General features: G+C 43.1%; 197 protein-coding genes and 1 tRNA gene (2 of these 198 running past the window's edge). 53 read left to right on the top strand and 145 right to left on the bottom strand.

The features are described 5' to 3' along the window. Window positions 1–1,091 carry the 3' portion of an MFS transporter gene (locus tag NSS87_RS11790; RefSeq protein WP_042193708.1) on the top strand. 124 nt of this gene lie to the left of the window's left edge, so 1,091 of the gene's 1,215 nt are visible here — the last part of the coding sequence; its start codon lies beyond the left edge, outside the window; the stop codon is at window positions 1,089–1,091. A 104-nt stretch (window positions 1,092–1,195) separates the two neighbouring features. Here NSS87_RS11790 and NSS87_RS11785 read toward each other — a convergent pair whose 3' ends face one another. Together NSS87_RS11785 and NSS87_RS11780 are read right to left on the bottom strand one after the other, a co-directional pair. Then, entirely contained in the window at window positions 1,196–1,900 is a 705-nt protein-coding gene (locus tag NSS87_RS11785) for an SAM-dependent methyltransferase (protein WP_339247268.1), read from the bottom strand. 391 nt (window positions 1,901–2,291) lie between these two features. Then, window positions 2,292–3,185 carry a LysR family transcriptional regulator gene (locus NSS87_RS11780; RefSeq protein WP_339247265.1) on the bottom strand — a complete coding sequence of 298 codons (894 nt, stop codon included), beginning with the start codon at window positions 3,183–3,185 and terminating at the stop codon, window positions 2,292–2,294. A gap of 131 nt (window positions 3,186–3,316) precedes the next feature. Between NSS87_RS11780 and NSS87_RS11775 the strand changes: the two genes are divergently transcribed. Continuing rightward, window positions 3,317–4,057 (top strand): SDR family NAD(P)-dependent oxidoreductase, encoded by a 741-nt coding sequence (locus NSS87_RS11775; protein WP_339247263.1) that lies wholly within the window; start codon window positions 3,317–3,319, stop codon window positions 4,055–4,057. A 343-nt stretch (window positions 4,058–4,400) separates the two neighbouring features. On the opposite strand, the gene NSS87_RS11770 is transcribed toward NSS87_RS11775, so the two are convergent. Next, on the bottom strand, window positions 4,401–8,021 hold the full coding sequence (locus NSS87_RS11770; protein ID WP_339248531.1) for a X2-like carbohydrate binding domain-containing protein: 3,621 nt from the start codon (window positions 8,019–8,021) through the stop codon (window positions 4,401–4,403). A gap of 367 nt (window positions 8,022–8,388) precedes the next feature. After that, entirely contained in the window at window positions 8,389–9,630 is a 1,242-nt protein-coding gene (locus NSS87_RS11765; RefSeq protein WP_339247260.1) for a metallophosphoesterase family protein, read from the bottom strand. A 219-nt stretch (window positions 9,631–9,849) separates the two neighbouring features. On the opposite strand from NSS87_RS11765, the gene NSS87_RS11760 reads away from it, so the two are divergent. From NSS87_RS11760 to NSS87_RS11750, 3 genes are read left to right on the top strand one after another with little or no spacing between them, the layout of a single operon-like run. Continuing rightward, the gene (locus NSS87_RS11760) at window positions 9,850–10,563 is read left to right on the top strand and encodes a polyphosphate polymerase domain-containing protein (RefSeq protein ID WP_076298420.1); all 714 of its coding nucleotides are present in this window, start codon (window positions 9,850–9,852) and stop codon (window positions 10,561–10,563) included. A gap of 23 nt (window positions 10,564–10,586) precedes the next feature. Beyond that, entirely contained in the window at window positions 10,587–11,294 is a 708-nt protein-coding gene (locus NSS87_RS11755) for a DUF4956 domain-containing protein (protein WP_339248529.1), read from the top strand. A gap of 29 nt (window positions 11,295–11,323) precedes the next feature. Then, window positions 11,324–13,231, top strand: coding sequence for a CotH kinase family protein (locus tag NSS87_RS11750; protein ID WP_339247256.1), 1,908 nt, complete (start codon window positions 11,324–11,326; stop codon window positions 13,229–13,231). Between the two features lie 215 nt (window positions 13,232–13,446). Here NSS87_RS11750 and NSS87_RS11745 read toward each other — a convergent pair whose 3' ends face one another. The 10 genes from NSS87_RS11745 to NSS87_RS11700 all read right to left on the bottom strand — a co-directional run bounded on the left by NSS87_RS11745 (window position 13,447) and on the right by NSS87_RS11700 (window position 26,988). Then, window positions 13,447–14,094: a DUF1775 domain-containing protein gene (locus NSS87_RS11745; protein WP_052404250.1), complete on the bottom strand. Its 648-nt coding sequence runs from the start codon at window positions 14,092–14,094 to the stop codon at window positions 13,447–13,449. Between the two features lie 50 nt (window positions 14,095–14,144). Then, window positions 14,145–14,810 carry a response regulator transcription factor gene (locus NSS87_RS11740; RefSeq protein WP_042187189.1) on the bottom strand — a complete coding sequence of 222 codons (666 nt, stop codon included), beginning with the start codon at window positions 14,808–14,810 and terminating at the stop codon, window positions 14,145–14,147. After that, window positions 14,807–15,613 (bottom strand): histidine kinase, encoded by an 807-nt coding sequence (locus tag NSS87_RS11735; protein ID WP_339247253.1) that lies wholly within the window; start codon window positions 15,611–15,613, stop codon window positions 14,807–14,809. Before NSS87_RS11735 ends, NSS87_RS11740 begins: the two co-directional genes overlap by 4 nt. 257 nt (window positions 15,614–15,870) lie before the next feature. Beyond that, on the bottom strand, window positions 15,871–16,830 hold the full coding sequence (locus tag NSS87_RS11730) for a hypothetical protein (protein WP_339247251.1): 960 nt from the start codon (window positions 16,828–16,830) through the stop codon (window positions 15,871–15,873). A 20-nt stretch (window positions 16,831–16,850) separates the two neighbouring features. After that, complete coding sequence (gene cysK / locus NSS87_RS11725; protein WP_339247249.1) at window positions 16,851–17,771, bottom strand: cysteine synthase A; 921 nt, start codon at window positions 17,769–17,771, stop codon at window positions 16,851–16,853. Between the two features lie 154 nt (window positions 17,772–17,925). Continuing rightward, a complete protein-coding gene (locus tag NSS87_RS11720) occupies window positions 17,926–21,822 on the bottom strand; it encodes a discoidin domain-containing protein (protein ID WP_339247246.1) in 3,897 nt (1,298 codons plus the stop codon). Window positions 21,823–22,183: 361 nt separating this feature from the next. Further along, entirely contained in the window at window positions 22,184–23,878 is a 1,695-nt protein-coding gene (locus tag NSS87_RS11715; RefSeq protein ID WP_339247245.1) for a methyl-accepting chemotaxis protein, read from the bottom strand. Window positions 23,879–24,042: 164 nt separating this feature from the next. Then, complete coding sequence (locus NSS87_RS11710) at window positions 24,043–24,741, bottom strand: cyclic nucleotide-binding domain-containing protein (RefSeq protein WP_076283011.1); 699 nt, start codon at window positions 24,739–24,741, stop codon at window positions 24,043–24,045. Between the two features lie 198 nt (window positions 24,742–24,939). Continuing rightward, complete coding sequence (locus tag NSS87_RS11705) at window positions 24,940–25,464, bottom strand: hypothetical protein (RefSeq protein WP_339247242.1); 525 nt, start codon at window positions 25,462–25,464, stop codon at window positions 24,940–24,942. A 24-nt stretch (window positions 25,465–25,488) separates the two neighbouring features. After that, window positions 25,489–26,988, bottom strand: a complete 1,500-nt coding sequence (locus NSS87_RS11700) for a DUF4173 domain-containing protein (RefSeq protein ID WP_339247239.1) — start codon at window positions 26,986–26,988, stop codon at window positions 25,489–25,491. Between the two features lie 112 nt (window positions 26,989–27,100). Between NSS87_RS11700 and NSS87_RS11695 the strand changes: the two genes are divergently transcribed. Next, window positions 27,101–28,795 carry an ABC transporter substrate-binding protein gene (locus NSS87_RS11695; RefSeq protein ID WP_339247238.1) on the top strand — a complete coding sequence of 565 codons (1,695 nt, stop codon included), beginning with the start codon at window positions 27,101–27,103 and terminating at the stop codon, window positions 28,793–28,795. Window positions 28,796–28,823: 28 nt separating this feature from the next. Here NSS87_RS11695 and NSS87_RS11690 read toward each other — a convergent pair whose 3' ends face one another. From NSS87_RS11690 to NSS87_RS11665, 6 genes are all read right to left on the bottom strand, one after another. Next, window positions 28,824–29,294 carry a DinB family protein gene (locus NSS87_RS11690; RefSeq protein WP_339248527.1) on the bottom strand — a complete coding sequence of 157 codons (471 nt, stop codon included), beginning with the start codon at window positions 29,292–29,294 and terminating at the stop codon, window positions 28,824–28,826. A gap of 14 nt (window positions 29,295–29,308) precedes the next feature. After that, a complete protein-coding gene (locus NSS87_RS11685) occupies window positions 29,309–29,752 on the bottom strand; it encodes a GNAT family N-acetyltransferase (protein ID WP_339247235.1) in 444 nt (147 codons plus the stop codon). A gap of 51 nt (window positions 29,753–29,803) precedes the next feature. Then, window positions 29,804–30,250: a hypothetical protein gene (locus NSS87_RS11680; protein WP_339247233.1), complete on the bottom strand. Its 447-nt coding sequence runs from the start codon at window positions 30,248–30,250 to the stop codon at window positions 29,804–29,806. Further along, a complete protein-coding gene (locus tag NSS87_RS11675) occupies window positions 30,243–31,106 on the bottom strand; it encodes a HAMP domain-containing sensor histidine kinase (protein WP_339247230.1) in 864 nt (287 codons plus the stop codon). The genes NSS87_RS11680 and NSS87_RS11675 overlap by 8 nt, the downstream gene beginning before the upstream one ends. Window positions 31,107–31,721: 615 nt before the next feature. Then, window positions 31,722–33,140: an NAD-dependent malic enzyme gene (locus NSS87_RS11670; protein ID WP_042187166.1), complete on the bottom strand. Its 1,419-nt coding sequence runs from the start codon at window positions 33,138–33,140 to the stop codon at window positions 31,722–31,724. An 84-nt stretch (window positions 33,141–33,224) separates the two neighbouring features. Further along, on the bottom strand, window positions 33,225–33,725 hold the full coding sequence (locus tag NSS87_RS11665) for a GNAT family N-acetyltransferase (protein ID WP_339247227.1): 501 nt from the start codon (window positions 33,723–33,725) through the stop codon (window positions 33,225–33,227). 225 nt (window positions 33,726–33,950) lie between these two features. Here NSS87_RS11665 and NSS87_RS11660 point away from each other — a divergent pair, with 225 nt between their 5' ends. After that, window positions 33,951–34,946 carry an acryloyl-CoA reductase gene (locus tag NSS87_RS11660; RefSeq protein WP_042187162.1) on the top strand — a complete coding sequence of 332 codons (996 nt, stop codon included), beginning with the start codon at window positions 33,951–33,953 and terminating at the stop codon, window positions 34,944–34,946. 52 nt (window positions 34,947–34,998) lie between these two features. On the opposite strand, the gene NSS87_RS11655 is transcribed toward NSS87_RS11660, so the two are convergent. Continuing rightward, complete coding sequence (locus NSS87_RS11655) at window positions 34,999–35,817, bottom strand: cupin domain-containing protein (protein WP_076298434.1); 819 nt, start codon at window positions 35,815–35,817, stop codon at window positions 34,999–35,001. 184 nt (window positions 35,818–36,001) lie between these two features. Here NSS87_RS11655 and NSS87_RS11650 point away from each other — a divergent pair, with 184 nt between their 5' ends. Next, window positions 36,002–36,859: an alpha/beta hydrolase gene (locus tag NSS87_RS11650; RefSeq protein WP_052404246.1), complete on the top strand. Its 858-nt coding sequence runs from the start codon at window positions 36,002–36,004 to the stop codon at window positions 36,857–36,859. Between the two features lie 101 nt (window positions 36,860–36,960). Here NSS87_RS11650 and NSS87_RS11645 read toward each other — a convergent pair whose 3' ends face one another. The 6 genes from NSS87_RS11645 to NSS87_RS11620 all read right to left on the bottom strand — a co-directional run bounded on the left by NSS87_RS11645 (window position 36,961) and on the right by NSS87_RS11620 (window position 42,552). After that, window positions 36,961–37,455, bottom strand: a complete 495-nt coding sequence (locus NSS87_RS11645) for a hypothetical protein (protein ID WP_339247221.1) — start codon at window positions 37,453–37,455, stop codon at window positions 36,961–36,963. Window positions 37,456–37,592: 137 nt separating this feature from the next. Continuing rightward, entirely contained in the window at window positions 37,593–38,351 is a 759-nt protein-coding gene (gene fetB / locus NSS87_RS11640) for an iron export ABC transporter permease subunit FetB (RefSeq protein ID WP_042187159.1), read from the bottom strand. Continuing rightward, window positions 38,348–39,097 (bottom strand): ATP-binding cassette domain-containing protein, encoded by a 750-nt coding sequence (locus NSS87_RS11635; protein ID WP_339247218.1) that lies wholly within the window; start codon window positions 39,095–39,097, stop codon window positions 38,348–38,350. The genes fetB and NSS87_RS11635 overlap by 4 nt, the downstream gene beginning before the upstream one ends. 124 nt (window positions 39,098–39,221) lie before the next feature. Further along, a complete protein-coding gene (locus NSS87_RS11630; RefSeq protein WP_339247215.1) occupies window positions 39,222–40,847 on the bottom strand; it encodes a glycoside hydrolase family 9 protein in 1,626 nt (541 codons plus the stop codon). A gap of 155 nt (window positions 40,848–41,002) precedes the next feature. Further along, window positions 41,003–41,752 carry a GTP pyrophosphokinase family protein gene (locus NSS87_RS11625; RefSeq protein ID WP_042187155.1) on the bottom strand — a complete coding sequence of 250 codons (750 nt, stop codon included), beginning with the start codon at window positions 41,750–41,752 and terminating at the stop codon, window positions 41,003–41,005. 221 nt (window positions 41,753–41,973) lie between these two features. Continuing rightward, a complete protein-coding gene (locus NSS87_RS11620; protein WP_339247212.1) occupies window positions 41,974–42,552 on the bottom strand; it encodes a TIGR00730 family Rossman fold protein in 579 nt (192 codons plus the stop codon). A gap of 97 nt (window positions 42,553–42,649) precedes the next feature. Between NSS87_RS11620 and NSS87_RS11615 the strand changes: the two genes are divergently transcribed. Then, window positions 42,650–42,967 carry a MazG-like family protein gene (locus NSS87_RS11615; RefSeq protein ID WP_094870124.1) on the top strand — a complete coding sequence of 106 codons (318 nt, stop codon included), beginning with the start codon at window positions 42,650–42,652 and terminating at the stop codon, window positions 42,965–42,967. Window positions 42,968–43,040: 73 nt separating this feature from the next. Here the strand turns inward: NSS87_RS11615 and NSS87_RS11610 are convergent, their stop codons facing one another. The 3 genes from NSS87_RS11610 to lepB all read right to left on the bottom strand — a co-directional run bounded on the left by NSS87_RS11610 (window position 43,041) and on the right by lepB (window position 45,827). Then, window positions 43,041–43,901: an alpha/beta hydrolase gene (locus NSS87_RS11610; RefSeq protein ID WP_339247210.1), complete on the bottom strand. Its 861-nt coding sequence runs from the start codon at window positions 43,899–43,901 to the stop codon at window positions 43,041–43,043. Window positions 43,902–44,165: 264 nt separating this feature from the next. After that, entirely contained in the window at window positions 44,166–45,203 is a 1,038-nt protein-coding gene (locus tag NSS87_RS11605; RefSeq protein ID WP_042187147.1) for an HD domain-containing phosphohydrolase, read from the bottom strand. A 126-nt stretch (window positions 45,204–45,329) separates the two neighbouring features. After that, window positions 45,330–45,827: a signal peptidase I gene (gene lepB, locus NSS87_RS11600; RefSeq protein WP_339247208.1), complete on the bottom strand. Its 498-nt coding sequence runs from the start codon at window positions 45,825–45,827 to the stop codon at window positions 45,330–45,332. A 207-nt stretch (window positions 45,828–46,034) separates the two neighbouring features. On the opposite strand from lepB, the gene NSS87_RS11595 reads away from it, so the two are divergent. After that, entirely contained in the window at window positions 46,035–46,973 is a 939-nt protein-coding gene (locus tag NSS87_RS11595; protein ID WP_042193683.1) for an alpha/beta hydrolase, read from the top strand. 140 nt (window positions 46,974–47,113) lie between these two features. Here NSS87_RS11595 and NSS87_RS11590 read toward each other — a convergent pair whose 3' ends face one another. Continuing rightward, window positions 47,114–47,509, bottom strand: coding sequence for a DUF4265 domain-containing protein (locus tag NSS87_RS11590; protein WP_042187136.1), 396 nt, complete (start codon window positions 47,507–47,509; stop codon window positions 47,114–47,116). Window positions 47,510–47,877: 368 nt separating this feature from the next. After that, a complete protein-coding gene (locus tag NSS87_RS11585; RefSeq protein ID WP_042187132.1) occupies window positions 47,878–48,735 on the bottom strand; it encodes an SDR family oxidoreductase in 858 nt (285 codons plus the stop codon). A 196-nt stretch (window positions 48,736–48,931) separates the two neighbouring features. Here NSS87_RS11585 and NSS87_RS11580 point away from each other — a divergent pair, with 196 nt between their 5' ends. Further along, complete coding sequence (locus NSS87_RS11580) at window positions 48,932–49,708, top strand: hypothetical protein (RefSeq protein ID WP_339247204.1); 777 nt, start codon at window positions 48,932–48,934, stop codon at window positions 49,706–49,708. 18 nt (window positions 49,709–49,726) lie between these two features. Here the strand turns inward: NSS87_RS11580 and NSS87_RS11575 are convergent, their stop codons facing one another. The 13 genes from NSS87_RS11575 to NSS87_RS11515 form a co-directional block, all read right to left on the bottom strand. Further along, a complete protein-coding gene (locus NSS87_RS11575) occupies window positions 49,727–50,518 on the bottom strand; it encodes a lipid II flippase Amj family protein (protein ID WP_042187128.1) in 792 nt (263 codons plus the stop codon). A gap of 24 nt (window positions 50,519–50,542) precedes the next feature. Continuing rightward, window positions 50,543–50,953, bottom strand: coding sequence for a DUF2809 domain-containing protein (locus NSS87_RS11570; RefSeq protein WP_081382731.1), 411 nt, complete (start codon window positions 50,951–50,953; stop codon window positions 50,543–50,545). A gap of 9 nt (window positions 50,954–50,962) precedes the next feature. After that, the gene (locus NSS87_RS11565; RefSeq protein ID WP_339247199.1) at window positions 50,963–51,199 is read right to left on the bottom strand and encodes a hypothetical protein; all 237 of its coding nucleotides are present in this window, start codon (window positions 51,197–51,199) and stop codon (window positions 50,963–50,965) included. Between the two features lie 184 nt (window positions 51,200–51,383). Then, window positions 51,384–51,971 (bottom strand): histidine phosphatase family protein, encoded by a 588-nt coding sequence (locus NSS87_RS11560; RefSeq protein ID WP_339247196.1) that lies wholly within the window; start codon window positions 51,969–51,971, stop codon window positions 51,384–51,386. Between the two features lie 18 nt (window positions 51,972–51,989). Beyond that, entirely contained in the window at window positions 51,990–52,463 is a 474-nt protein-coding gene (locus tag NSS87_RS11555; protein WP_042193681.1) for an NUDIX domain-containing protein, read from the bottom strand. 210 nt (window positions 52,464–52,673) lie between these two features. After that, complete coding sequence (locus tag NSS87_RS11550) at window positions 52,674–52,820, bottom strand: hypothetical protein (protein WP_156113097.1); 147 nt, start codon at window positions 52,818–52,820, stop codon at window positions 52,674–52,676. Between the two features lie 61 nt (window positions 52,821–52,881). Then, window positions 52,882–53,346 carry a DUF523 domain-containing protein gene (locus NSS87_RS11545; protein ID WP_339247195.1) on the bottom strand — a complete coding sequence of 155 codons (465 nt, stop codon included), beginning with the start codon at window positions 53,344–53,346 and terminating at the stop codon, window positions 52,882–52,884. A 145-nt stretch (window positions 53,347–53,491) separates the two neighbouring features. Beyond that, window positions 53,492–54,058, bottom strand: a complete 567-nt coding sequence (locus NSS87_RS11540; RefSeq protein WP_339247193.1) for a putative ABC transporter permease — start codon at window positions 54,056–54,058, stop codon at window positions 53,492–53,494. Window positions 54,059–54,222: 164 nt separating this feature from the next. After that, a complete protein-coding gene (locus NSS87_RS11535; protein WP_042187116.1) occupies window positions 54,223–54,411 on the bottom strand; it encodes a hypothetical protein in 189 nt (62 codons plus the stop codon). 176 nt (window positions 54,412–54,587) lie between these two features. Next, window positions 54,588–54,767 carry a hypothetical protein gene (locus NSS87_RS11530; RefSeq protein WP_042126589.1) on the bottom strand — a complete coding sequence of 60 codons (180 nt, stop codon included), beginning with the start codon at window positions 54,765–54,767 and terminating at the stop codon, window positions 54,588–54,590. A gap of 91 nt (window positions 54,768–54,858) precedes the next feature. Continuing rightward, complete coding sequence (locus tag NSS87_RS11525) at window positions 54,859–55,545, bottom strand: LrgB family protein (RefSeq protein WP_042187114.1); 687 nt, start codon at window positions 55,543–55,545, stop codon at window positions 54,859–54,861. Further along, complete coding sequence (locus NSS87_RS11520) at window positions 55,545–55,955, bottom strand: CidA/LrgA family holin-like protein (protein WP_042187112.1); 411 nt, start codon at window positions 55,953–55,955, stop codon at window positions 55,545–55,547. The genes NSS87_RS11525 and NSS87_RS11520 overlap by 1 nt, the downstream gene beginning before the upstream one ends. A gap of 210 nt (window positions 55,956–56,165) precedes the next feature. After that, window positions 56,166–56,840, bottom strand: coding sequence for an NAD(P)H-dependent oxidoreductase (locus NSS87_RS11515; protein WP_042187111.1), 675 nt, complete (start codon window positions 56,838–56,840; stop codon window positions 56,166–56,168). 151 nt (window positions 56,841–56,991) lie between these two features. Between NSS87_RS11515 and NSS87_RS11510 the strand changes: the two genes are divergently transcribed. Beyond that, on the top strand, window positions 56,992–57,384 hold the full coding sequence (locus NSS87_RS11510; RefSeq protein WP_042187109.1) for a helix-turn-helix domain-containing protein: 393 nt from the start codon (window positions 56,992–56,994) through the stop codon (window positions 57,382–57,384). A 16-nt stretch (window positions 57,385–57,400) separates the two neighbouring features. On the opposite strand, the gene NSS87_RS11505 is transcribed toward NSS87_RS11510, so the two are convergent. The 11 genes from NSS87_RS11505 to NSS87_RS11455 form a co-directional block, all read right to left on the bottom strand. After that, the gene (locus NSS87_RS11505) at window positions 57,401–57,772 is read right to left on the bottom strand and encodes a YkvA family protein (RefSeq protein WP_042187107.1); all 372 of its coding nucleotides are present in this window, start codon (window positions 57,770–57,772) and stop codon (window positions 57,401–57,403) included. 111 nt (window positions 57,773–57,883) lie between these two features. Continuing rightward, window positions 57,884–58,522 carry a Vat family streptogramin A O-acetyltransferase gene (locus NSS87_RS11500; RefSeq protein WP_042187105.1) on the bottom strand — a complete coding sequence of 213 codons (639 nt, stop codon included), beginning with the start codon at window positions 58,520–58,522 and terminating at the stop codon, window positions 57,884–57,886. Window positions 58,523–58,638: 116 nt separating this feature from the next. Further along, entirely contained in the window at window positions 58,639–59,913 is a 1,275-nt protein-coding gene (gene rhaA, locus NSS87_RS11495) for an L-rhamnose isomerase (RefSeq protein ID WP_339247187.1), read from the bottom strand. Between the two features lie 35 nt (window positions 59,914–59,948). After that, on the bottom strand, window positions 59,949–60,203 hold the full coding sequence (locus NSS87_RS11490) for a hypothetical protein (RefSeq protein WP_339247185.1): 255 nt from the start codon (window positions 60,201–60,203) through the stop codon (window positions 59,949–59,951). An 85-nt stretch (window positions 60,204–60,288) separates the two neighbouring features. Further along, a complete protein-coding gene (gene rhaB / locus NSS87_RS11485; protein ID WP_339247183.1) occupies window positions 60,289–61,776 on the bottom strand; it encodes a rhamnulokinase in 1,488 nt (495 codons plus the stop codon). Window positions 61,777–61,803: 27 nt separating this feature from the next. After that, a complete protein-coding gene (locus NSS87_RS11480; protein ID WP_339247180.1) occupies window positions 61,804–62,532 on the bottom strand; it encodes an LUD domain-containing protein in 729 nt (242 codons plus the stop codon). After that, window positions 62,525–64,078, bottom strand: a complete 1,554-nt coding sequence (locus NSS87_RS11475; protein WP_339247178.1) for a LutB/LldF family L-lactate oxidation iron-sulfur protein — start codon at window positions 64,076–64,078, stop codon at window positions 62,525–62,527. The genes NSS87_RS11480 and NSS87_RS11475 overlap by 8 nt, the downstream gene beginning before the upstream one ends. After that, window positions 64,075–64,803, bottom strand: coding sequence for a (Fe-S)-binding protein (locus NSS87_RS11470; protein ID WP_042187093.1), 729 nt, complete (start codon window positions 64,801–64,803; stop codon window positions 64,075–64,077). Before NSS87_RS11470 ends, NSS87_RS11475 begins: the two co-directional genes overlap by 4 nt. 26 nt (window positions 64,804–64,829) lie before the next feature. Beyond that, window positions 64,830–65,588 (bottom strand): DeoR/GlpR family DNA-binding transcription regulator, encoded by a 759-nt coding sequence (locus NSS87_RS11465; RefSeq protein WP_042187090.1) that lies wholly within the window; start codon window positions 65,586–65,588, stop codon window positions 64,830–64,832. Window positions 65,589–65,628: 40 nt separating this feature from the next. Continuing rightward, entirely contained in the window at window positions 65,629–67,698 is a 2,070-nt protein-coding gene (locus tag NSS87_RS11460) for a bifunctional aldolase/short-chain dehydrogenase (protein WP_339247174.1), read from the bottom strand. Window positions 67,699–67,925: 227 nt separating this feature from the next. Further along, entirely contained in the window at window positions 67,926–68,429 is a 504-nt protein-coding gene (locus NSS87_RS11455; protein WP_339247171.1) for a GNAT family N-acetyltransferase, read from the bottom strand. A gap of 376 nt (window positions 68,430–68,805) precedes the next feature. On the opposite strand from NSS87_RS11455, the gene NSS87_RS11450 reads away from it, so the two are divergent. From NSS87_RS11450 to NSS87_RS11440, 3 genes are all read left to right on the top strand, one after another. Continuing rightward, window positions 68,806–69,714, top strand: a complete 909-nt coding sequence (locus NSS87_RS11450) for an alpha/beta hydrolase (RefSeq protein ID WP_339247169.1) — start codon at window positions 68,806–68,808, stop codon at window positions 69,712–69,714. A 50-nt stretch (window positions 69,715–69,764) separates the two neighbouring features. Then, window positions 69,765–70,610 (top strand): sugar phosphate isomerase/epimerase, encoded by an 846-nt coding sequence (locus NSS87_RS11445; RefSeq protein ID WP_339247166.1) that lies wholly within the window; start codon window positions 69,765–69,767, stop codon window positions 70,608–70,610. 119 nt (window positions 70,611–70,729) lie between these two features. Continuing rightward, on the top strand, window positions 70,730–71,776 hold the full coding sequence (locus NSS87_RS11440) for a glycosyltransferase family 4 protein (protein WP_042187080.1): 1,047 nt from the start codon (window positions 70,730–70,732) through the stop codon (window positions 71,774–71,776). Between the two features lie 12 nt (window positions 71,777–71,788). Here NSS87_RS11440 and NSS87_RS11435 read toward each other — a convergent pair whose 3' ends face one another. Continuing rightward, window positions 71,789–72,583, bottom strand: a complete 795-nt coding sequence (locus NSS87_RS11435; protein ID WP_339247163.1) for a helix-turn-helix domain-containing protein — start codon at window positions 72,581–72,583, stop codon at window positions 71,789–71,791. Between the two features lie 135 nt (window positions 72,584–72,718). Between NSS87_RS11435 and NSS87_RS11430 the strand changes: the two genes are divergently transcribed. Next, entirely contained in the window at window positions 72,719–74,062 is a 1,344-nt protein-coding gene (locus NSS87_RS11430; protein ID WP_042187078.1) for a glycoside hydrolase family 30 protein, read from the top strand. Window positions 74,063–74,170: 108 nt separating this feature from the next. Here NSS87_RS11430 and NSS87_RS11425 read toward each other — a convergent pair whose 3' ends face one another. The 4 genes from NSS87_RS11425 to NSS87_RS11410 form a co-directional block, all read right to left on the bottom strand. Continuing rightward, a complete protein-coding gene (locus NSS87_RS11425; protein WP_339247159.1) occupies window positions 74,171–75,775 on the bottom strand; it encodes an extracellular solute-binding protein in 1,605 nt (534 codons plus the stop codon). Window positions 75,776–75,820: 45 nt separating this feature from the next. Then, entirely contained in the window at window positions 75,821–76,744 is a 924-nt protein-coding gene (locus NSS87_RS11420) for a carbohydrate ABC transporter permease (RefSeq protein ID WP_076283054.1), read from the bottom strand. A 17-nt stretch (window positions 76,745–76,761) separates the two neighbouring features. Continuing rightward, window positions 76,762–77,685, bottom strand: a complete 924-nt coding sequence (locus NSS87_RS11415; RefSeq protein WP_042187071.1) for an ABC transporter permease subunit — start codon at window positions 77,683–77,685, stop codon at window positions 76,762–76,764. 81 nt (window positions 77,686–77,766) lie between these two features. After that, on the bottom strand, window positions 77,767–79,371 hold the full coding sequence (locus NSS87_RS11410; RefSeq protein WP_076283055.1) for an extracellular solute-binding protein: 1,605 nt from the start codon (window positions 79,369–79,371) through the stop codon (window positions 77,767–77,769). Window positions 79,372–79,628: 257 nt separating this feature from the next. Here NSS87_RS11410 and NSS87_RS11405 point away from each other — a divergent pair, with 257 nt between their 5' ends. Beyond that, entirely contained in the window at window positions 79,629–81,341 is a 1,713-nt protein-coding gene (locus NSS87_RS11405) for a histidine kinase (RefSeq protein ID WP_339247154.1), read from the top strand. A gap of 24 nt (window positions 81,342–81,365) precedes the next feature. Continuing rightward, window positions 81,366–82,976 (top strand): helix-turn-helix domain-containing protein, encoded by a 1,611-nt coding sequence (locus NSS87_RS11400; protein WP_339247152.1) that lies wholly within the window; start codon window positions 81,366–81,368, stop codon window positions 82,974–82,976. A gap of 64 nt (window positions 82,977–83,040) precedes the next feature. Here the strand turns inward: NSS87_RS11400 and NSS87_RS11395 are convergent, their stop codons facing one another. Further along, the gene (locus NSS87_RS11395; protein WP_042187063.1) at window positions 83,041–84,135 is read right to left on the bottom strand and encodes a glycosyltransferase family 2 protein; all 1,095 of its coding nucleotides are present in this window, start codon (window positions 84,133–84,135) and stop codon (window positions 83,041–83,043) included. Window positions 84,136–84,303: 168 nt separating this feature from the next. Here NSS87_RS11395 and thiD point away from each other — a divergent pair, with 168 nt between their 5' ends. Beyond that, the gene (thiD, locus tag NSS87_RS11390; RefSeq protein ID WP_042187061.1) at window positions 84,304–85,116 is read left to right on the top strand and encodes a bifunctional hydroxymethylpyrimidine kinase/phosphomethylpyrimidine kinase; all 813 of its coding nucleotides are present in this window, start codon (window positions 84,304–84,306) and stop codon (window positions 85,114–85,116) included. Between the two features lie 90 nt (window positions 85,117–85,206). On the opposite strand, the gene NSS87_RS11385 is transcribed toward thiD, so the two are convergent. The 12 genes from NSS87_RS11385 to NSS87_RS11330 form a co-directional block, all read right to left on the bottom strand. Continuing rightward, window positions 85,207–85,581, bottom strand: a complete 375-nt coding sequence (locus tag NSS87_RS11385; RefSeq protein WP_042187059.1) for a DoxX family protein — start codon at window positions 85,579–85,581, stop codon at window positions 85,207–85,209. 241 nt (window positions 85,582–85,822) lie between these two features. Then, the gene (locus NSS87_RS11380) at window positions 85,823–86,254 is read right to left on the bottom strand and encodes an Rrf2 family transcriptional regulator (RefSeq protein WP_339247148.1); all 432 of its coding nucleotides are present in this window, start codon (window positions 86,252–86,254) and stop codon (window positions 85,823–85,825) included. 127 nt (window positions 86,255–86,381) lie between these two features. Continuing rightward, complete coding sequence (locus NSS87_RS11375; protein WP_076283059.1) at window positions 86,382–86,810, bottom strand: hypothetical protein; 429 nt, start codon at window positions 86,808–86,810, stop codon at window positions 86,382–86,384. A 113-nt stretch (window positions 86,811–86,923) separates the two neighbouring features. Further along, window positions 86,924–88,267, bottom strand: coding sequence for a glycoside hydrolase family 30 beta sandwich domain-containing protein (locus NSS87_RS11370; RefSeq protein WP_339247144.1), 1,344 nt, complete (start codon window positions 88,265–88,267; stop codon window positions 86,924–86,926). An 84-nt stretch (window positions 88,268–88,351) separates the two neighbouring features. Further along, window positions 88,352–89,989 carry a sugar ABC transporter substrate-binding protein gene (locus NSS87_RS11365; RefSeq protein ID WP_339247141.1) on the bottom strand — a complete coding sequence of 546 codons (1,638 nt, stop codon included), beginning with the start codon at window positions 89,987–89,989 and terminating at the stop codon, window positions 88,352–88,354. 120 nt (window positions 89,990–90,109) lie between these two features. After that, window positions 90,110–90,997: a carbohydrate ABC transporter permease gene (locus NSS87_RS11360; RefSeq protein WP_042187049.1), complete on the bottom strand. Its 888-nt coding sequence runs from the start codon at window positions 90,995–90,997 to the stop codon at window positions 90,110–90,112. Window positions 90,998–91,011: 14 nt separating this feature from the next. Next, a complete protein-coding gene (locus NSS87_RS11355; RefSeq protein ID WP_042193674.1) occupies window positions 91,012–91,953 on the bottom strand; it encodes an ABC transporter permease subunit in 942 nt (313 codons plus the stop codon). A 230-nt stretch (window positions 91,954–92,183) separates the two neighbouring features. After that, complete coding sequence (locus NSS87_RS11350) at window positions 92,184–93,194, bottom strand: LacI family DNA-binding transcriptional regulator (RefSeq protein ID WP_042187045.1); 1,011 nt, start codon at window positions 93,192–93,194, stop codon at window positions 92,184–92,186. Between the two features lie 127 nt (window positions 93,195–93,321). Beyond that, the gene (locus NSS87_RS11345; RefSeq protein ID WP_081382732.1) at window positions 93,322–93,609 is read right to left on the bottom strand and encodes an ArsR family transcriptional regulator; all 288 of its coding nucleotides are present in this window, start codon (window positions 93,607–93,609) and stop codon (window positions 93,322–93,324) included. A gap of 411 nt (window positions 93,610–94,020) precedes the next feature. After that, on the bottom strand, window positions 94,021–96,402 hold the full coding sequence (locus NSS87_RS11340; protein WP_339247137.1) for an alpha-L-arabinofuranosidase C-terminal domain-containing protein: 2,382 nt from the start codon (window positions 96,400–96,402) through the stop codon (window positions 94,021–94,023). A gap of 197 nt (window positions 96,403–96,599) precedes the next feature. Beyond that, window positions 96,600–97,505, bottom strand: coding sequence for a hypothetical protein (locus tag NSS87_RS11335; protein ID WP_042187039.1), 906 nt, complete (start codon window positions 97,503–97,505; stop codon window positions 96,600–96,602). A 205-nt stretch (window positions 97,506–97,710) separates the two neighbouring features. After that, window positions 97,711–98,532, bottom strand: a complete 822-nt coding sequence (locus tag NSS87_RS11330) for an AraC family transcriptional regulator (RefSeq protein ID WP_042193672.1) — start codon at window positions 98,530–98,532, stop codon at window positions 97,711–97,713. A 116-nt stretch (window positions 98,533–98,648) separates the two neighbouring features. On the opposite strand from NSS87_RS11330, the gene NSS87_RS11325 reads away from it, so the two are divergent. The 3 genes from NSS87_RS11325 to NSS87_RS11315 all read left to right on the top strand — a co-directional run bounded on the left by NSS87_RS11325 (window position 98,649) and on the right by NSS87_RS11315 (window position 104,875). Beyond that, on the top strand, window positions 98,649–101,762 hold the full coding sequence (locus tag NSS87_RS11325; RefSeq protein WP_339247133.1) for a glycoside hydrolase family 2 TIM barrel-domain containing protein: 3,114 nt from the start codon (window positions 98,649–98,651) through the stop codon (window positions 101,760–101,762). A 291-nt stretch (window positions 101,763–102,053) separates the two neighbouring features. Further along, window positions 102,054–103,079 (top strand): ABC transporter substrate-binding protein, encoded by a 1,026-nt coding sequence (locus tag NSS87_RS11320; RefSeq protein ID WP_339247132.1) that lies wholly within the window; start codon window positions 102,054–102,056, stop codon window positions 103,077–103,079. A gap of 140 nt (window positions 103,080–103,219) precedes the next feature. Next, complete coding sequence (locus tag NSS87_RS11315; RefSeq protein WP_339247130.1) at window positions 103,220–104,875, top strand: AraC family transcriptional regulator; 1,656 nt, start codon at window positions 103,220–103,222, stop codon at window positions 104,873–104,875. On the opposite strand, the gene NSS87_RS11310 is transcribed toward NSS87_RS11315, so the two are convergent. The 4 genes from NSS87_RS11310 to NSS87_RS11295 are packed head-to-tail and all read right to left on the bottom strand — an operon-like array spanning window position 104,876 to window position 107,790. Then, window positions 104,876–105,601 carry a hypothetical protein gene (locus tag NSS87_RS11310; protein WP_339247127.1) on the bottom strand — a complete coding sequence of 242 codons (726 nt, stop codon included), beginning with the start codon at window positions 105,599–105,601 and terminating at the stop codon, window positions 104,876–104,878. Continuing rightward, the gene (locus tag NSS87_RS11305) at window positions 105,598–106,311 is read right to left on the bottom strand and encodes a hypothetical protein (RefSeq protein ID WP_042187031.1); all 714 of its coding nucleotides are present in this window, start codon (window positions 106,309–106,311) and stop codon (window positions 105,598–105,600) included. The genes NSS87_RS11310 and NSS87_RS11305 overlap by 4 nt, the downstream gene beginning before the upstream one ends. Further along, the gene (locus NSS87_RS11300; RefSeq protein WP_339247123.1) at window positions 106,308–107,162 is read right to left on the bottom strand and encodes an ABC transporter ATP-binding protein; all 855 of its coding nucleotides are present in this window, start codon (window positions 107,160–107,162) and stop codon (window positions 106,308–106,310) included. The genes NSS87_RS11305 and NSS87_RS11300 overlap by 4 nt, the downstream gene beginning before the upstream one ends. A 1-nt stretch (window position 107,163) precedes the next feature. Next, entirely contained in the window at window positions 107,164–107,790 is a 627-nt protein-coding gene (locus tag NSS87_RS11295) for a TetR/AcrR family transcriptional regulator (protein ID WP_042187027.1), read from the bottom strand. A 171-nt stretch (window positions 107,791–107,961) separates the two neighbouring features. On the opposite strand from NSS87_RS11295, the gene NSS87_RS11290 reads away from it, so the two are divergent. The 3 genes from NSS87_RS11290 to NSS87_RS11280 all read left to right on the top strand — a co-directional run bounded on the left by NSS87_RS11290 (window position 107,962) and on the right by NSS87_RS11280 (window position 110,041). Then, window positions 107,962–108,873, top strand: a complete 912-nt coding sequence (locus NSS87_RS11290) for a YafY family protein (RefSeq protein ID WP_339247120.1) — start codon at window positions 107,962–107,964, stop codon at window positions 108,871–108,873. A gap of 79 nt (window positions 108,874–108,952) precedes the next feature. Further along, window positions 108,953–109,468 (top strand): DinB family protein, encoded by a 516-nt coding sequence (locus NSS87_RS11285; protein WP_339247117.1) that lies wholly within the window; start codon window positions 108,953–108,955, stop codon window positions 109,466–109,468. A gap of 3 nt (window positions 109,469–109,471) precedes the next feature. Then, window positions 109,472–110,041 carry a YdeI/OmpD-associated family protein gene (locus NSS87_RS11280; RefSeq protein WP_042187021.1) on the top strand — a complete coding sequence of 190 codons (570 nt, stop codon included), beginning with the start codon at window positions 109,472–109,474 and terminating at the stop codon, window positions 110,039–110,041. 136 nt (window positions 110,042–110,177) lie between these two features. Here the strand turns inward: NSS87_RS11280 and NSS87_RS11275 are convergent, their stop codons facing one another. The 3 genes from NSS87_RS11275 to uvrA all read right to left on the bottom strand — a co-directional run bounded on the left by NSS87_RS11275 (window position 110,178) and on the right by uvrA (window position 114,511). Then, the gene (locus NSS87_RS11275; protein WP_339247115.1) at window positions 110,178–110,708 is read right to left on the bottom strand and encodes an HAD family hydrolase; all 531 of its coding nucleotides are present in this window, start codon (window positions 110,706–110,708) and stop codon (window positions 110,178–110,180) included. Window positions 110,709–110,728: 20 nt separating this feature from the next. After that, entirely contained in the window at window positions 110,729–111,742 is a 1,014-nt protein-coding gene (locus tag NSS87_RS11270; protein WP_339247112.1) for a LacI family DNA-binding transcriptional regulator, read from the bottom strand. Window positions 111,743–112,006: 264 nt separating this feature from the next. Then, entirely contained in the window at window positions 112,007–114,511 is a 2,505-nt protein-coding gene (uvrA, locus tag NSS87_RS11265; RefSeq protein WP_339248524.1) for an excinuclease ABC subunit UvrA, read from the bottom strand. Between the two features lie 259 nt (window positions 114,512–114,770). Here uvrA and NSS87_RS11260 point away from each other — a divergent pair, with 259 nt between their 5' ends. Beyond that, complete coding sequence (locus NSS87_RS11260; protein WP_231573481.1) at window positions 114,771–115,208, top strand: MarR family transcriptional regulator; 438 nt, start codon at window positions 114,771–114,773, stop codon at window positions 115,206–115,208. 98 nt (window positions 115,209–115,306) lie between these two features. On the opposite strand, the gene NSS87_RS11255 is transcribed toward NSS87_RS11260, so the two are convergent. From NSS87_RS11255 to NSS87_RS11220, 8 genes are all read right to left on the bottom strand, one after another. Further along, window positions 115,307–118,060: an alpha-mannosidase gene (locus tag NSS87_RS11255; RefSeq protein WP_339247109.1), complete on the bottom strand. Its 2,754-nt coding sequence runs from the start codon at window positions 118,058–118,060 to the stop codon at window positions 115,307–115,309. A gap of 45 nt (window positions 118,061–118,105) precedes the next feature. After that, window positions 118,106–121,255, bottom strand: coding sequence for a beta-galactosidase (locus NSS87_RS11250; RefSeq protein WP_339247107.1), 3,150 nt, complete (start codon window positions 121,253–121,255; stop codon window positions 118,106–118,108). Next, window positions 121,252–122,571, bottom strand: a complete 1,320-nt coding sequence (locus NSS87_RS11245; protein ID WP_339247104.1) for a glycoside hydrolase family 125 protein — start codon at window positions 122,569–122,571, stop codon at window positions 121,252–121,254. The genes NSS87_RS11250 and NSS87_RS11245 overlap by 4 nt, the downstream gene beginning before the upstream one ends. Before the next feature lie 120 nt (window positions 122,572–122,691). Then, a complete protein-coding gene (locus NSS87_RS11240; protein WP_339247101.1) occupies window positions 122,692–124,209 on the bottom strand; it encodes an ABC transporter substrate-binding protein in 1,518 nt (505 codons plus the stop codon). 85 nt (window positions 124,210–124,294) lie between these two features. Beyond that, entirely contained in the window at window positions 124,295–125,218 is a 924-nt protein-coding gene (locus NSS87_RS11235; RefSeq protein WP_042187007.1) for a carbohydrate ABC transporter permease, read from the bottom strand. A gap of 19 nt (window positions 125,219–125,237) precedes the next feature. Next, window positions 125,238–126,167 (bottom strand): ABC transporter permease subunit, encoded by a 930-nt coding sequence (locus tag NSS87_RS11230; protein ID WP_231573424.1) that lies wholly within the window; start codon window positions 126,165–126,167, stop codon window positions 125,238–125,240. Between the two features lie 280 nt (window positions 126,168–126,447). Next, the gene (locus NSS87_RS11225; RefSeq protein WP_339247097.1) at window positions 126,448–128,016 is read right to left on the bottom strand and encodes a response regulator transcription factor; all 1,569 of its coding nucleotides are present in this window, start codon (window positions 128,014–128,016) and stop codon (window positions 126,448–126,450) included. After that, window positions 128,016–129,830 (bottom strand): sensor histidine kinase, encoded by a 1,815-nt coding sequence (locus NSS87_RS11220; RefSeq protein ID WP_052404244.1) that lies wholly within the window; start codon window positions 129,828–129,830, stop codon window positions 128,016–128,018. The genes NSS87_RS11225 and NSS87_RS11220 overlap by 1 nt, the downstream gene beginning before the upstream one ends. Before the next feature lie 247 nt (window positions 129,831–130,077). Between NSS87_RS11220 and NSS87_RS11215 the strand changes: the two genes are divergently transcribed. The 4 genes from NSS87_RS11215 to NSS87_RS11200 all read left to right on the top strand — a co-directional run bounded on the left by NSS87_RS11215 (window position 130,078) and on the right by NSS87_RS11200 (window position 136,108). Beyond that, a complete protein-coding gene (locus NSS87_RS11215) occupies window positions 130,078–133,209 on the top strand; it encodes an alpha-mannosidase (protein ID WP_339247095.1) in 3,132 nt (1,043 codons plus the stop codon). Window positions 133,210–133,378: 169 nt separating this feature from the next. Continuing rightward, window positions 133,379–134,569, top strand: coding sequence for a pectin acetylesterase-family hydrolase (locus tag NSS87_RS11210; RefSeq protein WP_339247092.1), 1,191 nt, complete (start codon window positions 133,379–133,381; stop codon window positions 134,567–134,569). A 44-nt stretch (window positions 134,570–134,613) separates the two neighbouring features. Further along, complete coding sequence (locus NSS87_RS11205; protein WP_339247090.1) at window positions 134,614–135,234, top strand: helix-turn-helix domain-containing protein; 621 nt, start codon at window positions 134,614–134,616, stop codon at window positions 135,232–135,234. A 94-nt stretch (window positions 135,235–135,328) separates the two neighbouring features. Continuing rightward, a complete protein-coding gene (locus NSS87_RS11200; protein WP_339247087.1) occupies window positions 135,329–136,108 on the top strand; it encodes a helix-turn-helix domain-containing protein in 780 nt (259 codons plus the stop codon). Between the two features lie 55 nt (window positions 136,109–136,163). On the opposite strand, the gene NSS87_RS11195 is transcribed toward NSS87_RS11200, so the two are convergent. Next, window positions 136,164–139,019, bottom strand: a complete 2,856-nt coding sequence (locus NSS87_RS11195) for a glycosyl hydrolase 115 family protein (protein WP_339247085.1) — start codon at window positions 139,017–139,019, stop codon at window positions 136,164–136,166. Window positions 139,020–139,256: 237 nt separating this feature from the next. Between NSS87_RS11195 and NSS87_RS11190 the strand changes: the two genes are divergently transcribed. After that, window positions 139,257–140,999 carry an SGNH/GDSL hydrolase family protein gene (locus NSS87_RS11190; protein ID WP_339247083.1) on the top strand — a complete coding sequence of 581 codons (1,743 nt, stop codon included), beginning with the start codon at window positions 139,257–139,259 and terminating at the stop codon, window positions 140,997–140,999. Between the two features lie 53 nt (window positions 141,000–141,052). On the opposite strand, the gene NSS87_RS11185 is transcribed toward NSS87_RS11190, so the two are convergent. Beyond that, complete coding sequence (locus NSS87_RS11185) at window positions 141,053–142,417, bottom strand: MATE family efflux transporter (protein ID WP_339247080.1); 1,365 nt, start codon at window positions 142,415–142,417, stop codon at window positions 141,053–141,055. A 183-nt stretch (window positions 142,418–142,600) separates the two neighbouring features. Between NSS87_RS11185 and NSS87_RS11180 the strand changes: the two genes are divergently transcribed. After that, a complete protein-coding gene (locus NSS87_RS11180; RefSeq protein WP_339247077.1) occupies window positions 142,601–143,482 on the top strand; it encodes a LysR family transcriptional regulator in 882 nt (293 codons plus the stop codon). A gap of 73 nt (window positions 143,483–143,555) precedes the next feature. Here the strand turns inward: NSS87_RS11180 and NSS87_RS11175 are convergent, their stop codons facing one another. Next, entirely contained in the window at window positions 143,556–144,521 is a 966-nt protein-coding gene (locus NSS87_RS11175; protein ID WP_339247076.1) for a 2,3-diaminopropionate biosynthesis protein SbnB, read from the bottom strand. 31 nt (window positions 144,522–144,552) lie between these two features. Continuing rightward, window positions 144,553–146,766: a 2,3-diaminopropionate biosynthesis protein SbnA gene (gene sbnA / locus NSS87_RS11170; RefSeq protein WP_339247075.1), complete on the bottom strand. Its 2,214-nt coding sequence runs from the start codon at window positions 146,764–146,766 to the stop codon at window positions 144,553–144,555. A 164-nt stretch (window positions 146,767–146,930) separates the two neighbouring features. Between sbnA and NSS87_RS11165 the strand changes: the two genes are divergently transcribed. Then, window positions 146,931–147,719: a YheC/YheD family protein gene (locus NSS87_RS11165; protein WP_339247073.1), complete on the top strand. Its 789-nt coding sequence runs from the start codon at window positions 146,931–146,933 to the stop codon at window positions 147,717–147,719. Window positions 147,720–147,805: 86 nt separating this feature from the next. Here the strand turns inward: NSS87_RS11165 and cls are convergent, their stop codons facing one another. The 5 genes from cls to NSS87_RS11140 form a co-directional block, all read right to left on the bottom strand. Then, window positions 147,806–149,260, bottom strand: a complete 1,455-nt coding sequence (gene cls, locus NSS87_RS11160) for a cardiolipin synthase (protein WP_339247071.1) — start codon at window positions 149,258–149,260, stop codon at window positions 147,806–147,808. Window positions 149,261–149,540: 280 nt separating this feature from the next. After that, window positions 149,541–151,421, bottom strand: a complete 1,881-nt coding sequence (locus tag NSS87_RS11155; protein ID WP_339247068.1) for a DUF2264 domain-containing protein — start codon at window positions 151,419–151,421, stop codon at window positions 149,541–149,543. 8 nt (window positions 151,422–151,429) lie between these two features. Beyond that, a complete protein-coding gene (locus NSS87_RS11150; protein ID WP_339247066.1) occupies window positions 151,430–152,566 on the bottom strand; it encodes a glycoside hydrolase family 88 protein in 1,137 nt (378 codons plus the stop codon). Between the two features lie 45 nt (window positions 152,567–152,611). After that, window positions 152,612–154,429: a heparinase II/III family protein gene (locus NSS87_RS11145; protein ID WP_339247064.1), complete on the bottom strand. Its 1,818-nt coding sequence runs from the start codon at window positions 154,427–154,429 to the stop codon at window positions 152,612–152,614. A gap of 38 nt (window positions 154,430–154,467) precedes the next feature. Beyond that, the gene (locus NSS87_RS11140; protein ID WP_339247062.1) at window positions 154,468–155,613 is read right to left on the bottom strand and encodes a DUF2264 domain-containing protein; all 1,146 of its coding nucleotides are present in this window, start codon (window positions 155,611–155,613) and stop codon (window positions 154,468–154,470) included. 189 nt (window positions 155,614–155,802) lie between these two features. On the opposite strand from NSS87_RS11140, the gene NSS87_RS11135 reads away from it, so the two are divergent. Beyond that, window positions 155,803–156,639, top strand: a complete 837-nt coding sequence (locus NSS87_RS11135; RefSeq protein WP_052404241.1) for an AraC family transcriptional regulator — start codon at window positions 155,803–155,805, stop codon at window positions 156,637–156,639. Window positions 156,640–156,743: 104 nt separating this feature from the next. Here the strand turns inward: NSS87_RS11135 and NSS87_RS11130 are convergent, their stop codons facing one another. The 4 genes from NSS87_RS11130 to NSS87_RS11115 form a co-directional block, all read right to left on the bottom strand. Further along, window positions 156,744–163,406 (bottom strand): S-layer homology domain-containing protein, encoded by a 6,663-nt coding sequence (locus tag NSS87_RS11130; protein ID WP_339247061.1) that lies wholly within the window; start codon window positions 163,404–163,406, stop codon window positions 156,744–156,746. 155 nt (window positions 163,407–163,561) lie between these two features. After that, window positions 163,562–164,401: a carbohydrate ABC transporter permease gene (locus NSS87_RS11125; RefSeq protein ID WP_081392974.1), complete on the bottom strand. Its 840-nt coding sequence runs from the start codon at window positions 164,399–164,401 to the stop codon at window positions 163,562–163,564. Window positions 164,402–164,416: 15 nt separating this feature from the next. Further along, a complete protein-coding gene (locus NSS87_RS11120) occupies window positions 164,417–165,355 on the bottom strand; it encodes a sugar ABC transporter permease (RefSeq protein WP_042186976.1) in 939 nt (312 codons plus the stop codon). Window positions 165,356–165,427: 72 nt separating this feature from the next. After that, the gene (locus tag NSS87_RS11115) at window positions 165,428–166,771 is read right to left on the bottom strand and encodes a sugar ABC transporter substrate-binding protein (protein WP_339247057.1); all 1,344 of its coding nucleotides are present in this window, start codon (window positions 166,769–166,771) and stop codon (window positions 165,428–165,430) included. Between the two features lie 351 nt (window positions 166,772–167,122). Between NSS87_RS11115 and NSS87_RS11110 the strand changes: the two genes are divergently transcribed. After that, window positions 167,123–168,901: a sensor histidine kinase gene (locus tag NSS87_RS11110; RefSeq protein WP_231573423.1), complete on the top strand. Its 1,779-nt coding sequence runs from the start codon at window positions 167,123–167,125 to the stop codon at window positions 168,899–168,901. Between the two features lie 30 nt (window positions 168,902–168,931). Continuing rightward, window positions 168,932–170,542 (top strand): response regulator, encoded by a 1,611-nt coding sequence (locus NSS87_RS11105; protein ID WP_339247054.1) that lies wholly within the window; start codon window positions 168,932–168,934, stop codon window positions 170,540–170,542. A gap of 164 nt (window positions 170,543–170,706) precedes the next feature. On the opposite strand, the gene NSS87_RS11100 is transcribed toward NSS87_RS11105, so the two are convergent. The 5 genes from NSS87_RS11100 to NSS87_RS11080 form a co-directional block, all read right to left on the bottom strand. After that, window positions 170,707–171,189 (bottom strand): DinB family protein, encoded by a 483-nt coding sequence (locus NSS87_RS11100; RefSeq protein ID WP_339247052.1) that lies wholly within the window; start codon window positions 171,187–171,189, stop codon window positions 170,707–170,709. Window positions 171,190–171,384: 195 nt separating this feature from the next. Next, window positions 171,385–172,032 (bottom strand): sugar O-acetyltransferase, encoded by a 648-nt coding sequence (locus NSS87_RS11095; RefSeq protein ID WP_339247049.1) that lies wholly within the window; start codon window positions 172,030–172,032, stop codon window positions 171,385–171,387. Between the two features lie 12 nt (window positions 172,033–172,044). After that, window positions 172,045–172,428 (bottom strand): VOC family protein, encoded by a 384-nt coding sequence (locus tag NSS87_RS11090; RefSeq protein WP_042186963.1) that lies wholly within the window; start codon window positions 172,426–172,428, stop codon window positions 172,045–172,047. Window positions 172,429–172,456: 28 nt separating this feature from the next. Next, window positions 172,457–173,809, bottom strand: a complete 1,353-nt coding sequence (locus NSS87_RS11085) for an MATE family efflux transporter (protein WP_339247045.1) — start codon at window positions 173,807–173,809, stop codon at window positions 172,457–172,459. Then, window positions 173,806–174,426 carry a DapH/DapD/GlmU-related protein gene (locus NSS87_RS11080; protein WP_339247042.1) on the bottom strand — a complete coding sequence of 207 codons (621 nt, stop codon included), beginning with the start codon at window positions 174,424–174,426 and terminating at the stop codon, window positions 173,806–173,808. The genes NSS87_RS11085 and NSS87_RS11080 overlap by 4 nt, the downstream gene beginning before the upstream one ends. Window positions 174,427–174,567: 141 nt before the next feature. Here NSS87_RS11080 and NSS87_RS11075 point away from each other — a divergent pair, with 141 nt between their 5' ends. Next, on the top strand, window positions 174,568–175,464 hold the full coding sequence (locus tag NSS87_RS11075; protein ID WP_339247039.1) for an AraC family transcriptional regulator: 897 nt from the start codon (window positions 174,568–174,570) through the stop codon (window positions 175,462–175,464). 132 nt (window positions 175,465–175,596) lie between these two features. Here the strand turns inward: NSS87_RS11075 and NSS87_RS11070 are convergent, their stop codons facing one another. Next, window positions 175,597–176,508 carry a DsbA family protein gene (locus tag NSS87_RS11070; RefSeq protein ID WP_339247036.1) on the bottom strand — a complete coding sequence of 304 codons (912 nt, stop codon included), beginning with the start codon at window positions 176,506–176,508 and terminating at the stop codon, window positions 175,597–175,599. Window positions 176,509–176,660: 152 nt separating this feature from the next. Here NSS87_RS11070 and NSS87_RS11065 point away from each other — a divergent pair, with 152 nt between their 5' ends. Next, a complete protein-coding gene (locus tag NSS87_RS11065) occupies window positions 176,661–176,999 on the top strand; it encodes a helix-turn-helix domain-containing protein (protein ID WP_042126439.1) in 339 nt (112 codons plus the stop codon). Window positions 177,000–177,014: 15 nt separating this feature from the next. Here NSS87_RS11065 and NSS87_RS11060 read toward each other — a convergent pair whose 3' ends face one another. Then, window positions 177,015–179,003, bottom strand: a complete 1,989-nt coding sequence (locus NSS87_RS11060; RefSeq protein ID WP_339247034.1) for a translation factor GTPase family protein — start codon at window positions 179,001–179,003, stop codon at window positions 177,015–177,017. A gap of 360 nt (window positions 179,004–179,363) precedes the next feature. Beyond that, complete coding sequence (locus NSS87_RS11055) at window positions 179,364–180,323, bottom strand: methylenetetrahydrofolate reductase (RefSeq protein ID WP_339247031.1); 960 nt, start codon at window positions 180,321–180,323, stop codon at window positions 179,364–179,366. A gap of 267 nt (window positions 180,324–180,590) precedes the next feature. On the opposite strand from NSS87_RS11055, the gene NSS87_RS11050 reads away from it, so the two are divergent. Then, window positions 180,591–180,989 (top strand): cytidine deaminase, encoded by a 399-nt coding sequence (locus NSS87_RS11050; protein WP_339247028.1) that lies wholly within the window; start codon window positions 180,591–180,593, stop codon window positions 180,987–180,989. A 134-nt stretch (window positions 180,990–181,123) separates the two neighbouring features. Here NSS87_RS11050 and NSS87_RS11045 read toward each other — a convergent pair whose 3' ends face one another. Together NSS87_RS11045 and NSS87_RS11040 are read right to left on the bottom strand one after the other, a co-directional pair. Continuing rightward, window positions 181,124–181,498, bottom strand: coding sequence for a hypothetical protein (locus tag NSS87_RS11045; protein WP_076283110.1), 375 nt, complete (start codon window positions 181,496–181,498; stop codon window positions 181,124–181,126). 199 nt (window positions 181,499–181,697) lie between these two features. Then, window positions 181,698–184,331 (bottom strand): adenosylcobalamin-dependent ribonucleoside-diphosphate reductase, encoded by a 2,634-nt coding sequence (locus NSS87_RS11040; protein ID WP_339247026.1) that lies wholly within the window; start codon window positions 184,329–184,331, stop codon window positions 181,698–181,700. Window positions 184,332–184,745: 414 nt separating this feature from the next. Here NSS87_RS11040 and NSS87_RS11035 point away from each other — a divergent pair, with 414 nt between their 5' ends. From NSS87_RS11035 to NSS87_RS11025, 3 genes are all read left to right on the top strand, one after another. Further along, window positions 184,746–186,491: an SNF2-related protein gene (locus NSS87_RS11035; RefSeq protein WP_076298508.1), complete on the top strand. Its 1,746-nt coding sequence runs from the start codon at window positions 184,746–184,748 to the stop codon at window positions 186,489–186,491. Beyond that, window positions 186,488–187,552 carry a YqhG family protein gene (locus NSS87_RS11030; RefSeq protein WP_042186945.1) on the top strand — a complete coding sequence of 355 codons (1,065 nt, stop codon included), beginning with the start codon at window positions 186,488–186,490 and terminating at the stop codon, window positions 187,550–187,552. The genes NSS87_RS11035 and NSS87_RS11030 overlap by 4 nt, the downstream gene beginning before the upstream one ends. A 155-nt stretch (window positions 187,553–187,707) precedes the next feature. After that, window positions 187,708–188,739 (top strand): hypothetical protein, encoded by a 1,032-nt coding sequence (locus NSS87_RS11025; RefSeq protein ID WP_339247022.1) that lies wholly within the window; start codon window positions 187,708–187,710, stop codon window positions 188,737–188,739. 170 nt (window positions 188,740–188,909) lie between these two features. Here the strand turns inward: NSS87_RS11025 and NSS87_RS11020 are convergent, their stop codons facing one another. Next, entirely contained in the window at window positions 188,910–189,098 is a 189-nt protein-coding gene (locus tag NSS87_RS11020; protein WP_042186941.1) for a YqzE family protein, read from the bottom strand. 182 nt (window positions 189,099–189,280) lie between these two features. Here NSS87_RS11020 and NSS87_RS11015 point away from each other — a divergent pair, with 182 nt between their 5' ends. Next, window positions 189,281–190,033 (top strand): N-acetylmuramoyl-L-alanine amidase, encoded by a 753-nt coding sequence (locus NSS87_RS11015; RefSeq protein WP_231573420.1) that lies wholly within the window; start codon window positions 189,281–189,283, stop codon window positions 190,031–190,033. Here the strand turns inward: NSS87_RS11015 and NSS87_RS11010 are convergent. From NSS87_RS11010 to NSS87_RS10960, 11 genes are all read right to left on the bottom strand, one after another. After that, on the bottom strand, window positions 190,020–190,880 hold the full coding sequence (locus NSS87_RS11010) for a divergent polysaccharide deacetylase family protein (RefSeq protein ID WP_042186939.1): 861 nt from the start codon (window positions 190,878–190,880) through the stop codon (window positions 190,020–190,022). The genes NSS87_RS11015 and NSS87_RS11010 overlap by 14 nt on opposite strands. Window positions 190,881–190,985: 105 nt before the next feature. Further along, a complete protein-coding gene (locus NSS87_RS11005; RefSeq protein WP_339247020.1) occupies window positions 190,986–192,071 on the bottom strand; it encodes a glycerol dehydrogenase in 1,086 nt (361 codons plus the stop codon). 130 nt (window positions 192,072–192,201) lie between these two features. Then, on the bottom strand, window positions 192,202–193,440 hold the full coding sequence (locus NSS87_RS11000; protein ID WP_339247017.1) for an ABC transporter permease subunit: 1,239 nt from the start codon (window positions 193,438–193,440) through the stop codon (window positions 192,202–192,204). Between the two features lie 12 nt (window positions 193,441–193,452). Then, window positions 193,453–194,691 (bottom strand): ABC transporter permease subunit, encoded by a 1,239-nt coding sequence (locus tag NSS87_RS10995; RefSeq protein WP_339247014.1) that lies wholly within the window; start codon window positions 194,689–194,691, stop codon window positions 193,453–193,455. Window positions 194,692–194,703: 12 nt separating this feature from the next. Then, the gene (locus NSS87_RS10990) at window positions 194,704–195,594 is read right to left on the bottom strand and encodes an ABC transporter ATP-binding protein (RefSeq protein WP_339247011.1); all 891 of its coding nucleotides are present in this window, start codon (window positions 195,592–195,594) and stop codon (window positions 194,704–194,706) included. 51 nt (window positions 195,595–195,645) lie between these two features. Further along, complete coding sequence (locus NSS87_RS10985; RefSeq protein ID WP_339247009.1) at window positions 195,646–196,431, bottom strand: hypothetical protein; 786 nt, start codon at window positions 196,429–196,431, stop codon at window positions 195,646–195,648. Next, window positions 196,367–196,963, bottom strand: a complete 597-nt coding sequence (locus tag NSS87_RS10980) for a sigma-70 family RNA polymerase sigma factor (RefSeq protein ID WP_283911284.1) — start codon at window positions 196,961–196,963, stop codon at window positions 196,367–196,369. Before NSS87_RS10980 ends, NSS87_RS10985 begins: the two co-directional genes overlap by 65 nt. Before the next feature lie 53 nt (window positions 196,964–197,016). Further along, the gene (locus NSS87_RS10975; RefSeq protein ID WP_339247006.1) at window positions 197,017–198,852 is read right to left on the bottom strand and encodes an ABC transporter ATP-binding protein; all 1,836 of its coding nucleotides are present in this window, start codon (window positions 198,850–198,852) and stop codon (window positions 197,017–197,019) included. A gap of 14 nt (window positions 198,853–198,866) precedes the next feature. Next, the gene (locus NSS87_RS10970; RefSeq protein WP_339247003.1) at window positions 198,867–200,120 is read right to left on the bottom strand and encodes an insulinase family protein; all 1,254 of its coding nucleotides are present in this window, start codon (window positions 200,118–200,120) and stop codon (window positions 198,867–198,869) included. Window positions 200,121–200,216: 96 nt separating this feature from the next. Beyond that, window positions 200,217–200,432 carry a hypothetical protein gene (locus tag NSS87_RS10965; RefSeq protein ID WP_283911281.1) on the bottom strand — a complete coding sequence of 72 codons (216 nt, stop codon included), beginning with the start codon at window positions 200,430–200,432 and terminating at the stop codon, window positions 200,217–200,219. Window positions 200,433–200,498: 66 nt separating this feature from the next. Then, complete coding sequence (locus NSS87_RS10960) at window positions 200,499–202,049, bottom strand: radical SAM protein (RefSeq protein WP_339247000.1); 1,551 nt, start codon at window positions 202,047–202,049, stop codon at window positions 200,499–200,501. A gap of 470 nt (window positions 202,050–202,519) precedes the next feature. Between NSS87_RS10960 and NSS87_RS10955 the strand changes: the two genes are divergently transcribed. Beyond that, complete coding sequence (locus NSS87_RS10955) at window positions 202,520–203,257, top strand: LytTR family DNA-binding domain-containing protein (RefSeq protein WP_283911279.1); 738 nt, start codon at window positions 202,520–202,522, stop codon at window positions 203,255–203,257. An 881-nt stretch (window positions 203,258–204,138) separates the two neighbouring features. On the opposite strand, the gene NSS87_RS10950 is transcribed toward NSS87_RS10955, so the two are convergent. The 12 genes from NSS87_RS10950 to NSS87_RS10895 all read right to left on the bottom strand — a co-directional run bounded on the left by NSS87_RS10950 (window position 204,139) and on the right by NSS87_RS10895 (window position 214,901). Further along, window positions 204,139–204,882, bottom strand: a complete 744-nt coding sequence (locus NSS87_RS10950; RefSeq protein WP_042186935.1) for an SDR family oxidoreductase — start codon at window positions 204,880–204,882, stop codon at window positions 204,139–204,141. 188 nt (window positions 204,883–205,070) lie between these two features. Then, on the bottom strand, window positions 205,071–205,661 hold the full coding sequence (locus NSS87_RS10945; protein ID WP_339246997.1) for a TetR family transcriptional regulator: 591 nt from the start codon (window positions 205,659–205,661) through the stop codon (window positions 205,071–205,073). 244 nt (window positions 205,662–205,905) lie between these two features. Continuing rightward, window positions 205,906–206,817, bottom strand: a complete 912-nt coding sequence (locus tag NSS87_RS10940) for an alpha/beta hydrolase (protein WP_052404240.1) — start codon at window positions 206,815–206,817, stop codon at window positions 205,906–205,908. A gap of 68 nt (window positions 206,818–206,885) precedes the next feature. Then, a complete protein-coding gene (locus NSS87_RS10935) occupies window positions 206,886–207,293 on the bottom strand; it encodes a MerR family transcriptional regulator (RefSeq protein WP_339246994.1) in 408 nt (135 codons plus the stop codon). A gap of 163 nt (window positions 207,294–207,456) precedes the next feature. Next, window positions 207,457–207,885: a DinB family protein gene (locus tag NSS87_RS10930; RefSeq protein ID WP_042186929.1), complete on the bottom strand. Its 429-nt coding sequence runs from the start codon at window positions 207,883–207,885 to the stop codon at window positions 207,457–207,459. Window positions 207,886–207,888: 3 nt separating this feature from the next. Beyond that, a complete protein-coding gene (locus NSS87_RS10925; protein ID WP_149643990.1) occupies window positions 207,889–208,416 on the bottom strand; it encodes a pyridoxamine 5'-phosphate oxidase family protein in 528 nt (175 codons plus the stop codon). 40 nt (window positions 208,417–208,456) lie between these two features. Beyond that, on the bottom strand, window positions 208,457–209,236 hold the full coding sequence (locus tag NSS87_RS10920) for an ABC transporter ATP-binding protein (RefSeq protein WP_339246988.1): 780 nt from the start codon (window positions 209,234–209,236) through the stop codon (window positions 208,457–208,459). A 1-nt stretch (window position 209,237) separates the two neighbouring features. Then, window positions 209,238–210,227 (bottom strand): iron ABC transporter permease, encoded by a 990-nt coding sequence (locus tag NSS87_RS10915; protein ID WP_052404239.1) that lies wholly within the window; start codon window positions 210,225–210,227, stop codon window positions 209,238–209,240. Window positions 210,228–210,243: 16 nt separating this feature from the next. Next, a complete protein-coding gene (locus NSS87_RS10910) occupies window positions 210,244–211,281 on the bottom strand; it encodes an ABC transporter substrate-binding protein (RefSeq protein ID WP_339246984.1) in 1,038 nt (345 codons plus the stop codon). A 312-nt stretch (window positions 211,282–211,593) separates the two neighbouring features. Continuing rightward, window positions 211,594–212,268, bottom strand: coding sequence for a DUF6320 domain-containing protein (locus NSS87_RS10905; protein WP_076298519.1), 675 nt, complete (start codon window positions 212,266–212,268; stop codon window positions 211,594–211,596). Further along, entirely contained in the window at window positions 212,265–213,536 is a 1,272-nt protein-coding gene (locus tag NSS87_RS10900; RefSeq protein ID WP_076283126.1) for an alcohol acetyltransferase, read from the bottom strand. Before NSS87_RS10900 ends, NSS87_RS10905 begins: the two co-directional genes overlap by 4 nt. Before the next feature lie 30 nt (window positions 213,537–213,566). Continuing rightward, a complete protein-coding gene (locus NSS87_RS10895; protein WP_339246980.1) occupies window positions 213,567–214,901 on the bottom strand; it encodes an MATE family efflux transporter in 1,335 nt (444 codons plus the stop codon). 102 nt (window positions 214,902–215,003) lie between these two features. On the opposite strand from NSS87_RS10895, the gene NSS87_RS10890 reads away from it, so the two are divergent. Beyond that, window positions 215,004–215,813, top strand: a complete 810-nt coding sequence (locus tag NSS87_RS10890) for a helix-turn-helix domain-containing protein (RefSeq protein WP_339246977.1) — start codon at window positions 215,004–215,006, stop codon at window positions 215,811–215,813. 86 nt (window positions 215,814–215,899) lie between these two features. Here the strand turns inward: NSS87_RS10890 and NSS87_RS10885 are convergent, their stop codons facing one another. Continuing rightward, entirely contained in the window at window positions 215,900–216,271 is a 372-nt protein-coding gene (locus NSS87_RS10885; RefSeq protein WP_052404237.1) for a hypothetical protein, read from the bottom strand. Window positions 216,272–216,676: 405 nt separating this feature from the next. On the opposite strand from NSS87_RS10885, the gene NSS87_RS10880 reads away from it, so the two are divergent. Continuing rightward, window positions 216,677–217,687 (top strand): S8 family peptidase, encoded by a 1,011-nt coding sequence (locus tag NSS87_RS10880; RefSeq protein ID WP_339246975.1) that lies wholly within the window; start codon window positions 216,677–216,679, stop codon window positions 217,685–217,687. Here the strand turns inward: NSS87_RS10880 and NSS87_RS10875 are convergent. After that, window positions 217,679–218,488 (bottom strand): class I SAM-dependent methyltransferase, encoded by an 810-nt coding sequence (locus NSS87_RS10875; protein WP_339246973.1) that lies wholly within the window; start codon window positions 218,486–218,488, stop codon window positions 217,679–217,681. The genes NSS87_RS10880 and NSS87_RS10875 overlap by 9 nt on opposite strands. Before the next feature lie 233 nt (window positions 218,489–218,721). Between NSS87_RS10875 and NSS87_RS10870 the strand changes: the two genes are divergently transcribed. The 4 genes from NSS87_RS10870 to NSS87_RS10855 are packed head-to-tail and all read left to right on the top strand — an operon-like array spanning window position 218,722 to window position 221,236. After that, window positions 218,722–219,093 (top strand): GntR family transcriptional regulator, encoded by a 372-nt coding sequence (locus NSS87_RS10870; RefSeq protein ID WP_042186911.1) that lies wholly within the window; start codon window positions 218,722–218,724, stop codon window positions 219,091–219,093. Further along, a complete protein-coding gene (locus tag NSS87_RS10865) occupies window positions 219,090–219,983 on the top strand; it encodes an ABC transporter ATP-binding protein (protein ID WP_076283131.1) in 894 nt (297 codons plus the stop codon). The genes NSS87_RS10870 and NSS87_RS10865 overlap by 4 nt, the downstream gene beginning before the upstream one ends. Further along, entirely contained in the window at window positions 219,980–220,663 is a 684-nt protein-coding gene (locus tag NSS87_RS10860; RefSeq protein WP_042186907.1) for a hypothetical protein, read from the top strand. Before NSS87_RS10865 ends, NSS87_RS10860 begins: the two co-directional genes overlap by 4 nt. A gap of 42 nt (window positions 220,664–220,705) precedes the next feature. Then, a complete protein-coding gene (locus NSS87_RS10855; RefSeq protein ID WP_339246969.1) occupies window positions 220,706–221,236 on the top strand; it encodes a hypothetical protein in 531 nt (176 codons plus the stop codon). Between the two features lie 84 nt (window positions 221,237–221,320). On the opposite strand, the gene NSS87_RS10850 is transcribed toward NSS87_RS10855, so the two are convergent. Beyond that, window positions 221,321–221,404: transfer RNA gene (locus NSS87_RS10850), tRNA-Leu, on the bottom strand. A 187-nt stretch (window positions 221,405–221,591) separates the two neighbouring features. On the opposite strand from NSS87_RS10850, the gene NSS87_RS10845 reads away from it, so the two are divergent. Beyond that, window positions 221,592–222,038, top strand: coding sequence for a hypothetical protein (locus NSS87_RS10845; RefSeq protein WP_042186902.1), 447 nt, complete (start codon window positions 221,592–221,594; stop codon window positions 222,036–222,038). Window positions 222,039–222,112: 74 nt separating this feature from the next. Here NSS87_RS10845 and NSS87_RS10840 read toward each other — a convergent pair whose 3' ends face one another. The 3 genes from NSS87_RS10840 to NSS87_RS10830 all read right to left on the bottom strand — a co-directional run bounded on the left by NSS87_RS10840 (window position 222,113) and on the right by NSS87_RS10830 (window position 223,440). Then, on the bottom strand, window positions 222,113–222,331 hold the full coding sequence (locus tag NSS87_RS10840) for a hypothetical protein (protein WP_042186900.1): 219 nt from the start codon (window positions 222,329–222,331) through the stop codon (window positions 222,113–222,115). Between the two features lie 117 nt (window positions 222,332–222,448). Beyond that, window positions 222,449–222,766 carry a hypothetical protein gene (locus NSS87_RS10835; RefSeq protein WP_036689410.1) on the bottom strand — a complete coding sequence of 106 codons (318 nt, stop codon included), beginning with the start codon at window positions 222,764–222,766 and terminating at the stop codon, window positions 222,449–222,451. A 101-nt stretch (window positions 222,767–222,867) separates the two neighbouring features. Beyond that, window positions 222,868–223,440 carry a xanthine phosphoribosyltransferase gene (locus NSS87_RS10830; RefSeq protein WP_076283133.1) on the bottom strand — a complete coding sequence of 191 codons (573 nt, stop codon included), beginning with the start codon at window positions 223,438–223,440 and terminating at the stop codon, window positions 222,868–222,870. A 174-nt stretch (window positions 223,441–223,614) separates the two neighbouring features. Between NSS87_RS10830 and NSS87_RS10825 the strand changes: the two genes are divergently transcribed. Continuing rightward, window positions 223,615–224,727 carry a membrane protein gene (locus tag NSS87_RS10825; protein ID WP_042186895.1) on the top strand — a complete coding sequence of 371 codons (1,113 nt, stop codon included), beginning with the start codon at window positions 223,615–223,617 and terminating at the stop codon, window positions 224,725–224,727. Here NSS87_RS10825 and NSS87_RS10820 read toward each other — a convergent pair. Genes NSS87_RS10820 through NSS87_RS10810 form a run of 3 tightly spaced genes read right to left on the bottom strand, consistent with a single transcriptional unit; the run spans window position 224,714 to window position 230,402 of the window. Beyond that, window positions 224,714–227,959: an AAA family ATPase gene (locus tag NSS87_RS10820; RefSeq protein ID WP_339246964.1), complete on the bottom strand. Its 3,246-nt coding sequence runs from the start codon at window positions 227,957–227,959 to the stop codon at window positions 224,714–224,716. The genes NSS87_RS10825 and NSS87_RS10820 overlap by 14 nt on opposite strands. Then, window positions 227,949–229,259 carry a DNA repair exonuclease gene (locus NSS87_RS10815; protein WP_339246962.1) on the bottom strand — a complete coding sequence of 437 codons (1,311 nt, stop codon included), beginning with the start codon at window positions 229,257–229,259 and terminating at the stop codon, window positions 227,949–227,951. Before NSS87_RS10815 ends, NSS87_RS10820 begins: the two co-directional genes overlap by 11 nt. A 6-nt stretch (window positions 229,260–229,265) precedes the next feature. Next, window positions 229,266–230,402, bottom strand: coding sequence for a glycosyltransferase family 4 protein (locus NSS87_RS10810; RefSeq protein WP_339246959.1), 1,137 nt, complete (start codon window positions 230,400–230,402; stop codon window positions 229,266–229,268). Window positions 230,403–230,559: 157 nt separating this feature from the next. Here NSS87_RS10810 and NSS87_RS10805 point away from each other — a divergent pair, with 157 nt between their 5' ends. Further along, a protein-coding gene (locus NSS87_RS10805) for an RsmB/NOP family class I SAM-dependent RNA methyltransferase (RefSeq protein ID WP_339246956.1) crosses the window boundary here: on the top strand, window positions 230,560–230,686 show its 5' end (the start). 1,277 nt of this gene lie beyond the right edge of the window; only the first 127 of its 1,404 coding nucleotides appear in the window; the start codon lies at window positions 230,560–230,562; the stop codon falls past the right edge of the window.

Raw genomic sequence — 230,686 nt, 5'->3', positions numbered from 1 at the left:
TCATCATGGGTATTTTACCAAATGTCGCCAAAGATTTACAGGTTAGTATTTCTACTGCAGGTCAGCTCATCACGATGTATGCCCTTGGGGTAGCCGTCGGTGCTCCTATTCTAACCATCCTTACACAACGAATTCCGCAAAAGAAACTGTTATGCCTGCTCATGGTATTATTTATTCTAGGCAACGGAATCTCTGTATTTGCTCCAAACTATACCGTTCTTATGGTTGCTCGTATCATCACAGCTTTAACACACGGGACTTTCTTTGGCGTTGGTGCAGTGATCGCTTCTAATCTGGTCAAGCCCAATAGGCGGGCCGGAGCCGTATCCATTATGATGGCTGGTCTAACGATTGCTAATATCATCGGTGTTCCTTTAGGAACATTTATTGGGCAAAACATGGGCTGGCGCGCCTCATTTGCTGCGATAGCAGTCATGGGCGTCGCTGCACTAATCGGCATTCTTATTTTCATTCCAAAGATTAAACAAGACAAACCTGCTAGTGTAATCCAGCAAATTTCTGCGCTAGCTAATCCTAAACTGCTTCTATTCTTACTGATCGGTGCGCTTGGTAACGCCAGCTTGTTCACGGTGTTCACTTATATAGCGCCACTGCTAATGGAAGTTACCGGCTTTGCCGAGCATAGTGTGACATGGATACTAGTTCTCTTCGGCTGTGGTGTAACCATCGGGAATATCGTTGGCGGGAAGCTTGCAGATTGGAAGCTGATGCCTTCTATCGTGGGACTTTATTTCGCGGTTAGTGTCATTCTTACGATCTTTTCCTTCACAATGCATAGTCCAGTAGCTGCGGTCATCACAATATTCTTCTGGGGTTTGGTATCCTTTGCGGTCATGCCAGGACTACAAATACGGATTATGAGTCTAGCTCAGGCCGCTCCCGCCCTCGCTTCTACAACCAGTCATTCCGCAGGTAATCTCGGAAACGCAACAGGTGCCTTCATCGGCGGATGGGTCATTTCTCATCTTGCGATTACTTCGCTGCCATGGGTCGGTGCCGTTCTGGTAGGACTCGGTCTGGTACTGGGGATTGCTTGTTATGTAGCAGAACGTAAAGAGAAAGTGGCGTAATTTTTTATAGGGCTATATTAAAAAACGAGGGTGTCTCCAAAGCGATGAAAACTGCTTAGGAACGCCCTCGTTTTTTATTTTACAAACTATAGCTATCTACTATCTTATGGCTTCATTCTTCTAATGCTCAGCATCTGATTTGCCCCTTTTTGAAATTCATAAGGAACCTCCATCTCCTCCACAGCGAAACCTTGTTGAACCATCTCATCTATAAGACGATCTAGATGCTCATATCTTTTGCAAGACAGATCAACTAAAGGGAAAATACGAAGCTCTCCTCTAGTCACCCGCATAAGTTCATTAACAGTCTTTAGATGAAAATCATAGTCCAGCCGATCACTATACATAAATATGAAATGCGCAGACAAAGTCAGATCAAAATCCTCATCATTGAACGGCAGATTAGGTAAAATCACAGGAACATATCGCTCCGGGGTTTGTCTCTGATCCCTGATGTTATCGTTTAAAGCCCTACTCCTCGCTTGTGTCAAATCCTCTATAGACTTGAAGTAGTCCCATACAAAATTGCCCTGTACCTTAACCAGTTCAGACATAGCATGCTCAATATCTTGAACACCTTTATCTTCAAGCTCATCCGCAGAGTAATAATAAGCGATATCCGCAGCAGTCACGTCACTCCCTAACTGATTCGATATCGCTGTAAAAGAGCAGGCACCTGCAGGACAATCCAAAATCCGCCTGCCTATAAGATCCGCTTCTCTCAATTTGAACATCTGTAAATATTCCTCAAAGGTCCTTCCTATAAAAACAATCCTCTCCAACTCAAGCTTTCCCTCTACTCCGCTCATCTCATCTCACCTTTCCTCATCTCGGCTAATACTGCTCGCTTTTTACTTCTGTTTAAATATATGTATAAGATAATCTATAAGAAGTCCTAGAATCAGGAACGACCCAAAATGAATTACATACGTGGGAAATCTGACGCTGATTAATATACTGCTTGCAGCCCATTCAGTATTATTAACATCAACCATCCAGTTTGCAAAGGGCTTCATGAAAATCAGCGTATCTATAATTGGATTAAGTCGTACAAGAATGATGTTTGCGATCTCAATCCCCAAATAATCACCCAGACAGATGATGATACTAATAATCGAAAACCAGAAACTGAATTTTCTCCTTAAAAACATCAAGCACCGCCCTCTCTTTTTTTCCTAATACATACAATTCGTTTAAAATTCAAAATATCCTTGTCGCGGATAGCTCCTGCTTTAAAAAATGATACAATCTGGAGCTCGCCAGCTTCAAGGGATAATCCGAAAGTTTACATAGGATACCGCAGGTCATATCGATAACCTTTCCCTCCAGTTTTCGCACTACCGTTCCTGCAGGGGCCGGATTCAAGACTATCTCAGGGACAAGAGCGACGCCTAAGCCACTTTCCACAAAATATTTTAGAGCCGACATGCTTCCAATCTCCATAGTATCGAACGGTGCACCACCTGATTCCTGTAGCACACTTTCTAATTTTTTGCGATAAGGACAGTTTGCTGCCGTAATAAGTAACCGATGATCCTGTAAATCCTCTGGCGTGATATTCTCCTTGGAAGCTAGCGAATGCTCTTCTGGCATAAGTAACACAAATTCCTCCGTAAATAAGGGTTCAAAATAAAGCTCCTTACCCAGCTCTGGTGCTGAACATACAGCCATATCAATTTCGCCTCGCAAAAGCAGCTCACTGAGTGCAGCGGTTCCCGCGATCTCCACGGAGACTTTCACTTTCGGAAACTGCGTCATAAAGCTGCTTAACAGCTGCGGCAAACGATAGCTCGCCGTCGGATCCGTTACCCCTATGCGGAGGTTGCCCGCCTCACCTATCTTCAAATCGACCAAACGGCTCTGCAACCGCTCCATATCCTTAACAATATGTAAGCTCTCTTCATAAAAAAATCTGCCAGCTTCACTTAAGCTGATTTTTTTTCCCCGCTCAAGCAGTTGACATCCTAAGTCGGATTCAAGCCTCTGCATTTGCATCGTGACCGTGGATTGGGCATAATTCAATTCCTCTGCTGCACGGTTAAAGCTTCCTGAACTCACAATGGTTTGAAAGGTTTTTATTGTTTTTAGATCCATTTCTGAGCCCTCCACTACATAATTCAAATAAATTGAACCAAACCTTCAATTAATTCAATTATACGAAATCCAATAATCACTATAGAATACTCTATATCAACAACATACGCCAACCAAAGGAGTGAATAAGGATGGATCTTAACAATAAAGTAGCCTTAGTAACTGGTGGAGGTACTGGAATTGGCAGAGCTGTAAGTCTAGAATTAGCCCGACGCGGAGCCCTTGTTGCAGTGAACTATTCTAGATCCGAGGCGGAAGCTAATGAAACCGTGAATACGATTATGAATCAAGGTGGACAAGCGATAGCAGTACAAGCCGATGTTTCTAAGGATCAGGAAGTGCGAAGTATGGTCCTTTCGATTATTCAGCATTTTGGGACGTTAGATCTGCTGGTGAATAACGCCAGTATTACTAAACATATTGCGCTGGGTGATCTGGAAAAAGCAACGGAGGAAGTCTGGGATGAACTCTATGATGTAAATGTGAAAGGAATGTTTTTCTGCGCCAGAGCAGTTGCACCATATATGAACATGAGCGGTTCAGGCACCATCGTCAATCTCGGCAGCATCGCCGGACAAACTGGCTTAGGCTCTTCCCTTCCTTATGCGGTCTCCAAAGCTGCTGTTCATGGCCTCACGAAATCTCTAGCCCATGCGCTAGCTCCAACTATTAGAGTGAACTGTGTCGCACCGGGAGCTGTTGCTACTAGATGGTGGTCTGGTCGAGAAGAACAGATGCATAAATTAGCACCTAATCTGCTGCTCCAGCGTCTATCATCCACTGAGGATATCGCTCAATTCGTCTGCGCGACACTCGAACAGGAAGCAATGACCGGACAGATCATTACGGTAGATAGTGGACAAACGTTGTAACAACTAAACAAATGGCATATCAATTGAAGCGCCGATAGAATAATTAGGGAATTTCTCCCTATAATTCTGATATATCTACTCATCCAAATAGTAATTACGGAAAACCTCCCTATAATTTAGCTGATTTGCTGGAAAATAAAGAAATTCCCCTGATTTTTAGGGAGGAATTCCCTGTTTTAGTTCATTTAAGGATAAAATCGGCTATTTTCAGGGAGTTATTCCCTAATTCCTCTCTAGCTCACACGATCGTCGTTTGGTCTATTTTATAAAGATAGAAGCTGCCCCAAAAGTAGAATTTTCTACTTCTAGGACAGCCTCTATTGCATAAATATTGGTGATGTCTTTAGTTAGGTTCACTACCCCAAATCAAGTTTCCTGACACGTATGCTGGTGTTTTGCTCCAGTCCACATAATTAGTATCCACCGCATTAAAAGAAAAATCTCCGGTTTGAGTGTAATTCGTCCAATCCTCTTTAGACACACGCACCTGAATGTCGATACTCGCACCCGCAGCAAGTGAACCCGCTGCACTCGAGAAGCCAACCTCTAGATAATAATCCGCATTCGCTTTAGCTGTTGGCAATTTTATAAATGTTCCTGTTACATTCGCACCTCCCACCTGTGACCAATCGCAGAAGAAGCTTTGTGGCTTCTCTCCATCAATCGTGTAATAGTATCTCAATTTCACATCGGAGAGCGTCACAGCACTTGTGCTCGTATTCACCAGCTTAAACTTTGGATTCAACGTATTTCCGGAAGCAGACAATGAACTATTATACATCTGTACTTTCAATGCTGCAGTAGGAGCTACTGTCGTATCCGCAATCGTGACAACCAAGGATTGTGTGGTTCCTGCACTAAACTCAAAGGTAAGCGTAATGCTTCCCAACGCTTGGGTTGCCAGATACTCTTTCTTGATCGTTACTGTAGAACCACTCACTGTATAATCTGTGCTTGCTACGAGGGTGGCTGTTCCGTTTTTGATCGTGCTGAGCGTATTTCCGTTCAACGTCATAGTTACTGCTACGTCTGCTTGATTCGCAGTTTTCTTATCAAAGCCTGCCATTGTTGGGGTTATCGTGGAGTTAGTTACTGGTGTTGTCGTATCCGTTACCGCAACCGTTAAGGATTGCGTCGCTCCTGCGCTAAAGCTGAACGTCAGCGTGGTCGTTCCTACCGCTTGCGTCGCTAGATACGCCTTTTTAAGGGTTACTGTAGATCCACTCACTGTATAATCTGTGCTTGCTACGAGGGTGGCTGTTCCGTTTTTGATCGTGCTGAGCGTATTTCCGTTCAACGTCATAGTTACTGCTACGTCTGCTTGATTCGCAGTTTTCTTATCAAAGCCTGCCATTGTTGGGGTTATCGTGGAGTTAGTTACTGGTGTTGTCGTATCCGTTACCGCAACCGCTAAGGATTGCGTCGCACCTGCGCTAAAGCTGAACGTCAGCGTGGTCGTTCCTACCGCTTGCGTCGCTAGATACGCCTTCTTAAGGGTGACGGTAGATCCACTGACCGTGTAATCTGTACCACTAACCAATGTCGCCGTTCCGTTCTTGATTGTGCTGAGCGTGTTTCCATTCAGCGTCATGGTTACTGCGACGTCGGCCTGATTCGCTGTTTTCTTATCAAAGCTTGCAGTTGTTGGAGTAATGGTTGAGCCTGTAGCTGGTAGATTGACAGGATCAGCATACAATGTGCCTCGGCCATTCGTTCCGAGATATACACGTCCGTAAATTCTTGGGTCACCAGTAATCGCCATATTAATCTTGGCGTATTGGTGGGCATCGTCATTAATACGAACCCAAGTTGCGCCAACATCATCGGAACGGAAGACACCCCGCACGCCATCAATCTTCGCTACCGTGTATAATGCCATGTAAGTTTGACCCGGCGCAGCCTTTCCATAACCAATGAGATCAGCTTCTTGTACGTTGGTTAACTTCGTGAAGCTCGCACCAGAGTTCGTGGAGTGCCACAAACCATACTTATTCTCAGTCGTATTTCCTCCTGCAAACCAGATGTCACCTTCAATACCTGGTACTGCTTTCATGCTGATCTGAGCTTCATTCGGCTGTAATCCAGCTACATTATTGGTTGGGAAACCTGAAGCTGAAGTGGCAGTAAATGTAGCTCCGCCATCCACACTAACATAGAAGACCCCAGCAAAAAAACCATAAAATTTGTTAGCATTCACTCGGTCAGATGCTACTTTTGCTCCTGCAGGTAATCCGGCGCTTGCTGTCCAAGAGTTACCTGTTGTTTTGGAGTAGTACACACCAATATCCGAGGTGCTCCACAAAATAGAGTTCCCACTTGCAGACACAGCTACTTGTCCATGCCCTACTGTTGTTTTGGTGCCATTTGACGGTTCGGAATTTGGCATGTACCAGTTCACACCACCATCGTTAGAGATACCAATGGATTTCATACTTGGTGTCTTCTCTTTATCTGCACTGCCTACCCGTACCATATAAGATGGACTCAACTCTGCATAGTCGATACTCATTGTTGTTGCCCATGAAGGACTGGTCTGGAATTTAGTTGGAGCTACCGACAAATCCTCATGACGGAAACCAGAAACGTCACCAAGTGCAGTGATCAAATGGGAGGTTCCCGTTGGCGGGCTTATCAGTCCGAGCACAGCCGTTTCCTCCACACCCTTGGCCATAACCGAGATATTCACCTTGCCTCCGGTATCCCATGAGGTCAAATTGTTCGAGCCATAAATGGTGGCCCCCGTCCCATACATCATCCGGTTAGAGTTGAAAGGATCAATTTCCAGATCGCCCATCATCCAGCCCAGTTTTGGTGAAGGATCAAGAGAGGTCGAAGTCGTTCCGTGATCGAGCCAAGGTGCTGCTGTGATATCCATACTGAACTTATAAGTTCGTTCTGGATAATTGCCCCAGTCCCAAATTCGGCTCCATGTTGCACCACCGTTAGTACTGCGGAAAATCACTTCATCAGGCCACCAAGCGTTTAAACTGGATACCATAACTGTGTTAGGATTCTGTGCATCCACAGCTAAACCACCGAAGCCATACCAATTATCCGTTCCGGTTGAAGGACTGATGTTCGTCCATGCACCGCTTGTTTTATTGTATTTCCAAACCTCACCTTTACTTCCGTCATAAGGACCTACACCATTGCTATAAGTAATATACAGATCGCCTGTAGATGAAAGCACGCCATGATGTGGCAAGTAGCCTGAAGGTTGTCCTGCCAGAGCTGTCCAAGTTACGCCTCCATCTGTACTTCGATATACGCTGCTTGCTGTATCGGCAACCCCTACATATATCGTTTGAGTCGCATTGCCAAGTGTTCCTGTGCTCTTATCGAACGTAATCCAGGATAAGCCAACGAGATCATTTCCATAATCCAGTGTCGGATTCTGAATATATGTTCCTACATTCGTAAAGGAGGTTACCTTCGACCAAGTAACACCGGAGTCCGTACTTTTCCAGAGCCCATTGCCACTTCTGGCTCCGAAGAATAAAATATTATTCTTATTCGGGTCAATGACGAGGCGTTCACCCGCAGAGCGGCCCGGCATATTGCCACCTACCTTAAAAGGCAGCGGAGTGGTTTGCCAGGTGTTTCCCCGGTCACTAGAGCGCATGATCTGACCGTTATTATCCCAGGAGTTAGTATAAGTACCTGTTGCCATATAGACTTTATTCGGATCAATAGGATCTGTAGCAAGGGCATCTACACCATTCTTATTCCAATCGACCCAGCCTACGGAGTCACTAATCGAAGTCCAACTAGAGGTAGCCTGATTCCATCGATACGCACCCCCGATATCTGTTCTGGCATAAATTAAATTGGGTTCGGACTGATTAAAAATAATTCCGGGTACAAAACCACCGCCGGCTCCCGTTACAACACTCTTCCAATTGTAAGGTTCACTTGCGGCCGCATGAGTAGTAGCTGGGAATGCAGAGAATAAAGAGCCTATCATCGCGCCAAGCAGGATTAACAATCCAGTTTTTCGGATACGATTACGAATCACGTTTTACGCCTCCTACAATTTTATTGGTTTGCTTTTGCTTTCCTCCTACTCTGTATCCCTGCTTCTTCCCTCCCCCCTAAATTCGACTATTTAAATTTTTCTGATAACGCTTTCATTATAATGGTAATGTTTTTCATAATCGATAGAAAATGGTTGTATTTTCATGAAGTTTGTCTCTAAAAATCGTACCATTTTCACACCTTAGATTACATTTCACAAGCATAAATGCCTCCCCTAAGAGGAGTGTCAAATCAAAAATCCAGAAGAATCCCAAAAAAGCCCTCTCCACCCTAACGGTGAAGAAAGCTACTACTGGTTAATGCGTAAGCACAAATTCATCCAGCATCTTACCATCCACATCATAAGCCTGATAAGTCAAACTATCCTTGGTAACACTAATCCCTGCGAACATTTGCTTGTAGTTTTGAAAATGCACCGCATGATAGAACTGATCCTCTTTTTTCTCATTAAACTTCCCACCAGATGCATTGGTCACCACATATACCGTACCTTTTTTAGCACCTACCGGATTCTCACCTTCAGGAACGATTTTTCCAGCCCGCAAAGGGTAGGATCTGGAGTACTCATGATTATGCCCCTGCAGCACCAGATCGACCTCATATGCATCAAAAATATCCGTCCAATCTTCAACCTTCTTATATGAATTGCCCCCGTAAGCCGGACGGTGCATCGCAACAATCTTCCATTCCTTATCCGTGCTCTTCAAATCTTGCTTCAGCCACTCAGCTTGCTTTTTCAAATTGCTCTCCGTATTCAATACAGACACATGTACAGGACCGTAATCGAAGGAATACGAGGTGCCCGCAATAGAACCTTTTGCCCCGTTATCTGGCAGGTTGAAATGAGAAGTAAAGTCCGTCGCATCGTCATCAACCTGATCATGATTTCCCGTAACAGGCATTAATGGTGTCCCCGAAAGCAAGCCTTGCACGTTACCAAAAAATTGATCCCAGCCCGCCGAATCCTCCGGATCCTCCGTTAAGTCACCATTATGCACAATAAACTTGGCCTCTGGAAAGGTCTGAAAGGCCTTGCTCAATGTCTTCCCCCACAGTTTAAAATCATCCGCCCTCTCCCCTTGAGAATCCGCGACGTTGATAAACGTAACACTATCTAGTCCAACCTCTTCCGTGGTAAATTCCGCAACTGAACTCCATCCTCCCTCAAGCCCGCTGCCCACTCTGTAAGAATATAACGTCCCAGGTTGAAGTCCTGTAACCTCCGCTTTGTGAACACCTCTGGGACCATGGTCCGTTTTGATGGCGCTACTATTTGCTTCTACCCTTAGTACATCCGATTCTACAAAGGAGGACATCTGTCCCTTTACTAACTCCAGAACTCCTGCGGCATTGGAATCGCTAGTATACCAAGTAAACGCACGACTCGTTCCCGCATCTCCCTTAAAGGTGGTAACAAGATCATACGGGGCTGATGATTTCTTGGAGCTCCCGGATTTGGACCACTCCATCCCAACAGCCACCAAGATCAGAACAATCACTACTATCCCTAGGATGATGGCGAATTTATAGTCTTTCATCACGGCTCCTCCTTCATTTTTCTCTCTAGTCTTCTAACTAAGATAGCCTTCCAGAAAGTCAGAAGTCAAATCTATAGATCTATACTTTTGTTAACGCAGTGTAAAACATTCAGCTAACATTCAGTCTATTTTAAGTTAAGCATAAGGTCTGTCTCCTAGAATTAGTTGTGCAACAAGGTTAGCCAACGACAGAGATAGAGATAGAAACGAGGTGGGAAAATGAGTAACAAGCTTCAATTCCGGCATGAACTAAAATTCTTCATTAACTATCATCAATACCTTGTATTACGCCAACGATTACAGAGTTTGATTGATACAGACCAGCATGCCAATGAAAGTGGCGAATATCATATCCGCAGTTTGTATTTTGACGACATCAACAACTCGGCGCTTGCCGACAAACTCGGAGGTCTCAGAGAACGCGCCAAATATCGTATTCGAATCTACAACATTCAAGACAACATCATTCACTTTGAGAAAAAAATCAAAATGGACGATTATATCGCCAAAATTAAAGAGCCGCTGACCCGTCAAATGTACGACGAGATCATGGCAGGTAACTATGAGGTCCTGAATGTCCCGGACAGTCCACTGTTCATGGAATTATACAATCAGATGCGCCATAACCTTCTTCGGCCGAAGGTCATCGTGGATTATGTTCGCGAGCCCTATGTTTGCCACAACGGCAACGTGCGGATCACGTTCGATAAAGAATTACGTACCGGTCTGCATTCGACGGATATTTTTGATAAGGATTTGCATCCGATTCGGGCGATTGATGAGAACTTTATTATTTTTGAAGTGAAATTCGATGAGTACATTCCGGAATACATTAAGATTGCGCTGCAGTTAGAGGGGCTGAACAGACAGTCCGCTTCAAAATATGTGATCTGCCGCAAATTCTTAAAAACCAACACTTGGGAGGATTATTGATTATGAATGCATCACTAGCAACAATGGCAGCAACCGCAACAACAGATACAACCACAAATACTTTTTCAGATATCATTAAAAACTCGGTGATAGACAACTTTGTCTCCGATATAAGCATCTCGAAAATGCTAATCACGTTAGGTGTGGCTTTTCTGATCGGATACTTTATTTATCTGCTCTATAAACGTGTATTTAGCGGAGTGTTATACTCCAAAAGCTTCAACGTCTCGCTAATGGGCATGACCATGATTACAGCCACTGTCATTATCGCTATCAACTCTAACCTGGTTCTGTCCCTCGGTATGGTCGGCGCATTGTCCATCGTTCGTTTCAGAACGCCGATCAAAGATCCAACTGATCTGATCTTCTTATTCTGGGCAGCAGTCGCAGGGATTGTAACTGGCGCAGGCTTCTTCACTTTGGCTATTGTGGGTTCAATCATAATCGGTCTAATTCTGTTCCTCTTCATCAAGCATTCTTCTATCGAAACACCATATTTGCTGGTCATTAACTGTGATAGCGATGAGAGTGAACATGAAGTCCACAACCATATCACCAAATCCGTGAAACGCTACAACGTGAAGCAAAAAACAGTATCTGCAAACAATATCGAATTAACACTAGAGCTTCGTCTGGATGATAAAGTAGGTGGCTTTGTCAACACAGTTTCCGACCTTAAAGGTGTAAAAAATGCACTTCTGATTAGCTACAGCGGTGACTATGTATCCTAAACATAATAAGATGAAAGGCGGTGCCCCAGATGAAAGCAAGAGGTAAATCTATCCTGCTGAGTCTTTGTTGCCTGCTGCTGGTCATCGCTGTAGCTGGGTGCCAGAACGCAAGTCCATCGGCAACAAACGAAACTGCAACAGATTCTAAGGATAAGGTAGTCTCGAGCGACGAGAAAAATCTAGACGAGCAGGTCTTTCCAAAAGATAAGGTCGTCGATGTCAAAATCACTTTGGACCCGGATGATTTTCAGGATATGCTGGATAATGCCAGCGCGGAAGAATATAAAACCGCATCGGTTGAGTACAACGGCGTTAAATTCGATAACGTTGCCGTGCGGACCAAAGGAAATCTTAGTCTCAGAAGTGTAGTACAGATGACAGACTCTGATCGGTACAGCTTTAAAATTTCTTTTGATGAATATGTGAACCAGAACTTATTCGGCATCAATAAGATCAACCTGAATAACAATTACAGCGATGCTTCTTATATGCGTGAATTTCTGACCTATGAGCTCGCTGAGAGTGTCGGACTCCCGACGCCGAAATATTCCTTCGTTAATGTATACGTCAACGATGAACTGAAGGGCTTCTACCTCGCGGTGGAACAGATCGGCGACGCATATTTGGAACGCAATTTCGGGAACTCTTACGGCGCACTTTATAAAGGGGAAATGACCGGTCAGGGCAGTGACTTGACTTGGCTTGGTGACGACCCTTCCCTCTATACCGGATTAGTAATGAAGTCGGATAAATCTAACGATGAAATTCTGATCGATATGCTGAATGAGCTTAATAACGGCACCGATTATGAAAAATACATCGACGTAGAGGAATCGCTGAAGTATATCGCTCTAAATGCGGTCACGGCAAATATGGACAGTTATTTAGGTGGTAATAAACAAAATTATTACTTATATGAAGACGAAGGCGTCTTCTCGATCCTGCCGTGGGATTATAATATGGCTTTTGGCGGCATGGGCAGCGCAGACGTACTGATTGACGAGCCTACACAAGGCACGCTGGCTGAACGTCCTCTGATTGCGAAGCTACTTGCTAACGACGAATACAAAGCGAAATATCACGAGATCGTCAGCGAAATGATTAATGGCTATCTAGCGGATGATACGTTTCAAACTAGAATGGATCAGCTGGACATGATGATTTCCAGCTATGTCAAAGCAGATCCTTCTGCTTTCTACACCTTCGAGCAATATGAAGAAGGGATTAAGTCTGTTAAGACCTTCATGTCGAACATGGCTAAAAATATCCAGCAGCAGCTCGACGGAACCATCCCTTCCTCCGGTGACGGATCGGGAAGCGGTATGGGTGGTGGCATGGGCGGCGGCGGCTTTGGAGGTGGTGCTAGGAATGGCGCTGGTGCTGGAGAAGGCGCGAACGGCGCGGGTAACGGGCAGACTGGCGCGGGGGCGGATCAGAGCGCGGGTGGTGCTGCACCGAACGCCGAAAGCGGGCAAGCTGCCACGGATGGGCAGGCTCCTCAGGGCGGCGCAGGCGGTGAGCCCGGTGCCATGGGCGGACCGGCTATCCCTGATGCCGGCGCGGGTCCCGGCAGTAACACGCAAGCAACAGCTGGCGGGCAAGCTGCTCAAGGTGGTCAAACCAACACCGACGGGCAAGCCGCTCAGGGTGCGCAGACCAATACCGATGGGCAAGCCGCTCAAGGTGGATTCACTGGAGGGCCTGGCGGTGCACCGGGTGCCATGGGTGGACCAGCTATCCCTGAAGGTGGAAATGGCCCTGGCGGTGGCGGAATGGGTGGCGGTATGCCTGGTGGCATGGGTGGTAACTTTGGCGGCGGTGCTGGCGCTATGCAGCAAAAAGGCAGCACGAGTGAAGCCATCACTACTGGGGTCGCGATACTTCTCTTACTGCTGACTGCAGTCTTTGTGACCTTCTATAAGCGGAAACGGCTGTAGCCAAGTAAAAGTAATTCACAACAAAAAAACATAAAAGAAGCTCCCGTCGTTTATCGGCTGGGGCTTCTTTCATGTCCTAAAGATCATATTGCCAAATTTCCACAAAAAAACCGTGAACAGTCTCAAACTTCACTCGAGACTGTTCACAGTTATAAATTCAAACTTTTCTCTTATCAAAGTATCCAACTCAGATCACGGAATCCAACGATCTCCGCTTACTCTTTCCGCCCGCGCAATATACTTATAGCCGCTATTAAAAAGGCAAGTAAAGATATCCCGACTGCGATGTAGACCATTGGATTGACACTGTTTGATTTTTCCTCATCTTTCATAATAGCATTATGCTCTTCCATGCTCATGGAATCGCTCTTGACATTGGAACCGTGAGAATGTTCATCCCCACCGGAAGCTTGTACAATTGTAGTAATGGAATGCGGATTCTCTGTTCCAGCCTCACCGGACCATTGAACCAAGCTTCCATCGGCATAGTGCTGATAAGCATCCCATGCAATGTCGCCAGCGGCATCAGGGTTCTTGGCCGTAAAGTAGAAGCGTTGGAATTGCCCCTTCTGAATGCCCTCACCATTAGCTATCCAGCTAACCTTATTCCCCTCAATGGTAACATCCCATCCGGGTGTAGCCTCATATTGTTTAAACTCGGCACCTGCTGGAACTCGTAGATCAACTTGTACAGTTGCCACGTCTTTTTCCGAAGGAACCTTTAATGTATAAGTCTCCCATGCCCCCGTGCTAGATTGTGCTGGTGCCACGGTTACGTGCGCGCTAGCCACTGCTGCGAACAATAACAGTGTTGCTGCAGCTGGTGCGAATAACGTCATTATTTTGCGAGATAATCTGTTCATAGTTAGCCTCTTCTCATCAATAATTATATATCTTCGTCCTTAACTTCCTGCTATACATCTTTCGAAAAATCTCGTTTACGCGAAGCAAGCCCTTGCTCCAAGGCATAACGCGTCAGCTGCGTTCGGTTTTGGAGTTGCAGCTTTTGGAGGATGTTCTTCAAATGGTTTTTTACGGTATGCTCCGAAATCCCCAAGCTCACTGCAATCTCCTTGTTTTTTGATCCAGAAGATACACAGCTTAAAATTTCTTTCTCTCTAGCCGTCAACGACTCCCCTTCATCCGTTACAGAGGGTACGGTGAACTCCTTCAAGATTTGAAAAGCCAGCTCCCGACTAAGCGGTGCTTCTTCATTAACAATGGCCTGCAAATATTGAATCCAGGTGGAAGGTGCCAGATTCTTTAGCAAATACCCCTGTGCTCCTTGCTTTAGCGCTTCGAGGAGGTGGGAAATTTCGTCCGATACGGTAACGATAACGATTTTGACATAAGGATATTCCTGCTTGATCCGGCGAGTCGTCTCCAGCCCGTCCATTTCCGGCATCTGAATATCGATTAGGATGAGATCAGGCATCCACTGGGCTGTGAAAGCGATCGCTTCAGCACCACTCTCCACTACTCCAATGACCTCAAAACTATCATCCATGGACAAAATCTCGCACATCGCCTCACGTGCATGCGCATGGTCATCTACAACTAAAACCCGGTATCGGCTCATGGACTGACTTCCCCTTTCGTAATTTCAACCTGGGTGCCTGTGTCACCAGAAGTCAGCCTAAGCTTCCAGCCCATCCCCTCGACACGTTCCTTCATGATCTGAAGTCCGTAGCTGCCACTCACTTCAAATGGATCATACTGAAATCCTTCTCCATTGTCTGTAACAACTACCCTCCAGTTCTTCTCATCGCCAGCGCCAGTAATTGAAACCAGTCCAGCTCGTGTATGCTTACGAACATTAATGATCGCTTCGCGAATACAGGATAACAATTCTGATTTTTCCGAAGGGGAGAGCGCATCATCTTGCAGGCTCCATTCGAGAGAGGCTTCGATCATAATCTCGTTCGCCATCTGGGCTAGCTGATCTTTTACCGACTGTTCCAATGAAAAAGAACTCTGCTCTGAGACCGGAATCTTCAGATTGGCAATGGCCTGCCGCACATAACGGTTCACCTCATGGACCGTCTTTTTGATTTGATCCACATTTTCCTCACTGACCTCACCAGTCTTGCGGCTTGCTTCTAGCCGGTCGATTTTGACAGATAAGAGAAATAAAGATTGCGCCATTCCATCATGCAGTTCTTTGGCAAGTCCTTCCCGAGCCTTCATTGCATCTTTAAGCGCACGTTCCTGCTCCAGCTCCCGCTGATTCCGTTCCATAAGAGAGAACAAAGGGACGAGCAACACAAGACTGACTAAAAACACCAGGACTGGCGTCAAATAGTTCCCCAAATCCATAGAAATATAAGGCATTAGAAACTGGTGACGCACAATCTCCCAGATCCCCACCATTAGCGTTGGCAATAACAGGATCATATACTTTATTTGTTTATACGTTGCCGTCCCCTCCTGCACATCTTATGCTTAACAATATCACCGTCTCATCTAAGCGACATGACTCGATCGGGCTATATAGACCCATTAATGTTACAAATTTAAGTATTTTAAAAGGTGATTGCTGACATTCATAATATCATAAGCAGGCTTTCTTATATTGTAGCAAAAAAAAGATACATCTCACGATGCACCCAATCATTTCTACTTTTACTGCGAAATCCTACCTAAAGTGGTGAAGTATAACGTCCATATTGGATATCCATTTCTTTAAACGAATCTCCCTCTCCTTTCAGAAAAAACGTATTTACTCCCTCTGAGCCCCACCAATTCAGGCCGAGTAATGGGCCCTCTGAGGTATCAGCAGCAAAAAGGATGGAGAACATTTCAGGCATAACCTCTCCGCCATCATCCACCCGCCAGACCGAATATTCATCTCCTTGAATCACCGCTGGATAGTCCATGAAGGTAAATTCATCTTTTTCTTTCCAAACGAGACTAAATAACATATTCTGATCCAGCCTTACGAATTGAACGAGATACAGCTGCCGATCTGTGGATAAGTCTGCCAGCTTCCATATTTTCTGAATTTCACGTTTTTTCGTATCTACAATACGCTGTCGAACACTTTCCTCCACAGTTGATAAAGCTTCTTGACCCTCTAGAGATTCAATAGGCAAAAGTGCATCAACCTTAAAGTCTGTTTGATCCGTCAAATAGTAGGTTTCATCCGGGGTCGCACTTGCTTCTTCCACCGTAAAAAGATAACCCGCCAGATTTACAAAATTATGTGCCATCTCCCGGCCATTGCTGTTCTCTGTTCCATCCTGCCATTTATTAAATTTAACCTTTAACACATTCCCCTGATCACCAATAGCCTCATTTAATTGTGCCATCTCCTGATCCAGCCCTTTTTCATGCCCGGTAACTAGAATATTCCGCCCCTCTGCATCCGCAAAGCCAAAATTCGTCTTCAGCTTCTCAGTATCTAGATAAGCTTCAGTCTTCTGCTTGCTTGGAGTTGGTAATGGCTCTGCGCTTGGAGGAAGCGTTGGTGAAGGTAGTACAGTTTCAGCACTTTGTTCCGGTGTAGACTCAACATGATCGCCATCACTGGTCATAGAGTTGTTGCTGGAACAACCCACCAACATAAGAGCAATAAAGAAACTTACCATAAGCTTATTCATTCTTTTTCCTCCAAACGAAGTTAGAATATTCCCATGCTCAGGTAACGTTCCCCCGCATCAGGTGCAATACATAGCACTCGCTTGCCGGCCCCGAGGCGCCGTGCTTCCTGCAATGCTGTCCATACTGCGGCTCCACCTGATGGTCCAAGCAGAATTCCTTCCTGTGCTGCCAGCATTCTCACGGTATTCAGTGCATCTTCATCCGAAACTTGAACAATTTCATCGTAGACCTTTGTATTCAGAATGGCGGGTATAAAGCCCGGACTGGTTCCAACCAGCTTATGCGGTCCAGGCTTTCCACCGGATAATACTGGTGAGCCCTGCGGCTCAACAACTAGAATGCGAATATCTGGAAGCTGCTCACGCAACACTTCCCCAGTTCCAGTTATCGTACCACCTGTTCCCGAAGAAGCAACGAACACGTCCAGCTTCCCTTCCATTTGCTCCATAATTTCAAGAGCTGTCGTAGTACGGTGAATGTCAGGGTTCGCTTTGTTCTCAAATTGCTGTGGAATAAAGCTGTTTGCCACTTCTTTCCCTAGCGCAATTGCTTTTGCAATAGCTCCCGGCATCCGCTCCGCTGCAGGAGTCAGCAAAACTTCAGCGCCATAAGCCTTTAGAATATTGATTCGTTCCTTCGTCATATTGTCAGGCATGACAAGAATCGCTTTATAGCCTTTTGCAGCGGCATTCATAGCCAATCCAATGCCTGTATTTCCGCTTGTCGGCTCTATAATGGTCCCTCCGGGCTTCAGCAGCCCGGCTAGTTCTACTTGCAGGATCAGATTATAAGCTGCTCTATCCTTTACACTGCCACTGGGATTGAAGCGTTCCAGCTTTACATATAGTTCTGCATCTTGGGGGGTGGTCAACCGATTTAGTCGCACAACCGGTGTATTCCCAATCAGCTCAGTTATATTGTTAACAACTAGTGGTGTCATATATAGCGCCTCCTTCATTACTTTACATACCCTTCATTGTAACTTGAGTGGCACCTCCTGTCGATTCTGGAGCTTGCAAGCTCCCTAAGTTAAAAAGCCGCCTCCCAAATTTATGGGTAGGCGGCTTCATTATAACTGACTACTGATCTACGATTTACGGATTCACGTTAATGGTAAAAGTAGATGTATTATTCTTAATATTTGTTACCGTGTTCGTAATCTTCAGATTGTTGAAGGTTGCTGAGCCTCTGGCTGGACCTTGACCAGCCTCAGCAGCTTCATTCACCCAGATACCCACTCCGGATTTACTATCAAAAGCATCGCCGCTCTTCTGCGCACCGGTAATTGTAACATTATTAAAGATGGTATCTGTTACAGGGAATTGTGGAGTGGAACCTACATAGTTGGTCTGGAACATGATGCCATGATAGGTCGGATCAATGATATCCACATCATTGACTCGGATACCTTGGAAGACCTTGGAGGCCGAGAATACCCAGATCGCCGGGAAAGTCTGCGCGCCCCAGAAATGCCCACCTGCACGAACAATAGAAATATTCTCAAAATTCGTAGTCGGTGAAGCTCCGAAGCCATTCATCGGATATCCAAAGTCTAAAGAGCTGATTGTAATCCCGGAGTAGCAAAGTGTATCCGCAATATAAATATTACGGAAGGTATTTGCGTATCCACCATAGACAGCTACACCAGCAGCACGCCAAGTCAAGATTGAAGTGAGGTTCTCATAGATGTTATCCTTCATATCTGCACCACCAGAATCAATCGCCGAGAACAATGCAAAGCTATCATCACCTGTTGCCCGTGCTTCAATATTAGACACCAGGTTATTCGTGCTTCCATTAGTCATATTGATACCGTCAGCGAAGGTGTTACGTATACGGGAGTTTTTAATCACCATGTTATCGGTATTGGCTCCCCAGTACATACAGACCTGATGTTCAGTCCAGATGTTGTCGATCGTAATGTTCGCCACATTGGAGAAATCAAATACTTTACCAGGACCGTCGATACGAGAAGTATAGTTTCCGAAATAAGCGAAATTCGCAAAGGTAGATCCATTCGCAGTATCACTGGCTCGGAATCCGACATCGGTATTCTCTTGGTTACTTGGAGCAATGAACCTTGTATACCAAGGACCCGCACCGATAACCTTCACTGCCTTGCCGTAGACCTGAAACTTGTTAGAGGTCTGATAGTTTCCTGGTGGCAAATATACACCTACGAGATTTCCTGTGGTGTCCATCCGCACTTTATCAAGCGCATTTTGAACATCCTGATGCGTAAAGCCTGCAGGAACAGTGTATTTAGCCGGATCTGGATTAGCAATCGGTGAAACCTGCTCAAGACTGATGAAGTCGATGGCGTATTGAGAAGTGTTAGCGGTATCCTTTTGTAAACGGATCGTACTTCCTGCCGGAATGGTACTATCAAACATAATGTTAGCTTCATCATAAATATGCCGTGGAGAACCTGCGCTTGGCGAATTTCCAGGACTTGTCTCAGAACCGTACAACCATGCATATTTAGAGGTTAAGTTAATAGCTTTGCTAAAGACACCATTAACATAGATGTTAAGCGTAGCATTTGTGCCGTCACCACTCGCTGAATCTGGAATCGAGAAACGAGTAACCAGAGTGTTCGTGCTGGCTTTTGTCGTGAATTCAACATAGCTACCTGTGGTGTTCAGAGTGACTGCTCTTCTGCCTGAAGCCTCACCTGCAGGATCGCCGATGGTCCGGTTGGCTGAAAGCTTCACGGCCCCACCGCCAATAACTCCATCCTCAGCCTCATACATGTCGTAAGGCATGTTCGCACCTCGACCGATGAACAGTGACTGCGTCTGAATATTATTAGCCCGTTTTACAGGCAGCTCATTAGCATCTACTGCAATTTCACTCTTCACAGTATATTTGCCATTTCCTGCAGTCCAATTACCAAGAGCTACAGGCGCTGTGGTCACCCCACTTGCGATCACGCCGTTATAGGAGCCTGTTAGAGTCTTAACCACCGCATTCGTAGTAGCATCTAAAACCGTCAGAGTTATGTTATGCGCACCACTCGCGGAAGCTGCTGTACCTTGATTCTTAATGGCAACTGAGAAGCTTACAGTGTTGCCGCCTGCTGGATTGCCAGGTGTCCAACTGACGGAGGAAGCAACCAGATCAGAACTGGACACTGGAGCAATAATAAGGGAAGCCGGACTAGTAAAACTATTATTCCCCTCATTTGATTCAATCACTGTATTATTCTCATCGACCTTTGCACTTAATGAGTAGGTTGCTGCATCTTTTGCACCCAGGTTAAGAGATACGCTCGTTGATGCGCCAGCAGCTAGAGCACCTACTGGGCTAGTCCCTACAAGGGTAGTACCCAAATAAAAATTCACATTAGTTGCAGCAGATGCTAGAGATCCGATATTCTTAACTGTTGCATTAAGAGTAATGGCATCCGTCTCAATTGGAGAGTTTGGAGTCCATGTAAGAGCAGTCACCGTCAAATCTGGATTCGCAGATGGTGTACCAATTACCTGAAATTCAGCAATTTGTCCAGCACTTGAACCTGAGTTGGTAGTGATCTTTAGCTGCAATTCACTAGCTGTAGCCGTGACCGGAATCGTCACTGTATTACCGGTTGCCGGATTAAAGGTATACACGGTCGCAGGTACAAGACTCGTAAAAGCCGTTGTATTCTGATTATGCCCAAGCACTTGAATGGTCTGAGTACGTGTCGACCACGCCGATGCAGGATTCAGCTTGAGAACAACCGATGTAACATCAGCATTGCTGCCCAAATTAACAGTTAATGTGTTCGGATAACTTCCCCCTGCCCCCTCCCAATAAGTAGTTACATCACCGTCATTCGCATTCGTCTGCACAAAGGTAAAGACCGAGGACGACGCAGTTATACTTTTGTTCACAGCCAAATTTGAACCCGTCCCAGGTGTTGGGGTTACCGTTGGTGTCGGTGTTACTGTCGGTGTTGGTGTTGGCGTTGGTGTAGCCGTTGGTGTTGGGGTTACTGTCGGTGTTGGTGTTGGTGTTGCCGTTGGTGTGGCCGTTGGCATTGGGGTTGGCGTTGCTGTTGGTGATGGTGTTGCTGTCGGTGCTGAAGATGGAGTAAGGATCAGGTTGTCCAGATTCACGTTTCCAGTATCACCAGCGTCATATTTATAAGTAATCGTATTAGCACCAGCATTCAAGGCTAGCGTTTCAACCTTTGTGGACCATGTATTCCAGTTGGCCAGATTTAAAAGAGAAGATTGCTTTAATTTCGTCCCATTTACATAAATACTTACCGTTTTTGTGCTGCCTGAAGCATTTGCATATTTTAATGCGGCATCATAGTTTCCAGCAGAGGCAACATTAACACTAAAGGCAGTCGTTGCTCCTTGTGTCAAATAGCCATCTACAAATCCGGTTCCGGTATAACCGGTATGATCTGTATTGACTTTTGCTCCACCGGATAAAGCAGCATTCTCCGCTTCATATCCTGTTGTTGGAAGTGTCGTTGTGCTGCCATAAATCTCAAATTCCGATAACTGTGCTGCTGGCCATCCTGTATTTGCCGTGAAGTTCAATTTAACATATCTAGCACTCGCAGCTGTAAAATTAATGGTCACAGTATTAGATCCGCTTGCTGGATTAAAGGTGTAATTGGCAGAGGCTGCTAAATTAGTGTAAGTAGAATCATCAGAGCTTCCCTCCACCGACAACGTTTGGGTTCTTGTTTCCCAGTTCGTCGGCAGTTTTAGAACAACCTGATTGACACTGCTTACGTCGCCTAAGTCCACTTTAATCCATTGCGGGAATGCGTTACTTACACTCTCCCAATACGTTCCTTGATTGCTGTCATTGGCATTAGTTGCTACATAAACATCGCCAAATGAGCTTGAAGTAATGCTTTTACCTTGGGCTAAATTCCCCGCAGCTAAACTCACCGAGGGGTACAACGCTAATTGACCTACAAACAATATTACAATCAAAAAATACATTACTGCCGACTTACCCGTAATTTTTTTAGAAGCTGCTATCATTAGAGAACCACCTCCCAAAGTTTTGTGAAGCTATGCAGCCAATAAGAATACGCTTTCAAAATAGTATTGTTATAGACATTCGCCTCCTAAAATGGACCTGATAGTTTTCAACGAGACTTAACAATCGTTTTATTATTAGCTGCCTGTCCTCCCGTATCCTTGACTCTGACTTCAATAAGTCACTGATCTATACCCAGAGGTTGACCACAAACTAACTAATAATGGTAATAATATAAGTTATAGGCAGGTGGACGTCGATGGCAATTTCTATGCTTAGTATGTGGGATATTACGTTCAACCAAATAAAAAAAGAAAGCTCCAGAGAGCACTGGGATTCCCCCTCAACTCTCCGAAGCTCGCCTTATACATTAAATCTAGCTACCAGCCCCTGTAGTCCATGAGCCATTAAGTTTAATTCACTTGCAGAGGAAGCAATTTGTTCCACCGAAGCCCTTTGCTCTTGTGAGGCTGCCGACACATGTTGTGTACTCGCTGCAGTCGTTTCTGCAATTGTCGTAACACTTCGAAGCGATTCCACAATCTCTTCCGTAGCCGCTGTTATCTCTTCCACAGCTCCGGATACTTCCTGAACCTGCTCGGCTAGTGAATCTATAGATAACCGAATCTCACCAAAGGAACGTCCAGCCTGCTGAATAATCTCCGTGCCTCCCCTTACTTCACTCATACTACTCATCATAACCTTCATCGCATTATCTGCTTCACTTTGAATCCCGCTCGCCATTTCCGCAATTTGATTAGCGGATTCTGCGGATTGCTCTGCCAGCTTACGAACCTGGTCGGCAACTACAGCGAAGCCTCTCCCTTGCTCACCCGCGCGGGCTGCCTCAATAGTCGCATTTAACGCCAGCATATTCGTTTGCGAAGCGATCCCTTTTATAACTCCTACAGCACCGCCAATTTCCTGTGATCGATTTACAAAGCCTTGGACTTGCTGTGACAAAGAATGTATAGATCGATTAATGGATTCCATCTGCTGACCTGCCGCCAGAAGTGATTCATCTCCGGCAATAGCAAACGACGCAGAACGATGCGAGGCTTCAGAAATATCCTGAACACTGGAGGCAATTTGACCGATTCCAATCGATATTTCTGAAATTGTTATTGTATTGGTCTGTAGATCATTCATCTGTTTAGCAGTTCCCGAAGCTACTTCACCCATAATATCCGATATTCGTTCTGTCGCTCCTGCTGTCACTCCACTATCCGAGGTAAGATTTGTAGAGGAATTCGCGAGACTATTCGCCGATAGCTTCACTTGTTCAATCATCGTGCCCAAATTTTCTGTCATTTTATTAAAATTAAACGCCAGTTCACCTATCTCATCTTTTGACCGGACGTTTAGCTTGCGAGTAAGATCGGCATCTCCATCTGCAATCTCCTTCAGCTGTGTGTTCACATCCCGAAGTGGTTTAATAATTCGTCCAGATATTAATAGTGCAAGAATTAGGGCAAGAACAACCGATAATCCGGTCACACCAAAGCTAGTAATCATAGCGTTATTACGATGGGCTTCTGCTTGACTCTGCCCGTTCTGTATTTCCTCCATGAGCATGTTCTGGAATACAATCTGAGATTCAATCATTGCATCTAAAGATAAATTGGTAAACTTCTTCTGCGCTTCCGGGAAGTTTCCGTCCTTGGCTAAGGCGAAGGCTTCCTTCAAAACGATCAAATAATCATTCCATTTCCCCTTCAGCTCCGTTACACCCTTTAGTTCTTCTTCACTTAATCTAACACTCTCCAGCTCCTTGATGGCATTCTCAATCAATGGGAGCGTCTCTTCGTACTTAGACAGATATGATTTCCGCTCAGCCTCTGTGTTGCTCATCACATAACGAGCCCCTAGCTCATCTGCCGTACGAATTTTATCCGTTAATCCCTGTACAAGCGACAGCTTGTTCCAGTTGCGATTGACCTGATCCGTCAGCATCGTAGCCTTTCCTTGAAACCATGTATTTCCTGCTATTGCCACTAGAAAGACCACAATCACAGCAGTAAATCCCAATATCATTTTTCCGCGGATATTTCTGAACATCGTTGTTCCTCATCTCTATATGTATAGTAGGTTTCTAATTGGTACTTTTATCCTACTATCGTTCCCTTAAGCCACTCTGAATTTGAACTGAATGTTCGCTTAAAAAAACAAAAAGACCTCTACGTCCGGCCCAAGGCTGGAACTAATGGTCTTTAGAGATCTTTTTATTCGTATAAATTTCCGTTCGCCAGCTCCGCGAGCTTCCCTTCGTCCAGTACGCTTAGGCGTCCACGATTTCGTGTAATAATTCCTTCATCAATGAACCGACGCACGATCCGGTTAAGATGCCGATAACTTGTACCTAGCAACTCTGCTGTCTCTATAAGGCTTGAGGTCCGAATCTCCTCCACACGTCGGTCACCGTTTTTATCGGCGAATAAAGACATCAAATAGCTGGCAAATCGATTCTCGACCGGATACAACAGGTTAAGTGCGGAGGCTTGACCGAGCGTATGCAATTTGTGACTAAGTTCCCCTACGAGAAAACGTAACAAAGCTGTATTTTCCTCAAGCTCTCTCAGCAGTAATCTTCTCCCGGCAAAAAGAATCAAGCTCTCACCCACAGACTCCACTTGATTCTTGACAGGAAAGCGATGAAGCAGCTCCACATCCCCAATCACTGATATCGGATTTGTAAACCGCACCAGCATAGATTTGCCGTTCGGCAGCAGTGTCTGAATTTTGAGCTTGCCCTCAACCAATATGAACATCCCATCCAACTGATCGCCTACCAAACACAGCTTCTCTTCATCCGTATAACGTCTCAATTCCATTTTATACGTGACTAGCGGGCTAAAAATTCCGTCCAGACCGTTCTTCACTGCCAAGGCACGGACAGCTTCACGGTCATTTATCGTTTGCATGTGGTGCCCCCTCTATTGTTTGCTCAAATAAGTGTAATTTAGAATACCCCACAAAAAAAGGACATATGTCCTTTTTAATAATATAAGAAAGTATAAGTTTCACACAATACAATATTTCTTATATTTCTCGCTTAACCACTTACCGACCTTATAAGGAAGCCGAAGGCGTTTATGCTTGTAAGGATATCCCAAAACATCTTACATCACAACAGAGTCCACACTATATCGGATCATATTCACTTTCTGATCTTGTAACCAAAATTCTAAATTCCGATGATTGATTTTATCCACATACCCGATAATATCAGCCCCTTGTTCCCCTCTTTTATAATAAGAAGAGCCATAAGCTTCAATCACATCATCTGTAGAAGACCCCACGTGAATACCTCTGGCAGTACTCATCTTCAGATCTGAATAGACGCTAATTAGAATGATTTTATCGTCACCACGCGCTGTGGCTACTGTTGTTTCGTTGTCCAAATGATAATATTGATACCGTTCAATATCGTCACGTGGTTTAGGTGCCTGGGTGAGCGATTCGAGACTCTGAAGCAGCTGGATGCCTCCCAGACGTTCCTGCTCTAGTTTGCTGCTGGATACGCGAGAGTAATGACTTTGTCTTGGGGCATTGTATAAATAAATATGATAGATCCCATAACTTAAACCTACCGTAATAAAAATGATGATAAATAACCAGCCGTTACTAAATGGCTTTTTTCTCACTTTCCTCACACCTTCTTCTAACCTTTACTGTGCAAAATACTTCTCCAGCTCACGCTGCGCCTGATATTCCGGGAAATTAAAGGACTGCCACTTCCGCTCTCGCTGAGCACCATCCCACCATTTGTTTTTCAAAAATTGATCTAGCATCCCGTCTTCCTTACGACTGAACTTAATCAGAGAAGGGATGACTTCCGGTGACAGACCAACCAAATAATCTGCATCCAGCTTACCACTCACCTCATAACGCTCCATATTCTTATTAGCTATAATGACATCCATACCTATATAGTTCATAACAACATAAGAGGTCAGACCTAGCACAATATAACATTTAGCCAACGGCAAACGGGGCACTACAATCCGTACAGCTGCAAGAATCAACAGCAAACCCATAAATATCATAAATGCATGAACTAGGAAACGAATCGTAGTATATCCATACGCCTCTTCATATAGGGTTAGTCTAGTATAGGCAGAATACAACATGACAGTTGAACAGCCAACTAAGATATACAGCATAATATTAATGACTTTTTGGAGCAGTCCTCCCCTCTTTCCTTCTGATCCCAATGCCAGCATTAGAATCACGAAATTAATCGCGGTCACCATAATTAACTCGAAGAATCCACTACGAGCGTAATCAGCATAGGAACTACCCTCTGGTAACATCCCTTCCCAAGCTCCAAACAAGTAAGAAAATTGGACGAATACGAACAGAACATATACCGTGTTAATGGCTATAAGAATTGTCGTCATAATTACTGGATCAACCTTAAAGGTCACAGGCGCCTGCACAGGTCCATACTCCCTTGGTTGCACATTCCAGTCATAGACCTTCGAATCTACAAAGCCCCATACTAAGCCGAACAATCCCATGCCTATCAGGAGTACCCATAACGTCCGTACAATAATTTCACCAAATGAAATTCGATCCAGCATATTTGGCAGCCATATTAGCACATGATGAAACACACCATCGGCCGAGGCCAGCAGGGTAATCACAACAAGCAGTATCGGTAAAGAGATCGCAAGTCCTGTAAACACTTTCCCCAGCACTTGCTTGCGTTCATCCTTCACCTTACTATCACTGCTACTTTTGACGTCCTTGAACACAGTACCCCAGTGGCGAAAGTTCTGGGGAAGCAAATGCTCTAGTGTATCCCAAAGTATTCTGAATTGACTCCAAGAGGGGCGTTTATCACTTAGCAAATAAGTCATATGTAATAAAATCAGCATAGGGATTACTAATAGGTTCAACCCAAAGTAGAAAAGATTATGAAACAACACATAGGTCATCGAGAGTAGAAAAATCGCTCCAAACCAGAAATAACTGAGTTTGGTCAGTTTGCGCATTTTAGCCTTAGCGTAATAAAGCATATAAACATAAAACAGACAAACGAAGATAGGATAAGAAACACCTGGCAACTTTCCGTAGAACAACAACTGATGAACAATCGCCAGTAAGAAGGCAACAATTAAAGCGGCAAGTGATCGATTAAGCTTAAGCTCCGTTTCATCGGTCATGGTAAACACCCCCATATTCTTACTTTCTTATCCTTATTCTAAGTGATAAAATAAGAAAAAAAAGAGAAAGATTTTTTTAATAATTTCCTATTTTCTGAAAGGGACTTAAACCATGAAGCTGCATAGCCAATATTTAAAGCTGCACTCGCAGTTTGGGGGAGTCACAGAAATCTCAGTTACGATGGATGAGCTAGCCTTGACCTTCGGATGTACACACCGCAATGCCATGCATATTGTGAATAAAATGATGCAGCTGGAATGGGTCCAATGGACGCCGAAGCGCGGACGTGGAAGTCGTTCCTTATTACAGTTCCTTGTCCCTTCCGAAGAAATTGCGCTTCAATCCATGATGCAGGCTATCAGCCGTAAAGATGTTCACAAAGCTATTGATGGCATCAAAACCCACGCCAGCTCTTCCTCGCTGCAGGATACTTTACAAGGCTGGCTGCTGACCTATTTTGGTCATCATTCCGAAATCCGAAGTGACAAACAGATTGATACCCTGCGGCTTCCCATCACCCAGCAGCTACATACCTTCGACCCGCTTCATATGAATCTATTGGCAGAGTCTTTTGTTTCCAGTCATGTCTTCGACGGATTAGTGAGACGCAGCGGGGAACGGGATAAGATTGTGCCTAGTCTTGCTCATGCCTGGGAAGTGGATGAGAGCCGTACGATTTGGACTTTTTTTCTTCGCAAAGAAGTGCTGTTTCATCATGGAAAAGTACTGACGGCAAAAGATGTAGTCTATTCCTTGGGACGGCTGATGCAAACCTCAAAGCGGACACTCTATAGCTATATTTTCAAAGAAATCCAGCAAGTTATCGCACTAAACCCATCCACCGTTCAAATTACACTTAAACAGCCCAATGAGCTATTCCTCCCTTTCTTGTGTACGAGTAGAGCGGCAATTGTTCCGCGTGATTTAGAAGGAATGGACGAACCTAGCTTTGGCCGCAGACCTGTGGGGACAGGACCATTTAAGGTTGTGGACATGAATGAGGACACTTGTGTGCTGGAGGTTTTTCCTTATTATTTTCTAGGAAGAGCTCATTTAGATCGAGTCGAAATAATGTATGTTCCGTGGGAAACTGCGTCCGATTCCTCAGATACTGGCTCGGCTTTTCATGTGATTCAGAATCCTTCATCCAACAATTCTTCTTCTTGGAGTCGGATTCATTCAGAGTCCTACATCCGTAAATTTGTTACCTGCAATACACAAAAAAAAGGACCGCTTAGCGACCCCCTTCTTCGGGCAAAGATCGTATCCTGTTTAAAAGAAGAGTCATCGTCTGTAACGCATAAGTCAATGGAAGACTATGAGGTCACCTTGCAAATAACTACCATTCCGCAATATGCTAACGATGCTGAATGTATTGCTGCTAAACTAGAGCGTCAAGGTTATCCGTGTACGGTTGTTTCCGTGTCTCCAGAGGAGTTCAAGGGCCCGATCCGACTGGAGTCCGACCTGATTGTTTTTTCATTATTTCGTGACGAGGATGAACAGCTTCGTTTATTTGATCTATATCTCACGCTTTCCCAGCATATAGAACCGCATACTCGTGCGGATATTGAAGGCTGGCTCTATACCATTGCACGAGAACCTAACCCTGAGGCTAGATCCGAGAGCTTTAGTATGATCGAGAACCGTCTTCTTGAGGAACATCATCTGCACATCTTGTATGAAAAACCCACCCAAACTGCTTATCTCCCCTCGGTCCGAGGCGTAAGCTTCAATAGTCAGGGCTGGGTTGATCTTCGTCATTTGTGGTTCCCGCCGCTGCTCTCCAGGGACAGTACTTCATGATATACGCAATGCCCAGTCGTTTGCAGAATCATCGGAGCCCTTTTCCAATCAAATTGGCAGAAACTGGCTCCTTCCCGATTTCCCTTGCCCAAACAGACAACTGTCCGACATGATGAATTTCATGAGCGATCACATGGCGCATCACTTCACCCCAAGTATCTGTCACGATCCGGCCATCCGCTAGGTGATCCTCAAAAATATTCCGCTCCAAACCCGCATGCCAAGAAAGTACAAAGGGCTCTACATCGGGCCGGAATTTCGCATCTAGTTCTCTTACCTGCTGCAAAGACTTGTAATGTTCGAAATCCTCCTGAAAATCCGGTCTACCTTGCAACACTTGAATCCAGCTCCACTCCACATCAACAATATGAAACAGAGTCTTCAATATGCTGCCTACACCACCAGTACGTGCCCCAAGTAGCTCTTCTTCAGAAATACTCTCACACCACTCGTACCATTGTTCACGAACTATCCAGTTATATTGAAAGAATGTTTGCAGATCAAGACCTCCTTTTAATGGGAACTTAGATGTTTCCGGTACCCTTCCACCTTCTCATCTCTATACCCTAACGATTCATAAAAAATATGCGCTTCCTTACGCTTCTCTCCAGAGACTAAAATGATATAAAAGCAATCTCTCTCGTGAGCCATTTCTTCAATGGCAAGCATTAGTTTTTTACCCACACCTTGACGACGGGCCCGCGATGAAACTACTACATTCTCAATTACCATAAACGGTTTGCAATCTCCTACCAGGTCATGACAGACAATCCCCATCAAAGACCCCATCAACTCCCCGTCCACAAAAGCGCCCAACAATATGTACCGACGATCTGCCTTAATCACTTTAAATACTTGTTCCATTTTATTAAGATCAGAAGGTTGATTCATTAGCTCCTGATATAAATCACCAAGTTCATGGAGAGACTCCAACTCTATTTCTTTAATAACGACCATAAATGTTCAACCTGCTTTCTTTAATTTAAGAATCTTTCTCCACATGCTCCACTATTTACGAACCTTCAGTTCAAATTCATCCTTCTGCCCATCCCACTCTACAACAACCTTAATAATCGAGTCCTCGTGTTCAAACGCCCCGCTTCCAGCTCTTTTGGACTTCAGCTCACTTTTTCTTACTCCCTCGACATCTTCTAAGGTTTTACTTCCTCCACCTGATGTTCCCTTGAAGCTATATTTAAAAGAATTAATCTTATCAAGATCCGTTTGCTCACCTTTATATTTAAGCTCAAATGTAGATTGCTGCGAGGTTTCATAATCTGGTCTCTCACCCTTTTTATCGATGAACTTCTCTGTTGCCTTTTGAACATATTCAGCCGACCATACTTTTCCTTCTCCTGTAAATGTGTAGTTGTGTTTATAGGTAGTTGTATTGCAGGCAGCAAGAAGAACTATGATTATTCCAGACAGCATCAGTGCGGATAGCCTCTTAATCATTATAGATCCCTCCCGATTCTGATAAAAAGCGAATAGTAACTGTTGTCCCCTTACCTTTAGAGCTATTATAATAAATTTCCCCACCATATTTTTCTACAATATTAAAGCAAATCATTAACCCTAAACCGGTTCCATTACTTTTTAATGAATAAAAAGGCGTGCCCAGCGACTTAACCTCAGCCTCGGACATCCCACTTCCTTCATCGGTGATCATGATCTCGATAAAATTATTATTTCTATTTGCTATGACTGAGACGGATTTCCCTACATCCGAGGCTTCTAGCGCATTTTTTATAATATTAATGAGTAACTGCTTAAACTCAATTTTATTAATGGAAATAAAACAATCTTCCTCTACCTTTATATCGATTTGGTTATCAGATAGCATGGCATAGGAATGAAGCAGACCCGTAACACTTTGAAGGACATCCTTCACATCTACTTTCTCTAGTCTTTGATCTCCATTTGGTTTGGATAGGGTTAGAAATTGAGAGATAATCTGTTCTACTGTGTTTAATTCATCAATCATTAAGTTGAACTTACTTTTTTTAGAATCATCAAATGAATCGTCCTCTTTGAACAATTGCAAAAAACCTCTAACCACGGTTATAGGATTTCGTATTTCATGTGCAACAGCAGCAGTTAATTGTCCTACCATCTTTAACCGCTCGGATTGCTGTAATTGTTCATAATACAGTTGCTGCTTTTTCATCCGTTTAAATGATAGATGGAAAATGAAAAATAATAATGCTTGAACAGCTATTATATTTATAATGTTGCCTATAATGTCATGATGTAAGTAACTATATAATGCACCTTTATCAATGAAGATGACATAACTAAAAGTAATTACCATCAATATTCCATTTATAATAAAGGAAAAGTAGAACAATTTTAAATCGAAAAATAGTATAGAAAGTGCAGGAATAAGGCAAATCAAAATATAGGTGGTCCAAGTTTGAGGATATAAAAAGAAAAGCGTATAGAAGTACGCAAATCCAAAAAGAATGATGATCTTTCTAAAGGTATATGTCTCATACTTAGGATAGATCCATAAACTAATGGATAGAATTATCACGCACAAAAAATGTACCATATATCCAAAATTAATCCCATTCAACTCTGTTGTAGACAGTATTAATCCAGATATCATAAGGGTAATGTTTAATATCATTACAATGTAATAGATTTTTCGATTCACCTGACTGTAAAACTCTTTCATGAATTCACCACTTCTATATTAATTTAACCCTTTTTTGGATACTACCCTCTCTAGAGGCAAAATTTAAGGGCACCCACTTGGATGCCCTTTCTACATCTCATACATTATTGTAATTATATCAGCCACTTTACTAAAATGGGAATAAATACTTTTAGCCCTAATTATGATAAGCCTCTCAGTTATGTGTCAATCTATAAAAAAATAGACTGCTCTCTCACTAAGCAAAGCAGTCCATTTATAGTATCGCTTTTATTCCATATCCTTATCAATATCCTTAGGGATCCGGCGGGCTACATCCGTTGCAATAGCTGCATGGATCACTGCCAGACGCACTAACTCTACCACTTTTTCGTTAAAAATACTTGGGATTACGTATTGCTCATTAACCTCATCCGGATGAACGACTGAAGCAATCGCTTTTGCCGCGGCTAGCTTCATTTCAAGGTTCACTGTTTTTGCTCTGCAATCCAGTGCGCCACGGAAGATACCCGGAAAACACAGCACATTGTTGATCTGATTCGGATAGTCACTTCTACCTGTCGCTAACACGCGAACAAAAGGCTCGGCCAATTCTGGTTCAATCTCCGGTGTCGGATTAGCCATTGCAAACACAATGTTATCGCTGGCCATACTCTTGAGATGATCGACGGATAGAATCCCACCACGTGACACCCCAATAAAGACATCTGCTCCCTGAATAACCTCCGTCAGTCCACCTTCAATACCTTCCGGGTTAGTCGCATCAGCAAGCTTCCGCCATTCCTGATTATCATACTGAAGATCTTTTCTAAGAACACCTTCACGATCTACCGCGTAGATTTTGCGAGCTCCTGCCGCCAGAAGCATATTACAGATGGACACACCAGCCGCACCTATACCCACAACGACAATTCGAACATCTTCGATAGATTTGTTTACTACTTTAAGCGCATTCAAAAGACCTGCCAAAACTACAACAGATGTACCGTGCTGATCATCATGAAATACCGGAATATCCAGCTCTTCGGCAAGCCGACGTTCAATCTCGAAACAGCGCGGAGAACTGATATCTTCTAAGTTGATTCCCCCAAATCCAGGAGATACTGCTTTAACGATATTAATGATTTCATCTGAATCTTTAGTATTTAAGCATAGTGGAAAAGCATCGATGTTCGCTAATTGCTTAAACAGCATAGCCTTACCTTCCATGACAGGCATAGCCGCTTCCGGTCCTATATCCCCTAGTCCAAGCACAGCCGTTCCGTCTGTAACGACGGCTACTGTATTCCGCTTCATCGTCAAAGAATAGGCTTTGTTCGGATCTTCGGCAATTGCCGTACACACTCGGGCAACTCCCGGGGTATATACCAGCGATAAATCCTCCCGATTTTTGATTGGCATTTTAGGTGTGATTTCAATCTTCCCGCCTAGATGAGCTAGAAATGTTCGATCTGACACATTAATTACTTTGACCCCTGGCATCTTCGATAGTATAGACATCATTTCTCCATTCGAGGCATCTTGCACGTTTATTGTTATATCTCGAGTTGTTACATCCTTACCTGCACGAATCACGTCAATAGCAACGATATCTCCACCTGCAGTGGCAATTCCTGAAGCAACATCACCAAAAGAAGCAACCGATTTCCGAATTTCGAGCCTGACAATCATCGTTGTTGCAATAGCCATGAATTAGCCTCTCTTTCTTCAACCCTAAGATTTCAAATACACTATACTATACCATTTAAACAAACTTTCTTCCTATTGAATAGATCACTTTAGTATTTTTCTTAAGATAGTATTCCCTTCGGCACCCGGACCAAATACATCAGGGATTGTAGCGACGGGCACAAAGCCGTTTTTACCGTAAAAAGCAATCACATCATAATCTTCTGCATAGGTCAGCATAAGTAAACAGTAAGCTCCCTTGCTCTTAACAACTTCTTCTACATGCTGTAGTAAAATACCTCCTATTCCTTTTCTGCGATGATCTTTACACACTCCAATATCTAGGACTTCGGCTCTTGCTCCAAGCGCGGGAATGCCGATCGGTGCCTCCTCATGCAGAACGGCAACAATACCAAAAGCATCGTCTTGTTCATTCTCATGATAAGCATAAAACAACGCCCCCCGCTGAAAATGTGATTGTATGCGGCGTCTCAGCCACTGCTCATGGTTAGGATTGTTTCTATCTAGATGGATATGTTCAACCTCAGCTAAGAGGTCCAAATACGGTTCGATCTCATGTTCACGAATTAACTTTATAATAGACATTTCAACAATTCTCCCTTAAAAACAAGTTATATACCAGCAGTCTGAACTTAACACGTCCACTGTACAAATAACATGTAGAGTTCGATTATAATGTTACAATACACAATGAAAGAGTCCTACACTACGTCTAACTTGCGTTATATCATAGACAATGACAAGTTGACTGATCAGAATAAATAATATATACATGTCTTACCTATAACGTAGTTGAAGGAGCTTACACTTATGACAGAATCATTTCAAGCATTAGTTGTCGACAAAACAGAATCATCATTCTCCGTCGCTGTTAAGCCGGTTACCTTAGAAGAACTACCCGCAGGAGAAGTTGTAATTAAGGTTGCATACTCCAGTGTGAATTATAAAGACGGATTAGCCAGTATCCCTAACGGAAAAATTGTAAGATCATACCCTTTTATTCCAGGCATCGACTTATCCGGTACTGTGGTGTCTTCTACAGACGAGCGGTTTCATGAAGGACAGCAAGTTATCGCTACAGGGTATGGTATGGGTGTATCTCACTTTGGAGGATATAGCGAATATACACGAATTCCTGCCGCTTGGATCACCCCACTGCCGGAAGGACTTACACTAAGAGAAGCTATGATTTATGGTACAGCTGGACTAACTGCAGCCTTGTCCATTCAAGCTCTGGAAGACAATGACTTAGCACCAGACAAAGGCAAAGTACTCGTAACGGGAGCGACCGGTGGTGTGGGTGGATCGGCTATCGCTATGCTAAGCACAAAAGGCTATAGCGTAGTGGCCAGCACTGGTAATACAGAAGCTAACGAATATTTGAAAACTCTTGGCGCGGAGGAAGTCATTTCACGCGAGGAGGTTACGGGCGGATCTAGCAAACCATTAGAAAAGCAACTATGGCAAGGTGCTGTTGATTCCGTTGGTGGAAACTCACTTGCTTCGATTTTGAGTAAAATCTCCTACAGAGGTTCTGTTGCTGCAAGCGGCCTGACCGGTGGCACTTCTGTTCCAACAACCGTCCTTCCCTTTATTCTTCGAGGGGTTAACCTGCTCGGTATTGATTCCGTAGAGTGTCCTGCTGAGCTACGCGAAAAGGTGTGGACACGGATGGCGACTGATTTGAAGCCTGCACAGCTTGAGAACCTTGTAGATCGTGAAGTAACCTTGAATGAACTGCCACAAGCATTGGAAGATATTCTGCAAGGAAACACACGAGGCAGAGTGCTTGTCCGTTTATCTTAAGCCCTAACAAGAAAACCTCCCGGGAGATTTAATCTCAGGAGGTTTTTTGTTGTTACTCTTGATTATTTGAATATTGATAATTCGGCTGTTGTTGTACATAAGGCTGTTGGCGATAGTGCTGTTCATAGCCTTGAGTGTAGTATCCTTGCATTGGGTAAGGCTGATAATTAAATGCTTGCGTCGCTGGAGGCATTTGTGAAGATATAGGGATGGGCTGAGCTTGCATATGAGCATATGGCTGCATGTTTGGATGCATGTTAGGTTGCATATTTGGTTTCATATTTGCATGCATATTCATATTGGGAGCCATATTCGGGGCCATATTATTGACTCCCTTTACTTTATCTTCTTCACAGCAGTCGGCAGGTGGGCCGATAAAGGTGCCAGGTTTAATAGGAGCTAACGCTTCCTTTACCAATGCTTCATTCAAACAGTAAGTATGGGCCAATACATTTGCCGGAGTTTTGCTCAAAATATCCGAACCTAAGATAACCTCAGGAATAGGTGCGTCAAAAATGGCAAGCAGATGTGTATTATCGACAGTAGCTACTTCATAATGCCACCAGCCTTGCGGCACATTCGCCACTTGACCTGGACATATTGGGAAATGAAGAAGTTCATTTGTAAACGGATTGAGTATAGACACTACTGCTGAACCGCAGATACAATAGACAAGCTCTGCCGCATTTTGATGATAATGAGGCTCCACCACATTCGATTTGCTAAGAAAAATATCAAGGAGTGAGGTATTCTCCAGTGTGTTCAGCTGCTTAACCGACAGCAAATTAATGTAGTTGTTGGCATCCTTTTTAAAGAGAGTATTAGTGTTCACATCGAAAGTAAATTGTGTATCAGGGGACGTATAATCCATGTATGAAGTCACTGTTTATTCCTACCCTTCTGTTCCCGTAAATTTTTGATTTCCTAGAACAACATATGCGTTTGCCTATGCCTAGGTGCCGGAGATTCACTGACTCCAATAAAAATTCATCTTTCTCTGTCAATCGGGGCATCCTCTATAATGTTAAATTCTCACACTATACAGGAGGCAAAGTATGAAATCGATTCACATTAAAATAGTATTTGCGTTATGCATCTCTATCTTCACCATTATGGGGTTGCAGCCTTTGAATCAACACCCCGCGGTTGCAGCCGCTAACCACAAATCCTCTACCAAACAGACTCCATTAACCTTTGTTCTGATCCATGGGTCTTGGGCTACAGCAGGTTTTTGGGATGAAACAGCCGCAGAGCTTCGTAAGTTAGGGCACACCGTCTACACACCGGAATATGCAGGACATGGCGCGGATAAGAATAATAATGTAACACATGAGCAAATCACAAAGTCCGTTGTCGACTATATCAAACAAAAAGACTTGAAGGATTTTATTCTGCTCGGACATAGCTTTGGCGGATCAGTCATTCAAACAGTTTCCCAGCAAGTACCTGATCGGATCAAACGGATCGTGTTCTTTGATGCCTTCGCTCCGCTTGACGGGCAAAGTGTGGCAGATCAATTTCCTGCTGAGTCACTTAAATCCTTTGAACAGCTAAGAGACGCTTCCGGTAATAACACCATCACGCTCCCTTTCCCGCTCTTCCGGGATACCTTCGTCAACACTGCCAGTCTTGCGCAAGCACAAGCCTTTTATAAACAAGCTCCGCCTGAACCAGCTACCCCACTGTTTGAAAAGCTGGATCTCAAGAAATTCTACAGTCTCCAAATCCCTAAAAGTTATCTTTATTTGACGGAAGACACGGCTATCCCACAAGGTCCATATGGGTTTCACCCGACTCAATCCAGTCATTTGGGCGTTTTCCGCTTCATCGAGGGCAAAGGTGATCATATGACCACTGTCCGAACCGAGCCAAAAATGATGGCGGAATTGATGGTCAAGGCGGGTAGAGATTAGTCGCGTAATAGCGGAATAATGAATTCAGTCAGTAAAAAAGAGCAAGCGTACGGGAATGTTCCCTACTACGCTTGCTCTTTTTACAATTCTCCGCATGTCATTTAAGGATTCGGCTTCACTCCGGTAATCACCCAGCTATTATGATCTTTAACAAGTGAGATCGTCAGTAGCATGGATGGTTCCGGACCATTTGAAGTCGCGGAATCTATGCGCATTTCTATGACCTCTGAATTTTGGTTAATTACTGTTTCTTTAGTAACCTCGTACTTTGTGATCCATGGGCTGGATACACCAGTTACCCAGTTCAGTTCAACAAACTGTGGATACATAACCTTTTTGAGTTCTTTGGAAAAGATCGAATATTGAATCGACGCATTCCTGTGCTGCAACCCGAACCCGTATAACTCAGCCGCTTGAAATGCTGTTGGTAATATGATTCGTTTAGACTCCGGGGCTGGCAAAGGCATGGCTGAGAGCAGCTTTCCATTAGACTGAATCACCGTTCCGTTATCAGGTGCACCTATTGCGATACCTGGCAGAAGCAATACGCCTGCGATCAGGGTAGCCGCCAATTTCTTTCTACTAATCAGAATCACCTCATAAAAAGCTTTTTCACCTCATGTGAATTGAATTCTAATTATTCCCCGTTATCGCTAACTTTTATGTAACCAAAATGCCAACAAAAAAAGCGACCGTGACAATAACGGAATCGCTTGTGAGAAATAGAAATCTATTATCGTTCTACCGATTGTTTAAGCCGTTGATCAGGCGTGAAAAAGAGTCGGTAGCTCAGTACACTTAGCAGTATACTTGTTATGGCCGCAGAAGCGGTGAATGAGAACACAATCAGAATCTGGTAGCGAACAGCGATTACTGGATCAGCGCCAGCAATAATCATACCTGTCATCATACCTGGAAGCTGGACAAGTCCTACTGTCTTCATTCCGTCGATGGTAGGGATCATGCTGAATTTCACAGATCTTTTTCTAACTTCATGGATCGCTTGTGGAACCGTTGCACCGAGTGACAGCAAGGTTTCGATTTCTCCTTTGCTCTGCTGTATTTCGTGCTTGATATGGTTAATGAACAAACCCGAGACAACCATAGCGCTACCAATGGTCATGCCACTAATGGGAATGATATATTGTGGGGTCGCCTCAATAATATGTAAGCCGAGCAGAATCCCCATCATAAGGAGCTCCATAGTAGCGATCGCAAGTCCAATTCTCCACACTAATCCACGTAGACCTTTTCCTCTTTTCGCTGCATTCCATGCGGCTACACTTATCATAAAGATTATTATCAAAATAACATAGATCATCTGATCGGTTTTAAAAATAAATTGCAGTACATATCCGACCGCAAGCAATTGAATTGCCGACCTTATAGTGCCTACAATAATATCTTTTTCTAGTCCGAGCTTTTGCCATACCGAGACCAACATCGTCCCTAACACAAACAGAAGCGTGAAACTCAGTGCAGTATAACTCATAAGAATGACGCTCCTTCTAACGGTCGAATAAATCTTTTTGCCAAGTTTTCCGCAGATTCAGCAAAAAAAGATTCACTCAAGTGCTGTTCCAGCTTACCATTCCCCATAAACCATGTAGTAGTGCTTATTCGGCTAGCCTGTTTAAGGTCATGGGTCACCCAAATCATTGAAGTCCCTTCTTCTTTATGCCACTGTTCTAGTAGATCCTCTACCCTTTGAGTGCTGTCAATGTCTAGTGATGCAGTGATTTCATCGAGCAGTAGAACATTAGGTCGCAGCAGCAATGACCGAATCAGGGATATCCGCTGCTTTTCACCGCCAGAGCAATCTGCTGCTTTTTTACTCAAATCCAATTGTTCCAGCCCTATTTGTTCCAATAGCCGCTGTACTAATTTATGGTCATATGGTCTGTCATGCAGCTTGCTGACAGTTCTTAGGTTATCCTCCACACTGCCAGGCAACATAACCGCTTGTTGAGCCACAAACCCGATTTTCATTCTCCACAGCTTTGAATCCATATTTTTGAATGAAGTGCCCTTGACAAGCATATCCCCTTCATCTGGAGCATCCAGCAGAGCCATTATTCTAAGTAGTGTGCTTTTACCTTGACCCGAGGCACCGATCAGAGCGATTCGGTCCGATTCAGATATTTCAGCGGAGATGTCCGAGAATAGATATTTCGAAGCTTGTTCGCTACTTTTCCAGTTCAATTTTGCAAGTCTTTGAATTTCAAAAATACTGCTCAATGCCTTACCTCCTATTGCCAATCGAGAAAATATCATACCATTTCGTATTATAGCATTTTAGCTACATAAAAAAAGAGAAAGGCATCTCCCCCATGAGACATGCCTTTCCCATATATTAATTAATTTATTGATTAAACCGAGCTGTAACGAACACCGCAGGTGAATTCCAGTAGATCGTTACCTCATTCGTAGAATAACTAAGTTCATGATCGGCAAAGCACTGAGCGGCTGGTTTTCCTTGTAAATGTTCTACTACATATTCATCATGAAGCCCACGATCTGGCCCCCCAGATACAAGACCCGGCACAGGATCAACCACATGGTCACCAACAGATGGACGATGATGCGGATGCATCACTGGATGATCGCCAAATCCGGTAACATAACTGATATCCAGTACGTTACGACCCATCAGATAGTGCAAATGATCTAGCGCACAGTCCGCAAAGCTCGAATCTCCACTAAAATATTCAGCCACTAGCAGCAGCATAGCATTGTTCATTACTAGCATATTGCTACCCCAAATATAGTCTTCCTCTTTCAAAGAGATCCTATAGCCATCCTCGCGACTCTGTTCAGATAAACATCCAGCTTCAGCTAGAAGTCCTTCTCTTAAGGAAGCATACAAAGCACGGTCTGCTAGATCTTCACCATTTAATAGATACGCAAGCGTGCCGTAGCCCCCCATATCTGCCCAGCCTAGACTGTATTTTGAAAAAGACAACTGCACCAGTTGCAGAACAGCTTGATGGTATTCTTCTTTCCCCGTCGTACGATAGAGCTCCGCAGCTGCCCAATACCGCTCATCCTTGTCGTTCCCATCTCCATATTCACCGGTGCTAATTTCTGGAGGATTTATAAACCCTGGCGCATCTGGATGTTGAATAAGCCATTCCCAAGCTAGTGTTGCGGCATCCAGACATTTCTTCGCATAGGCTGAGTCAAAGGGCTCATATATCCGCGCTGCCATGGCCATGACTCCAGCAAAATCTCCAGTGGCGGTTGCTGACACCGGTGAGAAATATAGATCTGCTGTATCAGCCTCTGGCATCACATCCAAATCTGGAAAGCTCAGCGTAGTCAGTTTATGATACACTCCACCTGTTCTATAGTCTTGCATTTTGAATAACCAATCCAGCTCCACTTTGCATTCCAGCAATATATCTGGAGTTATCCCCCCACTTTCAGGAATCGGGATAGCGCTTACAAAAGCAGATGGATATAACTCATAGGCTAGTAACAGATCGGCGATGGCCTTGGCTCCGGGTCCACTATATTTACCATAATCACCTGCATCATGCCAGCCTCCAGAACAATCTAGCCGACGCTCCGTTTCACCATATACAATTCCCTCTGCTGTATGACATGCCTTATGCTTCCAATCTCCAGCATACTCTTCAGTCAACTCAACCCCGCAACGATAATAATAAAAGGCCTTCAGCAAGCCCTGTTGAAGCTCCTGATAAGGTTTATCTGAGATTATAAATGATGCCGAAGCTATCCCCTCACCTTGCTCAATCCGGTATCTGCCCACTGCATGAACCTCAGAAAAGTCACCTGTATGTACAGTTACTCCACTTGCCTCATCAAATCTGGGAGCACCTGTCTGCCCTTCGAATACAACATTTCCATGATCAACATCAACAACCTGAAAGTCATGTCTAGCACCAGTAAACACTGCAATCTTTTCTCCACCCACCGGATATCCGATTTGATTTACAGTAATGGTTCGGAGTCTACGCTCACTCATCTTCATTCTCCTTCATATCAATTTGATGAAGCCAATGATTACAAGTCTCTCTTTCAAGTTGAGAATACTCTATTCTAGTTGTACGTGGCAATGATAACTACAATAAAAAAACCTAGAGTTAACCAGAAACGGTAACTCTAGGTGATATGATCAGCTTATTTGTCTCCAAGCAGCTTAATAAAGTTAGCTGGAAGTGTGAATTGCTGATTGTGAATCACTATACGGCGAAGCTCCTCAAAGGAACTAAGATCGTCATCTTCATCGTCGTCTTTGATTTCCTTAATGTCCCGATGCAGTCGCTCCATTTGCAGATCAAGTGCATGAGCGGCATCCGCTGCATTTTTCAATTCACGCGTCATACTCTCTGGTACTGACTTATTATATTTATAGAAAATTTTATGTTCGAGACTTGCCCAGAAATCCATAGCAATGGTACGAATTTGTACCTCAACGCACACTAACTCCTGACGATCTGACATAAATACAGGTACCTGAATCAGCAAATGCAAACTTTGATAACCGTTAGGCTTGGGATTCTTAATATAATCCTTCACTTCAAGAACCGTTAAGTCGTCCTGCTTCTGAAGCATTTCACTTACATGATAAATATCTGAGATAAAAGAACAGGTAATTCGTAGACCTGCAATGTCTTTAATACAATTTCTCACAGAATCTAGAGATAATTCTCCATTTTTACGGAGCATTTTGTTCATAATACTCTCGGGAGACTTGATTCTCGATTTGGTATGTTCAATAGGACTGTAATCGTGAAGAGACTGAAACTCCTGTTTGAGGATCTCAATCTTCGTCTCCATCTCATCAAGCGCAAATTTATAAATCAACATAAACCGGGTGATCTCGTGCTTAAGCTTTTTAAATTGTTCGATTTGATTCTCGGGGGTCATTATCCATTTCTCCTCTTGTAGCTTTTCTCTATATTTATCATAGCCAATCCACTAGTGAAATTCAAATTCAGCGAGCGAATGTGAGGTTATTCAAAGTTAATTTGATTCAAATCCCATATTTCAAATGGGGTATTAACCTACCCATATTCTACCACAACCAATGATTAGCAGAAAAAGAGCTCCCTCTCGGCAGCCCTTTCATCTGTTACAGTAACTGTTCTTTAGTTAAGCTGTTTCCACTTTTGCTCCAACGTTTGAGGGACATAGCTTTCTAATTTTTTTAATAGTTCCAAGGGTTCTTGATCTATATTTAACAAGCTAAGATGCGAAGCGTTAGAAAATCCCTCGTTAATGCTATGTTGAATTAGATTCATCAGAGGATCAAAATAATTCCTGATATTTAAAACCCCTACCGGTTTCTTATGTATACCGATTTGTGACCAGCACAAAACCTCAAACAGCTCTTCATACGTTCCAAAACCGCCGGGTAAAGCAATAAACCCATCCGCCAATTCTCCCATTTTTGCTTTACGTCCATGCATATCGTCCACTTCTATCAGCTGCGTTAATTCTCTATGTACCATCTCTCCATTAAACAATCCCCTAGGCATAACTCCGATCACCTCACCTCCACCGTTCAAAACAGCATTGGCGACTTCACCCATTAATCCAATTTTTGACCCCCCGTAAATTAAGCGATAATCGTTCATAGCCATGTAGTTTCCAAGTTCAACAGCTTTGACTTTATATTCCTCATGCACCCCTAAATTCGATCCTGCAAAAACACAAATTGATTTCAAATCCTCATCTCCAAACTATATATTGATAATATCCGACATCTAATATACTATATGTTGGAGAATAAATCATATAAAAGATTAAGGAGAGCTACATAATATGGAGATCAATGAAGTGCAGAAATGGATTAAAAGTTATTATGGACAAAGAGGCTGGACCGATTATGGTCCTTTTATACGGGTTGGATTTCTTATGGAAGAGACAGGTGAGGTTGCACGGGCAGTACGATCCTATGAAATTGGAAGAGATCGGCCAGATGAATCTACCCCTCCACCAGAGCAACTGAAACACGACTTGATTGAGGAAATTGGTGATGTGCTAGGCAATATAGCCTTGTTAGCCGATTTGTATGGTATCACTTTAGAAGAGGCATTTACTGCACATAAGGAAAAATTAGTTAAACGCTTTAATTCCTAAGGAGAAGTAGAAAAAGGGCTACAATCGGCATCACCGTATTGTAACCCTTCTTTATCTAACTATTTAAGCCTCGTTAACTATTACTGCCTAATGTATGATTCGAAATAGCATTAATTATTGTTTCCCAATCATCTGGGTGAACTTCGTGACCCGTTCCTTCTAGGGTTAGTAGCGACGCATTAGGAATTTCATCGGCAAGCGCCAGACCATGCTCCAAGGGAAGTATGCTATCTTCTGTACCGTGGATAACTAAGGTAGAAACTATGATATTTTTCGCCTTCCCCTCGTAGTCATCCACTCCTGTAAGAAGCGAATGATTAAACATGCTGAGCAAGTTGTTTGCACGTTTTATTTCCATCCTAACTTGTTTATACGCTCTTTTCTCATCGAATTTATGTTTTGATCCACAGAGTATACTGGAACCGGAAACCAAGTAATCTGCGACCGCTTCTTCATCTGACCAATCCAGACTAGCTCCATTGGCATGAAAAGCGAGGATCCTCTCATCCATTGGAGGTAAGTTCCGGTCATTATCATCAGATTCAAAAATGCTAGATGCGACCAATGTTAAGGTTAGAACCTTTTTGGGATGACGTATAGCAAGGACTTGTGCAATCATTCCACCTAAGGACATCCCAACGATATTTGCCTGTTCTATATTATAAGCGTCAAGTAACCCAGCAGCATCATCGGCCATATCAATTACCGTATAATTAGAACTCCCAGGCTCATATACAACAGAACGTCCCACATCCCGGTTATCATACCTTATAACATATCGTCCTGTATCTGCTAATCGTTGACAAAACTCCTCATCCCAATAAACCATTGAACAAGTGGCACCCATAATTAGTAATATTGCAGGATTGCTGGGGTCTCCAAAACTATCCGAACATATATCAATTCCGTTTACTTTAAATATCTTTTCGCTCATTGTTTATTCCTCATTTCATTCGAATTTGGTAATCAAAGAATGCACACTTAAATAAGACCCGTCACATTTTGAAATAAATGGATGTTGGTATCATTGAATTGCACCTCGAATTAACGCAAACGAATGAACTTGATAATCACGATAAGCACTCTCCTACTTCATATTAAAGGGTCGTTAACCCAATTTCGATTATAACATAAAAAGACTATCCTCTGATTTTGAATCAGGAGATAGCCTTTCCATTTATCCAGACAAAACTATTCGTTAAATAAATACTTCCTCAACGGTCAAATTTCGCTCCTTGGATAAATCCCTAAACGTAGTTTCATCTACTTTCACTAACGGTTTAAAAATATCCAAAGGGTTGTTCATAATAATCGTACCTTGCTCTCCGTTGCTAAGCTGAACACTTTTACCTACGAAGTTCGGCAGTAAATGTCCAATCAAAGCTTGTACCGCATTTCCATTCAGCTTTCCAAAGCCCAGCTCATGCACCTTGCGCAGAACGGTAATCAGCCCTTGTTTGGGTTGATTCACTCTTGCAGAGGTCATCCCAACATAGGCATTAGCAACAGCCACAATCAGTGTATACGGGTGCAGGTCCGCCTTACGAAGCATATTAGGATAACCAGTCCCATCCTCGAATTCATGATGCTGAAGCGCCACCAGAGCGGTCTTCTCGTCATTCATAGATTTAAGAATAATATCGTATCCATACGAAGTGTGACGCTTTAGTTCTTCAGTTTCCTCAGGGGTTAAGATCCCCGTCTTATTTAAGATAGATGGGTCGATCTGACTTTTTCCTATGTCGTGTAAATACCCTGCCCGGCTAATCTCGTAGCGTTCTTCTTTGGTATAACCTAACCAAGTCGCTATGTAAAATGATAGCAGTCCCACCTGTAATGAATGATTGTATGTACCAACGTCTTCTCGTTCAAGCAACAGCAATAAGGAAACTACATCCTTATGTTCATCCATTTTTTCCAGCAAAGGCTGCAACGTAAGATCAACATCTGACTGCGTGAAACTGCCCTTGCTGAGTGCTTCTAGAAAAATAGATTCATAGTTTTGGATTGCTAGATCAAAGTTTCCATTTAAGCTTTGCTCCAGATTCGTTCCCTCATTATCCATCGCAATGCTGCGAGGTTCAATATCGACATAATCGATACGATGTCTCATCAGGAGGGTGATTTCTTCTTGGTAAACAATTGTCCCTTTTGGGAGCACGTGTAAACCAACACTATTAAAAGTGTCCAACATAAGACAATCGCCATGTTTGAGATCCGTGACATGAGCTTTCAAAATTCTGCACCCTTCCTATCAATAGGTATATTTTACCTTAAGGATAGCTAAATTATTCCAAAGTCACAATATGGTTAAAGTCTCATTAACACTATCAATTAGTTCAAAAGACCCCCGCAACATCACCTAAAAAGGAATACTAAAGTCCGCTATCACTTTTCCAATCAACTGATCCTTCGCTACAAAAGGAGTAGCCCAGAGATGAGCATCGTAGCTTATATTCCGGTTATCTCCGAGAAAAAAGTAATGGTCCGACGGAACCGTAACGGGTCCAAAAGTATAATTCATCCGCTCATTAAGATAGGGTTCATTGATCTCCGTTCCATTTCTGTAAAGGGCTCCATCTTTAATTTCAATGGTATCACCTGGCAACCCTATCAACCGCTTTACATATCTTTTATTCTCATCACCTGCTACCGGAGGCGTAAACACGACGATATCTCCATGATCGAGTGTCGTCATCCATAACATTTTTTCAACGATTAGACGGTCATTAATTTCAATTGTAGGAATCATAGAGCCAGTAGGAACCCTCATGGCTTCAGCAACATAAGTTCTTATAAACAAAGATAGGACCACTGCGATAGCAACACTAGGCAAATATTGTTTGATAAATTTCAACATAATTGCTCACCTCATATTCATTTTATAAACTCTTTGATGGGTGCAGAAGCTTTTTTCGCTCGTTCATATTCAGTTCATATTGTCGTCATGTATAGTTCATCTTCATCGGGTAAGCTTTCTTTAGCAATTCGTTAAGGTACTAAAATAAAGCGATTAGAACAGGAGAAGATACGAGTGAAACCAGAAGAAGAGGTTATAAAAAAAAGGATGAATAAACCGCTTAAAATTATACTTATTTCCATAGGGGCTTTAGCTACTGCAATAGTACTTTTTCTAGTGACTGTTTTTGTCGCTAATATTTTCCTCAATAAATCGGACCAAGCTAAAATAAAACCCTATGGTCAGTCTGTAAGCGTCGATGGTAAAAATATGAACGTTTTGATTCAAGGAAAGGGTGAAGAGACAGTCGTGCTCTTACCTGGTTATGGAACGGTGGCACCGGGACTTGATTTTAAGCTGTTAATAGATGAACTATCTCCATTTTACAAAGTTGTCGTGATTGAGCCTTTCGGTTATGGATTAAGTGATAGAACTGAAAAAGAGCGAACCACAGAAAACATTGTGAGTGAAATTCATGAAGCTGTAAAGCAGCTTAATATTGACCGTTATATTCTAATGGCACACTCTATTTCCGGTATGTACAGTTTGAATTATGTGAACAAATATCCAAACGAAGTGAGTGCATTTGTCGGGATTGATAATAGTATTGCAACGGAAGACAGGATAGGTGTTAAAATACCAACAGGAAAATTAAAACTACTTAGAGAATCAGGCTTGGGCAGATTGTTATTTAAATCAAGTGGAAATCCCTATGCTGAATTGCCGTTTGATGATGAAACTAAAGAACAATTGAGATTGCTTACGCTTAGAAACACTTATAATTACACTAACTTAAATGAAGTGGAACATATGTCTTCTAATTATAAAGGGGCTCTAAATTCAACTTTTCCAAAGGATCTCCCCCTTTTGCTCTTTGTTCAAGGGGATGATACTCTCTTAAAAGATTGGATATCATTGCATGAAGAGCAAGTCAAAAATTCCGTACAAGGAAAATTGGTAAAACTTGATGCAGGACATTATCTGCACCATACCAAATCAAAAGAAATCGCCGAAAATTTTAAGACATTTATGAAAGAAATAAAATAAGTATAGATTGTATCGCTCAGATTGTCTAAAGCGTTTCACCTATTCTCCATGCTGCTGCATCATGTGCAAGCTTCCTTGCATTTCATGCCGCAGCATTTTTTTTCTTATTCATAATCGTTAATATTTACGTACCCACACTTCTAAAACCGCTCAATAATGCGATTCATTTCCCCATCTACGTCCATCAAAGTATTCTTAGGTATATGAATGACCAACAAACCGCCAAAGATCTGTTCACATTTCCCATCATTCTCTGTAATCCGTTGTTTAAAAGCAGAAATGGCTGCTGAATCAACAGCCTCTTTACTGAGGAGCCAAGCGTACCTTTTGAAATGAGATTTCTGTACAGTTTCCTGATAGTAATAGATCCCTAGCTCTTCTTTCACCCGTATAATATCACCCATTGTAACACTTGGATTAAAGATCGGCGTCTCTTCGATGCGGTATTTATCTTTACCGACTGGAGTAACATCAAGGATTTCTATTTCACGGCCTGCTGGATCGAAGCAAATATGTAGTCCTGACGAATCTAGCATCAGCACACCTCAATTCTATTCAAAATCTGATCTTGATGATTCTAAATAACACAAAACACAATAAATACATTAAGCTTGTAATCCCGAACAACCTGAAGATTCCCGGCGTTAAAAACATATATAAACTGTATGGAAAACTCCAAATAAAGGCGAGAAGCATGAGAAGGCTTCTGTTTAAAGAGACACCTATCGCAAGTAATCCGGCAGGCAACACCAGCATTACCATACTTATTATAATACTGGATTGATTCGTAACCTCAGCATACGGATTAATGAATATAAATATAAACCATAAAAAAACGGTCATCAAACTGGATACATATCCAATGAGTTTAATGATTGTTAAGTTTATGGATTGCTCCATTCCATCACCTCAATTCTTTCGCAATAATTCTCTCCAGCCATTTCCACGGGAGCAGCGTTTTGCCTAAGATCAAGATCCGGGTGCCTTTGCCGATAGGATACCGAAGCCTCGGTGACTTCATTTCAGTAATACGACCGATGAGATCTGCCACTTGCTTTGGATCAGGTGCAGTTTCAGCGGTATGCTTGGAATATCGTAGCACAGCGTCCAGACGGTCTCTATAAGGAGAATCCTCGACTTGACGAATTTGTGCCATTCCTTTTCCCCAAATCGGAGTACGGAAGGAGCCAGGTTCAATTAATACTACACGTATTCCATAAGGAGACATTTCATGACGCAGACTTTCACTGAATCCTTCTACTGCAAATTTGGAAGCTGCATATGGAGCATACCCCGGAAACCCGGACAACCCGCTTATACTCCCCACGTTAATAATCGTACCACTTTTCTGTTCTCGCATAACTGGCAGCACAGCTTTTGTGACCGCGACTAATCCGAAAAAATTCGTCTCCATTTGCTGACGCCATTCTTCCATGGATATCTCTTCTATGAAGCCGCCTATAGCAAAGCCTGCATTATTTACCAAAACATCAATTCTTCCGAATGTTTCATGTACTGAGGTTATAGTCGCCTGTATAGAATCACTATCGGTAACATCCATGGTCATAAAATGAAGCTGCTTCAAGAGTCCTGCTTGCTCTGCCTGCTGTTCAAGCTCGCCTTTACGACTCAAATCGCGCATGGTTGCTACAACTTTGAATCCCTGTCCTGCTAGTTTAAGGGCTGTGAGCAGTCCAAATCCACTAGAGGTTCCGGTTATTAAGGCCACTCGATCATGCATTCGATCTAGATGTGAATTCATCTTTGACTCTCCTTATGTTTCATTATTTCAAAAAGCAAACAAACGTTCTTTTTCGGATTGACTATCCATTAATTTCAAGTTATAGTAAGTGTATCATTTATATTTCTGCGGGAGAAGCACCTCGCAAGATAGGCATTCATGCCTATCTTGGAGGTGCTTTTTTTGCGCACATAGACTAATTAAGGAGCTGAAATGAATGTTTATTCACAATTTTAGTTATTTAAAGAGGTTTGTCCAATTAATCCTAGTAGTAGCTCTCCTCAACATCAACCTTACATTAGCTTCTGCAGGTACAGACTGGGATTCAGCCTTAGATGACATTAACGGTCTCCATGGTAATTATACCTCGCTTCAAGTAGCCCTCAAGTCCGATAGCTCAAAAATTCAAATGCTACGTAAGCAGAACAATGAAACTCTGAAATCTATTCACTCTGTCATAGAGTCAACAGATAAGGTTCTGCTGAGTCGTTTATCATCTGAAGCAACGTCGGCTCAGAAGAAACATGCTCCTCTACTGGACCAATACAGCACACTCAGTAAGCAGTCTACCGCAGCCAAGAAAGCTAAGGACTTTAAGACAGCCACTCTCCTGGATCTAAGACGCAATAAGCTCAAAGCTGCGGTAACACTCGCTAGAACTGAAATTAAGGCCAAGACAGACGCTTTGGCAACTGCCCGCAAGCAAACAGCTGCCAAGATCAAGCCTATCAAAGATGCTCTGGCACCAATCACAGCTCTGAAGAAGCAAATCACCGCCGAGAACAAGAATATCGCTGTAGCGCAGAAAGTTCGTTCAGAAGCAGATAAACAATATAAATCGGCTGTAAAACAAGGGGATGCAATTAAGGCAGTATCAGAAATGAAAATATCCTATGAGCAAATGAAACGAATTCATGACATGCATCAGAATATTTACAGCTGGGAGCAGAAGATCTCCTTAGCTCTACGATCTGCAGAGTCTAAGCTTCCATAAGGATTCGTTCCCACCGGCTCATATCAGCTTCACTAACATACTAATTAGTTGGGCTGCAGGCACAATTAGGAGCTGAGCAAATATAGTACCTATAAATCGCGAACCCATCAATACCACATATATTTTTCCTAGCTGATCACGGTATTCTACATTTTCAGTGGCTTTATGGGTAATAAGACCAAGCTGTGGGTCGATAAATATGGTCAGCAGTATAGTCGCCATTCCGTTAATCAATCCTGAGGCTTGAGAAGCAGTCGTGCTATATTGAGGCATTAGATGAGCAGCATACAAAGATGATATGACCCCTACGGTGTAAAAGGCTGTAACAAAAACATTCATAACAATAAAACGTTTAGGAATCCCCAGGTATCTGAAGTTATATAGATTCACTTTTGGTTTTCTTATGTATTTTCTAGTGTTTTTTAACTGCCCGATCGTTACGCTCGTAAGCAGCTTGGGAATAGAACCTTCGATTTCAAGCTTTGAGATGATTCTCCCAAACAAGCCTACAAAAGTAGGGAAAATAGCAATGGCAATTAATGTCCCTAATGAAGAAGCTAACAATATAATTCTCAAGTAATTAAGAAGTGGGAAATCAGAATGTATTTTGGCATAATCTACGAATTTAGCCGTCAGTGGAGCTTGAATCATGTTTGCAGTTCTTGACACGAGAACAATAATGCCTGTCAGAGACAAAGCAATAGCTATCTTGTTCAGCTTCACCCCGGCGTATCTTACCGAATAAGATAAGGTTTCTGCTGTATGAATAATCATTGTAAGCAAGCATACTACAATCAAGCTATTTACCATTTTTAGGTTCATCTCCATTAAAAGCTATTTATCTATTCGGTGCAGTTTTGGGCGAAAGTATTGATCCAGTCCGTAAGAAAGCGTAATTCCAACGGTATATCGAACAAGGTCAATCCATAGGAATCCCTTTCCGAGAATCAACCCACCGAGTATGGTAGCACGGATGCTGTTGATCCACTCTGCTTGATACAGTTGGCTAAATTCTATGCCGAAACTAAACATCAGGCTCCACATAAAAGCGATCCACAGCTTCCGGTTCACTAGCAGTACACGAAACATAAAGTAAACCATGCTGCCCCAAAGCGCATCTCCAAAATGTCTCGTTACAAACAAAGGTAGCTGTTCCGAGAATGCTCTAGAGCATAACCCCAGTACAATAACAATTAAGCAGATGCATCCATAAATAACTCTTTCTTTTAAAGCATTGACTCTCATTTCCATCCTCTATCCTGCGTCTGACTTGAAATTTATGCTTGATATAATATTAATCATCACGATATAAAACGGATAAATAATCATGGCCCCTATTATGATTAACCCCGTTACCGGAACTGGTTTATCCGCAGCTTCTGTAATCGGGAACCATGCTGCGAATAAATTAATAAACAGAACCAAATAGGGAAACCACAGGATCGTAGTGAAATATATGGATTTTTTACCGCTCAAATATTTTCTTGTCATCCAAACAAACCCCATAGAAAAAAATATAAACATCACAAATATGAAAAAAGCTGCAAGTTATTCACTTTATCCAGCTCCAAGCCAGAAATTCTACTAATACGATAAATATTTACTAGTAGCTCTATTACGACAAACAACATAAAGGCATAAAGTACGCTTAACGAATTCAGCTTAATAAAATACTTCATTTGCTCAGGACTTCGGGGTTCCACATTCGTTCCACACTAGTAAGCTCTAATTCATCAAATTCCAGCCTATAAATATCTGGTTTCGAAGTCTGTTCAAAGAACTCATAACCATACTCTTTATTGAAGTAATTCAGGATAATGGTCATGATATTCCCGTGGGTACCTAGTGCTATTTTGCCGCCTTTATTTTGCTGGATCAATTGCTTCATGATGGGGATCGCACGCTCTTGCGCTTCCTGAGTACTCTCACCATTTGGCATTTTATATTGTAAGTCTGTGAATGATGTCTGGATACCCTGAAGAAATTCTTGTTCACTGATCTCGATTTCAACGCTTGCGATGGCTCTTTCTCTAAGTTCCTCATACAGCTCAATTTCTTGATCTGATGCCTCAGCCAAATACTTAATCGTATCTATGGCTCGTCTATAAGGACTGGAGACAAAATGTGTGATCTCTTCCTCCGCCAATAGTTCTTTAATTCTATATGCGTCCTCATGCCCTTTATCAGATAATCCTCGTTCCCTCTCATCTCCAAGCACAAAAGGTGATACTGCGTGCCTAATCATATAAATAAAAGTCTTCATGAGTTACTCCTCTCCAGCTCATTCAAATATCGTTTTTGCCACTTCGCGGTCTTTCTTGAAAATCTCCACTGGATAGGGAATGGCCATCTCGGGCAGCTCACTTTCTTTAAAGAACTTAAATTCTTCGACTTCTCCATCCATTGCTCTCAGCGTTCCACGGATGATAGAACACTCAAATACGATGACTGTATATTCCACCTGGTCTCCATTGTTATATTCGTATCTATATTTCCCTCCACCAAAAACCCCAAGAATGGAAGTAGGATGCACCATTAATCCAGTCTCTTCATATACTTCTCTGCGCAAAGTTCTTCCCGGCCGTTCCCCTGGCTCGATAGCGCCTGCTGGCAATCCCCACAAGGACTCTTCAGGTTTTCGAATAAATAGAATTTCATCTTCTTTATTTCTTATTACTGCAGCTACGGAAGGCATCATTAATAACTCTGAACCCACTTTTCCTCGGATCTCCTGATAATACTCAGACATCGGCACGCTATTCATCCATCCTCTCACACCGTTTTGTAGAACATCATCCTATTTTCCTCCGGCTTCCCAAAAACCCACATTATGTATATATTAGACATCACTGTGATGGAATCCTTTAGATTCGGTAATATGCTTAGCGTGGAACAAAAAAAGCTTCCGAACGGCTCAATACTTTCTGAGGTCCGGAAGCAGTTACAATGAGGTGAGACTTTGAGCTTAATGTTTCCCTTTGTAGCCGGCAAGCTGTACGATCATGATAACAAGAACAAGCAATGAAATGAGCTGGTCAATACTCATCTGCGTCCGCCTCCAATCCCAAATGAAGGATGGCTCTTCGGACGGCATTTCCTCTCCCAAGGACACTGCTTCGTTCCCCTTATACACACTATGTAACATGAGTTCCAATTATTACTTTAAGAATGACTTACCCCTCCATACGAGCAAGTTCTTTTTCCACTTCATCTAGTTGATCTTCGCCGAACACTTTAAAGCCATTTTGCCGTAATAACTCCGTAGTTGTACCTTCTCCTGACATCTTCGTATCCCTAAAAGTACCATCATAAATATAAAGACTACCACAAGAAGGACTATCCTGTTTTAATATTGCTAATGTAACTTGATGTTCTGTAGCCAGCTTCAGCGTTGCTTGAGCACCCTTCATAAAAGGTTCCGTAACATCCACACCTGCACCTATTACTACCCGCTCACCTTGCCGCTGGGCATCTGGACGAGGCGTTGATAACCCTCCGACTACCTCAGGACAAATGTGGACAAAACGCCCTTCCTCATACCACTTCAAGAAACGAGCATCGAGACACGGTACATCACCATTATCATAACGCACTTTATGTCCTAACAGACATGCGCTTACTAGAATCTTCCCTGTCATCGTAATCTCCACCAGTCCGTCTAGTATTTAATATATGGCTATATTATTTACGACACAAAACTGATATGCAAGATCGAAATGCTTGTCACTGAAATGTTTGTGCTTCATATACAAAAGAATGCTTATTATGTCCATATAGGCATCATTAATCTTGATATTGGGGGGTCTTCTCACTTCTATACCGACTCCAGCAAGTCCACAATAAATCAGCCATAAGATAGAGTCCCACGAAAGGAAATATAATTCCCCAAACATTATAGACTAGTGAATACAAACGCTCCATAAACGGCTGAATCCCATATACACAAGCTACCGATAGCGCCCACCAATATAGGGAGAATTGAAGGCAAATATGCCCTTGCAGTTGATAAGACATCCCTGAATAATCCCACCATTGCTTTTGAAACACAGTTTTTAGCAGCCAACCACTTACGTATTCAACAGCTGAAGGAACGACTAACGCAAGCAGGAGGACAATTGGGAAAGGCAGGGTTAAGTCTCTGGCAATCAGTAGAAGCAGTGGTGCAAATCCATACATTGGTTTAAAAGGGCCTTTTAGAAAGCCTTCTTTGCGAAAGCTTCCATTACTATATAAGTTATATGCACCTTCCAATACCCAGCCTAAAAAAGAGTAGATCATAAAATAAAAGAAATATTGGCCTGCCACTGCCATCGCAGAATCTCCGCTTGAAGAAAATAGAGAAGTCATCATGTTTATACACCGCTCCTAGTTGTCATTATTTTCTTAAATATCCATCCGGCCCTATTATGCCTTAATCCTTCAGGAGATATGCGCAACAAAAAAAGACATAACCCAAAGGGTATGTCTTCATTACAAATTATAAAGGGTGAAGCGGATCCTCTATCCATCCACGCTTATGGTTTAAGCCGTTCTTCATGATGCTGAGCCGATATTAGCGACTGATCGTCGTCTTGTTTCTTTAACGTATCCGTTGAAAGTTCACTACGTACGCCAAAGTTTGAACCATACTTTTTCTCAAAGTTGCCTGCAAGGGCCTCACCACGTTTTTGCCGATATCGGCTGTTCTCATTCCGACTACGCATTTCATTTCCTCCCTGCTACAAGAATGGCTGAGATCTGTGAAATCTGCGAAAAGCTACTAAGAACTTGGAGAAAACTCTCTGATGAGGTTGTACTTGAATTCATTATACAATAATTGCTAAAATCATCTCAAGAAAAACAGACTGCCCAATGAAGGACAGCCTATCTTCCGAATCATTTAGTCCAAATCGTTAGGAAGCGGATCAGGATGCGAGGACTCTGCAGGCTTGGCTACCCAATCGTCTGCTTCTGGCTCGATGTCCACACCATTCTCCATCTTCTTAATTTCAGCTAATGAATCGCCGTCTTTATTTTCCTTGTTGCGGATTTCCGCTTCATCTTGAGAATAATCTGACATGTGAAATCCTCCTCAGGTGCTTTGCTTTATTTGTTCCTTAGTTATAGTTACCCGATGGAGTGTTTTGCAAACATAGTTACGATGAATGAATTTAAGGGTACATGATCCAAGCTACAACCGGACCGATACATGAACCGACAATAGCACAAACGGTCATCGCTACGGAGCTCATTGAAACTGACTGTTCACCGTATTCCAGTGCCTTTGCAGTCCCAAGTGCATGAGAACCCGTTCCTAACCCGATCCCAATCCCAACTTCGCTTCGAATCTTAAACAGTTTAATAATGAGAGGACCGCCAATCGCACCTGTAAATCCGGCAATCATTACAAATACGGAGGTTAGCGAGGAGTCCCCACCTAAACCATTTGAGATTTGTATCGCCACAGGTGTTGTGATCGATTTTGGCAAAATGGACAGAACATACAATTTAGAGAATCCTAGACCAGCCGCCAAAAGCAGACCACTAAACATCCCTAATAACAGACCTGCAATCGCCCCCCCTAGGATGGCTGGAAGATTCTCAACTAACACATTACGTTGTTTATACAATGGGTAGGCTAGCGCCACTACAGCAGGACCGAGTAACTGATTGATCCACTGACCGCCTATCATATATGTATCATACGGAATATGAAAATATAGAAGTATTGCTACAACAAGGACAGTTGCTGTTAACGCGGGAATCAGTACAGGAAACCGAAAACGTCTATAAATTACGGACATCATCAAATAAATAGCAACATTAAGCAGGACAATTCCTGTCGCGATAAAAAACATTATAATTCCTTCCCCTTTTCGCTTAAGCTCTTGCTGCTCCAGCCCGCCTTGCTCTTTCCTTTCAAGGTTGAAAGCCATTGACTCGTATGTGCTGCTGCTGCAATTGTGAGGACGCTGCTAACGATAAGAATCAAGATTAAGAGCAAACCTCTTCCACTAAAAATATCCATATGCTTCACGATCCCAGCCGTCGCTGGAATAAAAAATAACGGAAGATAAGCTAATATTGTTGTTGCACCATCTTCAATCCACTTCACTGGTACAACCTTGAATAGCAATAAAACAAAGAGCAGCAGTAATCCGACGATACTCCCAGAAACGGGAAGTTGCAGCTGCTTTTGCAGGAAGTCTCCAGCCAAGTAGAACAAATAAAGCAGGAACACTTGGATAATTATGCGAATGATTTTCATGATGCAGGATCCCTTCATTATTAAATTAACTCGATAAAGCTTAAAATGGGTCACCTCAATAAGAGTATCAGAGTTTTCATGAAAATTTCAATTACTTTTCGAATCTTGTAAGAATTAAACAAAAATAACCTGCATGATCTCCAAGACACTGGAGACTTTGCAGGTTTCATTATTTTCGTTATGCAGCTCAAAAATGAGATTCCAGCTTAGTTAAACCCACTGAACGACTTGCCCTGCGCTTTGTCTTGTTTTTCCACGTGGTTCATTCAAACGATACCCAAAGGCTACCATGCAGGAGATTCCAAAATGTTCGGCATCCATAATCCCCTCTTCGGCAAGAACTTGCTCTATCTTCGCCTTATCGAAACCTTCCATTGGGCAAGAATCGATTCCGATTAAAGCGGCTGATGTCATCATATTACCAAGGGCTATATAAGTCTGACGGCAGCTCCATTCGAACATTGCACGCTCATTCTCCATCAATCCGAAATCAACCTTTAAGAACTTATCGAACATATTACCTTTCCCCTCCATCACTTCTGGAGGTAGCTCCTGCACATGCTCCATGATCCCTTTAATATAATCTGAATCAGCAGCCATATCTTTAGGAAGACGTGAGAGAATCAATACAAAATGACTTGCGGTTGACAATTGCTTTTGTGCTCCCCAGGCATGAGCACGTAATTTCTCACGTATTTCCGGACTTTGTACTACGACAAAACGCCAAGGCTCGAATCCGAATGAACTTGGTGACAGACGTCCTGTTTCCAGAATAAACTGAAAGTCTGACTCACTAATTTTTTTATGACTATCAAATTCTTTAGTTGCATGTCTGAACTGGTAAGCAGACAGGATTTCATTCTTGTTTAATGATAAAGTATCCATATTTAACACTCCTTTTATTTGCTTAGAATCAACGGCCCATTTGACTGTTTGCCGTTCTCATGCTTAATATTAGAATATATATCACTTCTTTAAAAGTACGCACATTAATGTTATGTAGTATACAAAATGATACTATGGGAGTTGAACGGCTATGCGTGATCGAAAAGGTGGATTCGGAGATTTCCCAGGAGGCAATAAGGAAGCTTGCCCTGTGGAATTTACGCTCGATGTTATAGGAGGAAAATGGAAGGGGATTCTCATCTATCACTTGATGGATGGAACGAAACGCTTTAACGAATTTCGCCGAATATGCCCAGGAATCACTCAACGCATGTTAACCTTGCAGCTTAGAGAGCTGGAAGAAGATGGAGTTGTTCACCGTGAGGTCTACCATCAGGTTCCCCCGAAAGTCGAATACTCGTTAACTGAATTTGGCAAGACACTGACCCCTATTATTAAACTCATGAAAGACTGGGGAGAGGTTTACAAAACAAAACAGCTTTCCGCAGAAAGCTGTCCAGAAGGTATGGATATTACGGTGTAGCTTAAAGCTGCACCTTTTATTTTTCAAAAAATGCCTCGGCCTTTTCCTTATGTTCGTTGGTTACCTGACCAGATATCGCTTTAATGCCTGCTGCAATGATCGCTGCATCATCTGTAAATCCAAGGCCGAGAATCGCATCGGGTATCGCATCAATCGGGGAGATGAAATAAGCCAACGCTCCGAAGGCAATTCCTTTTGCCCATAAAGGGGTCTTTGCGTCGACTGCGCAATAATACATCGCAATAGCATCTTTAGTAAATGGGATCTTTCCTGCGAACTTTTTAGTTTTAGTCCAAAAATTCCGCGTCACCATCTCCTCGTTCTCTTTACTGTATGGAAACTTCTCTGCTGTGAGTTCCGCAGTGATCTTATCATCATCTTTCTTCATTAGATTTTCCCTCCGCAAGGTTCATATGAAGTACATACAGTCAGTATACCCTCAGCTATTATTTATATCTTTAAGATAAACTATAGCTCGTTCTATGAAACTTACACAATATCATTTAATTTCTTTGATCTTATTCAAATCACTGCTGCATAACGCTTCAAGATTCTTAAAGATTCGCTCGGCATCCCAATCCCACCACTTAAGCGCTTCTAGATGTTCGATCAATTCATCATCAAAACGTTTTCTAATTACTTTACATGGATTTCCTCCAGCCACACTATAAGCCGGAATATCTTTCACAACTGTTGAATTGGCCGCGATGACGGCCCCATTCCCAATATGTACACCCGGCATAACCGTAACATTCTGCCCTATCCACACATCGTTGCCGATCACCGTATCTCCTTTTAAGGGTAGCTCTGATAGTTCTGGAACCGCATGCTCCCAGCCATTAGACATGATATTAAAAGGGTAGGTCGTAACAGAATTCATTCGATGGTTCGCACCATTCATGACAAATTCAATACCTTTGGCAATCGCACAGAATTTCCCAATAATAAGCTTGTCTCCAATAAAATCATAATGATGAGTCACATGCTCCTCAAACTTTTCCGCACCGTCTATATCATCATAGTAAGTATAATCGCCAACCATAATATTGTTCCTTGTAATCACATTTTTAATATAACAGATGCTTTTGATCTGTTCATTCGGATAGAGCGAATTCGGATTCGGTCCATATTTCTCCATAATATCGCCTCCCTCTCTTTTGATAAAACATAGCAGAGATCACAGATCTTTTCAAATAAGTACGAATCATGAACATAAAAAGCGGCTACCGTGTGGTAACCGCCATTACAAGTACTTTATCGCTTTGATAAAACATCTACTTCGTATTGCTTCACATCGCTCAGCCAACTTTCTCGGACAGGCACACCATTCGTCGCACAATAATAATCCCAAATAGCTCCGAACGGATAAGATTTCAATTCCTCTACCAATGCAAGTCTAGTAGTATAATCCCCATCCAGTTCAATTTGCTTCAATAGCTCTATCGGTTCCAGCATCGCACGTAGCAGGGCTTTGATTGTGTTACGTGTTCCGATCACCCAAGCGGCAATGTGATTAATACTTCCGTCAAAGAAATCGAGTCCAATATGAGTTCTTTCTAGGAATTGACCTCTAACTAGTTCACGAGCAATCTCCAGCAGTTCATCATCCATAGTCACCACATGATCGCTGTCCCAGCGTACTGGACGGCTAACATGCAGCAACAATTGATCACCAAACAGCAGCCAAGAGGATAATTTATTCGAGATGGTCTCGGTCGGATGGAAATGCCCAGCATCGAAGCAAACCGCTTTGCCCCGACTTAGTGCATAACCCATATAAAATTCATGCGAACCTACCACATAACTTTCTGAACCAATTCCGAACAGCTTGCTTTCTACAGCATCAATGTTATATTGCTGATCGATCTCCTCGCTGAAGATCTCGTCCAGTGATTGCTGAAGTCGCACTCTCGGTGACAGACGGTCGATCGGTGTATCTTTATATCCATCTGGAACCCAGAAGTTGGTTACACAAGGCTGACCTAGTGCCTGACCGAAAGATTCGGAGATTCGGCGTGAAGCCTTGCAATGAGCAATCCAGAAATTGCGGATTTCAGGATCCGAGTGGCTTAGTGTAAAGCCATCATTAGCTTTTTCATGAGAGAAGCAAGTGGGATTGAAATCTAATCCAAGTCCCTGCTCCTTAGCCCAGTCCACCCATCTTTCAAAATGCTTAGGCTCTAGCGCATCAAGATCTACCGTTTCTTCCGTATCGGCATAAATAGCATGTAAATTAACTTTATGACGTCCGGGGATAAGTGCTAGTGCTTGCTCCAAATCTCGGCGCAGCTCCTCCGGATTTCTTGCTCGTCCCGGGTAACTGCCCGTGACAGCGATCCCGCCACTTAGCTCCTTTTCCTTATTCAGGAAGCCCTTTACATCGTCTCCTTGCCAGCAGTGCAATGAAATTTTGATTGCTGCAAGCTGCTCTAATACTTTATCTACGTCAATACCGTGCTGAGCGTAGAGCTTTTTCGCCTCATTATAGCTCGTCTGAATGCTCTTTAAGCTTTCTGTATTCTGCTCCATGCTTGAGCCTCCTGATCTTGTCTTAGTGATTTCATTTAGGGGTATTTTTCCCCTTCTTTTGCTCGTTTTCCGCTTTTTGCGCTCAATGAGGGGGATTTATACCCTTCTTTTGCTCGTTTTCCGCTTTTTACACTCAATGTAGGGGATTTATACCCCTCTTTTGCTCGTTTTCCGCTATTTGCACTCAATGAGCGGGATTTATACCCTTCTTTTGCTCGTTTTCCGCTTTTTGCACCCAATGAGGGGGATTTATACCCTTCTTTTGCTCGTTTTCCGCTTTTTGCGCTCAATGAGGGGGATTTATACCCTTCTTTTACTCATCCATAGCTATCTAATAGTCATCCCATATATTCTCGGTTACTTTATTAGTTACTCTTAAACGATCTGCATTCGAGCAAACTCAGCTAATGCCGCGGTTTTTAGGGAAGAGTCCATCTCTTGTGGAATATAGATTGTTACATCAAATGAACGATATATAACTTCTCTTGCTTCTTTAATATCTGTGACTGTACCCACGCTGATCATTTGCATAACTACATTACCTAATGCGGTGGATTCCGTTGGACCAGCGTAAATCTCCATCTCAAGTAAATCCGCCGCGATCTGACATAGTAGTGCGTTGTTCGCCCCTCCGCCTACGATGTGCAGCCGCTCCCACTTCTCGCCGGTCAATAGCTGTAGATCCTGAACATAGAAATAGTATGAAAGAGCAAGACTGTCAAACACACATCTGGCGATCTCCCCTGGTGTCTTTGGTACCCACTGTCCGACTTCCGCACAATAGCTCTGTATCTCGCTGATCATGTTGGATGGATTCATGAATCGTTCATCATTGCAGTAGATGATGGATCTAAAAGGAATTTCTTGCGCTGCCAATTCTACCAGTTCGCCGAAGCTGTATTGACCACCATATTCCTCACGAACCTTTTGGATCAGCCACATCCCCATAATGTTCTTAAGAAAACGGAATGAGCCGAAGGCTCCCCATTCGTTTGTATAATTGCGCTCCATCGCTTCTGGACTTGTAATGGCTGAAGCTCGTTCCACCCCGATGAGTGACCAAGTACCACTACTGAGAAATCCCCATTTGTCGCTACTTGCAGGAACGCCTAGTACAGCTGATGCTGTATCATGTGTGGCAACTGCTATGAACTCACAATCTGGAAGATCGCCCCGTGCCACCAAGTCATCAGTCAATCCGCCAATTCGTTCCCCAGGTTCCGTTAAGGGAGGAAACTGCTCTTTTGAAAGACCAAGCAGTGCCAGTAAATCAGTATCATAATCCCGAGTTTGCAGATTCAGCAGACCCGTGGTTGAAGCATTCGTGACTTCACTAATTCTTCGTCCCGTAAGCCGATAGTAGAGATAATCAGGGACCAACAGGATTGAATGTGCTGCTTCAAGATCTGCCTGATCATGCACAAACAGCTGGTACAACGTATTAATCGGGAGAACTTGTATCCCCGTCTTTCTGTAAACGCTTTCGGTTGATATATTGCGATGTACGCTTTGTACCGCTCCATCTGTTCGGGAATCACGATAAGAAAAAACTTCATGAATTCGTGTACCCTTCTGATCTAGAAGTACGTAATCCACGGCCCAAGTATCAATTCCGACGGTACAATGCTCAATTCCTTTTGACTTCGCCTTCTGCAAGCCTTTTACAATTTCAGCAAATAAATAATCGACGTCCCAATAAAGATTACCATTCTTCTCAGAGAACCCATTACTAAAACGGTGAATTTCTGTTAATGATAAGGTTCCTTCCGGTTCTTGCAAGGTTCCGCAAACGACTCTCCCACTAGAAGCTCCAATATCAATAGCAATATGATTCTGACCCTGTTTATGCGCCCCAGCATTCATTCTTAAACAACACTCCTTATCTCCTCATCAGCCTACCAGCAAGGCGAATACGATTCCAGGGCCATGCACACCTATCGTCAGATCATTCTCAATATCCGCTGAACGGCTAGGTCCAGAGATAAAGTGAATACCTGCGGGGAGACCCGATTGTCCCGCTTCATCAAAATCAATAAGCACCTCACCCAGACGAGTCTTCAGCCGCTCCAGCGGAATGATGGCAATTAATGCGGTTGGCAACAGACTGACAGAGCGCCCTTTATCCGCAGAAGATAACACTGTAATAGAGCCTGTATAAGCAACTGCATAATCCGCGATCACAATCCCAATATCGGCTTCCGCCGCCCTAGCTTTCCATGCTTCTTGCATATCCGTATTCCAGACAGATACCCGCGAATCTACAAGTTCTTCTTCTAGCCGAAGTGCCGCAAGCTCAGCTACATTTTGCCGGAGAATATAACGGGCGAGCATATCACTCGCTTTATTGACGATAAAAGCTTTAGCTTCATCCATCGTTGCCATGCGAAACACATGTCCACCTGCACTTTGAAAATTCGCAGTAAATTGATCGATGCGTTCTTCTGGACTCCACTGGAATTCTTGCCAATAATCTGGAGCACCGCGAAAAGGATGTAACGGAGCCGCAGTCGTTCTTGGCCGCTTCAGGCGACGAGCGATATCGTTCATGAATGCCTGCTGTTTCTCACGAGAATCATGGTCCATACGCTCCAGCCATTCTCTGTGCGTTTCCTCAGTCATATCCGGGCTCTCCTTTCAGTTCTTCCGCCTTCCGCTTCGCTAATAAATCTTCCATCCGCTTCTGTATCGACGGGTCCATCTCGCGACTATTTTTGTCCAACTCCTCCTGCAGCTCTTTCCAGCTCTCGCGGAAGGATTCATCTGCCAGCTTCGGAGCGATCCGGTAGTTATTCCAGCCTTTCAGCGGCCCAAGCTTTGACGGAATTCCGCCGTCTCTCACAAGTAGCTTTTGTCCGATTCTGCCTACTTTCATCACACTACTGAATCGCTGGGACTTCGCCATAATCGCACCAAAACCTTTCATGCCAAGACCTTCCGCTTTGTCTCCATAACCTCTTTCTACCTTACGTCGCCGTAAATAGATAAGCATATCATGCAGAGGGATTTTGACTGGACAAGCTTCATAACACGCACCGCATAGACTCGATGCACCTGCGATATCATCCCATTGATCTACATTTTTGTTCAGTGCTGGGGTCAACACTGCTCCGATCGGTCCGCTATAAGTTCCACCATAGGCATGACCGCCAATATGACGATAGACAGGGCAGGCATTCAGACAAGCTCCACAGCGGATGCAGTTCAGTAGCTCCTGAAACTCTGGATCGCCGAGCTGCTCAGATCGACCATTATCAAGGATAATAATATGCTGCTCTTCCGGTCCGTCCCCATCATCCTTTCTACGGGGTCCTGAAATACCGGACATATACACTGTTAGCTTCTGGCCAGTTGCTGAACGAGGTAATAACGTAGCCATCACCTCAAGGTCGCTCCAAGAAGGAATAATCCGCTCCATCCCCATCAAAGTGATTTGCGTCTTTGGCAAGGTAGTGACCATGCGAGCATTGCCCTCATTCTCGAATAGCACCATGGAACCTGTTTCTGCAATCGCAAAATTGCATCCCGTCATCCCAATATCCGCTTCTAGGAATTTCTCCCGTAACTTGCGCCGTACAAATCCTGCAAGGATTGTAGTCTCAGGCAAAAGCTCCTCCCCTGCCTCCTTGGACAACAGCTCAGCAATCTGATAGCGGTTCTTATGGATGGCTGGGATAATGATATGAGACGGAGTTTCTCCGGCAAGCTGGATAATATATTCGCCAAGATCTGTTTCAATCGTCTCCACGTCAATGGATTCAAGAGCCGTATTCAAATGCAGCTCCTCAGTCACCATCGATTTTGATTTGACCACGGAAGCCGCTTGTTTTCGCTGTGCAATCTCTAAAGTAATCTTCACTGCCTCTTCACCCGTTGCCGCAAAATGAATATGCGTGCCGTTCGCTCTTGCATTGTCCGCAAATAGATTTAAGTAATAATCCAGATGAGCGATCGTATGCAGGCGAATTTGCCGCCCACGTTCGCGCCATTCTTCCCAGTGTCCATGATCGTTCGCCGCTTTTTGTTTCCCGTCACGCAGCCTTTCCGTAGTAAAGCGAACCGCCTTGCGCAAAAAGTCATTATTCAGCGCCAAGTCGGCACGCTCTTTTACCGTTGCTGGCTTCACATTAATCGATTCCGATTTAGTCTGAGCGGCATTCTGACTCATTGTCCACTCACCCCCTCATACAGTAGCTCTGCTAAATGCATGACTCGGACCGGTTTGTGGCGATAACGCAAATTCCCAGCAATATTCATAAGACAGCCCATATCCAGACCCGTTAAGACTTCTGCTTCCGACTCCAGCACATGATCTGACTTCTCGGTGACCATCGCCCCGGAGATATCAGACATCTTCACGGCAAAGGTTCCACCAAACCCACAACAGTCCTCAGCAAAAGGTAATGGCACTAGCTCCATCGCCTTCACATTCTGCATAAGTAACATAGGCTCATCACGAATCCCCAGAATCCGAGTGCCATGACAGGAAGGATGATAGGTAACTTTATGCGGAAATACTGCCCCTAGATCCGTTACGCCAAGCACCTGTACCATGAACTGGCTGAACTCATAGGATTTGCGCTGCAAATTCTGCGCCTTGACCAAATTAATCGGATCATCCTGAAACAGTTTCGGGTAATGATGAAGCATCCCGGTGCAAGACCCGGAAGGAGCAATGACAAAGTCACTGTCTTCGAAAGCCTGCAAAATCGTAAGTGCAGCTTGACGTGCCTCATTCCAATAGCCACTATTGTACGCAGGCTGTCCGCAGCAGGTCTGCACTTCGGGAAAATCCAGCTGTACGCCATATCTGGCAAGCAGACGTGCCATCGCTTCTCCGACCTTCGGGTACACAGCATCACTGATGCAAGTAATAAACATCGATACCTTCATGTCTTCACCTCCTGCAACACTATTTTCTACACGGTTGTTATTGCGATGTTCAGCTCCTGTAGCTGCTTTAGCTGTTCTGTGGCAGGGCTGTAATCCGTTATCACAACATCCAATTCACTAGTCGTGGCAACATGTGTGAACGCTTGAATTCCGAATTTGCTGGAGTCACAAAGTAGGATCACCTGCTCCGCGATAGAAATCATCTTTCGCTTCACCATCGCTTGCAGCTCATTCGATTCACTGGCGCCGCGTTCGAGATGAAATCCTTTGCAAGAAAAAAACATCTTATCCACGTGATACAACTCAAGCGAACGCTCGGCTAAATGACCAACAAAGGACATCGATCTGCGGCTCAGTTGACCGCCAGTTGAGATCACATCTATTCGTTCCTTCCCACTTAACTCCGCAGCTACCCTAATAGAATTAGTCAGTACAGTTAGTGGCATATCCGGCAAATGTGAGGCCATATACCATGCAGTTGTGCTAGCATCCAGCAAAATCCGATCTCCCGGCTTTATCATCATCACTGCTTCACGAGCAATCTGCTGCTTCTCCGCTGCGTTCATAATTTCACGTTCAGCATATGGCGTCTCTGGCTGACGATCACGTAGACTGACTGCACCGCCGTGCGAGCGTAGCAGCCTCCCCGCCTTTTCCAAGCGATCAAGATCCCGGCGGATGGTCTCCTCCGTCACTTGGCATAATGTACTCAGTTCCGAGACACGAATGCTGCCACGTTCATTCACTAGTTCTACGATTCTTTCATATCTGTCTGCAATCAGCATGGCTTCCCTCCGTTATATCTATCTATATTCCATCTTCCACTTATCTAGTAAAAGCTGCCGGCACTCCACCGTCAATCGTCAGCATGCAGCCCGTAGTCTTCTCTGACTTGGATGAAGCGAAAAAGGCCACCCCTTCAGCAATATCACGTGGATAAATATTTACAAGCAGTGTTGTGCGTTTACGATAATGTTCCTCTAGTTGATCCGGCTCAATCCCGTAAGCAGCAGCCCGTTCATTCCGCCAGTTCGAATTCCAAATCGCTGAGCCTTGTAGAATGGCATCCGGCAAAATTGTATTGGCGCGAATACCGAACTCTCCACCCTCAGCTGCAATACAGCGAGCCAAATGTGCTTCGAGTGCTTTGGCAGAACTGTAAGCCGATACGCTTTTTCCAGCAAATATAGAGTTCTTAGAGCCAATAAATACCATGCTACCGCCGATCTTTTGCTCCTTCATCACCTTGAAGGCTTCACGTGCAACGAGGAAATATCCAGTTCCTAGCACGGAAATGTTCAAGTTCCACTCTCTTAATGAAGTCTCATCAAAAGGACTGGAAGTGGCAAGCCCAGCATTATTAACAATAATATCTACTCCGCCATAAAAGAGTGCTGTATCTGCATAAGCTGCGGTAACTTGCTCCTCCTGCGTTACATCCATTTTAACAGCGAACGCACGATTCTCACCGTATTTATCGTTAATCTCCTCGGCAATTTTCTGTGCGCCCTCCAGATTGAGATCTGCCAGCACAACATGCGCCCCTTCGGACACTAGTCGACGAGCGGTTTCGCTCCCGATTCCTCCTGCGCCACCAGTAATGAACGCAACCTTACGCGAGAATTCTGCTTCTGCTGGTGCCAGCGACAATTTATATAATTCCAAAGGCCAATATTCCACATTGTACGATTCGTTCTCACTTAGAGAGACGAAATCTCCCAATGCGGTAGCTCCGCGCATAACAGCAATCGCCCGGTGATACAAGGCGCCGCTAATTTTAGAGTTGCTCCAGCTTTTGCCTGTGTTGATCATTCCCACTCCGGGAATTAGAATCACACGCGGTGCGGCTTCGAACATTACATCTCCCTCATGCTTATTGCGATCGAAGTAAGCTTTATACTGCTCTTTGTATGCGGTAATCGCTTCGTTCAGCTTCGTCTTTAAACCATCAATATCACTGGCATTTGGTTCCCAATTCACAAATAGTGGCAGCATTTTGGTATGTACCAAATGATCCGGACAAGCTGCACCTACACTGGATAATTTCTCCGAGTTAACTCCACCTACAAAACGCAGCACATCCTCTGCGTCATCAAAGGTCAGTATCATTTTGCGCTCATCACTGACTGCGCCTCTAATCAATGGCATTACTGCAGCTGCTACAGCCCGCCGCTCTTCTTCAGGAAGCGCTTCCGATTTGCGACCTCCGAACAGATTCTCATCTTCAATTCTATCTTGGATGTAACGCTCTGCTTCATTAATGATAGAAATCGTCTTCGCGTAACAAGCTTCCGGCGTATCCCCCCAAGTCACGAGGCCATGCTTCTCCATCAACACCAATTCTGCTTGAGGATTAGCAAGTACGCCTTCAGCGATCATTTTGGATAAAGTGAACCCAGGACGAATGTAAGGCACCCATACGAAACGATCCCCATAGATTTCCCGCGCAATATCTTTACCGTTATGAGCACAGCATAAGCTGATAATCGCATCTGGATGCGTATGATCTACATGTTTGAATGGTAAAAAAGCATGCAGCAGCGTCTCAATTGAAGCACGCGGATGCTTAGGATCAATCATACAATTCGCGAGGTAAGCCACCATTTCCTCATCAGGCATTTCCTCCCGATCAAACAAAGGTGCAATATCCTCAAGCCGCAATCCGGTAAAATTGCCTGCTTTCATCGTAGCTAGGTCAGAGCCGCTACCCTTCACCCACATGACTTCAACCTCACGACCACGGAAATCTAATTCTATAGTTTTACTAGAGGTATTCCCTCCTCCAAAATTACAGACTCTACGATCTTCACCCAACAGATTGGAGCGATAGACCAGTGCATCCAGACCTCCGTTGATGACTTTTTCCCGTGCAGAATCCCATAAACTTTGTACCATTTGTGAATACCTCCGTTTTTGAATGTTTATTTTTTTGTTTATTTTTGTTTGTTTTGATTTTAATCTATTTGTTTGTGTTTGAATAGAGCGTTTTCAACAAAATTTAAAATTTATTTCACAAGTTAGACAATTCCTCCTTGGATGAACTGAAATTCCATTGCGAAAAAACAAAAAAAGAGTTGCCAATTAGCAACTCCTTCACCCCTACTATTCAGCAACGACTCGACTCATAAACTAATCCAGTAATTACATTTCCCATCCTCGATACCGCTAAGTATTCCTCTGTTTTCTTCAATAACCTTTCTCGAAGATACATTGTTCGGCTCACAAGTCAGCATGACCTTATCAATCCCCAGATCCGCAGCTTTTTTTAACAACTCTGCTAAAAAAATCTTGCCAAAGCCCTTTCCTCGTTCACTAGGCCTGATGCTATATCCGATGTGCCCACCTGATTTTCTTAATTGATCATTTAAGGAATGTCTTAGCTTTCCAACACCAACAGGATAAGAGTCAATCAGTAACCAATAGTTGGTTTGCGGGACATAGTTTGGTAGGAGATTATCGCCTCTTGAGAGTGCTATCCGATCTCTGATGAAATCAGGAAACTCACTGTAAGCCAAATCAAACCCATTGTTAACAAATCCATTCTCCCCAGGGCCGATCTCCATAATCATTTCAAAAATATCGCGTCCATCTGACAAACTAGCTTCCTTTAGCTCAATCAACATCATAATCCCCCCTAGAACACAAAGTTGCTTACCATATCAAAAAATTTTACTGCAAAAAAGAGCCCTCTGCATTATTTAATTGCACTTTCTACAACTAAAATTAACTTCAGCACGCCTGTTTATCGTTAAGTGTACTTTGTGCAACTAAATTCCCCCAATTAAGCTGTATCCGCTGATTTCCAGAGATATAGTTGTACAAAGTACATCTATATCACAATAACCGGAGTAAAGTAGCTATTTAGTTGTATTAAATACACTTATCTGCTCCCGCACTCTTTTTCACAGTAATGTTTCTATTTCTATCTCCTCCTTGCGGACTCTCGTAGTATACTAATTGGAATAAGATACAGATGTTTTATTTTGGCTAAGGAGGTTTGAGATGGTAAATAGCTTTAAGAATGCCAAGGCGCAAGAACGAGTGTGGCACTCCTATGAGCAGATGATTGAGCAGTGGCCCATTCCACTTGAGGAGCTCGATGTTCCAACCACATATGGACTGACGCATTGTATCCTTGCTGGTCAAAAGAATAATCCACCATTACTACTGTTTCATGGTGTTGGTGATAACTCGGCGGTCATGTGGATCTTAAACATAGAGGAATTATCGAAGCATTTTTATTGCATCGCGATTGATACTTTGGGTGGACCCGGAAAAAGCATACCTAACGAGCAGTTTAACAAACAGAAGTTTGAGCAAGTAAAATGGATTAATGAAATAGCGACGTATCTGAATATAGACGTCTTTAATATTGCGGGTGTGTCCAATGGCGCCTATATTGCTTTTAATTATGCGACCGAGCAACCGGACAAAGTGAACCGTGTCGTTTGTTTGGAGGGCGGGATGGTCACTGCACCGATTAAAGCCATGATCCAAACTTTAATGATGATGTTCCCGGAGATTCTGATTCCAACGGATCGCAATTTACTGAAAGTTCTGAAGAAGTTAAGCGCACCTCACTCCCCTTTATTTGACAACCATCCAGCATTAGCTGCTCATCTGATCCTTTTAATGCGCACTCATAATCAGCAAGCCATGTTTGTGCATAAGCTTCATCCATACGATAAAAACGCTGCAGTCGCAGTTAGAGACAAGCTCTATTTTCTAGTTGGAGAACACGCGCTAAAACAATCGAAGGATTTCATAAATATTTTAGAAGATGGAAAGTTCTATTACCAAGTCATCCCCCATGCGGGACACGGGATTAATCATGAGCAACCGGATAGAGTAAACACTGAGATCATCAATTTCCTGATAGACGATAAGGATAAATCACTTGCATCCAGATGAAAGCGCTACTATTATGTTTGTAATTACACATACCTACCCTAGATAAGGAGATGATTTCCATTAGATACGGAACATTAGCGCATACATTTGGTTGTTTACCCCTCAAATCGTTGACAGCAACGCTTCAGAATTATGATATCGATTTTGTTCAACTTGCTTTATCCAAAGCTATTCAGGACATCGATACCTCCACAGGTAAATTAAGTCCAGGCCTCGCAAACTATATTGGCGAACAATTTGACAGAGCAGGTATACGTATCGGAGTGTTAGGCTGTTATATCAATCCCATTCACCCGGATCCTGTTATTCGGAGATTAGAAATAGATCGCTTTAAAGAACATCTACGGTATGCCCGCCAATTCGGCGCCCCTATGGTGGCTACGGAGACGGGCGCACTGACTACTTTCCAAGCACAAGATCCGCTCCATTACGAAGAGATCGGCTGGGATATATTAAGGGCAACTGTACAAGAGCTTGCGGAGGAAGCTGAAAAATGGGGTGTTTTTCTCGGATTGGAGGGGGTCTGCACACATACTCTTTCTACACCAGACAAGATGCACCGCATCTTAGATGAAATCCCCTCTGGCAATATTGGGGTTGTCCTGGATCCATGCAATTTTATTGGTGACGCTGTAGATATGCAGGATCAAATTGTTGATGACGCCTTCAGGTTGTTCGGGGATCGGATCATTTTGGCGCATTTAAAAGACATCTATCAAGATGGAGAGAGAATTTACCACGGTAAAGCTGGTGGAGGGCATTTCCATACCGAAGCTTTCCTGAGCAAACTCCAAAAAGTCAAGCCCATGATCGACGTATCTTTAGAAGATATAACGAACCTCGAGATTTATGAGACCGTTGCTTTACTGAAGAATATTGCTCATATGGAAAAATAACGCTTTTCAAAATTAGCTAAATGGTACCTTTCTATGCGAGTTGAATAAAATAAGAAACAGAACGATTGAGTAACATCATTTGACGATTAAGCCCTAACTTGGAAGGGACGGGATTACCGATGAGATTCACATTCCCTATTCTGACCTTATCTCATGGTGGAGCTCAACGCATGCTGGTAGAACTCGCCAATGGGCTAACAGCTATGGGGCATCAGGTTACTATCCTCATGCCTGTGGATGGGGTTGTTTCCTATGATGTCCGCTCCACCTTAATCCGTTCCACACATATGGAGCTTCAAGAACAGGACTATCCCATAGGCGATGTTATTGTTTCTAATTTCCATACGACAGTCCCTACCTCTCAAGCAGCTAGCAATCAAGGAAAAGGAATTCATGTAAGATTGTCATTATGTTATGAACCCCCCTTTTTACCAGATAGTTCGCTGTCGTTCCCTTCTTATCATGTCACAGAGCATCTAATTGTTTTATCGCACTGGCAGCAGGAGCTGATTCGTTTAAATCATGGGATCACAGGAAAAATCGTGCCCATTGGCATTAGCTCCTCCTTCAAGAATATGAATATCCGTTACAGTCTTCAGGAGCCTTTAAACATAACAGCTATATTAAGAAAAGCAGAACGTGGTTTCTCATGGCACCGTGAGCAAGACTATCTTATAGAGCAGCTGGATCACGTAAAAAATCAATGTCCCAATGTAAATATTAACTTTATCAGTCCGCCCGACGAGTTCAATACTTCAGAAGTTCTCCAAAGAATGAAAGCTACTGGCAAATATCGATTCTTCACACCTGCTAATGATGAGGAGCTCTGTTACCATTACAACGGTGCAGATATCTTTGTTAGTTCTAGTATTTTTGATACGGGTTCTTTGCCGGGGCTTGAAGCCATGCGGTGTGGCGCAGCACTCGTCTGTGTTTATTCAGGCGGAAATATGGAATACGCAAATCACGAGAAGAACTGCCTGCTCTCCTATCGGTACGAGAATCGGCTTGGTGAAGATGTCATCCGCCTAATTCGAGACCCAAACTTAAGAACTAAATTAGCCGTACAAGGTGAAAGATCTTCCCTCAAATGGACATGGGCAAATAGTGTCAGGTTATTTGAGCAAGCGGTTAGGGACTTCTTGTTAAAAACTAGACGATCTTAAAAATAGTGAAGGCTACTCTCTCTTACGATAGTTGCCTGGCGAGACGCCATAACGTTCCCGAAATACCCTATGGAAATAAGTGTAGCTTCCAAACCCCGTCTCCTCTGCTATTCGCTCTAAGGTATAATTGGTGTTGTCCATTAATCGAAGTGCCATTGCAAGCCGAATTTGCCCAGCATATTGCATAATAGAGTAGCCGAATTGAATTTTGAATACATGTACGGCCCTCGTTACACTAATTCCGGCATGGGCAGCTACATCCTTTAGCCTGATTTCTGATGTAGCATGCTCCTCTACATAACTCTTCATCTTAAGCCCGTGTAACAGTGAGGCTGATGATGATGCAGGTGCTTCTTCCATTGCCCGATCTAACAGCAGACATAGCGCTTTAAACAGCGCCTCAAGTATTTCAGCGCTACCCCCATCTAGTCTTCTATTCTCCAGATCAAGCTGTTGCCATATACTTTGCAGCTTGCCATCATCCGCAATTCTAACCTTCTTCGGTCTTTCGCGCAGGTTCCACCACTGATCCACCCATTCCCCTGTACACATTACAAAATAGTCCACACTATGTCCCAGCGGACTCTTCTTTTCCCCGATTCTCAGATCATATATATCTTGAGGCTTAAATAATAACAGATCACCAGGCACCACGGTTACCATGTCCCCATCGATCAGTACTTCACACTCCCCTTCTGCTTGCAGCCTGATGATATAAGTATCCAGCCCACTGCGATATAATTGCCGAAAAGGCTGATTATGGCGAATAAAGCCGCATAGGCTTATTTGGACACTATTAGTTTTCATAGCATTCACTCCTCTTCTCTAAGTAGTCGATGACCAGATCGTTGAGGTTCTTAGCCATATTGTTTCTTCAAAGAGCAGTGAATCTCCTTCTATAATAAAGACAGAATTTATATGTACAGGAGGTTACCAACCACTATGAGTAAAATTGTCCGCGTCATTCAAACAGCAAAAGAAACTACCGACCGTCTGACAGAAAAAGACCCTCTGATCTTCCTCCCCGATACATCAGGCGTCGAATCAGAGCTCATCAATATTTATGATGATCTGGAGTATCAGGAAATGGAAGGTTTCGGTGGTGCACTTACCGAGGCTTCTGCTGTTACCATCGCTAAACTAAGTGAAGCTAAACAAAAAGAAATCATCGACGCTTATTTTGATCCTGAGCACGGAATTGGGTATACCCTTTGCCGCTCGCATATCCAGAGCTGTGACTTCTCACTCGGCAACTATGCTTATGTAGAAGAAGGCGATGCAGAGCTCCGTTCGTTCGATATTTCCAGAGATCAAGAGTCAATTATCCCCCTAATCAAAAATGCTGCAACAGCTGTTGGTGAAGATTTCCGTTTGTTCTCCTCTCCTTGGAGTCCGCCAGCTTTTATGAAAACGAACGGTCAAATGAACGGTGGTGGAGCTCTTAAGCCTGAATACCGTGAGGCTTGGGCCAACATGTTCGTAAAATATATTCAGGCTTACGCAGCTGAAGGCATCGATATTTGGGCTGTTAGTGTTCAGAATGAAGCGAAGGCTGTTCAAATCTGGGATTCTTGCCTTTATACTGCCGAAGAAGAAAAAGATTTTGTTCGTGATTACTTGGGACCAGCCTTGGAACAAGCCGGTTTGGCTCATGTAAAGGTTATGATCTGGGATCATAACAAGGAGCGCGTGTATGACCGTGCCAAGGTTGCTTTTGAAGATCAAGAAGCCTCCAAATACATTTGGGGAATTTGCTTCCACTGGTACTCCGGCGATCACTTCGAAGCCCTATCGGCCGTTCATGATCGCTTCCCAGACAAGAAGCTGTTCTTCAGCGAAGGCTGCCAAGAAGGTGGCGTTCATCTCGGCTCATGGAACACAGGCGAACGTTACGGCCATGATATTATTGGTAACCTGAACAACTGGATGTCAAGCTGGACGGACTGGAATATTGTCTTGGACGAGCAAGGGGGCCCTAACCATGTAGGTAACTACTGCGATGCTCCAATTATTGGAGATACGAAAAACGATGAAATAATATTTGAGAGCTCCTTCTATTACATCGGGCATTTCAGTAAATACATTCGCCCAGGTGCTAAACGAATTGGGCACTCTAAATATACAGATAAGCTTGAAACAACAGCTTTCCGTAATCCAGATGGCACCATTGCTGTTATCGTTATGAACCGCACGGAACAAGAGCTTCCTTTCACCCTGCGCTTCCATAACAACTTGGCTGAGAACATGATTCCGGCTCATGCCATTCAAACCCTGCTAATAAAGTAAAAAGAATAAGGAGGTTCTCTTTATGCCACTCGCATAGAGAGAACCTCCTTTGTTTAAATAAGTGAAATAGGATGTTACAGCCTAGCCGTCAGTATTTCACATAATGCTCTATTCTACATTCACATAACGACTGTAAGCATCGGTACGAATTTTATCCAGCTTCTCCAGTCCCATTCCCCGCAGCTGTTTCACATAATCAGCCCAGCCCTCGTCAATTTTACCTGTAATTATAAACTGAGCACGCATTGTATTGACATAACTATCGATGTCCGTAGTCAAAGTCGGCAGCAGCTGAAATTCTTCAGCGGTGTACATTACATCAGGGAAAGGTGGCGTTGTATAATCGCTTCCCAGCTTATCGAGCTGCAGCTTCAGTCCATCTCCGGTTTTTGGGTTTAGAAAGATGGATTTTTCAAACACTGGACTGACATATTTCGGCCCGAAATCCCGGAGTGATTGATCCCAATACCAGGCATCAGCACTGGTACCCATCGGTGGGTCCATCAATGTATAAGAACCGTTGATATTTTTCTTAATAACGGTGTCTATCGCTCCCCAGAAATTTTGAATGCTTGCTTCATTGGTGTAGAACTGGTCAGCCCAGCGGGCAGCAATCTCTGGATATTTGCAAGAAGTGGAAATTAGCAGCTCGTTACGTTCCAGATTCATTCCATACGGATTTCCTATGGTGTAGCGCTTACCATCCGGTCCTGCAATCGGAGGAATCGTGATATATTGATCACTCCATTTGCCAAACACGGCATCCGGCGTCCACTGATACGAGAATCCTACGATAGGAGCATCGGGATTAAGAAACTTTGCTGATCTCATCGTTTCATCTTGCGTGAATAACTCTTTATCAAGCAAACCTTCGACAAACAATTTATGCTCCCATTTGAGCCCTTCTTTGTACGCCTCTGAAACAGGGTAATATACCGCATTTCCGTCCTGGACGACCATAAAGTTATTGTTCAGATCCGTGATTCCGAAGGGACTGATGAGATCATTACTTACTTCGATAACAGGTATCTCATCCAGCCTTCCATTCCCATTAGGGTCACGTTCTTTAAATGCTTTTAGCACGTTGTATAAATCATCAATCGTATCGGGAATCTTCAATCCCAATTTATCCAGCCAGGTTTTGTTAATCACGGGTTGGCGTGAGCTTTTAGGACGTAAAGGTAATCTTGCAGGCAAAGAGTAGATTTTCCCATCAGGAAAAGTACTGATTTTTTTCAATTCAGGCTCTTCCTGCATGGCTGCTTTGAGGTTAGGCATATAGCTTTCGATATAGTCATCAAGCGGCCTGAATAAGCTTAAATTATTGACGATATCCGAATCTCCGAAGGTCTCACTCCCTAAAATGATATCTGGAAGTGTACCGCTTGCCAGCATAATGGACTTCCGCTCACTCCAATCATTAGCAGACATCACCTGCCATTCGATTTTGACATTCGTATTTTTTTCCAAATCCTTCAGCCATTGATTCTGGATAAAGTTATCTCCCATGCTTCCCCACCGAACCGTTAGAACCTTCAGCGTCATGGGCTTATCCACGATTGGCAAACCTTCTTTATGAAATTGACCCGGATCAGATTCAACAGAGTTTACCCCTTTATCCCCTTTACAGGCTGTAAGGCCAGCAAGCAACGTTGTCACTAGAAGAATGACGGTGATTGTTCTATTGATACTGTTTTTGGGTTGCTTTTTCATTACGGTCTTGCTCCCTCACAAATGTTAGTTGAAAAGTAGAAGAGATTATTCCTTCACTGCGCCGATCATTACCCCTTGGTTAAAGTATTTTTGCACAAATGGGTATACACACATAATTGGAACAGTTGCCACGATAATAACCGAATACCGCATCATATTAGCGAGCCGTAACGCGATTTGTGCGGCTTCTCCGGTCCCCATACCAGACTGCATCTGATTGGTAATCAGAATATTTCGCAGGATCAGCTGCAAAGGATACATATTAGGATTTTTCAAATAAATCAAGGCATTAAAATATGAATTCCAATAACCTACAGCGATCCATAAACCTAACACTGCAATAATAGCCTTCGACAACGGTAAAACTATCAGTGCAAAATAACGGAGATTGCCACAACCATCAATTTGCGCTGCTTCCCATAAATCGCCCGGAATACTAGTCTGGAAAAAAGTTCGTGCCACTATGATATTAAAGACTCCAACTGCAAAAGGCAGTACCATAACCAAGAAAGTATCATAGAGATGGAAATCACGAACCGTTAAAAAAGTAGGAATCAACCCCCCGTTAAAGAACATTGTAAATATGAAAAACAGCGAAATATATTTTCGCCCCACAAGGTCCTTTCTTGACAACGCATAGGCAGCTGAGATATTAACTACTAAACCGATTGCAGTCCCAACCACCGTGTACAGGATGGTATTCCAATACCCGATCCAAATATTCTCATGACGAAGCAGCTCTTTATAACCATCAAAGGTAAACCCTTTAGGAAATAGCCAAACTTGCCCTCCAGCAACCGCGGAAGGATCACTAAACGAAGCAATGACGATAAAATACAGCGGATAGATCAGGATAATTAGAAAAATTGCCGATATAACATACATCACAATTTCCATTATAGTATCTGAGGAGCGATTCTTCTTTATTTTTCCTACATTTCCTTTAGTCGCTGTCTCTAAACCTCCCATTTCAATACTCCTCCCTTCTACCACAAGCTATTTTCGCTTAATTTTTTAGAAATCTGATTGACCATGATCAATAAAATAAAATTAATGACCGTGTTGAACAGGTTGATCGCCGACGAAAAGCTATACTGACTGCTGAGCAGACCAATTTTGTAGACATAAGTAGACAGAATTTCACTTGAAGTAATGTTCAAGTCATTTTGCATTAAGTACACCTTTTCAAATCCAACCCCAAGCAGTCCCCCGACCCGCAGGATAAGCAATGTTATCGCTGTTGGCATCAGCATCGGAATATCGATGTAACGAATTTTATGCATCCGACTTGCGCCGTCTACGGTTGCAGCCTCATACAAACTAGGATCAACAGCAGAGAGAGCAGCGATAAAGATAATGCTGTCCCAGCCGACATGCTGCCACACATCCGACCAGACGTACACACTGCTGAATAATCCGGCAGAGCCCATTAGATCAGGAGCTTCTTTTCCAAAAAGACTATATACATTGCCCAGTAGTCCGGTGCTAGGTGAGAACAGAATCATCATTAAGCCCACCATAACTACGGTTGAGATAAAATGTGGCATATAGGATACCGTCTGAAAAAACCGTCTAAAACGGTTTGGTCTCATCTGGTTAACCATCAGCGCAAGTATAATCGGAATCGGAAACGTAATCAGACTGTACACACTGATAATTAGCGTATTTTTGATCGTTGCAGAAAATTGATAGGAATTAAAAAACTTCTCGAAGTATTTGAATCCGGCCCATGGACTTCCGCCTATTCCCAACGCCGGGCTATAATCCTTAAAGGCAATGAGCACCCCATACATGGGTTTATATGCGAATAATAACGTAAGGACTACTGCAGGAAAAAGCAACGTATATAAACCCCAGTTTTGTTTGATTTGTCCGAGTTTCCGACTCAAATGAATTGGATCAGATTTCATAACATCCCCTCCTTATTAAAAATAGAGAATGCTACCCCACAAATTTATGTAGGGCAGCACCTTTTTCGAAAGACGAATAGGTTATTTCACACTCATATAACGACTGTAAGCATCTGTGCGAATCTTAACTAATTTTTCAAGCCCCATTTTATTAAGCTGTTTGACATAATCATCCCAGCCTTCGTCAATTCCGCCTTTGCTAATAAATTGAGCGCGCATTGTATTCACATAACCGTCGATATCCGTGGTCAAGGTTGGCAGCTCCTCGAACTCATCGGAGGTATACATAACGTTAGGGAAAGGCTCTGTTACATATTCACTACCCAGCTTATCCAGCTGCAGCTTCAGTCCATCTCCACTTTCAGGATTAAGAACGATTTTCTGTTCAAAGGACGGGCTCACATATTTTGGTCCGAAATCTCGAAGAGACTGATCCCAATACCAGGCATCTGCGCTGGTTCCAGCTGGTGGATCCATCAATGTATAGGTGCTGTCATCATTCTTCTTAATTACAGTTCCAATCGCACCCCAAAAATTCTGAATGCTCGCTTCGTTCGTGTAGAACTGATCTGCCCAACGCGCAGCAACCTCTGGATACTTACTCGAAGTAGTAATCAGCAGTTCATTACGGTTAAGACTCATCCCAATTGGATTACCGATTGTATAACGCTTACCATCCGGTCCGGCAATCGGTGGAATCGTCACATATTGATCGCTCCATTTACCAAACACAGCGTCCGGGGTCCACTGATACGTAAAGCCTACGATTGGAGCATCCGGATTTTGGAACTTCGCCGATCTCATCGTATCATCCTGAGTGAATACCTCTTTATCTAATAAACCTTCCGCATACAATTTATTTTCCCATTTAAGGCCTTCTTTGAACTCCTCCGAAACAGGGAAATAGATCGCTTTTCCGTCCTTGATGATCATATTGTTGTTATTCAAGTCGGCAATTCCGAAAGGACTGATCAAGTCATTCCCAATTTCAATAAAAGGAATCTCATCTTGTTTGCCATTTCCGTTTGGATCTTGTTCTTTGAAAGCTTTAAGTACGTTGTATAACTCATCAATCGTTTCAGGAGCCTTCAGGCCCAATTTATCGAGCCAAGTTTTGTTAATCACAGGCTGACGAGAGCTTTTTGGACGCGATGGAAGTCTTGTTGGCAGTGAATAGATTTTCCCGTCAGGAAAAGTGCTGATTTTTTTCAACTCAGGCGTTTCTTCCATGGCCGCTTTAAGATTCGGCATATTTTTTTCAATATAATCATCTAACGGCCGGAAAAAGCTTAGATTATTAACGATATCAGAATCTCCGAAGGTTTGATTTCCGAGGATAATGTCTGGAAGTGTACCGCTAGCCAGCAGAATGGACTTCTGTTCGGCCCAGTCATTGGAGGACATCACTTGCCATTCGATTTTGACATTTGTATTTTTCTCCAGATCCTTCAGCCATTGGTTCTGCGTAAACGTGTCTCCCATGCTTCCCCAACGTACGGTCAGCACCTTAAGTGTTACAGGCTCATTAACAATTGGCAGACCTTCTTTGTTGTAACTGCTCGTCTCACTAGTCGCAGCATTATTCCCGTCTTTTCCGCCGCAGCCAGCAATACCAAATACCATAGCCGCCGCCAGCAGACCCACAGTCCATTTCTTTGCCGTCTTTTTCTTACTGTGTTGACTCATCCTCTTAATCCCCCATTTCAATTAATCAAAGATTATCTGAATAGCTTAATCATAACGTCTTATTTTTTCGTATTCCGGACCCTTTAAGACGGTTATCCAGACCTTTGAATCCGCTTACAAAAAATACAAAATCAAAAGCCTTCGCTTGAAGGGACTTAATAACAGTATCCCGACTTCTGTATGTGCTTTCCGGACTTTGCGGTAAATCGCTAGCGAGTTCTCCTGTATTTTTCCTGCAGAGGTCTTATAATGATTTTATGAACAAAAAAACAGCGAAGCACAAAACCTACCCCATTCGTCATTATATAAAAGTCATGATGGCAGTCTCGTTCACAGTCCTCATTCTGGATTTAGCGATCAGCATTACTTCCATTTCTATCGTTAAGCAGCAGTCCACTCGAAATTTACAGGATACTGCGGCACTCTACATTAATCGTATCAATCATGATTTCGCTTACATTAATCACTATATGGGCTGGACGCTTGGGAACGATGAGAGCTTGCTTGCGATGAATACTTACGGGGTCAACAGTATCGAGTTCTTGAAGGCAAATGAGAATCTGCATAAACGCTTTACCGAGCTGCAAAAAAACTACGGACATGAGTACAACTTTTTCTACTATTTGAAAAATGAGAACTACTTTTTAAATTGTGCACCGATCAGTGTGACCTATACGGATTACAGGCAGCTCAAAACGAAGATTATTTCTTATATTGATGATAAGGAGATGTATGAGAAGTTTTATTCCAAATGGACGCCAATCCTTGTTAACAACCACTACTACGTGATTAATATCGTTCCCTATTACAATCGTTATTTAATTGGACTGATCTCCGCCGATAATCTGATCCGTCCTCTACGCCAAATTAATTTGGGTGCCAATGGTTATGTTTCTCTCGTAGATGAGAATGAACAGCCTTTATCGAGTCCCATATCGAACAGCGGAAAGCTGATAACGGAAGAGGGAGGCTTCTCAAATCTTTTGCAATCGCGTACAACAATCAACAGCGCCTTCTCAGACACCACCTTTAGCACTAAAATGGTCATTAAATATGGCATATTCGAAAAAATCATCATTGCTCAGCTGCTTATAATGTTACTCTTCTTCATTGTCACTTCCACTTTATGCATCGTCCTGCTGTTTTTCAAGAAAAGAGTACTAGGCCCGATTCAAAGCTTCTCTGAGAACCTTGCTTTCATTAATGAGGCTGGGCAACCCGCAGATTTCAAAAGCAGTGAGATTATAGAGCTGGAACAAGCAAACACACAGTTTAAAGATTTAGTTGATCAAATCAAAACCTTCAAAATCGCTATGTACGAGCAGGAACTGGAGAAGCAGCGGATACAACTGGATTATATGAAGCTACAGATCAAGCCCCACTTTTTCTTAAATTGCCTGACTAGCATCTATAGCATGGCCCAAATTGAAATGTATAAAGAAATTGAGAATATGACGTTATCTACGTCGAAATATTTCCGTTATATTTTTCAAAATGGTGAGAATTTTGTCCGGCTGGAGGATGAAATTGAACATGTCCGAACCTATCTAGAGATTCAAAAGCAACGATATCAGGATGCATTTATTTACAATATTGAGCAAGAGGATCAGGCAAGCTGTGTGGAAATCCCGCCATTAGTGCTGCAAACCTTCATTGAAAATTCTATTAAATATGCGATTTCACGAGAACATGAAGTAGAGATCAGGCTTACAGTCCAGCGATTACGGATTGAAGAGGAAGACATGCTCGTTATCCAGCTCACCGACACCGGTCCCGGTTTTCCACCGCAAGTGTTAGAGAAGCTTAATCTTGGTGAGCCCTTGGATCAAAGCAACGGTATGCAGATCGGTATTATGAATACGCTTAAACGGCTGGAATATCTCTATTTAAAAAGAGCAACTATCACCTTTTCCAATTTGGAGAGCGGCGGCGCTAGTGTAATCTTATCTCTCCCGGAGCTTCCTAAATAAATCTAAATGAATGGAGAGCTAACTATGAATGTACTGCTTGTTGATGATGACTTTTATGTTATTGCTGCATTGCAAAAGAGAATAGATTGGGAATCGTTACACATTGATACTGTCTATACAGCAAATAATGTCGCTCAGGCACGTGAAATAATAGAAAAGCATTCTATTCAAATTCTAATTTCGGATATTGAAATGCCTCAGGGCAGCGGATTGGAATTACTGGCCTGGATTCGCGAAGGGAATTATAGTATTCAGACTATACTTCTTACTAATTATGCGGATTTCAACTATGCCCAGAAAGCGATTGAATTGCAAAGCTTTGAATATTTTCTGAAGCCCATCGAATTTGATAAGCTGATGCTGATTATCCATAAGGCTGTCACACAGGCAAAAGAGCAGCAAAGAAATGAAAAAGCCATTCAAGGCGGTTACTTTTGGCAAAAAAACCAAGCGAAGATTCTCGAGCATTTTTGGCGTAAGTTGGTTAGTGGAAGCACATCATTTCCGATTAAATTAGCGGACATCACCCTTGCCATTGAGGAACAGAACCTCTCCTATCAAATGAGTGACACTCTGCAGCCTTTAATCTTTAACCTATTTCCTTACAACGGCAGTAGGGGAAAAGAAGAGAAGGATCTTTTTGATTTTGCTCTGCTGAACGTATTATATGAATTATTACAGAGTCCTTGCTTTACCATCGAGAGCATTCTGGAATATAAAGATTATAATTGGATCGCCATATTAAAATGGAATCAGACACCAGACACGTCCTTGCTTGAAGAATTATGCTCTTCCTTTATTCAAAAGGCGATTCCTTATTTAAAATGCGACGTCTGCTGCAATATTGGTTTATACGATAAACTGAATCATGTGGGGAATGTTCTGAAACAATCGCTTCGCATGGATGAAGAAATTACGAGATGCAGAAATCAGACTTTTTTAGTGGAAGCCTATCTCTATCAAAATAAAACTGGCTATACGCCACCGGATCTTGTCTATTTGGAAGAGCTGCTGAACCAGAATCAATTCACTACTTTTCTTGAGGAAGTTACGAAATCTCTAAGAGTTATGCTTAACAATAGAACTCTGGAGACCTCTGTCCTTAGCTTGTTCCGCTTAGATATTGTTCAGCTAGTCTATTCATTTCTCAACCTCAAAGGGATACGGTCACACAAACTTTACTCCGGCAAAACTAACGATAAATTATCCTTGCACTCTCTGAACTCGATCGAGGATATGGAAGAATATCTTAAATATTTAGTGACTACAGCGATGAAATACCGTGAGTTTGCCGCACAGACCAAATCCGTCGCGGAGGAAATCAAACAATACATTCATTCGCATTACGGTGATGATCTGACACGAAATGATTTGGCCGAAATTGTCTACCTCAATCCTGATTATCTGGCAAGAATATTCAAACGAGAAACTGGTGTTTCATTAGGCAGCTACGTCATCCAAGTTAGAATCGCGGCTGCAAAGCATCTATTGGAAACCACAAATATGTCTGTTTATACTGTCGCAAACAAGGTTGGCTATAACAACTACTCCTATTTCTCTAAGCTGTTCAAACAAGAGGTTGGACTCCCTCCCAACGATTACAAAAAAGAACAACAATACAATCCAGCATATTAAAAAGAGGGTGTCTTAACGACGAAAACCCCCAGAGTCAAAATCATGACTACTGGGGGCATTTTTGTTAAGCTTGAATCGCTACATATTTGTCGCCAAGCAGATTTTTAAAATAAGTGCGGTTATATAACATGCTAGGATGGGACGGATAAAAGTTCAACGCCGTTTCATTATGATGATTCGCTAACTCGTGTTGGCCAAGGCGATCATAACAGAGTGCCAATTGGAGATGCGGCAGCCAGGTATAAAAAATCCCATTTTTCATCCCCATCGAATCGTTATCCCGTGGCAGCTGTATCGCAAGCTCATACCAGTATGTTGCTGGGTGCAATTGACCCTTTTCCAATAGAAGGGCCCCAAGTCGGCAGCAGAACTCTGAACGTGGTTTATCGTACTGTAACGTTCTGCATAATGCTTCATATGCACCGTCTTTATCCCCCAGCCGTTCCCGGCATTCGGCAAGCCTTAAGCAAGCTTGAAAATTATCTTCTATCCAGCCCTGTCCACCCGCCAAAAACAGCTCGTAGTATTTGCAAGCCTCTTCATTTATAGCATGATCCCTTAATTCATTCGCATAATAATACTGATCCCTTGGAGAGAATGCTTCACCCTCGGCCACTCTTTTTTGGTAAATCCGCAAATTACGGTCTGTATATTCCTTATCCTTCTCATGGGTAATACAGACATCGCTACTAAAGGAAGGGCCACTTACCTCTAGATACTCATGTACTGGGCCAATCCATTGAAAATTGCAGCTCCGGCGAACTAGCCGATTCCGACGCAAGCTAGCTGTGACATTCCCCGCCTCGTCAAAAGCCAAATTATACTGCATGTTCACGCTGTGAAAATGTCCTGGCAGAATCTCCTTTAGCTTTTTAAACAGAATCTGATCCGCTTCCTTTATATAGTCATCCGCATCCAGCCACAAAATATACTCCTGAGTAGCTTTACTGAAGGCAAAATTACGTGCGGCACTAAAGTTATCGATCCATTCAAAATCGTAAATCACAGCTCCGTAGGACATTGCGATCTCTTTCGTCTTATCCGTCGAGCCTGTATCCACGATAACCACTTCATCTACAAGATTTGCAACGCTAGACAAACATTTATGCAGGCTTTTTTCTTCATTTCGTACAATCATACATAAACTAATCGTGACCATACTCGCCCTCCTAAGCGTTTTGTTTAAAATTTCTTTCTATATTGATATGCAGGGTTAGTGAAATGGAATCCTACACTTGCTTTTTAGAAAGACTTAGGTGCTATTTTTTGTTATAATCAATGCAATGCGTTGTTTATAAATTCAGACATATATAAAGGGGACGTTACCATGACTCAAATTATTAAAACTCTAACTATTGCAGGCAGCGACTCCAGTGGTGGCGCAGGCATCCAAGCGGATCTAAAAACATTTGAAGAGTATGGTACCTACGGCTTTAGTGCCTTGACAACTATCGTTACAATGGACCCGGACAACGGCTGGCACCATAATGTTTATCCAATTGACGCCTCCATTGTTGCTGAGCAGCTAAAAACTATTTTCGCAGGTGGTCCAGTAAATGCCATGAAGACAGGTATGCTGGGAAGTGTTGAAATTGTGCGTGTTGCTGAGCAAGCGATCAAAGAAAATCTACAGACCAATGTAGTGATTGATCCGGTCATGGTCTGCAAGGGTGAAGATGAAGTCTTGAACCCAGACAGCGCGGAGGCTATTCGTGATTTACTTCTGCCACTTGCCACTGTGGTTACACCAAATCTGTTTGAAGCTGGCGTTCTTTCAGGTCTTGGCAAACTTTCTACCCTAGAGGATATGAAAGAAGCTGCTCGTCTGATTCATAAGCTCGGAGCAAGTAATGTCGTGGTTAAAGGCGGCAAAGCACTCGGGGGCGATCAAGCGATTGATGTCTTCTTCGACGGTGCTGAGTACACCGTATTTCAAACAGCCAAAATCGAGCCTGCTCACAATCATGGGGCTGGATGTACCTTTGCCGCTGCCATTACAGGCGGTTTAGCTAACGGTCTGTCCGTTCATGAAGCTGTAGCAAAAGCTAAAGATTTTGTCTCCGCTGCCATTCGCAATGGCTTTGCGTTCAATGAATATGTGGGTCCTGTATTTCATGGTGGCTATCGTTTAGAACGTTAGAACCCTAAGCTACAGATCCTGAAACAAAAATGGCAGTCCAGATGCTGTATTTCAGCACTGAACTGCCATTTTTTTATTGGGTGAGTATAATTACTTAAACCCTGGAAAATCAGCCAGATCGGAAAGACGGATGAAAAATACAATAATTGCTAACACGCCAAGCAGGATAATCGGAAACGTCTCTTTGAACGAATCTTTTTCGCGTATATGAACCAGAATTCCGCCGATAGCTGTAACGCCAAGTATAAGTGCGCCTGCTGCTGCCCAGCTAGGCTCCCAGTAGCCAACAACCAATACTGCCGCTGCCACAATCTCAACTAGACCCGTTACTACTCGAAACCATTGTGGTAAACGCCATTTTTTAAAGTTATCCACGTGCATTTTTGAACCCGCTACTTTTCCCGACCCTGCCATAACGAAAGCAAGTATCAACAGGCTTTGTAATACGATGGATACAATATTCATGATCATCACTCCCTAAAATAATTTGCAACTATAATAAGCACATATTAAAGTACATGAACCCACTGCTAAACAATAGATGTTACTTACGCTACTCCGCTTTGTTTATTCCCCCTTGCTATTATATGTGCTCACCTCAAGCACAATACCTACAAAATAAAATTGCAGTGCCGACTGCAACTCACTTTATTATAGTAGCTTAATAAATATTTTACCAGTACCTTTTTTATTGAAAATTAAAATATTAAGTAAAAAACTCTACCCGCTCCATCACATTAGTAATCGTATATTGGCGTAAATATTGAATGGTCCGTTGTTCTGTCTCCTGGAGAATTTTTTCAAGCTCTACATCGAGCAAAGCACTTGCTCCACAGGCCATATCCACTTCTAACTCCTCCGTCGTTGTACTAACTGCTTCATAAATCTCTCCCAGTGTAATCTCATCGGCAGATTTCAGAAGAACGTACCCGCCTTCTCTTCCACCTTTGGACTCCACGATTCCCGCAGTTGCCAAAGACTGCATCACTCTACGCATAAAGGTTGCGTGTGAATTGACTTGGCTTGCAATCATTGAACTAGATAGGATGCTCCCGCTTTTAGCCAGCCAAACGATCGAATGTACCGCTATTTTAAAACGGGGAGGTCCGATGTTCACTCCACGATTAGCTGTACTCATGCCCCATCTCCCCTTTCAACTGCAATTATATAAAGCACATTATAGAGTAAAACAAGGGATGGAGCAAACCAACAAGGGCATATTCCATAGGAATATACCCTGTAATATTTAGCGTTTCTATGATTGATTATTCAAAATTCGCAAACTTAATACTTTGCTTATGCTTACGTCTATTCTGATCATTCCACGAGAGAACGACTTCCAGTTCTTTTGCCCCACTCTTTATAAAAAATTGACTAAAGCTAACCGTCTCATTCGGTCTCATATCATAGCTAAATGGATCAGCTAAGATGATTTGTTCCTGATTAGCGTCTTGTACTGGTCGATACAACTCAAAGGTTACATCTATCGTATCTTCACTCAAATTTGTGACTAATAGCTCGTAGCTCTTATATTTTTCCGGCTGTGGCGAAGGCAGTTTACTTTTATGGAGCTCCACTGCCCATTTGGTTGTTTCACTCTTTACAGGTAGCATACTTTTAACCGCATAAATACTAGAGCCACCAGTAATCATCAAACACAGAACTAGCAGCGTCAGCACAAACCTTCTATTCAATGCTCATATCTCCTCGCTATAGGTATGCGTTTAAGATTCACGAACACTGATTTTTTATGCATTTTTCGGCAAAAAAAGTACTCGAATCTAAATTCGAGCACTTCATACACATATTATTTAATTAAAATAGATAAAGCACTTTTAGAGCCTAAACGGAACGATAAATCATCCTTACCCTGCAATTTCACAGCTACATTCTCAGCCTTTTCACTATCGTTGAACAAAACAACCGCAATAGAGTGATCTGTATTCTTAAAAGCTACGGAACGAATCACTTCTTGATTAGTGGAAGCGTCAATACGTACAGCCTTAGGGCGAATGAATTTGCTGAAGTGTGCCAGTGCATAGTAGTCCAGTGTATACGTAAGTTCCTTAGTCTCTTGGTTGACCGTCACAATACCGCGACAAGTACTTTTACCAAAGCCCGGTACAGTTGGACCGTTCTTCTCATCTAAGGCCATATTCCACAAGACAAAGGATTTACTATGGTTTCTAAGAATATCAATCCCTGTTCTCATGACATTCGAGAAGGCTTGTTCAAACGGAGGAATCCATTCTCCACCAGAACCTTCTGTGAAATGCACTTCTTTATCCGCGAAAGCTCTCAGCACCTCTGATTGTGCTGACGCATTCCCGCCATACCAGTGCCAGGCAACACCGTCCACTTCATCTTTCGCATAATCGAGCACCGTGAGTGGATAATCCGGACGATCCCAGTTGTGATCATAGCAGAGAACTTTTGTATGGATGTTGTTTTTCACGAAGCTAGGCTTCAAATAATTTTTAATGAAATCTCTTTGCGCCTCTGGCAACATTAACATACTAGGATAGTGCTTTGGTTCAAAAAGAGGCTCGTTCTGCGGGGTTACCGCATAAGTTGGCAGACCATGCTTTTCAAATGCTTGAATGTATCGTACAAAATAATCGGCATAAGCCTGGTAATATTCTTGTTTAAGTTCACCGGCGATCATCGATCCGCTAGTCTTCATCCAGCCTGGTGCACTCCAAGGCGAAGCCATCAGCTTGATCTCAGGGTTAAGTTCCAGTGCTTGTTGTAACAAAGGGATAATATCAGCTTCATCATGTGCGATGGAGAAATGAGTTAATTCTGTATCGGTTTCCTGAGCAGGCATATCGTCATAGCTATAAATATCTCTAGCATAATCCGATGCTCCCATTGGATTTCTTAATACGGACAAGCCAATTCCATCTTGGGAATCAAAAAGCTTGCTCATGACTTCTTTTTTCTGTTCATTATTCAGGACTTGGTTAATCAAGTAGGCGGATGAATCCGTAAAGGATGCCCCAAAGCCATCCATTTCCTGAAAGGTTTGATTCTCATCGAGGTTTACAGTAGTGACCGGCTCATCTGAAGCCATTGGAGTCAATTGTTCTAGCGTTTGCTCTACGAACAATTCGTTTTCCCCTGTAGATTGATAAATTTTAAGTTTTGTCATGTTGTTTCCCTCCACTTTTCTATATATTTTGCTATGTTTCTGTATGATAAGGCCCCGGTAAAGGGGCCCCATCCAGCCTTTTACTTATTTAAGACCTAATTTTTCTTTGTTGCTCTTCATTTTTTCAGTGCGAATTTCTGCGATCTTATCCCAGTTGTTATCCTTCAAGAATGATTTGTAAGCAGCCAAGGTGCTATCAAATGTTGCTTCATCCTTAGCACGAATCATACTCACAAGCGTAGTGTTCCAATTTGTATCGATTGCAGATAGGCTACGAGCTTCAGGCGTTCCTTGAGCCGGGTTGATATTTTCAAGAATAAAGTGTGGTTTCAGCTTTCCTTTACCCCACTCTTGCATTTGTTTAATAGAATCTGCGAATGCGTCATTACTTAGAGCTTTATCGCGGTCATGTCCAAAGAACATAAATTCGCCCATCCGGTAATCCTTTTTAAATTTATCGGCATTATTCAATTGAAGATCTTTGATTTCAGGTAAAAATTCAATTTTACCCGCTTCGTTAACCTTATAGGTTTCCCCTTCAATACCATAGTTCATAAGCTTTTGTCCTTCTTCACTCAATAGATAAGTGTAGATCTGAATCGCTTTGGCAGGGTCTTTAGCCTTTTTAGTGACATAGGTAATCATCCAGCCTGTAATTCCTGACTGATTCAACGTTGGCTCATGTCCAACTGTGCTTTGCGGTCCATCAATAGCGATATATTCTTTGTCTGGATTTTCTGTCATGAAGATTTGCAGGTTACCACTTTGTTGAGGTGTTCCATCGAGCATCAGCGTTGCATATTTACCGGATTTCAATTTTTCTTCAAAAGCCGTCCCGTCATCTGCAAAGCTGTCATCGCTGATGTCACCATTTCTGTAGACTTCATTTAATGTTTTCAACCAAGTCAGATAATCCTCATCTAGGTTACGGTTGTAGAATTCACCATTTTCGGTTTCCATCGGTACGCCGATGAAATCCTGAAGAACATCTCCCAAAGAACCAGTGCCTGTGCCAATAGAGTTAAAACCAAAAGGAATCATTGCCGGGAATTGCTTTTTGATTTGCTGCATAACACTCTTGAATTCTTCAGGAGTTCCAATGGTTGGTTTTCCAATCGCTTCATAAACATCCTTACGGATGACGAATGCCGTTTTAGCAGGAATGTTACCGCTGTCAAAATCGTTTTGCGTATTAGAATAGTTAGGATAGCCATAAGTCTTACCGTCTGCTAATTGGAACCAGTTCATCGTATCTTTTGCTGCTACTTTATTGAAATAAGGATCATATTTATCTGCCAGGTCATTCAAAGGCAATGCCCAAGTTGCGGCTTTTTGTACCACTGGTGAGTTCGAATCAAAGATAGTCAACATATCCGGCATTTCGCCACCGGCAAAAATAGTATTTAACTTCGTGTCGTCCCCAGTAATGAATTTAATATTGATGTTCAGGTCCTCTTTAATCTTTTTAGTAACGAGGTCCTTACCAAAGTCTGTGTTCCACCAATCCGCATTTACATACCAAGTGAGATCCGTAGTTTCTTCTTTTTTATCAAGCTTCCAAGCTGGTGTTTCTGGGTCAATTGTATATCGCCCTTCAATGGAGCTTAATTCTTTGCTGGAGTTATCAGAACTACCCTTCGATCCACAACCCGTAAATACCAATACAACAGCCATAAGCGCAGTACAAAGTTTGAGTCCTTTTTTCCCAAATGCTTTGTTCATCCCTTGTTTCCCCCTAAAAAAGTTTTGGTAGTAACGGAAGTGTAGATCTGATAGTACAAGCTACACTTCCGATGGATCATTTCGTACATAAGTGTTTGTTATAAAATCCCTCCAATCTTTCTATTCTTTCACCGCCCCCATCATCATTCCTGAAATAAAGTACCTCTGTAATATTGGATACATCACAACAATCGGCAAAGTTGTAATGACAATTGTTGCTAGTTGAACCCCTTTAGTAGTAGTTTCGATAATCGCAGATCCGCCGACATTTTGCATGGATTGCGTTTGCGACTGAACGATAATTTCATAGAGCTTCATCTGCAGCGGATACAGTGCTTGATCGGTAATGTATAATTTGGTAGTCATAAAGTCATTCCACTGCCCAACCCCGTTAAATAACGCGATCGTAGCCATAGCCGGCATGGAAAGAGGGATAAAAATCTTCAGGAATATACGCCAGTCACCTGCACCATCGATTTTGGCCGACTCTTCAAGTGAATCCGGTACGTTTCTAAAGAAGTTCATTAGAATAACTACGTCATAATAACTGAACAAGGCTGGGATAATATAAACCCAAAAGCTGTTCAATAGACCGAGTGATTTAATCAATAAATACGTTGGAATCATACCACCTGAGAAGAACATGGTGATTACACCCATGGCAACGTATAGCTTGCGGCCACGTATGTATTTTTTACTCAAGCCATAACCGATCATCGCGCAAAAGAATACGTGGGTAATGACACCGATGAACGTTTTGGCAATGGAGACTAGAAAGGCTAATCCTATCGTCTCGTCATTAAATACTGCGCGGTAATTCTCTAAGGAGAAATCAGTAGACCAGAATATAAATCCACCTTCCGCGAGCGCTTTACCTGAGCTTAAGGAGGATATGACCACATTCCATAAAGGAACAACGATAATTACAGTACAGATACAGAGTAAAATAATATTTATAGTGTTAAAGATTCGACTGTCGAGATCTTCTTTAGCTACCGTACGATTCACAAAAATGCCTCCTTCTACAGAACTGATTGATTATCATTTAATTTGCTGGACACTTTGTTGGCACTAATCAGTAGGATCACAGAAACAATGGAGACACCTAAACCAACAGCAGTAGCATAAGAGAAGTCACCTTGCGTCATACCCATACGATACACATAAGAATTGATTACCTCTGCTTTGGCACGGTTCTGAGAATTCATCAAGACCAATGTTTGATCCAGATTGGATCCTAATAAACCGCTTACAGTCAGAATCAGATTTAAACTGATAATTGGCTTCATATTAGGTAGGGTAATATTCCAAATTTGTCTCATACGACTTGCCCCATCTATTTTGGCAGCTTCATAATAAGTAGGATCAATTTTGGACATGATGGCTAAGTATAAAATTGTTCCCCAACCTGCCTCTTTCCAAATATCCGATAACGTTGCAATCCACCAATACTTGTTCGCATCAAGCAAGATATTTACCGGTTTCGAAATGATTCCCAAATTGAGCAGGATTTCGTTAAACATACCGGAGGAAGAGAACCAAGCAATCAACATCCCGCCCAGAACGATCCAGGACAAAAAGTGTGGTAAATAAGAGATTGTTTGTACTATTTTCTTAAAGCGTCCACCGCTTAATTCATAAATCATGACGGATAGAATAATTGGAATAACAAAACCTATAGCTAATTTCAGAAAGCTGATCCCCAAGGTATTGACTACAGCATCCCAAAAATATTTGTCTGATAAAATAATTCTGAAATTATCAAGCCCCACCCATGGTGCAGAATCGAGCGTGTCTATTACGGTGTAGCTCTTAAAAGCAATCGTTAATCCGTAAATAGGAATGAAACAAAAGATAATCATAAAAATGATTCCCGGGATGACCATGGACTGAATCTCCCATTGCCTCTTATAATCAATCACAAATTCTTTGACCCTCTGTCCCATAGGTTTCTTACTGTTCATTGGATTCTTCCCGTTCACTGGCACTACGGCTAATTTATCCACGTTTTTCTTCTCCCCTCCAAATCATGATCCCCATAACAATAAAAACGTTTTTATTTCTTTTTAAAAAAAACCTCCTAAAAGCAATAAAATTATCAAGCATAAACGCCTTCAGTGTCCTTATCAGGACGATATACTTTCTTATATTTAAAAAATGATCGGATACTATCTTGTTGCCCTTCTTGAAAGCGTTAGTACCGATCAATCTTCACTTGAGTAGAACCACGTACAATTAGTTCACCTGGCAATTTCATCATTTCGCCCTGTTCCTTCTTCTGAATCATGCGAACCAGGTGATTTATGGATAGAATACCTTGTCTGGCAATTTGATTTCTTACCGTCGTTAATGGCGGTGAGAAATACTGCGCGATATCAATATCGTCAAACCCCATAACGCTTATATCCAACGGGACTTCATATCCATTCGATTTCAAAGCTTGAATACATCCAATGGCACTCAAATCATTCCCCGCTAAAAAAGCATCAGGCATTTTTTCAGGACTTAAATGAACTAGAGACTTTATAGCGTTATAGGTGCTCTCTTCCTCAAAATATCCTTGGATAATATACTCTTCGTTCGTAGGAAGCTGATATTGACGCAAAGCGGCCAAGTATCCTTCTTTCCGCTGAACACTGTCATACATCTCATCTACACCAGATATGTAAGCAATTTTCTTGTGTCCCAGACTGATTAAATATTTAGTTGCTTCGTAAGCAGATTCAAACGAATTAAAGATTACGCTTCCCATCGTTTCATTCTTAAGTGGTCGATCCAGAAACACAGCCTTGATCTTGTCTTTTACCATTGCGGCAATTTCTTCTTCATCTATTCTCAGCTCTTCATAGATAATGACACCATCCACACGTCGACCTAGAATATTGCTCATAATTACTTGTTTATCCTTTGTAACAAATACATTTAATCCATAACCTAACCGATCACATTCACGAGACATGGACTCCACCAGCTTATAGAAGTACGGGCCCGCTACACTTGTCGTGAAAAAACCTAGCATTTTAGTTTTTCCGTTCCTTAGGAGCTTGCCATTTAGGTTTGGAACATAATTTAATTGCTTCGCAACCTTAAGCACATGTGATTTGGTCTCCGGATTTAATACATCAACGTCATTTAGTGCGTTGGAAACTGTAGAAATGGACACTCCAGCCTCTCTAGCAACGTCTTTGATAGTTACCTTTTCCATAACGATTCAATCTTCCTTTACAAATAAAAACGTTTTTATAAATTTAAATTATCATAAAAACGTTTTCATTACAATATGTTTTTTTATTTTTATTAATTCTCTATTTCGTATCATTCACAATATCTGATTAGCAGATTCCCCGAGATCCTGATAATTTAATCTGCAGGCAGTTCGTAGACAGTGAGCAATACTTATATGTCCCTCCATCCACACGTCTCATTTTAGAGTTAATCAGGCCTGCTTTTTGTAGCTTGGCAACATGGGTGCTAACCATCGCACTACTTATATAGAGCTCGGCAGCCAGTTCTTTAATATGCATCTCTTTTCGGTCTAATAGTTCGATAATCCTTAACCTGACTTCACTTGCAAGTGCTTCATAGACTCGAAGCGATTCTGTATCTGTAGTTAAGTGCATTTTATTGTCTCCTATGCCTTTGAATTAGTATTTTTATGTATTCACAAATCAATTTCTTAGTTAACAATAATATTAATCATTAATTTAACATAAGCGAGATAAGTATGGATGCAGTGTAGCTACTACCTGTGATTATATTCAAGCTAAGAAAAAGAGCAAGAAGAAAATTAGAGTTCGAAGATGTATACCCACTAGAAGAACACTGGTCGTGGCTGCTGTCTCATTACATTACTAAAACCTGTGAACCGTGTAAAGATGGTCTGCGTCGGCCAGCTATTAATGATATTGCACCTATCATGACTTAGAATATCCTAGAATGTGATCGTCTGTGGGTGAACAGCTATACAACTGGACATAAACGCCCCTTTGAACCTTTTTAACACTAAGGATTCAGAGGGGCGTTTTTAGTTTTTATTTTATTCTAAAAATCGTTACAGATTGTTTAGGGAACTCATAAGAAAAACTGCTGACCATCGTCGTAAAATTGGTTTGCTTAGGAGAGACAAACTCTTTATTCTCGAAGTTATTTTCATCCTCAAGCTGGTAATCTGACAGTTCATATACTTCGATGGACAAGTCCTTTTTTGCCATCTCTTCTAATATAATCTCAGCAGAAACGCTGTTCTCTTGTACATTCACTGTCTTAAGAATGATATCCCCTGTGAAATCCTCCACACTTGCTGTGTAATAAAGCGGTTCGATGATCGGAAGTTTGTCCTCCGTCTCATTGATCAGCTCTCCGTTAATATAAGTACGAATATGTCTGCCTGATACTTCTAGCTTCAGATCGTATTCTACGTCTGTTTCAACTGTAAACATAGAATGTGTAAGCACAGAGTTTCTCCCGTTAATAATTGATGCCACAATGGAATCCTGATTCTGCCAGCCACCTAGTTCCCAATACAAATGATTCTGATCATCTGCTTTACCAAAATAGAACACAAACCCTTTATTCCCTGCGGTTCTAGTAGCCTTAAAATTCAAGGTATAGCTCTCCCACTCCGTCTCTCCAAGCTCTAGTGTTCGTTTGGCCGTTCCGTTCTGAGCAGGATCAGGCAGGTTTGATACTTCTTCTGACAACTCAGAATACGTCTTCACTTCTCCCGTAACATTGTTGACCAGTGTGATTTCTGAATATCGAGCAGCGGATGCATCCACACCCAAGCTAATCGCTCCTGTGATCGCTTCAACTTTGCGTTCCTCAGGTACTGTGAAGCCGTTCGCTTTTATCTCCAGCAGCTGATCTCCCTGATGGTTCATGAATAGCTTTTGAACATAGTAGTTCGCAGTTCCGTACACTTCATAATTATTAAACCAGATTAGATCCGGCTTCCAGTTGATATAATCCACATTGCAGAGCATAGGAGCATAACATGCCAAACCAACCGCATGAGCGTTGTTCTGAAGTCCCGTCATAAAAGCCGCTTCCACTAATGCGTTATAATAGGTATTGCCCCATGAAGCATATTCACCTAAGAATACTTTCGGTTCATCCGCCTTAAAGTCATCATAACGATGATGATTCGCCAGGAACCATTCAGGTGTACAGTAATAATGCTCGTCTACAAGATCAGACCTATTCTCTTTTGCAGATGTCCAGCCCCGCTCATATTCCTTACCAGCAGAGAATGGACCGCTCGAATTAATGACCTTAATATCCGGATATTTCTGTTTAATGGCTTGATGAAAGTATGGATATCTCTCGAAAAAGGGTGCACCTACCTCTTCATTGCCGATGCCGATATACTCTAACCCAAAAGGTTCCGGGTGCCCAAGGTTCGCACGTATCCTTCCCCACTTCGATGAAATGTCCCCATTGGCAAATTCGATCAAATCCAGTGCATCCTCAACCCAGGGCATTAATTGACCCAGCGGCACCATACGTTTATGATGCGGATCGTAGCCGCCCGGAAGAACGGGAATCGGCTTAGCTCCAATATCCTCACAGAACTGAAAATATTCAAAGTATCCTAACCCAAGCGTCTGATTGTAGGACCAGTTATTCCGCCTTGCCGGCCTTTGTGCCACATCCCCTAATGTATTCTTCCATCTGTACATAGAATCTCTGTCATCTGGATTTAAGGAACCGTCATGTACCAGACAACCTCCCGGAAACCGCATGAATTTAGGCTTTAAGTCGGCGAGTAACAGTGAAATATCTTCACGCATGCCCCCAGGTCTGTTCATAAAGGTCTTCTCCGGAAACAGAGAAACCATGTCCAGATATACCCTCCCGCTGCCTTTGGTAACGATTACAAGACGTGAACTAGTATCTGTAGCCTTAGACTTAATAACTGCTTCGTATCGAGTCCATTCGGAGTGATTCACAGCGATTTCCGCTCCACCATGAATGATACCGTTTGTACTTTCAATGGTTACGATAAGGGGTACGTCAAAGCTTGTCTCCCGACGAGCATATACCGAGAACTTATAATTCTCGCCCTCTTTTACTGGAATACCACTATTGAATCCCAGATTCATCAACCCAACGCCGTCACCTTCAGCCACAATATCAATGGCAACATAATGTGGATTACGATCATTCAAAGGCTCGTTATCCTCCACGGTGATTACGGTTTTCCCATCTCCACGTTCTACAGGCTCCCAAGCCATTAACGCATGATAATCGGCCCGATCGATCGGATCAAATTCAAAGGATCGATTCTGAACTAGCTCAGCATAAAGTCCACCATCTGCCGCATGATTTAAATCCTCAAAGAAGATTCCAAATAAATCACCTAATGCTGCACCACGCTTCTGTGTATGTATTGTCAGAGTTCCTTCTGTCTTCATTCTTTCATCACTCCCTTGTCAAATTCAGTTTAGTTTATATTTATATTACTTAGTTCACATCTATATGAATCATTATAGTGAGTTCACTTCACATTCGTCAATTCAGATGCTTCGAATGTACAACAAAAAAGCCGATATCGTATGAGAATCCATACAACATCGGCCTTTATAACACAGGTCCATTTATACCTACTCATTTATTTAGCAGTCATTTGCCCTACTAAGAACTCAACAAAATCAGTTGATTTGTTCTTATCTTCATCTTCTCCAAACACCCCAATGATCATCTTCCGTGAATGAATTGGAAGGTCTGTAGCAAATTTCGTATCTGTGATATCTACGCCTGTGATCCATTCTTCACCGTTCTCCGTATTTTTTATACGTTTCAAACGAATATCATCTAGAGGAAGTCCCGCTGATTTAACAAACGGCTCTAGATTCTTAAGTCCCTGCTGTTGTCCGATCCAATCAAAAGTAGCATCATCCAAAATAAGAATATTCGGACGATCCGCCGCCAGCATCGCCATCGCGCGCTGGATATAAGTCATGTCTAACGCGCCTCCACCTTCTCCACCTGTTGAGGGAAGGTATACGACTTCCGTCTTTACCCGCTTCCAAGCTGGATAACGATTGACGATCTCTTGTTTAAGCTCTTCATCCTTACCTGATGGATCTTGAGATTCATAGTTTCCTAGGAACATGATAGTTACATCCACTGGCGGGAGTGAAGCTTCATATTTTTTGGCTTGATATTGATTATAAAGAGCGTTACCTCCAAAGATTAGCACTAACAGCACAACGATAGATACAAATGTATGGACTTTGTATAGCCTAAAAAAATTCTCCGATTTACGCGCTATGCCGGAAAATGCTCCCCATTTCTCTAGCCGCTTGTCCTCTGCCTCCTGAATTTCCTGCTGATCTAAGCCGTCTAAGATCGTTTTGTAAGCCAGAAATTCTTCTTCATAGGCTGCAGCCTCAGTTTCTGAGGAATTTGATTTACGGCGTTTCAAGTGCAAATCAAACTTTTTATTCAGTTCCTCCCGGGTAATGTCTACAGGCAAGTCCAAACGTTCGTATGCCTCTTTTAACTTCTCATTCAAATTGATGACTCCTTCCTGATGCTTTGCTAGATATCTGATCATAAATTTGGTTCTATGTATTGAATTAGATTGGACATACACATATTGCAAAAAAATGAGCGAATTCGTGAAAAATACAATATATGAACTCAATTAAACTATATCATGGAGTGCTAGACGCTAACAAGTAAGCGTTTATCATAGGGCTTAGAGGCATTCTATTACTCTAGTCCAAACCATGCAGCTGTTTAAATTGCTCTGGACTCATTCCAGTCAACCGCTTAAACACTAGACAAAAGTAGCTGGCATTTTCGAAGCCCACTAACTGAGCAATTTCATACATTTTTTTATCTCGTTCATTGAACATTAGCTGTTTACTCAAGTTAATACGTTGCTTGTTGATATAGGTTACAGGTCGATCATGAATTGTTTTTTGAAAAAGCCTGCATAAATACTGTGGCGACACTGCAATAACCTCCGCAAGTTCCTTTAATGGGAGGGTCCTATGAAGATTCCTTTCTATATGTCGCAACACCGGTTTAATTCGCTCCAATTCAAGAGCCTCGTTTAGAGGAGAAACTAGGTTGCTTTTTAAATCCAGTAGCAGCGCGTATAGTTGTTTGGATCGTTCCAGATTCGTTTCCAGTTCATTACTATCTGACAAGTTGAGCATTTCTTTTAAAGGATTTAGCCACTTATCCTCCTTCAACCTTGCAGGGCCTGATTCGCGGATTCCTGCGTACAGCAGCATTTGACCGGCCTCTCTACCATTAAATGAAATCCATGACAGCTTCCACTTACTACTGATTGGCGCATACGAATGCGTAATATTCGGGAACAAAAAGAATACATCCCCTGAACCCACAATATATCGTTTCTCCTGAATGACAAGTTCGCCTTTGCCTTCGTGAATCTGATGTATTTGGTAATCCGGAAATCCGGTAGGACGTAAGGTTTCTGCCTGATGCTCCCAAAATCCAATGGTTGTAGCATATAGCGGCAGCATATTCGTATCTTCCGTTTGGCAAAAAATTATTTTACTCTCCATCTGATCACTCGTTTCATATTTTGTTATATTGGATGAAAAATCTTTTATATCTCTTACCATTACTCCAATTTATAATATGAATATAATAACATCACTATTATAAAGGAGATTTACTCATGCGAGCAAAATTTGTTTACCAGCCTCCTGCAAATGGTTATCCAGAATGGAATAATAATCCGGAAATCTTCGAACTAAATCGCTTGGATGCACATGCTTCCATGATCCCTTATAGCAATCTAACGCAAGCCCTGGTGGGAGATAAAGAAACCTCACCATACTACAAAACGCTTAATGGTATTTGGAAGTTCTCTTTTTCCGAAACACCTGATCTACGGGTCGTGGATTTTTATAAAGCTGATTTCGATTGCAGCAATTGGGCTACGATTCCTGTACCTTCTCACTGGCAATTCCATGGGTATGATTACCCGCAATATACGAATGTCCGATATCCTTGGGCGGAATCTGAACCTGATCTCAAGCCACCCTTTGCTCCGACAAAATATAATCCCGTAGGCTCGTACATTCGAACCTTTACTGTACCTGAATCTTGGAACGGTCAACCTGTATACCTTAGCTTTCAGGGGGTTGAATCCGCTTTCTATGTATGGGTAAACGGAGAACGGGTCGGTTACTGTGAAGACACCTTTACACCTTCCGAGTTCGATATTACCCCTTATTTAATTGCTGATGATAATAAACTAGCTGTCGAGGTCTATCGTTGGTGTGATGCCAGTTGGCTGGAGGATCAAGATTTTTGGAGGCTTAGCGGTATTTTTCGGAAGGTCTATCTGTACACGGCCCCTTCTGTTCATGTTGCTGATTTTTTCGTTAAAACCGAGCTAGATGAAGCTTTCGTACATGCGGATTTAAACGTAAACATCAAAGTAGAGAATTATTTTAACGAGAAACTAAACCCTTATACACTCCAAATGCAGCTATACAATAAAGGGGATCAGCCTGTATGGGAGGCTCCAGTATCTACGTTTACTTCCTTTGATCAAGAGGGTGTTCAGCATTTCAAGCTTTCTGAACATGTAGAAGACCCTTATAAGTGGAGTGCTGAGACACCGTATCTGTATACATTGGTTCTCTCCATGATTGACGATAAAGGAAACACTACTGAAACGGTCAGCTGTAAGGTCGGATTCCGTACCTTTGAGATCAAAGACGGACTTATGAAGATCAACGGCAAAAGAATTGTGCTTAAAGGCGTTAACCGGCACGAGTTCTCTTGTGACACAGGACGTGCGCTATCCAAAGACGAAATGATCCGAGATATCAAACTGATGAAAACACATAATATTAATGCGGTTCGGACCTCTCACTACCCGAATCAATCTGTTTGGTATGAGCTTTGTGATGAATACGGACTTTACGTAATCGATGAAACCAATCTGGAAACGCACGGTACTTGGCAGTATGGGCAACAAGGTATACATGAGGGAAATGTACCTGCTAGCAAACCGGAATGGCGGGCCAATGTGATTGACCGTTGCAACTCCATGATGCAAAGAGACAAAAACCATCCTTCGGTTATCATCTGGTCACTGGGGAATGAGTCCTACGGTGGTGATAATTTTATCGCCATGCATGACTATCTCAGAGAAGCTGACCCGACACGACCTGTTCATTATGAAGGAATCTTCCATTGCAGAGAGTCAGAAGCAGCTAGTGATATAGAGTCGACTATGTATGCTAAACCGCACGATGTTGAAAAATATGCGCTAAGTCATCCTCTGAAGCCTTACATCATCTGCGAATACAGCCATGCTATGGGGAATTCTTGCGGTGGATTACTCCTATACACCGATATGTTTGACAAGTACGATGTATTTCAAGGTGCATTTATTTGGGATTGGGTGGATCAGGCTATCCGAACCAAAACATCCGAAGGTGTCCCATATTTAGCATATGGTGGTGATTTTGGTGAGTCGCCACATGATGGAAATTTTAGCGGAAACGGATTGCTTTTTGCCGATCGCTCGGTTACTCCAAAGCTATTTGAGGTCAAAAAATGCTATCAAAATATTAAAGTAACTGCTTTAAATATCCGTGAAGGTCTCTTTCAGATTCGTAATAATTTTTTATTTACCGATATTGAACAATACGAACTTAAATGGGAAGTTTCTTTAGACGGAGTAACTGCGCAAGAAGGTTTGCTGCAAATCTCTGCTGCACCAGGAGAAATCGTTGAATGCACTATCCCTTATGAACTGATTTCACATAGAGGTGATCATGAAGCTATTCTGAATCTCTCCTTTATTCAGCGTTCAGAAACTTCTTGGGCTGATGCTGACCACGAAATCGCTTGGGAACAGTTTATTTTATCCCCGCGTATCGTGACAAAGGCTCCAAAGACAACGGATGGAACGTTACATGTGCAGGAACATGAAGGTGCATTGACCGTACAGGGTGGGAATTTCACTCTAAACTTTAATACAACAACTGGTGAGCTAAACTCATACTATGCTGCCGGTAAAGAACATCTGCTTGAACCCGTAAGACCTAACTTCTGGAGAGCGGTCACGGATAATGATCTTGGCAATGGATTGCCAAAGCGCTGTGCAGTGTGGAAGCAGGCTTCTAATGAGCGGAATCTGTTGAGCATGAAATATAGAACTGAAGGAAATCTCTGTTTCGTTTCCACCACTTACCTTCTGCCAACGAATCCGTACTCTACCCTTCTGATTCAGTATGAGATTCGCCCTGACGGATCTTTAGAGATCCTGCAAGAACTGAATCCGGGTAGTAGCGCTCTGCCAGAAATTCCTGAGTTCGGAATGATGTTCGTGCTTGCTGGAAGACTCGATACCCTTTCATGGTACGGCCGTGGACCCCATGAGAATTATTGGGACAGACAGACTGGAGCACCTCTTGGCCGCTATACGGGCAAAGTCAGTGACCAGTTCATCCCTTATCTTAGACCGCAGGAGTGCGGCAATAAGACGGATGTCAGATTTGCTTCGATTACAGATGGCAACGACGGATCAGGACTTTATTTTGATAGTGCAATCCCTATGGAGATTAATGCTCTGCCTTGGAAACCCGAGGAATTGGAAGCACATGATCACGTATATAAATTGCCAGTCTCGAACAAAAGCGTACTGAGAGTCAACTACAAGCAAATGGGAGTTGGGGGTGACGATAGCTGGGGTGCACCAACCCACGAAGAGTTCACTCTGCCGGCTAATCGCCCATATTCATTCCGCTTCACCCTTTCTCTTCTCTAATTTTTTCTATTAAAAAGGCCGTCTCTGGTTGGTTTCTACCAAACAAGACGGCCTTCTTCTATTTATTTCAATCTCACCGACAGAGTTTTGCGTGCTCCTCAATGACTTCCTAGCCTTATCAATCTTTTTTTCTGGCTATCAACTCCAATAACAATAGGCTTGTTGTACAAATCAAATAGCCATAATGTGTTTTGTCCATTGAGTAAAAGGAAACTTTAATTTATGATAGTTTTCGTCGAGAATGATTATCATTATTGGTGATCGCTACATATTTTAGGGAGGCAATATTATATGAATAAGGTAAGACAACCGTTCGCCGTATTATGTGTACTCTTTCTGATGACCACAATACTACTCGCCTGCGGAAACTCAGGAGAACAACCAGCCAAGAACAATTCGTCGAACGCAGCCGGAAATAATACTTCAGCTACCACTGTACCTTCTCCAGAAACATCCGACAAGGGCACTAATGAAACTGCGGCAACTACTCGCTCCTACACGGATTACATAGGCCATACCGTAGAAATACCTGTTAACCCGAAGCGCGTGATTTATTCAGGAGAAACCTATGGAGATCTACTTGCACTTGGTGTGCAAGCGGTAGGATATCCACTTTCCATGGGTGAGGGTCAGGTTTTTGAAGATCAGCTACAAGGTGTCGAAGATGTAGGGTTCCCTATCAATCTGGAAAAGACGCTGGAACTTCAGCCTGATTTGATTATCTATGCAGGAACTGATGAAGCTGATTTCGAGCAGCTGTCCAAAATCGCACCCACGATAATATTTGATACATTTGCCCCACTAAATGAACGGATGCTTGATATTGGTGGAATTCTTGGGAAAACGACCGAAGCAGAGGCATGGCTGGCTAAGTATAAAACGAGTGAAGATGCCATGTGGGAACAATTAAAGGCAGCGGGCATAAAAGAAGGAGAAACAGCTTCGGTCTTTACTTATTATCCTGGTGACAGACTATTTGTTATGGCGACGACCGGACTTTCCCAAGTCCTTTATGGAGAGAATGGCTTCAAGCCAACCCCAGCAATTCAGAAGGTCCTTGATGAAGGTATGGGATTCCAGGAAGTATCCATGGAAGTGCTTAAAGAATATGCCGGAGATCGGATTTTCATTCTAACTCCTGTGGCCGATGAAGCCAAGCAATCCACAGCTACTCTATTAAAGAGTCCGATCTGGAAAGGTCTCCCTGCCGTTAAGAACGGATATGTCTATACTCAAGATATTATGAAGACTTCAAGTGATGCAACAACAAGAGAATGGCTGCTCGGTGAACTCCCACAGCTTTTGAATATGAAATAATTTTCACCTTCATGAAGCGTTTGGCACTTAGCTGATAGAAAACTGCAAGAAGCATGTCAACAGCTGTTGATATGCTTCTTTATTTTATATACAATGAATTAATTGATAATGATTCTCACCAAATGAACGGAGGCTTCCTCTTGCTGCAAACATTACCCGTCGCTGCACCGCTCCGCTCGTTGCTGTTTCAGCTGACTGATGCGGAACTACATATTCAACCGGCAGGCTCTTGCACTAAGGCTCTTTCAGCTCACTTTTATAGACTTCTAATATTCACTGGCGGTAGTGGACAGCTGATCCTTAGCGATCAAACCATAACACTGACTACAGATACATGTTATCTCCTATCTCCTGGAACTTCCTATAGCACGGACAATCAAGAGACGACTCTTTATTATTATCTCATCACTTTTACAGCAATTAATAACGCCGAGTTTCCCGAATATTATTCAGAGGAACTCCTTCCAGGTAGGCAGGAGCTAATTGTCCACCCGTTCACTAGGGTAATCCGCCTTGCGGAAGATCTGCTTATGAGCAAAAAAAATGCCGATGATGTGCATTTTTTTAAGCGGCAATTAAAATTCCAAGAATTGCTGCTCTTACTCTTTGAGCATAATTATCCTTCCGAGCAGGTGCCAAGTCCCGCGGATTCCGTGGAAAAGACCATCCAATATATGCAAGATCACTATACGGAGAGTATCACCGTGAAGCAACTGGCTGAGCTCGCAGGGATAACATTGTGGCAATATACTCCGATCTTTCAAAAGCTTACCGGAAAAAGACCGCTCGATTACCTGACCGAACTGCGCATTAACCATTCGAAGCGTTTCCTTCTGGAATCCTCTGAACCGCTGCGTGAGATTGCTCGTCTGGTTGGCTTCTCCGATGAATATTATTTTAGTCGCCGGTTTCGTCAAAAGACTGGAATTACACCCGGACAATATGCGCATCAGCAAGGTCGGAAGCTTACTGTGGAAGACTGGACTGGCCATGTGGTGGATATTCCGGAGCGTCCAAAGCGCATTGTCTACCATGGTGAGACGCTTGGCGATCTGCTCGCATTAGGTATAAAGCCTATCGGAGGAGATGAGGTCTTTGCATGGAACAGAGTCTATAAACATCGACTTAAGAAGCTCTCTAACGTTGGCTTTCCTCTGGATCCGAAGCTTACCGCTTCATTACATCCTGACCTAATTATTATAGCTAATTCAGATGATAAGGCCTATCGAGCAGTCGTCGACATCGCCCCGACACTTACCTTTGATTCATTTGCTCCACTTGAACACCGTATGCGGACACTTGGAAGCTGGTTGGGTAAGCAGCACGAAGCAGAAGCATGGCTGGATTCATTCGCAGCAAAAAATGCTGCCATGTGGCAGCAGCTTTATATGAATACTCTTCGACCTGGAGAAACAGCTTCTGCATTGATTTATGACCATGGAAATCATCTATATGCTATGGGAATGTCCGGTTTGTCTACTGCTCTCTATGCCCCTAACGGTTTACAGCCCACAGATGAGATCAAAGCGATTCTCGATGGAGAGTTAGGATTTGCAGAGGTCGATCCAGCAAGGCTGCCTTTCTACGCCGGAGATCATATCTTTATGCTTATTCCGGAACGTCAAGACTCGCGAGTTGCTATGGAGAAACTACTAGACAGCTCACTATGGAAGAATATACCCGCTGTACGTAAGGGGCAAGCTTATCTGCTTGACGGAAGCAAATGGAACTATGGAGATGCTTTAACACGTGAAAAGCTTCTAACGCTGTTGCCTAAGCTGCTTGGAGGAGGCTAATCAATCAGCTCTTTTAATAAAAATCCTGACCATGATGCTCAGAAGACTCAAGTGAAATAGAAGTCCCACCATAAAGTATGCAAGCACAATAAAACCACTAGAAGCTTCTATAACAAAAAATAACTTGGCAGGCCAATAGGTAGGAATCCACGCCCCGATAAATTGCCATGGTGATGGAACAAAATAAGCTACGATTGGTCCTGCTATAAACAGACCACCGATCTTTGATAAAGCTAATCCTTCTACCTTATTTGCAGCGAAAGAAGCTAGGAATAATGCAAAACAAGGGGCTTCAAATGCTAATAGTATAAGGATGTATATATGCTCTAATTGGAAGCTAGATAAGCCGGAGACTATAAAAAATAGCGATGAAAGAAATGTACAGAGAAGAGATGGAAGAACTAGACGATACACCATGTACCCTCTGCGCATTAATGGTGTAACCGCGTAATAAGAGATGACATTCTCATCTCTTTCATCAAGCATTAAAAGACCTGTCATCATACCGGTTAGCATGGGAAAGGTCATGACTAAGAAAATCGCAGCAAAGCTCCTATATTTATATAAATCGAAAGCATAACCGTTCGTAAGCCAATCGGCTATCATTGGAAATCCAAATCTTGAGACGACTAGAAGTGCTAAAGGAGCAAAGATGCCGACCATAAGCACTGGGTCCAAACCAGTATGCCGGATATCGCTTATAAAAAGCATACGATACTTCTTCATTTTCTTGCTCCTCCCTTACCTATGCGCATCATTACATGATTTTCGAAGGACATTTTTGCCCATACGTATATCACAACATTCCATAGCAGTAATATCGATATGGAGTAGATGTAATTGCCAAATGACATAGCCGAGGTTCCCGAACTCAACAAGCGAAGTGTTCCTTCCGTAGGAAGCCATAAAAAAAGTTTGGAGTTCCACACCTTAAAATAACCAAGCAATGGAAGTATAAAAGGCAATGCGAATACTTGTGATAGTAGAATGAAACCATTAATTGTCTGACAACGAGCCACAACTCCAATCGACAATAACGTCATAAAGCTTGACGTTAGAATGATTCCAGTAGAAAAGCCAAACGGGGATTGCGGAATCCCGCTTGCTACTACATGAATAACCCAAGCGGCTAACAGGGATAGTACAGACAATGAGCCTGCTTTTGAAAGCAAATATTCTCTAACACGAATCGGAGTAACAAATAAAGGATCATGGATGCCCTGGTCTCTTTCCAGCAGCACAATCCCCCCTGCGAGAATAAGCCCTAAAGCACTCGGATCACTAAAGGTCAATAACAACATCGTTTGTTCTCGATAATGATCAGGAATAAGATGCAGCAATACCAAATAAAACGCACAGATAATGACGTAGATCCAATAAAACCCATGCCTCCATTGAAACCGGATGTCAAAGGCAAACGCAGATCTGAATCTCATGTTAACTGCCTCCCAGTTACGTCAATAAATATTTGCTCCAAAGACGCCTCCTGCGAATGAATGGTTTCTATTGGATGTTCACGAACAAGCTTTAAGAAATATTCATTCTCCCCTATACCATCAAGTGAGAATTCCTCATTTCTAACTTCATTATGATGGCGGTATTCCAGCCGCACTCGTTTTTTTCCATTTAGAAGCTTAAGCTCCCGAGGAGAATCAATCAACTTAATCTGACCGTCTACAATAAAAGCGACCCTGTCGCAGAGCTCCTCAGCGGCTTGCATATTATGTGTTGTAATAATTACAGTTGTCCCATTTGCCTTTTTTTCCAGGATTAAATCCTTCATTCGTTTCGCATTAACGGGGTCGAGCCCGGAAGTGGGTTCATCCAGAAATAGAATTTGCGGGTTATTTAAGAGTGCTCTACAGAAATTCAGCCGCATCTTCATCCCCTTCGATAACTGGGAGACCTTCAAATTTGCAGCTTCAGTGAGATTTACTTGCTCCAGGAGAAACCTCGGTTCCGCTGTTCTCCCTGAATACAGAGAGCGAAATAGCTGCAAATTTTCCAGCGCAGTAAACTTCGAATAGAAATTTGGAAACTCAAAAGCTACCCCTATTCGCTCAAAATACTCCGGTCCGGTATTTCTTATTTCCTTGCCCATTACGTTAACGCTGCCGAGATAATTTTTTAAGACTCCAATTAGTATTTTTTGTGTTGTGCTTTTACCCGCTCCCGAAGGACCGAGAAAACCAAACACTTCTCCTTGAGGTATGGAAAAGTTAAGTCCACTAAGGGTTGGCTCTTTTATTTTTGGGTAGGTAAAATGAAGCTCCTTCACTTCGATCATTTCATACTCCCCCAGTCATATTATCTTTCAAAGAAGTCATCCCCTCAGCCAGAACCCCTATCAAAAGCTCTATAGTTGCCTGATAGCGTTCATCACCGATCTCTTCCTTATGCAAAGACAGAAGGACTACAGAGCGAATCATGCTTACGATTAATTCCGGGTCAATCCCAACCATGATACCTTCGGCTTGCCATGATTGAATGAAAGGAATAAAAAAGTCTTTATCCTCTGTAAAATTTTGTTCCAACAACTCATTAGGTAACTTTCTTAATAGCTGCTCCATTTCGCTTCTTACGAACATCTGGCGGACGATCGGACTCTCTTCCATAATGCGGAAAGATTTCAGTAAAAATAATCTGATTTCTTCCTTATTTACAGGCACGCCTACGCTAAATGAATCGAACATTGTACTACGAATTCGTTGTTCCTCTTCAAGCAATATGTGATAGAACAATTCCTCTTTCGATCCAAAGAACATGTAAAACGAACCTTGCGCAATCCCGGCAGCTTTTGTTAATTCTTCAACACTAGTTTTTTTAATGCCATGTACTTCAAAACAGCGGCGACCTTCTGTCAACAATTTATGTTTAATCCATTCTCTTTCTTGTTCTGTGAATTTCTTAGGCATACATCTCAACTCGCTTTTATGGTTTTATGAATAATTTTATTTTATATTCACAAGTTAACCCGCCAACCATATTTTGTCAATCTATTTCTCTGTAAGCGCCAAATTAGCTTGAAAAATCTATGCTATAATCATGCAGTAACACGAAATGGACTAATGGGTGGGAATACACAAATGAAATTGGAACGTTTGATTTCTATGATCTACAAGCTGTTGAACCACGAAGTTTTATCTGCCTCCAAGCTGGCTGAAGAGTTTCAGGTTTCCCAGAGAACTATCTATAGGGATATCGATGTCATTTGTGCCGCAGGCATCCCGGTCGTATCGTATCAGGGAACTAAAGGCGGATATGGCATCATGGACGGATATAAAATGGATAAAAGCCTGCTCCGTTCTTATGATGTCACTTCTTTGATTACCGTGCTGAACAGTCTCTCTTCCGTGTTTGAAGACGAACAAGCGCAAGGAACCATTGAACGGCTGCAAACGATTGGAACAGAACAACAGACTTCTAGTCTAGCGGTGGATTTTGAAACACGTCGTATGGATCCCGATGCACTTTCTCTTTTACGTACGGCTATTACGGAACGAAATATCGTCCGTTTTGATTACATCAATGTAAAAAACGAACGCACAGCCCGTAATATGGAACCAGTAAAGCTTCATTTTAAATATAGCAACTGGTACATCTATGGTTATTGCCAGGAACGACAGGATTATCGAGAGTTCCGGCTATCCCGGATGATGAATTTGCTTCTGACACAGAATACCTTTCATTCCCAACATGAGGTACCCATAGAGGCCGTTTGTTCAAACAGGGTCGATCAGGTTGAGGAAGTCGTGATCCGGGTGGGACCTGAGGCTTTGGCAGAAGCGCTGGATCAATTTCACCAGGTAGATAAGGAATTTCATACCAATGAGAGCATGACGATGCGAATTCCTGTGTATAAACCATTGGAAGCCCGCTGGCTATGGTCAATTCTGCTAAGTTTCGGCAGCGGCGCTGAAGTCCTCGAGCCTCTTGCACTGCGAGGTATCTTAAAAAAGCAGTTGCAAAATACCCTAAATCTTTATGAAGAAGTATGACAGTCTGCTGTCATACTTCTTCTTTTATATTAACAACAGCTACAAAATAATCTATCACAACTCAAAAGGAGATCATACAATGACCAATCATCCAGTAGAAATGTTTAATTACCACATTTGGGCGAACCAAACGATCTTGGGAAGAATCAAGGAACTCTCTCCCTCTGTGCTAAATCAAGAAGTGAATAGCTCTTTTCCCACCATCGCTCATGCCCTTAGCCATATCTATGCGGTGGATACGATGTGGTATCTGGTTTTAACAGGCACTGGTATGCCTGAGGCTTTTCAAAAAAGTATCCCGCTAAATATGAGCATTCTAGATTCGGTTGATGAATACGCTAATCTTTTTGCCCAGCTATCTGAACAATACAAAGAATGGATACAAAACCAAACCGATTTGGAGAAGACTATTCTACTTGATAACCCATTCGCTGGAATCCGGCAAACACGTCTATCAGAAATTGTGCTGCATACCGCCAATCACGGGACTTATCATAGAGGTAATATATCTACTATGTTACGTCAGTTAGGACACGCTTCTACCATGAACGACTATTCCCTTTTTTGGTATCAGATGCCTGCGGAAGCTATTTAATTTATGCAGATTGAAAATCTAATTAAAGTGAAATCGAGAGAACATTTAAGAGCTTGGCTTCAGGAAAATTGTAAGACTGAAAAATCTTGTTGGGTACTCGTAAGTATGACGCCAACCCCAGAAACATTGCTATATTTGGATGTGGTTGAGGAATGTTTGTGCTTTGGATGGATCGATGGAGTGAAAAAGAAAGTTTCTGAAACGGAGCTGGCGCAGCGACTGTCTCCCAGAAGCAAACGAAGCTCTTGGACAGAATTAAATAAAGAACGTGTCCGCCGCCTCGAAAAACTGGGGTTAATGAGTGACGAAGGAAGAAAGTTACTTCCCGATATGAATCTCGCTTCTTTTAAAGTCGATAGGGTTATAGAACAAAGGTTAAAAGAGGAGCAGCAGGTATTTGAGAACTTCTTAACCTTTCCCGCTCTTTATAAAAGAGTCAGGATCGACACGATACAAAGCAATACACATCAACCAGAATTATTTAAGCGTAAATTAGATAAATTTATAAAAAACACTAAAGAAAATAAAATGTACGGTCAATGGCATGATCATGGACGGCTTCTAAATTATTAAACTGCTAGATCATAAGAATGCTTTGTAACTCTTGCAGATTGATTAATAAAGATGAGAAACCCAGTCATTCTCATGACCTTGGGTTTCTCTTTTTATATTTAAATATGGAAAAATAGCATAATGAACGACTTCCAGCTTACTTGAGCTCAGCGTTCAGCCTCTCAATCAACTCTAGCAATTGCAGCGGCTCACTAACTGTATACGTCGGACGCTCAGTCTCATCTGCCGGCTCATGGGAATAACGGGGCGTCCAGCTCTGAAAAATGCTGGTGATGCCTAGCGCATTGGCCCCCTTCATGTCACGGCTAAGATTGTTGCCAATCATAACGGTACGGGAGAAATCCGCTTCAGACAAATCAAGCGCACCAATAGCAGCCTTAAACATGCGCGGGCTTGGCTTGACTGCTTTGATATTCTCGGAAATAATCATGGCGCTGAAATAATCGCTTAGTCCATGCTGCTTAAATACATTTTTGAAGGATTGCGCATCACCGTCTGCAACCAGAGCAAGCGTGTATCCTCTCTCATACAGGGTCTGAATCGTGATATCTGCTCCCGGAATCAGATCCGCACTCTGTACGATTCCTTCTTCATCCCTAATTTCAGTCGATTCATCAACAATGGTATCTCCGCTGTCAAAAAAGATAATTAACCTTTTCTCGTCCATGTTCTCAATAACCGTCCTCTTTATTTAATGGGTGAGTTGCCTGTGGATTCTCGGATCACCAGTTCAGGCTGCAATACAATTCTTTGCTTGATATCATCTGTATGATCCAGACTGCCGATCAGCAAATCAAATGCCATCTTCACCATCTGATTCATCGGTTGAGCAATAGTTGTTAACGTTGGATTCGTCACGGTTGACAGAATGGTATCGTCAAAACCAATGATAGAAAGCTGTTCCGGTACAGATATTCTCTCTTCCTTCGCAGCCTGGAGTGCGCCGATGGCAAGCAAGTCGTTGCAACAGAATAATGCTGTCGGACGCTCCGCGCCGCGGAGAATCTCGGATGCTACCCGTTTACCGTCTTTGATATTCGACTCACACGCAAAGATATTCTTCGGGTCCAGTGAAATTCCAGCCTCAAATAATCCAAAGCGGAAACCCCTGACCCGCTCAAAGCTGCTGCATACATTGAAATCCTCGGACAAAACCGCCATTTTGCGATGACCTTTTTCAAGCAAATGTTCAGCGGCAATAGTGCCTCCTTTGAAGTCATCGTTCAATACACGGTGGACAGCTATATCTGCGGTCTCCCGCGCAATCATAACAATGGGGAAGGATTTCTCTACATGCAGCGCCAAGATATCCGCATTTCCCACACCTGTTCCGATCAGAATACCGTCAACATTTTTTTGCTCCAACAGCCGAATGTATTTCTCTACGCGTTCATCTTTGTTATCTGTGCTGCACACAATAACACTATACCCCTCGGAGTGTGCCAGATCCTCTACGGTTCTAGCTATCTCGGAAAAAAAGGGATTCGAGACATCTGGAATAAGAAGACCAATGGTATAGGTCTTCTTCCCCATTAGTGCCGAAGCAATGACACTGGGCTGATATTGCAGCCGCTTCATCACCTCAAGGATTTCATCTCGCTTCTTGTTGCTTACTTTTCCTTTACTGTTAATCGCATTGGAGACGGTAGCAATTGATACGCCCGCTTCCCTGGCAACATCATATATCGTGGTCGTTTTCATGGCATTAACCTCATTATAAATATTAAGTGGATTGGAGTCTTTGCATCCTCCCTTCACATAAGTTAAGCGCTTAACCTAATGTTACTATGACGACAGCAATAAATTCAATTCATTTTTCGTGGAGGTTTAGATGCTTCGTCTTCTGCCGCTCAATGCTAGGCTTGGTGAATACGCCGGAACACACAAAGAAGTGCCCCGAAGCCATGAATTGTATGGCTTCGGGGCACTCTCTTTTTTCCAAATGGATATCTGATTTAAAATGAATTAAAGCCCCTCAGCCAGAATCCGTTTCAAGAACATCCCTGTATAAGATTCCTGTACTTCAGCGACCTGCTCCGGTGTGCCTTCAGCTACAAGCCTACCTCCAACTGTCCCCCCTTCAGGGCCAATGTCCATCACCCAGTCAGACTCCCGAATCAGTTCTAAGCTGTGCTCCACAACAACAACCGTATTTCCCGTATCTACCAATTTGCTCAATAAGGTATGAAGTTGCTTGATGTCTGACGGATGTAGACCTGTCGTTGGTTCATCGAGCAAATAGAGCGTATGATTTTTAGATGGCTTGCTCAGCTCTTTGGCCAGCCTCATCCGTTGTCCTTCGCCGCCTGATAAGGTTTTGACAGATTGTCCCCATTTAAGGTATCCAAGACCCACCTCACATAACGTCTCAATAATACCGGCCATTTTGGCCTCCGACTTAAGAATCGGCAAGCTTTCCTGTATAGACATATCCAACAGATCTGAGATAGAGAAGCCATCATACTTCACCTGTAAGACCTCATCCGTAAACCGTCTTCCTTTGCAGGCGTGACACTTTACTTCTAGATCAGGCAGAAAGTTCATGTCTACGGACAATACACCAAGTCCCTGACAGGTTTCGCACCGTCCCCCCGGTGTGTTAAAGGAGAAATGCTTGGAGGTCAGTTTTCTTTTCTTCGCCTCTGGCAAAGCCGCAAATAACTGACGCAGATGTGTAAATACATCGCTATAGGTCGCTACATTAGAACGCTGCATTCTACCCATGGGTGATTGGTCAAAGATCACAATGCTCCCGACTTCACCTAAACCCGTAATCTCCTTACAGCCTGTTTGTTCATGACCATTAGAGCTTCCTTGCGCAAGAATATCAAATATAAGCGTAGACTTACCCGAACCCGAAACCCCTGTTACAGATACAAGACAACCAAGTGGAATGGAGACTTCTTGAATATCAATATTCCGGTACTGTGCCTGCCGGATAGTGATCTGCTTTCCGTTCCCTTTTCGGCGAATACGTGTGGGAACTTCGAGACGCTCTTCTCTGAGATAAGCTCCTGTAACCGAAAGCTCGCTTGCCATCAAATCTTCTAAACCACCTTCACCAACAACGATTCCACCATGCAATCCAGCACCTGGACCCATATCAATAATATGATCCGCAGCACGCATCATCTCAATATCATGTTCAATAACGAGCACAGTATTCCCAAGATCACGCAGCTCCTGAAGCACACGAATAAGGCCAACTGTATCCCGAGGATGTAGTCCCGTCGTCGGTTCATCCAGAATGTATAACACACCGGTCAACCCTGAACCCAGCAGTGATGCTAGACGCAGGCGCTGTGCTTCCCCGCCAGATAAAGAGACTGTCTGCCGGTTCATGGAAAGATAACCTAGGCCAACATCGATAATCCGCTTTAGTCTAGTAGGCATATCATGAAGGATCGGTTCAAGTAGATGTAGTCCTTCGGCAGGCAGTGCCGCCTCCAGTCCTTTCGTCCACTCATATACCTCACTAAGCGACCAGTCGGATACATCTATGATCGATGCGTCAGCTACTCGAACTAGACGAACTTCTTTTTTCAGGCGAGCTCCTAGGCATTCCGGGCATTGCTGCTCATGAAAAAATCCGCCATCTTTCTCCTGCGTACCAGCCTCCCCTTCCTTCTCCTTATACCGCCGCCACAAACCGGGTATAACACCTTCAAACTTCGTCCCTTGGATTGGCTTAATATTAGGGAAATGGCGTTTAAAAGCTTCACTCTCCACACCGTAGTAGAGCAAATCACGCTGAATCTCACCGTAATCCTTCAACGGTTGATCCGGGTCAAACACAAATCTGAAATGTTTTCCCGCCGCTACTAATATCCGCATCTGTATATCCCGATGAACGCCATTCAGAGAAGCTACTCCCCCCTCTTTCATGCTAAGCTCTGGATTAAATACCGCTGCTTCATTTATAGTCGCCACAGACCCAAGTCCACCACAAGCTTCACAAGCCCCTTCCGGTTTATTGAAGGAAAAATGTGACATGCCAAGTTTCTCAAGCTCAGCTCCGCAATGCGGACAGCCCATCGACTGACCTTCCATTTCCTCGTCTTCTTCTATTAGTAGCCCCCTCGCTTCAAAAGAAGGTGGTATGCTACCCTTGCAAGAAGGGCAAATCCGCTCCCCTAATCTAGAAAAAATAAACCTGACAAAGGTATAGATGTCAGTTACAGTCCCTACTGTCGAGCGTGGATTACGATTCGTAACATGCTGTCCAACGCTAATGGATGGAGACAGTCCAACAATGGACTCGACCTTTGGTTTACTGATCGTATCTGAAGTCATGCCCATGGAATCTAAATACTGTCTTTGGCATTCCCGCTGAAGTGTATCCATAGCTAACGTCGATTTTCCTGATCCCGAAGGTCCCGTCAGAACAACAAGCTTATACTTAGGAATCGTGAGCGAGACATTCTTCAGATTGTTCTCTCGTGCACCTTTAATAACAATAGCTTCTTTCACCATGATTCCCCTCTCAATTAAAGCAATCACACTAGATATATCTCTTATCCATAACCATTTACGAATGCTGTCATACTACTTTTTTTGCAAAAGTATGCTTAATTCGATAGAATGTATTTGTAAAATAACACATTTTAAAATAACTTCATAATCAAATATCTCGATTGACGAGATATAAAGATTTTAAAAGGGGCGTTATCCTTTGTCAAGCCATGAACAAGCACAACCTACACCAGAGCAAGAACAATTCACCTTACTCATGCGTGGTCTGGGAACCCGAACGGTGGTATACCAGCAAAACGTAGCCGCCTCTCTTGGGTTATACAATAATGATTTTTTGTCTGTGGATATCCTGCGTGAAAAAGGCCCCATTACCGCTGGAGAGCTGTCCAAACTAACTGGACTTGCCACAGGTAGCGTTACTGCATTAATAGATCGTCTCGAAAAAAACGGATACGTTCGCAGACAAAATGACCCTAATGATCGCCGTAAAGTAATTATTGTCCCGTTGTATGAAAATAAAGAAGATGTCATTGACACGTACATGCCACTTCATACCGCTATGGTTAAATTGGCTGCTTCCTATACGGATGAAGAACTTGCCCTCATTTCACAATTTTTAGGCAAAGCCAGCACCGTTCTAGACGAGCAGATTGATCATCTCAGTTCCCCAACGCGTAGTAAGTCTTCTTCTTAAAGCTCATAGTTATAAACTTAAAAGGACGATAACCAAAGAGTCGAATGACTTTTGGTTATCGTCCTTTTGTTAAATTATAAGAAAAAAATAAGTTAATTCTATCTCCGAATACCAATCGTTACAATTTCGCATGGACCGATCTGTAAGGCCGAACTACCTTTCTCTTCGCTAGAGAGTGGGTGGCTCTCCTCTTCCAGGATCGACGTCTTATAGAAATACTTCTGCGGTATCGTTGAACGGATGGTCAGGTCGGTACTTTGCTGACTCATGTTGTACCAGCGAAGCAGTAGGTCTCCAGTCTGCTCGTTCATTTTTAGAGAGGAAAATGCGAGCTCCTGACTCTCCCATTCGAATGGAGTATACACCGGAGCAATCGCTCCTTCATGTACATCAGTCTGACATACGACCCAAGGAATCTGGAATTGATAAGCTTCAGCAAAAGCACCTGAGGTTATACCATCTCCTGTGTGTGGGATGAGCTCCATACGTACAACATGCTCTCCGAGACATTGCGCTTCTGGAGTTGGGAACAAACCCCAGTCTCCCAATTCACCCACGCTACGGAGTAATGTAATCGCAATGGTGTTACGACCATCTCTTAATACTTCATATTCATTTAATCCAAAGTTAGCGACGGTTAGACCGGCTGTTTCATTACTGATATCAACAAAGGCCTGCTGATGCTGCGTGTTACTCGGATTCATCCATTCTGTAGCTGGCTCAATATTCCGCTCCGCAACCTCAAACATCGAATCCACATGATGTGTGGCGGCGTTCAAATCTGTCGGAAATAGCGCACGAATCCGGTGATCTTTGGCTTTATTGTCTATCGTCGTTTCGATATGCAGCCCTTTCCCGCCCCGCTCCAAGCCAATTACGGTACGAAGTTTAAGAATGACTGTGTCACTACTGCGCTGCGCTTTCCGCTCCGGGTAGTACACAAGGGCACGCTGTTCCTCGTCCAGCTTATTATCTGCTGAGGCTGGAATCTCCCAGTCATGCTTAATTTCCACAGATACTCGATAAGGTGTATTTTCCAAAACGCAAATATTCGCCTGTAGTCCCTTGGTCGTTAAAGCTTGTTCACCCTCTGGCTGTTTATACATGTATTCATTCCCGATATCACCTGTGTTCTCATACACACCAAGATCCCGGTAGGTCATGCCACTGGCTTTGTCACTTAGCGTAAATGAACCATTATCATGGATCACTACTTTGATGGCCTCATTCTCCAACACCCGATCCCCTTGAAGCAAAGATTCAGGAGCTATAGGCAACCCTGCGTTAGCACGACGAACCCACGCATATGCACGAAGACCCAGCGCCGGAACTTGCACAGCTTCAAAGGTAAGTCTTACTCGGCGGCACATATAGGGCTGGCGGAATTTATCGTCAGGCAAATCATAACCAAACTGAAGACCCAAATCCTCCATCTGGCATGTAATGGTATTCCCTTGATCGTCTACTAATTCACGACCGTTTAAGTCAATATCTTTCATACGGCTGGCCGTTTCTTCTAGAGAGAAACCCTCTCTCAAATATAGACGTGCCGCATCAATTTCTATGCTCACTGTACCCGTGCGTCTCCACCCTGTCATATTCATGACTACTAACGGAAGCACTTCTTCACCATATGCTGCAAAACCGGACGTATTCACAGCTTCAGCGATCATGCGCTTACTATCATCAACAATGGTCTCTGCTACATGACGGCTTTTATCAAAGCGTGTTACCATTTCGCGATGTACCTCATCCACGCTGCAGCCACAAATGCTGTCGTGAGGATGGTTCTGCATTAACGTCTTCCAGGCATAGGTGAACAGATGATGAGGGTAATCTTTGCCCAATACATGTGCGAATGAAGCGAGTGGCTCAGCCACCTTTTCAAGCAAGACTTGCCCTTCCTGATTCATCTGTTTCAAATAGACACGAGCAGATGCAGTATTCACTAACGTCCCCCATCCGTCAGTGTGCTGGCTCCGCAGTTCGCCCTTTACGGTCGACAAGTTGTTGTGATCCATTACATCTTCTACAGCTTTAAGGTAATCAGGGAAGTTGGAATGGATAAATTCCATATCTGGATATAACCGCTTCGCAGTTTCAATAGCCTCCGGCAAATCCAGTTGAGCCGGTTGATGATCGCAGCCGTTCATGAATAATAACTCGCCTGTAGAGGCAAATTTCCGAGCATCTGCTAACTTCTTCTCCCAGAACTCTTTTGCCTCTGCTTCATTCACTGGCACTTCGTTTCCGTTCGAATACCAATTCGCAAATAGAATTCCAAGTACTTTCGATCCATCCGGACCTTCCCATATCAGCTCAGAGAACGAAGATTCATATCCACCGTCCGATACTGTATTGTTGAATCCAGTCGGCTTTACACCTCTTCCAAAAAAGGCATTATTGATGCCTGATTGCTTCATTAATTGTGGAGTCTGACCCACTAGACCAAAGGTGTCCGGAAAATAACCGATCTTAGAAGGTTCACCGTAACGCTTCGAATCCTGATGACCAATCTGCATATTACGTACATTTGCCTCTCCGCTGGTAAGGAAAGCATCTTGCAGAATATACCAAGGTCCAATCAGAAGACGACCTTCCGTAATATGTTTTTGTAGACGATCTTGATTCTCGGGACGAACTTGAAGATAATCTTCCAGAATGATTGTCTGTCCGTCAAGATAAAAACTCTTAAATTCACCATCCTCATCCAATCGATCCAGCAATTCATCGACCAGTTTAATCAGGCGTACATGATGCTTTTCATATGGAAGATACCATTCCCGGTCCCAGTGAGTATGAGAAATAATATGGGCAGTCTGAGGTTTAATAGATTTATTTGAGCTATCCAATGTGAAGACCTCCTTATATGCAATACGTACTCTCTACTAAGATCCTTAATGTAGTAGATGTGGATAAGTTATATGGATTTCAACATCCTGCTGGCGATACACGCCAAGAAGATCACCTTTATAGTCCGTAGCAAACAGGACTGAACGTTCCTGTTCCAACAAGAACGCGTAGGTTCGGCCAGTGGCTGAATCCTTCACCTCGATTTTCGCATCCTGAGCATATTCCGATACGAAGGTGAAGAGCGCTCCTGTAGCAAAGCTCAATTTCCGTCCGTAGATACCTACTAAGTCCCCTCCGCTAATCCACTCCAAGTCACACTCCACATTAGCAGCATGGAGCGCGTAGCGATACAGTGCAGACGTAGTATCACTTCGGTCGCTCAATTCAACGGGCAGTGGACTCCATAGGAGACGACCCTTGCCAAGCGGGATGTTTATGACTGAGTCTATAGTAGAGCTTCCGCTTCCGCCGGATTCGTGAATCATCATTTCCTTCGATACCTCAGCAATCCGTCGGTGACCGAAGGAGACGGGGAGTTCTTGGCCTTGAAGGCTAAGCACTTCTTCACGGCGCACATTACGCAATTCACGCTTGCCAAGAATATCACTTAAGCGCTCTGAAGAACGCCAGTAAGCATCAATGTCGAGCGGGCCTGTAGCAAGCAATACCGCACCAGTCTCTTCAACGATGTGTAACAATCTTTCCATCGCTGCATCATCGAAGTTATGCGCGCTTGGCAGTATAATAAGCTTCACAGGATGGTTCTCCAAATCATCTAGATGGTATTCAGAAGCCCCTCTGAAAGGCATCTTTAGATCATATGAAAGAATACGGGTAAGCTCTGTTGTAGCAGCGAAAGCCAGCTTCCGGTTAGAGAAATCATTCGAATACGGAAACACCACAGCGATCTCTTCCAGTTTCCGATCTCCAAATACGTCACGAATGCCTTCTATAAACTTCCCGAAGTCATAAGAGACATCCGCCTCTGGCTTTTCAGTTCCATCTGCTCTCAATGCTCCGATATGTGACTCATTCGCATTATCCATATAGAAGTTCGTATTCCAAATCCAGTGTATGGCCCCCGCACCAGCAGTTCCAAACGCATAGGCATATTTGCGTTCGAGAAGATTTCGCAGCTCTAGCTCCGAACGTTTGGCTCGTCCATCAGGAGTTTCTACATACATGACGCCAGTCTCTTGAATTAGGTTTGGCTTATTAGGTGTCTTGGCAAAGATGCCGTCCCACACCAGATAATCATTAAACCACCAGGAATGTACAGTGGTGTAATCCACCGCCTCCTCGTAGAAGAACGGCGAAGGTCGCTGTGCCCCTAGCCCTTCATCCTGACCGACCGTAACCATCTGATCTGGACATTGCTCCTTAATGGCGTCAGATAACTGCTTCACCCAGCGGTTATGCATATCCATGGAGAACAAGCAATAATCAAGCCAACGCGTCCCTCTTTTAGCGCTGTGCATATCCTGTACATCGAAGTTCATCTCTTTCGCTTCTGGCAGCCCTGCCGATTCAAAGTCAGGAAGCTGTGCGGGTGTCATATTCCAACGTTCCTGTAGTACTTCGATTTCCCCATGTCTATGTCGAAGCCATTCTATGAAAGCTTGTTGCTCGAAGCGATCATGACATGAACTCGGACCATCCGAGAAAATCCGTGCCGGATCAAACATCGATGGTTCATTAATAAGATCCCAATCTACATTCGAAGACGCTTTATGACGAGATACAATAGAACGAATGAACCGCTTCTGAGCCTCAACACTTTGTGGGTCCAAATAAGGATTCACCCCACCCCACGTTTCCGGTGTGAAGGAGAAGAACGTGAAAGTCACCTGAAGATCATGCTTCTTCGCCGTCATGATAAAGGCATCAATCGCTCGCAGTACCTCTTCTGAAACATGACCATCGTCTTGCATCACGTTACGATAAGCAGTCCAGATTCCTGTTCGGATCCAGTTAATCCCTGCCTTCCGCATTTGACCCATATCGCGATCCCATACCCCAACGTTCGGCAGAAATAGAAATTTCCGTGCCACATCACTCGTCATATAAGTCATCCCCACAACAGGTAGCGGACGCCCATCTTTTATGAAATAATCTCTTCCACTCGTTACCGGTTCACCTGCTGCTAGAAGTTCAGGGGCATGCCCCCAGAACCCTTGACGTAGAATACGGACCTCACCATCACTGGCTTCCGCTTCGCAGATCACTTGGAACAGACCACTCCTAATTTCCAGAGGAATAGGCACCCGAACGATGTTAAGCTCAGCATTAGCCTTCATCTCCAAACAATCGGACCAACGCAAGGAGGGATCGGATTCATGCTCAACATTCATTGTTAACTTCCAATTGTCTTCATTTCGCAAAGAAGGTTGTACCCGCTCAAGCTGCTGAATCTGAAGTGTCAGAGAAGCCCGTTCTCCTGACTCATATGACGCGTAATTTGGCTTAACCCACATTTCCGTTACACCCTTACTACAGAAACGAACCCACTCAGTCATCGCGGACAGCCCTTTTTCCTTCCATAAAGAAGCCGTTGCAGCCGTATTTACGAACAGCCAGCGTGAGCCTGCAAATAAACCAATCGTATTCTCCCAAAGAACTACTGGAGCAGCAGTTTCCCGCCCCTCATGCGTAATTCCCTTCAAAAGCGGGTAAATCCGTGTGCTCATCGGACCTGCTGACCCCATTTGATGGGGTAAATCACTCGTCTTCGTCGTATGTGGCACAAGGTTCCATGTCTCTTCACTCGCTATAAAAAGAGCTTCTTGCCCCTTAAGCAGAGGAATGACATCTGATGCAAGCAAGGACTGGTTGCGAGAACAATCAACACGCAGTACCTCATGAATAGACAGCTCTTGGTGATAAGAGGTCTGCTCTGCTTCCACATGCCATTGTTCATTTTTCCAGCGAACGGGTTGTTTGAAGGGGGCACCTCCAATGCTGATCAGCCCACCACCTCTTTGCAAATATCCAAGAATGTCTATCCATGCCGCTTTTGGAAAATAGGGTGCATGCAGATTAATGAAACATCCACCTTCGGTTTCCTTAAGCGTTGCTGCAAGCTGATTCGCATTCACAATCATACCGAACTCACGCATGGATTTAACCGCGTCACTAGGAATAGAATTGGAAATTGGGAAATCAGAATCATAGAATATGATTACAGGTCTGCTCATAGTAGTCCTTCCTTCATCGATTTGTAGACTAGTTGGGAGAACAGACTATTGGACCAGGCAAACCATTTTCTAGTGAATATATTCGGGTCATCGACATGAAATCCTTCATGCATAAAACCAGTCCCCGCATCCGTTGCCTCTAGCATCGCAAGCATGTCCAGCTTCTCTTCCTTCGTGGAAGCCGTCAAACCTTGCATAGACAATGCCATATGCCAGATATAATCTTTCGGAGTATGTGGACTGCCAATCCCTTTCGCTGCTGTTCCTTCGAAGTAAAAAGGATTCTCCTTGCTCAGCGCAAATCGCCGTGTATTCTGATAAATCTCATCATCTGCCGTAACATAGCCGAGATAAGGAATCGACATGAGCCCCGGTGTTCCCGCATCATCCATCAAGCAGTAGTTGCCGTAGCCGTCGGTCTCATAGGCGTAGATTGGTCCGAATCTCGGATGACGATAAATACCATACAGCTTGATTCCATGATCAATGTCCGCTTCTAATGCTTTAAGCTCTTTTAGAAATTCAAGATCACGGAATACCCATTCTGCGAATTCCTGCATATGACGTAATGCAACAACGGCGAACATATTCCCCGGGATATTGTAATGGAAGTCGCAAGCATCATCGCTTGATCGGAACCCGGACCAGACCATCCCCGTGTAATTTACAGGCATACCAAGACCGTTGTTGCGTAACGTATCTTCAGGTATTCCATTATTACGCATAAAGCTGTAAGGAGATAATTCAGCATGGCGCTGCTCAGTTTTAAATAAGTTGTATATTTTGACCATTGCTGCCTTAAATCCAGCGTCGAATATATCAGTCTTCCCCGTTTCTTTCCAATAGGCATAAGCCAGATGCATAGAAAAACAGAGAGAATCGATCTCGAATTTACGTTCCCACACCCAAGGGGACATTTCCGTAATATCGCTAGTGCTCCAATGCCAATCATTCGCTGTTTCGTTAAACGCATTAGCATACGGATCAATATGTATATACTGAATATGTCGTTTAATTAGACCGCTAATGATACGTTGAAGATCCGGATCATTCTTCGCAAATGGCACATAGTGCATAACCTGCTCCACAGAATCTCGCAACCAGGAAGCAGGGATATCACCAGTAATGATGAATGTTGTTCCATCATCCATGAGCTTAGTCGTTGTCTCAAGTGTATTCGGGAAGCAGTTCTTGAAGAGCTGCAATAGTTTAGGCCGATGCGCTAATTTCTCCTCTGCTTCGTTCAATACTTCTTGAATCGATTGTGGAAGCGGAAGCTTCGGCATTGAGATGGTTGGCAGTCTGAATTGTTCCATATTCCCACTCCTCTTGATAAAAATGAGTATAGATAGAGAGACGGGCAGCATAGCTGCCCGTCTCCACTAATCCTATTTGTGTTACCTTTAGATTAATCGTAGGCGTGTTACGTTCAAAGCTTATTTCTTTGTCTGGTTCCACTCATCAAGCTGCTTTTGAACTTCAGCAATGACTTTTTCCAGTCCAGCTTCTTTAAATTTCTTGGTTGCTTTTGGCAGATATGTTTTAGGATCAACAGAACCTGTGTATAGAGCTGGCATAAATTCTTTAGTTACGTTGTTGATGGCCGCTACTTCTGTTTTTACAGGTGTAGGATCAAATGCAAAACCGAAGGTAGGAGCTTCTTTTGACGAATCATTAAACTTCTTGAAAGCATCCCATTTATCAGCAGGGTCATCAGCATGCAGATAAGTCAGTAACATATTTCCAAGCGTGAAGCCTGGCATTGCATAGCTATCTTGCATAGCTGGCAGATCTTCAATGACATTCTCGGAAATTTTCTTGTAATGAGTGCCTTCAATACCATAGTTGAGCAAATTGCGTAAGTACTTATCTGTATTCAAAAGATTCAAGAACATCATAGCCCGTTCAGGATCACCTGAGGTTACGGAAATAGCGTGCATCGAACCTGCGGCGGACTGTGTATACACATAAGGCTCATGCATAGGCGAAGTTACAATTTCATAACCTGCTGAACGAGACCAACCTTTTTCTGCATAAGGCTGTGTAATTTCGCGATCGGCAAACCATTTACCGGTCTTAATATTATCAATACCTTCAAGTGTTGCAACGTCTGGGCGTAAGTAACCTGCTGTGTAAAGTCTGCGCATCGTATCTAACGATGTTGCAAGTTCAGGTGTCTCCAGAATATTAACAACCTTGCCATCTGTGGAATCCATATAGACCCCGATAGGTAACTCATCACCTAGTACATAGTCAAATGGCATGAATGGTTTAAAGCCTTTAGGAACAGCTAGCGGTGTAATATCCGCAGGCTCATTCTCTTTAATCGTTTTAAGAAGTGGCTCTAGATCATCTAATGTACGAATATTGGAAATGTCCATGTTGTATTTATCAACATATTTCTTATTGAAGCGCCATACCCATTGCTGTCCAAGCTCCTTATTTACAGGAACACCATAGATCTCACCTTTAATCTTAGTTCCTTCTAAGAAACGTGGGTCCAAAACCTCTTTCGTTTCCTTTCCATACTTATCTAGCAGATCGTTCAGACCCAAGAAGGTACCGTTAGCTGCGTTACGGCGGAAATCATTTGTCCAAGAAGAGGTAAAGGCAATGTCATAAGGCTCACCAGAAGCGGTAATGACTTGCATCTTCTTATCGTAATCACCCCAATCGAACATCGTAATGTTCAACGTCGCATTAATTTTTTCTTGGGTATATTTATTAACTTCTTTTAATACAAGATCCAAGTCCTTTTGAGGTCCACCAATTAAATACATCTTCAGCTCATATGGCTTTAATTCCGATGTACTCCCTGCTGAATTCCCTGCTGCCGCTGAATTGTTTGTTTCTTTAGCAGCATTTGTATTATTATTCGAACCACATCCAGCAAGTAGGCCAGACAAAAGCATTGTTCCAGCAAGAGCGAGCGTTAAACTTTTTTTCACTTTCATTTCTATTTTCCCCCTTTAGTTTAATGAACTCTTTATTTATATCGACTCCTATTCTAGCGATTCGAATAAATACATCTTATTAGTGTTACTCTTTTAAAGAGCCCACAGTTAAACCTTTTACAAAATACTTTTGGAAGAAGGGATACGCTAGTGCTATAGGCAAGGTCGCCAGTACAACCATCGCCATACGAACAGTTTCTGTCGGCAATGTCGCAGCAATCTCAAAGCTTGATCCCATCTGCATGCTGTTCTGGATAACAAACTCCATATTATTCTGAATTCGCATCAGCATCGCTTGGAGCGGTACAAGACTCGCATCATCTATATACAGCAGCGCATTAAACCAATCATTCCAATAGCCCAGCGTACAGAACAATCCAATCGTTGCAATCCCCGGTAATGAGATCGGAAGTACAATTTGCAAGAACGTCCGAAACTCCCCTGAACCGTCAATTTTGGCTGCCTCAATGAGTGCATCAGGCACTGAAGTCTGGAAGAAGGTTCTCATCACTAGGATGAAAAAGGCATTCATCGCTATTGGCAATATCAAAGCCCATATCGTGTTGTACAAATGTAAAAACTGTGTGGCCACAATATAGTTTGGAACCATTCCGCCTGAGAATAACATCGTGAAGAAGGCGAAGAAGCTGAAAAAATTACGATAGCGAAATGATCTTCGAGAAAGAACATAGGCGTAAGTTGTAATTAGAAATAAGCTAATGAGCGTACCTAGTACAGTAACAAGTAAGGTAACTCCAAAGGAACGAAATAACTGATCACCTGTGTTAAAAACAAACTGATACGCCGCCATACTAAATTTTTCTGGAATTAAGCTAAATCCATTTAAAGCGAGTACTTTCTCATCTGTAAAAGAAATGGCTATGACAAACAAGAACGGAAACACACAGGTAAAGGCGAAAACTCCAATCACAATATTGAGTACCACATTCCAAAAAGGAGTAATGGCGTTGTTGTCGACTTCTTTCGGCTTACGTTTGAATACTTCCATAACGTCAATTGACTCCTTTCTAGAATATCGCGTTTTCTTTGCTGATCTTTTTCACAATAGAATTCGTTACAATTACCATGATAAATCCAACGATCGATTGATATAGACCCGCTGCTGTACTCATCCCCAGGTTTCCTGTCGTACTCATGCTTCGATAGATATAAGTATCGATAACATTCGTTACGGAGTATAGAACACCGGAATCCCGAGGTATTTGATAGAATAGACCGAAGTCAGATCTAAAAATACCACCAATCGCTAGAATAGTTAGCGTTACCATTAAAGGCTTAAGCAAAGGAAGTGTAATAAACTTAATTTGCTGCCATTTGCTGGCCCCATCAATCATTGCCGCTTCATAGTAGGACTTGTCGATACCCGCTATAGCCGCTAAGTAAACAACACTTGAATAACCAATTGATTTCCAAATTCCCATGAAAATTAGGATATATGGCCAAAAGCGAGTATCCCCATACCAGGAAACAGGATCGCCTCCGAAGTAAACAATCACTTGATTCAAGATACCTTTATCTACACTTAGGAAGCTGAATGTAAAGAAACTAATAATAACCCAAGAAAGAAAATAAGGCATAAACATCGCCGTTTGATAAACTTTGGCCATCCGTTTGTTCACAAGTTCGTTCAAGGTGATTGCAATGCCCACCGCAAGAACTAAACCGAGAGAGATCAACGCCACGTTATACAGTATCGTATTTCTTGTAATAATATAGGCGTCCTCTGTCGAGAACAAAAAGTTGAAATTTTCAAGGCCAACCCACTTACTATTTAAAACGCTTGCAAAGAATCCGTCCCGATGAATCTTGAAATCCTTAAATGCAATAATGGTTCCGAACATCGGTAAGTAACAAAAGATTAGGAACCATATTGTCCCTGGTAATACCATAAACCACAGTACTTTATCCTTATTTAAGCTTTTGAAAAATGCAGACACTATTCCACATCCCCCTTCTCTATCCCCAAACAATCCCCGTAATACCCTTTCGATCTTATTTCCTTGCCCCTTTAACTATCTTTAATTCTGCGCTATAAAAGCGGTTTCATAAAGTTGAAAAACTCCAGAATGATATGTAAAAATTAAAGATCGCAAGAAAAAAAGACCTCCGTGAGGCTTGAAAATCCTTAAGATTTGAACAAAAAAAAGGAAACATTCCCGTGACCAACGTTCGTGAACCCTCCACTTGAACGTGATACCGGGGAACATTTCCTAAATCCTACGCCTTTTCTTTTTTATACATATTTCGAAGTTCTGTTGGAGATATGCCTACTGATTTTTTGAATTGACGATAAAAATACGCTGGATCTAGATACCCTACTTCAGCTGCAATTTCATTGGTTAATAACGTAGTTTGAAGCAGCAGTTGTCTTGCTTTTTCAATTCGGAATTGATTCACATAATCAGAGAAGCTTCGCCCCATCTCCTTCTGAAATAGCTGTCCCAAGTAAGTAGGATGCATATTCATTCGCTGACTGAGCGTCTTCAGAGATAGTTCTTCTCTATAATGTTTGCTCACTTGATCCACCATATATCTCATATTCGGACTGAGTTCATCACTCACTAGCGATAATTGGTCAAACGTTTCATTCACACTTTCCTGCACATGATGAAGCAACTGCTCAATGGTATGGATGCGTAGCAAAGGATTAAACACAGCACTGAAATTACAGTTTTTCTCCATATTCTTAGCGATCAACATTAATTCAATCGCCACGTTGTAATTATCAATGCGTGTAATCACGCCACATCCGAACAGCTTTTGGAATGTTTCTGCGATAAATTGATTTGCCGCCTCACGCTCGCCAGATAATAATAGTTTAGTAAATGCTTCATAATCAATTTCGAGCTTTTCCTCATGTAACACCATCTTCGACAGTTGGTCCACATCTATAATCGGGTAGCCCGGCAGCATCAGATGATCCACATATAAACTTTTCGCTTTTTTATAACTTTGTGGTACTTCTTGAAAAGTATATTCCTTACTTCCTATCGTAATCCATACAGACTTTCCTAATTCATGCATAATCTCACATTGCACTTGTTGCAGCATGCAATACATTTCTTCTTTGTTCTCATCTTCAGCCGACTCCGCAACAATAAGAACAAGATCACCTTCCATATCTATAAATACAATAACTGTTCCGCGCTCTGCTACGGACTGCACAGCGATTCGATAACATTCTTCCATAAGTTGATTAGGGTGCAGTTGACCCTCATCCTCCTCATGTTCCGTAATAAGCCGAATCGCAGCCACCGTAAAACATGAACAGTCCAGAGAAATATTTAAGACTTTTGAACGATGCAATAGCTCCTGTCGATCTATATTTCCAGTGACCCAACGATTTAAAATATTGTTACGTAAAACTTGCTGATCCTCCTTCGCATGAAATTGTTCAACATCCTCTTGATTGAGGACCTCAACAATTTGCTCAATGGTCGATTCCAATTCTTTTATGTTAATGGGTTTAAGAATATAATTCTCAATGCCTAGACTCATTCCAGCTTTTAAATACTCAAATTGTTCATAGCCGCTTAAGATAATAAATCTCATTTTTGAATCAAAAGACTTAATTTGTTGAATGAGTTCAAGTCCCGTAAGCTTTGGCATCGTAATATCTGTAATTAATATGTCAATGGCTTCATTATGGCTATGCAAAAATTCTAAAGCTTCTTCCCCATTACTCGCTTGCCCTGCGATTCTTAGTCCATAATCTTCCCATTCGATCACTGAACGTAATCCTTCAAGAATAAGAGGTTCATCATCCACAATAAGTATGTTGTGCATTATTTAATACTCTCCCTTACCACTGGTATATTCATGATGACTGTTGTTCCTACACCGATCTCACTAGCAATCGATAATCCATATTCAATCCCATAATAAAGCTTAATTCGCTCATTCACATTACATAGTCCAAGCGAGGAAGGTGGTGCATCCATTCGCATACTGACTTGAAGTGTTTTTTGAAGTTCCGTTAGCCTGCTGGGAATAATCCCATTTCCGTTATCTCTGATAGCAATTTGAATGCTACCGTCTGATTCAGTTACTTCAATGCGGATTAAGTTATCGGAGCGTTCGGGCCTGAATCCGTGAACAATATAATTTTCAATGACCGGCTGAATCAGCAGTTTAACGATAGAACAATTCATAGCCACTGGACTTATTCGCGACTCGATTTGAAGCTTATCTTTATGCCTAATCTGAAACAGCTCAAGATATAGATTGCAATATTCAATCTCATCAGCGATGGTAACAACCATACTTTTCTTAATCATTGTTCGGAATAACGTAGATAAAATGTAAATCATCTGACCTACATCCTTCGCACCTTGCGAAATAGCCCGCATCCTTATAGCTTCAAGCGTATTATATAAAAAATGCGGATTAATCTGCGATTGAAGAGCAACGAGTTCTGCATTTTTTTGCGTAATTTCTGAAATGTAAACTTTATTAATATACAGTTCTAGTCTTTCACACATATAGTTAAAATTGTTGGCAATGAGCTGCAATTCATCCTCCCGGTTAAGATGAATGCGCGTGCTTAAGTCGCCTTCCTGTAAGCGCTTCATAGATTTGACAATGATCTTCACTTTTTTAGAGAAACGTAAAATTATTCCGTATGTAATGGACATTGCCGCAACAATTAGTGCTGCCGTAATCCCGATAATCCAATTTCGTACTACCACCATTTCTTTGTTTACCTGCGACTTCTGAATGATTCCTGCCACAATAAGACCTGAGCTATTCGTTGTATTTAAGTTAACTTTGGATAATCCATCCAGTGCAGTCCAGTTGTCTGAATAAAGACCAGCGATATGCGGATACTGCTGTCCCATATACCTTCCTAAGGAATCATATATGACGTCACCGCTTGGTGTTAGAACCAACACTTGGCCATTATTCTCTGTACCTTTCGTACCAAGCCATTTTGAAATAAGTTCAGCATCAAAATCTATAATGAGCATACCGATCGTTTTCAATGAAATCGGATCTTTAAGCTCCCTAGTCATCGTATACAAATTGTTATTGTCTTCCCTTATTTCCTTAAGTAATAATTTTTTCTCATGCGAAACCCAACCATTCTTGGGTATGGGTGATTTTTGCTCCGAAATATCTATATCTCTTTTGTAGAGCTGTCGTGTATTATTTTTATATAAATAATAAAATTCTTTCTCAGTGCTGTATAAGATAACGTCAGAGATACCACTTTTCTGATTCAAATACGTTTTGAAGTAAGTATCGAATGTATGGGGTACGAAGCTCCCAATTTCAGCAAACTGATCTAAACGATATTTAAGATAATCTCCATAATCATGTTGCAAAAAGTAGGACAAATCCTCACTTACAGAAGCATCACTATAAATTTGCTGGATGGCCAATTGAATCCCTTCGTACTGCTGATTCATATATAAACTCACGTAATCCAGTACCTCTCGATTAGCATCAACATGTTGACGCGTGATCGTCTGTTCATAGTATTTATAAACGGTAATGGAAGAGGCAATAAGCGTAATAATGATGATGGATGAATATATAGCTAAAATTTTATTAAACAGCTTTTTTCGTAAATGATTTTGATAAAATTTCTTTATATTCAACAAATTCACCTTCTCTCAAAATCTAGCCTTTAGGATTAGAAGCTTAACACCACCTTTCTTTTTGTGCAATGGGAGCGCATTCATTTTTAGATGTAAATCTTTCCTCCTTGCAACCTTTTTCTTTATCATGAGTTTACATCTCGCTAAAAATCGTCTATAGTTGGTTTCTACCCCCAAACAAACCTGTAATCACCCTATAAGTCTTATAATCCTCGTCCCCCATCAAGATAATGGAGGGCTATTACTCATGTTTCTAACCAAACGTAAACTCAACTCCCAACTAAACGAGATTTCCGAATATCGTTACCGGGATCGAATACACATTCCTTTTTTCAATTCTATGATTGACGAACAAGGTGAAATTGCAGCGGAACCACCCGTGGATGGAGAATGGTCTAAGCTACAGGTTGGCGATACCTGGAAAGGCCGCGATTTGTATTTATGGCTAACGACACAGATAGACGTACCCGCCTCTTGGGCAGGACGCAGGGTACTGGGTCGATTTGATTTTGGCGAGACGGGTGCCGGAAACAACTCCGGCTTTGAATCTTTATTCTTTTACAATGGTAAACCCTATCAAGGTGTAGATTCCAATCATACAGAAGTGTTCTTGCCGGATGAAACGGTAGGTACGCAGCTTCCTCTTACCTTCCGTTTATGGTCGGGACTAGAAGGTGGCGGTCCTAAAAAAGATCAAACGCATGGCATTCGTATGGCAGAAATTTGTTGGCTGGACGATGCAACGGATGATTTCTACTTTACTGCACTTGCTGTAGTTGAGACGCTGAACGTACTCGATTCAAAAACACCAGAATATACACAGCTGCTAAGTACAGTAGACCGCTCGTTTCTTCTGATTGACTGGTCTCGTCCAGGTTCAGAGGTCTTCTACGCTTCGATCGAGGAAGCTCGTAACTATTTGCGTGATGAAATTAATAAAATGGAAAAGTCTTCGCCAGTTACTGTTACCTGTATTGGTCATACCCATATTGATGTAGCTTGGTTATGGCAATTGAAGCATACCCGTGAGAAATGTGCGCGTTCCTTCTCGACCGTACTCCGTCTGATGGAAATGTTCCCTGACTATACTTTTTTACAGACTCAACCTCAGCTCTATGAATACATCAAAAACGATTATCCAGAAATCTATGAGAAGATTCGTGAACGTGTTGCTGAAGGACGCTGGGAAGCTGGCGGTGGCATGTGGCTCGAGGCAGATTGTAACTTGACCTCAGGTGAGTCTCTTGTCCGTCAATTGCTATATGGTACTCGCTTCTTGCGTAATGAATTTGGTGTTGAATGTGATTATTTATGGCTGCCGGACGTATTTGGCTACAGCTGGTCCTTGCCACAAATTCTAAAAAAATCAGGAATTAATACGTTCATGACCACCAAAATTAGCTGGAATCAATACAACCGCATGCCACATGATACCTTCCAATGGCGTGGTATTGATGGCACTGAAGTATTAACACACTTCATTACAACACCAGAGCCTTGGTCTGAAGAAGATTCTTGGTTCTACACCTATAATGGCCGCATCATTCCTAAGACTGTAAAAGGAATTTGGGATACGTACCGGGATAAAGAAGTGAATCGCAATTTATTACTTTCTTACGGATATGGTGATGGCGGCGGTGGGGTTAACCGCGAAATGCTAGAGATGCGCCGCAGACTCAACGATCTCCCAGGACTACCGAAGATTGAAACAGGAACAGCAGGAGATTACTTCCGTAATCTGCAAGAAACCGTTGCTAATACAGATCGTTATGTCCATGTATGGGATGGTGAGCTTTACTTAGAATATCACCGTGGCACGTACACTAGCCAAGCCTACAATAAGCAGATGAACCGCAAGCTTGAACTGCTATACCGCGAGGCGGAATGGCTAAACGCACTGCAAAGTGTGGTGTCTGAAGATTGGTCGAACTATCGTCAGACCGATTTAGACGAGGGTTGGAGAATTATTTTGCGTAACCAATTCCATGATATTATTCCTGGTTCTTCAATTCGTGAAGTGTACGAAGACAGTACGATTGAATATGCTCAAGCCGAAGCCATTGGTCAATCTGTATGGGAACAATCTACGAACCTACTAGTGAACGGAAGTGAAGCCGGTAAATATACCATCTGGAACAATGCTTCTTGGGAATTAACTGAGCTCGTAGAAATTACTATAGAGCCTGGCATGGAAACAGGACATTGGATAAACACAGAAGGTAAACCCTTACAAGCTCAGCGTGAAGGTGATCGTTGGATCATTGAAGTGTCCGACATTCCTTCTCTCGGATACACCACCATCTCCTTCGTGGCAGATGTGAATTCTGAGCCACTAAGCACTCCATTCAAGCTGAATGAATCAGGAATTTCAACGCCTCACCTTGAAATAGCGTGGAACGAGCAAGGTCAATTGTCATCCATCTTTGATAAACACGAACAGCGTCAAGTATTAGCTAATGGAAGTCACGGTAATGTGTTCCAAGTATTTGAGGATAAACCATTAGCACATGAAGCTTGGGACATTGACATCTACTACCAGCAAAAAATGCGCGAAGTGATCGACTGCACTAGTATTGAAGTCATAGAAAATGGTTCATTGCGTTGTATTGTGCAATTCACATGGAGCTATATGGATTCCACGATTAAACAGCAAATGATCTTACACGCTGGGCATCGTCGTATCGACTTCGTGACGAACGTAGACTGGCATGAGAAAAAACAGCTAATGAAAGTAGCCTTCCCTGTTGCGATACGAGCTACCGAAGCCACTTATGATATCCAGTTCGGTAATGTTAAGCGTCCAACACACTGGAACACTAGCTGGGATTACGCTAGATTCGAGACTGTGGGTCATCAGTGGGCAGATTTATCAGATCGTGGTTATGGCGTTAGCTTGCTGAATGACTGCAAATATGGCTACGACATCAAGGATAATGTGATGCGTCTATCCCTAATCAAATCGGCAACACACCCTGACCCTGATGCGGATCAAGGCGAACATTCATTCACCTACTCTATCCTGCCTCATACTGGGGATTGGCTACAAGGTGATACCGTCCGTCAAGCCTGGTCCATCAACAATCCACTGCGGAGCACCATGGGGCAAGCTGAAGTAGAAACAAAGTCCATGATTCGTCTTTCTATGAATACGGTTATGGTTTCTGCCCTTAAGAAATCTGAAGATGGTCAAAAATTAGTTGTACGTGTTCACGACTATTCCGGAAGCCGCCAGCAGATTGATATGACGAGCGACTTGAACATTATTTCGTGGCAAGAATGTAATCTAATGGAACGTCCTGAAGGTGAGGTTCACACTGAACCTGTCATTACCTTTGTACTTGAACCTTACGAAATTAGAACATTTGAAATCGAAGTATAGAATCTAATTAAATGAAGTAACATACAAAATCGGGGTGTCCCTGTAGCCATGTATAAAAAGGCTGCGAGGACACCCCGTTTTTCGATTATGATTGTTTATTTTGAATTTAAGTATACACATTGCGCAATGAGTTAACGTAGCGTATACTCCAATTAAGGGAGAGATGTATATGAGAAGAATGGGGAAAATTACGATATTCACATGCATTGGATTATTGAGCCTTGCTTTGATTGCTATTCTTGCGATTAGCGCTTTTGTGATCAAGAGACCGGCCACCGCCACCCCCGTAATCACGGAAGTGAAGCCTTATGAGTGGAATAAAGTCAAGCTGGACGGAAATGTCATTTCAAGTGATGGATCAGAGTATTTTATCTGGAATAAAAAGGGAGAGACTAATAACTGGATTATCTTTTTTTCCGGGGGAGGGGCCAGTTGGGATGCCCAAAGCGCCGCGCACCCAATCAAGCTAATGAACTTCATTAAAGGTGGAGATACGGGCAACTATTTCCAGAACATCCCCTTCTATATGCTGACATTGCTGAGAGGTATGATGGATACGGATAACCCTGCCAATCCTTTTCATGGATGGAATGTGGTCTACCTTCCCTATTCGACGGGTGATTTCCATATCGGTAACCGTACGGCTGAATATAAAAAAGAGGACGGCAGTACCTTTACAATGCGTTATAACGGCAGCAATAATGTGCGAAGCAGCCTTGATTGGATATATGCCAACGTGGAAAAGCCCGGCAAACTGCTAATTGCAGGTGAAAGTGCTGGTGGATTCGGGTCCGCCTTCTGGGCTCCGGAGATCGCCTCTCATTACAAAGACTCCGAGATCTTCCAATATTCAGACAGTTCCTTCCTGAAATCAGACAAGTGGCCAAATGTTGTGAATAAGGAATGGCAGGCAGACTTCGTTAAGAATTTTGGGTATACCCCTGAAGCGGATATCATCGGGGCAGCATTTAAAGCGAACGGTCATCTACTGCCTGCGAATACGGTAATATTGCAATCCTACTCGGTATTTGACGAGATTCTGATCCACTTTCAGAACAACATCAACGATTACAAGGGGCCCAGAGATCAACGCATTATTAATGAATGGTCACAGGAAATGCGGCAATCTGTATCTTCTTTAGCTGCCACTTTACCTAATTATTATTACTATCTGACCGACTATGGGCTAAATGCTAAGACGGGTACAACCCCGCACACTTTTGCAACCAGAGAGACCTTCTTTCAGGCTGAACAAGATGGTGTGAAGCTTCTGAAATGGCTAGGTGATGCAGTCAACCATCAGAAACCCTATTCAGTTGGGAGCAAGTTCCTCATGACGTCGAAGCCAGCTCAGAAATAGCACAGAATTAGCGAAATACTCGCACAAGGCAGGAGAGAAAATTAATGAATTTGCGTGAAAAGCAGATGCAAATGACGAGGGAGATCATTAAGGATACAGCTCTCAGCTTGTTCTGTGCTCAAGGTATTGAGCGCACGGATATGGCTCAAATTGCAGAACAAGCCGGGGTCTCTCGGCGCACTTTGTATCATCATTATAAGGACAAAGAAGAATTAGCCGCTCAAATCTATGTCCTTAACCTGGAGCGGATGTTTGGACAGCTGCTGTTTGATTTTGATTTTGAACAGCCGGTACAATCACTGGAGAACATTCTGGATAAATATTTGGCGCTAAGAGATCATCAGGAATCACTGATCTACTATGATGCCATTTTTGGAGTTTACTACAGCACGCTTTCTAAGAATCCTGCAGAACTGCCTGACTTTAAGAAGGCTATGGAAGGCTGGTATTCGCGACTTATACTTCTTGAGACAATAGCAGTGGCTCCAGAGGAAAAAAATAAGTGGTTGAACATTCTACAGAAGTCCACCCACCTGTATTTCATGTATTTACAAAAAGCCGTTATTATTACGCATCAGCGGGGCGGTGTGGTTACGGAGGAAGACCGGGCAACGGACCGACAATTCAAGGATTTCATTATGCATGGCGTACGGCATTCCCGATGATTAAAAGGGTCTTTTCGTAATAGGTTTCATATCGGTATAATATACCAATCGGTATTCATGCGGCTCTAGTTATATGGAAGGAGCAATGGCTGAAATGGACATTGGCAAATATGAGAATCTAGTTCCGAATGTTTTTTTGTTCGTCGACCGCAGATCCTTCCCGGATTGGGAGATAACGAGGAGCAAAATTGATTTCCATGACCTTACCTTCATTGTGGAAGGGAAATCAAACTATTTTATTAATGGGGAGAAATTTACGGTTGAAGCTGGTGATATGCTCTATGCACCTTCCGGAAGTATTCGGGAAGCGCAGACCTTTAAGGAGGCACCCATGCGTTCTTTTGCGTTTAATTTCTTCTGGCAGGGGGAGGACAATCATGTGCAGCTCCCTTTTGAGACCGTAACTAAAAACTGGAGAACTAAAGAGATCCTAGCGGACATCAAAGATTTCTCGCATGTATGGATGGGCAAACAGCCTTTTTATAAAATGAAGGCCAGAGCCATTTTTCAACTGATTGTGTATCGCCTGTTAAGCATAACCCACCATCAAGAGACACCTCTGATCGATCTGAGAATCCAAAAAGTAATGACCTATATTATGGATCATTATTCGGAGGAAGTTGCGATCAAGGAACTAGCTGATTTGGTTACCTTAAATCCTGTATATCTTGGCAAGCTGTTCAAGCAAAACACCGGTTCCACCTATAAGGAATTCATAAATAAAGTACGGGTGAACAATGCCGAGATGATTCTGTCCGCAGGTGGCTTCAATGTGTCCGAAGTAGCAGCGCACTGTGGTTATCAAGATGTCGCCTACTTCAGTAATGTTTTCAAAAATATCAAGGGTTATCCTCCGTCATCTGCCTTGAAATAACGGAGGACCCTGAACCATTCGGGGATTCAGCCCTTCAATTAGCTCTAACTATGAATTAGTGCGTCCCCCTAGTATAGAAGCTCTCCTCTGGGCCCAAATAGGAATACGGCAGCTCCGCAGCGGACAACACAAGCTTTTGCAGGACCAGGCCCGCATCCAATCCGTAAAAGCGGAGGGTATGGATCCCCTTCGTTAAAGCATGAATGGTGGTCACGGTATGGATATTATTCATAACCGCGCGGCACCACGGTTCATTATCATGATTGCCGCCCGCAAAATCCGTAGGTAAAGTATCCGTAATCACTGCCGTCTGTGCATCGAAGCCTACCGCATATTTTAATCCACTGAACTGTGACAGGTTGTTTGTCGGAGCAATATACGCGGTTAAGCTGTAATCTGCATTCTGCTGTACTAAAACCTGATATTCCAGATAAGGCGCATTCTCCGGCTGTTCAAAAGATACCATATCCGGAAACATTTTAACCGAGGATAAAGAACGCCCATAGTTAGCAATGGTCTTCCATTCCACCCCTGATTGTGCAACACGACTTGAGGTATGCTCCGCTTCAATGGACACTGTATTATGCGTCTCGATAAAGGTCATCGCTAGCACATCCTGAATGTCAGTGAAGTTCACAGCTACACTAACCTTAACGGTGCCTCCGGCACCAGAGATCGTAATTTCACCCGTCGATGTCTCGCGAACCTTTTCCCAATCTACAGAAACCTGTAAGCTCTCCCCAGCCTTGATCCAACCCGATGTTTTCTCAAGCTTAATCCAAGCTACATTACTTCTTGCCTGATATTCAAAGCCCGCTTCTCCACCGTTGCTGATAGTAATGCAATAGTTTTCTTTTTGCAGATTTGTAAATACCGGAAGCTTTGCCGTCCCCGCAACATACGCTTGCTCCGTACCTTCAACATCAACAATCAATATAGAACCTTTAGCGGGAATCAACGTGCTCACCTCTGGATATTTCCACCCCTCTGCATTCCAGTGAACATACCCGACATGAGGGGAACTCATCATTCCTTGCCATTTTCCTTCTGTAATTCCGCTATTATAAACCTGCTCCAGGTGTTTATCCCTATCGATGGCTTCATGAGTCAGGGTAGCGTAGGTATTGGCCAATACACTGCCTCGTCCAGCATATAGCTCGTTAAGTCCAGCATATATTTGCATTTTGAGCACATTGGCTGATGCAACAGCAGGGAAATATACAAGCTGGTAGTACGCATCTTTTAATGATTCAGGAATAAGAGCATAGTATTGGTCAGCGGCATTCTCCATCCTAATCGCCTGCTTCAGCACTCTCTGTGCCTCATTGTAATGGATAGGACTGAAGGTTGACGGATAAATAATCTCCGGCTTGCGGCGGCCGTTCATTCGGGTATACTCACTCAGCAATTGCGCGATGCCCAGGCATGTCTCATGTTCCAGTGCATATCCGAACTGCTGCTCTACCCATCGTTTGGTATATTCCTCAGTCCGGTTAATCGCTCCGGTACCCCAAGCTTCAAAATCATAGGCCAATTCCATAAAGTAGGAAATAGGCAATTCCATAGGCTTCAAATCCCCGACGTTCACAATCCATACATCACGGATGCCATAGTCGAATGCCATACACATTTGCTCCCAAACCTTCTCCAGCGGAATCGTGTTTAACCATTCATAGGAATGTGGACCCCCATGATAGTCAAAATGATAATACATCCCCCACCCTGCACTTCGATCACGTTCGTGTTCCGTTGGGATTTTGCGGAGATTGCCAAAGTTATCATCTGCCAGCAGGATCGTAACCTCATTCAGGACTTCCCAGTCCTTCAAGCCTTCAACCTCAGCAGTGCCATACCAATACTTCTCCACTTCCTTGTATACGGCTAGAATTTGGGGTGAGTGCTCAAGATTATATTTCTTTAATAATTCTTTTTGCGTAAGGATGATGTCCTTCAGCAGGTCAATATTCTCCTGGTCGGAGCCCTCCAGCGCAGAATCACTTTCTCCCCGCATCCCTAATGTAATTAAATTGTCAAAATCATGATTCCGTTTGATTCCATCTTCCCAGAAATCCGTAATAGCCTGTTTGTTTCGGGCAAAGTCCCATAAGTTACTTGTTCCATATTGGTTGTATACCTTCTGCCATTCACTGCCTGCCCGAAATAAAGGTTCATGATGGGAGGTTCCCATTATAATGCCGTATTCCTGTGCGTGCTGGGCGTTGGCGATTGGATTGCTTTTACCGTTAAGGCTGAATTCGGCACTCCACATCGCTGGCCATAAATAATTCCCCTTTAATCGAAGAATTAGTTCAAACACCTTGTCATAGAAATCTTCATTAAAATCACCAAATCTTTGAGTTACCCAAGAGCCCAAGGACGGCCAGTCGTCATTCAAAAAAATGCCCCTGTATTTAACCGAAGGTTCTTTGGAAATCCTATGTAGCTGGCTATCAGGTAAGATCAAATCTGCTTTTTTCTCTGGTATAACATCTGCCCAATATTTCCACGGACTAACGCCAATTTTTTCAGAGATAGAATAAATCCCGTACATCGTCCCGCGTTTATCGCTTCCCACAATGACGAGCGCCTTGTCCACTCCTGCTGTCGGTTCTTCAACTACCTGAATTTTATAACATTCCCTTTTCCCTTGGATGGCGGACACATCCACTGTCCCCTCCGCAATTAAACGATCAATAAACTCATTACTGCCGATCGATCCAGCGATTACAACGGTTCCATCCAATGCCTTCAATTGTGTATGTATTTCAGGTTCAACCTCTGTTACCTGTTTAACATCTGCTGCAAAAGACTGAGCCACGCGGCGCAAACCGGCATAATCCTTCCCTTTGGGATCCACGTAAATCTTAGCAGCTTTGCCCTGCTTCACAAGGATTAATTCCTGCGTAGGCATGATTATTCTCCCCTTAAGCATCCTATTTTCGTATGACTAGGCACATTATATAAGTAAGCGATTTCAACTTCCATGTGTAAACTAGCAAGTTTTTGTAATTATTAAATGATACTTTGTTTATTGGTTGAACAATCTAGATATTTGGTGTTACTGTTAACAGGTATTCCCTTGTAACAGAATCATTTCTTTGCAAGCGCATCCATAACAAGAGAACCTTATAAAGCGAGGATGATCCATATGGAAAAGAATAACGAACTCATTGCAGGCGAACAGATTGAAGGTCCGAAGGCTCCAAAGGACCCGGCTGATCGTAGAAACGGCTTTTTTGTGCTGTATGAAACAGCAATTGAAGCAACAGCAAGAGCCGAAGGCAAACCGTCACAAGAAGTTTATCTGGAAGGCAGCTATCTGATCGATAAGACCAAATTTATAGGCGGCGTCACAAATAAAGCAATTCTGGAGCTTCTGGGGAGCAGTGCAGGATTTCGCAAATTAGTCCACAGTATTGGAGTATCCGTGAGAAGGACTAACGCGCAGGAAGATCCAGTCACTTTTTTATTGCAGCACTGGGGCAAAACTAGTAAATATGAAACCGGCAGTTATTTACGTGTACCCTGCCCCGCCGATGGTTCAGAGGTTATTTTGAAGTTAGCAGATAATCCGGGTTCTGAAGAAGATGATGTGCTCGGAAAATTTGCTTTTGAATTTAATCACGCAGGCGAACTGGCGATTGCGAGTGTTATTTTTTATTTGCATGACGGTTATTCTGTTCCAGAGCTAATCCTTGAACCACCAGTTGCTTTTGAATCGAATGAGTACCAAAAGATCATTACACAATCCTTGCTGCACGCTGGCAATAATAAAAGATTAAAAGCTGCCATGAATAAGGCTATAAAGGGCGAGGAAGTCACGATCGCTTATATTGGAGGTTCCATTACTCAAGGAGCCGGTGCTAAGCCGATACACACGGAATGTTATGCCTATCAGTCGTATTTAAGATTTAAAGACTTATTCGGCACAAATGGTGGCGAGAACATCCATTTTGTGAAGGCTGGGGTCGGCGGAACACCCTCCGAGCTTGGCGTCATCCGCTATGAAAGAGATATTCTTAGAGACGGTTCCGTAACACCAGATATCGTGGTAGTGGAATTTGCGGTAAACGACGAAGGGGATGAAACGAAAGGCAATTGTTTTGAAAGCTTATGCTTAAAAATACTTTCCGCCGATCATCAGCCAGCCGTAATCCTTCTGTTCAGTGTGTTTATGAATGACTGGAACCTGCAGGATCGGCTCTCCCCCATTGGCCGCCATTATAATCTTCCTATGGTTAGTGTAAAGGATGCCGTATCCGAGCAGTTCCGCCTGAGTAAAGCTGAAGGCAACATCATCTCTAAACGGCAATTTTTCTATGATATCTATCATCCGACAAATGAGGGGCACCGGGTAATGGCTGATTGTCTCGCTTATTTATTCACCGAAACCCATAAATCACTAATGAATGAAGATGAGATCTTATTGGATCAACGACCGGTTATCGGGAATGATTTTACAGGAACCCTCCTGCTGGATCGAAAAAACTATATTGACGCAGGTAAGATCGAAGTAGGTGGATTTTCGGGGATCGATACCGATTTGCAGCGGGTAGAAATGGATGCTGACTCTCACGGTACTCCGGAATTCCCTCATAATTGGATGCATTCAAGAGCGTCTGGAGAAGAAAGCTTCAAGCTGACAATAACGAGTAAAAATCTCATCCTCATATACAAGGATTCCGGCAGCAGCGAATTCGGCAAGGCGGATATCTTCGTAGACGGCAGCCTTGCAGTTACTGCTGATCCTCACGTGAACAACTGGACACATTGCAATCCGGTAATTCTATATCAAAACGAAGCTAGCAGTGAGCATCAGATAGAAATCAAAATGGTGCCCGAAGATCAGGATAAGTGTTTTACTATACTTGGCTTCGGTTATACCCTTTAATCAGTTGCACCAGTTGCAAGACAGCCCCGATGTATTCTTCATCAGGGCTGTCTTTATTGTATCGCTTGGAATTTTGTCCATTTCCCACTAATATACCGCCAAATAAACAATGCTGCTTTAATCAACCAATCACAATAGACTGCAATCCACGTTGCAAACATATCCATATGAAACCAATATACTAGTGCATAAGCGAACGCAATTCTACAACAAATCATAGTAATCATGCTTACGACCATAGGAAATTTCGCATCTCCTGCCGCCCGAAAAACACTTGGCAGTGCATTTCCAAAAGGCCAGATCAGCATCATGACGATCGCATGGCTCCATACGATCATGGTTGCCCATTGCTCCGCTTCCTCTGAAAAATGATACATACGTAGTAGGCTTGGAAACAAAGCTAGACTTACAACAGAACTAACGATCTGTGCCACATAGATCATGCCAATAATCTTCCTTGTATAATACCTAGCCTGAGCATACTCGCCAGCACCCACACATCTCGAAATCACAACAGACATTCCTAATCCAATAGCCATTCCAGGTAACGCTTGCAAGGAAGCGATCGTACTGCCAACTGAATTTGCTGCAATAGCCGCTGTTCCAAATGTGGAGACTAAACTCAATATCAATAACCGTCCAATATAAAACATTCCATTTTCCATTCCATAAGGTACACCAATTCTCATCATCTGCTTGATCATCTTGCCATCAAATTTATGCCGCAAGGTCTTTTTCAAAGATAAGAGATTCTTTGGATTAGATACTAGAACAAGAATACAAACTGCAGCCCCCATTCTGGAAAATAACGTTGGAATAGCGATACCTGCCGTTCCCATGTCAAGTCCATATACCATCAAGGCATTCCCTGCTATATTCACAAGGTTCACAACCAACATTATTTGCATAGGTAGTTTGGAGTTCCCCATCGTTCTGAATACGGCTGCACCTGCATTATAAAGCGCTAAAAAAGGAACTGAAACCCCAACAATTAATAAATAAGTATTCGCGTGTCCATACACTTCAGTTGTAATCGTTCCAAATAAACCATGTAAAATAAATCCTTTCAGTAAATAAATCAAAACCATAATCACTAGCCCCACACTACCAACAAACCAAACTAATTGATTCGCTGCTTCTCTAGCCTGATTCTCCCGCTTACTTCCAAGATATTGACCCACAATTACAGTACCTCCAGTAGCGAGCGCTGCAAATATACTAATCAACAGTAACATCACCATTTCTACTAAAGATACACCCGATACTGCTGACTCCCCAACAGAGGCTACCATGACAGAATTCACCAATCCCATCATAGCTTCTAATAATTGCTCTATCATTAAGGGGAGAAATAATTTCTTTAGTTGTAGATTGGAAAATAATAATGGTTTCGTAATTGCAGTTTCTAGTTTGCTCATTTGTATAACTCCATTTTGTAGTCGTTTTAAGTCACAGAACTCATACTTCCATGGTAGTTTCTAAAGCAATAAATATCTAATGCCTATGATGAATTACGTATCATGCTTAATACGTATCGTTTAATCTGGGAATTCTAGATGTTATTATTAAATGAGGTAACAACAGAGGAGGAATGAACAATCATGGATGTTCGTGTTCTCAGATATTTTTTAACAGTGGCTAAGATAGGCAATATAACAAAAGCAGCAGAAATCCTCCACATTACCCAGCCCACTCTAAGCAGACAGCTAATGGATCTGGAAGAAGAATTGGATACCCGCTTGTTTATTCGGGGAAAACGGCAGATTACTCTAACAGACAGTGGACTTCTGTTTCAACAGCGAGTAAAAGAGATCGTTTCACTACTAGATAAAACAGAAAGAGATTTGGCAGAACAAAAAGATTTGCTTGGTGGAGTAGTTTCTATCGGATGTGTGGAGTCCACCGTATCCAGGGCGTTGCCGGAGTTATTAGAGGGATTTTCCAATCGACACCCTAGGGTACAATATGAATTGTATAGTGCGGATGGGGATGATATTCGGGAGAAGCTGGACCGAGGTAATATTGACATAGGTATATTATTAGAGCCCATTGAAGCCGCTAAATATGATTATATTCGCTTGCCTTATCAGGAACAGTGGGGAATTCTGATGCGACGAGATGATCTTCTCGCCCAGAAGTCTTCTATTGGTATTCAGGATATTCTTACTTTACCGCTAATCCTACCTCGACGTACCATTGTGCAAAATGAGATTGCAAGCTGGCTTGGGGTCGAGAATGAGAGTCTTCGTATCTTTGCCTCACATAATCTTTTGACAAACGCCATGCTTCTAGTAGAACGAAAGCTTGGCTATGCCATTTGTGTGAGTGGCTCATATTCTATCCGGGAAAGTGAACGTACCTGTTTTGTTCCATTTGAACCTGAACGAACTACAAGTCATGTTTTGGCTTGGAAAAAAAATAATTTATTCAGCTCGGCCACTGCACATTTTATTCAATTTATAAAAGATACCTATGATGCATAACATAATGAAAAACCCGCTCAATAAGCGGGTTATCGCTGTTATATGGACAGAATTGCTCTCATTCTTGCTCTCCTTACTCCAGCTCGGTCCCTATCCCTTTTTCCCTCGCCTTGTTTACGTAATACACCGCTGTAGCGATATCAAAGACGGCCATCCCCATCGGGCAAAAGAAGATCGGTTCATCTTCGCCGAATTCATCTAGGCTATGGCGCAAGACAACATCGGTAATCATCTGGGTGTCAGCACGAGTGAGCCCCTGCTCCAAATGAAGCTGCTCAATATCCGTATTCTCACGGCACACTTCATCCCAATCGTCGACGATAATGGCTTTTAACGAAGCTAACGCCTCCGGCTTATAATCGCGCAGTGAAACATTCAACAGAAGACTACCTTTTTCAGGATACAGATCGATATACCGATGTTCGGATACAGTACAAGTAATAAAGATATTCGAATGCTGATAAACGTCCGCCCACGTCTCAGCCACTTCCATCCTATCTCTATAGAGAGATGAGATTCCTGATAAGTCTACTCCCTTGATATCGAAAATCCGGATACGTTCGACTCGATCCCCGTACAAAGCCGTAACCATTTGACAATGAACCTGCCCAATCGGTCCCCAGCCGATAATGCCTAGATGAATCCGCTCCACTGAACGCGCCAGCAAAAAGTAACGAATCATCAGTCCGCTGATGGAAGCCGTCCTAATAATACTGGGAAGCGGAGAGTTCAAGACGGCTGAAGGCTGGCCTGTACTTGGTTCATTCAATACAATGATGCTATGCGCGCGAGGAAGATCAGCCTCAATATTATCTGGGAAGCTAGAAATCCACTTTATCCCTGCCGCGTTCACCTCTCCCCCTACGTAAGCGGGCATTGCAATAATCCGGTTTTGTGGACTCTTATACCTTAGGTAAGGCTTTATCGGCTGCACATAATCACCTGAATCGATGATACCCACAGCAGTCTCTACCGACTCCACAAGAATAGGCCAATCAACACCTACTGCCCGTATATCTCGATCATTTAAGTACAACATACCGTCACCTCCTTATGAAACATATCGTTTCTTACATCTCAGGGAGATCATCACATTCAGCCAACAGCTCCTGACCGAATTGGTTCTGAATCCATGAGTCAGAATATACGGTATCGAGGTAACGCTCTCCCTTATCATGCAGAATGACTGCGCAGACAGCTCCCGGAGTCAATTCTGGCTCCATCTGCTTAACGGCGGCAATGATTCCCCCGGAGGATGCGCCAGCCAGGATGGATTCGTTCTGTGCCAACATCCGGCAACCTTTTACGATATCCGAATCCGAGACATGCACGATATGGTCGATTATATCTGTTCTGCAGAAAGGTGGCACGATGCCGGCACCAAGTCCCGGGAAGCGCCGTGTACTCTTATTTCCGCCAAAAATCGCGCTTCCCTCTGCATCAACAGCCACGATCTTGGTCCGAAGTCCGTGATCTCTTGCGTATTCCGCAAGACCCCGTATGGTTCCGCATGTACTAACGCTGCAAAATAAATAATCCACTCGTTCAAGAACAGTCACGATTTCTTTCATTGTCGTATGGTAGTGAGCTAAATAATTATTTGCGTTTGCATACTGATTCGGCCAGTAGCTGCCCGGTATTTCCGCCAATAACTGCTGCACACGTTTCAGTCTAGCAGGAAGAAACTCTCCTGTTACGGGATCGGGATTGGCGACATAGTCGATTTTAGCATCCAACGCCTTCAGAATTTGCAGATTCGTTTCCGTAGTTCTTGGATCAATAACGCTGATAAAACGCATCCCCAAATACTTACAAATCATGGCCAAGCTGATCGCCATATTACCAGAGCTCGATTCAATGATGGTGGTTCCCGGGCCTATTGTTCCTTCCTTCCATGCCTCTTGGATCATCCGCAGGGCGGGACGATCTTTGGCGCTTCCCCCCGGGTTCATCAGCTCCATTTTTGCATAGACGTCAAACTCACTTTTATAGAACAAGCTCTTCAGCTTGATTAAGGGTGTATTTCCGATAGTCGACAAAATACCGTCAGTGAAGGCCATCTCTGCGCGAACTTTATCTTTCTGGTAATATAGCTTTTTGTTCTTAACCTTTCCGCTGTCCATCGGCTCGTCTTTGCCTACTATAATGACCTCAATATCGTCCAGCAGATGGTTTCGAATCATCATGCCGATTTCCGGAATGCATTCCCTAATTTCCTCTTTGATCTTCGGGACAATGGTGTTATCCGCAGATTTACTTTTGATATAAACGGTCAGCGCATTCTTCCTCACTTTGACCCGAATGATCGCATCTTCAAGATGTCGGTATACGACCTGTTCGATATCGTACAGGCTTATTTTCTCCCCGTGCTTCAGCTCCCGACCCACCCGTTTGACGATGGAACTAAAGCTCTGCTTCTCCACACCATCTATCATCACAGACCTAAAGTCCCTTACAACATCATAGGTAACGAAACGAATAGCTGGCAGCATTTTGCGAACCATGGAGGTAAGAACAAGAACACTTTCATCATTACTAAGCGGACTTAGTTCTTCGCCAATCTCCTGCGCCCCGACCCCTTCCGCAAAAATCCCATCAGCAAAAATATACCTGCCAAGATCATGTGAATAATAAGCAATCGTGCCTATTTCAATAGAGCCATACGTATCAATGATGTCGCGCGGTTCAAGACCGAACAGACGGGCCATATTCCGCTGCCAACCTAATGAGGCGATTTCCCCAACCAAAATAATCTTTCGGATTCCAAAAGCCCGCGGATCTCTAGTAGCATGTACGATATGATCAAGGATGGAAGGCATTGTGTAGAGTAAGTCAGGCTTGAAGGTTTGAAGCTGTTCAATATGCTGCTCGATCGGCAATTCGAAGGGAATTGAATGATGTTCCAATCCTAACCGCTCAAAAATGGACAGTGCAGTGTTCGCCGCATGCCCAGTACCCATATCCGCCAAAGCGCTAACACATCCGCTTCCCGCAATAAGATCACCGTACAGCTTCGTTTTAATATCTATATAGTTCTTATCGTCTTCCTTAGAGTAAAGTATAGCTTTTCGACGGCCAGTGCTTGTACCCGACGTCCTATATACGGTCAAAGAAGGATCAAAAGGTTGATTATAATAATAAGTATCTAGTGTTGTCGACGTCATAAGCGGAAGCGTCTCTAAGCTAGGATTCGCTCTTTCGCCGCCGATCAGCCCCTTATACCAGGGAAATGCCTCAATTACTTCAAGTAACTTATCCTGCAATTTGTCTTTGTCGAGCAGCATGATGGCCGCCTCCTGTTGACCGCAAGCTGCAGCCCATAGATAAATACCTACCATAATCATATGTAGAGTTCTTTCAGTGTGTTCTACGATTCGGTGGTTGCCCAATCAAAAGCTGAGGCATTTCCGTAATATAGCCTATGGATCTTTTGAGACGGAGGGACAAAATGATGAAGCAGATAAGTCGTATATCCAATAAGCTGACGAAGACAAGGGTGCTGGTTAGAAATCAAGAGTTAAATAAACATGTCCCGCTCACAAAAAAAATGGATAAGAACACTCTCTATGAAATGCTACAAAAATATAAGATGGTGTACATTAAGCCTTGCTGCGGATCTTTAGGACAGGGCGTGATACGGGTTGAACATACTCGTGCACAATACAGCTATCAGTCCGGTACCCACGTACACAAATTCTCTAATTACGACGCGGCATATCGGGCCCTCTTACGAGAAGCCCAAGGGAAGTCCTATTTAGTTCAAAAGGGGATCAGGCTGTTGGTGTACGATGGCCGCCCATTCGATATCCGGGTGATGGTGCAGCGAAATTCTAAAGGTGGGTGGGAAGCAACAGGGGTTGCAGGACGCGTGGCGCATCCTCGCAAAGTAGTTACAAACGGGAGTCAAGGAGGAACAATTTATCCGGTTGAGGAATTATTGAAAGCCTACACAAACACAGAGAATTGTACAATATTGATCCGATCCCTGAAGCAAATTGGAGTGAAATCCGCCAGACAGCTTAGCACTGTCTATCCCGGCCTTCAGGAAATCGGTGTAGATATTGCCTTAGATCAACGTCTCAAGCCATGGATCTTGGAAGTGAATACGGCTCCTGATCCGTGCCCGTTTACTAAGCTGAAAGACACCCGTATGATTGACCGAATTGTCAGATATGCAAAAGTATACGGTCGCACATACAATCTTAAGTGCATGAAATCAAAACAGGGTGTCGTGTGAAGCATAGTAGAATCCATGTGCCGCGGCGAACTGTGAATTTACAAGTCCACAGCTCGCTTTTTGTACGGAGTATAGGGTCTGTGTATTCAGAGGATAGACGAAAAAAGACGAGAAATCCCCTCTTTAAATTTGATTATAAGGGATCTTTCTCTATAACGCTCAGGGGTAAGCTCTGTACTTAACTGGCTATCTTCCTGAAACAATTCTTGAAGCTGTTTAGCAACTTGCTCATCATAAACAATTGCATTAACTTCGAAATTGAGTCTAAAGCTCCGGGAATCAATGTTCATTGTCCCTACGGACGCTACTTCTTCATCTACCACAATCGTCTTGGCATGCAAGAAACCATTTTCATATAACAGAATTTTCGCTCCATAATTCAATAATTCACCTGCATACGCCCAAGTTGCCCAGTATACAAAAGGGTGATCAGGCTTATTTGGAATCATAATCCGTACATCCACACCGGATAGGAGTGCAATTTTACATGCATCCATAAAACTGCTATCTGGAATGAAGTATGGCGTCTGAATATACACACTCCGTTTGGCGTTCAAGATCAGCTTAATATACATATTTTTCAGATGCTCAACTAGCGAGTTAGGACCACTAGACACAATTTGAGCGGGACTTGATCCGGCATGACCTCCAGTAGTAAAGGAAAATTGATCGAAGCTTACCTGCTCGTGTTTCCGGGCATGTTTCCAATCCAGAAGAAACCTGCCTTGAATTTGATTAACGGAACCACCCTTCATTCTAAAATGTGTATCCCGCCAATATCCAAACTTTTTATCTATCCCTAAGTATTCATTTCCCACATTAAATCCACCAATATAAGCAATTTCCCCATCGATGATACATAGTTTTCTATGATTTCGATTATTCATTCGAAAATTTATCGGTCTAAGCAGTGATGGAAAGAATACCTCTACTTCTCCACCAGCAGAAAGTAGTTCTTTAAAGAACTTAAGAGAAAGTCTCTTGGAGCCGATTTCGTCATAGAGAACCCGCACTTTTACGCCTTCTTTGGCTTTTTTAGTTAATTCATCTCTTAATTTTGTCCCTAAATCATCAGGCTGGATGATGTAATATTGAATGTTGACCTCTTTTTTGGCATTTCTAATATCATTAAATAAAGAGTCAAACTTTTGTTTACCATCGTTAAAAATAGCTATCTCGTTATCTGTTGTCATTAGCGCATTCGATGAAACAAGGTTCATATGAATTAAATCAGCATATTTCGTTAACAAAGCGTTCTGATTCTCGCGTTGATCCTTTAATGTAGCCAATTGATGATCTACAGTTGATTGTAGATATTTACTTTCTTCAGCTGAAAGGCCAAAGAAATTCTTTTTTGCTAAATTACGACCAAGAAAGAGATAAATAATAAAGCCCAAAATGGGAATGAAATAAAAAACCATAAGCCACGCCCACGTATAACCAATATCTCTCCTCTCAAAAAATAAAAAACCAGCAGAGAGCAATATGTTTATAATCATAACAAATGAAAGTATCCACGTGACCAGACTGCCGTTGTCCATAAGGAGTTCCTGCCTTTCTTATCTTTCTATAGATGTCGGTATTTCTAGTTTTGCCAAAAGTCAGTTTATTCATCGTCTGATAAATCAATACTTCTGTAAATGACTAGATAGAGTACTATAGCATAATTGTCCATCTAAGAAAACATTTGATAAAAAACTCAATAATTAAAAGATAAAATCATAAAAATCCACATAAAAACAATAGCCCTAGTGCAGTAGTTCTGCATCAGGGCTATTATTGTGACTTTTCAATTAGTGTGAGAAATATTCAACAAACTCATTATATATTAAGAACGATTTCTCTCCCAAAATGAGTGACAATGGTTAACGTTCCCTCGCTGAACTTAACTTTCAAATCTTGCTCAGGTGAATGCTTGAGGACCTCATCAGCTTGATCAGCCTGAATATCCAAAGCCCCCTCTGAGGGACAACCATAGACGGCCGAAGCGTGCCAATGAATTCCCGGCTCAAGGGTGCTCGTCAGCATCGGCAGCACCGTTCGAGGGTGAAGCAGGTTCGTATTGGCGTTCGGCCAGACCAGCTCACCCTTCCGACAACCTAGCAAATCCTTGATTGCGCTGGTTCCCCAAGCAGTGGAGGCCATCGCACCAGCCACATCGATCTTCGATATCATTTCATTCTCTTGGCCAAGTGCGAATCCACCCTCTGCGGTATCCAGCGACCGTCCAGTTTCGACTCGATGAATCCGAATATGCCAAGGAAGTCCGGCGACAACCCAAGTCTGAACCTCGACATTGGCCCACGGTTTCCAGACGGAACGTAGGACGTTGTCTATCATCTCAGACTCTATATTCTGGCGTCGTACCCGGTATAAGTTGTCTCCGCGCTCGCTCAGCGCAAGCATAGCGTCGAACGCTCCTTGGGAGAGCCCCCATTCGGAGCGGGGCACGCTGAAGCCGAAGCCTGTTGAATACACGAATTTTTCGTATTTGGCCGAGGTGTGGGTATGTTCATTCGTGTATAAATGTCCGCTGTTGAAGGCTGCCACATGACCGGAAACGGAATCGCGGACGATGACAAGATGTGCAGGCTTCTGAACCATGACAGCCGGAATGGACGGTAGCGGCAGTTCCTCTTCCTTCCAGAACGGATGATCCACCCCTAGAGCCAGCGGCAAGAAAGTCTTTAACGCCCAATACGGAGATCCGGGGGCATTGTAATTCTCCGCCATGACCAGATTCGGGTAAGTATATCCGATGGTCAGTACGCCATCGGCGTCAACAATCGGCTGGCTGAACCACCAACGCAGATTTCGCAGCACTAGACCTTTCACCACGCCTGCGGGAAATCCTTCAACATCTGCGTAGGCAACGGCGCTCCAAAATGCCGACTGGGCAAAGCGGTAAGTCAAGCTACGTCCATAAGGAAGTGCGGAACCGTCGGGTGCGAACCAGCCGATGAAATCGACAGCAAACAATCGAGCCCGTTCTTTGAACACACGGGAACGTTCAGGGTCTTCCTGTTCCATCAGCTTTGCGTACAGCAGTGCGTAGTAATGAATAGCAAAAGGTACGTAATAATCGCTGTGACCATTAATCCCGTCGCTGTACCAGCCCTCTCCCAAATAGAAATCATCCATGCGCTTTAAATTGCTCTCCAGTTGTCCTGCGTCGTAGGGACGACCGATTTTGCGGAATCCGATATTGACTAGAACGTTAAAGAACAGCCAATTGCAATCATAGCAAGGATGGGCGTTTATTTGATTCAGCCAACGGTATAATTGATCCTGCTCATTCGGAGCAAGCGGCAACCAAATCTGTTCCGGAATGGCTGCCAATGCGAAGCCGAAGACCGCCATTTCGACCAAACGCTGATCGTAGTCCTTCACCTCTCCCCAATATTCTTCATTAGAAGGATCGGTGCCATGCCGAATGCCATCCAGCACGATGTCCCAGAGTTCGCTGTCTCCACCACCAATGAGCAGGGGTACCAAACCCCACAACACCCGTGAGAAACCTTCCATTTCAGCAGTTCCTGCCGAATAGCTCGCCCCTGTTTTGCCAATTTTAAGTCGTGAGCCACCTTTGCTGTAGAACGGCCGAAGTGGATCCGTAAGCTGCTCAAGAGCGATCACCAGATCCTCACGGGTCTTTAGCGGATTATCGCCAATACGAGAAAAAGATTTCTCATTGTTCATCATAATCCCCCCTATTCCCAATAGAAGGGTCCTGCTGCTTTTAGCCGAGCCAGTGCTTCGACATAGAAAAAATCACCGTAGATAAGAGGAACATCTATATTCCGGTTCTCAGGGTAGTTACTTGTACCATGAAGCAGCAACCCTTCCTCGTCCGCATTGTCCCAACTGCCATAATTCCTGTAGAGAGATTCCACTATTCTTATAGCCCCGTTCCGGTACACATGGGACTCCGAATCATCCACCTGGTCGGCTAGCAGCAGCAATCCACTCGCTGCGCAGGAACCAGCGGAGCTATCACGTATCTCGCCGACTTCACCGGGAGCGCGGAAATCCCAATGTGGAACGTGATCATCCGGAAGTCGGGTCAAGAAGAAATGCGCTACCTGCTTGGATGCATCCAAGTAGCTTTGCTTTCCCGTATGATGATAGGCAAGCGCTAGGCCGTAAATAGCCCAAGCCGTGCCGCGTGACCAAGCCGATTCGGGCGCAAAGCCTTGCCCACCAAGCTTCTCCACCACTTCACCCGTCTCCGGGTTGAATTTGACGATGTGGTACACGGAGCCGTCCGGTCGGATAAAATGCTCCAGCACAGTATCCATATGCGCCTCTGCGATATGACGATAGCGGGGATCACTTGTTGTCTCGGAAGCCCAGAACAACAGGCTGGTGTTCATGCAGCAGTCGATAATAGCAACTCCGCTATTGTCCTCCCCTTCACTCCATGGATTCCAAGCCCGAATATAATGTCCTTTCAGATTGAAGCGGGCTGCCAGGTAGTTAGCTGCCTTTAATGCCCGAATTCGCGACGCTTCGCTACCCGTTAACTTATAATTTGCCACACTGGTAAGAATCCACATGAAGCCTAAATCGTGATCCAGCTTATCGTAGCCGTCCAGTACCTCGTCGAGTCTCTCTTCGCAGCGCTCCGCGATCATTTTAAGGCTTTCGTCCCCACTTTCAGAATAAAACTGCCAGAGCATTCCCGGCCAGAACCCTGCTGTCCACCAGTTCGGTGCTTCAAGCAAGTATTTACCACCTTGACTCGCGTGTGGAAATTCTGCACCGATCTTTCCACTGTTACATCTTGTCTTTTCAAGTGCCTTGTTCCAAGCTTCATCCAGCCAAGTTGGGTTTTCCGTTATATTCATTTCAAACACCGCCTTCTTAGAATGGTCCACTATTTCTTTCATCATTTATATAAATTGAAAGGTGAATACTAATTTTCCTTCAGAACCGGGCTTAAGAGCATGAAAGTCTAGCGTATGCCAGACCGTATCCCTGCCAAAATGATCCCGGTACTCACGTGCAGTAATCTCTGGCTCAACGATCTGAACATCATAAGTCAGTTCCACTCCGCCTACTCCAGTTCCGGGCAGCAGCACAACACCAGCACGCAGCATTTTCGGACGACGCAAGGTAACGAACCGCTCTGTCCAACTCACTGACTTACCGTTATACTGGTACTCGTCCATTAACTCCAAGCGAGGATGCTGCCCCTTGTACCAAACCATAGAGCGGATCAGGGATTGAAGCTCTTCCACTTCGTATGCCTGAGACAGCTCCAGCTTCAGTTCATCTTTTTCAACCGCAGCCGACGCGTACAGAACTGTAGCACTATGCTTCCTGCCAGCCAGTTGATACTGGCCGCCGATGATCGGAACCGAATGTCCCTGCGAGCCGTTACAATCATATTGATAACGGCCAGCCCCAAAATATTCAGCCGTATACTCTCCACAGCCGAGATCAGCTGCATAGATTTCGCCTCCACCTGACAGAATGAACTGTCCCAGATCATTATGATTATGAGGTTCAGCGTTATGCCCTCCCTTAGCCGCAAAACCGAACGAACTTCCTCCGGACTGATAACGCGAGACAAGCCATCCCGCATCAGGAAGATAATAACTGGCGGCTCCCCTATCCTGATCCTGTTTCTCATCGCCGGTCCTTCTCCAGATGAGATTTCGAAAAGCCGGAGCCCAGCGGCTGCAGTGATCCTTAGCGTAAGGAGTGCGAAGCACAGGCGGAGGACATTCTACTTCTGGATAGGTATCAGCTAAATAATGGGACAAGCCCATATGTATGTGAATTCGAGGCTCTGAGTCAGAGAAATTGGCGACAAAATTGCCACCGATGAAAATTTTCTGTTGGAACTGAGCGATACTTCGCACTTTGTCCGTTGCAAACCAGTCTACTCTTCCTTCACTTCTAACCCGGAGAAGATCGCTGTAATACGTGAAATAGCCAAATCCGTAGTTCCAGTAACTCAGACCTTCCAGGCAGGCCCCATCATCCCCGAAGCCTTCCAGATAGTAGCTCATGCTGCGCTCTGTCTTCAGCAGGATATTCGTCAGCGCAGCAGGATCATCCAATATCAATAAGGCGGCTGCCCCGATCGACCCTGCGCACACTGCTGCCCAGTTATGACGTGCAGTCTCCCATTCATAAGGACCACATTCAATAAAAGGTCGAAATATTCTCTTTTCTACTTCATGTCTGATTCGGGATCGAAGAAGCAGCGGAAGTCGTTCTCCCAGTAATAGAGAAATTTCGGCAAGGGTAAAAGCGGTCTCCGAGGAGAACAGATCAATAAACTGATCAATATTCTCTGTATTATGATCTGCAGGAAGATGGGCTGGCAGGCACCATGTGTACTCTTCGCATATAGACCATAGGATATTTTCCAGGTTCTCCAGAAGTCTGACATTATCCGGCTCAAGCAAGGTCATAAATACATATGTATTCAGCCTTCTTCTCCGTTCGAAATAGACCCGTTCATATTCCAACCTCGAACCTGTGCGCGCAAAAATTGAAAATAGCGTATCCGTCAGCTCTGATATAGACTGGCTGTCTAATCTTTGAGCCTCCTCGCGGATTTGGCTGATATCTTCCTTTAATGTCTCGGATAATAAGGCTTGTTTCCAAAAAGCATCCGACTCTCCATCAGCATAATACAAGCTCAGATCTGCTGGCTTCATTTCTTGGACAATTCCGAAAAGCTCCTGTCTGTTCATGCTTTTCCCCTCCCTTTGACCGATTAGATCAGATCCCCCTATCTACTTAAGGCATGATCTCTCATAACATCCTCTCCGGCTGCAATTCTTTGTGCTGTCCATTTCAGTTCTGTCCCTGCCCAGAAAGGATCTGAAGGAAGTAACCCCAGAGGAAGAAATACTGAAGCGCATAAATAGAGACTTCCCGTATTGATATAGCTCTCCGCAAGCTCGGGCTGGTAACCATACACCCCCGGACGTAGCCACCCGTCCTCATCCAGCGTCCCTGGAAATCCCATAGTCCGTGTGATTACAGCGGTCAAGGCGCAGCGTACCTGTGCGGGTGATAGCGCATCCTCCAGAAAATGCTGTAGCGCCGCTTGTGATAGCAGCTGAAACGCACCAAAACGGTAAACGATAGAGCGCCCGATAAACGGATACGTTCCGTCCGGCGCAATCATCCGTTCCAGAACAGTTGCGTATCTTTGTGCCCGCTCCAGAATCAATGGCCTCAATACGGAGTATTGCTCCGAGTCCCGTTCAAAAAGTGTAACCACATCCACAAGCATCGGCTGAATGACAAAGCTATTGTAATGATCCCAGTGAAAGTCCTTGCCATCCCCGTAGATACCATCGCCTTTATACCAATCCATGAACATGTGGATCGCATAACCAACACGCATCCGGTCATATTCTGAATCGCCGAGTATATACAAAGCTGCTTCAACCATTGCGCTAAACAGCAGCCAATTGCTCCCGCTGGGTGCAGTCCGGCGTGTTCGCTTCAAAGCTGTTATTAAATTACCTTTGACCCGCTCATTCAGCCGCCCGGCAAGCTGCTTCGGTGCACGCACCAACGCGTGAGCGAGGAATGCCGCATCGACCAACGGTTGGCCTTCGGACTTAAAATCCATATAGTCAGGTGATGATGGATCAACAGCGGCATCGATGCATTCCAGCATCAATAGGACATAACGAGCCCTGAGCTCTTCTTCTTCACCCTCCAGCCCTTCTAGCTCTAGCCATGGGGCCATTCCACAGGCCAGCCTGGCGAATGCCTCCAAATGCGCAAACTTGCTCCTGTCACTATGAAACTCGGTGGGCAGCCGTTCCTTTAATTTTCTTTGCGACAAGGCGTCAAGTACTGGGTTCCCGATCTGTAGCATCGTATCCAGCCAATATTTGCGGTGTTTCGTACTATTCATACACCATCCACCCTTTCAATTGCGTCTATTCAGCAGATGCAGATCCGTCCTACTCATATTCAGACCAGCTATATACTTGGCTTATTGCGTAATCTTCTTCTATAGTTTAGTGTTGTATTATTGCAATGTCTTTGCGATTAATGATTATTTATTGCGTTTGTTGCTATTAATCTGAAAGGGGTTATCCGGATGAAACATGCCCAGTATTATCAGCCGTTCGAAGGCGACATACTGGCGGGCATCGGCAATTCACCGATCTCACCCACCAAAGATTTTCATATTCATGATCACTTTGAAATCTTCCTATTTTTAGGGGGCACGGTGAACGGATTTGTGGATCAGTACAGCTATCCGCTTCAACGTGGCAATGTGCTCTTATTCAACAATCACGAGATTCATAAAATCATTAATCTATCTCCGGAGCCTTACGAACGATTAACAATTCATTTCAAAGCTCCACTTGTATATCCCTTCTGCACCGCAACCACAAATCTGCTCGCCTGTTTCCAGAACCGTCAGCCCGGAGAGCAGAATCTCGCTCAAATGGATGAAACACTGCTTGCAGAGTACATGACCCTTGCCTATCGCCTGATTGCAATTTTGGAGAATCCTCAATACGGCAGTGAGGTTCTGGCTTTAACTTATCTGATCCAGATTCTGGTCCTCATTAATGAGCTATATAGCCGTACTAGTTCCACCATACCCAGTATTATTTCATCGCATATTCAATCGGCCATGCGCTATATCGATAACCATCTGCATCTGAATCTGTCGCTAGAGCAGATCGCTGGTGAATTAAACATCGATAAATATTATCTTAGTCACCTGTTCAAGCAGCAGACAGGAGGAACGATCTACCGGTACGTCCTGCTTAAAAAAATCGCTTTATCCAAACAGCTCCTATCCTCCGGAAACTCCGTATCCGAAACCTGTTATCTATCCGGCTTCAATGACTATGCCAATTTCATACGTACTTTCAAGAACATCACGGGCATTCCACCTGGAAAATACGGCAAAAAAAGCTGACATTGCCACTTATCGACGCCTCGCAATTGTATAAACCCTTCTTTGAACTTATAAAAAAACCTGGCACCCGCTAAATGCAGCTGCCAGGTTCATGGAAGTGCGGCTTACAAATATCCCAGCAGATTGGCGATGACTTGCGCACTTTCGGCACGGGTCATCATCTCTTGCGGTGCGAATTGCATATTGCCGCGTCCTTTTATCAGCCCTGCCTGCTCAGCGAAACTTGCTGATTTCTGTGCCCAGTCATGAATTAGGGAATAATCACTGAACGAGCCTGCTGAAACTTCATTTACCTTGCTGCCTTGTAAATATTCATAAGCCCTAACGATCATTACGGCCATTTCCTCGCGGGTAATGCTGCGGTCCGGTGCGAATGAATCCGAACTACGTCCGAGCACTATGCCCGCTTCGCTTACGGCTGCAACGTACTCTGCATACCAAGCTTTGGAGTCCACATCAATAAACGTTGAATGACTTCCTGCCTCTAAGCCTAGCGCTCTTGCAATCATGGTCGCGAATTGTGCTCTTGTCACTTTCCCTTGCGGATTAAACTCAGTATCGGAAATACCTTGGATAATATGTTTAGCCGCCATTGTCTTAATAACATCCCTCGCCCAGCTATCCGTACTGACATCCAAGAATGTCTTGTCATATTCTAGGACTGCAAACTGGCTGAAATGCTGTATTTCCGTACTCCATTTTCCATCAGCTAGCGTTCCGCCCATAAATTCAAGAGCTCCGTTCCCGGCTATATTGTAGATGCCCAGCAAATTAGGATTGGAATCTGAATCTAATATGAAGGTAAGCGTCAGTGGCTTATCAAAACGGGTTACCGGTACGGCAGTGCCATTCGTACTAATAACTTCCAAACTGAAGTTAATTACATCACTTACAGCAGATAACTGAACCGAGCCGTTGACAGCTGGGTTATTCATATGCTGTTCCACGGCAACTCTGGATGCCTTCACGGCCGAGAGTTTGATTCGTGCTCCATCCACTTGACCTCCTGCAGCTTTCTCCTGGATACTCTTTAGCGCTTCTGGGGTCAGTTGGATAGCAAATGTATTCCATACGAGACGCAGCGTGTTCACTCCGATGATATTTGACACTCCCACAGGAAGCAGTACGGAATCAGTAGCTTCTGTGAGCTGAACTGTTATTCCCCCTCCAACCGGAGCCGTGAAATCGTCACTGTTAAGAATCCGCGTGGTCTGCGGCAGCGGTGTTGGTGTTGGCGATACCGTCGGTGCTGTGGTCGACACCGGCCCTGAGGTTACTTCAGGTACAGGTGTTGGTGTAGGATTTGCTGTGGGTTCAACTGTCGGTGTTGGTTCTACCGTTGGTGTTGAAGTCGGCGGTTGCTGTGCTTCTCCCACTGTAACTATTCTTATAACTTCAACAGCCGTATTGCCCGCGGAATCGCTCACATTATAATGATAAATATAAGTGCCTGCTGATGAGGTATCTAACGTCTCCGTATGATTCCCATCCTTCGTAATCGTCGCCACAATACGTTCTGTAATATCGCCATCGCGGTTATCCATTGCGGTGGCTCCGGCATCTGTATAGCTTGCGCCATTGTCCAGTTGAACAGATGGTTCACCAAGCAGTGTAATGACCGGCTTCAGTACATCTGGATCTTCCGATACGATTACTTTTCGGGTGACTTCCGCAGCCGTGTTGCCTGCGGCATCGCTGACATTGTAATGGAAGGTGTAGATATCCGCTTGCGCTGTATCTAACTCCGTCAGACCATACACTTCACTGCTGACCGTTGTATTGATGCGGTCTGTGATATCACCGTCTTGGTCGTCATACGCAGTGGCTCCTGCATCCGTATATTCAGAACCCATCTGCAGATTGACTATGGCTTCACCTATCAAGGTAATCTCCGGCTGCTTCATATCTGGCTCCGGTAGCTTAATCGTTCCGCTGGCCGCAGCTTCTGCCTTCGCCTCGCCCTTGTTCAGTAATACTGTGAAGCTGAAGCTGCCGGCTGTGTCATCAGTAGCTTCCTGGAACGAAGATAGGGTGATATCACCCATCGTAACCCCCGTATCACTGAACCCGATTAAACCGTTCATCGTTTGGAGCAGCCAGGTCCGGACTCCATCTTCGCTGTTAGCTGTTTCCTTCTGCACGCTATATGCAGCACCTTCTATAATACTTTTAGCCTCGTTTACAGCCTGCTCATTGACAATGCTGACCCTGTCCTTCGCCACTGCTAAGTAACTGATCACAGATGCCTGACTATTCGTATTGTTTATCGAATATTTCACGACGCCGCTCACCGGCAGCGTAAAGTCATGAGTGATCGTGACGCCATTAGGACCTGCGAGTACACCGGTCTTGACCGTTTCGTTCACTGTCTTCCCTTCAGCATCAGTGTAGCTAAGCGTGATATCCATCGTGCGGTTGCTCATATTCCACCAGTCCCGATGGAACGATGTAATCGTGTACTTTCCTGCGCTCAGAGGGAGGGTGTAGATCAGAGGTGTATTCTTTGTATTCGAGCTGTAGACACCTGTCTGAGTTTTATCCGTGATAACCACGGCACCGCCAAGCCCTTTGAGATTATAATTTGCCCCTGTATTGATATGACCCCACACAGCGCCTGTTGATAGTTGATCCGCGGTGCTATTCAGAAGGCTGTCGCCCACGAAATTCTTGATCACCGTATAGGGTGGTGTGACGACATCCGCCGAAACACCGACATCCAAAAAGTACACGAGACCTTCTGGCACTACTTCCACATTAGCAGTGGTTTTTAGATTGCCATAAGTGCCGGTTACAGCTACTCTTTCATAGGGTGTATTGAAGCTGACCGCGTCTAAATTCCACTTCACAGACACCTGCAATTTGGATCCATCTTCTCGGATAGCCTCCAACTTATCTGGAAGATTCGGCAATTTCCCGACATAAGTGGCAATATCCTGAGGAGAAGCAAGCTCCCGTATATCCCCTGTTGTCAATTGGTTCTGGGCAGAGATCAGACGTACCGCGAGTTGCACAGCTCCTTCCTGATCCAGTCTGAAATCAGCAGCATTGTCTAGTGCTTCTTGGGCGGTGTTCTGTGCAGCTGCAAAAAGCTGCCAGTCTCTATCCGAATATTCATCCAGTTTGGTAACTTCTTTCGCTGCTATTACCGCTGATTGAAGAGCAGTTGTATCCACAGCACCCTTTACTTCACCGGAAACAACCGCTACCGCGTCCACTACCAAAGTACCGCTTAATACCTTTATCTGAACGTTATGTTGTCCATATTTAAGTCCGCGAAGCGTGTACGTTTGGTAGAGTTCTTTAGAGGCCATCGTATCGGCTGACAGTGTGACAATTTCATCATCAACAGTCACTTCTAACTTAGCCGATCCATTATTCGGTCCCAGAATATCTAACCCGGTGCCTTCAAAAGAATATTCCATCGTAGCAGCTGCACCTTGACTGGTAGATAGGGAACGTTGATAAATATACATACCAGCCCCGTTTTGATGACTCCACAAACCGCCGTATTTTAATTTAGGGTTTGGTGTAGCAGCCAGATCATACATTTCAAGATTATCCAGTAATTCGGAATAGTATGGCGTATAGCCGTCAATCGTCTCGACCTTCAGATTATCGAAACGAACATGATAATATCCACTGGCTAAATCTACCCGACCAGACAATTTAGGGTTCGGATCAGTATAAGAAGCCAGTTTCACATCGTCTAAATAGGCAGTCACTTTATCACCTGCAACCTGAATGGCAATGTTATGCCAGGCATCATGTGCGGTGTTAAATCCATCCAGCTTTACTCCACCGGAACCGCTCACTACATTGCCACTCGCTACTGCGCTATTATTGACCAGCAGCTGCCAACCTCCGTCAAACCAGAACTTCAGTACATAAGGTGTGCCGTTTATAGTGTGAGAGCTGCCGCCTCCTTGATACCGTGCGCCAATCGCAGCATAGTTAGCTCCGCCCTGCGTACTGTTCGTCTCGAACGAAACATCTACACTGGCCTTGTAATTCGTCCACCGGTTATCACCGATAGCCGTTACGGGATCTCCACCGTTCCAAGTACCACCCAGCCCCATAATTTCCGTATCCAGCTGTTGGCGCAGAACATAGTTGTCAGACCCGTCCGGAAGATACGCCTCAAATGCACCGTTGCGGTCGTGCGTATACCGTGGTATCACACTTTTGGAACCGCCGCGGGATTCAATATAGCTTTGGGTGCCAGCATTCTGCCCACCTGCCCCGATCTTCACAACGGATTGATTGGAGTAGTCAAAATCATCGGCGTACAGGATATTGTCCGCTGTATTTTGAATCCTCCCTGTGGCGTCGGTATCAAGCACGATGCGGTCGCCTTCTACAGGTAACGGTGTTTGATACGCCTCATTGTCCTTGTTCTTCAGAGTGGTCACAGTCAATGTCGAATATGGTTTGACATGAATGGTATAAACCCCACTGCCATCAACAGCGACATCCCCGAGATATTTCATATAATTGCTGTTGAAAGCTTCGCCCGCGTCTGCCGCACGAGTCTCCCATACTTCCAATGAGGGATTACCCACAAAGTTCATATTTACCGTCTGAAGCTTATAGGTTTTGGCATATTCACTATCGTTCACGATAACGGTTGAAAAATCGCTTCTGTCAGGTGAAGCAAGCGTCATATAGCTAGGAGAACCGTTGCGACCGCTAACAGGGTTAGTGCCTGTTGCTCCCGTGGAGCTAGCCTTAGGAACTGCTCTCCAAATCCCTGCCGTATTATCCTCGTTCTCCCAGCCCACATTGGCGAACCAGCTGTAATGCTGCAGAGCAACAAGACCTGCATCATAATGAATCCATCCCGACCACGGATCACGTGCGCTAAGTAGTTCCTTAAACGAATATTGTCCACCTTCGTAGAAGGAGCCGATTGCCGGCTGATAAATAAAGTGCGTCCGGCGGGAATTGACGAATCCTTTAATAATCGTATTGCTCATCTCCAGTGGACTGCCAACACCGCCGATGCCGGTTCCTTCCACTGTAGGGTCCTTCACATTATTGTTGGGACGGAAGGCGGAGTTACTGAAGGTGGACTGTGCCTCACTGTTCCATACTTCAATATCATATTGTTCCGCGAGCTTTTTGAAATTCCCTGCGCTGTCGTCGTCAGTGTTATAGTGATATCCGGCGATCGGAGCCGCATCCCTTAGAGAAGCGTCGCTTACCATACTGCCGCCAAATGAACCAATCCCTACTTCATCAGAGATCACAACTTTGATCTGGTTATAGAGCGCTTGCTCTTCTGGGCTTGTAAAACCTTCGTTATCTGTTTTAACACGCTCAGCGTACTGCTTGGTCCAGGTCAAATCAGGCGTATGCTCGTTGATATGAGGATTGACGTAGTCGACCATATAGCCATACTCACGGTAAGCATCAAGAATTGTATCTTTATACCAGGTATAGATTTTATCGTTGTTGCTTGCCCAGGCCGGAGCACTCCATCGCAGGATGCTGACCTTGAGATCCGGATTCGTAGCCTTGGCGTCAGCCGCAAGCTGGAATCCGGGATGCCTAGTGACATTGGCTTCTTCATCGGCCGTACGCATAGTAGCCGGGTCCGGGCCGGTAGAGTTGTTACGGTCATTGCCCATCTCGATTTTCACATGCGTCATAATGGGATGCTCTCCACCGAACAGAATCCGCAACATTTCTGCGTAAGCTTCCGGATGCTCAGCCTTATAATCCATCAACAGGGCACTGGTGCTGTTGGCACTTAGTACGCCAAATCCCTTGAACGTTAGGCCGTTGACATTGTCCGCTTTAATATCGTTGCCGTCGAGTAGAACCTTGACCATAGAAGCTGCGTTCTGCCGAGCATCTTCGATCTCTTTTTGAATCCCGCCCTTGGCAACGGCGAACCAGCTCAAGATTGGCTTCTCACCGGAAACATAGGCATAGGTCAATGTCATAGGGCTACTAGCGTCGATATCACCGGGAATAGTGAATTCGCCGGAAATAAGCGGAGTCACATTAGTATTGAATTGTGCAAACGAGATCGTCTTTGTTGCACCATTTGTATCCTTATATTCGATCTGAGGCTGTATTACTCGAGTGCGGCTGCCATACCAATCATGGAAACCACTACTGAGTGTATAGGTTCCAGCTTCTGGAGCCATTAATTTATATACAATATGATTGCTAGTAGGGTCGGCACGAAGTCCTACTGTCCATATGGATGGATCAGTTGCAGGATCAGTAAGTCCTCCGTCTTTGGAGTTCTTCACCTTGTTTATGGAATCATCAAATCCCCAGGCAGTCGTTCCGGTGACATATTTCTGATCTGGTGACGGGTTGAGCAACGTGCTACCGGACAGCGTTTTGACTGCTTCGTACAGTGGCGAAGAAGTAGGACCATTACCTACGGAATCGCCCCCCCTGCCGCTATCCACAAAGTAAACCAATGGATTCCTTGAAGGTGGAATAACTTCTACATTGGCAACAACCGGCCCACCATTCGCTGTACCCGTGACTGTCACTGTGTCATAAGGAACGGCAAAGGTATCTTCACCTATATTCCATTTCACAGTTGCAGACTGGCCTCCAATGTCAATGCTAGCAGGCAAAGTAGTGTCAGCAGATGTCTTCGCCCCCATATAGGCGGCTGCGAAGATAGTATCCACCGTAGCCGCAGATACAGACGGCATATGGAGTGCCGGAAACATTCCAACTACAAGCGCAGTGGTCATCATCATTGAGAATAGCTTTTTTCTAACGGAGTGTTTTCTGCTCATTCTTTAATCCTCCTTTTGCTATAAATGGTCTCTCGGCATGTTTCATGCTTGATTTGACTTTATCGCCCAGCAAACAAAGAAAGCGCATTCATTTCATTGATAAGCTAAAAAAACTGGCAGCATGCGAAAACTGCAACTGCCAGGTTCAAACCTGTCTAGCCTTTAATACCAGATGCTGCGACGCCTTGAACGAAGTACTTCTGAAGTGCCAAGAAAACAATCACAACCGGAATAATGGAAACCACACTTGCAGCCATTATCAGACCGTACTCGGCGGAATATTGCGAAATGAACATTCGTAGTCCAATCTGTATAGTCTTGAGTTTCGTATCCGTCAAATAAATCATCGGCCCCAAGAAGTCATTCCAAGTGGCAACAAAGGTAAAAATCGTCAAGGTGGACAAAGCCGGCTTGGATAGTGGCAGCATAATTCTCGCCCAAATCCCATATTCGCTCAAGCCATCGATTCGGGCCGCCTCGCACAATTCATCTGGGACTCCCTGATAGAACTGGCGCATCAGAAATACTCCGAAAGCCGAGAATGCCTGCAATAGAATGATTGCCAGATGGGTATTGTTAAGTCCCATGTAACGCATCAAGATAAATTGCGGCACCATATATGCCTGCCAAGGAATCGCGATCGTAGCAATATATCCAAGGAATAAAACATTTTTCCCTCTGAATTGCAGTTTGGAGAATGCGTACGCAGCAAAACTTGAAGTCAATAGCTGCAAAATCGTTACGATAATTGATAATTTCGCCGTGTTATAAATGAAGCGGTCCAGTGGAATACGGGTCCAGATATCCACGAAATTTCCCCAGCGCGGATTCGCCGGAATCCATTGCATCGGGAACGAGAACACATCCTTGTTCAGCTTGAGCGAAGATGACAACATCCATATATACGGAACAAGCATACAGAGCACCGTAGCAAACAACAAAATATACACTAGCACCATCGTGCCGATTCTAATTCCTTTATTTGTACCCACCATATCTTTTGAATCCTCCTATTGTCCGTATTTCTTCTCGCCGCGGAACTGGACGATGGTGATGCCAAGTACCAGCAGAAACAATACAATGGCCATGGCGCTGGCATATCCGTAATCAAGCGAACGGAACGCCGTATTGTAGATTTGATAAACCATAACCCTTGTAGAATCGTTCAACTGATTATCAGCGCCGGCAAATAGGTTGATAAAAATATCGTAGACTTTGAACGAATTGATGACTAGAATCATCAGCACAAAGAAGGATGTAGGCGCCAGTTGAGGGATCGTCACATTGCGGAATCTTCTCCAGGCGTTAGCACCATCAAGTTCAGCAGCCTCATACAACTCAGGGTTGATCCCCTGTAGACCTGCCAAGTAAATGACCATGTAATAACCCATGTTTTTCCACACAGTGAACAGTATTACTGTGAACATCGCCCAGTGTTTATCCGCCGCCCAGCGGGGAAGATCCTCTAGTGGGATACCGGTAAGGGTATGCAAAATATTGTTGATCGGCCCCATCGTAGGGCTGAAGATAAAGTTCCATACGGCAGCAACGGCTACCAAGGATGCCACATATGGGAAAAAGAATACGGTTCTCATGAAATTGCGGGCCATGATCTTCTGATTAAGCAAAATCGCCAGCGCCAGTGCAACAATCATGGTGAACGGTACTACGCCAATAGTGTAAACAATGGTATTCCATAATGCTTTATGAAATGTTGTATCTTTAATAAGCCGGGTGAAATTGTCCAATCCGATATATTTCATTGGATTGGCCCCATCCCATTTCACAAAAGCTAGGATAAAGGCGAAAAACATGGGTACTAGTGTAAACACGGCAAATCCGATAAAGTTCGGCGCAATGAAGCTGTACGCTACCAGGTTTTCCCGGACACCTTTTGACAAATGACGTTTAGGGATTTTTTTTGTATCCAATATGGTTTCGTTCTGCATTCTTTCTCCTCCAAACCTTTCTATAAAAGGCGGGCTTTCACCCGCCCTTAGAATTCACCAACTCTCTTCAGGTTAATTGTTCAAGAGCTGCTGTACGCGCGTATTCATATCCTTCAAGCCTTCGTCGATCGAAGCGTTTTTGGTCATAATGTTATCGTGGGCTTCGTTCAGGATTACTTCAATGTCCGCACTCTTTTCATGCATTGGCATTTCCAAATACGTCTGAACCGTAGTCAGTGCCGCTTTGCTGTTATCATCCGTAGGGAAACCGTCAATGGAAGTAATGGAACTGATAACTTCATCGTTCTTAATCGCTGGAATGGTTCCGGTGGACGCAATGACCTTAGCACCTTCTTCACCAGTCACAAAGTTCATGAAATCAAGTGCCGCTTCTTTATTTTTGGATTTCTGATTTACAGCCAGGGAAGTAATTGTACCCAGTGTTGTACCGGCTTCCACACCATCCGGGTGAGGGTATTTCACAATTCCCCAGTTGGTTGATTGAGACTCGCCGCTCTTCACCTTTTCAATTTGAGTCGCTATAAACCAGCTGCCCATGTTCATCATCGCAACGGAATTGTTGTAGAACACACCGGAATAATGCGTGCTTGAAGTCTTTAGTGTGGCGTAATCCATAACGATACCATCTTCCTGTTCTTTCAAGATCCGTTCATAGGTTGGCTTCAGGAAATCGTAGTTTCCACCGACAACGTTGTTCTTACCGTCAAGAATACCGAACAATTGAACCGCGCTCCGCCAAGTATGATAATGGGCTCCGTATACTTTTTCAGAACCGCTGCCGGAGGTCATTTTTCTAGCAAGTTCATCATATTGGTCGAATGTCATATCATTACTTGGATACTCCACTCCCGCTTTATCGAACAAGTCCTTATTATAGTAGACAACCCAGAAATCACTCCGGAAAGGAAGCGCATACACTTCATCGTTCACTTCGATCTGTTCTACAGTACCGCCATAGACAGATGGATCAATGTTTTTGTCTCCCATGAATCCCTTGAGCGGCTCCAAGTGATTTTGTTTCACAAGGTTTGAGTATCCAGGAATATCCTTAATCGTAAGAACATCCAGATCTGCACCACCGGACAACTGTGTACTTAGCATTGTCATATAGTCGGTGGAACCAAGATCGACATATTCGATCGTTACATTCGGATGCTCAGCTTTATAGGCATCGATCAACGGCTGATAGTATGCTGTGGCTTCCCAATCCCACAATGCCCATTTCAAGGTCACAGGGTCCTGTTTCGGTTCAGCGGAAGCGTTTGCAATATTGCCCGTTTCTGGAGCAGCTGTTGCAGCACTGCCTTCGTTGTTGTTATTACCGGAACATCCGGCTAGCGCACTTAGGGAGAGTATTGTGGCAAAAGTCATGCCATAGAATCTTTTCAATTTCATATAAAAATCCCCTTTTCCTTCTGATTGTTTACACTGATCGGCTCATCCGATCTATTTCAAAGTTTAAGACTTTCCCATCTAGAATGGCATGTATTTTCAAACTCAGTTCATTCACTTTTCTTTGTTCTTCTCTTCCTCCTTGCTTCAAACCTGTAAAATCCTATTTAAAACATGTAAATTTCTCAGCACCTCTGCCTTCCACTGTATGGAATCACAGGAATATGCTATGGTGTTAATATGGATATCGGTAAACTAGTTAAGCATATTATAAATAGAAGATTAACTTTGAACATGCATTAATTGAAAGATATTTTTGAAACCGCTTTATATTTTTCCGCATTTTGTAGAGGAGTGTTCAATACGGTAAGAAAATCAACCATTAAGAGCCGCATTATTCTGATCATGACCATCTTTGCGCTACTGATCGCCGCTCTGCTATCCTTTTTCAGCTATGAATTGATTACCTATTATCAGCGTAAAACAACCATCCAGGCGACTGAGTTCAACCTGCAGCTAGTTTCCCATATTATTGAACAAGATTTGATTAATCTCTCCTCATTGGCGATGACGAATAGCACCAACTCGTCCACCAATACATTACTCACTGATTATTTTGTATCTCCAAAGGCAAGCGCCAAGGATGCTGTTAATGTATTTAACTCCATGCAGGAGGACTTTCGGATCAATCGCTCCAATAGCTATGTCCGCCGCTTGATTGTTACGGGTAACAACGGAAAGTTCCTGCAGGTGGATAATTCCGTCAGCACTTCAATTCCACTTACTGTGCACAATATCGGTCAAATTCCCGGACTAAATAAAGATGCTGTGGAGCAGTGGGAACAAGTAATTAAGGACCCGCTCTCCACCACGAACGGAATTCCTTTTGTTCTACCTATTTACGGAGATGGGGCTGCCCGGATTGGAACGGTCTACTTACTCGCCAATACTTCCTTAATTACCGACAAGTTGAAGGGGTATTCCCTGCCTAAGAATTCCCGAATGCTGTTGACGCTCGGCAATCATCATTATCAGCTCATTGGCGATAAAGTGACTGCAATGACTACGCCGTATGAACCTGTGGCCTATACCGATGATAAGCCTGTCGGTCCACAAACCGAGCTGTCCATGATCAAGCTGGAGGATGAAGAAAGCCAAATCGTGGTCTCTTATCCCGTGCGGAGTGGAGTGATTCTGTCGCAGACCTTATCCAATGATCAATTCGCTCCCAAAGCAAATATATGGATTCTGGTAATGCTTGGCGTTTGTTTACTTGTCATCGTCTTAAGCGGCATTATTACTTTGTACTTAACCCGTAACATCAGTCTCCCGGTAGAGAAATTAAAGAAGCGAATTGATAAGATTGCCCAGGGCAACTTCTTGCTGGACCGCAATATCGAATGGAACAGTGAACTAGGTGATGTTGGTCGAGGTATCAACCGCCTATCACAGGACATTGTTGCGCTCATGGATAGCCGGCTCGCTGACGAGAAGCAGAAACAGGAGCTAGAGTACAGGATGCTGCAAAGTCAGATCAATCCCCACTTCTTGTACAACACACTGAATTCGATCAAATGGATGGCTACGATTCAGAATGCTACCGGTATTGCAGAAATGACTACTTCACTCTCCAGACTGCTGCGGAGCATCGCCAAAGACAACCGGAGACTAATGCCACTGAAAGATGAGTTAAGCCTGCTCGATGACTATTTTCTGATTCAGAAATACCGGTATGGCAGTACAGTCTCGATGGTGAAGGAAATTGAAGATGAGGAACTACTCTCCGGCCTGATTCCCCGTTTCACGTTACAACCTCTGGTTGAGAATGCTATCTTCCATGGCATCGAGCCCAAAGGTAGAGGAGATATTCTCATCACGGTGAAAAAAAGCGGCTTTGCCGATATCCTGGTCACGATTGAAGACAATGGTGTAGGCATGATGGAAGAACAAATCTCCACCATTCTGTGTGAATCGGAGGATGGAACTAAGGGAGTTTTTGAGAACGTTGGACTCCATAGTGTAAATGAGCGTTTACGGCTAGCCTTTGGGGAGAATTACGGTCTTTCGATTGAGAGTGAAATGGGCCAGTATACTCTAATGAAAATCCTTCTACCATTTATACAAAAAGAGTAGAATGGAAAATCTAGCAAGGATGTGGTCAAATTGATTAAATTATTAATTGCCGACGACGAAGCTCTTGTCTGTATCGGCTTGCAGTCTATGCTGAAATGGGAGCAATATAATATAGAGATTGTCGGTATCGCGCACAACGGTGATCAAGAAGAAGAGATGATTGACACTCTCCGCCCGGACATCGTAATCAGCGATATCAAAATGCCAATTAAGAGCGGTTTAGAGGTTGCCGCTTCAATACGTCAAAAATATGGTCGACTTCCGCTCTTCATTATGTTGACTAGTTATGAAGAATTTCAATACGCACGCGCAGCTATAGAGGTGCAGGCCACGGATTATCTAGTAAAGCTGGAACTTACTCCGGAAGCACTGGCCGAATCCATTCGAAAGGCCATTTCCTTTCTAGAGAGTTACCAGACGATGGAAAGCTACCCAAAGCTTGTTCACCGCGGCAACCTTCAGGCGCAGCGTGATAAATTCTTCATTCGTCTGTTCAATAACCTGTTCGAGAATAAGAACCAGTATCTCCTGCAGAAAGAGGATTTGGCGTTAGAGTTTTCCGAGCCCGCCTACCTGGTCTGTACTTGCCGCATTCTAGGCCCAGACACTGTCCCTCCCCGTGGAGATAAGCTGGTTGCCTTATGCTCAAGCACTGTACAAATGGCAAAGGACACGCTTACTTCTATACAACCCTGCTATGTCACCAGTCTTGACTTACGTAATTTCGCCGTTGCTCTACCTGTCCCCGAAGTCAATCCCCGTCACTGGATGTCTGACATTGAGAAGCAACTTACCGACATGGCATCCGTATTACATAACTATTTCAATGTAACGATTATTGGTGCCATAGGGTTTGCCGTCGAGGACCCTTATTTAATGCGGGAGAGCTACCTAGCAGCTCGAAAGGCATTGCCAGTTGCCGTGCAAGAACGGTCTTTTGTTTTCTTCGATGAGAATGAACCTCTAGAGCAGGAACATCCGTTGTTTGATTTCTCTGAATCTCGTTCGGAGATCCGCCGTGCTTTTGAAGAACTAGATACCCTTGCTTTATACACCATCATCTCCAAAATGATTGAAATCTTCAAAGACCGACCTGACTTACTGGTGCCCGCCACCGATGCTGCCTGCAATATTCTGTATATGGCCACTTCGCTTCTTGCGGATGGAGAAAACATTGTAGAGCATATCTTCGAAAATGAACCGGAAGGCTACCGGGCCATCTATCAGATGCATACAATCGAAGAGATCGCCGGCTGGTTGATTCAGTTCCGTGATGGCTGCTCGGAAATTCTCTCTACTCGAAGACAAAGCTATAAAGAACAAATCGTCAAAAATGTCCAGGAATACATCAAAAGAAATCTCGGCACTAAGCTTTCACTGAATCAAGTAGCAGATGTCTTCAATTTCAGTCCAAACTATTTGAGCCATCTGTTCTCCAAAGTCGCTAAGGTCAATTATGTAGAATATATCACGGAGACTAAAATCACTGTGGCCAAGGAAATGATGATGCGCGGTGAAGGTCGTATTTACGAAATTTCCCAAAAACTCGGTTATGAAAGTGCCTTCTATTTCAGTAAGGTCTTCAAGAAAGTGACGGGGATTTCACCCAGAGAATATATGCAACAAATTGAAGCAGGCTGATAGTGATCGCCGGCCCCTCCAAAAAGCAACAGCATTCTTTAGCAATAATAGTGACACTCCGTCCGACAACAAAAAATCTCGTTTCCAAGACAAATGTCTAGGAAACGAGATTTTTTCGGAGTGCCCCTATTCGGCAAGCTTTCACTAGGGACAAGCACCAGTAACTATTTCATTTGAGCTTGTTCTTCTCTAGTAGGACCAATTACGCCAGGTACACGAAGACCTGCTTGACGTAAGAGGACAGTCATTTGACCACGATGATGTGTCTGGTGATCTATAAGCGATCTAAGCATTGCACCACGAGGCATTAAACCAGCAAAGGTCTGTACACTCTCAACCATTTGCTCGTCCGTTAATTTCTCAACCTCAGAAGCAATATTAGCCGCGATATTCTTATACGCTTCAACAATCACAGCCGCATGAGCCGGAACTTCCTTCGGATTGCCTACTGGAGTAAGTGTTAACCCTACCTGACCACCAAAAAACATCGGACAGGTTGCCAAGTGCCAACCTAACCATCCCAATGAGTTGTGACCTTTAACAATTACCTGATCTAATTTGTCATCGGTAAGTGATTCAAGAACGCGAATTGTTCCTGCAGAAGCGCTTGCCCATTCTCCTAGAAAATCTTGAACTGTTCTGTACATTTGAAATCCCCTTTATTGGTCGTTAAATAACGATTACTTAGTCATACCAATTAAATTATAACCTGTCACAGGGTCTGTTACAAATAATCTAAAGGATCATCATATTTTTCACTTAACTTGAGAAGAAGGGGACTTTCGGAGTATTCATGATTTTCGCATAATAAAATCTGGTCTATGGTTTGGGATGCTACATTTCTACTCGATTATATCGCAATCTGAAAGTATTTCCGGTTTATGGCGCATGCTATCCTGATTGGTTATTTTACGGATCACCTTACACGGTACACCTGCAGCAAAAGAATTTTCTGGAATGTCCTGAGTCACGACACTACCTGCACCTATTACGCATCGATCACCAATCGTAACACCTCCACATACAGTTACATTTGCTGAGAGCCAAACATCGTTACCAATGCTAACAGGCTTAGCATAGCATAAAGACACAGCATCACCATTTTGATCAAGCATTTGTCTACGCTCGGAGGCAACGAATGGGTGAATAGGCGTAACGATGGTTACATTAGGTCCAAAACTCACATGATCACCTATCGTAACCTGTGCATCATCCTGGACTGTAAGGTTATAGTTTCCAAAAAAATGATCACCAATTTTTGTATGAACACCATAATGAAAAAAAATGGGACCCTGGATAAAACAATGCTCCCCTATGCTATCAAGTAACTGTGACAATATCGCTTCCCGCTCCTCTGTCTGATCCTCAAATGTTCGGCTATATTGACTACTCAAATTGTGGGCGAGAAGCTTTTTACGCTTTAGCTCTATGTTACCTGGATTGTATAATATCCCTTTGAATATTCGTTCTTCTTCTGTCAAATTGTTCACCTCTTTTAGTTTTTAGACAGTAAGTTCAATTTGAATATTTTCTGGCCCTAAAATACTGCTTTCATAATATCCGTCACCTGTGGTCCGTGGTCCACTTAACGTTCTAAATCCCGCTTCTGCCAATTGCTTGGTCAGCAGATCGACTTGTTCCTTACTGCCTAAGCTGAAAGCTAAATGAGTTAAGCCCGTCCGCAAGAGATCATGAACTCCTTCTACCATATCCGGTCTGCTCATAATCTCCAATCTCGCGCCGCCCTCAAACGTGAGAAAATAGGTTCTTAATCCCGTTTTGGGATTATGGTATTGTCGATTTGACTTCGCATTAAAGAATTGACTATAAAATTGTCTGCAGCTTTCTAAATCTTGTACATACATAGCAATATGTTCAATTTTCATAAAAATCTCCTTTCCGTCCCTACATGTATTAGTTTTGAACATAATTCCTCGTAATATCGTTAAGCCATTTAAATTTAAAATAACGCATTAAGGCAATCGGGGCTTTAATAACCTCGTCTAAATTGATGATAATAAATATCGTTAGAGGGGAGAGATGCCACACAAACGCACTCATGTATCCTAATGGTAATATGATGCCCCACATTACAATCGTGTCACACCAAAAGCCAAATCTAGAATCTCCTCCAGCAACAAATATTCCTCCAATCGTCGTGGAGTTTATCGATTTCGGAATACAACAATAAGCACAGACAAGAAGCATTCCACTCAAATATATTTGTGCTTGATCATCCAAATTAACAAGTAGAAACACTATAGGCTTCAGTAATAGCAAAGTAATACCTGCAACAATGCCAAACAAAATAGCATATACATTTAATATTTTCCCAGCTCTTTTAGCCATTTCAATTTCGCCATTGCCTAGATATTTACCAACAAGTACGGAGCCACCACTTGCAATACCTCCACATAATACAATGACCAGATTCTTAACGACCGAGGCAACTGAATTTGCAGCGACCATATCTGCATTGATATGTCCAATAATCGCAGATGTCACAGTTAATGCGCATCCCCAAACAATATAATTTCCTTGGACGGGTAGTGTATACCTCAAAAAATCCTTAATCAAATTACGCTGAACCATGTCACGTAAAGGTAACCTAAACTTTATATTTGATTTGATCGAGTGGATGATACAGCAACCAAATTCAACGATACGTGCCAAAACTGTAGAGAAAGCAACTGCCACTATAGCCTTTTCTGAATTACCCGGATAAAGTATAAAAATACTTATTACATTCAAGAGAATGTTCAATATAAGACACATAGAACTGATCCAGGCACTCACACGGGCATTTTCCATGCTTCTAATGACACTAAAGTACATTTGAGATATTCCGCTTATCAGATAGGAGAACGAGATCACTCGCAAGAAACTCGATCCATATTGAATTAACTCGACGTCAGTTGTGAAAAACCTCATTAATTGATCCGGCATTAACAGTGATATCCCAAAAAAGATAGCGGATATAATAATAGACATCGTACATCCGATACTAAAGACTCGTTCAATTGTCATTAAATCTTTCTTTCCCCAATACTGAGCAGTCAAAATACCTACTCCTGCAGCCAATCCCATATAAAACAGTGTTAAAACAAATGTAATTTGCCCAGCCAACGATACAGCAGACATTGTAGACTGGTTTATAAAACCTAACATGAATATATCTATTGTCACGGCTAACGATGAAATGAGGTTTTGTAAAGCAATCGGAATGACCAAATTAAGCAATTGACGATTGAAATGCTTATCTCTCATCTCAAACGTGCTTCTTCATCCAGATCTTCCTTAGTGATCTCTTTGTCTTTGTAATAGTATTTTTGGTCGTGTTCATTAATGGTGCGCATCACCCTGCATGGATTACCAACAGCAATAGAGTTAGCCGGAATATCTTTTGTTACAACACTGCCGGCACCAATAACGGTATTTTCTCCAATTGTGACCCCTGGACAAATTGTAACATTCGCCCCGATCCAACAATTGTTCTCAATTTTCACCGGATCAGCATACATATATCCTCTGTAATCTGGATGGATTGGATGTCCTACTGTAGCAATCGTTACAGATGGACCGAACATAACATTTTTTCCGATAATAATTTTAGTGTCGTCAACAAAATTACAATTAAAATTGATGTACGTTCCATCTCCAATCTCAATGTTCGTACCATAGCAAAAGTAAAAGGGCGGCTCGATCCACACCTTCGTTTCTTTACCAAATATCTCTTGAATGAGTTGTGTACGTTTTTCTAGATTATCTGGCGCTGTTATATTAAAGGCATGCATTCTTCTTTTTGCCTGTAGTCTGTCTTCAGGCAGTCCTTCACAGTAATCAGTAAATAGTTTACCGGAGGCAATACGTTCTCTCATCGTCATATTTCTGGCTCCTTATAATATCTTTTGGATTTTGTATTATTGTCGAGCAATATCAAAATTGTATAATTTCTTAGTATTCCTATCCACCGAAATCAAATATAATTCTATTAAAATCGTATTTTGTTTGAGGGAGATGTGATTGTGAGTGCAGAGCTGGAAGTATTCTCTGATTTATCGGAAGAACTAAATTATAATCTTCCTGATTTTCCGCTATACGTACGAAAAGGAGCACTTAATCATTTCGATAAATATGCAGCAGCATGCCATTGGCATCCGGACTTGGAATTTATTTTAGTGCTAGATGGGGAGATGGAGTATTTTGTAAACGGAGAAATTGTACTGATTGAACGAGGTAACGGAATATTCGTTAATAGCAAGCGTATGCATTATGGTTTCTCCACCAATAAATTGGATTGTACATTCATTGTCGTTGCTGTCCATCCTTCACTACTCGGAATAAACACACATGTAGGTAAAGTATATTGGGATGAGAAATTCGGTTCTAATACTGAAGATTATATTATGATTACTTCGCAAAGCACGTGGGAAAAGGAAATCCTGCATTCCTTACATCGGATTTATGAAGAAATGAACAGTATTCCCTGCAACCCCCTACGCCTTCTTTCACTGGCTACATCACTTTGTGCAGACGTCGGAGATCATATACAGAGGGTTCCTGGGCAGATAAATGATGACCAGTCATGGATTGCCGTTTGGAAAATGACGGGATATATTCATCATCATTTTGACCTTAGAGTAACCCTGAATGACATCGCTACCGCTGGGTCTGTTTGCAGGAGCAGATGTTGCGAGTTGTTTGGCACATACATTGGCCAAACGCCTAATACTTACCTAGTGCGATATCGTATTCAAAAGAGCTCCGAGATGCTGGTAGGAACTAATCGATCGATTAGTGAAATTGCGATGAACTGCGGATTTCAAAGTGCGAGCTATTTTTCATCAGTTTTTCGTAATGAGACTGGATTGACGCCTCAGAATTACCGAAAGAAATCTCGAACACCTTTTCATTCAAATTAGCTTATTGACGTGTGCTTCCCAAGAATAGCTTATTTTTCGGTTTGGCACTCGCGATCTCAAATCCACCCTCGCGAATGCCAAAGAAGCCAGTAAATCCAAAGTTCTTTGGGTTACTGGCTTCTTTCATTATAATTAAGATACAACGTATGATTCACCTAAAACCCGCTTAATACTGTATGACCCCTCTATCATTTCCGTGGCTATAAATGACTCCATATCACTAGATTCAATATCATACAACACTTCAATTTCCTTGGAGAACAAAATGTTTCCTTCCTTGATAAGTTCAGAGAGAGGTGGAACATTTTCAGCTTTTACATCTCCATTGTAAACTTGTTGAAGTCCGTCGACATAGGCTTCTAATGATCGTGCCCCCACAATTTTAACACCTTTATTTTCTTCATTCACCATGATAATGGTTGGAAATCCACGTACACCAAGTCTGCCTGCTAACTCAAAATCCTGCTCTAACAAATCTTGTGCCGATCCAAGAGCAGCATCCGCCACTATTTCTTCGCCATTTAGCCCAATGTTGTTGACTATATCAACTAATGTTTTCTCCTCTCCAATATTCTGATTGAAGGCGAATACAGCTTCTCTTGCCTGACGCAAAAACTCATTTTCTTTACCCGGATATATATTTTGTATAACCTTGTATACTCTAGATGGCGGGTACGAAGAAAGAATCGGATTGTTTTTCCACAAAGAACCATCGATAGGCATACGTGAATGTAAACCGACTTCTCTCCAATGCTCCGCAACATCTGAAGGCTGTTGAATGCCATTGGAGACATCTGCAAAACCATGCCAGCTAGAAAGCAAACCACCCAAAATCGTCTTCACGTTAAAATATTGACCATACTGCAGAATAAAACGATTGAGTACCGGCTCAAGCGCCCAACAGTGGGAACAGATCGGATCTGTTGCATAGTAAAGTGTGATTTTGGGGGACTGTAGATTAAAGTCGATCATTTCCATTTGCTCTTCATCCCCTGGCCCACAGACACCGGTTTTAAGGTCACACATCATATTTGAATTATTCATATATAAATCACCTTTCGCTGGAGAATCAAAGAAAGTGCCCTCTTGTAGAAGTTCTTTGTATGGGAGTATTATAATACCAATACAAATTCAAACAAGTACGTTTATTTTTAATACTAAGTATCTTTAATAATACTATTGGACAGGAGTTATGTATGAAATATGAATTTAGACTTGATCAATTATGTCCTGCAACCTTTGCATTCCATGTAATCAGCGGAAAGTGGAACCTCCCGATCCTAGCCATTCTAAGTGAGAACGACAACATACGCTATAACGAGTTAAAAAGAAGACTGCATGGAATAACAGGGACTACCTTAACCAACTCACTGAGGGATCTTATAGAATATGGAATCATTCATCGGGAGCAGTATAACGAAGTGCCACCAAGAGTTGAGTATTCTCTGACTTCATCTGGAAAAGAATTAGTGCCTTTAATTGAATCCGTTGTTGAATGGGGACAAAGAAATATTGGGGTGAAGGATAATTCCTAGAATGCTTTCTCACTCCTATTCCTGAATCTCCAAATGCATATACGAAGGCGCTTCATCCCAAGGAACGCTATATCCCGCTCCCTTTGCACAGAACATAGAGCTGGAGGTGTACTCAGGATCAGCGCTGCGGTCGTATCCAATCCTTGCGATGACCTGTTCCGGGTTATGACATGGCTGATAACCGCCTAACTTCATCGAGATTGCTCCCTTGCCCTTCGTGAATGAAGCAAGCTCTACTGCATAATGCATGAACGTCGCGACAGGCGCACGTCCCTGAATAAACATCGATTCACCTAGCATTTCTGGCGGGTCAAATTCACCATGGGCCAGCTGTATATCAGACATTACGCGTCCGATCAGCTCTGCATCGACTTTGATTTTGAATTGATAATAGGGTTCCAGTAGAATCTTGTTCGCTTGCTCCAATCCCTGCCGCAGTGCCCGCAGTGTCGCCTCCCGAAAGTCACCGCCATGAGTGTGCTTCTGATGCGCTGCCCCGGTTAAAAGCGTTATATACAGATCGGTGACGGGAGAGCCGGTAAGAACTCCACGATGGTCCTTTTCAAGTAAATGCTGACCGACGAGATGCTGATACCCTGTGCTGAGCTGCTCCACATGGCATGTACTGCGATATGTAATTCCCTCACCACGTTTCGCAGGCGCAAGCCGGAGATGCACCTCTGCATAATGCTTAAGAGGTTCGAAATGCCCACAACCAATCACAATGTCTGCGATCGTCTCTTTGTATAATATCTCTGGCTTGGAGAACGATACCTTGAGCTGGAAACGGTCTAACACCACCTGCTGAAGTACCTCTAGCTGGATCATTCCCATCACATGAACATGAATCTCCTCCAGCTTGTCCTCCCATGTCACTTGCAGCGTAGGGTCTTCGGCTTGCAGGATCATGAAATAGCGTAGCACTTCTCTGGATGATATCCCCAAATTGAATACAACTTTGGATTTCAACGCTGACACAAGACGGGATTCTACTCGATCTGAATGATTACCTATACCCAGTCCAATGGCTGCATCAGTTAGGCCCGTAACGGCAACAAGCTGTCCCGCGGAAGCTTCATCGCATGAAGTATATTTCCCCCCATGATAGATACGAATAGAAGTGATTTTCTGGCTTAACTCCTCATGTTCTGAAGTTCTATAGCAGAGATCCTCCCGTACCCGTAATTTCCCAGCTAATATCTTCATAAAAGTCAGTCGCGTGCCTTGCAGCTCATGACGCACCTTATATACTCGTGCCCCGAATACTGCGTTTACTTCATAAGTCGATTCCATTAGTAGTTGCATCGTCTGCATCCATTCCGCAATCCCCTGATCCATTAGAGCTGCTCCACTCATAACGGGAAAAACCACCCGTTCTTTAACCATTTGTTTCAGCGTAGCCAATACCTGCCCAGGATCAATGTTGTCTTCGAGATATGCCTCCATCAAGGCTTCATCTCGCTCAGCAACGGCGGTAATAACCTCTTCAGGCAGCATGCTCTGATCTAGACCTTTTGCCAAATACAACATATCCGGCGAAAATTGCTGTCTTAACGCTTTTAGCACACGCTGGACGTCAGCACCGGTACGATCTATTTTGTTAATAAATATAAAAGTGGGTATGCCATATTCCTGTAGCAATTGCCAGACCGTCTCAGTATGCCCTTCAATGCCCTCCACAGCACTTAAGATGACTACCGCATAATCCATGACCTGTAATGCGCGCTCCATCTCAGCTGAAAAATCGACATGCCCCGGTGTGTCAATGAGCTGATACGATTGTTCGTTATATTTCATCACCGCCTGGTCAGCAAAAATCGTTATCCCCCGTGCCCGCTCCATCTCATGACTATCCAAAAAGGCATCCTGATGATCGACTCTCCCCCGAGTCTTAATTCCGGAAGCATGGTATAGGAGCTGCTCTGCGAAGGTGGTTTTGCCGGCATCAACATGTGCTAGCAGTCCGATGGTGATTGGTGATGCTTCTGACAGTTTACAATACATATTTCTACCATCCATTCAGTCAATCTGTTATATAAGAATCGTAGCCGAAATCTAGTAGCTTGTACAGAATCTCTCACCACCGACAGCATGCGGTAACGCCCGAAGATCCATATTATCCAATGACATAACCATCCTCGATGAAGGATTTAGCTAGAATAATATGCAAGAAAGACACTAGACAAGCTATTGAGATGATGATCATGTCCCTATTAACTTATAAAAAACCGGTAACCCTTAACAGAAAGGATTACCGGCTCAATGAATAGTAAGTTTTTGTGGTTTTTCATTTTAAACGAGAATTCACTGTTAGAAAATTCAATGCGATAACGTTAATATTTCTAATCTCCTTAAAACAATTAATCATCTACTCTCTAGACTCAACAGCTTTTTATCTAGAAATGCCTTTACATCTTTAGCGAGCTGAATGGATGCTTCAATTTCCAACTTAGTTGTTGAAACACTTTCAATGCTGCATCCAATTGGAATTCCCTTCTCCAGCCCGAACTCAAATAGTTCTTCAAATATTTTTTGAGATAGCTGAATTGATTTATCCAAAATGTCGTTCGAGTATTTCAACTCGTTTTCTAACCATCCCGGGATACTGATCCCCAACCATTTCATAAATTGTAATGTTTTCGCTGTGCCACATGGTGCAAGATTAAATAAAATAGGAACCATTTCAAAACCCTTATTTGTATAGTAATAATATAAATCAGACAATAAATTCTTTGACGCCTCTACATTATAAGTTGCCTGAGTGATAAAAAAGTTACATCCATTGTTAATCTTTTCGACAACCCGAATATGCTCATCATTCTTTTTTATATGTCTTTCAGGAATGACAACTCCTCCAAAATTCAAATTGCTATTTAACTGTTTGCTTAGCTTATAAGCATCTGGTAAATTCAATTTCACCTCTTGCTTACTTGACGAAGCGCCCACATACACGGAAAATCTGTCTTCACTTTCGTCAGTCTTAATCCAATCCGCGAACGAAGCTCTTGTATCATTACCGACGCACCGATAAATTATTTTCGGGACCTCCACTTGTCTTAGATATTTATCACCATAGATAGCCGGATCAATCGTTGGTAAATATGGGTAAGGTCTTTCATGATCAACTCTTTCTGCTTCCTCCTGGACGTCGTAAAGAATTAAAGCATCTAAATCAACGTTTTTAAGTCTTTCAACCTGTTTCTGTGCAATTTCTGATATCTTTTCTGGTGAATGGCTTGCCTTCGGTGGTGTCATACCATATGTTAAAATACCAGGTTTCTTGCTCAATATTTTTTGTTTAAATGTACTCTCTGCCGCTCCCAAAATAAAAAACTCCTCTACACGTCTCTTTTAAGTTAAGGCTACCATGGCAGGCTTAATATGTATAACTTATATTTACTATATCTAGTTATATTTTAAAGCTATGATTCCCTATTGGTACTTATCGAGTAGTACATCATGGAGGCGGAACTTCTAGATTTTAATGTTGACAACCATTTGGTCTGACTATAATATTAGAAGTCCTGCCAACCTTAAAGTTGGCGATAAGGGGACCGAAAGGTTCATTCTTATTTAAAAAGGGTGAGTATTATGAATAAAGAAGAATTAATGGAAAGCGCACGTAACACAAAGAAAGCTGCTTATGCCCCTTATTCTAAATTTCCAGTTGGAGCAGCCTTATTACTTAAAGATGGAAATGTTATTAATGGAGTAAATGTAGAAAATGTATCTTTTGGTGCTACTAACTGTGCAGAGAGAACAGCAATCTTCACAGCTATTACAAAGGGCTATACTAAAGGTGATTTTCAGGCTATAGCTGTAGCAGGTGACACAATGGATTTTCTGCCGCCATGCAGTATCTGCAGACAAGTATTATCGGAATTCTGTTTGCCCGACATGCCTGTCTATTTAACCAATGAGAAAAAAGAAATCTTAGAGCTGTGTTTAAGGGATTTATTGCCTTACGCATTCAAAAATTTAGATATGTAAAAATAATACCTACCATAGTGGAATATCAAAAACACGCGTACCTGTGTTAGACAAGTACGCGTGTTTTTGTGTTTAAAAGCTTAGTCAGAACACAGAGTTCACAGACCAAACACACCGCGTAAATACGTTGTGACTTACCAAATCGCAATTCCAACCTTATCTTTTTCTTTAAGTACTACCTTTATCATTTCCAAAGCATTTCTTACCCTAAATTCAATAAATTCTTTATCATAGTCTGTATGTAGTTCTATAGTATCTAAATTATCAAGCAAAATAAGGAATTCACTTTCCAGTTTTTCTATTCCTTCATCAAATGCAAAAATATTCGTATTCTTTAAAGAATATATTAACTCACATCCGAGTTCACCAATTAAATCATTTCCCCAGAGAGTTTTTCTGCATGATTCGAAACCAAACAAATTATTATGTGGTGCGGGTACCTGCTCCTCCAAAAAATTAGTATCTACAATTATACTTCCCTTTTGAATTACACTAATTATCAAACTCATATAGTTAAAACCTCTCAATGATTATCTATAATTTTTGATTCTTGTTTCTTTTGTTTCTTATAACTTCATCAATAATAAAAAAAACAAGCGATCCATTGAGATAAAAGGTTAACACTTCCTCTCGATGATCGCTTGCTTTTAGTAGCTATGCATAGTCACATTTCTAGTTTTCCCATAAAACATTTATTGGCTCTACCGTTTACCCGCAGCGACTATACCCGCAATTGCCGCAAGTCTTACAACCCTCAATATTAATCAGCGAAGCGCCGCCGCAAGATGGGCAAAGATCACGTGAAGCGCTAGTGTGGTTATGCGCACCATGACTATCATCGGTAGACGTTGCCGCAGGAACACTCGCTTTCAACTCCGCATTTAAAGCTTCATTGAAATCTTCTAGCTCCAAAGTTGCTGCAATCGGTGCAGGCAAATGATCATCATGAGCGTTATTCAGTACATGAGTCTCCAATGCCTTAGCTACAGCATCTGCAATGGATTCTACTCGATTCGCACCGAAGCCGATTGCACCTGATCCGCCGATACCTTTCAGATGTTTGATCAACAATTCTACCTTCTCACCATGATCTCCATAACGGAGGAACAAGGAGCAGACACGACCGAGTGCTTCTGCCATCGCAAAGACATCAGAACCTGCTTTACCTACATTCAGGAAGATTTCTGCCGGTGTGCCATCTAGATCATTGATCGTAATATACGCCATACCAAAAGGTGTGTTAATTTTATAGGTTGCGCCGCGCAGAACCTGCGGACGTTTCTTGTATTGTTTATCCAGCTCTTTAGTAGGAGCTTGAGGTGCTGGGCTCACCGATACAACACTTGCATTTGCTTCAGGAGTCGTTGCAACTTCAACTGCTGGAGCTACCTCTTCTGCTGCATCTTCCTTCTTCGAGGTTTGCAGAACTTGTACATCACGGCTACCATCACGGTAGATCGTAACGCCTTTACAGCCCAAATCGAAAGCCATTTCATATAGCTCAGCCGTCTCTTCTACTGTGAAGTCAGACGGGCAGTTGGCTGTCTTGGAAATCGAGCTATCTACCCAGCGTTGAATCGCTGCTTGCGCACGAATATGATCCTTAGCTGACAAATCCATCGAAGTCACGAAATAATCTGGCAGCTCTTCACCTGGATGAGCTTCAAGCCATTCTTGGGCGATTGGAACGAACTGCTCATCGTAGCCAAGGCGACTTTGACGGAAATATTTAAAAGCAAAATAAGGCTCAATACCTGTCGAGGTGCCAACCATTGTACCTGTGCTACCTGTAGGTGCTTGTGTTATCACTGTAACGTTACGCATGCCATGTTTACGGATCGCTTCACCAACCTCTGGATACGTTTCGAGCATATTTTTCATAAAGCCGCTCATTAAATATTTCTCTGTGTCAAAAGCTAGGAAGGATCCCTTCTCACCAGCAATCTCTGCAGAAGCAAGGTACGCTTCACGAGCCATAAAGCCGTAAAGCTTGTCCAGAAACGCCAAAGATTCCGGGCTACCGTAACGGATGTTCAATTTGATCATCAGCTCAGCAAGACCCATCGTTCCGAGACCCACACGGCGTTCGTTTTTCTGATTCGCTTCATTTTCCGGGAAATGATAAGGCGTCTTATCAATGACATTGTCCAAGAAACGTACGGAATAACGCGTCGTAGTCGCGAGATCTTCCCAGTCTACATCATGATTCTTCTCATCGTAGAATTTGGACAGGTTCACAGCAGACAAATTGCAGACTCCCCAGCCTGGCAGTCCTTGCTCCCCACATGGGTTCGTACAAATGATCGGATTAAAATACCAGCTGTTGGACATCTGATTGTAGTATTCCATGAACACAACGCCTGGCTCAGCGGATTTCCAAGCGGATTCAATAATGGTGCGCCACACATCACGCGCTTTAACGGTGCGATAATGAATAACGTTTTTGCCCGCAGCTTTCCACTTGTCTAGATCGCCATCCCACACATCGTTGTACTCTGGATCTGTAGTATCCGGAAATACGAGATCCCAATCCAGATTTTCTTTTACAGCCTTCATAAAGCTATTGCTCACACATACCGAAAGGTTCGCATTCGTAACTTGACCCATCGTTTGCTTTACGGTAATGAAGTCCTCCACATCTGGATGCCAGTCATTAATCATGAGCATAAGTGCACCACGACGGCTACCGCCTTGTTCAATTAATCCAGTGGTATAGCTAAACAGACCGCCCCAAGATACAGATCCACTGGAAGAACCATTAACACCTCTCACAATTGCCCGGCGTGGACGTAGAGAGGATAGGTTAATCCCTACACCGCCACCACGAGCCATAATTTCTGTCATTTCAGCCAACGTCTGCATAATGCCGCCACGGCTATCTTTTGGAGAAGGAATTACATAACAGTTGAACAGGGTTAGTTCTTCACTAGCGCCTGCACCAGCAGCAATTCGTCCACCCGGTACGAGCTTCCAATCATCCAGAATCGAACGGAATTTACCCGCCCATTCTTCTTGAAGCTCAGGCGTCTTCTCCACAGAAGCCATAGCTGTAGACAGACGATCCCACATTTCCTCTGGTGTTTTTTCTATATTAAGCGTCAGCTTTTCAACATCTGATTTCACAAGTTCGCCGCTGCGCGTCTTCACGGTTACGATTCTGCCGTTACGTTCTACGATCTCTCCGACTTCCTTCGTGGGAAACTTCGGATCATCTTTTGTTAGAACGAGTACAACATCGCCCACTTTAGCATTATTGCTGTCGGCATCCTTCCAAGCATAACGATCCAAAAATATTTTTTCACTTAGCCCTTCAAGGCGTTGCTTACGTTCCACTTTACCCAATAGAAAAACCTCCCGCAATGTAGTAAATATTAGTTCCAGTTCAGGTGTGGGCGTACATTTTGTGACCCACAACAAAAACTTCCTTACACTTATCTTCCGTCTTACGGGTGTATGTAGGAAGTTCATCTTGTCAATAACAAATAGCAGCTACGCACTCTAAAAAATCACATTTTCATGCTTTTGTCACAATATATTGTGTGCGTCAGCTTTTAAACTATACCACATATTGTATCGAAGGTCTTTTTCGAAAATAGAGTTAAGCAGCCGAAATATCGCAAACCTTGCCGCGTTTTCTCGCTTTTACTCTCTTTTTTAAAGGCTATCAAGAAAAATAGAAGGTTATGAATTCTCTTGTTTAAGAGCATACTACTCCTACGAATGATGATATGAATTAGCACCTGAGGAGGCTGTACCATGACGCAATTATTCCGTAATTCTCTACCTCACAAAGGTGGAAAGTCAGCGCCTATACTGCCTGTTCCTCTTTCTTTTGACCGGAATTGGCTACAGGATCTAGAACTTAAACTAGATAAAGGTGGTCCGTGGGGAGACTACCGTCTATCCAAACTTGCTGTGCAAGGTGAACAAACGGGTCTAGTAACCAGCTTCGATGAGCTGCAATGCATGAAACATTTATCCGGATTATCCCCGCTTCCTCATCAGCTCGATACCGCGCATAAGGTTTTGTTTGAGATGTCGGGCCGCGCGATTCTCGCAGACGAGGTTGGACTAGGAAAGACGATTGAAGCAGGACTTGTACTCAAGGAATATCTTGTCCGCGGTCTAGTCTCTAAAGTGCTTATTCTGGTACCCGCTTCCCTCGTATTGCAGTGGGTCCGCGAGCTGAATGCCAAGTTTGGCATCTCTGCTGTTGCACAGAAAAAAGCATATTCCTGGGGGAATGCGATTGTCGTCGCATCTATGGATACCGCGAAGCGCGATCCTCATAAAGAGATGCTGCTGGAAAATGAATATGACATGTTGATTATTGATGAAGCGCATAAGCTGAAGAACAAGAAATCGACCAATTATCTATTTGTACAGCAATTACGCAAAAAATATTGCCTGCTCCTAACCGCTACTCCCGTTCAGAATGATCTGGGCGAGCTATTTAATTTGATCACTTTACTGAAACCGGGGCAACTAGGAAATCAGGGTGATTTTGCTTCGAATTTCGTCGTTGATAAACGCCAACCTAAGAATGAAGGTCAGCTAAGGGACGAGCTATCGAAGGTGATGATCCGCAATCGGCGTGGCGAAGGTCCAGTTAATTTTACGAAACGAAAAGTCCGTAATATTCCGCTAGTTCTTTCACAGGAAGAGAGAGTATTATATGACGCTGTCACTTCTTTTGTTAAAGATCAGTATCAGGAATCAGGCGGCAATCTTAGCAGCATGCTTTCCTTGGTAACGCTTCAGCGTGAGGTGTGCAGCAGTAGGGATGCCGTCTTCATCACTTTAGTTAATCTGATCAAGAAGCTGCCTGCTGATTCGCCGAAACGCGATCGGATGATGGAGCTATTGCAGACACTTCGTACGGTTAAGACCAATACCAAAGCCGAAACAACACTATCTCTCATTCAAGAAATGAATGAAAAGGTCATCGTTTTTACGGAGTATCGCGCGACTCAAGAATATTTGCTTCAGTATTTCCGCGAACATGGGCTAATGTGTGTTTCTTATTCCGGCGGGATGAATCGTGGTAAAAAGGACTGGATGATGGACCTCTTCCGCGGTCGTGCTCAAGTCATGATCGCTACTGAGGCGGGTGGTGAGGGCATTAACCTGCAGTTCTGTCACCACATGATCAACTTCGATCTGCCTTGGAATCCCATGAGAGTAGAACAACGGATTGGGCGGGTGCACCGGTTAGGTCAGGAAAATGACGTGGTTATCTATAATTTGTCCACACAAGGTACGATTGAAGAACATATCCTTCATCTGCTACACGAGAAGATCAATATGTTCGAAATGGTCATTGGCGGGCTGGATGTGATTCTGGAGCGTTTTGAGAAGAAAGAATCACTGGAGAAAAGTTTATACAAAATCATGCTCGAATCCCGCTCCGATGAAGAGTTGCGAAATGAGCTTGATCATATCGGTGAATCCCTAAGTGAGTTGACTCAGGGTATTAAAAAGGAAAGTGAGACTGCGACATGACCCTCAACTCACAGGAAGTACGCAAACATGTTATGGATTATCTGGAGGCGACAGAATGCTCCATTATTGAAGTATCGCCCATTCACGTAACTGTAAAGCTATCGCCAAGAGCTGACAGAATGCTAACAGATCGACCTTATTATTGGGGATTCGTGGAGCGTACTGGTGTTGACCCGGAGACACTCTCTTTCACTTTTGTATTTGATCCGGAAAAATACGATAGCCAGGCAGCTATAGAAGTTCCGCCAACGGTAAATCGCAGCATCGGAGCATTGAATCCGCCAATTACCGGAAACCCAGCGATGGGCGCCACAACAGATGCTGAGGCTAGCGCAGATCTATTGAATCCAACATCACCTGAATCTAATGTGGTTCATGTCCCCTCCTCAAATCCAGAAGATAGCATCCTAGCCCGCTACTTCGGTATTGTACCTGCATTGCCCCGAATTGGGCCCGGTATGATAAGACGTGAAGATATCATCTATGGTAGCAAGCGCCTGCAGCAAATTTGGAGTGCGGCGCAAGATGAAGGGAAATGCCTTTACTTATTTGAAGATCCCGGTAGCAGGCAGCGGAATACACTCTTCTCTGCAGCTTATGAACCGTGGCTCGGCGTCTGCTATAAAGTGGAGATGAGCTGCGATTTGAAACGGGAAGAACTGCATTATCTTGGAATATCGCTGACAAAAGGGACCATCATTGATGACTTTAACACTAAGATAGCCTCGCGGGAGATGATCCCCCGTTTACCAGAAAACGTCCATATTCAGCCTTATGAATTAACAGTGACAGCCGCTACAGATTTATTAGAGGCTCATCTTACCTCTCATCTTGCCGAACTCGATTACACTTGGGCAGAACAGGCACGTGAGCGTCTTAGAATCGAGCTGGCTATCATTGATATTTATTACGGAGAGCTGCTGAAAGAGCCTGATGAAGAAAAACGTTTAGGCACTCAAGAGCAGTATAACCGTCGTCGACAGGAGACCATTTGGCAATATGAGCCGCAAATTGCAGTTTCTGCGATAACCTACGGACTGTTTCATCTGCGAAGCCTATAGAATGCGACCCTACTCGCTAAAAGCAGGCAAAAAAACAAGAGAACTTCCGCCTTCAAGCGCGACAGCAAGCAACAGCCTTTTTATAGCCTGTCCACTACAATAGAGTAAAGCTTAACTTTCCTGACATTTCTTAACAAAGAAAGGTGATCGACGCCATGAAAATAAGTTTGCGGCGGAGGCTGAAACTTGCGGGTCAAGGATGCCTCCTCCTGCTTCTAAGCTTTGGACTGTTTGTATCCAGTTCTGGTTCCCCTTCAGCGCTGGCGCTGGCTAGAGTAAGTGTGATCCAGTCAGTCACGCAGGATACAATTCCTGTATTGAAGATGAGTACCTTACCTTCTCCGAGTACGGTCCAAGAATTCGCTAAGGCTACACTGAACAAGCTCGCTGCAGAAGCTCCATTTACAGCCTGGAAGGATGCAAGGATAGAATATTATCCCCTTGGTCCAGGTACACATGGCTGGCTTGTAAATGTAATGAAGGGTGAAGAGCGGATTGGATACATGATCATTTCCGCCACCGATACAGGCGGATATATGTTAAGTGAATATGGAGCCGGCACTTACGGACTCCCATACAGTTTAAATGATCTGCGCCAGTTTTTGGTGCAGAAAGGTCTCATTACATCATCTTTTTCAGGAACAATAAACCTTACTGCTTTATATGCACCACTTCTACCGGTCTGGAAAATAACCATTGACGAAAAGACGGTTTACATCAATGCTTCCGTACCGCAAATTTTACCTTGGACACTGAGCAAGGCGGAAGAAGTCCTTAAAGAGCAGCCTCCAGCAACAGATGTAATTACTAATCTTAATCCTGACGTATCACCGTTATCGGCCTTCAATAGTGGAGGGTCAGATGATCCTTACGAAGATATCCTATGGCTGACTGCTCCTAAACTAACTACAGTGAGCGGCGACAATATCGCACTTCTGATCAGACCTAAGGAAAGCATCGCTTATCAAGCTGCTGGGCGAAACGACCTTGTCGGGGCACCGTTTATGATTACAGGCTATCAGAGCTGGCAGTCTTCTCAAGGTCAAGCTGAGAACAATAAAACTACCGTATACGCGGCCTCAGGCCCTGAAGGAAAACGATACTTACCACTCACTGCACTACAAAATAATGGAACACTGCATAAGCTGCCAGACAGAACGACCAAAGCACTCGGATATAATCGTTAACACAAGCATAAACGCCTTCGGCGTCCTTATGAGGACGGTAAGTGTTTATGCGAGAAATAGAAGGATAATTTATAACGTAAGCATATAAATTCTTATATTTAAACAAATGCAAATAACCTTCCACTGCACCCATGAATAATGGCACTGGAAGGTTATTTGCTATTTAACCTTTAGTCTTTTTTATCATGACTCCACTTGCTTCGCCAGATAGACCACCCAAGCGGGAGCATGCCAAACCATTTCTGTGACCACGGCTGCTTCGTAGCCGCTCTACGAGCATGAATGGCACGCGGATCCTCGATATATACGACTACCTTCTCCGTTATATACTTTACAAGCTCATCGCCACCGGAAGCCATTTTAACACCTCCTAAAATGTAAGTGAATTCAGATTATCAGCATCCGTTCCATGGTCTTAGTGTGCACCACTCCACTTGGATCTAAACTACAGACTTCTGATTTGTCGAATAGGTTTACCTATTAAAGCACAATCTAACAAAGAATCCAGAAGACGTTATTCACTTGCAAGGAGGCGTTTCACTTGAACAACTGGAGAAAACAATCCTTTTCCAGAACAGCAGCTGCTCTATGTGGCTTTCGAATCACTCTAACTACCCTAGGACTACTAATGTTGTTTATGGGCAGCTCCTTAGCCTCTGCGACACCAGAGAAACCTGTGATGAAGGATGACCGTCAGCATTTATTAGGTCACGGACATCGTATGATCCTAATTGATGCGGGACACGGAGGCATCGACGGTGGAACTTCCTACGGTAATATTCTTGAAAAAGATATCACCTTAGATATCTCACGTCGATTATTTCTACTTCTGGGTAGCGATGGCTTTGACGTTGCTTTAAATCGCAATGGAGATTATGCCCCAAGTGATGAGAACCGCTGGTTGCGTAGTAAATCTCGACATCTGCGGGATCTTGCACAGCGTAAAGAGCTCGCTGAGACATTACCTGCTACTGTAGTGGTAAGCATCCATATTAACTGGGCGCCTTCCCCTTCAAAACATGGTCCACTTGTATTGTACCGTCAAGAGGGCCGTAGCTTCATGCTTGCTAAGTCCATTCAGCATCAGCTAAACAATCTTTACGATGTCGAGGCTCATCCAAGACCAGGCAAGCCCTTTTATTTACTCAACAAAATAACCGCCACAACTGTTATCGTTGAGGCGGGTTTTGTAAGCAGTCCGACTGACCGCGCAAAGTTATGCACCCCTAAAGGGCAGCAACAAATCGCTGAAGCCATCGCTGATGGTATTGTAGCTTATCTTATGGAAGTTTAAGTTGGGAGCTCCATTTCATCTCGTTTTTAACCAGATCAGAAATCCCTATAAACTCAACATTGTCTTTCATCTGTTCAATACCGCTGCGGATTCCTGCGGCGGTCTCTTTCCCAAATACACCAACATGACCAATCGTTACACAAAATCGTTGATCCTTCGCCATGTCTTTGACGAGACCCATTTGTTTCAGAACATGACTTGCTGTATGTGTGTCATCTAAAAAGATATGGTTCTCTACGCGTGGCAACCCCATACGATAAGCCATATTGCCAGCAACGGAACGGTAGTTGGTCTTGCTGTCTACAAAAAATAATCCTCGTTCTTTGCATACAGATAAGATTACTGCCATAATCCGCTCATCTCCGGTAATTTTCGAACCCATATGGTTATTTATCCCGATCGCATAAGGAACATTATCGAGTGCCGCCTCAACCTTTTGTCGTACTTCCTCATCGGACATTTTGGCCAATATGGCTCCTGGTCCAAGCCATTTAGGATTACCTTGGCGCGGCTCCATCGGCAAATGAACCAGAACATCATCTCCGCGTTCATGGGCGCGGGTGGCATCCTTTACGGATGTAGGTAAAAAAGGCATGACGGCTACAGTAAGCTTTATCGGTAACGAGAACATTTCGTCTGTCCCCTTCATGCCATTGCCGAAATCGTCAATAATGATAGCGACCTTATCACGTTTGGGTGCACTCTCTTCAAGCTGCGTATTTGTAGCGTTGTCTTTAGACGTGGCAGCAGAGACAGCCGGCGTAGCCGGAACAATTGTGGTAATCAATACTGCAGCAACAGCAAACCAATTCAGTAAGTAACGTTTAACCTTTCGACTGTCCTTCATCAAGAGGAACGCCTCCTTCGTCTTAAACAATTGTTCTCATTGTTTGGTTCAAGAAGGTTAAATATGTACGGGGAGGGTTCGCAATAATTTACAATAGAGCTGTTGCTAATACCCGCGCTTGTCTGTGGCAAGGATTGCTTCCAGCACATCCACAGATTGAACTTCAAATGGCATATTCTTCATTGGGCTATCCTGGGAGCAGCTAGCTTCTGCAACCACCATTAATTTATCCATATCGCTACTGGTGATCCCAAGCTCCTTAAGTGTAACGGGAAGGCTGACTTTTTTGCAGAAAGCAATGACCTGAGCGATCTCATCTTCTGAAGCCTTCTCCAAGACCAACTGCACGATCGTAGCAAAGGCAACCTTCTCACCATGTAACACATTCCTGCATTCCTCATGCAGGGTCAGTCCGTTATGAATAGCATGGGCTGCAGCAAGCCCACCGCTCTCAAACCCAACGCCGCTCAAGTAAATATTAGCTTCAACAATATGTTCCACTGCAGAAGAGATGATCCCCTGTTTAACATCCAGGAGTGCGGATTCACCTTCAGCAAGAAGTGTGTCCAGACAAGCACGTGCTAAAGAGAACGCTGCGATTGTGCTAGTCCCGCCTGCATGAGTAACCGCTCCTGATTGACGGCAAGCTCTTGCTTCGTAATAGGTGGACAAAGCATCACCCATTCCAGCCGCCAGCAATCTTGCAGGGGCTTTAGCGATGATATCTATATCTGCAATCACCATATCAGGATTTCTTTTTAATGGAAGGTAATAGTCGAAGTCACCTTCGTCCGTATACAACACTGATAAAGCGCTGCAAGGTGCATCCGTCGAGGCCACTGTGGGTACAATAACTACCGGGAGACCCGCCATGTGGCTTACTGCTTTTGCCGTATCTAAGGTCTTGCCGCCACCGATTCCTAAGATAACCTCAGCGTCCTTCAGGCCAAGTTCTAACACTATCTCATCCACCTGATTAAGGCTGCACTCACCCTTGAATTCGCGCATTATAAGGTGAATATCGTTCACTTCAAAGCTGTGTAAGATATCCTCCTTGTACATGGAAAAAATATAAGGATCTACAATCGCAAAAGCTCTGTTCGATCCTAGCTGCAAACAATAATCTCCCAGCTTACGAATCTCGCCATGCCCCTGAATATATTTAGTCGGTGAACATATGATCTGCGTCATGGTTTCACTCCTCTTTTTGTATATTCTTTTATTCTAAGGAGTGTTGCTTCAGACTGGCTATAAAAAAAGATCTATCGCGAAAAATCATCTATGAGTATAAATAGTAAACCATTTCAAAATATTCTCAAATTCAGGCCACTTGATGTTTCTTAAATGCCCTATAAGTAAGAGGCAGTAGTAGCACTATAACAACAAGAGCGAAGCCTGCCATGACCTTATATTCTGGAATTAATACACCAAACAGATTAAACAATTCATATGAGGTTATTTTTTTAAAACCGCCAAACATATTACCTGGCAGCAAATCTATCAGATGATTAAACAGTCGGCTGCTCTTGCTGGCAGGAATGAACAGTGGACCAATAACCAATATTCCTATGACAATGATAACAGAAAAGGGACTACTCATAAGGCTGGACAGCCACAGAGTCAATGCTCCCACCATCAGGCAGGCTAGACTACCGATGAGGATCGCCCACAGATACGCTTGGAAGACTGTGAAGGAAACGGGAGCCAAAAGGTCAATCATCTGCACATTTGCTTTCGCACCCTCAAATCCAAATATTCCGAGCAGCAAAAGCGTGTATGCCACGAGCGCTAACAATAGTAGTGCTATAGATAGAATAAAGCCAGCCTTTAATTTGGCGGTGATGACCTTATTGCGACCATAACGAGAAGACAAAATGATCGCATCCGTACCCCGCTGATATTCGTCGGCGAACATGGGAGCGAGGCATATTCCAATGGCCAAAGATATAATTAAAAAGAGGTTTTGAAGATTTTGGAATACTTTTTCCCATCCAGTAACATAGTCCATCTGAAATGGAACACGAAGCTGCTCGTTCATTGTATTAAAGAATGCTTTCTCCTTGACTGAATAATTACCATAAGAATAATCGTAATTTAAATAACCGTTAACTTTTTCAATCCGTTTCTCATAAAACATTTTAGCATCATCTGGTTGCAATCTATCCATTACAGAATAATCATAATTGCTCAAAGGAGAAAATGCGTAACGAATTAAAGTATTGATCTGTTCATCCGGGACTTCATATTTAGCATAAGCTTCATTCTTTAAATTCCCTTTATCATCAATATTGTTCGGATCGAGATGAGCCTTTTTGTGTCGTTCAATCGAATTTTCCAATTTTTCCGTCGTTAAGGGACCGGCAAGCTGACGTCCGTATTCTCTTTGGAGGGAAATTGCAGCCAATCCTTTTAATTCCTCACCATCCTTACCCGTTATGTATGCCCCTGTGACCCTCATGTTAGCTAAAAGTAGGACTACTGCTATTACAATCGCAATTACGACGTAAAACAACTTGCTCCTTATTATTTTCCGCAGTTCAAACCGCGTCAGCGTGTCCATGATTTATGCCTCCTATATAACCTGATGCTTTTTGAATGCCCGATAACTTAAAGGCAGCAATAGTGTTATAGTTATTACCGAGAATCCAACCATTATCTTATACTCAGGAATCAACTGCCACCCAAGTTGGAATACTTCATAACCTGTTATTTTACTAAAGCTGTCAAACATACTACCTGGCAGCAATTCTATAAGATGATTAAATAGACGACTATTTTTATTTTCAGGAATAAACTGGGTACCTACAAGAAGAATTCCAACGGCTATAATAACGGAAAATGAGTTGCCCATCCGACTGGAGAGCCAAAGTGTCAGCGCTCCCACCAATAGACAAGCAAGGCTACCGATAAGTACCGCCCACATATAGGTTTGCATCACCGTGTAGGGAACAGGAGCCAAAAATTTAATCATCTGCACGCTGGCATTCGCTCCATCGAATCCAAATACCCCTAGAATTAAGAATGTATAAACCCCAATTGCTAACACAATAAGTCCTACAGATATGATAAAGCTTGCTTTCAATTTGGCAGCGATGGCTTTGCTGCGACCATAACGAGTAGATAACACAATGGAGTCTGTTCCTTTCTGATATTCCCCTGCAAATACGGGAGCGAGACAGACCGCAATGACAAATGCAATAATTAGTAAGAGACTCGGCAAATTCTCAAATACATTTTTCCAACCAGTAACATAGTTCATTTGAAAAGGCACCGGAATTTCCTCATTCATTTTGGTGAAAAAAGCTTTCTCTTTGACTGTGTAATTGCTACCTGAGTCATTACTTTTTAAAAATCCTTGGACTTTTTCCATCCGTTTCTGGTAAAATTCCTTAACGTCTTCAGGATTTATTTTGTTTATAAGGTAAAAATCATATCCGCTTGCAGGAGAAAATGCATCTGTAATCAAAAATTGAATTTGATTATCCTTAACGTCATATTTGGCATTTGCTTCGACGGTCATCTCACCTTTTTCATCAAGGTTCTCAGGGTCACGAAGTAATTTTTGATGTCTTTTAACCGCTGCTTCCATCTTTTCTATGGTCAACGGACCGGCAAGCTGCCGATTGTACTCTCTTTCTAATTGGATAGCTGCCACTCCATTCAAGAACTTACCATCTTTTCCTGTGGTTTGTATATTTGCGACTAATATAATGGATAAGAATAACGCCGCCACTATCAAGATTACAATTCCTGCATAAAATGATTTTCGGCGCATGATCTTTCGCAGCTCGAAACGGGTCAATATATCCATAAGTCATGCCCCCTATTTTTCAATAGCCGTAATATCTTCTTCCTCCTGAAAATGGTATAAATAGAAGTCCTCCAGCGTTGGCACGACCGATGTCGCCTGCTCAATAGGTTTCTCTGCGGACACAATTCTCAGTTCCACCTGATCCCCTTCATGCCGCAAATTGCTTACACAATAACGGGCATTCCATTCCTCAGCCTCCCGGACTGGGATACGACATGACCATACGAAGCTCTTCATCGTTGCCGTCAGCTGATCCACCGTGCCAGCTGTCAGCAAACTACCTTTCTTCATTACAAGAATCTGATCAGCAATATATTCCACATCGGATACAATATGTGTCGAAAGAATAACAATCTTGTCCCTACCCAAATCGGCGATAAGGTTGCGGAAGCGGACCCGTTCTTTAGGATCAAGTCCAGCAGTCGGCTCGTCCAGTACCAACAAGCGGGGATCATTAAGTAGTGCCTGTGCGATACCCAGCCGCTGTTTCATCCCTCCGGAAAAAGTACGGATTTTTTTCCGAGCCACATCATCCAGAGCCACAGTGCCGAGTAGTTCTCGAGCTTTCCCTTTTGATGCCGCCAGCGTCAATCCTTTTAGCGAACCTATGTACCACAGAAATTCCTCTGCACTGAAATCAGGATAATATCCGAAGTCCTGAGGTAGATAACCAAGCAAATCGCGATAGCGTTCCCCCATACGACCAATTTCCTCATTGTTCATCTGTATCGTTCCCGAAGTAGGGTTTAGGATACCGCAGATCATCCGAAGCAATGTTGTTTTTCCAGCGCCGTTTGCCCCCAGTAAACCGTAGACACCATTGGTAAGTCGGATTGAGATTCCGTTTACCGCCTTTTTGGCGGAAAAATGCTTACTCACCTGATTTAAAGTCAGTTCGAGCATTCCAGACTTCCTCCTTTTATTCTCTATTGTTTTGACTTGTCTCACACAATCTTAAAATTGTATTCTTGAGGCCGTTTCCAGGCTTCTGCATGTCCTGCATACCCCTCGAGTCTCGTAAACAATTCCAACCGTAGAAAGCACCAGTAATACCTGCCATAATCCAGTTACTGATGATAAAAACAGTGAGAAGGAATAATTAAATGTAAATATAATCTGCACAATTACCAACAGAGCACAGTAAAGGAGACAATAATATCCACAATTTGATGTACGAATCCGGTTCAATAACCAAAGGGAACCAAGACAAGCAATATTGAAGGGCACCAGCAGATACAGTAGGAGGCTCAAAATCCCCGTCTGTATCCAAACATTCAATAGAACGGCCAGCAAGGTCAAGCCGATAAGATCCGCTATTCCAAGCAAACTCATACGCACCAGCGTCAGTTTCTCTAGTACATGCCGAGTACTTAATTCAATCTCCAGCATATGAAAGGTTAAAGATCGAGTCAGTGTCTGTAGCCCCGTGATCACCAGTAATGGAGCTGAAATAGATGCTAGCATGACAATTTGGATATTTCCGTGAGGATGATTATTGAAGTTATGCAGAAGTAACCCCATTCCAGCAACAATTAACAGCTGTAATGCCCATACCTTCCAACTGATGAAGCGAAGTTGAGCCTTATAGAACTCTGTAAATGAGGTTCTCTGTGTAGCCTGTGCTTGGCGCAGTTCTATAGCTGCCTCATGAATGGTCTCCTCTAACCGCCCCCGATCAACGGGAAACGAAGGGTAGTTTCTTAGTGTAGTTACTATGGACTGTCGCTGCTTCTTCTTCAACGAATTCACTCCTCTCCAAATAGCTTCTTAAAACAATTAGCCCACGCTTCACTCGATATTGAACCATGCATACATTTACTCCCGTAACACGAGCTATGTCGCGGAAGGTCATATCCAGACAAAACCGCATAAAAACCATTTCCCGCTGCTCTTCAGGGAGAAGTAGAAGCAGCTCATGAACCAGATGCTCTCCTTCTACTTGTTCTTCAATGGAGCCGTTTGGCTGTGAAAACGGTTTTTCTGCTTCCTCCACATGCACACAGCACAACGGATACCGTTTTTGCAGATAATCATTGCACAGGTGACGAGCGATTGTGTATAAGTATGCGAGGCATTTTCCTGCATTCTTATATCTGTCAATATATCTGCAAAATCGATAGAAAGTTTCTTGGGTCAGATCCTTCGATTCTTCCTCACTTCGAACCCTGTAGTAGCAATACTTCTGGATTCCGGGGTAATACCTTTCGATCAGCGGTGTTAAGTACTGCGTCTCCCCCTCATGTATTCGCCGGATCCACTCCACTTCATCCACTACGTCCCTCCTCTCTATTATGTTTAACTGATTTATACAGAAAAAAAATGAAGTTACATTGTGACTTTTTCGTGAAATTCTTCAGACGCTTCCTTTTCGTACGAATCTGCTTGCATCCTGTACAGACTCGCATACACTCCTTTTTTCTGGATCAGTTCGGCGTGCGTGCCTAATTCTCTTATCTCTCCCGACTGAAGAACAATGATGTTATTCACATCTCTGGTATTAACAAATCGATGAGTTACCATTATGCATAATCTACTGAATTTCATTTCCTGAAAACGCATGAAAATTTCATGTTCTGAGATCACATCCAATGATGCAGTTGGCTCATCCAGAATTAGTATAGCGGAGGGCTTCATTAACGCCCGCGTAATGGCCAGCTTCTGCCATTGTCCCAGCGATAAATCGACACTGCCGGACCATTCCTTTTTTAGTCTGGTCTCATATTTCTCAGGAAGTTGGGCAATAAATTCATCTGCTCCCGAGTTTTTTGCCGCGTCAATTATTTTGTCCAGATTGTTTACCTCTTCCAAATTTCCCAAACCGATATTAGTTTTTATATCAAAAGGATACTGTATAAAGTCCTGAAATACCGCGGCGACATTCAGAAACAAGCTCGAACGATTAAATTCACTAATATTTATACCATCTACAAATATTTCTCCTTCAGTTGGCTGGTATAAATTCAGTAGCAACTTAATAAACGTTGTTTTTCCGGATCCATTCAATCCCACAAGTGCGTAGGAATGTTCTGCTTCAAGCACCACATTGATATTCTTAAGTACATAATGATGCGTACCAGGATACCTAAAGGAAACTTGCCTAAATTCTATACGCTCAAATGGAGAAGGGAATTCCCTTTTTCCATCCTGATACTCTTCTGGGATCTCCAGCAAATGAAATATACTCTGCATATACAGACAATTCTCATAAGCCATCGATAATAACGAGAGAATATTAGATACAGCATTTTTTAGATTATCTACTGCGGTTACATACATTGTTAAAGATCCAATTGTTAACCTGCTGTTCACACAAATAATAATTACCAAAATCTTAATGATATACATTATCGCATTATCTATGATATCAACCAAGGATGTCTCTATTAAAAAACGCTTTCTAATTTTTGTATCCTCATGTATGTATTTCTCCAATATTTCAAGAATAGTCTTGGTGAGATATTGATCTGAGCGGGAAATTTTTAGTTCCTTGACATAATTATTTGTGATTAATATTGTTTTCAAATGCTTGATAAATCGATTTTGTTCAAACCGTTCGTTGAACACACCAAACCATTTGTTAAGAATTCTGATACTGATATAAAACATCGGGACTGCTGAAATAAGACATAGTAACACGATGGAAGATTTTAAAAACACAAGAATTCCTATAACACCAAAAAGAGTCGTAATATTATTTATAAAACTTACAATTGTTTGCAATATACTTATACTTCGATTCAACGACTGGTCACTAGACTTTTGAATTTGATTGTAAGTGTCGGAGTCATCAAAATCTTTCATATCCAAAGCCATTGTTTTATGCAAAATATTATCTGTTATAGCTTTATTCAATCGCGCTGAAAATAAATTCTGCACAAAATTTGACACTTTACCCAAGACGGAGCCTAGCAGTACAAGAAGAAAATTTACGGCCAACCATAAAAACATCTTTTTGAAAGAGGTAGAAGGAACAGACAAAATTTCAGTCGCCGCATCTATGAACTCTTTCCATGCCCATAACTTCCCTGGAACTGTCAATCCGATAAGTGTATCTATAAAAAGAATTGACAGAAAAGTAGCTGGACTTGTCTTCCAAAGAAGAACAATGGTTTTTGAAAAAACCATTAAATTTCGCTTCAATAGTTTTGCTTTTTTAATCAAGCTCATCATCACCTTTAGGTAGAGATTACTATTTTGCAAGGAGCATTCAAAATCCAGTTCTTGTAACTCATTAAATCGCTTACCTCTATTTTATCTAGCAATTCCTTTAACTGATTGTAATGTTCACACGTAATATGAATAGGTTCACCATAAAAAAAATGCGAGGATATATTTTGGAATAATTCAACTCTGCTAGGCTTTTCTGGTTCACACAAAAATGGAGAAATACTTTCTTTCGATGCTTTCAGTTTCTCTTCTGTGATCAATAATCGTTTCAAATAGTAAGCAACGTCTTCTGCAAAAGTAGATATTGTGTCATCTATGGAAATAAAGGTTAGTGTAAATACAGCATAATAAAAATAAGCTGACACATGCTTATCCTTTACTGAAACGTCCGAGCATCTATTAGCATAAGGGGAGACAGACACATATTCATCAATACTTATCTTTGTAATGATTTCAAATAACATCCTTGTCAATTTTTCTTTGAGATTCACTGATTGATAGGTTTGTTGATAGTAGAAATCTACGACTTTTAAATTAGTAGGATGCTCCAGTCTACAAATTGACAAGTTAAACTTTTGCTGTTCTACTCCGTAACTGATGCCTAACTCATGATGATTTAATGAATTAGGAGTTACAGTATCTACACATGGTATTGTTTGATTTAGATTTGATATAATTTCAGGCACCTGAAGTCCGGTAAAATATATTAGTGCTAAATTATCGTTAGTGTAGTTGTTTTGAATAAATGTGACCGCATCCTTCATCTGTAATTGCACAATCTCATCAACCTTACCTACCGGAAGCTCGTTGATCTGGCTATTAGTAATAAAAGAAATGAGTTCCTGTTGCCAGTACCACTGAGATCCTTTCTGTTTACATTCAGCCAATAGCTCTAATTTTGATATCTCAAAAGTCTTGTTAGTTATAATAGCATTACTAAGAATTATCATTAAAATCTGGTGGAACATATTGATATTATCCATGTGAGATGGAAAAGAGAACATTAGGACTGTTTGACCATAGTTAGTAAATCCTGATGAACGAATCTCATTAAAAATAAGGGAACTATTGCATGATGAAGGAATATACTTACGGTATGAAAGACATATATGTTCAACTAGATGAGCTATGCCATTTTTACCCGATGGCTCCTGACCACATCCAGCTTTAATACACACTATTACCAGTGTCTCTTCACATTCATCGTTAACAAAATATATTTTTTTTTCTTGTTGAAAAGATAAAGATAATTTAGGTTTCATTCCTATTCCTATCTCCTTAATAAGAGAATATAAATATATTAAATTAAAAGGTGAGCTAACATAAAGTTAGATCACCTTTTTCAAAATTCAATTCATTTATGATCCATTACTTGCTGTAGAGGTATTACGTTCTTTATTATCAGTAATATTGCTGTTGCATCCGCAGCCACAATCCGGAACACCCCACCACCATGCTCTGTCTCCAGTATTATCATGTTGATTAGGAGTGTCCACATTACATATACAGTTACACTTATGTGCAGCTGTCACAGCATCATCTTGATTACGAAACAAGGGATTGATTACTAACATGATCTATTCACCTCCTTTATTGTTAATTCATTTATATTGATCCTCATAATATGAGGAAAAATATCATCAATAAATTTCAGTATGTTCCAAGAATTCTAACTTTTCAGGTGAATTTTCCCGTAGTGTATGATAAAGGACCAAATCCTTGAGATGGACACTTCTGCGCAAATTACATTTTCTATTTTTTTCAACAGAATCAAATTTTTCTTCTGTATAGTTATGGGCATAACACACAGAGCACAATCTAATCGCCCAACAGTCTTGGCATTGCTCTATCGAACCTTCGGAATAGTCTTCAACATAATATTTTTTCAGACGATCAAAATCAATGCCCTCCACGATATTTCCTATGGAAGGAGAAGCGCCTACTCGTTCACAAACATATAGTTCGCCATTAGTAGTGATATAAAGTCTACGTGCACCAGGAGTACAGCAGCCATTAAACGGATAAAATTCACCGGGGGAATCCGTAAGATAACGCTTTTCTATGCTGATTAACGAGCTTTCAATACCAGACGAAGAAATGTCATTAATATCACCCCTAATGTCAGGACGAATCAAAGCACGTTCTTCCAACCACGACCACAAAGGATCCATGACCTGCGGATTAACATTATGATTGTTCTTCAGTTTTATTTCTGCATTAGGAAGACTACCTTCCGCAACATAACCAATGTTAATGTCTACGTTGGGAGGCAAGAAATCCAAATCTGCAAAAAAAGAGTTAATATCATTCAACTTGTCATGCGAATATGGGGGCGCAAATACAGCGTTAATGGAAAGTGCATTTTCACTTTTTGAAAACGAATCACTCATCAGCTTCAGGCCACGAATAGCCCGTGAGTAGCTGCCTTCACCATTAGCATATTTTCTATATGAATTCTGTACATATTCCGGCCCATCCAGACTACAAACAACCCCCATTCCTGGAACGAATGCCAAGTAATCCGCAATTTCTTTAGTCACCAAAGTCAGATTCGTAGTCAATGAAAAGGTTATTTTTTTTCCCTTTAGGGTTTCCAATGAATACTCGACTGCCCATTTCAATAAATCAAACTTCAGTAGCGGTTCTCCGCCATAAAAAGTAACGGCTATTTTCTCTCCAGAATGCTTTGCCGCATAATCAATACTTGCCTTCGCAATTTCCAGGCTCATATCACTATTGTTAAAATCTCTGTTCAAGTCGCAGTCTTCATTGTAAATGCAATATCCACAGCGCAAATTGCAACGACCGGTTAATTCTAGAATCACTTGAGATAACTCATTGTTAACCCGCTCCTCTAAAAGCTCGTTATGGCCAGGAGTATACAAACGGTCGGGCTTAAATGCTCGAAACAGATGTTCATCGACTACCGTTTGGCAAAAATCATTGATCGCTGAGATCGATATCCCTTGTACTCTCATCAATTCATTGACATTATTAACATCAGGTAATTCAAAGAGGGACTGCATGATCTTTAAGGCATCATCATCCAACTGCAGCACCTTTCCCGTTCCGGTGTCATAATAGTAGATATTCTGCCCCGTTGAGAAGAGCTTACCCAAACGATGAATCCCACTATAATGTTTTATTCCAAACAAACGCTCGATTTCCTCATGACACTTTAATGTACTCATTTTCCCACCTCTTTCTTAGAATCAATCTATATATTTCTAATCTCTCTACTACCATTTCATTTTCCAAATCATGTCATGTTCAAAATAAATACAGATAGCTGTGAAAAGACTTCTAGTTTCTCAGTTACGGCTGTAGTCCATAGTACTAGGAATTTCGTACTCAATACTGGTAATTTACTTTTAAATCAAAGATTCATGGGATTTTTTTCACAAAGTATTCTAGCAATATTGCCTCTTCCAAAATCAATATAACATATAAACTAATAAAATGGAAGCAATTGGATATAATTCCATTTCAAAGATATGAACAGCGTGTTTTTGATTTAATTTACATTTTTTGGATGAATTATCAGACATGAAACCGTTATCAATCAGTTTTTTGTTTAAACTAGTAAATTGCATTTAAGATAATCATTCTGGTATAATGACCACTAATTGGATTATTTCTCATATTAAAGGAGTTGATTTTGTTGTTGCATATAGCAGTATGCGATGATGACGAAAAAACGCTTCAGCAGTTCAAGAAATTTTTTTCAGAATTTTCAAAAAATTCTTCATCTATCTTTTATGTACAATATTTTCCGTCGGGAGAGGAATTATTATATTATTATAGTCTTCCCGGTCGATATACCTTCCACTTAATCCTTATAGATATCGAAATGTCCGGCATCAGCGGGATAGACACTATACTCAAAATTCGCGCTGAACCAGACTATAACGTCCAGATCATTTTTCTAGCTGATTCTCCGGAATATATGATCGATAGTTTTAATGTACAACCATTTTATTATCAGTTAAAACCCTTGGTTTACGAAACGTTCCAAGTATTATTGCAAAGAGCATTCGTATATATAAATACCGCCATCTACCCTCACATTAAGCTAAAAACAACGGATGGAGAGGTAATTCTACAAACATTTGAAATTATATCATTGGTCAAAGTAGATAAACTACATGTTAAAATAACCACCCTGGATCAGGTATTATATTCTGCGATAACATTGACTCAGCTCTCAGAAAGACTCGATATGAATTTCTATCAGATACATAAATCTGCCATTGTTAACCTGAAGCATATTCAAAAATTCACCTCCAGTAAAGTAGTAATGACAAACAAGGACATACTTCCTTTGGGTCGATTGTATAAGAAGGATGTGATAGAAGTTCATACGAGCACTCTTTGCGAACATACTTTTCAAAGAGTATAGTAATGATGTGAATACAAAGATCGGTCATTAGAATTCTCTTTTTCAAGTTATATTGGATCAGCATTTTTTCAACCACTTTAATTCAGCAAACAATCTTATACTTCCCCCTCAGAGACAGGCACATAATAAGAACGACAGTCTTTATTAAATTTCGGCTATCGAATTCTTATAATAGAAGTTGAAAATTACAAATTAAAAGCCAGAATATCATTAGGTACAATATTAGAAAAGAGACGTTGACTGTTTATATTGTTCACAGTGATGGATTTAAAGCCATCATGAACCATTCGTGATTATGCTTACAGCGATGAGAACCAATGGTCTCGTCGCTTCTCACTCCATTTGATTGATTTTGCACAGCACAAAGAGCCTATTGAGACGCTGCCAGCGACTTTAGACTTTAGTTGTGAGTATTCGAATTTCATCACCTTCAAGCACGTCCTCCTTATGTTATTTTTCAAGAGGGCTGAAGTTTCATTCTTGCTTTATCTTCATGATATATTAAATGGTCTCTAACATGTGTAATCCTGTCCTAAACAAAATTACTTTTACTCTTATATTTACTCAACACAATAACCGCCACAGTACTTAGTGTCGAGGCGGAAGTTCCATTTGATTTTCTTTTGTGCTAGATTGAATATGCCAATGGTATCAACACTATTCTTAGTTTGTTCGACACCGCTGCAGAAAAACACAGCGGTCTCTTTTCCAAATTCGCAGACATGACCGATGATTATACATTGATTATTTGCTACGTCTTTAACGATTCGATTTATAAGACATTACTCTTTGTATGTAAAGGGATGAGATAGGTTTGGTTCTCCAAGTGTAAACACCCATCCGATAAGCCATTTTACACATAAATAAAATTTTCTAACCTCTCAAATAAATCCGCCGTTCACACGAATCGTCTGGCCCGTAACCCACTGTGATTCCTTACTGGCTAGAAACAGTACTACACTCGAGATATCCTCAGGCTCACCTAAGCGTCCAAAAGAATTCATACTCCCAACATTCGTAATCTCTTCAGCTGACTTCCCAACTGTGAAAAGCTCCGTATTAACAGGACCTGGCGAAACCGCATTAATGGTGATTCCCTTTCGTCCAAATTCTTTAGCTAGCTGACGAGTGAATTGTTCCACTGCTCCCTTTGTTCCCGCATAAACGCTGTAGGTTGGGAACATCTGGCCTGTAACCGATGTCGAGAAATTAATGATCCGTCCGTTCTCACTCATATGTTTTGCCGCTTGCTGGCAAGCAAAAAAGGTACCCTTCACATTGATAGCGAACTGTTTGTCGAAGTCTTCTTCCGTCATACTCGCAATCGGCTTTGTGATCATAATGCCTGCGTTGTTAACGAGAATATCGATTTGTCCATAAGCTTCCAATGTGGCTTGGAATAATTGTTCTAGCTCTGCCACTTGGCTGATATCCGCTCGGATAGCGATAGCTTCTCCACCCTTTTGCTTAATTTCGTTCACAACTTCCTCTGCCTTGCTTGAACTGCTTGCATAATTAACAACAACCTTCGCACCATGTAACGCCAAGTTCTCCGCAATTTCCCGTCCCATACCTCTTGAAGCTCCAGTCACTAATGCAACTTTTCCATCCAAATTCTGATCCATCTTTTATTCCTCCTATTCGTTTACCTTTCTTGTTGGTCTGATTATAAATCGAACACTCGCAAATAACAAGTGACAATTATTATTTTTTGTCATTCAATATAATTGTTCTCCAGACGCAAAAAAACCTTCCGATCTTCATCAAAAGGTTTAGTCCATCATTTTTCTATTATGAAATATGCTATAACAATTTATGACGAAATTCCGGAAAGCATCAAATCCCAAACAGAGGCAAACTCCTGATCAATCGAACCCGACTGCCACTCTTTCGCATGAGCAGGATGATGAAATCGTGATGTTGCATTAAAAATAGCTCTTGCCGTAACCTCTGATTCCAATGTTTTAAACTCCCCGGTTTGTATACCTTTTTCAAGAATGCGTGCGAGTTGCCCAATTAATTGATCTACGTGTTGGGTAATCATATCTACGGCTTCTAAAGTTACAGAGGCGTACATAGCAAACATTTCGGAATCATCTACAGCATAGCTCCGTTTACTGCGAATTAGAGTATCTAACCACAGACGTAGCTGCTCTTTGGCATTCCCATCAAATTGCTCAGTAACGTCCTTCAATGGGGCTAAAATATTTTGATGCAACCATCTTTCGGTTACCGATTCGCGCAAAGCTGCTTTACTGGAAAAATGTCTATATAGCGTACCATGACTAACTTTCAGTACCCTCGCTACATCAACAACTGAAGTCTTATCCGGGCCAAAACGCCGGAGTACTTGTTCAGCCGCATCCAAAATGTTTTCTTTAGATAATGGAAGATCATTCGACATTGGTATTTCCCCTCGCTCTATTTCTGATGGTTCTTATCATAGCATATAATATTCAAAAACGAACTGACAATAATCTTACTTTGTCATTTGTAAAATCATTATCAGTATATACGTGCACAAACTTATCAAACTAAGATCCACATTTCAGTATCCAATTCTCATCAGCGGCTGAGTACTTACCATACCCCAACAACAAAAAACCTCCTTGATTTCTCAAGAAGGTTCATTTCTTTCATCTACTTACTCACTCGTCCAACTTCGCCCTAACAAACTTACCAATCTTCGTAATCGCCTGCTCTGCTTCTGGGAGCATGTACGCTAAGAAATGAAAAACACTCCACATATTATCCCATATTTCCAGTTCCACATGAACACCCGCTCCTCTCGCCCGTTCAGCCAACCTCGTTGAATCGCTTAATAGCACCTCATGGTCGCCTACTTGAACAAGTAAATCAGGCAATCCCTGCAAACTCATTCTTAACGGCGATAATATTGAAGCCCACTCGGTTCGAGTACCTACATATGATTCAAGTATCCGTTTATTCCCTTCCAAGCTACCTGTCGGATCAAGCTCCGCACGACTATGATACGATTCACCATCCAAATGAACAAGATCTGTATGCGGCGAGATTAAAAAAGCACCTGCTGGTAACTCGCTCCCCTCATCTCTCAAACTAATCAGTGTCATCAGCGCAAGGCTGGCTCCAACAGAGTCTCCTCCAAACACGATATCACTGGCAGAATATCCGTTCGCAAGCAACCACCGGTAAGCCCCTATACAATCTTCATTAGCGGCGGGATAGATATACTCGGGTGCAAGGCGATACTCAATAATTAGCACTTTCATGCCACTCGCCTTTGCAATTCGTGCTGCTAGATCCCGATAAAACTCACAGGTTCCTGAAACAAAACCACCACCATGAAAATAAAGAATCACTTTATCATCAGGTGGAGCTGCTTCCACAGGAATGATCCACTCTCCGCTTAATGGCCCAACCCTGACCCGCTCGACTGTAACATCCGTATGACTGGGCATATTCGCAGCCGCCTCAACCATTTCTTGCCGGATATGCTCTACAGACTTACTTTCAAACCGATTGTTTTGTTTCAGGTAATCTTTGATCGCTGCAAGCTGTTCTATACTCGTCTTTTCCATATCGATAATCCCTCCTACAGGTCTTTTCAACTCAAAGTGTAAAGCCTGTAGGTGACTACAAGGTCAAGTTAAGATTCCATTTTCAGGATTTCTAGCGTTGACTGTACTCCAGGATGTTTATCCTTGGCTAATAAATTTGTTCTCAAGTCTGCGAGAGAAGCAAGCTTTATCTCCTGCTTTGCAATTTCATTGCGGACTCGATCCATTTTTTTATCTACAACTTTCACAAAATCATCTATGCTAATGCCACTGCTTTCCGATTTTAACAATGCCTTTTTAATTTCCTTTAGGGTGAATCCACATTGCTTAGCATTATGTATAAACGTAAGTCGACTTAGCGCTTCTTCAGAATAAAGACGGTAGCCGGCTTCCGATCGTATAGGTGTACTAATTAGACCCAGTTCCTCATAATACCTCAGTGTTTCCATATTCACATTTGCCATCTTGGCCATTTGGCCTCGCAAGTATTCCGTCATGATATACGCCCCCTTGGAATTCCCTATATTATACCAAAATCCAGATAATACAGAGGGTATCAAAATAGAGCCAATAATTAATCGGGATCAATATAAAACTCCTTATCTACACACAAAAAAACGGCATTTCTGCCGTTTCCCATTGACTACTCTACTCTTCTACCTACAACACTTCACTTCGAATCGCATTTTTCTGTATTAGAGAAATCTGTCCGGCATGAATGCCTGTGTGATACATAAGTCTTCCTACCGCTTCAAGCGGAGTAGATGTGCCAAAAGACGACTCTACGCTTACATGCCAAGCATCTTCCGGAAGCTCCCGCATCGCTGCAATCAGATTCTCGTTGGAAGCAGACAGCAGATCCACCAGTTCACTTAGTGTAGTATATGCTGCGTCATCGGCTTGAGGTTTAGGTCTACCAAAGAACCACTCTGCAAACATAAATTCTACCTCGGCATTATGAGAAATCAATCCTCCGATGGATGAATTCCCTAATTTAAGATTTAAATCTTCTTCCGGCAATGCCTTCACCATTTTATGAAATCGCTCTTGAACCGCTTGCCAGATGGGCAGTACTGAAGTAATAGTCATCGGCTATTTGCTCCCCTGTACAGCTGCTTCTTCGTCTTTCTTCTTATCAATAACAACGTGATTAAATACATTTGCATCTACATCAATATCGAACGCCAACCCAAAACCTACAACATAACGCCCCTTCAGCGGAGTTAGTTCGAACAGTGAAAAATCCAGTCCGCGCAGCAATTTCAGCATGGCCTCACCATGGTCAGCATTGAACAATTCAAAAATATCCTCATATCCATCATTGCCGATATTGCTTGAGGTACAACTCCAGCGCACACGCTCAGTTGCAAATTTATTGTTTGTTTCAGACTCATCCGCAATTAGAAAGGCGTCCACAAAATCATTATTTTCCATATAGCCATAGTGCTCTGCGATCTTACTAATATAGATATACAGCTTGCCGTCTTTCTTTACGAAAGGCGCATAACTAATAAAGGGCTTACCTTCATCATCGATCAAACTCAAAATCAGGTTCTTACGTTTATTAATAAATTGCAAGTAGTTTTCTTTATTTTTCTCCACATCTACAGGCTTCTTCATTTAAAATCCCTCCATGAATAGGTTGTGTCACACTATGAATCTATCGAACAGTACTCAACAAATGAATACGAGGTTTCTTCTCTGTGGGCACATACTGGACTTCCGCGTCCATCCGGTATATATCCCTTATCATATCAGTTGTCATGACTTCATTCGGTGTGCCATACATCGCCTTCTCACCCGCCTGCACTACAACGATACTATCGCTATACGTAGAAGCTTGATTGAGATCATGCAGCACCATTACTACGGTCATGCCCATGTCTTGATTTAACTCGCGAACAAGCTCAAGCACTTCATGCTGATGCGAAATATCCAAGTACGTGGTTGGTTCGTCAAGCAACATGATGAGTGGACGCTGCGCTAAAGCCATTGCAATCCAGGCACGCTGTGATTCACCACCTGACAATGAAGCTACGGCTCGGTCCTTATACTCCATCAAATGTGTCTTTTCAAGGGCCCAATGAACAATGTCCATATCCTCTTGATTCAATCTTTCAAACCACTTTTTGTGTGGATATCTGCCATACGAGACCAGATCGATCACAGTCATATCACTCGGTGCTTGATTCTTCTGGCTCAGCATGCACATTTTTCGTGCGACTTGTTTGGCGCTCATGGTCTTCAGATCCATACCATCGAGTATGACCGTACCCGTATGATAAGGAATTAGCCGTGATACCGCTTTGAGCAAAGTGGATTTGCCGGAGCCGTTCGGTCCTATGATGGAGACGATCTCACCCTTTTTTACGGAAAAAGAGAAGTTGTTAATCACGCTTTTCTGCTCATACCGAATCGAAATGGAATCGACAGTAAACATGTTAGAACGCCTTCTTTCTCATCAGGTATAGAAAATATGGTCCGCCAATCACAGCCATAAGGATACCCGCAGGGATATCTAGGGGTGCAAACAGGGTACGTCCACCTGTATCCGCAATTAACAGAACCAATGCACCAAGAGCCATACTCATCGGCAAAAGATATTTGTAATCTGAACCCACGAGCAATCTCGCCATATGAGGTACAACTAGACCGACAAATCCGATCATTCCAATGGCTGCTACAGAAATAGCCGCTAGAAATACTGCCAGCAAGGAGAGCAGGATACGAATTCGGTTCACATTTTCACCCAGATTCGAAGCCACCTGATCACCCAGACGAATGATATTTGCCTTACGAATGGCAAAGAACGATAGGATCCAACCTGCAATCGCATATGGGAAGACCATCATCAACGCATTATTCCCTTTTGCCGCAAGACTGCCGTTAAGCCATTGAACCGCTGCAGGGAGTCTATCGCTGTACATGATTGTTAATAGTCCAATGAGTCCTCCGCAAAGCGCATTCACAGCAACACCAGATAAAATAATAGTAATCGGTGAAATACCGGTTCGTCTCCAAGCTAATGCATATACAATACCAGCAGCAATTAGCCCTCCAACAAAAGCGGCAATCGGAATGAACTCAGTATACTGTGGTGCAGCAAGCATTATAACAAGAACACATGCAGCCGCGCCGCTAGTTACACCCGTCAATCCAGGATCAGCAAGTGGGTTACCCATCACAGCTTGCAGCAGTGCGCCCGAGATCGCTATATTCGCTCCGATGATCATCGCCAGTAACACACGTGGCAATCGAATATCCCATATGATGGTGGCATTCACCGCCTTAGACGATGAACCAAAGATCGTGCTTAGTATGTCTGATACCGGAATGAAAACAGAGCCTAATCCGATGGCAATAATCGCGGCAACGAGCGCTAATAGAACCGTTACAATAACAACTATTCTGCTACGAGATGTATTTATCACTTGCTGTCTCCTTTAATTATTCATAAAAGTATTTTGCGATTTCAGTTAGGGCTGTTTCTGCATTAATGATCGAGGTTACCCCGAACACACTGTAATCTAAAATCTGAATTTTGTCGTTTTTATAAGCAGAGAGCTTCGTCCAAGTTTCATTTTTCTCTATTTCTTTTTTAAATTTGTCCTTTGTCGCTCCGTGGTCACCTGAAGCCAATACGAGAATGACGTCAGGATCAGCGGCTACGACGTTCTCCATATTAATAGGTGAGTAAGTATCTGTAACTTTAAGTACAGAAGTAGCAATATTATCAGCACCAAGCTTTTTCACCAAACTACCTAGATAAGATTTCTCACTCATAACCATGAAGGAATCAGAGGTTCCAATAACGAGCATCACGCTCGGCAGTTCTTTTCCTTCGGCTAATTTACTTAGCTCATTTTCTTTATCCAATATCTTACTCAAAGCCGCATTCATCTCATCTTTTTTATTAAAATAAGTACCTAATACTTTAAGGCTAAGCTTTAAATCCTCGAAGGATTCTGTGCGTAGATATGCTTTTTGCAAATCCATGCCTTCCAGTGTCTTATCCAGCGTGCTTCGAAGCGATTCTGCTCCCAGCAGCAAGTCTGGCTCAAGCTTTGTTACTACTTCAAGATCCGGTGCCATTGGCGAACCAATTTTTTCTATCGATTCAAAATCAGCAGGGATTGGATTGGTGGAGGTTGGCACCCCAACTGGTGTGATTCCAAGCAAATAGAGCATTTCTGTTAATGGTACAGATGTAGTTACAATTCGCTGTGGAACTGTGGCTGGAAACTGGCTTAATACTTCATTGAACAATGCTTCATCTACACCATCATTCTCCAGACTGTATTCCTTTCCAGCATCCGCTGTTTTCGCTGCTTCTGTTGTATTCGCTGCATTTGCTTCTTTCGTTTCATTAGCAGCTGTATTCGTTACGGCTTCATTCTTGGTTTGATTGTCCGCTGTATTGGTGGACGAACATGCAGTCATTGCAGTAAGCGCTGCAACAACCAGAAGTACTAATAATTTCTTCAAAATCTATCCCTCCGAGTATGTATAATTATACGTTCCAAGTAGTGATAATGATTTTCATTTTCATCTACCACTCCTATGATAATGGTTATCATTAGGAAGTGTCAAGAATTTTATTTTAATTTTAAACTAGCAAAAATACCTTAAACATCCCATTAAAAAGGACAACCTTTCTTGTAGAAAAATAGGAATTCGGTGTCGTATGAACCCTTCACTTTCTTAAATCCACAAAAAAACCACATCCAAAGGACGTGGTTAATATGCATAATAAACCTAAATATTTAATTATAGACTGGAATAAATCTATCTCGATTATTAATAATGGAATCTTCTTCTGATTTCGCTTATAAATTTCCGGTCAGAAAAAATTATCATCCCAATAATGGTTAGGAGTGAGTATACGATAGAGAAAACACTGGTCCAAATGACATGAGACAAATTAAATACAAACAGAAGCATAGGACATAAATTAATAAAGAACATCGCTAAAATATAGCCTATATCATGACGCCATAATGATTTTTGAACAATTGCGAGCACAGTCATAATAAACGTAGCTGCCACTCCAAACAGTGGGATTGCATAGTTGGTAGACCATCCCCTAAAACCAACGAATATATCGATCACCAAAAGGAAAATGGACAACATGACATAGTGATATAAAATTTTCCTGCCAATATGTTTATTAGATAAAATGGTGTCTTTAACAACGATCCACGCATAGATAAGACCTGTACTTACGATAATTGACCATATTCTCGGATTGATATGATAGGTCAACGCATTAATTGTAATCGAAAGCACGATCGCAGATATAGTCAAAAAGAGGAACAATTTAGCTACCGTAAATGGTTTGGTTTCCTGATAGATCTCTTTATAGGACGGGTATTCTGTCGTGCTCTCTCCCCTGATCTTAATTGGCTTGGAGCATAGTGGACAACGATAATGTTGATTATCAACCGTCACGTTGCAACGAATACATTTGGTCATTCGCTAATCCCCCAATCGTTTGAGTAGATTTTAACTTCAAGTCCAGCCTCACCCGCTAAGGTCGAAAAGAAATATTGCAATATATCGGATTCCACTATATTTCTGGTAAACGTGATCACCAGCTTATCATTGACTGAGCTGATCCCACAGTTCATAGGGCTTTTATTGGATGGATAGACTAATGCCTCGATTAGCTCTACGTGCTTGTACATTTGCTGTGGCAACATAATATTGCCGATATTGGACAAGGTCAGTGTTCTTTTACTTTCCCCAAGCATATGAAACCCTAAATTCACGAACCAGTTCTTCAAAAATAACGGGACAAACAACGTAGCTTTGTTCCGTTCAAGCGCCACATTATTGTAAATGATATTTTGCAAATTTTCTTTCCCCGTTTTATACTTCAGCATCTCATTCATTCTAAAAATTAATTCATCCAGTGTGGTATCTTCCGTAATCCGCGCACCAAGATTAACTACGCCAAAGAAGTTACGAAGAGTACGTGAAGGGAATGCTTTGCGCAAATTGACAGGCACTGCGATAACCACGGGAGCGTTACTTTTGCTATATTTGATTCTTGTTTGATAAATAGAATAACTCAATAATGCGGATAAATAAGCAGTGATCGTACTTCCTTTTTGCTTAGCGAGGGCATTTAATTGGGAGGCACTTATGACCCCGTGTACCACGTTATTTCCGAACTGTTCGAAAGCGGTACCTTTAATGTGGTACGCTCGGCTGTTTCTAACCGATTCAACATAACAATCCTTGTAGTATCTGCGAAAAGCATCCTCCATATCATGGATATCCACTCCTGAATCAGCGAGTAAAATCCGGTCCTCAGTGTCAATTTCATGTCCCATATACATTAGATAATAGTACAGCAGTGATTTTAAAAACTCGACAGCCCCATTACCATCCGTAAGCGCATGGAACACTTCAACAGAGACTCTATTTTTGTAGTATAAAACCTTAAATAAATATCCATTGTTTGTAGTTGGATCAATGTTGCGACAAGGATACTGCTGATCCTCAGCGATCACAATTTTATCCGTGCTAGACTCTAAATAATTCCAAAACACACCCCTGCGAAGCTTCACAGTGAACATCGGAAATCTGTCGAATACCGTATCGGCGGCTTGCTGTAACGCATCCACATCTACAGGATTTGTCAGAACAGCTGAGATCCGATAAACGGAAGTGTTTTTTGTGTTTGTAACGGATGGAAATAGTTTTGCTGCGTTATCAAGTTTGTACCACTTTTTCACTTCAAAACTCCTCTATTATTCTGCTGTTGACTAGTTGATACTCCACTTTTGCATTGTCTTCCTCAAACAAACATAGCTTACCACGACACAGATTATCTCTGCCACTACAAAGGAAAGCCATAAGCCGATGTTACCAAGCATTAAAGGAAGGATAAAGAAATTCCCCATCAACAAGACATACCGTAAAATCGCCAAAATCGCGGATGTTCTTGGATTGTTAATGGCTGTGTACAAAGCGTTAATTATAATATTGGCCCCTACAAAGATAAAATTAAAGCTATAAAATGTGATGATTTCACTTGATGTAGTCATGACCTGAAGATTGTCTTTTACAAAAAGAGAAATTAAGGGAGATTTAAAAATAATTAATATCGCTGTACAAACCACACCAACTAATGTCACTATTTTAATCGCCATGGTAATCAATTCCGTTATACGGCTATATTCCTTCGCTCCGTAATTCACGCTGCTAATGGCTCCTAACCCTCTCGACATGCCCATGATAACTGCATTAACTACAAGTGAGATATACTGAACTACCGCAAATGAAGATACCCCTATTTCACCAAATTTAGAGATCAAAATCCAGTTGAAGATCATAGAAGAAAAACCCGCACTGAATTGCGTAATCGCTTCTGAAGAACCGTTATAGATCATCCTTCCGATTGCTTTAAAATCCACTTTCCATCTACCCACTCTTAAAATGCTATCCTTTGAGATAAAATTCGAGAAAAATAATATAAAAACAATCGTTGCACTGATCCCAGATGCCAAAGCAGCACCGGTAATCCCCATATCGAAAACGCAGATAAAAATTAAATCCAAGATGATATTCAAAACTACACTCAGTAAATTACCAACCATATAAAGCTGGGGTTTCCCCATAGATTGCAATGAAATACCAAGTAAAATATTAAAAATTACAGGCACGACAAATACACCAAAAGTCTGTATGTAATCAACAACCATAGGAAAAAGCACTGAATTTGCTCCAACTATTCTAGCCAGTACATGAGGAAAAAAAACTACCATTATGAAAATAACTACGGCTATCATGAGCAGTGTGTAAAAAGCATTATTGAAGTAGTGGTTGGCTTTCACCTTGTTCTGCTCTCCCAGACTAATAGCGGTTAATGTATTTCCCCCAATGGCAATTAAGATCCCTATACACGAAATAATATTAAAAATCGGTGAAGCCAGATTCACTGCAGCTAGCGCATTAGGTCCTACAAAACGTCCCAAAATGATTCCGTTAATAATTCCGTACAGACACATAGAAAGTGAAGCTACGATCCCAGGGATTGCATAACCGCGAAATAGTTTGGAAATTGGATCTTTTAATACATTGAGTTCTGTTGTCTTCATCTTGTCATTCTCCATTCACTGTTTTGAAATTTTAGATAAAAATCAGTACAATGAACACTATAATCTCTTGTGTAACACAAGAGTCAACGGGAGAACGATACAATGAACAACTATTATTCTATTGGTGAAACAGCAAAACTAGCAGACACAACTATCGAAACCTTGCGGCATTATGACCGAATTCACTTGCTGAAGCCTGCTAAAGTAGATCCCTCCTCCGGTTATCGCTATTATTCAGATAAAGAGCTTATTTATCTTGATGTCATCAACTTCTGCAAAAAAAAGAATATGCCACTTCAAAAGATTAAAGATGTTTTTACGAATGATAATCTTGATTATATTATTAATTTTCTTAAAACAAAGGACGATGAAATTGAACAGGAAATCAAGCAGCTGAATAAGACAAAATCACAGCTTAAAGCTTTACAAAAACAATATGAAAATCAAGCTTATTTATCCGATGTCCCTCTATCCCCCACCCATTTTTCAACTAAGGCTTTGGGAGAAAGAGCGATCGTAAAAATCCACTCCCTACAGAAACCCAGCCTCGAAAGTTTCCAACAACTGCAGAATGCGCTAAATCAACAGCTTGAAGATGAGCCAAGAGATGCATTCGCCTTTGATCTTCGTGCAAATATTATGACTACGTTGGAGCCCAGTGAGAATCCATCTGTCTTTTTTGTAGTTTGTGAGAAGTACCCTGAACAGGCCGGCTGTATTTCAATATTACCTAAAGGAATTTATCTCTATGGTTATTGCTCGGAGGAGCAGAGAATGGAAACGATGCAGAATATCGCTGCATATGCTAAAGCCGAATATAATACGGAGATTCCATTTGTCATCCAGACAGTCATTTTCACCGGAATGTTTCAGTGGGTGTATGAGATTCAAGTATGGTTAAAATCTGCATGATCTAAAATAAGACAAATAAAACAGCACGCGGCGATATAGGATCGACACGTGCTGTTTACTACAGAATTAAAGCTGATTTGTCCAAACTAAAATCTAGCGACAAAAAATTCACGGTCTGCTGGGACGTTAAAACTCTTCAAAACTACTCCATTCTCGTCTCTTATTGTCAGCAGGTAAGGTACTGAAGTTAATGTGCTAATCGTAGGAAATCTGACCACACCGAAATCATCGAACTCAGCGTTCACAGTAGTGGTACCATTTTTTAATGTAGCGTTCCAGCCCGAAGAATCTTTAGGTGTGCTATTCGTACCTAAACTTGTAGCGAGAACCACAAATCTGTCCAATGTCTGTCTGATTCTCCGTTTCTTCCGGGTTGCAGCTGCTTTCACTCTTTTTGCCGCGAGGGCTTTGGCCGCCATAACGGCTTGCTTATTGACTGGCTTCTTAATCATTGCCATTTACTTCACCACTTTCTTTTTAGGATACGATAGTAGATGCAAGATTTGGAATGCTTGACCTCACTTTTACCTACTATTCTAGAAATGTACTTTATTCCTAGATTCATAGATTCGTACCCACTGGATCAGTGGTGCATATAATGCACTTGTGAGGTGATCCATTAATAAATGAGCCGACAATTGTGGCTAGAGCAATATAGTTCAAGAATCCATAGCGCGCTAAGAAAAAGAATTCAACACTCCCAAGTCCGTCGCGGTACATCCGCTAAAATTCCTATCATTATCAAATTCAAACAAAAAATGACCCCAGCACAGCTGAAGTCATTAAAAAAACATTTAGAATCACACGACTTTCCTATCAAACATCATCTCCCCATACTAAATTCTGTATCATCACGAGTTTCGATGAACTGTCTGAAACAGATGTGCAGTTGGCATGGAATCGATAAAATCTATGTTGACGGAATTAAAAAAACATCACTTTATATAGCGACACCATCCATCGGTTCTACATCCGTCCAAAAGAAACAGGGACTTACCGGAAAAGGAATCAACATTGCCATTCTTGACACAGGAGTGTATAGGCACCCTGATCTGATTCAGCCCTGTAACCGTATCGTAGCTTTTAAAGATTTTATCAATCACAGAAAACTTCCCTACGACGATAACGGCCATGGGACTCATATCGCAGGGGACGCGGCAGGCAACGGATGGATGAGTAAAGGAAAATACAAAAGCCCTGCTCCAAAGGCAGGGATCGTCGGTGTTAAAGTACTCGATAAAAATGGCGACGGATATGACTCCACGATTATTAAAGGAATTGAGTGGTGTATTGCGAATCGAAAGCGACTAAAACTACGTATCCTTTCGATGTCATTAGGGGGTACGGTAAATTCAACTTGTGCTGATGACCCGCTGTGCCAAGCCGTAGAAAAAGCAATAAAGGCTGGACTCACTGTTGTGATTGCAGCTGGAAATAGCGGCCCTGGACGCAGGACGATAGAATCTCCTGGTATTAGTCCTTCTGCAATTACCGTAGGTGCAGTGGATGACCGTCGCACGCTCACACAAAAGGACGACCGGATTACCTCGTATTCAAGCCGCGGACCTGCACCGGGAGGGCGAAAGAAACCAGACCTCGTAGCTCCTGGCGAAACCATTATCTCTCTTCGTGCGCCTCATTCCAAGCTAGATCGCGAGCTTCCTTACTTGCGGATCGCTAAAAATTACTTTGTGCTGTCCGGTACCAGTGTCTCAACACCTATAGTCTCTGGTGTCATTGCTCAATTGCTGCAGAGAAATCCCTCATTAACTCCTAAGCAAGTGAAATCCATACTAAAAAAGAACACATTCTCTCTGAAACTCCCCCCTAACACAGCGGGCTCTGGTGAGATCAATGCAAGATTCTTATTGTGATTTTGCTTCCTTCTTTAAAGCTGTGATAACAGAAACTGATAACACTTCAGTAAATTTACCCGTAGGCTCCATTTCTAATAAAGAAGATTTCAAATCCGCTTCGAATCGTTCTAAGTGATCTCCAAATAAGCGCTTTGAAGCATAGGATGTGGAATACAAATTGCCAAGAATCGAATCCACCGTCCATGTCACTGAATAACTCGGTAAAATCAATCTTTCCACATCCTTAAAACTAGATCGCGCAACAATATCCTCATGCCTTTCTTTAGGATGAGTATAGATGCTGTCTCCTGCTATTCTTTCGTTACCTAACCAGCGTTTCACTACTTCATTTACCTTAAGCTGCCAAGATAATAGCTCTTGCCCTACATTAAAAGTATCAATAATTGCTAGACCGCCATTATTGTCCGAACTGTGGTATAGGATTTCAAGAATAGACGATCTATCCATCCAGTGAAACGCTTTGGCTAGAATGGTAAGTCGGAAGGAACCCCAGACGTTCTGCAACTCTTCTGCTCTACCAAGCATCCAACTAACGTTATCAACCCTATGGATTTTTGATAGACGATTAGCCTCTTCCAACATTCCACTTTCCGTATCTACACCTATCATTTCTTCAAACCAATCACTAAATCTTAGTCCCAGCTGACCCGTACCACACCCTAAATCAAGCATACGGCCTTCTCCGTTAAGCGAAAACTTCTGAATTAAGAACCGAATAAGGGATGAAGGATACTGCGGTCGATATTTTGAATAGTACACTGCCGTACCTTTAAATAAATCCGGACCATATTCATTCATAGTTTCACCCTTCTCTTGTTTTCTAATAGGACAAAATCATAGCAGACATCCAACTAAAATAAAAGGCAGTTCGGTGTGAATCCGAACTGCCTTTTTATTTATGCTGATACGCCAATTCACTGGATTTGGGCTCAAAGGATCAAAAAATCCACATAGTAATGATTGACAAATAGGTCTGTTGCATATATGGTTAATTACATAACTAACTAACCAATGAACATGGCGGTGAATACATGGGAAGCTTAATGGATGATACTCGACCGATATTTATGCAGATCGCCGAACGCATAGAAAATGACATCATCGAAGAAACACTCTTGGAGGAATCACAGGTTCCTTCAACAAATCAATTTGCTGTTTTTTACCAGATCAATCCGGCGACGGCTGCGAAAGGTGTGAATTTGCTTGTCGACCAAGGAATTTTATACAAAAAGCGAGGTATCGGCATGTTTGTAGCTTCTGGAGCGCGCACAGTATTGATGGAAAAGAGAAAAGAGCAATTTTATGAGCAATATGTTGTAACTATGATCCGTGAAGCAGAGAAATTAGGAATTACGTTGGATCAATTAACGAAGATGATTCAGAGGGGAGATAATCGGTCATGAATGAAGTCGTTGAGATCAAGGGACTGACCAAGTCGTATGGAAAGGTAACCGTCATCCAAGACATTAGTTTTTCTTTAGAAAAGAATAAAATCTATGGCCTGCTTGGTAGAAATGGTGCAGGAAAAACAACGATCATGCACATGATCACAGCACAGTTATTTGCTACAAGCGGTGATTTGAAGGTGTTCGGGGAACATCCCTACGAGAATAACCGCGTACTCAATCAGATTTGCTTTATTAAGGAAAGCCAAAAGTATCCGGATACGTACCGTATTATCGATGTTCTAGAGGTATCCGAGTTATTCTTCCCTAACTTTGATCGGGACTACGCCCACTCCTTAATCAAGGACTTTAATCTCCCCTTAAAAAGAAGAATAAAGAAGCTGTCTAGAGGAATGCTCTCGGCGGTGGGCATTGTAGTAGGCCTGGCTAGCCGCGCTCCGCTGACTATTTTTGACGAACCCTATTTAGGTCTCGATGCTGTAGCAAGAAGCCTGTTTTACGATCGATTAATTGAGGATTATTCAGAATATCCGCGAACAGTTGTCTTGTCTACACACTTAATTGACGAGGTAAGCCAGCTATTAGAGCATGTCATTGTTATCGACAACGGTAAGCTGATTATCAATGAGGATGCTGAAGCTCTTCGCGGGCGGGCTGCTAAAGTTATCGGTGCGGCTGCGAAGGTCGAAGATTTAATCACCGGTAAAGAGATCATCTCTCGTGAATCCTTTGGCGGATTACTTTCTGCCACTGTTATTGGCTTAAACTCAACAGATCTATCACGTGCTGAGATGCTTGGTCTGGAGATCTCCCCGATATCTTTACAACAGTTAATTGTTCATCTTACAAACAGAAAATCCCAAGAGAAGGGAGTTGCAGTGCAATGAACCAAATGACAGGGATATTAAAAATGCACTATAAGGATAAATGGTTTTGGTTGTTTATGCCTTGGATTATATTATTATCCAGCTTTTTGGTTAATCTTGTCATAGCTTTTTTCCTGCAAGAACCAATGTATACCGGCGGCCTAGTCTCAATCTTTATTTATATGTTTGTCATAGGTATCATCATTTTAGTACAGACTTTCCCCTTTGCCTTGGGCTTAAGCCTACGGAGGATAGATTATTTCTTCGGCACATCCTTGATGGCCGTTATAACAAGTGCCGGCTTCTCACTACTTCTGTTCCTGCTATCTATTATAGAAACCAAATTAACATCTGGATGGGGTGTGCAGCTACATTATTTTCACCTACCATACTTGAATGATGGTACCGTCCTAGAGCAGCTGTGGATCTATTTCATGATCTTGTTGCATATGTTTTATTGGGGATTTGTTATATCCAGCATCTTCCGTAGATTTGGTAGAAGCGGCCTATTCATTTTCGCGGCAGTCATGTTTATTCTGTACAGTGTCGCTGGATTGTTAATGACATATTATCAGTGGTGGGTAGATGTATTTAATTGGTTGGCTAGCCATACCGCATTTGAACTTGCCTTGTGGAGTATGCCCTTGACGGTCTTGTATGCACTCTTATCGTTCTGGATGCTTCGGAAGTCTACAGTATAAGACTCTGCCTGGAATATTGTTAATATTTATAGGGGGTACTGTATGGATTATGTGAGGGATTACGCCATGTATGCTTCTATATTCGGTATGTTTAGTTTTAGTTGGTTTGGTTGGGCACAAGAAAACCCCAGATCCAGCTGGCGAAAATATATTGGCATAGCTTCTGGTGTATCCCTTCTCGTCTGCTTGATTGGTGTCTATTTAAGTGTGACGAACTGGGATGCTCCCTCCGTATTAAATGACAAGACCTCTTTTGATAATTATCTGATTTCTGTCTATATTGAATTATTGTTGGCTGGTGCTGGAGCTTCTATATTGATGAAATGTAAGTATAATGATTATGTTGCTCCTTGGATTGCCTTTATAGTAGGGATTCATTTTATTGGCTTAAAAAGTGTGTTTAACGATTTCAGTTTATACCTTTTAGCAGCACTTCTAGTTGCAATCTCTATCGTATCACTGTTCATATCTAAAAAACTTAAGGTCGCAAACAGTGCAATTACAGGCATTGGTGCTGGGACAGTTTTGTTCGCCTTCGCTCTATTAGGGTTAATTCGATATTTATCAATCTAGATACGAGTATGCTAAAGTTACCTTCGATTAATTATATTCACAAAAAAAGAAACTCCCTTGATTTCTCAAGGGAGTTTCTTGTGATGCGGTCGAGAGGACTCGAACCTCCACGATATTGCTACCACACGGACCTGAACCGTGCGCGTCTGCCAATTCCGCCACGACCGCACATCATAATGACTACATATCAAACTTGCGGTCACAAGATAGATCATACCATGCTGAGATTAAAGCGTCAATATATTTTCCAGCTTTTCTTATCGATCATTATTTTATGGATAATTATTGCTTTTAATTCCGAATATAAGGTATAATGAGAACAAAAGTTCGCATAATATAAATGAGGTGATTTATAATGGCGACTACGAAATTGAAGACATCCATTGTTGATGAAGATGTTACTAAAGAAGAACTGTCCCTTGTCAGAAGCTATTTGCTGCTAACGTTTATTCATAAAGTTTTCGAGCGTGACTGCCGTGTAATCAGCAAAAGTGGTCTATTTAAGACCCCTCAGCTTTATATGGAGCTCTTGTCTGGTGCCACTAAGAAAACTTCACTAATGCTTCAAGAGGTTACGCGTGAATTGAGCTCACATGATCTGAAGATCACAACCGTTCGCCAAGATCAACGAGGAGTCGAGGCCTTGTACTCCTGTAGAGGATATCAAGGTGAGATGAATATATTATGGCCAGGATTCCGTAGAGAGATGATGCTGCGAATGCGTGCGTATCTCGGACTGTCCACAGAGCTCTCCATACTCTCTAGAGAAGAAAGTGACTCCCAGCTAGCTTTAAGTATTTAATTCGTCAGAGGCTTATATGTAAGCAGAACAGCTCCCCACCCAATTTGGGTAAGGAGCTGTTTTTGCTGCGGAAACTATATATTATCAGGTTCTTTCCTTGGTTCGCTGAAGGGTTGGAATAAATAATTCCGATCCAGCTTTACTACTCGTCTATTCTGACGACGTATCATCACCTGCGAATCATCCCAAGCCAGAACAATCCCTTTTACATCATTACTTTCTATGCCGTCCCGCACCACACGAATTTTCTCGCCGGAAATTCGGTATGCATCCAATTGTTCATCGCTAATCATCATGAATCCCTCCCTCTATATAGCTTATCCTATTTTCATCCAGAAAAAAGACCCAAATGAAAAATCATCTGGGTCTCGTATAAGTAATTGACCAATTGCATGTCTACTAAAGCATTCTTATATCAGCGCTTCATTCTTCTCGAACCAGAAATCAAGAACTTTAGCGGACATCACACGTTGCTCCAGATACTCCACTTGGTTTGTTGTGAATTTCTCCCTCCAAGGGAAGGAAAGTTCCTCACATAAACCTTTGATTGTCAGAAGTTCTGACCAAGCTACATAGCGTTTGTACCAAAAAAACTGAGGATGTTCAATCATATAGGGATACAGATCGTCGAATTCCGTGTGTTTGCAATCCAGCGCACGCTCGAAGTGATCCTTGGCCTCGGTTAATTTATCAATAAAAAATTGCTCAGTCACCGGTTCTTTCCCCATTGTGACGCCTCCTCCCTATGTCTGATTTTATTATAAAGGAAAATCTATAGGGTGAAAAGCAGTTGTTTGAAAAATAGGCCTGTTCTTATCTCAAAAACGGGTTATTCCCCAAATTCAATGGTGCCTCCGCTAAGAGAAGTAATTCTTACGAGTGACTCCAGTCGGATGCCTTGTTCTTTGATCGTCCGGGCTCCAGCCTGAAAGCTTTTTTCCACTACAACGCCAAGACCTACCAGCTCAGCGCCAGAGCGCTCGATGATCTTAATCAATCCACGTGCTGCATCACCATTAGCAATAATATCATCGATAAAGAGGATTTTATCCTCTGGAGAGATGAATTGGCGAGACAACATAATGTCGGTAACAATACCTTTCGTAAAAGAAGGAACTCTTTCACAAAGTGCGTCCGGATCTGCTAACAGTGTTTTTTTGCGACGTGCAAAAACTAACGGCACCTTTAACTCATATGCGGTGGCAAATGCCACGGCAATGCCCGAGGATTCCACGGTCACAATACGTGTAATTCCGCAGTCCGCAAACCTCCCGGCAAACTCCCGTCCCATTTCCATCGTAAGCTGCGGATCTACCTGATGATTCAACAGTGCATCCAGCTTCAGCACTTCATCCGAAACGACGACACCTTCCTCCAAAATCCGCTGTTTCAACACTTCCATGACTTTGAACCTCCAATACCCTTTATAATCGCAGACGTTCCGTACAAATGAATCACGGAAGTCATGTCCTACTGATCCTCATCATAACCTGTACTATACAGAGTGCACAAGGCAATCCTGCATAGCACACATTATGATTTTTCTTTTGTTCTTAAAACTATTAGGAGGGGAGCCATGAAATCACATGTCCGAACATTACAGATCGCATTCACTTACATTGGCACCATTGTAGGAGCCGGATTCGCCACCGGACAAGAAATATTAAAATTCTTCACTCGTTACGGACACTGGGCAGTCCTGACCATCCTGCTCTCTACTATACTGTTTATATGGCTGGGTACGAAAATGATGGTCATCGCTCGGCGCATAGAAGCAGAGTCTTATGAAGACTTTAACCGACACCTCTTCGGCGACCAAGTCGGAAGCACCATCAGTTTGTTCACGATGGTCATCTTAATCGGTGTCAACAGTATTATGCTTGCAGGCGCGGGCGCTATTTTTCAAGAGCATCTTGGATTTCATTATCAAACAGGGCTAATACTCACGCTGGTTGGTTCTTATTTTCTGCTTAAACGGGGAATTTCCGGTATTCTGCAAATGAACAGTCTGATCGTCCCATTAATGCTTACGCTGTCACTCATCATTATTTTTAATACCTTTCAAATTCCAGGAGCTCAGCGGTTCTTATTCCTAGAAACGGATCGGACAATCTTTGGCGCTTGGATGTCGCCGCTGCTCTACACCGCCTTTAATCTAGGTATGGCTCAAGCCGTATTAGTTCCCATGGCTCGACATACGGATGAAGAAAAATCTCTTGTCTGGGGCGGTATTATTGGTGGTGCCGGAATTGGCTTTATGTTGATCGCCGCACATTTCGCGATGAGCTCCCAGATGCCTGATATTCTCCAATTTGAAATCCCTATGGGCAACATCGCCATCCGGTTGGGTACTGTAGTACAAACTATATATTTGTTGCTGATCTTTTTGGAGATCTTTAGCACTTTTGTCGCTGACATTTATGGTGTCACCATGCAGCTTAAACAACGAATTCCAGTTAAACCCGCATTGATTACACCGATTCTGATGTTGGTCTGTTATTTACTGAGCCAATTTGGCTTTAGCTCTCTACTCTCCGTGTTCTACCCGATCTTCGGAGCTTTGTCGATGGTCTGGGCTGTCATGCTGCTACGTACGCCATGGTCTACTCCACCACGTAGCGATTCCTCATCGGGTTCGAGTGGAAAAGGGAACAGCCTTGTATCCATAAAACCAGTTACACGGAAATAACTGCTGCTGTTGGAATGATTCGTGCTGCCGCTTCCGCCACATGCTTGTGACAGGTCATCATCACAATCTGGCGGGAGACCGACAGTTCACCAAGCAGTGAAAGCGCAGCATGAAGACGAGCCTCGTCAAAATTGACGAATAGATCATCGAACAGCAGTGGTAACGATACTTGCCGAGACATCGTCTCTGCAAGTGCCAAGCGGATGGAAAGGTACAACTGTTCTGCCGTCCCACGGCTGAGCAGACCGCTGTCCAGCAGTCCAGCATCTTTGTGTTCCGCTTTTAGTTCTTTATGACCTAGAGTCATAACTACTCTTTTGTATTCCCCTTCGGTCAGCTTGGAGAAATAGTCAGATGCAAGCAAAAGTACCTGCGGTTGCTTCTCCTGTTCATAAATACGGCGGGTTCTTCCGATTAATTCAGCAGTTAATGCTGCTACCGCATACTTATCAGCCACGATTCGCAGAGCAGCTCTCTGCTCTTCCAATTGCTGAATAACAGAGTCCTCCATACAACGCTCTTTCAAATACTCCCTTTCCTGAAGCAGCTTTCCTCGTTGCTCCAGCAGGGTGTTCCACATTTCTTCTTCCCGTTCAGCTAGCTCTTCAGCTGCCGTACGTTCCTTCTGGAGTGCTGAAGCATCATGATGATCTAATAATAACTGCAAGGCGTTAACTCGCTCATCCTCCCAGCCTCCAAACATGGCTAGCTCCCACTGGCGAATGGATTTATTCAGCTCACTACGCCGCTGTACAGCAGCCGATCTCCTTAAGAAATCCTCCCCACCTGATGCTCCGCCTTCGTCCAACAGATGGTCACGCTGTTCTCTTAACTCACCTAATACCCTATGGCTCTCCTTAAGCTCTTCCAGAAGCTCTTGTAACCGTGACTGAATGCCTTCCCGGCGAACCAGGTCCTTTTTCAGTTCATCCCAAGCTCTTTTTCGAAGTTCCAGCCAGCTTAGTAAAGTTAGTGCAGATCGTCGCTGTCCATCGTGCGGATCCATATCAAAGCTAGTTGCCGCTACACCAGACTCGTCTAAAGGATCAGTACCTGATTCATGAATGAGAGCAAGCAGCTCCTCCTCGAACACGTTACACTCATCTTCCAGCTCTTTCAGACGTAAAGAGAGCTTATTCTCTTGGCGCAGCAGTTCGTTCCCCTGCTCCACCATAGCGAAGATATCCGGCAGCCCTTCCGGAGACAACCCTTCGGGCAATCTGCGCTCACGCAGCCATTCTTCATAGTGCTCAGCAGTTTGCGTAAAAGCCGTCTCTGCCAGGCTCATTTCTTCCGCGAGCAGCTTCTCTTGGCCTGCCAGCGTCTCCAGCTCCGTGCGGCAGGCATCCCGCTCGGCGGCATAGCGTTCAATGCGCTGCCGCCAAGCGGACCAAGCCTCCATGAGCCTGCGAAGCTCCCTCATGGAGGCTTCCAGCCCGCCTGCGTCAGGGCTGGACCCCGGGGCGGCCGATCGCCGCCCCGGCATGGCGCTCTCCGGCTCCGCCCCGGAGAGCAGCTGCCCCCGCAGCCGCAGCATCTCGGCTGCGGCTGTGCCCACGTCCCCGCCACTCCCTGGCGGGGACGCTTCCGGCCGGCGCGCTCCGCTGAGGCCGGCCCAAAGGGCCAGATCGGCCGCTCCAAGCAGGCCGATCGCGAGCACTGCGCTGACCGGCGGAGCACCGGTCAGCCACAGCGCTGTGGGCAGCAGCACGGTTAGTGCTGCCCCAGCCCACAGCAGGCGCCGGTAGAGCGCGGCCATGCGCTGCGCGCTAGGTCCGTCACTTCCGGCGCCGGTGCCGCGCTGCGGCCCTTCGCTGAGCTGTGCTTCGCGCCAGCGCTCGGCCGCCTGCTGCAGCTCGTCCCACAGCTGCAGCACTTCTCGGGCGCTGCGCGGAGCCAGCTGCGCAAAAGATTCGGCGCCGGTTGCGTGTTCACGCGCCAGCGCCCGTTCTGCTGCCTGCAGCGAAGCTGAGACAGCGGCCAAGCGGGAACGCAGCGTCTGCCGTGCTGCGCCCTCCGCTTCCATGCGGCGATCATAACTTGCGAACGCCGCCGTAAACCTCCGTGCAGCTTCACGATCCGCCGCTGCACCCGAAAATGCAGTCAGCTCTGCCGCGCTCCAGCTGACATCAATGCCTCGCAGAATTCGCTGCAAATGCTCATTCAGCGCGGTCAATTCACCTTCTAGCCGCTGTCTTTCCGCTCGCAGGTTTTCATAGCTGCTCCGATGGCGATCCAGCCGCTCCAGGGCAGGCCCTTGCGCTGTTAACAATGCATCCGGCGGATTCTGCACCAGCTCAGCCGTAAGCTCACTTTGCAGACGTTCATAACGAGTTACTGCTCCCTGAGCATTCCGAATTTCACCTTCAAGTGCCTGATAGCGAATCGCTCCATCTTCAGGAAAGGTTGTAATCTCTGGCAGGTCCTGCAGCTCGAGCTGCGCATCGCTCCATTTTAACCACAATTCACGAATATCCTGAGCTTTGCGAAGCATCACGAGCTTGTCTCCTGTAAGCTTACGTTGTTGTTCCAGTTGATCTAGCTCAGATTCCGTAACCTTTAATGCTGCTATATTACCGTTATAACGTGGAAGATAAGAGCGGCTCTCCGCCATCTGACGCTCTAGTTTCTCAATAGCCTGAACGATTTTAGCAGCTTCCTGCAGCTTGCCCCGAGGTTTATACAGCTTCTCAGCTTCCTGTACCAATCGGCGTTCCGCCCGCATGATCGTTCCACCGCCGCCCATACCTGCGTGAAAGAGAAAGCTGCTCATCTCTTCTGATTGAAGCGCAGCAAGCTCCTGCAGTTCATCGAGAGAGACCGCGAACAATTGATGGAACATGCTCCTAGAGATACCACCAAGCAAAAGACGCTCCATTTCAGCTTGCCCTAGCTCTTGCGTTGTTCCATTCGGATGGTTAACCGTGATGTTCAGTTTCTCATTTCTTCCTGAGCCCTCACCACCAGCTGTATGGCGACGAATGGTCCACAGGGCACCATTACTATCACGTGCCTTCAGTATTCCCCCATGTAATCCGCCATGCATAGGTTCATACCTCTCCGTAGGGTTACCACGACTTGGAATTCCAAACAGCATGGAGCGAATAAACTGTAACGTCGTGCTTTTTCCTGCTTCATTACGTCCATAGAGTATAGTAACTCCTTCCGATAGTTCAATCTCTCGGTTATGCAAACGTCCGAAGCCATGGATCTGCAAATGTTCAATTCTCATCTTCTGGAGCACCCTCCATTCCACCGAGCATGGTGATTCCCTGTTCCGCTGCACTACGAAGCCAACTTAACTTCTCCTCTTGACTTGTCACCGAGAGCAGCTGTCGCAGCTCCTGATTCTCCATGAGCGGCTTAAGCGCACTATTTATTAATTTTTCAAGCGCTTCTGCTGAATGTTCCGTTCGCTCTGTAATTCGCAGCATTTCTCCAAGAAAGCTATCCTCCTCTAATAACCGTTCACGATCAATAGCTAACCCGGATTCTACAGCGAATCCTTCCACCCAGACAAGTCCCTTATAATCTTTACGCTCAGCCCGAACCGCCTCACGGCGCTGGAGTTCAGACAGCAGATCCTCTACCGCTCCTTTTTCAGCTAATACTTTATGTACATCCCCGCGTCCGATCAGACGAAATCTGACCACTGACATCAGCTCCGGGAGTTCCTCCCTGATATCATCAATCTCCTGCTCTACCCTTTGTATCCATTCTGCTTCATGACTCAATCCCTCAATGGACAGATCCCGTACCTGCCAGCGAACATAATCAAGCTCATGAAAATGGGGCGTGGCACTTCCAGCCTCATCAACATCCACAACATAACAACCCTTTGGTCCGGTTTCCTTAATGCTACGTCCTTGTATATTGCCCGGGTAAATAATCGCCGGTTTTTCATGCAATACACTACGTTTATGGATATGTCCAAGTGCCCAATAATCAAAACCCCGTTCGATAAGGTCCCTGCGACTGCAAGGAGAATACGTCTCGTGCAGCAAATCACCGTCTACATTCCCATGCAGCATAGCAATATGAAACAGACGGCTGCCAGGCTTTCGAGAAAAGGTCACTGCAGTGTTGTCCGTAACTTTCGCAGTCGGATAGGAGATTCCACTAACAATAGCCACTTCTTGACCATCTTTGCGACGGTAAGCAATAGCAAGATCTGGCTTCTCTCCTCCAAACACGGTTACATGCCTGGGCATTTCTGTAGTCAGACGCAATCCATCAAGTGGATCATGATTGCCATGGATCAGAAACACGTGTATTCCTTGCTGACTCAGTTCCTTGAGTGCTTCCTGAAATCGCAGTTGACCCTGTAAGGAAGCGTCAGAAACATCGTATACATCTCCACTGATGACGATAAAATCAACATTCTCTTGGATGGCAACGCGGACAAGCCGCCCAAGGGCGGCGAAGGTTGACTCACGTAAATAAGAACGAATGGCTGGCGAAATATGCGCCAGCCCGGCAAAACGGCTATCCAGATGTAAGTCAGCAGCATGTAGAAATCGAAATGGAATCATAGCTGCTCACCCCTTCGTTCCTGAGGGATATTGTAAGTATGTCTTTTTAAGTTCATTAGCGACACGAGTCAGCGAATACAAGCTTTTCGCTTTATCCCAAGCTGAACGAGAAAGCTCATAACGATAAGCCGGATCAGATATCACCTTCTCTAAAGCGTCAGCAAGAGCAATCTCATCATCAGGACTGACGAGCAGGCCATTCACACCATCTTCAATCTGCTCCGGTATCCCGCCTACATTCGTCCCAACTAAAGCCAAGCAGCTAAGCGCTGCTTCTGCAAATACCGATCCGAAGGCCTCCGCCCGAGAAGGCAGCACGAAAATATCAAAGAAAGGCATGAATTCTTCCGGATGGAGCGTATATCCATAAAAAATCGTTTCATTATAAATCCCTAATTGCTTAGCCATGTTTTCCAAATCCGCACGGGAAGGTCCATCTCCAATAATATGCAGTACATATTCATAGCCGCGATTTTTAAGCTCAGCACAGGCCTTGAGTAAAGTATCAATTCCTTTGGCTGGAACTAGACGTGTCACAGTCACTAGCTGTGGTACAGCGTTGTCATGCGGGACTGGCTTAAACCTTTTCTCATCAAAACCATTCGGTATTACTCCTATATTAGTAGGATCTAGAATATAAGGCGCCACATACTCTGCAAAAGCTTGCGACACAGTCATTAACCGATCACTAACATGCTCAAGTTCGCGGTATAGCGAAACTAGAAACTGATGTTCCAGCCCACCTTCAGAAATAGCTCCATTCAGAATCAGCTCTCGCTCATAACTGGAATGTAAGGTTTGAATTAACGGAGTATTTGGAAATACTTTTTTCATTGCTAAACCAGCAATTGGATGATGGGAATGGATAAGATCATATGTCTTGCTCATTCGTAGTTTAGTCCACCATAGATAATCTCGATAGGTCTGAATATATTTCTGAACGATCTGACTTTCCCCAAACTGGGTCCAATCAAAGGTCTCGAATATGACTTCTTCATGTCCCTTGTTGCGAATCCGCTTAGGTAACCAAAACAAATCCATTTCCCAGCGGCTTGAACGGAACCTTTCCTGAAGATAAGGGATCATGGATGATACACCACCGGGTTGCTCCGGCGGGAAGAAGAGCGCTTGCAGCAAATTCATATGGTACATCCCCTTTACAATTGCCTTACGTACAGTGAGACTTGGCAATTATGATATAGTTGTGTATATGTAGAATTTCAGGTACGATTACGTTCCCCATACCTTGATTTTATCGGTATGAACATGAAACAGCAACTAAGAAAAAGGAGAATGATCTATGAAGGAAGAACAGCTGCCTGCCTCTTACACCGCATATATACAAGAAATGCTGGGGCAAGAGGCAAATGCTTTTCTAGAAAGTTATTCAGCTCCACGAACGCAGGGACTTCGCTTTAATCCATTGA

The organism is Paenibacillus sp. FSL F4-0243 (assembly GCF_037963295.1).
In the GTDB taxonomy this organism is placed as follows: domain Bacteria; phylum Bacillota; class Bacilli; order Paenibacillales; family Paenibacillaceae; genus Paenibacillus_AQ.
The sequence above is the reverse complement of the archived record's forward strand: the minus strand, read 5'-3'. Positions and strand labels throughout refer to the sequence as shown.

Bases quoted from the DNA above. Each gene is read 5' to 3' on its own strand.
- NSS87_RS11785 (WP_339247268.1), bottom strand. From the start codon at position 1,900: ATGAGCGGAGTAGAGGGAAAGCTTGAGTTGGAGAGGATTGTTTTTATA.
- NSS87_RS11780 (WP_339247265.1), bottom strand. From the start codon at position 3,185: ATGGATCTAAAAACAATAAAAACCTTTCAAACCATTGTGAGTTCAGGA.
- NSS87_RS11775 (WP_339247263.1), top strand. From the start codon at position 3,317: ATGGATCTTAACAATAAAGTAGCCTTAGTAACTGGTGGAGGTACTGGA.
- NSS87_RS11770 (WP_339248531.1), bottom strand. From the start codon at position 8,021: ATGATAGGCTCTTTATTCTCTGCATTCCCAGCTACTACTCATGCGGCC.
- NSS87_RS11765 (WP_339247260.1), bottom strand. From the start codon at position 9,630: ATGAAAGACTATAAATTCGCCATCATCCTAGGGATAGTAGTGATTGTT.
- NSS87_RS11760 (WP_076298420.1), top strand. From the start codon at position 9,850: ATGAGTAACAAGCTTCAATTCCGGCATGAACTAAAATTCTTCATTAAC.
- NSS87_RS11755 (WP_339248529.1), top strand. From the start codon at position 10,587: ATGGCAGCAACCGCAACAACAGATACAACCACAAATACTTTTTCAGAT.
- NSS87_RS11750 (WP_339247256.1), top strand. From the start codon at position 11,324: ATGAAAGCAAGAGGTAAATCTATCCTGCTGAGTCTTTGTTGCCTGCTG.
- NSS87_RS11745 (WP_052404250.1), bottom strand. From the start codon at position 14,094: ATGAACAGATTATCTCGCAAAATAATGACGTTATTCGCACCAGCTGCA.
- NSS87_RS11740 (WP_042187189.1), bottom strand. From the start codon at position 14,810: ATGAGCCGATACCGGGTTTTAGTTGTAGATGACCATGCGCATGCACGT.
- NSS87_RS11730 (WP_339247251.1), bottom strand. From the start codon at position 16,830: ATGAATAAGCTTATGGTAAGTTTCTTTATTGCTCTTATGTTGGTGGGT.
- cysK (WP_339247249.1), bottom strand. From the start codon at position 17,771: ATGACACCACTAGTTGTTAACAATATAACTGAGCTGATTGGGAATACA.
- NSS87_RS11720 (WP_339247246.1), bottom strand. From the start codon at position 21,822: ATGATAGCAGCTTCTAAAAAAATTACGGGTAAGTCGGCAGTAATGTAT.
- NSS87_RS11715 (WP_339247245.1), bottom strand. From the start codon at position 23,878: ATGTTCAGAAATATCCGCGGAAAAATGATATTGGGATTTACTGCTGTG.
- NSS87_RS11710 (WP_076283011.1), bottom strand. From the start codon at position 24,741: ATGCAAACGATAAATGACCGTGAAGCTGTCCGTGCCTTGGCAGTGAAG.
- NSS87_RS11700 (WP_339247239.1), bottom strand. From the start codon at position 26,988: ATGACCGATGAAACGGAGCTTAAGCTTAATCGATCACTTGCCGCTTTA.
- NSS87_RS11695 (WP_339247238.1), top strand. From the start codon at position 27,101: ATGAAGCTGCATAGCCAATATTTAAAGCTGCACTCGCAGTTTGGGGGA.
- NSS87_RS11685 (WP_339247235.1), bottom strand. From the start codon at position 29,752: ATGGTCGTTATTAAAGAAATAGAGTTGGAGTCTCTCCATGAACTTGGT.
- NSS87_RS11680 (WP_339247233.1), bottom strand. From the start codon at position 30,250: ATGATTAAGAGGCTATCCGCACTGATGCTGTCTGGAATAATCATAGTT.
- NSS87_RS11675 (WP_339247230.1), bottom strand. From the start codon at position 31,106: ATGGTAATTACTTTTAGTTATGTCATCTTCATTGATAAAGGTGCATTA.
- NSS87_RS11670 (WP_042187166.1), bottom strand. From the start codon at position 33,140: ATGGCTATTGCAACAACGATGATTGTCAGGCTCGAAATTCGGAAATCG.
- NSS87_RS11665 (WP_339247227.1), bottom strand. From the start codon at position 33,725: ATGTCTATTATAAAGTTAATTCGTGAACATGAGATCGAACCGTATTTG.
- NSS87_RS11660 (WP_042187162.1), top strand. From the start codon at position 33,951: ATGACAGAATCATTTCAAGCATTAGTTGTCGACAAAACAGAATCATCA.
- NSS87_RS11655 (WP_076298434.1), bottom strand. From the start codon at position 35,817: ATGGATTATACGTCCCCTGATACACAATTTACTTTCGATGTGAACACT.
- NSS87_RS11650 (WP_052404246.1), top strand. From the start codon at position 36,002: ATGAAATCGATTCACATTAAAATAGTATTTGCGTTATGCATCTCTATC.
- fetB (WP_042187159.1), bottom strand. From the start codon at position 38,351: ATGAGTTATACTGCACTGAGTTTCACGCTTCTGTTTGTGTTAGGGACG.
- NSS87_RS11630 (WP_339247215.1), bottom strand. From the start codon at position 40,847: ATGAGTGAGCGTAGACTCCGAACCATTACTGTAAATCAAATCGGATAT.
- NSS87_RS11625 (WP_042187155.1), bottom strand. From the start codon at position 41,752: ATGACCCCCGAGAATCAAATCGAACAATTTAAAAAGCTTAAGCACGAG.
- NSS87_RS11615 (WP_094870124.1), top strand. From the start codon at position 42,650: ATGGAGATCAATGAAGTGCAGAAATGGATTAAAAGTTATTATGGACAA.
- NSS87_RS11610 (WP_339247210.1), bottom strand. From the start codon at position 43,901: ATGAGCGAAAAGATATTTAAAGTAAACGGAATTGATATATGTTCGGAT.
- lepB (WP_339247208.1), bottom strand. From the start codon at position 45,827: ATGTTGAAATTTATCAAACAATATTTGCCTAGTGTTGCTATCGCAGTG.
- NSS87_RS11595 (WP_042193683.1), top strand. From the start codon at position 46,035: ATGAATAAACCGCTTAAAATTATACTTATTTCCATAGGGGCTTTAGCT.
- NSS87_RS11590 (WP_042187136.1), bottom strand. From the start codon at position 47,509: ATGCTAGATTCGTCAGGACTACATATTTGCTTCGATCCAGCAGGCCGT.
- NSS87_RS11585 (WP_042187132.1), bottom strand. From the start codon at position 48,735: ATGAATTCACATCTAGATCGAATGCATGATCGAGTGGCCTTAATAACC.
- NSS87_RS11580 (WP_339247204.1), top strand. From the start codon at position 48,932: ATGTTTATTCACAATTTTAGTTATTTAAAGAGGTTTGTCCAATTAATC.
- NSS87_RS11575 (WP_042187128.1), bottom strand. From the start codon at position 50,518: ATGGTAAATAGCTTGATTGTAGTATGCTTGCTTACAATGATTATTCAT.
- NSS87_RS11570 (WP_081382731.1), bottom strand. From the start codon at position 50,953: ATGAGAGTCAATGCTTTAAAAGAAAGAGTTATTTATGGATGCATCTGC.
- NSS87_RS11565 (WP_339247199.1), bottom strand. From the start codon at position 51,199: ATGACAAGAAAATATTTGAGCGGTAAAAAATCCATATATTTCACTACG.
- NSS87_RS11560 (WP_339247196.1), bottom strand. From the start codon at position 51,971: ATGAAGACTTTTATTTATATGATTAGGCACGCAGTATCACCTTTTGTG.
- NSS87_RS11545 (WP_339247195.1), bottom strand. From the start codon at position 53,346: ATGACAGGGAAGATTCTAGTAAGCGCATGTCTGTTAGGACATAAAGTG.
- NSS87_RS11540 (WP_339247193.1), bottom strand. From the start codon at position 54,058: ATGATGACTTCTCTATTTTCTTCAAGCGGAGATTCTGCGATGGCAGTG.
- NSS87_RS11535 (WP_042187116.1), bottom strand. From the start codon at position 54,411: ATGCGTAGTCGGAATGAGAACAGCCGATATCGGCAAAAACGTGGTGAG.
- NSS87_RS11530 (WP_042126589.1), bottom strand. From the start codon at position 54,767: ATGTCAGATTATTCTCAAGATGAAGCGGAAATCCGCAACAAGGAAAAT.
- NSS87_RS11525 (WP_042187114.1), bottom strand. From the start codon at position 55,545: ATGTTTTTTATCGCGACAGGAATTGTCCTGCTTAATGTTGCTATTTAT.
- NSS87_RS11520 (WP_042187112.1), bottom strand. From the start codon at position 55,955: ATGAAAATCATTCGCATAATTATCCAAGTGTTCCTGCTTTATTTGTTC.
- NSS87_RS11515 (WP_042187111.1), bottom strand. From the start codon at position 56,840: ATGGATACTTTATCATTAAACAAGAATGAAATCCTGTCTGCTTACCAG.
- NSS87_RS11510 (WP_042187109.1), top strand. From the start codon at position 56,992: ATGCGTGATCGAAAAGGTGGATTCGGAGATTTCCCAGGAGGCAATAAG.
- NSS87_RS11505 (WP_042187107.1), bottom strand. From the start codon at position 57,772: ATGAAGAAAGATGATGATAAGATCACTGCGGAACTCACAGCAGAGAAG.
- NSS87_RS11500 (WP_042187105.1), bottom strand. From the start codon at position 58,522: ATGGAGAAATATGGACCGAATCCGAATTCGCTCTATCCGAATGAACAG.
- rhaA (WP_339247187.1), bottom strand. From the start codon at position 59,913: ATGGAGCAGAATACAGAAAGCTTAAAGAGCATTCAGACGAGCTATAAT.
- rhaB (WP_339247183.1), bottom strand. From the start codon at position 61,776: ATGAATGCTGGGGCGCATAAACAGGGTCAGAATCATATTGCTATTGAT.
- NSS87_RS11480 (WP_339247180.1), bottom strand. From the start codon at position 62,532: ATGACTGAGGAAACGCACAGAGAATGGCTGGAGCGTATGGACCATGAT.
- NSS87_RS11475 (WP_339247178.1), bottom strand. From the start codon at position 64,078: ATGAGTCAGAATGCCGCTCAGACTAAATCGGAATCGATTAATGTGAAG.
- NSS87_RS11470 (WP_042187093.1), bottom strand. From the start codon at position 64,803: ATGAAGGTATCGATGTTTATTACTTGCATCAGTGATGCTGTGTACCCG.
- NSS87_RS11465 (WP_042187090.1), bottom strand. From the start codon at position 65,588: ATGCTGATTGCAGACAGATATGAAAGAATCGTAGAACTAGTGAATGAA.
- NSS87_RS11460 (WP_339247174.1), bottom strand. From the start codon at position 67,698: ATGGTACAAAGTTTATGGGATTCTGCACGGGAAAAAGTCATCAACGGA.
- NSS87_RS11455 (WP_339247171.1), bottom strand. From the start codon at position 68,429: ATGATGTTGATTGAGCTAAAGGAAGCTAGTTTGTCAGATGGACGCGAT.
- NSS87_RS11450 (WP_339247169.1), top strand. From the start codon at position 68,806: ATGGTAAATAGCTTTAAGAATGCCAAGGCGCAAGAACGAGTGTGGCAC.
- NSS87_RS11445 (WP_339247166.1), top strand. From the start codon at position 69,765: ATGATTTCCATTAGATACGGAACATTAGCGCATACATTTGGTTGTTTA.
- NSS87_RS11440 (WP_042187080.1), top strand. From the start codon at position 70,730: ATGAGATTCACATTCCCTATTCTGACCTTATCTCATGGTGGAGCTCAA.
- NSS87_RS11435 (WP_339247163.1), bottom strand. From the start codon at position 72,583: ATGAAAACTAATAGTGTCCAAATAAGCCTATGCGGCTTTATTCGCCAT.
- NSS87_RS11430 (WP_042187078.1), top strand. From the start codon at position 72,719: ATGAGTAAAATTGTCCGCGTCATTCAAACAGCAAAAGAAACTACCGAC.
- NSS87_RS11425 (WP_339247159.1), bottom strand. From the start codon at position 75,775: ATGAAAAAGCAACCCAAAAACAGTATCAATAGAACAATCACCGTCATT.
- NSS87_RS11420 (WP_076283054.1), bottom strand. From the start codon at position 76,744: ATGGGAGGTTTAGAGACAGCGACTAAAGGAAATGTAGGAAAAATAAAG.
- NSS87_RS11415 (WP_042187071.1), bottom strand. From the start codon at position 77,685: ATGAAATCTGATCCAATTCATTTGAGTCGGAAACTCGGACAAATCAAA.
- NSS87_RS11410 (WP_076283055.1), bottom strand. From the start codon at position 79,371: ATGAGTCAACACAGTAAGAAAAAGACGGCAAAGAAATGGACTGTGGGT.
- NSS87_RS11405 (WP_339247154.1), top strand. From the start codon at position 79,629: ATGAACAAAAAAACAGCGAAGCACAAAACCTACCCCATTCGTCATTAT.
- NSS87_RS11400 (WP_339247152.1), top strand. From the start codon at position 81,366: ATGAATGTACTGCTTGTTGATGATGACTTTTATGTTATTGCTGCATTG.
- NSS87_RS11395 (WP_042187063.1), bottom strand. From the start codon at position 84,135: ATGGTCACGATTAGTTTATGTATGATTGTACGAAATGAAGAAAAAAGC.
- thiD (WP_042187061.1), top strand. From the start codon at position 84,304: ATGACTCAAATTATTAAAACTCTAACTATTGCAGGCAGCGACTCCAGT.
- NSS87_RS11385 (WP_042187059.1), bottom strand. From the start codon at position 85,581: ATGAATATTGTATCCATCGTATTACAAAGCCTGTTGATACTTGCTTTC.
- NSS87_RS11380 (WP_339247148.1), bottom strand. From the start codon at position 86,254: ATGAGTACAGCTAATCGTGGAGTGAACATCGGACCTCCCCGTTTTAAA.
- NSS87_RS11370 (WP_339247144.1), bottom strand. From the start codon at position 88,267: ATGACAAAACTTAAAATTTATCAATCTACAGGGGAAAACGAATTGTTC.
- NSS87_RS11365 (WP_339247141.1), bottom strand. From the start codon at position 89,989: ATGAACAAAGCATTTGGGAAAAAAGGACTCAAACTTTGTACTGCGCTT.
- NSS87_RS11355 (WP_042193674.1), bottom strand. From the start codon at position 91,953: ATGAACAGTAAGAAACCTATGGGACAGAGGGTCAAAGAATTTGTGATT.
- NSS87_RS11350 (WP_042187045.1), bottom strand. From the start codon at position 93,194: ATGGAAAAGGTAACTATCAAAGACGTTGCTAGAGAGGCTGGAGTGTCC.
- NSS87_RS11345 (WP_081382732.1), bottom strand. From the start codon at position 93,609: ATGCACTTAACTACAGATACAGAATCGCTTCGAGTCTATGAAGCACTT.
- NSS87_RS11340 (WP_339247137.1), bottom strand. From the start codon at position 96,402: ATGAAGACAGAAGGAACTCTGACAATACATACACAGAAGCGTGGTGCA.
- NSS87_RS11330 (WP_042193672.1), bottom strand. From the start codon at position 98,532: ATGGAGAGTAAAATAATTTTTTGCCAAACGGAAGATACGAATATGCTG.
- NSS87_RS11325 (WP_339247133.1), top strand. From the start codon at position 98,649: ATGCGAGCAAAATTTGTTTACCAGCCTCCTGCAAATGGTTATCCAGAA.
- NSS87_RS11320 (WP_339247132.1), top strand. From the start codon at position 102,054: ATGAATAAGGTAAGACAACCGTTCGCCGTATTATGTGTACTCTTTCTG.
- NSS87_RS11310 (WP_339247127.1), bottom strand. From the start codon at position 105,601: ATGAAGAAGTATCGTATGCTTTTTATAAGCGATATCCGGCATACTGGT.
- NSS87_RS11305 (WP_042187031.1), bottom strand. From the start codon at position 106,311: ATGAGATTCAGATCTGCGTTTGCCTTTGACATCCGGTTTCAATGGAGG.
- NSS87_RS11300 (WP_339247123.1), bottom strand. From the start codon at position 107,162: ATGATCGAAGTGAAGGAGCTTCATTTTACCTACCCAAAAATAAAAGAG.
- NSS87_RS11295 (WP_042187027.1), bottom strand. From the start codon at position 107,790: ATGCCTAAGAAATTCACAGAACAAGAAAGAGAATGGATTAAACATAAA.
- NSS87_RS11290 (WP_339247120.1), top strand. From the start codon at position 107,962: ATGAAATTGGAACGTTTGATTTCTATGATCTACAAGCTGTTGAACCAC.
- NSS87_RS11285 (WP_339247117.1), top strand. From the start codon at position 108,953: ATGACCAATCATCCAGTAGAAATGTTTAATTACCACATTTGGGCGAAC.
- NSS87_RS11280 (WP_042187021.1), top strand. From the start codon at position 109,472: ATGCAGATTGAAAATCTAATTAAAGTGAAATCGAGAGAACATTTAAGA.
- NSS87_RS11275 (WP_339247115.1), bottom strand. From the start codon at position 110,708: ATGGACGAGAAAAGGTTAATTATCTTTTTTGACAGCGGAGATACCATT.
- NSS87_RS11270 (WP_339247112.1), bottom strand. From the start codon at position 111,742: ATGAAAACGACCACGATATATGATGTTGCCAGGGAAGCGGGCGTATCA.
- NSS87_RS11260 (WP_231573481.1), top strand. From the start codon at position 114,771: ATGCGTGGTCTGGGAACCCGAACGGTGGTATACCAGCAAAACGTAGCC.
- NSS87_RS11250 (WP_339247107.1), bottom strand. From the start codon at position 121,255: ATGAGCAGACCTGTAATCATATTCTATGATTCTGATTTCCCAATTTCC.
- NSS87_RS11245 (WP_339247104.1), bottom strand. From the start codon at position 122,571: ATGGAACAATTCAGACTGCCAACCATCTCAATGCCGAAGCTTCCGCTT.
- NSS87_RS11240 (WP_339247101.1), bottom strand. From the start codon at position 124,209: ATGAAAGTGAAAAAAAGTTTAACGCTCGCTCTTGCTGGAACAATGCTT.
- NSS87_RS11235 (WP_042187007.1), bottom strand. From the start codon at position 125,218: ATGGAAGTATTCAAACGTAAGCCGAAAGAAGTCGACAACAACGCCATT.
- NSS87_RS11225 (WP_339247097.1), bottom strand. From the start codon at position 128,016: ATGCACAACATACTTATTGTGGATGATGAACCTCTTATTCTTGAAGGA.
- NSS87_RS11215 (WP_339247095.1), top strand. From the start codon at position 130,078: ATGTTTCTAACCAAACGTAAACTCAACTCCCAACTAAACGAGATTTCC.
- NSS87_RS11210 (WP_339247092.1), top strand. From the start codon at position 133,379: ATGAGAAGAATGGGGAAAATTACGATATTCACATGCATTGGATTATTG.
- NSS87_RS11205 (WP_339247090.1), top strand. From the start codon at position 134,614: ATGAATTTGCGTGAAAAGCAGATGCAAATGACGAGGGAGATCATTAAG.
- NSS87_RS11200 (WP_339247087.1), top strand. From the start codon at position 135,329: ATGGACATTGGCAAATATGAGAATCTAGTTCCGAATGTTTTTTTGTTC.
- NSS87_RS11195 (WP_339247085.1), bottom strand. From the start codon at position 139,019: ATGCCTACGCAGGAATTAATCCTTGTGAAGCAGGGCAAAGCTGCTAAG.
- NSS87_RS11190 (WP_339247083.1), top strand. From the start codon at position 139,257: ATGGAAAAGAATAACGAACTCATTGCAGGCGAACAGATTGAAGGTCCG.
- NSS87_RS11185 (WP_339247080.1), bottom strand. From the start codon at position 142,417: ATGAGCAAACTAGAAACTGCAATTACGAAACCATTATTATTTTCCAAT.
- NSS87_RS11180 (WP_339247077.1), top strand. From the start codon at position 142,601: ATGGATGTTCGTGTTCTCAGATATTTTTTAACAGTGGCTAAGATAGGC.
- NSS87_RS11175 (WP_339247076.1), bottom strand. From the start codon at position 144,521: ATGTTGTACTTAAATGATCGAGATATACGGGCAGTAGGTGTTGATTGG.
- sbnA (WP_339247075.1), bottom strand. From the start codon at position 146,766: ATGCTGCTCGACAAAGACAAATTGCAGGATAAGTTACTTGAAGTAATT.
- NSS87_RS11165 (WP_339247073.1), top strand. From the start codon at position 146,931: ATGATGAAGCAGATAAGTCGTATATCCAATAAGCTGACGAAGACAAGG.
- cls (WP_339247071.1), bottom strand. From the start codon at position 149,260: ATGGACAACGGCAGTCTGGTCACGTGGATACTTTCATTTGTTATGATT.
- NSS87_RS11155 (WP_339247068.1), bottom strand. From the start codon at position 151,421: ATGATGAACAATGAGAAATCTTTTTCTCGTATTGGCGATAATCCGCTA.
- NSS87_RS11150 (WP_339247066.1), bottom strand. From the start codon at position 152,566: ATGAATATAACGGAAAACCCAACTTGGCTGGATGAAGCTTGGAACAAG.
- NSS87_RS11145 (WP_339247064.1), bottom strand. From the start codon at position 154,429: ATGAACAGACAGGAGCTTTTCGGAATTGTCCAAGAAATGAAGCCAGCA.
- NSS87_RS11140 (WP_339247062.1), bottom strand. From the start codon at position 155,613: ATGAATAGTACGAAACACCGCAAATATTGGCTGGATACGATGCTACAG.
- NSS87_RS11135 (WP_052404241.1), top strand. From the start codon at position 155,803: ATGAAACATGCCCAGTATTATCAGCCGTTCGAAGGCGACATACTGGCG.
- NSS87_RS11130 (WP_339247061.1), bottom strand. From the start codon at position 163,406: ATGAGCAGAAAACACTCCGTTAGAAAAAAGCTATTCTCAATGATGATG.
- NSS87_RS11125 (WP_081392974.1), bottom strand. From the start codon at position 164,401: ATGGTGGGTACAAATAAAGGAATTAGAATCGGCACGATGGTGCTAGTG.
- NSS87_RS11120 (WP_042186976.1), bottom strand. From the start codon at position 165,355: ATGCAGAACGAAACCATATTGGATACAAAAAAAATCCCTAAACGTCAT.
- NSS87_RS11115 (WP_339247057.1), bottom strand. From the start codon at position 166,771: ATGAAATTGAAAAGATTCTATGGCATGACTTTTGCCACAATACTCTCC.
- NSS87_RS11100 (WP_339247052.1), bottom strand. From the start codon at position 171,189: ATGTACAGAACAGTTCAAGATTTTCTAGGAGAATGGGCAAGCGCTTCT.
- NSS87_RS11090 (WP_042186963.1), bottom strand. From the start codon at position 172,428: ATGAAAATTGAACATATTGCTATGTATGTACAAGATTTAGAAAGCTGC.
- NSS87_RS11085 (WP_339247045.1), bottom strand. From the start codon at position 173,809: ATGAGAGATAAGCATTTCAATCGTCAATTGCTTAATTTGGTCATTCCG.
- NSS87_RS11080 (WP_339247042.1), bottom strand. From the start codon at position 174,426: ATGACGATGAGAGAACGTATTGCCTCCGGTAAACTATTTACTGATTAC.
- NSS87_RS11070 (WP_339247036.1), bottom strand. From the start codon at position 176,508: ATGAATAATTCAAATATGATGTGTGACCTTAAAACCGGTGTCTGTGGG.
- NSS87_RS11065 (WP_042126439.1), top strand. From the start codon at position 176,661: ATGAAATATGAATTTAGACTTGATCAATTATGTCCTGCAACCTTTGCA.
- NSS87_RS11060 (WP_339247034.1), bottom strand. From the start codon at position 179,003: ATGTATTGTAAACTGTCAGAAGCATCACCAATCACCATCGGACTGCTA.
- NSS87_RS11050 (WP_339247028.1), top strand. From the start codon at position 180,591: ATGAATAAAGAAGAATTAATGGAAAGCGCACGTAACACAAAGAAAGCT.
- NSS87_RS11045 (WP_076283110.1), bottom strand. From the start codon at position 181,498: ATGAGTTTGATAATTAGTGTAATTCAAAAGGGAAGTATAATTGTAGAT.
- NSS87_RS11035 (WP_076298508.1), top strand. From the start codon at position 184,746: ATGACGCAATTATTCCGTAATTCTCTACCTCACAAAGGTGGAAAGTCA.
- NSS87_RS11030 (WP_042186945.1), top strand. From the start codon at position 186,488: ATGACCCTCAACTCACAGGAAGTACGCAAACATGTTATGGATTATCTG.
- NSS87_RS11025 (WP_339247022.1), top strand. From the start codon at position 187,708: ATGAAAATAAGTTTGCGGCGGAGGCTGAAACTTGCGGGTCAAGGATGC.
- NSS87_RS11020 (WP_042186941.1), bottom strand. From the start codon at position 189,098: ATGGCTTCCGGTGGCGATGAGCTTGTAAAGTATATAACGGAGAAGGTA.
- NSS87_RS11010 (WP_042186939.1), bottom strand. From the start codon at position 190,880: ATGAAGGACAGTCGAAAGGTTAAACGTTACTTACTGAATTGGTTTGCT.
- NSS87_RS11005 (WP_339247020.1), bottom strand. From the start codon at position 192,071: ATGACGCAGATCATATGTTCACCGACTAAATATATTCAGGGGCATGGC.
- NSS87_RS11000 (WP_339247017.1), bottom strand. From the start codon at position 193,440: ATGGACACGCTGACGCGGTTTGAACTGCGGAAAATAATAAGGAGCAAG.
- NSS87_RS10995 (WP_339247014.1), bottom strand. From the start codon at position 194,691: ATGGATATATTGACCCGTTTCGAGCTGCGAAAGATCATGCGCCGAAAA.
- NSS87_RS10990 (WP_339247011.1), bottom strand. From the start codon at position 195,594: ATGCTCGAACTGACTTTAAATCAGGTGAGTAAGCATTTTTCCGCCAAA.
- NSS87_RS10970 (WP_339247003.1), bottom strand. From the start codon at position 200,120: ATGAAACCTAAATTATCTTTATCTTTTCAACAAGAAAAAAAAATATAT.
- NSS87_RS10965 (WP_283911281.1), bottom strand. From the start codon at position 200,432: ATGTTAGTAATCAATCCCTTGTTTCGTAATCAAGATGATGCTGTGACA.
- NSS87_RS10960 (WP_339247000.1), bottom strand. From the start codon at position 202,049: ATGAGTACATTAAAGTGTCATGAGGAAATCGAGCGTTTGTTTGGAATA.
- NSS87_RS10950 (WP_042186935.1), bottom strand. From the start codon at position 204,882: ATGGATCAGAATTTGGATGGAAAAGTTGCATTAGTGACTGGAGCTTCA.
- NSS87_RS10945 (WP_339246997.1), bottom strand. From the start codon at position 205,661: ATGTCGAATGATCTTCCATTATCTAAAGAAAACATTTTGGATGCGGCT.
- NSS87_RS10940 (WP_052404240.1), bottom strand. From the start codon at position 206,817: ATGGAAAAGACGAGTATAGAACAGCTTGCAGCGATCAAAGATTACCTG.
- NSS87_RS10935 (WP_339246994.1), bottom strand. From the start codon at position 207,293: ATGACGGAATACTTGCGAGGCCAAATGGCCAAGATGGCAAATGTGAAT.
- NSS87_RS10930 (WP_042186929.1), bottom strand. From the start codon at position 207,885: ATGACTATTACTTCAGTACTGCCCATCTGGCAAGCGGTTCAAGAGCGA.
- NSS87_RS10925 (WP_149643990.1), bottom strand. From the start codon at position 208,416: ATGAAGAAGCCTGTAGATGTGGAGAAAAATAAAGAAAACTACTTGCAA.
- NSS87_RS10920 (WP_339246988.1), bottom strand. From the start codon at position 209,236: ATGTTTACTGTCGATTCCATTTCGATTCGGTATGAGCAGAAAAGCGTG.
- NSS87_RS10905 (WP_076298519.1), bottom strand. From the start codon at position 212,268: ATGACCAAATGTATTCGTTGCAACGTGACGGTTGATAATCAACATTAT.
- NSS87_RS10895 (WP_339246980.1), bottom strand. From the start codon at position 214,901: ATGAAGACAACAGAACTCAATGTATTAAAAGATCCAATTTCCAAACTA.
- NSS87_RS10890 (WP_339246977.1), top strand. From the start codon at position 215,004: ATGAACAACTATTATTCTATTGGTGAAACAGCAAAACTAGCAGACACA.
- NSS87_RS10885 (WP_052404237.1), bottom strand. From the start codon at position 216,271: ATGGCAATGATTAAGAAGCCAGTCAATAAGCAAGCCGTTATGGCGGCC.
- NSS87_RS10880 (WP_339246975.1), top strand. From the start codon at position 216,677: ATGAACTGTCTGAAACAGATGTGCAGTTGGCATGGAATCGATAAAATC.
- NSS87_RS10875 (WP_339246973.1), bottom strand. From the start codon at position 218,488: ATGAATGAATATGGTCCGGATTTATTTAAAGGTACGGCAGTGTACTAT.
- NSS87_RS10870 (WP_042186911.1), top strand. From the start codon at position 218,722: ATGGGAAGCTTAATGGATGATACTCGACCGATATTTATGCAGATCGCC.
- NSS87_RS10865 (WP_076283131.1), top strand. From the start codon at position 219,090: ATGAATGAAGTCGTTGAGATCAAGGGACTGACCAAGTCGTATGGAAAG.
- NSS87_RS10860 (WP_042186907.1), top strand. From the start codon at position 219,980: ATGAACCAAATGACAGGGATATTAAAAATGCACTATAAGGATAAATGG.
- NSS87_RS10855 (WP_339246969.1), top strand. From the start codon at position 220,706: ATGGATTATGTGAGGGATTACGCCATGTATGCTTCTATATTCGGTATG.
- NSS87_RS10845 (WP_042186902.1), top strand. From the start codon at position 221,592: ATGGCGACTACGAAATTGAAGACATCCATTGTTGATGAAGATGTTACT.
- NSS87_RS10840 (WP_042186900.1), bottom strand. From the start codon at position 222,331: ATGATTAGCGATGAACAATTGGATGCATACCGAATTTCCGGCGAGAAA.
- NSS87_RS10835 (WP_036689410.1), bottom strand. From the start codon at position 222,766: ATGGGGAAAGAACCGGTGACTGAGCAATTTTTTATTGATAAATTAACC.
- NSS87_RS10830 (WP_076283133.1), bottom strand. From the start codon at position 223,440: ATGGAAGTGTTGAAACAGCGGATTTTGGAGGAAGGTGTCGTCGTTTCG.
- NSS87_RS10825 (WP_042186895.1), top strand. From the start codon at position 223,615: ATGAAATCACATGTCCGAACATTACAGATCGCATTCACTTACATTGGC.
- NSS87_RS10820 (WP_339246964.1), bottom strand. From the start codon at position 227,959: ATGAGAATTGAACATTTGCAGATCCATGGCTTCGGACGTTTGCATAAC.
- NSS87_RS10815 (WP_339246962.1), bottom strand. From the start codon at position 229,259: ATGATTCCATTTCGATTTCTACATGCTGCTGACTTACATCTGGATAGC.
- NSS87_RS10810 (WP_339246959.1), bottom strand. From the start codon at position 230,402: ATGAATTTGCTGCAAGCGCTCTTCTTCCCGCCGGAGCAACCCGGTGGT.